The sequence below is a fragment of the Haloterrigena sp. KLK7 genome (assembly GCF_037914945.1).
GTDB lineage: Archaea > Halobacteriota > Halobacteria > Halobacteriales > Natrialbaceae > Haloterrigena > Haloterrigena salinisoli.
Window position 1 is genome coordinate 395,979 of sequence record NZ_CP149787.1, and the last position, 227,278, is coordinate 623,256.

Here is a 227,278-nt window from a genome sequence, read left to right on the forward strand (position 1 = left end):
ACCTCACCGGCCAGCGGCTCATGTTCAACTACTTCCGGCTGGGCGGGGTCGCCTGGGACCTGCCGGAGCCCCGCGAGGAGTTCATCGCGAAGACGCGGGACTTCCTCGACGAACTCCCCGCCAAGGTCGACGAGTACAACGACCTGCTGACGGGCAACGAGATCTTCCAGGTCCGCTGTCACGATACGGGGGTTCTGGAACCCGAAGCCGCCAAGGACTACGGCTGTACGGGCCCGGTCGCCCGCGGCTCCGGAATCGACTACGACCTCCGGCGGGACGACCCCTACGGCTACTACGACGAACTCGAGTGGGACGTCGTCACCGAACCGGGCTGTGACAACTACAGCCGCGTCCTCGTGCGGATGCGGGAAGTCGAGGAGTCGGCCAAGATCATCGAGCAGTGTCTCGACCTCCTCGAGGACTGGCCCGAAGACGAACGGGAGATTCAGGCCAACGTGCCGCGAACGCTCAAGCCGGACGCGGACACCGAGGTCTATCGGGCCGTCGAGGGCGCGAAGGGCGAACTCGGGATCTACATCCGCGCCGACGGCACCGACAAGCCGGCCCGGTTCAAGATCCGCAGCCCCTGTTTCCACAACCTCTCGGCGCTGCCCGAGATGGCGAACGGGGAGTACGTCCCGGACCTGATCGCGTCGCTGGGTAGCCTGGACATCGTGCTCGGGGAGGTGGACCGGTAAGTATGGTCGACGGATACACAGCGGTCCCGCTGCAGAGCGACGACACGGTCTTGCTCCCCGAGCGGATCGGCGAGCTAACGGGACTGGACGGCTTCGGCGTCGGGGGCGAACTGCTCGCGACGTTTATCGCCGCGTTCGTCATCGGGAATCTGATGCTGGCGATGACCGGCGTCGCCGGCCCGTGGGCCAAGCGGAAGATCACCGCCGCGTTCACCGACCGGATCGCGGTCAATCGACTCGGCCCGGGGGGGATCTTCATTATCCTCGCCGACGCCGTTCGCCTGCTCTCGAAGGAGTTAGTCGTTCCCGAGAACGCCGATCGGCCGGCCTACGACCTCGCGCCGATCGTCGTCGCGGGCTCGGCCCTGCTGGGCTTCGCCGTGATCCCGATGGGCAGCGGCGTTCACCTCGCCGATCCCGAGGTCGGACTGGCGTACGTCTTCGCCGTCTCGGGAATCGCGAGCCTCGGTCTGGTGATGGCCGGCTACGCGTCGGCGAACAAGTACTCGCTGATCGGCGGCCTCCGCGCGGTGGCACAGAACATCGCCTACGAGATTCCGCTGGTCGTCACCGGCATGTCGGTCGTGATCTTCGCCGGAACCCTCCAGCTGAGCGATATCGTCGCGGCGCAGGCCGAACCGCTGATTTCGTTCGCGGGCGTGGAACTCCCGCGCTGGTACGCGCTGGTCAACCCGTTCGCGTTCGTCCTCTTCCTGGTCGCGAACTTCGCGGAAGTCGGCCGTAATCCGTTCGACACGCCGGAAGCGCCGACCGAAATCGTCGCCGGCTACCAGACCGAGTACTCCTCGGTCTACTTCGTGTTGATCTACCTCGGGGAGTTCCTCCACATCTTCCTCGGCGGTGCGATCATCGCGACGATCTTCCTCGGCGGCCCGGCCGGACCCGGCCCGGCGGAACTCGGCATCGTCTGGTTCCTCGTCAAGATCTGGGCGGTATTCTTCCTGACCCAGTGGCTCCGCTCGGCGGTGCCCCGGGTCCGGATCGACCAACTGATCGAGATCGGCTGGAAGGGACTGCTCGTCCTTTCCTTTGCGAACCTGATCCTCACCGCAGTGATCGTGGGGGTACTAGCATGATCGGCATCCTCAAATCCATGGCCACGACGATGAAGCACGCACTGGACGGGTCGACCTTCACGGTCGAGTATCCCGAGACAGCACCGGACGTCTCCCCGCGGTTCAGGGGCGTCCACAAGTTCAGCCAGGAGCGGTGTATCTGGTGTCGCCAGTGTGAGAACGTCTGTCCGAACGATACGATCCAGATCGTGACGAACGACCAGCGACAGGGCGAGCAGTACAACCTCCACATCGGACAGTGCGTCTACTGCCGGCTCTGCGAGGAGGTCTGCCCCGTCGACGCCATCCTGCTGACCCAGAACTTCGAGTTCACCGCCGACACGAAACACGACTTCGTCTACAACAAGGAACAGCTGAAAGCGGTCCCGTGGTACAAGGACATCGACCCGCTCGAGTCGCGCGAACCCGACCGGGGCGCGTGGATTGGCGAGGGCGAAGGGGAGGTCGATTACCAGTAACCATGCTCGAAACGATCGCATTCGCGGCCTTCGCGCTCGTGACGCTGCTCAGCGCGCTGGGCGTGGTCCTCCTCGAGGAGCCCTGGCACGCGGCGCTCATGCTCGGCGTCGCCCTGATGAGCATCGCGGTTCACTTCGTGATGCTCGCCGCCGAGTTCGTCGCCATGATGCAGATCCTCGTCTACGTCGGCGGGGTGCTGGTCCTCATCACGTTCGCCGTGATGCTCACCCAGCGCGACGAACCGACGTCCGAAGAGGTGGTCCAGACATGACGAACCGACCGAGACTCCGACTCGGGAAGACGCTCGTCCCCGGGTTGTTGGCCGTCGGACTGTTCGCGCTGATGGCGCTGGTCGTCCTCAACACGCCGTTCGAGCCGATGGCCGACGGCGGCTTCGAGGCCGAATCGATCACCGCCGCCATCGGCTACGCGCTGTTCGACCTCGAGGCGCTTCAGCAGGACGCGGGCGTGATGGGAACCGAACCGTTCCTCGCGGCGTTCCTGCTGGTCGCGGTCGCCCTCGACGCGGCGCTGGACGCCTCGCTGGTCCTCGCGAAACACGAGGAGGCGGGCGAACCCGTCTCGCCGCTCTCGAGTACGGGCCCCGACGACGCCGGCTCCGGCGCCCGTCCGGCCACCGACTCGAGCGGCTTCGGCCGCTCGGAGCCGACGGCGACCGACGGCGGTCGGTCCGAGACCGACGCTGACGCGGACTCGAACTCGAACGGAGGTGACCGTCAGTGACGGTCGCCGTCGAGTACTACGTCCTGCTGTCGATGGCCGTCTTCTGTATCGGCCTCATGGGGATCCTGACGCGTCGGAACGCACTGCTGTTCCTGATGTCCGTCGAACTCATGCTGAACGCGGCGAACATCAATCTGATCGCGTTCGCGTTCTATCACGGCAACCTCACCGGGCAGGTGTTCGCGCTGTTTACCATGGCACTCGCCGCCGCGGAGGTCGCCGTCGGACTCGGGATCATCCTGGTGCTGTATCGCAACTTCCGTGACGTCGACGTCACGGTTCCAACGACGATGAGGTGGTAAGATGGTAGGAACAGGTGCAGGCCCATTCAGTTACGCTCCGGCGATCGCACTGTTCCCGCTCGCGGCGTTCGTCATCTCGCTCGTCTTCGGCCGACAGTTGCCGAAGAAGGGCGCGATTCCGGGTATCTTCGCGACGGCAGCCTCGCTGCTGTTCTCGCTGTGGATGTTCGCGACGGTCGCGGGCGGCGAAACGTATCACGAGACGCTCTACGAGTGGTCGGCCGGCGCGGTCACGACCGAGGTCGGCGCCGAGGAGATCGCCTTCTCCTTCGGCCTGCTGATCGATCCGCTGTCGGCGCTGATGCTGATCATCGTCTCGCTGGTCGCCTTCCTCGTCCACGTCTTCAGCCTCGGCTACATGAACGACGAGGGCGAGACCGGGCTGCCGCGGTACTACGCCAGCCTCGGTCTCTTCACCTTCAGCATGCTCGCGTTCGTCTACGCGGACAACCTGCTGATGGCGTTCATGTTCTTCGAACTCGTCGGCCTCTGTTCGTACCTGCTGATCGGGTTCTGGTTCCGGACGAAGTCGGCCCCCTCGGCCGCGAAGAAGGCGTTCCTCGTCACCCGCTTCGGCGACTACTTCTTCCTGATCGGCGTCGTCGCCATCGCGTCGACGTTCGGCACGGTCGCCTTCGCCGGCGAGGAGTCGTTCGTCGTCGCCGCCGAGACGGCCATCGAGGACGGGACGACGCTGTTCGGCTTCGACGCCCAGACGTGGGTGACGATCACCGGACTGCTCGTGCTGGGCGGCGTCATCGGTAAGTCCGCGCAGTTCCCGCTGCACACGTGGCTGCCCGACGCCATGGAGGGCCCGACCACCGTCTCCGCGCTCATTCACGCGGCGACGATGGTCGCGGCCGGCGTCTACCTGGTCGCCCGGATGTTCGGCTACTACGCGCTGTCCCCGACCGCGCTGGCGATCATCGCCTTCGTCGGCGGCTTCACGGCGCTGTTCGCCGCGACGATGGGCGTCGTCAAAGACGACATCAAGCAGGTGCTGGCCTACTCGACGATCAGTCAGTACGGCTACATGATGCTGGGGATGGGCGTCGGCGGCTACGTCGCCGGAGTCTTCCACCTCATGAACCACGCCTTCTTCAAGGCGCTGCTGTTCCTCGGCTCCGGCGCCGTCATCGTCCTCATGCACCACGAACAGGACATGTGGGAGATGGGCGGCCTGAAGGACAAGGCGCCGGTCACCTACTACACGTTCCTCGCGGGCGCGCTCGCGCTCGCCGGGATCGTCCCCTTCTCCGGCTTCTGGTCGAAAGACGAGGTGCTGTTCGACGCGCTGATCGTCGGCCTCGAGCAGCCCGTGATCCTCGCGGCCTACGCGATGGGACTGCTCGCCGTCTTCTTCACCGGGTTCTACACCTTCCGGATGGTCTTCCTGACCTTCCACGGCGAGCCCCGTTCCGAGACGGCCGAGAACCCACACGGCGTCGGCTGGTCGATCAAGACGCCGCTGGTCGTGCTCGGCCTCCTCGCGGCGCTGGCCGGCTTCGTCAACCTCGCGCCGATCGCCAAACTCGCCGGGACCGACATCACGTTCCTCGAGCACTGGCTCGACGGCGAGTACGGCTACGTCGAGGGACTGACCTACCACCACTACCACGAGATGGTGGCCTTCGAAGAGGGGTACATCGGCTCCGAGACGACGACGATGCTGCTCAGCGCCGGCCTCTCGCTGGGACTGGCGCTGGCCGGTGCCTTCGCGGCGCACACGCTGTACAACGTCCCCGAACCGAAGCGACACACGACGAAACTCGGCGGCGCCTACAACGTCCTGCGGCACAACTACTACCAGGACGAGTACCAGGTCTGGCTCGCCGAGGGGCTCACGCTGCCGCTGGCGCGGGCGGCCGACCTGTTCGACCGATCCGTTATCGACGGCGCCGTCGACGGCGTCTCGGACGCCAGCCTGTTCGGCAGTAGCTGGGTGAAACGCATCCAAACAGGGCTCGTGACGAACTACGCGGCGCTGATCGTGGCCGGGTTCGTCGCGTTGCTCCTCGGTCTCGGACTCTACGGAGGGTGGTTCTGATGATGATCGAAGCACTGATCGCGGTCGCACTGATCGGCGCGCTCGTCACGTTCGTCGCGCCGAATCGCGTTGCGGGCAAACTGGCCTTCGCCATCAGCCTCGTGCCGGCCGCGCTCAGCCTGTGGATGTTCACCGCCTTCGACGGCAGCGGCAACGCCTTGCTCGACGGCGACCTCGCCTTCGAGTCCCACCTCGAGTGGATCCAGTTCGGGGACTACTCGATCGAGTGGTTCGTCGGCCTCGACGGCATCAGCCTGCCGCTCGTGGTCATGACGACGATCCTCTGCTCGCTGGCGATCCTGAGCTCGTGGACGCCGATCGATCGGCGCGAGTCCCAGTTCTACGGGCTCGTGCTGTTCATCGAGGCGAACCTGATCGGCGTCTTCTCGGCGCTGGACTTCTTCGTCTGGTTCATCTTCTGGGAGGCCGTCCTGATCCCGATGTATCTGCTGATCGGGGTCTGGGGCGGTCCGGACCGGAAGTACGCCGCGATCAAGTTCTTCGTCTACACGAACGTCGCGTCGCTGCTGATGTTCGGGTCGTTCATCGCGCTCGTCTTCGGCCTCGGCGACGCCGCGACGAGTTTCGCGCTGCCGGAGGTCGCCGACGCGATGGTCAACGGCGGCGGCGTCCAGTCGAGCGTCTTCGGTATCGATCCGGGGACGTTCACGGCGCTCGTGTTCATCGCGCTGTTCCTCGGGTTCGCCGTGAAGGTGCCGGTGGTCCCGTTCCACACGTGGCTGCCCGACGCCCACGTGCAGGCCCCGACGCCCGCCTCGGTGCTGCTCGCGGGCGTACTCCTGAAGATGGGGACCTACGCCCTGCTGCGATTCAACTTCACGATGTTCCCGGAGCAGGTCGCGACCTACGCGGTCCCGATCGCGGCCGTCGCGGTCGTCAGCGTCATCTACGGCGCGATGCTGGCGCTGGCCCAGACTGACTTGAAGCGGATCGTCGCCTACTCCTCGGTTTCCTCGATGGGGTACGTGATCCTCGGACTGATCGCCTACACCCAGTTCGGGGTCGGCGGGGCGACGTTCCAGATGGTCTCCCACGGGCTGATCTCCGGACTGATGTTCATGTCGGTCGGCGTCATCTACAACGTCACGCACACCCGCAGCGTCGAGGAGATGTCCGGGCTGGCCGACCGGATGCCGATCGCCGTCGGCATCCTCGTCGCCGGCGCCTTCGGCTACATGGGGCTGCCGCTGATGAGCGGCTTCCACGGCGAGTTCACCATCTTCTTCGGCGCCTTCCAGGCCGACTTCGCCTACGCGCCGCTCTTTACGGCGCTGGCGATGTTCGGCATCGTCATCGTCGCCGGCTACCTGCTCTTCGCGCTCCAGCGGACCGTCTTCGGCCCGTATCACCTGGAAACCGACTACGACGTGGGCCGCGCGCCGCTGCACGACATCGCGCCGATGTTCGTGTTGCTCGCGCTCATCATCGCCCTCGGCGTGGCTCCCGAACTGATATTCGACATGATAACCGACGCAGTCGATCCGATCCTGAACGGAGGTGACCTGTGATGGCGATCTATCAACTGCCCGAGTGGGCCGCGCTGGCCCCGGCGCTGATCCTGGCGCTGACCGGACTGGTGTTGTTCCTCGTGGACAGCATCTCGCCGCGGTCGACGAACCGCACGCTGCTGGCCGGCACCGCCGCCGTCGGCGCGCTGGCCTCGCTGGCCGTCGCCGTCTGGTTCACCGCCGCCGGCGTCGGCACGCCGACCATGGACGGCGGCGAGGGCGTCATCGAGATCTTCGACGGCCAGTTCGTCGTCGATCAGCTGGCGCTGTACTTCACGATCATCGTCGCCATCGTGACGGCGCTGATCGTCGTCGCCAGCTACGACTACCTCCGCGATCACACCTACCAGGCCGAGTACTACTCGCTGGTCGTCCTCGCGGCGACCGGGATGGCGACGGTCGCGGCCGCCAACAGCCTCGTGACGATCTTCATCGCCCTCGAGCTGACGAGTCTTCCCTCGTACGCGCTCGTGGCGATCCTGAAGGACAACCGCGGCAGCGTCGAGGCGGGCCTGAAGTACTTCCTGATCGGCGCGCTCTCCTCGGCGATCTTCGTCTACGGGATCTCGCTGGTCTACGGCGCGACCGGCGTCCTCCAGCTGGACAGCATCGCAACGGTCATCGCCGACGGCGGCGCCGACGGCTTCGGCGGCCTGCTCGGACTGGGAATCCTCATGTTGCTCGGCGGGATCGCGTTCAAGACCGCCAGCGTGCCGTTCCACTTCTGGGCGCCCGAGGCCTACGAGGGCGCGCCCGCGCCGATCAGCGCGTTCCTCTCCTCGGCCTCGAAGGCCGCCGGCTTCGTGATCGCGTTCCGCGTGTTCAACGTGGCCTTCCCGCTCGAGGAGATCGGCGGCGTGATCGGCTTCGACTGGACGGTCGCCTTCGTCGTGCTCGCGATCGTCACCATGACGCTCGGGAACTTCGCGGCGGCGACCCAGGAGAACGTCAAGCGGATGCTCGCCTACTCGTCGATCGGCCACGCCGGCTACGCCCTGATCGGGCTGGCCGGCCTGTCGGCCGACGGCGGCGAACTCGTCATGGGCGCGGCGCTGATGCACCTGCTGGTCTACGGCTTCATGAACACGGGCGCGTTCTTGTTCGTCGCACTGGCCGAACACTGGGGCGTCGGCCGCACCTTCGAGGACTACAACGGCCTCTCGACGCAGGCGCCGGTCGCCTGCGGTGCGATGGCCGTCTTCCTCTTTAGCCTCGCGGGGATCCCGCCGTTCGGCGGCTTCTTCAGCAAGTACTTCCTGTTCACCGGCGCCCTCGAGGCGGCGACAGCGAATCCGGCAATGCTGGCCGTGGCCGCCGCGCTCGTGGTCAACAGCGCGCTCTCGCTGTACTACTACTCGCGGCTGGTCAAGGCGCTGTGGATCGAGGAGCCGCCGGCGACGCGCGAGCGGCTCGGACAACCGACGGGGCTCTACGCGGCGATCGTCGTCGCCGCCGTGATGACGATCGTCATCCTCCCCGGCTTCGGTCCGGTCGCCGAGGCCGCCACCGGCGCCGCGGAGGCCCTCATCAACTGACCGCGGGGCCGGGGCCGTCACTGGCGACCCGGTAGCTTTTCCCGCTCGGAATCGCAACTGCGATACATGGTTTTCCGGCTCGTGCTCGGCTGTGGGACGGTCGGCCGTCAGGTCGTCGAACGGTTCCCCGAGCGCGACGCACGCACCGGCGATCGCCTGCTCGTCGTCACCGACGACGAGAGCGTCGTCGAAACGCTTCGCGACGAGAGCCTCCCGGCGCGGCGGGCCGACCCGACCGATCCGTCGGTGATCGCGAACCTCGAGACGCCGGACGTGATCTTCGTCGCCGGCGATCGGACCGACCGGAACCGGCTCGCGCTCGTTGAGGCCCGGGAGCGGTTTCCGACGAGTTCGATCGTCGCCTACATGGGCGGAAACGCGACCGAAGCGGACCGAACGCGGTTCGAGGAACTCGCGGATTGCGTCGTCGACGCCAAGCAGTCGATGGTCGAGCACATCCTCGAGGGGACCGTGAGCCCGTCGGCCGGCGCCGCGATCGGGCTCCGGCAACGGCTGTCGACGATCGACGGCCGACTGGCGGTCGTCATGCACGACAACCCCGATCCGGACGCGATCGCCAGTGCCGTCGCGCTGGTCGATATCGCTGCGGAGATGGACGTCGCGGCCGACGCCTGTTACTTCGGCGAGATCTCTCACCAGGAGAACCGCGCGATGGTCAACCTGCTCGATCTCGATCTGCGGAACCTCTCGCCGTCCGACTCCCTCGAGGAGTACGCGGCGTACGCGCTGGTCGATCACTCCCGGCCCGGCGTCAACGACCAACTGCCCGAGGAGCTCCACATCGACATCGTCATCGACCACCATCCGCCCCGCGGCCCGGTGCCCGGCGAGTTCGTCGATCTGCGCGAAGGGGCCGGAGCGACCAGTACGGTGTTGACGGAGTACCTCGACCGGTTCAGCCTCGATCCCCGATGGGAGACGGCGACGGCGCTGCTGTACGGGATCCGGATCGACACGAACGACTTCACCCGCGAGGTCTCTCCGGCGGACTTCAACGCCGCCTCGCTGCTGTGGCCCCACGCCGATACGTCGATGCTCGAGCAGATCGAGCAGCCGACGATCGAAGGGGAGACCTTAGAGACGATCGCCCGGGCGATCAAGAACCGCATTCAGCAGGACTCGGTCGCCGTCGCGAGCGTCGGCGAGATCACCAACCGCGACGCCCTCCCGCAGGCGGCCGAGCAGCTACTGTCGATGGAGGGCGTCGAAACGACGCTCGTCTTCGGCTTTCGAGACGAGATGGTCTTCCTCTCCGCGCGCTCGCGGGCGGCCGACGTCGACTTAGGCGAGACGGTCCGGGACGCGTTCGATCGGATCGGCAGCGCCGGCGGCCACGCCGACATGGCCGGCGCCCAGCTCGAGCTCGGCATCCTCGGCAACGCCGACGACGCCGACGAGGTCGAGTCGATCGTCAGCGTCGTCGAGGAGGTCATCACGAACCGATTCCTCGAGGCGATCGACACCGGTCCGGGGACGTCCGTCGGGGCGTACACCCAGACCAGCGAACGGCTGTTCTCGGTCGACGACGAGTCGGAGTCCCCGTCCCGGGACCGGACGGCGGCCGACGAGAGCGGGGAGTCCGTCTAGGCGGGGCCGGTGTCGTTCAGTTCGAGAACCGCGTGCCGCGATTCGGCGAACGCGCGACCGTAGAAGACACGTTTTTGCGCGCGCGGCCCATTGGCCCGTCCATGGAGGTCGTGTCGGACCGGAGCAAGCCTCGGGTCAAGGAGTACATGACGCGCGACGTCGCGACGGTCGCCCCCGACGAAACCGTCGGCGACGTCGCCACGCGGATCGCCGAGAGCGACGAACACAGCGGATTCCCCGTCTGCGAACGGCGCCGCGTGGAGGGCTTTATCAGCGCCCGCGACCTGTTGCTGGCCGACGACGACGATCCGATTTTCAAGGTGATGGCCACCGATCTGCTCGTGGCCCACCCGGACATGAAGGTGACCGACGCCGCCCGCGTCATCCTCCGGTCGGGCATCCAGAAACTCCCCGTCGTCGACGACGCCGGCAATCTCGTGGGGATCATCTCCAACGCCGACGTCATCCGCAGCCAGATCGAGCGCGCCACGCCCGAGAAGGTGGGGAAACTCGTCCGGACCTTAGAGGAGATCCACGACACCGAACTCGAGCAGGAACGCCGAACCGTCGCACTGCGGGAGCTGACACCCACGCAGGGCCGGGTCTACGCCGACGAACTCGAGGGCCGACGGTACGAACTCGAGCACGGGCTGGCCGAGCCGCTGGTGGTCATCGACAACGACGGCACGCTCCTGCTGGCCGACGGCCACCACCGCGTGCTCGCGGCCGATCGGCTGGGAATCGACGAGATGGACGCCTACGTCATCGTCGTCGATCGCACGATCGAACTCGGGATGGCCAAGACCGCGGAGAAAGAGAACCTAGAGCGGATCGACGACATCGAGGTCGTCGACTACGCGCATCACCCGCTCGTCCAGACGACCGAACGGTTGCAGTCCAACGACTGAGTGCGGGGCCGATCGGCTCGGTTCGTCGTGCCAGTTCGCACGCGGAACCAGCCGTCGGTGACCGCAGTCCCGAGTATCGACGAGACCGGTATCCGGCCTGAGAGAGCGAACGCCGTGGGGGTCGCCCCCGAAACGATTCACCCGGTCGCATCGCGCAGAACGAGCGTATCGTCTGCGAGGTATCGATCGAGGACGTGCGCGTCCGCTTCGAGCGTCTTCAGATGGCGGCGCAGGAGTTCGTTCGTCGCCGCATCGCCGAGCCGGTCCGCCAGTTCGATATGTTCGCGCCACTGCACCGCGAGCGTCGCGTACCCGTCGAGATCGCGCTCGAGCGACGAGCGGACGTCGTAGTGATGGGCTTCTTCGATGGATATCGGCGCGTGTTGGCGGATCCCCATCGGCCCACAGGCCGGAACGCCGCCGAGCGCGGTGATCCGAACGGCGATGTCGTCGGTCATCTCCGTGAGCCGGTCGGCGGCGTCCTCGAGGAAGCCACTGATCGGTCCCCATTCGGCCCCCTCGGCGAGCCAGTAGTGCTTTCGCACCTGATTGAAGAGGATGTACAGCCCCGATATCTCGCTGTTCAAGGCCGTGATCAACTGTTCAGCCGCGTCCCGCTCGAGACGGAGCGCGTTGTCGGTTACCGTCCCCCACTCTTGGCGGACGTGAGACGGGTCTGGTCGTCGGAGATGCGGTGTACTCGTCATCGTTCCTGCAGCACCTCCGCTCGAACGAGCGTGTCGGCTTCGAGTAACTGCTCGATGACGTGGGCGTCCTCTTCGAGGTCTTCGAGGCGGTCGCGGAGCAGTTCGGCCGTGCCCGGATCGCCTCGTTCTTCCGCGAGAGCGATGTGGTCGCGCATACTGACGATCAGGGTCGCGTACCCCTCGAGATCACCGTCCAGGGAGGTCCGAAGGTCGTAGAGGTCCTCGGCCTCGAGGTGGACGTCGGCCCGTTCCTGAAGCGTCGGCGGCGTGTTCGGCGGAATCCCCCCGAGTTCGACGATCCGAATCGCGAGCTCGTCGTTGACCTCGCGCACGCGTTTGTAGGCGTCCTCGAGGAAGTCAGCGACTTCCCCGTGTTCGGCGCCTGCAGCGGTCCAGTAATGCTTGCGAAGCAGGTAGAACAGGTTGAACGATCCCGCGTGGTCGACGCTCAAGGCGTCGACGATCACCTCGGCGTCGGCGGGGTCGATCCGGAGCGCGTTTGCCGCGATGGTGCCCCACTCCTGACGGCGCTCGCCCGTCTCGGGCTCCCGAACGAGTCGCCCTTGTTTCTGTGCCATTCGGGTCACCCGTTCAGTGAGTGGCCTCTTCGAGGACGAGCGTGTCGTCTTCGAGGTAGTGTTCGAAGTGGTGGCCGTCCTCCTCGAGGTGGACGAGGATCTCGCGCAGCAGCTCGCCGGTGGCGGGGTCGCCGAGGTTCTCGGCGAGTTCGATGCTGCCGCGCATCGACTCGATGATCTCGCCGTACATCTCGAGGTCGTTCTCGAACATCGTGCGGACGTCGTAGACGTCCTCGCCCTCGAACTCGACGGTGGCGCGGTCCTCGAGGTTCGACGGGCCGGAGACGGGGACGCCGCCCAGTGCCTGGGCGCGCTCAGCGATCTCGTCGGCGCCCTCCTCGACGTGTTCGTAGGCCTCCTCGAGGAACTCGTGGAGCGGGAGGAACTCGGCGCCCTCGACGACCCAGTGGTGTTTCTTCAACTGGTGGTAGAGGACGTACGAGTTCGCCAGTTCGGAGTTCAGTGCCTCGACGATCTGTTCGGCTTTGTCCTGATCGAGCCGGAGCGCGTTTTCGTCGACGGTCCCGGCCTGTTGACGGACGGTCGTCTCTTGGGAGCTCATCGCATGGGTGTTAGTCGCTCGACGACCATATACCTTTCAGGTACCACACATTTTTTGGGAGGCCTAAATTCGTCTCGTAGATCGGGGAATCTCAGCCCGTATACCGGATCAACGGGACCTTCGGCGCAGCGAAACTGGAAGCACCTCTGTATTCATCGCGCCGTTTTTGGCAGCTATCCGAGAGGTAGAGGGCCGCTTCGGTAACGCCTTCGTCTCCACTGACTGTCTCGAGCGCGGACCCCACATACGTTGGAAACGGGTTCAACACCGAACCCGCCCTCTGATCGACTACGATGAAACGCGCAAACGTTCAGCGGAAGACCGCCGTCCGATGCGACGACTGCCAGGCCATCTTCACGGCCGAGATCGAGAACGACGGCGACGTCTTCCTGATCGGGATGGGCGACCGCTGTGGCTGTGGCGGGACCGAATTCCGGAGCTTCGCCTGATCGGCCCTTCCTCACCCGAACGCGTCCGTTCCCCGATCGCCGTCGCGCCTCCTTCGTCACACGCTACCATTCCCCGGAATCCTTAATGCCGCGTCCGGCAAATCGTGTGCGTATGTACGACGAGGAGGACCTCGAGTCGATCCGCGAGGCCGCCGACGAGTGGGAACGGGAGACGCTCGAGCCGGCCCTCGACGCCCACGGTGAGCGCAAGGACCGGTTCGCGACCGTCTCGAACCTCGAGGTCGACCGGCTCTACACGCCCGAGGACGTCGCCGACCTCGACTACCTCGAGGAGCTCGGCTTTCCCGGCGAGGAACCGTACACCCGCGGGCCGTACCCGACGATGTACCGCGGACGGACGTGGACGATGCGCCAGTTCGCGGGCTTCGGGACGGCAGAGGAGACTAACGAGCGCTTTCACTACCTGATCGACGAGGGCCAGACCGGGCTCTCCACCGCCTTCGACATGCCGTCGCTGATGGGACTCGACTCGGACGACCCGATGAGCGAGGGCGAGATCGGCCGGGAGGGCGTCGCGGTCGACACGCTCCGGGACATGGAGATCCTCTTCGACGGGATCGATCTCGAGGAGATCTCGACCTCGTTTACGATCAACCCCTCCGCGCCGGTGATCTACGCGATGTACGTCGCGCTGGCCGATCAGCGAGGCGTTCCGCGCGAGAACCTCCGCGGCACCCTCCAGAACGACATGTTCAAGGAGTTCATCGCCCAGAAGGAGTGGGTGATCCCCCCGAAGCCCTCGCTGGATCTCGTCACGGACGTCGTCGAGTTCAGCACCCGGGAGACGCCGAAGTTCCACCCCATCTCGGTCTCGGGCTATCACATCCGCGAGGCGGGGTCGACCGCCGTCCAGGAACTGGCGTTCACCCTCGCGGACGGCTTCGCCTACGTCGAGGACGCGATGGAGCGGGGCCTCGCGGTCGACGAGTTCGCGCCCCGACTCTCCTACTTCTTCAACTGCCACAACTCCTTCTTCGAGGAGATCGCGAAGTACCGGGCCGCCCGCCGGATCTACGCCCGCGTGATGGACGACTGGTACGACGCCGAGGCCGACGAGTCAAAGCGGCTCAAGTTCCACACCCAGACCGCGGGCCAGTCGCTGACCGCCCAGCAGCCGCTGAACAACGTCGTCCGGGTGACGATCCAGGCGCTGGCCGGCGTCCTCGGCGGCACGCAGTCGCTGCACACCAACAGCTTCGACGAGGCGCTGGCTCTGCCCTCCGAGAAGGCGGTCCGGGTCGCCCTGCGCACCCAGCAGATCATCGCCGAGGAGTCCGGCGCGGCGGACATCGTCGACCCGATGGGCGGCAGTTTCGCCGTCGAGGCGCTCACCGACGAGACCGAGCAACGCGCCATGCGGTATATCGAGGAGATCCGCGAGATGGGCGACGGCTCCGTTCGGGACGGCGTCCTGAAGGGCATCGAGGACGGCTACTTCCTCCGGGAGATCCAGGACGCCTCCTACGAGTACCAGGAGCGCGTCGAGCGCGGCGAGGAGGTCGTCGTCGGCGTCAATAAGTACACCCTCGAGGAGGACACCAGCCCCGACACCCTCCAGATCGACGAGACGACCGCCGAGCGCCAGCTGGCGCGTCTGGAAGACGTCAAGGCCGATCGCGACGACGCGGCCGTCGAAGCGGCCCTCGAGGACCTCCGCGAGGCGAGCGAGCGCGGGGAAAACACGATCCCGTACATCGTCGACGCGGTGAAGGCGTACGCGACGATGGGCGAGATCATGCAGGTGTTCGAGGACCAGCACGGCGCCTATAGCGAAGAAATCGGATTAGCGTGAGAACGGACCGCAGTTACGCGGCGGTCTCAGTTCGTAACGGAGCGGCCGTCCTCGAGTTGTACTCGTAGCTGCTCGGATCGCTCGCTGTGTTCTCGCAACGAGACCGCATCCCGTTCCTGACTGTAGTGGACGTACGCCGCGTCCGCCAGTTTCGGGACGTGCACGTGGTACAGCGAGAGATAGATGCGTTTCACCGCTTCGGGAGAGATCTCCGAAAGCGGCGCGTCGCGCTCCCGGACGGCGACTTCGTCGGCCAGATCGGCCAACGGCAGCGGATTCTCGTACTCTCGCAGACACTCGAGGGCGTAACGGCGACGGCGATGTGAGAGGAGTTCGAAGACGGTGTTTGCGGATTCGTCCGCTTCTCGTGGCCCAACCATACGAGAGCAAGCCGTCCCACATGGAAGAGAGACCGGGTTGTATACACCATGAGCAACGACCAAAATGCCGACGAGCGCGCTGCTCGGAGCGTCAGAACACGAGCGTCGACGCCAGTCCGACGAGTCCGGCGAGCGTGAATCCCAGCCCCGGAATCGCGAGCAGTCCGCCGAAGATCACGTAGAGCGACCCCGACCGGTGTCGGTCGGGGATCACCGTCGACCGGTCGCCGGCCGACACCTCGAACCAGTCGCCGCCGCCGACGGTGACCGGGGCGCCGTCCGCGGGGCTTCGAGTGTCGTCGACGACGGACCCGCCGAAGACGTTGACGTCGGCCCCCGGCTCGAGGCGCAGTTCGCGATACTGGGAGACCGTCTCGCTCGAGGCGGACGCTCCGTCGGTCGGGTCAGCGTCCGCACCGGGCAGCCCGACCGCGGCGAGCCGATCGCGCACGTCTCCGGAGAGGTCGGCCCGGTCCGTCCACGCCGTCGCGTCCGGCTCCCAGTCGGCCAGCGAGAGGACGGCGTCGGTCGGATCGACCGCGACGCGGGCGTCGCCGTCGTCGACCAGGAAGGGGACGCCGGCCGACGCCCGCCCGTCGTGGGTCCACAGTTCGTCCGCGTCCGCGTTCGCGTCGACGTCGGCGCGGTTTCGGGTCCGCGACTGCACCGCGTAGGCCAGACAGGCCCGTCCGGAGATCGGGGCCTCGAGCGTTCCCTCGTCGCTCGCCCGCGCGGTCCCCTCGAACGCGACGAGCCCGGTCGCGTCGGGCACCTCCTCGAGCGGCGTCGGGCCGGCCGTCCGGAGCCGTCGAGCGAGTCGAACGCGACCGACGCCGATCGAGGCGACGAACAGGCCGGCCCCGAGGATCGCCAGCCCGACCAGCAGCGCCCCGCTCGTGACGAGCAGATTCGTCGGCGGCATACCGACCGATTGCGGACCCGGAAGGATAATTCCCGCGAACCGTCAGCTCTCGCGGCCGCGCGCGGCGTCGGGGCGGTCGGCGGGCGCTCGAAACCGCCGGACGGGATGCCGATAGAGGAACGTTTATCCCGATCTTGTCCGATGATAGCAGTGAGTATGAGCGACGATACCGGTGAGCCGGAGGTCGAACTCGAGGCCCGCCTCGAGGAACAGGAGACGTTCGAACCGCCCGAGTCGTTCGTCGAGCAGGCGAACGTCTCGGATCCGGGGATCTACGAGGAGTTCGAGGAGAACTGGCCCGAGTGCTGGGAGCGAGCGGCCGACCTGCTGTCGTGGGACGAGGCGTACGATACCGTCCTCGAGGACGGCGACGCGCCCTTTTACGAGTGGTTCACGGGCGGAGAGCTGAACGCCGCCTACAACTGCCTCGACCGCCACGTCGAGGAGGGCGCCAAGAACCGCGCGGCGATCAAGTGGGAGGGCGAACTCGGCGAGACCCGGACCTACACGTACGGCGACCTGTTGAACGAGGTCGAGGCGTTCGCGGCCGCGCTCCGCGACCTCGGCGTCGAGGAGGACGACGTCGTTACGCTGTACATGCCGATGATTCCCGAACTGCCGATCGCGATGCTGGCCTGTGCCCGCATCGGCGCACCCCACAGCGTCGTCTTCGCCGGCTTCTCGGCCGACGCGCTGGCGACGCGAATGAACTCGGCCGACAGCGAGTACCTCGTCACCTGCGACGGTTACTACCGCCGCGGGGACGCCCTGAACCACAAGGAGAAGGCCGACAAGGGGCTCCGGAGCGTCGAGAACGACGTCCAGACGGTCGTTGTCGACCGACTCGGCGACGAGCTGACCCACTTCCTCGGCGCCGACGCCCGCGACTACGACGAACTCGTCGCCGAGCACGAGGGGGCGAGCGTCGAGCCGGTCTCGCGGGACGCCGAGGACATGCTGTTCCTGATGTACACCTCGGGGACGACCGGCGAGCCGAAGGGCGTCAAGCACACGACCGGCGGCTATCTCGCCTACACGGCGTGGACCTCCCACGCCGTGCTCGACGTCAAACCCGAGGACACCTACTGGTGTGCGGCCGATATCGGTTGGATCACCGGCCACTCCTACATCGTCTACGGCCCGCTCGCGCTGGGCACGACGACGATGATGTACGAGGGGACGCCCGACTATCCCGAGAAGGACCGCCTCTGGGACATCATCGAGCGGAACCGCGTCGACACCTTCTACACGGCGCCGACGGCGATCCGCTCGTTCATGAAGTGGGGGACCGAGTATCCCGAGCGACACGACCTCTCCTCGCTGCGCCTGCTCGGAACGGTCGGCGAACCGATCAACCCGCGGGCCTGGAAGTGGTACTACAAGCACATCGGCGGCGAGGAGTGTCCGATCGTCGACACCTGGTGGCAGACCGAGACCGGCGGGATGATGATCACGACGCTGCCCGCGATCAACGAGATGAAACCCGGTTCGGCGGGCCCGCCGCTTCCGGGCATCGACGCCCGCGTCGTCGACGCCGCCGGCGAGGAGATTTCGGCCGGCGAAGCCGGTTACGTCACGGTCAACAACCCGTGGCCGGGGATGCTCCGGACGCTGTACGACAACGACGAGCGGTTCATCGAGGAGTACTGGACCGAGTACTCCGACCCCGATGCCGACGAATGGGTCTACTTCCCGGAAGACGGCGCAACGGTCGACGACGACGGCTACGTGACCGTCCTCGGTCGGGTCGACGACGTGATCAACGTCTCCGGTCACCGGCTTGGCACGATGGAGATCGAGTCGGCGATCGTCGGCGTCCCCGGCGTCGCCGAGGCCGCCGTCGTCGGCGGCGACCACGAGATCAAGGGCGAGGCCGTCTACACCTACGTCATCCTCGAGGACGACGCCGAACCGAGCGAGGACATGCGCGAGCGGATCGTCGCGGCCGTCGAGGACGACATCGGCCCCATCGCTCGCCCCGAGGAGGTCCTGTTCACGCCGGAACTCCCCAAGACGCGCTCGGGCAAGATCATGCGCCGCCTGCTCGAGGACATCGCCAGCGGCAACGACCTCGGCGATACCTCGACGCTTCGAAACCCCGAGATCGTCGACGAGATCGCTCGACAGGTCAGCGGGGCGGACGCCTCGGACGACGCCACTGCCGATGCGGATGCGGACGCCGATACTGACGCTGCTGCTGACGCCGACGCTGACACCGGCGCAGACGCTGCCGGCGAATCGGAAGGCGACGACTGATCGCATCGCCGCCCGCCGCCGTCACACCGCGTTTTCGTCGAACCGCGAGATGGCCTGAACGACCAGGAGGAACGTCACCAGAAAGACGCCGACGGTCACGCCGCCGTAGAGGGCGAACGTGGCCGGCGTGACGGGAACGGCCGTTTCGAGGACGGTGACCGCCTCGAGGCCGGTCACGACGGGGAGCGCGTAGCCGAGGACGGCGCCGAAGGCGGCGGTCGCGACGACCAGTACGAGACAGAGGCCGCCGACCACGCGGCGCCCGCCCAGTTGTCGATCGGCAGTCACGAGCGTCCGTTCGCGGCGCACGTCCGAGGTCCTTGCGTTTTCGTCTCGCGCGGAGCGGTCGCGTCCCCGCCGTCGCCCCGAGACCGATTCGTTCTCGCGGTTCCCAAAGTCATTTGGCAGTACTTGTTTCGGCGATATCGCCGTACGAACGCGTACGGCAGGTCGTCGACACCGGGCCTCTCTCCGTTCCCTGCCGTCGCACTCCCAATCCCATCCATCTCCCCACTGCCCGTGTCGCGCCGCCCGCTGCCGAGCGCGACACCGCTGACCCGCGCGAACGACGTCGGCGCGTTCGCGCGCCACCGCCCGTTTTTTATCGGACGTCGTCGTACTCTCGAGGCAGTATCACCGTGGTCTCCGAACCGACCGATACCGACGCCCAGGAGTCGTCCCGACGACTCGCCGAGAAAGAGCTGTTTCTGTTGCTACTCGTCGGTATCGCCCTCCTGATGGCGCTGCTGGGGTTCGTGCTCATCGTTACCTGACCGACTCGAGTCGAGAGGACGGGAACGGAGATATCGGCCGGCGCGGTCAGTTCCGCTCTCGCTCGCTCGTCGTCGACTCGTGGCGCGTGCGGTCGTCCCCTTCGATCACGCGCGCCGCGTAGTAGGTGACGAAGCCGAGGGTCGCGATCATCGACAGCAGGATCGCGAACTGGATCGTCGACTGCAACGGTTCGATCCCCCACGGGTTGAATATCGCGAAGAGGGCGACGAAGAACACCATAATCGCGAGGGGGATCAGGTTGACCGCGAGATCGAGCGTGACTTCGGCGTCGAATGCGGGTCGGCTCATGGATATCTATCGATGGTAGCGGCGTCGGTAGTGGACGATCACGGTACCGACGACCGTCACGATGCCCGCGATCGCGATCGCGAGGCCGCGAGTGGTCAGGCCGGTCAGTCCGTCGACCGCGGCCGGCGCGACGGTGTCGGTTCCGAGCGCGTACAGCATCCCGCCGCCGAGTGCGAAGACGGCGCCGAAACCCATCGCGACGGGCAACGGATCGGTGACGTGGTCCGACTCGGCGAGGATTCCCGCGACGCTGGCGGCGAACAGCACGAGTCCGCCGACCGCGACCGGGAAGAGGTCGACGACGATGCCGACCTCCGACCCCGCGAGTCCGATCGCGATCAGGACGGGCCACGGGCTCGCGGTCGGACGCTCGCGATCGCGGTCGCGGTCGTTCGCGCTCGAGTGATCGACCATCGCGGTCGGCTACCACGTCCCGTCAGTAGTAGCTAGGGTCGGCCGTCGGTTCGGGAGACAGTCATCGGGACAGACAGAACGGACGGCCGGTCGACGGCGTGGACCGCGCCGCTCGGCGCCGGTCGCTCGCACTCGCGATCACGCCTCGCGTTCGATAACGAACTCGGTGAACTCGTGGAGTTTCCGGGTCGTCTCCGCGTCGAACTCGAGGCGATCGATCGCCGCGCGGGCCTGGGCGGCCAACTCCTTTCGAGAGGGAGCGACGTGAAAGGGATTCCCAGTTTGTCGTATCAGTTTCGAAAGCATGGTAAATTGTCACCTCCGCTCGCGACGAATCGCGGCGCGAACGGTACAGTTTCCCGGCCGGCAGTCCACAGCGGAGGTATGACCGACTGGATCGGTGACGTCTTCACGAGCGACGCCGGGTGGACCCACCTCGAGACCCTCGTCGACATCGGAAACCGGATGGCCGGCAGCGACGGCGAGCGCGAGGCCGCCGAGGCGACTCGCGACGCGCTGGCCGACGCCGGCGCCCGAAACGCCCGCCTCGAGGAGTTCGACATTCAGGGCTGGACGCGCGAGGAGAGCGCGATCACCGCGGGCGGGACGAGTCAGAACTGCATCGCCTTGCCGCGCAGTCCCGCCGACCGCGTATCGGCGCCGCTGGTCGACCTCGGCTACGGTCTCCCCGCGGACTTCGAGGAGATCGACCTCGAGGGCGCGATCGTCATGGTCCGCAGCGACGTCCCTGACTACTACGATCGCTACCTCCACCGCCGGGAGAAGTACTACCACGCCGTCGAGAACGGGGCCGCGGGGTTCGTCTACCGGAACCACGTCGAGGGCTGTCTGCCGCCGACCGGGAGCGTCGGAACCGACGAGGAACCCATCGGCGAGATCCCGGCCGTCGGCGTCTCGAGCGAGGTCGGCGCGCGACTGGCTCGGCGGTTCGACGGCGCGGAGATCGAACTGACCGTCGAGGCCGACGTGGGTCCGGCGACGAGCCAGAACGTCCACGCCGAACTCGGTCCCGACACCGACGAGCGCGTGCTGGTGACGAGTCACGTCGACGCCCACGACATCGCGGAGGGCGCCTCGGACAACGGCGCCGGGACCGCAATGGTCGTCGAACTCGCCACTGCGCTGGCCGCCCGGGAGGACGCCCTCGAGACCCGCGTGGAGTTCGTCGCCTACGGCGCCGAAGAGGTCGGACTGGTCGGCTCGAACCGCCACGCCGAGCGGGCGGACCGCGAGTCGATCACGGCCATCGTCAACAACGACGGCGTCGTCAGCGACCGAACGCTGTCGCTGACGACTCACGGTTTCGACGACCTCGAGGCGGCCGCCGACGCGGTCGCCGACCGATACGACCACCCGGTCGAGACGGTGCCGAAACTCGGCCCCCACAGCGACCACTGGCCGTTCGTCCAGTGGGGCGTCCCCGGCTACCACGTCAAATCGACGTCGGACGAGGTCGGCCGCGGCTGGGCCCACACGTTCGCCGACACCGTAGAGAAGCTCGAGCGGCGAACGCTCCGCGAGCAGGCGGTCCTCCTGACCGACCTCGTCGTCGAACTCGCTCGCGAGGACGCGACCGTCGAGCATCGCGACCCCGACGCGATCGCCGCCGACCTCGAGGCGCAGGACCTCGCCGAAGGAATGCGGATCACCGGCGACTGGCCCTACGACGACTAGAACCCCACGTCTTTTTTCGGACCCGCGCTAACGGCCCGACATGGACGCCGCGTGGTCCGTCGACGAGCAGCCGGTCGTCGGTATCGTCGACGCGAACGCCGACACGGGATCGAGAGCCGACGCCGACGGCGAGTCGCTCGCAGACGCGCTGCAACCGACCGTCGCGGCCCGCGACGCGACGGCGGTCAGCGGCGACGTCGACGCCGTGCTCGCGGCGACGCCGTCGGTTCTCGTGGCGGCCGGCGACGACGGCCTCTCGGCGATCGCTCGCGCCGGCGCCGACGTCCCCGTGCTCCCGGTCGGCGACGTCACCGGAATCGACGCCGTCGACCGGACGCGGGTGCCGGCGGCGCTCGAGGCCGTCCTCGCGGGCGAGGCGACCGTCGATCGGCACGCGGTTCTGGACCTCGAGGTCGACGCTCCCGGCGGCGGGAGCGGCGCCGCCGGATACGACGGCGTCGATATCGACGTTGACGTCGACGGCGACGCCGTCAGTGCCGGGACCGGTTCCGAGGCCGACGGGACCGATTCCGACGCGAGCAGCGGCGGTACCGAGGACAGCGCGGGCGATTCCGGACCCGCCGACGGCGGAGGCGACGCCGAAACCGGCGAGACGGTCCGCGACCGCGCGCTGTTCGACGTCGCGCTCGTGACCGACGAACCGGCTCGCATCTCCGAGTACGGCGTCTCGAGCCGCGGGGACTCGATCGCGACGTTCCGGGCCGACGGCGTCGTGGTCGCGACGGCGGCCGGCAGTCACGGCTACGCCGGCACCGTCGACGCGCCCCACCTCTCGGAGGCCGTCGGCGCGGTCGCCGTCGCGCCCGTCGCCCCCTTCGTCACCGACACGCGCCGCTGGGTGCTTCCCGACGACCGACTCGAGCTCACGGTCGAACGCGACGAGGGCCCGATCGCGCTCGTCGCCGACGGCCGGCGCGTGACGTCGGTCGGCGTCGACGCGCGGATCTCCGTCTCGGTCGACGACTCGCTCGAGACGCTCTCCGTGTCCGACGGCGCGCTCGAGGGTCGATAACCGCAGTCGAGAAAGAGTAGTCGTGGCCGTTTTCAGGCGCGCGCACCGACTCGGTCGGGCGCGTCCGCCTTGTTGTTCGCGTAGGCGTTGTACGCCGAGAGGACGGCGACAGCCAGCCCGGAGGCCGCGGTCCCGGTCGCCAGCGTGCTACTTCCCATGTCGATCACGGCGGGCGAGACGAGCAGCCAGAGGCCGAGCAGTACGGCCAGCGACGCGACCCCGACGCTCGCCAGTCGATCCCGCGAGAGGCGGACGAAGTTATAGCCCGCCAGCAGGAAGATTCCCGTCCCGACGAGCGTGTCGTTCCAGATCGCCTGGTCCGTCGCCTCGAAGATGAACGGCGAGGCGACGACGTAGAGCCCGATGATCGCGACGAGGGCGCTCAACCACTGCATCATGTCGGTGTTGAGCGTGTTGTTGTGGTCGGCTCGCCTGGTGCTGTCTCGGTTCGTGTCAGTTGGTGTATCGCTCATGTCTCCACCGACGATAGCCGATTCCCGTGCAAAGCGGTCGTGCCTGCGGTTGTCTGCATCCACGGATACCGACGTGTTTCCGGTCCAGATGCCCCGCAATAACGCTCCTCCAGGCCGAGCTATTCCTCAAGGCGGGCGGAGATGCCACTCGAGGCGAGTCGGAAAAAGACGGCGAGTACCGGCGGTGACGGCGGGTCGTCGCGATCGAGACCGCCTCGCGGTCGGCAACGGCGAGGCGCTCGAGGCGGAGGGTTGGTGCCTAGCTGTTGTACGGCTCTTCGTCCCGGTGGTGGTCCGGGTTCTCCTGCTCGAGGGCGTCGTCGACCCGGTCGTCGGACTTGTGTTCGATGTCCTGGCGTCGCTGCTCTTCGTCCTGCTGCTCGCGGGCCTCCTTCTCTTCCTCGGTGAGTTCCTCCTCGTCGTCCTCGGCCTCGGTGTCTTCGTGAGCCAGTTCGACGTCCCGCCCGTGTTCGTCTTTGCCGGTCTCGTCAGTGTTGTCGGACATACTGATCCCGACTGGGGCTACCGTCGAATCGCGAAAAGGCGTTGGGCTTGCGAAGGTCGGCCGGAACGAGTCGGTTCGTTCGTCGGCGATCGTCTCGGTGATCGTCCGGTCGCTCCGATGAGAGACCTCGAGACGACGGTGATCGCTCTGCTATCGTGGCGACGGGGATTTCCACTCCCTCCCCAGCCGATTCGTTCGCTATCCGAGGGGCTCACTTCGTTCACCCTCGCACCGCTCACTCATCCCTCGCACAGTGTCGTCGATCGCCCTCACTGGCGTTCGGACGATCGACAGTGTGCGCCACCGTGGATCGGTGGATCCGAAGCGCGACCGACGTCGCCCCTCACCACGCCTCGCCCGAGGCCAGATCGATCTCGCTGTCGCCCTTTGCAGAGGGGCAGATGTCGGCCAGCACGCAGTCGCCGCAGTCGGGGTTGCGGGCGGTACAGGTCGCGCGACCGTGGTCGATACAGAGGTGGGTGAACTGCTGCCAGTAGCCCTCGGGGACGATCTCCATTAGATCCCGCTCGATCGCCTCCGGGCGCTCCTCCTCGGTCAGGCCGAGCCTGCGCGAGAGCCGCTGGACGTGGGTGTCGACGACGATCCCCTCGACCACGTCGTGGCCGTGCTGGAGGACCACGTTAGCCGTCTTCCGGCCGACGCCCGACAGCTCCGTCAGTTCGTCCATCGTGTCCGGTACCTCGCCGTCGTGCTCCTCGAGGATCGTCTCGCAGGTGCTCTTGATGTAGCCCGCCTTGCTGTTGTAGTACGTGATCGAGTTCAGGTCCTCCGCGAGCTCCTCTTCGGGCGCGTTGGCGTAGTCCTCGGCCCCGTCGTACTTCTCGAAGAGGTGTTTCGTCTCCGCGTTGACCCGCTCGTCGGTACACTGCGCCGAGAGGATCACCGCGATCAGCAACTCCAGGCGATTCGAGTACCGCAGCGAGATCGTCGAGTCCGGATACGCCTCCTCGAGGCGATCGACGACTTCGGCGGCCTGCTCCGTCCGCGTCTCCAGTGGGGTTCCCATGTGCGTCCGATAGGAGCGTCGTCTGTTGAGCGTTCGGATTCGGCGTTGCGGCGAGCGGCCGGATGTCGCGTCCGTGAGTCAGTCTGCCGAGAATAGTAGGGCCTCCCGTCCGCGAACCGGTTCCCGCGCGGGATGCCGTGACCTTTAAGCGGCCTTCATCCACCTATCTGGATATGAAAGCGACCGCCATGGCCCATCCGATTCAGGGCTTGGTCAAGTATCACGGGATGCGAGACGATATCGAGCGCCTGCCGTATCACGACAGCATCAGCCTCTGTACGGCCCCCAGCCACACCCGCACGACCGTCGAGTTCTCGATGGACTACGAGGAGGACACGTTCGTCGTCGACGGCGAGGAACTCGACGGCCGGGCCTACGAACGCGTCGAAGCCGTCGTCGAGAAGGCCCGCTCGAAGTCCGACGCGGCCCACACCGTCTACCCGGTCCGCCTCGAGAGCGAGAACAGCTTCCCGTCGAACGTCGGCCTCGGCTCGTCCTCGTCGGGCTTCGCCGCGGCCGCGATGGCGCTGGCCGAGGCCGCCGAACTCGACGCCTCGCGCCAGGAGATCTCGACGATCGCCCGCGTCGGATCGGCCTCGGCCGCTCGCGCGGTCACCGGCGCGTTCTCGCAACTGCACACGGGCCTGAACGACGAGGACTGTCGCTCGCGGCGCATTCCGAGCGACCTCCACGAGGACCTCAAGATCGTCGTCGGCCTCGTCCCCTACCACAAGGAGACCGAGGACGCCCACCGCGAGGCCGCCGACAGCCACATGTTCCAGGCTCGCAACGCCCACATCCACGGCCAGATCGCCGAGATGCGCGACGCCCTGCGGAACAACGAGTTCGACCGCGCGTTCGAACTCGCCGAACAGGACTCCCTCTCGCTGGCCGCGACGACGATGACCGGCCCCTCGGGATGGGTCTACTGGCAGCCCGCCACCCTGAAGATCTTCAACCGCGTGCGCGAACTCCGCGAGGAGGAGGACATCCCCGTCTACTTCTCGACCGACACCGGCGCCAGCGTCTACGTCAACACCACCGAGGAGCACGCCGACGAGGTCGAGGAAGCGGTCTCGGACTGCGGCGTCTCCACCACCGTCTGGGACGTCGGCGGCCCCGCGAAGCTCCTGGACGAGGACCAGCACCTGTTCTAGGCCGGCGGTCCACCGCGTCGCTCGCGCTTCGCTTCGTGCCGCCGAGCGACCGACAGTTCGCGCGAGTGAAACGCGTTGAAAGAGTCATATACTGCGTCGGGCTAGTACACCGGTAGTGAACCCGATGGTCGATCTCGACAGGGACGACATGGCGATCCTTCACGTCCTGCAGGACGACGCCCGGAACGCGACGACCGAAGCGATCGGCGCGGACGTCGGCCTCGCGGCGAGTACCGTCGCGTCGCGGATCAACGACCTCGAGGACCGCGGAGTCATCACGGGCTACACGCCCGAAATCGACTACGAAAAGGCCGGATTCGAACAGCGGACGTTGCTCGTCGGAACCGTTACCGACGAGGCCGACGAGGCGGTCGTCGCCCGCGTGAGCGAGGTCGAGAACGTCATCAGCGTCAGGCGACTGCTGTCCGACGAAGCGGACCTCCACATCGAACTCGTGACCGATACCCAGAAACGAGTGGAGGCGGTCACCGACGAGTTGCACGAACTCGGGATCGAGATCACGCGGACGAGCGTTATCGTCGAGGAGCGCACGCGGCCGTTCGATCACTTCGGGGAGAAGTATACGACCGACGGCTGAGTTTCGGAATAATTGCGCCGAAACCGGGCCGATTTCCGACGAGTGTCGCGAGGGGTTGAAGGGAATCCGGAAAAGCGTCCGGTCAGCGACGTGTTTTAGGGTCGGTGAACGATAGCCGGACTCGATGTCCGATCAGTCGCGCCCTCCCGACGATCGCCGCCCGCCGAGCGAGAGAGTCGTCGAAGCGGTCGCCGCCGCGTTCGGTACGTCTCCGCTGGATTTCGAACCCACGCTCTACGAGACGGTCGATCCCGAGGCGCTCGATTCCCTCGTCCGTACCGGCCCGGAGTCCCTTCGGATCCGGTTTCGGTACGGAGAGTGTTCCGTCGTCGTCACCGGAACCGGTCGCGTCGACGTCTCGCCGCCCGACAAGGAGATCTCTACGAACGACGAGCGCCTCTAACGAGCGAATCACGTCGGACGAGCGATGGGGACTCGCGGACGGCTATCGAGCGTCCCGAATTCGTTCGACGCTCGCCGTGAACCTATACTCCTCGCGGCCGTAGCCGCCGCTATGCACGTCGTCGTCCTCGGCGCGGGCTACGCGGGGCTGACTCTCACGAAGTTGCTCGAGTCGTCACTCCCGTCCGACGTCGACCTCACGCTGGTCGACGAGTCGCCGGACCACCTCGTCCAGCACGAACTCCACCGGGTGATCCGCCGGCCGGGAGTGGCGAACGAGATCCGGATCTCGCTGCCGGAGGCCCTCGAGCGCGCGACGGTTCGCGTCGCGCGCGTCGAGGATATCGACCGGGACGAGCGCGCGGTGTCGCTCTCGGACGGTCGCCTCGAGTACGATCTGGTCGCGATCTGTCTCGGCGCGCGGACCGCCTACTACGGTCTCGAGGGCGTCCCCGACCACGGACTTCCGCTGAAGCGGCTGGCGGACGCGCGCCGGATCAGGTCGCGGGCGCTCGAGGTACTGCGGGACGACGGCGGTCGAATCGTCGTCGGCGGGGCCGGCCTCTCCGGCGTGCAGGTCGCGGGCGAACTCGCCGCGCTGGCCCGCGAGGAGTACGGATCGGCGTCGATCGCGATCCTCGAACAGCGAGCGCGAGTCGCGCCGGGGTTCCCCGCGGACTTCGGGGACGCGATCGCACGCGCGCTCGAGTCGTCCGATATCGAGATCCGGACGGGAGCGACCGTCGCGGGAGCCGACGCGGCCAGCGTCCGACTCGAGTCGGGCGAACGGCTCCCCTCGGACCTGTTCGTCTGGACCGGCGGCATTCGAGGCACGGACGCCGTCGGCGAGCGACCGACGGTCGAGGCGGATCTGCGACTCGACGACCGCGCGTTCGCGCTCGGCGACGCCGCGCGGGTCGTCGACGCCGACGGCGAAACGGTGCCGGCGAGCGCGCAGGCGGCCGTCCGCGAGGCCCGGACGGCGGCCGAGAACATCGGGCGACTCGTCGACGCGCGCCGAGACGGCGTCGAGACGTTCGAGCCCGACCTCGAGGCGTTCCGGTTCGAGTCGCCGGGCTGGGTCGTCAGCGTCGGCGACGACGCGGTCGCGACGGTCGGCTCCCGCGTCCTCACGGGACGGCCCGCGAAGGCGCTGAAGGCGAGCGTCGGCGTCGGCTACCTCTCCGGTGTCGGCGGCGTCGGCAATGCGGTCGGCTTCGCCTCCCGGGAGTTCGTTCCGGATCGGTTCCGGCGGGATCGGTGACGGTCGGCCGGTCGAGCGTTACTCGAGCGAGATCACGACCTTGCCCTGGTGCTCGCCGGCCTCTACGTACCGGTAGGCCTCGCGGACCTCGTCGAAGCCGAAGGTGCGGTCGATCACCGGCTCGAGGTCCGCGGCTTCGATCGCGCTGTTCATCCGGTCGAACATCGCGCGGCTACCGACGCCCATCGATCCCTTGACGGTGAGCCCCTTCAGGAGGATCGGGTTGGGGTGAACCCGACCGTCCGGTCCGGAGAGGACGCCGATGAGGTGGACGTGTCCGTCGAAGGCCGCGGCCTCGATCGACCGCTGGAGCGTTCCCGAGCCGCCGACCTCGACGACGTGGTCGACGCCGCCGACCGCCTCCTGGACGGCCTCGCCCCACTCGGGCGTCTCCTCGTAGTTGAGCGTCCAGGTCGCGCCCAACTCGCGGGCGCGCTCGAGTTTCTCGTCGCTCGAGGAGGTGACGAAGACGTCGGCGCCCTGCATCGTCGCGAACTGCAGCGCGAACGTCGAGACGCCGCCGGTGCCCAGTACCAGGACGGTCTCGTCGGCGGTCAGATCGCCCTCCTCGTGGAGCTCGCGCCACGCGGTCAGTCCGGCGCAGGTGAGCGTGGCCCCCTGCTCGTACGAGAGGGTGTCGGGGAGCACCGCGAGACTGTCGGCGGGGAACGTCGCGTACTCGGCAAGCGCGCCGTCGGTGTTGCCGCCCGTCGTCCGTTCGATCTTCTCGGGCGCGACCGGGCCGTCGACCCAGTCGGGGGCGAATGGGGTCGCGACGCGGTCGCCCTCGGAGAGGCGCTCGACGTCGTCGCCGACCGCGACGACCTCGCCGGCGCCGTCGGACAGCGGGACGACCGGCAGTTCCGTGCCGGGGTAGACGCGGTCCTCGTGGGCGATCGACAGATCGCGGTAGTTGAGCGAGGCGGCGCGAATCTCGACGAGCGCCTCGTCGGCCGCCGGTTCGGGACGGTCGCGTTCGACTTCGACGATGCCGGAGTAGTCACTCGTGGCGTCCTGGACTTCGTAGGCCTTCATCGCTCGAGCGGAGGGACGCTCGATCTTTTAACCCTGCGTCCGGCAACCGTGTTGCCGGAACTAGGTGCTACCGGCAAGCGACGACGGCGCGTCGACCGCCGCCGGCGGAATCGCGCTCGGCGGTACAGACCTTTTAGTCGTCGACCGAGTATGGGGGATCGATGAGCAACGAGGTCGAGCGAAACGACCGGCGACGCGCTTCGGACCGACGGACGGGACTCGAGGCGTCGGAACGGAGTACTGTGTTTCGCGACCCGGTCGAGCCGACCGACGATCACGACCACTCGGGCGACCACCTCGCGCTCCTCTACGAGAGTCGGCGCGAGCAGTTCGACGCCGTGATTCCGTTCGTCCGGGAGGGGCTCGAGGCCGGCGAGCGGTGTCTGTATCTCGCCGACGAGACCGGCCGGGACGAGATTCTCGAGGCGCTTCGCGACGCCGGCGTCGACGTCGACGAGGCGCTCGAAAGCGGTGCGCTGGTGATTCACGACACCGAAGACGCCTATCTCCGGGACGGCTCGTTGGATCTCGAGGGATCGCTGGAGCTGCTCGAGACGTTCGCCGAGGAGTCGACGGTCGACTTCGAGGGAGCTCGGGTGACCGCCGAGGAGACGTGGCTGTTGCGGGCGTCCGAAGCGGCCGACGAGTTCATGGCGCTGGAAGCGCGGGTGAACGAGCGCCTTCGCGGCGAGAACTGCGCCGTGCTCTGTCAGTACGACCGGAAGCGGTTCCCCGCGCCCGTTCTGGAAGACGTCATCAAGACGCATCCACGGCTCGTCTCGGACGGGGCGATTTCTGAGAACTTCTACTACACGCCCCCCGAGACGTTCTTCGACGGCGAGGACCCGGCGGCGACGGTCGACCGGATGATACGGACGGTGAACGAGCGTGCCGACGCGAGGGCAGCAGTCCGCGAGCACAGGAACTACCTCCGCGAACTCTACGAGACGACGGCCGACGCCGACCGCTCCTTCGAGGAACGGGTCGAACGGCTGCTGGAACTGGGCTGTGAGCGGTTCGACCTCAGAGGCGGCGCGCTGGCCCACCTCCCGACCTGGGACGACAACTTCCGGGCGGAAGTGACGGTCGGCCCCGACATGGGCGACCTCGAGGGCGAGTTGCCCATCCAGCCCACCGAGGGGAACTTCTGCCGGCAGGCGATGGCCTGGGCCGAGCCGACCGCCGTCCCCGACGTCGTCGACGCCGGCTGGGACGACGATCCCGTCTTCGAGGAGTTCGGCTTCGCGACCTACTTCGGCATTCAGGTTACCGCCGGCACCGAACCCTACGGCACGTTCTGGTTCTACGATACGGAGCCACGAGATCGGCCGTTCACCGAGGCCGAGCGGACGTTCCTCGAGTTGATGGGCCAGTGGATCAGCACCGAACTCGAGCGCCGACGGCGCGAGGCGTTCCTGCGAACGAGCTACCAGATCACGTCGGACCCCGACCTCACCTTCGCGTCGAAGATCGAACGGCTGCTCGAGCACGGCCGGGAGTGGTTCGGCTGCGACGTCGGCTACTTCACCGCCATCGACGCCGAGACCGATCGCTTCGAGATCGTCGAAGCCGTCGGCTCGCACGACCGGATTCGGACGGGCGGCGGCGGCTCGCTGTCGGGAACGTACTGCAAGAAGGTCGTCGAGGCGGGCGAGTCGATCAGCGTCGCCGACGCCGCCGACGCGGGCTGGGAGGGCGATCCCGCCTACGACACGTACGGGCTCGACGCCTTCCTCGGGACGACGCTGGAGGTCGACGGCGAACGATTCGGAACGCTGTGTTTCGGCTCGGAGACGCCCCGAGAGGGTTCGTTCACCGAGACGGAGTACACGTTCATCGACCTGATCAGCCAGTGGGTCAGCACCGAACTCGAGCGCCGGCGGGACGAGCGGACCCAGCGCGAACTGTACGAGATCACCGCCGATCCGGACCGGTCGTTCGACGAGCAGCTCGAGGCGGTCCTGGAGCTCGGCTGTGAGCGGTTCGACATGGAACTGGGCGGTATCGCGACGGTGGATCCGGAGACCGATCGGTTCGAGGTCGAGACGACGAACGGCGACCACGAGTACCTCACGCCGGGCGAGCCGTATCCCCTCTCGGAGACGTACTGCCGGGCGCCAGTAGACGAGGAGGGGACCTGTACGATCACCGATCCCGTCGAACGGGGATACGACGGCAAACTGTGCTACGAGCGCTTCGGCGTCCGGGCGTATCTCGGCACCCACCTCGAGATCGAGGGCAGCCCCGATCGGACCTTCTGGTTCGTCTCGACCGAGCCCCGCGAGGAGTTCTCGGAGGCCGAACGCACGCTCCATCACCTGATGGGCCAGTGGGTGAAGTACGAACTCGACCGCCAGCAGTACGAACGGGACTTAGAGGAGACGGTCGAACGACTCCAGCAGTCGAACGATCGGCTCAAGCAGTTCGCCTACGCCGCCAGCCACGACCTGCAAGAGCCCCTGCGGATGGTCTCGAGCTACCTGCAACTGCTCGAGAACCGATACAGAGACGACCTCGACACCGAGGCCCGGGAGTTCATCGACTTCGCGGTCGACGGCGCCGATCGGATGCGCGAGATGATCGACGATCTGCTGGCGTTCTCCCGGGTCGAACACGCCGACGGCGAGTTCGAGCCGGTCGACTGTACCGAGGTGCTGGATCGCGTTCAGGACGACCTACAGGTACGGATCGATGAGAACGACGCCGAGATCCTCGTCGACTCGCTACCCACGGTCAGCGCCGACGTCGAACAGCTCGAGCAGCTGTTCAGCAACCTCGTCTCGAACGGGATCAAGTACAACGAGAGCGCGGTTCCGCGCGTCGAGGTGACCGCCGCAGATCGGGACGATCGCTGGGAGTTCGCGGTCGCCGACAACGGGATCGGCATCGAGTCGGAGAAGACCGACCGCATCTTCGAGGTGTTCAAGCGCCTCCACCACGACGACGAGTATCCGGGCACCGGGATCGGCCTCTCGCTGTGCCAGGAGATCGCCGAGAACCACGGCGGCGAGATCCGGGTCGAGTCCGAACGCGGCGCGGGGTCGACGTTCTACATCACGCTCCCGAAGCGGGACGCCCGGTGAATCGAGACGGACGCGACCGCGACCCCGAGTCCCGAACGCCGCTCGACTCGAGTTCGGGACGCGGTCTTCGGCGGACTCGAGGCACCGTCGGTCAGTTCAGGTCCAGCGGTCCAGTCCCGTCTGCGAGACGCTCTCCTCGATGCGCTCGAAGCCGCGCTCGACCTCGCTCTCGGTGACCGCCCACTCCTCGCAGACGTACTCCCGGGCGGCCTCGAGGTCGGGGTCGAGGTCCGTGTCGAACTCGTACTCGTCGGTCACGTCGGGGTCGCGGAACAGCTGCCGAACGCGGTCGCCGTACTCGATGTGTGCGCCCCGATCCTCGAGGACGCTCCAGAGATCGCCGTGCTCGGTGATCGCCGAGATCGCCGTCTTCGGGCCGATCCCGGAGACGCCCTCGTTGAAGTCCGTCCCGATGAGGATCGCCGCGTCGATCAACTGCTCCAGGGTGAGGTCGTGGTGGGCGAGCGTGGCCTCGAGGTCCATCAGCTCCGGATCGCCCTTGCTCGTCAGCTGGCGCAGCGTCCGGGGCGAGCCGAAGAGGAGGGCGTCGTAGTCCTCCGAGCCGACGTAGTCGGCGTCGCCGCGACGGACCATGTGGGCCGCCTGGGCCTCGCCCTCCGCCGGCGCCTCGACGACCGGGACGTCGAGCAGTCGGAGGAGTTCGCGGCTGGTCTCCTGTATCGTCGGCGTCAGCCGCTGGGTCCGGGACTCGAGTTGCGCGATGGCGACCTCGTCGCCCTCCTCGCGGGCGACCTCGAGTTGCTCCTCGTAGGTTCGGCGCTGGTCGCGGCGGGACTCGATCTCGTCGTCCTTGAGCTCGGAGGGGCCGCCGTCGAAGACCATCACCGGCGTGATGTCGTTCTCGAAGAACTTGGGGAGACCCTGCACGATGCCGACGAGGTTAGCGACCTCGGTGCCGTCGGCCGTGGTGTATTTCGAGCTATCGGTCCACTTGACCGTCGTCGTCAGGTAGCGGTAGAGCCAGTTGTGCGCGTCGACGGCGACGACGCCCTCGATGTCCGAGAAGGGGATCTCCTCGATGACGGCGATGTCCCGCAGTGCAGCGTTTCCCATTACCGCTTCCTTGGGCGGACTGGGATTTGTATCATTGGCTTCCGAGCGGATCGCTCCGCGCTCGTCCGACTACTCGCGAACCGATCAGTACCGACCGAGAACAGCGACTCGAGACTGCGAAACCGGCGTGCGGTGGTGCGCGCTGTCGATCGGGTTCGAGGAACGCGAGGGACGAACAGCGTGAGCGCCTCGAGGGTGAATAGCGCGGACCTTCGGTCCCCGAACCGTGAGAACGGGCGGGGAACGCCCGTGAGAAGACGGTGAACGAAGTGAGCCGTGAACGAAAGCGAGGATCGATCGATACCGTCGTGCGAGCGAATCGATTGGGGAGGACGCGGCAGCTCCTTCTTGCCACGGTCACAGAACGTTTCGAGTCGAATCCGGTCCCAGCAGTTCTGATCCCGATACGCGTGTCTCCATTCGAAATTGCGCTATCGGGACCTCACTACCGTGCAACGGGGATTGCCACACCCTCCCCAGCCGATTTCTGATCGCGGGCCGTCGGCCCGCGAGCATGGTTCGCGGAACCTTCGGTTCCGCGCTAACGCTCACTCGCAGGCTCGTTCGCTCATCCCTCGCGATTCGTGCTGCGTCTCGCTCACGCTCGCCGCAGCCCCGCGCGCCGAGAGTGAAAGTGAGGCGTTCCGTTCTCTAGTCGCGCGACTCGAGGCCCGGCGGTTCGCTTTCTTCTCGAGACGCGAGGAACTCCTCCTCTTCGTCGGAGAGGTCGCGCTCGCGGAACTCCTCGAGACCGGCCTGGTAGCGCTCTCGCGCGTCCGGTTCGCCGCCGGGATCGGCCGCGTCGTCGACGGGCGACGGGTGCTCGAGGACCAGTTCGGCGATGCCGGTCGTCTCCGCGGTGTAGGCGAAGCCGGACCGGTAGAGGGCCTCGTAGGCGAAGGGGTTGTTGACGGCGATCCGGAGGCGCTCGTAGCCCCGCTCGAGCGCGCGGTCGCGGACGCGAGCGAGCAGTTCGGGACCGATCCCCTCGCCGCGCCGGTCGCGGGCGACGGTGACGTAGCGCAACCAGAGCGTCGACTCGTCGGTGCGGTCCTCGTTGAACGCGACGGCGGCGACGAGTTCGCCGTCGTCAGTTCGGGCCACCGCCTTCCCGGTGTTGGTCATGACGAACTTACCGGCGTAGCTGAACCGCTCGTGATCGAGTCGGAGCTTGGGTCCGTCGGACGGCCAGCCCAGGAGGTCGTACTCCACGCCCGCCAGTTCGAACGCCAGCCACTAAGGGTTCGTCGACTGCGTACCGACGTTCGCTCCGTCCACACGACGGTTCCGCCGCTCGCGTCCGCTCCGCAATCGGCAGTGCCCCGTCTCGACCATCGTCCCCTGACAGTGGCTATTACCGACACAAACAGGGGAAAGAGCTAACACGGCAATCACGAGTAACATCTACGAGCATGGATCGCGAACAGTCGTCGGCCGATCCGACCGTGAACCCGGGCCTGCTCGACGACGCCTTTCTGGCGCTTCGCGAGCGGGATCGCCGGCTCGTCCTCTACTTCCTGCTCGAGCACGAGACGGCGTCGCTGTCGGAGCTCGCCGACGTGGTCACCGCCTGGAACCACGCCACCGACGGACGGGTCATCGAGCCGCGGTGTCGGAACCAGCGGTATCTGCGACTCAAGCAGCTCCACGTCCCGCACCTGGTCGACGCCGACATCGTGATCCACGACGAGGAAACCGATCGGGTCTCGCTCGAGTCCTGCCCCGAACCGATCCGGGAACTGGCCGCGCGAGCCTGCGCGGCGGAGACCGGCCCGTGAGCGGGCGACGCCGGGACGGTGCCTCGAGACCGCCGACGCTACCGTTCGAACGCCACCAATGACGCTCTCGGACTACTTCGACCGACTCGAGGCGCCCACGCGGACGGTTACCGTCTACGCGCCCCCGCCGCGACCCGCGATCGTCGACCGAATCGAGACGGAGACGGGGGTCGACGCCGTCGACTACCGACCGCTTCCGGCCGCGGCGGCGGCCGATCAGGGGTTTCTCGTCGTCCGCGAGAGCGAGCAGCGATACGCGAGTCGCGAGGACGAACGGGGAGTGACCGCTGGAAATCGACACGCGAGCCGCGAAACCGGCGATTTCGTCGCCGCGATCGGACTCGAGGCCGCCCGCGAGTTCCTCGAGCCGCCGATCGTCGCCCCCTGGGACGAGACGGACGCCGACGCCGCCTATCGCCGCGTGATCGAGGTCTTCGAGGCGACGGTCTGGCGCGCGCTCGACCGGCGACAGTTGCTCGCGATCAGCCGCGAGATCGAGGCCCGCGCCTGGCGCGTCGGCGGCGGCACCCTCCGGGTCAGCTTTCAGCGAGCGGCCGCGCTCGAGGCGATGGCGCCCGTGTACGTCCGCCTCGCCGGGGAGTCGGCGCTGGACGTCCACGTCTACATCGCCGACGACTGGGAGCGACCGGCGATCCCCGGCGTGACGATTCACGCCGACGCCGGACCGGAGATCGGCGAGTTCTGGGCGATCACCTTCGACGGGGACGGTGACGAACTCCGGACCAGCGGCCTGGTGGCGCGAGAGCGAGCGGACGGGACCTTCGAGGGCTACTGGACCGACGACGCGGCGCTCGTCGCGGAACTGGAGGAAGCGCTTCGAGACAGCGTCGACTGACGGCTCGATCGTCGCTGGACGACTCGAGGCGATTCCGAGTGGACGGGCTAGAACCGATTCCGCCACCGCTGGGTCCGCAACACCTCGTCTTTCATCGCCGAGCAGAGCTGTTTCGCTCGCTCCTCGTCGAACTCGTCGGTCAGGTCCGCGGTACACGCCTCCCAGGAACCGCCGATCGACGACCAGTACTCGAGGACGCTGTCCCGATCCCAGCCCGCCGGCAGGTCGTCCAGCCCGGTGACGTCCTCGTCGACGACGTCGGTCAGCGCGTCGCCGTCGGTCGGTTCGGTGGCGTCGGCGTCCTCGAGGGCGCTGGCTTGCAGGCTCGAAGCGCGGTAGACGGCCGAGCCGACCGCCTCGAGGCCGACGACGTACGCCGGACGGTCGTCGCTGGCCTCGACGGTCGCGTAGTCGTCCTCGTCGCCGTTCTGTGGGAACTCGAAGTCGTCCGTGAGTACTGCCGCGACGACGCCGCGCCCGTCGGGCGTCGCCACCTCGTCGCCCTCGGCGTATCTGGTCGCGGACTCGCTCATATCCGTCGCTCGAGCCGTCAGTCAGGTAGGAGCAGTGCACGAATTCGCAAGGCGCGTCTCGCGCATCGGTTCATTTCATCTCGAACTATCGACCTGAGTGTACTGAATCAATTTTTATACAAATAATAGTCATTCATTACGTTGGGGATTTGCCCTCCTTTAGCGATAAGAATCATTTTCGAACCGACAGTAGGGACGCTCTCTCTGTTGACTATTGATAGTTTATAATAAACAGGCTTAGCGAAGAATTTCCAGTATTAGTTTCACCCCATACCAGGTCATATTTATAACTAATAATTCCAATTCGAGATATTTTGGCAGCAAGAGCACGGATATTTCCTGTCAAAAGTAGCGATGAGAACTCTCGATAATGTTGCCGAAACGAGGGGAAATTCTTCTATATCGGCAGTGAAACTGAATCTAAATCGATAAACAGAGCTATCGGCCGCTCTAATCTCAGGGTTCAATCGAAACTACTTGCCGGATTCAAATAGATCTCCGGTGACGGTAATAACCGGGCAACACGCCACAAAGGGAAATTGCAACTCCCTCGTGATGAGCAACAGCACCGTCATACGAGGGATGTTCCCTACTATAGCCTCTGTTGCCTGACACGGTGATTGAACAATGAAACGTGCACTCTCGATTGTACTGGCAGTAGTAGTGATCGGTAGCGTGCTGTTCGCGGGCGGCGTGGTCGCACACGACTACGACAACAAACACGACAAGGACAAGCACGACAAGGAGAAGTACGACGATAAGGACAAACACGACGACAAGCACGACAAAGACAAACACGACGACAAGGACAAACACGACGACAAAGACAAACACGACGACAAGCACGACAAAGACAAACACGACGACAAGGACAAACACGACGATAAGCACGATAAGGAGAAGTACGACGACAAGCACGACGATAAGCACGACAAGGAGAAGTACGACGACAAGCACGACGATAAGCACAAAATCGACTTCGGGGACGACTTCCCCTTCAACGACAAAGATGTCGAAATTGACTTCGGAGACGACTTCCCCTTCGACGACAAAGATGACGACATGCGAACTGGATCCGGCATGTGATCCCGTCTCTAATTGACAGACTTACTCATTCGCGCCATTTTTTGATGCTCTCGTTGTCACTGGTCAGATTCATAATTATAACACGTAGTCCTACTTCCAGCGGTGAAATCGGTCGATATGGTAGGTGACGTTTCGAACGGTCTGCTCTGCGTAGCCTTCACGCTTCTTTGGATTCTTCCCGACAGTCTCGAGCCACTGGATAAGCCGCGCTTGTATTCGCAGTAATCAGTTAGCTTTCGATCCGTACGCACGTTTGCTGTCGGCTCGGTCACGACCGGAATGTCCGTCACAGCTGCCCTCCGGGAATGAGCTTGGCAGGTTCTCGAAATCGCTATACACCGTCGGAATCGGTGTGGGGAACCCACGGACTGAGCGTTCGGACGCATGTCTGTTTCATCCGTGAGTCAGCCGAAAAGTGCTGTCCGCGGCGAAGTCGCGGGATGCGCGGACCGGGATTTGAACCCGACTGCGAGACGGTCGCTCACTACGTTCGCGCTGCGACTCGCGTGCTTCAAATCCCTCTTCCGATTTCTGCCGCTCGCGGTCTTGCTCGCAGCAGAAATGCGCGGACCGGGATTTGAACCCGGGCCATGAGCTTGGAAGGCTCAGGTCCTACCACTAGACCATCCGCGCGCAGTCTCCCATTCCGGCGCCTCGTTTATGACTCTTCCTTTTTCCTCGTCTCGTGGTGGTGACTGGCAGGCCACCGAACGAGGGCCTACTCGCTCGAGCGATCGAGAACTCGGACAGCGCAGGTCTAAAAGGAGGACCGACAGTGAAAACGAAATCGAGGGAATCGAGGGAGCAGTCGGAAGCGTGGGGACGAAGCGGACTACCGCTCGAGGACGGTCCCGCCGGAACCGACGGCGATGGCGACGGAACCGTCGGCCACGGCCTGCAGGTTCTCGCCGACGGGCGTCTGGTTCAGGGTCCATTCACCGCCAGACAGTTCGAAGATGACGCCGCCGCTACCGACGGTGTAGCCGGTATCTCCGTCGGTCTCGACGTCGACGAGGTCGGCGTCGCCGAGGCTCTCGGGGACCCACTGCCCACCGTCGGACTCGGTGCCCTCGTCCGACGAGGTTCCGCTCGCGTCGCTCGCGGAACTACCGTCGTACTCGAAGATCGAGGCGTTACCGCCGCTGACGGTGACATCGTCGGCGGCGTCGCTGTCGAGGCCGTAGAACGTGGCGTCGGCGTCCTCGATACCGATGGGGTTCCAGGTGACGCCGTCGTCGGTGGCGAACACGCGGCCGTTGGTATCGATGGCGTGACCCGCGCGGTCGTCGAAGAACTCGATGGCCTTGAGGCCGGAGCCGCTGCCGGGGACGACATACTCCCAGGTGCCTTCCTCGCCGTTCTGGAAGCTGTAGTGGATCGAGCCGGAGTCGTCGGCGACGTAGACGTCCGCGTCGCCCGCGGGGCCGGTGACGGCGATATCGTTGAAGTTGGCCGTGTAGTCGTTCGGCGCGGAGCGATCGACGAGGTTGCCGGTGGTGACGTCGTACTCGCCGATCGCGCCGCTGGCGCCGACGATCCAGAGCCGCTCGCCGCCGTCGGACTCGTCCGACGAGCCTCCGCTCGCGTCGCTCGCGGAGACGCCGTCCGTGACGGCGACTCCGTAAAGGTCGTTCCCGTTGCCGGTCGGACCGCCCTGCAGGACGACCTCCCAGCCGGTCTCGGTCCGCTCGAGCACAGTGCCGCCCTCCGCGACCGCGTGGGCGTTCGTCACCGTGTACGCGACGTCGTGGAGAGTGCTGTCGACGGGGGTCTCGACGGCCGTCCAGCCGTCTTCGGATGCCGACGCGGCCGCGGGGACGGTAGCTGCGACGAGCGATGCGCCTGCGAGCTGCAGCGTCGAGCGTCGCGTGAGTCGCGTCATAGCGCGTCCGGGGCTGGGGACGAAGGCCGTATAAAGCCAAACGGCGATTCACGGAATTACGGATCGAGCCACAGTTTCGTTCGCTCCAAATTTTACACAGACGACGTTCAATGAAACCGTAATCTCTACCGTGCTGTCGGGAACGGCCCGATTTTCCGGATTCCATGAGGAGTATTCACAATCGATTTCGAGCGGCGATAACTACTGGCGTTCCGCCGAAAACCGGACCAGAGATAGTTCATCGACCGACCATAAACGGACGATCGGCGGCCGTACCGGCCGCTCTCGGCCGATCGTGTTCGGGCTACGGTGATTCGGCGGCGGCCGTCACCGTCGCGTAACAGTTTCCGCTCGAGAGCTCCCAGTCGACGACCTCGAGCGCGCTCGCCTCGAGGGCGGCCTCGAACTCGTCCGGAGCGTAGATGTGGTAGAAGCGGTCGACGGTCTCGCCGCCGGGAAGCGTCCACTCGACGGTCGTGTCGAACCCCTCGTCGGCGTCGAAGCGGTCGTGGGCGGTCGACCACGCGCTGACGAGGGCGCGGCCGCCCGGCGCGAGGACCCGCGCGAGTTCGTCGAGGCTGTCGCGACGAGCGCGCCGGGTCGGCAGGTGGTGCAGCGTCGCGACGTAGACCGCGACGTCGATGCGATCGTCGGCCAGCGGCAGCCGCCCGGCGTCGCCCTGGCAGAGCGCGACCGCGAACGCGCGCTCGCGAGCGCGTTCGCGACCGGTCTCGAGGAGGCCCCGGCTGGCGTCCAGGCCGACGACGGTCCCGCAGTGGCCGGCCAGCAGTTCGGCGTGCCGACAGTTGCCACAGCCGAGGTCGAGGCCGACCGCGGAACCGCTCCCGTCCGTCTCTGCCTCGAGGTCGTCGGCGACCGTCTCGACGAACGCCTCGACTTCGGGCCAGGCGTACTCTCGAGTGGACGCGAAGTGGTCGGCGATGCGGTCGTAGGTGTCGCGGACGGCCGCGCGTCGCGGCGCGTCGTCGGCACCCTCGAGTTCGGACTCCCGTTCCTCGGCCATCGTCGGCTTTCGTCGGGGAACGCGCAAAAACCGTTCGCAACACGAACGCCCCTGCCACGCTCGACCGTTCAGGATCGAGCGTGGCAGCCCCTTTCAGTCCCACCGAAAGCCCTGAGCCGCTGGCGCCGGCGCCAGCGGCTCGCCCCTTTCAGTCCCGCCCGTGCCGGCTGACTGGTCTGGCCACCGCGGACGGGCCCGAAGCGGCCGCCGTTGGGCGAGAGCAACGCTTCTGCGAGGACAACGAGACGCCGTCTCGTCAGAATTTCAGACCACGACGGCGAAGAGGAGGATCGACAGGCCGACCATGACGGCGGCGTGTTTCGCTCCGCTCCCGATATCGCCGGTGCTCAACTGGCCGGCGATCAGCCCCGAGAACAGGCCCTGAACGAGCGTCGCGTGGTAGAACACCGCGTCGTAGGTCGCGCGGTCGGACGCCGAGAACCCACCGAGTCCGTCGACGGTGGACCTGCCGGTGTCCGTCGCGGCGTCGGCCCCCTCGGCGGGCAGGTTCGGCAGGAGGAACGCCGTGAGCACCGTGATGATAAACAGGAACACCAGATACGAGACGTAGACGACGATGGTGTACTCGACCATCGTCTGCCTGCGCTCGCGCTCGAGGCGCCGGTCGGCCGCGGCCTGCCGGGCGGCGATCCGGAGGACGGTCGCGAGGTTCCCGCTCGCGTTCATCGCCTCGGTGAGCAGGGTCACGACGCGGGCGGTCGTCCGGGTTCGCACCCGCCGCTCGAGTCGGGCGAACGCGGTCTGGAGGTCGGCGCCCCACTGGACGTCCGCCCAGACGCGGTCGACTTCGATCCCGAGCGGCCCCAACTCCGAGCCGCGGACGTGGTCGACCGCCGAGACCAGCGACGCCCCGGCCTCGTTGACGCTCGCGAGCCGGTCGAGCAGGTCCGGGACGGCCGCCTCGACGGCGTCGATCCGGCGGCGGCGGAACTCGTACGGGATCGCGAAGCCGACCAGGACGACCAGCAGCCCGACCGCGATGGCGTCGTCGACCGCCGCGACGTCGACGCCGTCCTCGAGCGCCGCCGGCAACTGCCAGAGCGCTCCCGCGAGGGCGATCGGGACGGTGATCGCGAGCGACAGCGCCGGGCGCTCGCGGATCGTTCGGATCGGGTTCCCGAACCGCTCGCGGAGGCCGCGGAGCCGGCGGTAGTACCGAAGCCGTTCGACGTTCGGGTGAACGTCGGAACCGGCGCTGCCGGAGCCGACGGTCCCGCCGTCGGCCCGCGCCCCGCGACCGACGTCTCCCGGAAACGCCGGTGACGGAGCGTCGCTCGAGTCCGTCGCCGTCGAGTCGGGCGTCAGTTTCTCCGTGACGACGCCCAGGTAGATCACGAACGCGAGGTTCCCGAACGGCAGGACGAGGTAGATCAGCGCCCGCAGCGGCTCGAGCGTGTCGCCGACGGCGATTCCGATGACGACGAGGATCGTGATGAGGAAGAGCGGGCCCGCGACCAGCACCGTCACGTAGGCCTCGGCGAGCGTCGAGAGCAGTCCGAGCGTCCGTTCCTGCTGGGATTGGGCGTCCTCCTGATAGGCGCGGTACTGGCGCTCGAGGAACGCCGAGAGGCTGTGGCCGCTCCGGAGGACGCTGACCAGGTTCTCGGTGAACTCGCGGAACTGGGGACTCGGCGACCGCCGGCCCATCGTCTGGAGGGCGGTGACGACGTCCACGCCGAAGGTGTCCATGTCGCGAACCGCGACGTCGAACTCCGCGGCGGCCTCACCGTAGGTCGCCTCGTGGGCGGCGACGATCCGGATCGCCTTCGGGAACGCCATGCCGCTGCGCGAGAGGGCGTAGAGGAAGGCGACCGTCGAGGGCAGCGCCGTCTCGATCCGTCGGGCGCGCTCGTCGGCGACGTAGCGCGGGTACCACCAGCGGGCCCAGTACGTTCCGCCGGCGGCGACCGCCCCGAGCGTGAGACAGGAGGCCAGCAACAGGCCGAACAGTTCGGCCGGCGACAGCGTCGGGAGGCCGCCGAGGTTCGCGAGGAACGCGAGGGCGCTCGGCAACGCCGTCCGGAGCGTCTCGGGGTCGACCGAGAGCGCGAGCAGCAGTCCCCAGCCGACGTAGATGCCCAGTACCGAGCCCAGAATCGCGAACAGCCCGGCGTACAGAACCGTCTTCGCACCGTACTCGCGGTAGGTCACCGGCACGTGGGCGGCCCGGAGCGCCGCCTGCCTATCGGGGTGTTCGTCGCGGAACTCGTCGACGTAGCCGCCGAACAGGCCGATCGCGGCCCGCGTCAGCCGACGGTCGACGCCGTCGTGGCATCCGGCGGCGAGGATCGGCGCACAACAGAGCGCGGCGACCGCGAGCGGCAGGAAGTTCGACGGAATCACGGTAGTCAGGGCCCGTCGGTCTCGATCGGTCGGTCGGTATCGGGCCCGGACAGCCGGCCCGCGTCGATTCGAGACGGTCGATCGGTATCGAGTCCGGACGGCCGGTCGGAGTCGGTCTCTGTTTCGACATCGACGTCCGCCGCGTCGATCCGCTCGAGGATCCCCTCTCGGTCGGCGTAGTACTCGTTGACCAGCGCGGTAAAGCGCCGGTAGTCGGTGATCCCGTTCGCCTGCAGGTACTCGAGGAAGCGTTCGCGGCGCTCGAGTTCTGCGAGGAGCTCTCGTTGGCTCCAGCCGCGGTCGTCCCGGATCTCCTCGAGAACGGTGCTGCCCGACGACCGGAACGTGTCGGTGTCGCCCTCCCAGGTGAAGGCCGTCGAGTAGTCGAGTTCGCCCGTCCGCTGGTCGACGCCGTCGATCTCGGCGAGCACCTTGTTCCGGCGGACGCGGCCGTCGTCGAGGCGAGTCAGCGTCTGGACCGAGAGGATGTCGAGGCTGCCGACCATCGGGCGCGGGACGCCGATCGGCTCGTTCTCGAGGCGATTGATCGCCGTCTGGACCGAGTCGGCGTGCATCGTCGAGTAGGTGGTGTGGCCGGTGTTCATCGCCTGAAAGAGGGTGATCGCCTCGTCACCGCGGACCTCGCCGACGACGATGTACTCGGGGCGGTGGCGCAGGGCCGATCGCAACAGGTCGTACATCGTGACGTCCGTCCCCTCGTGGAGCCGCTCGCGAGTGACCGAGGAGAGCCAGTTGTCGTGGGAGAGCTGGAGTTCGCGAGTGTCCTCGATAGTCAGTATCTTCGCGCGCGGCGGGACGAACATCGAGACGGCGTTCATGCTCGTCGTCTTCCCCGAGGCCGTCCCGCCGGCGAAGATCAGGCTCTTGTTGTGTTCGATCGCCAGCCAGAGGTAGGCCATCTGTTCGACGCTGAAGGTGCCGTACTCGAGCAGATCGATCGGCGTGAACGGCTCGTCGGCGTACTTCCGGACGGTGAAGGCCGAGCCGCGCGGGGTCACCTCCCGGCCGAGCGCCAGTTCCGCGCGCGAGCCGTCGGGCAGCGTCGTCTCGACCATCGGGTCGCCGATGGAGATGTGCCGCCCCGAGTGCTGGGCGAGGCGCACGACGAAGTCGTCGAGTTCGTCCGCCCCGAAGGAGACGTTCGTCTCGACGTCGGTGTGCTCGTCGTGGTAGACGAAGATCGGGAGGTCGTAGCCGTCACACGAGATATCCTCGACGTGGGGGTCGTGCATGATCGGCTCGAGTCGCCCGTACCCCCGGAAGTCGCGGTGGACGTAGTAGAAGAGCCGATAGAAGGTCGCCGTATCGATCTCGGCGCCGTAGCGCTCGAGGTACTCGCGGATCGTCTCCCGTAGGAGCGTCTCGACGTCGTTTTCTCGGGTCGCGTTCCGCGTCCCGCTCGCGTGATCGGCGCCACTAGCACAGCCGACTCGTCGCTTCGCGGCTCCGCTCCGTTCGTCCTCGCGGTAGATCAGGGGGTCGCGAACGTCCTCGAACAGCGTCTCGAGCAGGCTCGCCTCGTCGTCCCGCAACGCGGGCTCGACGGTGTGGTAGCGGTGCTGGTTCGCGTCCGGATCGTGGCCGATGGTGACGAACGAAAACGGCGCGTCGACCCAGTACCGGTCGACCTCCTCGAGGCCGTCGATTCCGTCGAAGGCGACCAGCGGGCCGTGCACCGACGGGTCGTAGTTCGTCAGCCTGATCTCCGAGCCCTGCAGCGTCTCGCGGAGTCGACGGAGCGTTCGGCGCGCGCTCGCGAGCGTCGACTCGAGGCGACCGCCGCCGCCGTCGCTCCCGTCGGATGCGGTCGGATCGAGCGGATCGGTATCGCGCTGGTCGGACATGCTGTCTGCTGTGTTCGACTCGCGAGCGGGCTCGGGGATCACGCGTCGACGCGGCTCGCGAGCGGGGTCGTTCTCGTGGCATGTCGCGCGGCGAGTGGCATAAGTGAGACGGCCGTTCGATCCGCGCTCGAGCGACCCGGTGGCGGCACGCTCACCGCTGCCGTCACGGGATCGATCCGGACGAATGGTCGACCAGTCGTGCGTTACGTTGATACGGTGTGAGTGCGAAGCGACGGGTACGGAATGAGGCGCGAGCATTTCACGTTAAACGTTAGCAATATCGACTGGGTCGAAACCGACGGTGAGCCGAGCAAACCCTCGGTGTCGATCGACTTTACCGGCCCGGAGACGATGCTTCGCGAGCGCCTTACCGGCCCCGACGGCGACGTTCTCGAGGCGAGGGAGACCGACGTCGCACTCCGACTGCAGGAACCGCTGGGTACCGATACCGCGGGCGTCGTCAGCGTGACCAACCGGGTCACCGGCGAGTTCATCCTCGAACTCAACGAGGACGCCGACGACGTCCTCCAGTTCATTCGTGCGGCCCGGGGCTACGGGGAGGACGCGACCGAGGACGACGGCCGCTACGAGGTCGAAATCACGCTGGACGGCGACAGCTTCGTTACCTACGACAAACGGACCTTTCTCGTCTACGACGACGAAGGCAACCTGCTCCGCCAACACAGCCTGATCCCCAGCGGCGTCGAACTCTAGCGGTCGGGAGTTCCGATCGCTCGGAACTGACCGGCAGCTATAAGTGTTTTAGGGACGCCTAAACCGAACAGACACCGGCGAACGCCGGAGGGTCGAACTATGGCGAACGGACACCTTCTCACGACGGCGGCCGGAGAACAGCGATCGGATCCCGCGATCAACGACGCGGTGCTCGAACTCGACGGCGTCGCCAAGCGCTACGGCACCGAGGAGGTCATCGCTGACCTCTCGCTGTCGGTCCGCGAGGGCGAGATCCTGACGCTGCTCGGCCCGTCCGGCTGTGGGAAGACGACGACGCTCCGTCTCATCGCCGGCCTCGAGAAGCCCGACGCCGGCCGGATCGATCTCCAGCGCGATCGCGTCGCGGGAAGCGATCGGTTCGTCCCCCCCGAAGAGCGCGACGTCGGCGTCGTCTTCCAGGAGTTCGCGCTGTTTCCCCATCTGACCGCCCGCGAGAACGTCGCCTTCGGTCTCCGGGACTGGGACGAGCGAGAACGCGACGACCGCGTCGACGAACTGCTCGAACTCGTCGGCCTCGAGGCCCAGGGCGACGCCTATCCGGACGAGCTGTCCGGCGGCCAGCAACAGCGGATCGCGCTGGCCCGCTCGCTGGCGCCCGAACCGGAGCTGCTGTTGCTCGACGAACCGTTCTCGAACTTAGACGTCGACCTGCGCGTCGAGATGCGCGAAGAAGTCCGTCGGATCATCACGGAGACCGGCGTTACCGCGATCTCCGTGACCCACGACCAGGAGGAAGCGCTGTCGATCTCCGACCGCGTCGCCGTGATGAACGACGGCGACATCGAACAGGTCGACACGCCACAGGCGGTCTTCCAGCGGCCCGAATCCCGCTTCGTCGCCGGCTTCCTCGGTCACGCCAGCTTCCTCGCGGGCGAGGTCCGCGGCGACGGCGTCGACACCGCTATCGGCCGCGTCCGCCGCGACGACGTCAACGGGCTCGCCCACCAGTACGACGACACCACCGTCGACCTGCTCGTCCGTCCCGACGACGTAACGGCCTCTCCGGCCGCCGACGGGGAGGCCGACGGGCGCGTCGTCTACCGGCGGTATCTCGGGCCGACCGTGCTCTACCGCGTCGAACTCGACTCGGGCGAGACCATCGAGTGTATGCACAACCACGCCGACCGGATCGACCTCGACGAACGCGTCGCCGTCCGCGTCACCGCCGACCACGCCCTCGCCTGGTTCCCCGCGGATCACCGCGACGGCGCGGCCGAGGCCACCGACGCGGCCGGTTCGGGGGAGTCGACCGACGCCGCCGCGGACTGAGCCGCGACCGCCGCTACCGTCGATCGACGCACCGTCGTTTCTCGCCGCCCTCCCTCGAGTCGGAATCGCCCCGCCGATTCCGTCTGCGAGGGACAGTTTGATGTCCGTCTCCCGTAATCCCGAAACGATGGAGGCGCCATCTCGGCGACGGGTCGCGACGGCGTGCGGGCTCGCCGCGCCCGTCGTCGCCCTCGGTGCGATCGCGCTCGCGACGCTGCTGGCACCGCCGCAGACGTTCACCTGGCGCGCTCGAGCCCTCTCGGACATGGGTCGCTACGGCACCCGGACCTTCCCGCTGTTCAACGGCGGGCTGATCCTCGGCGGCCTGCTCGGCGTCCCCTTCGGCTGGCGGCTCTGGTCGGCGGCCCGGAACGGCCTCGAGCGCCTCGGCGTCGCCCTGTTGTGGACGGCCACCGCCGCGCTGGTCGGTGTCGGCGTCTTCTTCCTCGGTCACGACGCGTTCTACCTCGGCACCGAACTCCACACACCGGTCGCCCTGCTGTTCTTCGGACTCGCGCCGTTCGCACAGTGGACCTACGGGAGCGGACTCGTCCTCGAGGGCGACGCCCGGCTCGGGCTCGTCTCCGTCTGGCTCGGCATCGCCCATCCGCTCTGTTGGCTCGGCTGGCTCGCGAGTCGGGCCGGCGCCGCGGACCCGTCGGCGTGGTTCGCCGTCCCCGAGTTCGTCGCGGCCGTCGCCTTCGGCGGCTGGGTGTTCGCGCTGGCCGCGCGGCGGTATCGACGCGACGCCCGTAATCGGGAGAAATCGACGGACTGAGCGCTCCGTTCGGGTATTGTACCTGTCTCGCACACAACGCTTAAGCCCGAACCCTTCCTATACGCGACCATGCATAAAGACGAACTCCTCGAGCTACACGAAGAACTCGTCGTCATCATGGAGTACTTCGCCCAGCGGGAGGACGTCGATGAAGAGCTGTTCGAGCCGTACCGCCAGCTGGACGTCGATCCCTCCCACGTCCACAAATCGAAGAGCGAGCACAAACACGCCGTCTTCGTGCTCGGTAACGCGCTGGCGAAGGGGATGAGCGAGGACGAGTTCTCGAGCGCCGGCCGGATCGGCAAGCGCATGAAGGAGCTCGCCGAGGACGCCGAGTCCAAAATCTGAGTGCGAATCCGCCGCGGTCGAGACGCGGCGAACATCGAAGAAAAATAAACACTCTCTAGGCGAAACGTATTTGGTGCGGTTCCCGCTTGTTGTGGTATGGAACCGCGCACGCAAGAGCGCGTCGAACGATGGGATTCCCGCCCGTTCAGTGGCGGCTACGACGGTCTCTCCGATCTCGCTGACGCCGACTTCTCCGGAGCCGTCGCCGCCGCCGGGACGTGGCTGTTCATGCTAAACGGCCGCGTCGTCGGGGTCGTCGATGGCGCTATCGAGGACTTCGAGGCCGCGTCGGGCACCCGCTACGAGGCACCGGATCCCGCGCTCCCGCTGCTCTGTACGATGGAAGAGCACGGCGGCGAGACGCGAGCGAAGTATTACACCAACGAGACGCCGCTCCGGGAGGTCGACGAGACCCTCCAGAGCGGCTCGTTTACGGGCTACGTGGAACTGAGCGAGAACGTCCTCAGCGGCGACTACTACGCCGTCTACTACGGCGGTCGCCGGATGGCGGCCGCCTACATCGGGAACGCCGACCGCCTCCTCACCGGCGACGAGGCGTTCGAACGGGCCGCCGACGAGGTCGGGATCTACGAGGTCCGCGACGTCGAGATCGAGGTGACCGACGTTCCGGGGACGGGAGCCGACTCGAGCGACGCCGGCGGCACGACCGACACCGCCGCCGACGGCTCGAGTCCCGCGACGGAACCGGACCCCGCCACCGCGGACGGGACGCGGGCCGAGCCGAGCACCGATCCGACCGAATCGGCTATCGACTCGATCGATATCACGGAGTCGAAGTCGGATTCCGGCTCCGCCGAGACGGAGATCGAGGCTGACGGAACCGCGAGCGCACCGCTCGAGGACGTCGCGATCGGCGACGCGTCGATCGACGACATCGCGACGGACGCGGCCGACGGCGAGGCGTCGACCGACCCGTCCGGTATCACCGCGACCGACGAGGGAACGCTCGACTCGGATCCGGCCTCGAACGGGATCACCGACGCGGAGCCGACCGAGGCGGCCGAGTCGGTCGGTGCCGTCGACGATCGATCGACCGCGGAGCCAGCGGACGCGGGCGTCGGCGAGGAGCAGACGGACGCGACTGAGCTGGTCCACTCGGAGCGAACCGATTCGACCGATGCGACCGATTCGGGTGACGAACCCGATCCGGTCGACGCGGCCACTGCAGCCGATCCGGTCGGGTCGACGGAGCGACCGGCCGCCGAGCCGGACCGGCCGTCGTCGGACGATCGCACCCAGCCGTCGGCGACCGAAGCTCGAGGCGAGACCGTCGAATACGACGAGCGGACGTCGACGTCCGACGACGAGTCAGAGACCGATACCGACTCCGAGGCGGGGAGCACCGCCGGCTCCGGACCCGACCTCGCCGAGGTCGAAGCCGCCGCACAGCAACTCGAGCAGAACGACATCTCCTGGACCGAAGAGGACGTCGCGGAGTCCGCTGCCGACGGCGACTCGGCGGCGGCCGACGCCGGAGCGACGGCGGACGCACCGACGGCGGCGGATACGGCCGAACCCGCGACTTCGGGCCCGGAGCCGACGGGAGCGACGGCGGCAGCGACCTCGGAATCGGAACCCGACGGCTCGGAAGCGACCGACGAACGGTTCGACCAGGAAGCGCAGTGGCGCGAGACGCGCAGCATCCCGTCGATCGATCCGGACAACAGCCAGTCCGCCGACTCGAGTCGGGCGTCCGGTCGTTCCGAGACGACCCAACAGGCGCGCACGCGCCGCGAAGCGGAGGCCGACACGGACCGGAACGGACAGCGGCGACAGGCGTCCGGAGAGTCGACGCGACAACAGTCGACCCGTCGGCAGCGAGAGACCGACGCTGCCCGGCAACGCCGGCCGCAGCGGGCGGAGCGATCCGACGCCGCCGGCGCCGGGTCCGGCAGCGACGCCGGACCGGCGTCCGGCGAACCGAGCGGCGCCGGCGCCAGTGACGACCGAGTGGCCGAACTCGAGGCGCGCGTCGAGACGCTCGAGGAGCAACGGGACGAACTCGTCGCCGCGGCCGAGGAACTCGAGGCCGAACGCGACCGGCTGCAGTCGGAAAACGAGGAGCTCTCCTCGACGATCGATCGGCTCCGATCGCGGATCGAGGAACTCGAGGCCGAACTGGAGCGGGCCCGCGAGGCCGACGCCGGCGACGCCGAATCGACGCCGTCGGCGAGCACGCAGCTCTCGCCCGACCGAGCGCTGGCCGAGACGAACCTCTTCGTCCGATACGCCTCGAAGAGCCAGCCGACCCTCGAGTCGGCCCACGGCGGCGAGAGCGACCGTTCGGACGTCGCCGCGAACCTGCGACTCGAGCATCACACCGGGTTCGACGCGGCCGACGCCGCCGTCGACGGCCGGCCCTACGAGGAGTTCCTGGCCGGGACGATGGAACACCGGTTCGTCGACTGGCTCACCGACACGGTCCTCTTCGAGATCCGCGACACCGGCAACGCCGACGGACTGGGCGACCTCTACGACGCGATCCCGCAGATCGACCGCGCCGAACTGGACGCGACGATCTCGCTGCGGGACGACGAGACCGAGGACGTCCCCGATCAGGTCCGCTTCGACGTCGTCGCCTTCGACAAGATGGGGAATCCGCTGCTGGTCGCGAACCTGAACGACTCGCGCGAGCCCGCGACCCAGGACATGCTCGAGGAGATGGAGGAGGCCGCTTCGGCGGTCAAGGCGAACTATCCGGACCTGGCGGCGGCGGTCGTCGTCACCTCGAGCTACTTCGAGCCCGGTGCGCTCGAGGTAGCCGAGCGGGCGACCAGCGGGGGCCTGCTGAGCCGCGGCTCGAAGCTGAGCTACGTCAACCTCTCGCGGAAACAGGGGTATCACCTCTGTCTGGTGGAGTCCCGTTCCGAAGGATTCCACGTGAACGTTCCCGAGCTATAGGCGAGTCGCCGCGACGCGTCGCCGTTTTCACACTCCGTGTGCTCCGTCACCCGTCAGGCGCGTATCGACGGCAGTCTCGATCAGTCCGGTAGTACTCTGTACCGACCGGTCCGGCGGTGCTGCTGACGGACGACGGCGTGACTCCTCGCGGCGCGAGACTGCGCGGAAAAGGAGGGCAGCCGATCGGTCCGGACCGGTCGGTCCGTCGCGGCCGGCGTACCGTGGTAGTCAGACGGCGACTCGCGTCGCGAGACGCGGTTCTCCGGAACCCTCGAGGCGACTCGAACGGTTCGGGCGGCGCGTATCGAGAGCGTGGAGAGAGACTAGCCTTCGATTTCGGCGACGTCTTCGATCTTCATGCCGTCGAGCTTGTCCATGATGTCGTCGAGCTTGTCGTCGAGCTCGTCGACGAATTCCGCGGTGCGCTCGGTCTTGATCGCACCCTGGCTGGAGGGCTCGATGAGGTTCTCCTCCTCGAGGACGCGCAGGGAGTAGCGGACCTTGTGGTGGGGGTAGCCCGTCTCGTTGGACATCTTCACGATCCCGATCGGCTCGTTCTCGATGACCATCTTCAGGACCTGAAGATGTCGTTCCAGCATATCAACTTCCTTCTCAAGTCGGTCTATCATGGCATTTGTTAACTTGTCTTTGGACCTTTTAAAAGTTACTCTCGGCGACTGTCAGGCCACTCTCAACTGAACGATCGTTCCTGTCAGTAGTTAACGCTTCGGGTTCCGGTGGGGGTCTGCGCTCGAAACCCCGAAATCGTTAATGACTGTTCGCAACGCGTCCGGATTCGAATCGGACGTCGATCCCCCGATCGGGCGCGACCGGCTACGAGGTGTGGTCTCGTGGCCACCGGGAAGAGCGTATCGTTCGAACTCAGATCGTCGCCGCGTCCGTCCTCACGGCCGTGTATATCCCACCGCGCAGCCCTGCCAATACCGTAATCTGTTTATCGGCCCGGCAAGAACCCGCCGCTGTTATGACCGTCACTATCGTCGGGTCGCAACTCGGCGACGAAGGCAAGGGCGGAGTCGTCGACGTCTACGGCGACCCCGCTGACGTCGTCGCCCGGTATCAGGGCGGCGACAACGCAGGCCACACCGTCGTTCACGACGGTGAGGAGTACAAGCTATCGCTCGTGCCGTCGGGCGCCGTCCGGGGCAAGGTCGGCGTCCTCGGCAACGGCTGCGTCGTCAATCTGCGAACGCTGTTCGACGAACTGAACACGCTTCGAGAGAAGGGGCTCGATCCCGACGTCCGCATCGCGGAGCGCGCCCACGCCATCCTGCCGTTCCACCGCGTCCTCGACGGCCTCGAGGAGGACGTGAAGAGCGAGTCCGACCAGGAGGTCGGGACGACCGGTCGCGGCATCGGACCGACCTACGAGGACAAGGCCGGGCGCCGCGGCGTCCGTATCGGGGACCTGCTGGACCCCGACGTGCTCCGCGAGCGACTCGAGTACGTCGTCCCGCAGAAGCGCGCGCTCGTCGAGGAGGTCTACGACATCGACGTCGACGACCTCGACGACCCCGACGCGTTCGACGTGGACGCACTCTTCGAGGAGTTCCGCGACTTCGGCCGCCGCCTCGAGGAGGAGAACATGACCGTCAACGCCGGCGCGTTCCTCTCGGACGCCATCGCCGACGGACAGAACGTCATGTTCGAGGGCGCACAGGGGACGCTCATCGACATCGACCACGGCAACTACCCGTACGTCACGTCGTCGAACCCGACGGCGGGCGGCGCCGCGACGGGGACGGGACTCGGTCCCGGCGTCGTCGGCGACGGGGAGATTATCGGAATCGTCAAGGCCTACCTCACGCGCGTCGGGAGCGGTCCGCTGCCGACCGAACTCGGCGGCGTCGTCGGTGACACGCCCGGCTACGACGAGGAGACCGAGGGCCGAAACGAGGACCTCGCGACGTACATCCGCGACGAGGGCGGCGAGTACGGAACCGTCACCGGCCGTCCCCGCCGCGTCGGCTGGCTCGACCTCCCGATGCTCCGCCACTCTACCCGCGCGAACGGCTTCACCGGTCTCGCGGTCAACCACATCGACGTGCTCGCGGGGCTCGACGAGGTTCAGGTCGGCCACGCCTACGAACTCGACGGCGAGGAGGTCCGGACGATCCCCTCGACGACCGAGGAGTGGGGTCGGTGCGAGGCGAAATTCGAGTCCTTCGACGGCTGGCCCGAGGTCGACTGGAGCGAGGTCGCCGACGAGGGATACGACGCCATCCCCGAGAACGCCCAGACCTACCTCGAGTACATCAGCGACGAACTCGACGTCCCCATCTACGCCGTCGGCGTCGGTCCCGGCCGCGAGGAGACCGTCGTCGTCGAGGACCCCTACGAGTAGCGCGACGGAGACCCGGAGCTCGGTCGCCGGGCTACGCGTCGCGTTTCCGAAACCTTTTGCTGGAGGCGGCCGCCGTTCGTACTATGCAAGAGTCGTTGCTGGAGATCCTCTGTTGTCCGCTGGACAAGCACGATCTGGAACTCGAGGACGCCGACCGCGACGATGACGACGACGAGATCATCGGCGGCGACCTCGTCTGTACCGAGTGTGGCGAGCGCTATCCGATCGAAGACGGCATTCCGAACCTGCTGCCGCCGGACATGCGCGAAGAGACGCCGGCCTGATCGGTCAGATTCACCCGTGTCTCAGGAAGTCACCGTCCACGTCAACCGCGGCTCGACCGACTCGCTCGAACCGAGCGTCGACAGCGTCGCGACGCGCGGCTCGTTCGACTTGCGTCTGGTGAGTCACGGCTCCCCCGCGCACGTCCACTGCCGGCTGGACGGCGACCTCCAGCGAATCGCCGCGCTCGAGACGCCGAACTACTACGTCGAGGGGGGCGGCGAGACGATCGTTCCCGTCAGCGTCTCCGCCGAGGCGATCGACGAGCCGATCGACGGCGCGCTCGAGGTGCTGATCGGATACGGGTCCGAATCCGTCGCCGTTCCCGTCACCGTCGCCCCCGTCCCGGCCGCGGTCGACGTCGACGAATCACTCGCCGAACCCGGACGCGGGGACTCGAGTCCGTCACCGACGGCCCTCGACCGGGTTCTGGCCACGAGCGGACTCGATCCGGGGACGCTCGCGATCGGCGTCCTCGGCCTCGTCGCCGTCGGAATCGGCACGCTGACCGCGGCCGCGATCGGCGGTCCCGTGGCCACCGCCGGCGCCGTGATCGTCGTCGCGGGCGTCGTCGCGGCGCTGTTGCTGTTAGCGCGGTAGGACGGTTCTCGTCGATCGGAACTCACTCGCGGACTCGAAACCCCGTTACTCGACGGTCACCCGCGAGCGATAGATCGTATCGTCGTACCGACTCGGCGTCTCGAACGTGGTCTCGCGAGCGACCGTCGGATCGCGGCCGACGTGGCGAGCGATCAGCTGGATCACCATCCGGAACCCTATCGTGATTCACGTCCGGCTCGGCAGGGAGTCCCAGGTGACGCCCGCCTCACTGTACGATTCCGTCCGGATCGCCTCCTCGTCGATCGCTTTCTGACTCCGCGGCAGTCCCGACAGCTCGTACTCCAGTATCTCCGCCGTGGTTCGATACGACTCGAGTATCGCCGTTCGGTTCGCAACGACGCTCAGTCGTCGACCCGTCGCGCCTCGAGGTCACCCTCCTCGTCGAACCGCTTGGCCCGCAGGTAGCGCGCCCGGAAGCGGTTCGCGCCGTCGTTGACGTCGGCCTCGCGGATCTCGTCGGTCCGTCCCTCGGCGACGGCGTCGATCAGCTCCGCGAGCTGGTTGTACTCGCTGGTGGTCAACTCGAGTTCGTAGGTGTGTTCGTCCTCGGACTCGAGGATGGTCCACTTGCGGGCGGCGGCGACGACCAGCGAACAGGGCTCCCGGCAGGGGAACGGTCCGTCGCCGCCGTCGACGTCGAGCGCCTCGTCCTCGTCGAACTCCCACTCGCGTCGGCGCAGACACTGCGAGTCGACGCAGCAGGCCTCGGCCATCCACTCGACGGCCTCGCGGGGCATCTCGTCTAAGACGTCGTAGATGCCCGTCTGGCGCTCGGCGGTCTCGCTCCAGTGGTCGACGTCCAGCGTCCCTCGCAGTTCGCGGTGCCAGTTGGCGACCGTCGCAGGATAGAAGAACTCGACCGTCTCGACGAGCTCTCCGCCGGAGAGACCGGTGAAGGCCCATCCCGAGGGGAGCGTCGGTGCCGTCTTCAGCGGCCGATAGCGACCGTCCTCGTCGTAGGTCGAGATCTCGCGGGCGTCGCGCGGGTCGTCGTAGACCTCGAGCTGGGTGAGGTCGCTGTCGGCGTCGTCGACGTGCCACAGGTCGTAGACGCGCTCGCCGGCGGGATCGTCGTCGGCGTCGTCGACGAGTCGGGCGGTGAGACACAGCTGGCCCCACTCGCGGTCGAGCCCTTCACGCAGGGCCGCGTAGCGCTCGGGGACGGACAGCGGTTCATCGACCGACGGGTGAGCGCCGGTCTCCGCGTCACCGTCATCGCCGTCGACGTCCGCGAGCGGCGCCCGTTCGCACCACCGGAGGAACGCCCGGCGGGCGGTCCCCTCGCCGCCGACGGCCCGCTGCCAGTAGCGCCAGTTCGTGACGTAGTCGGAAAGCGGCTCGAGGGCGTCCGCGAGGTCGTCGGCGTCGAGACCGGTCCACTCCTCGTCGGGCGTCTCGAGCGCGTAGCCGTCCTCGGCGCGCTCGATCCGGAGGCCGTCGAAGGCGACTGCGCCGCCGTCGTCGACCGCCTCGAGCAGCGCCTCGACGTGGTTCGGTGCCGTCGTCACGATCAGTCACCCGGCTCCGCGCTCGGTTCGAGGTCGGCCCCGGTCTCGAGGCTGAGTTCCTCGCGGACGGCCGCCACCGCGTCGCCGATATCGGCGCCGGCGTCGGCCGCGCGCTCTAAGATGACGTCGGCCATCAGCCCCTCCGTGCCGACGGCGCCGGCGTACCAGATCCGGTGGCCGTCGACATCGGCCGGGACCTCCCAGCCGAGGCGGTAGTCCTCGGTCAGCCCCATGTCCTCGGGGATGTCCTCCTGGGTGTGATAGCCGTCGGCGATGAACAGCGGCACGACGACGATGTCCTCGGTCTCGAAATAGTCGGTGACGTCGTCGACCTCGGGCTCCTCGTCCATGAACAGCGCCTTCGCCTCGTCGAACCGGTCCATCTCGCGGATGCGCTCGGTGTGGTACTCGATGGCCTTCGCGGAGTTCTCGTTGCGCTCGGTGCCGTGGCCGACGACCGCGAGGCCGAACCCGTCGCCGACGTTCGGGTCTTCGGTGACGGACTCGGCGCGCTGGACGATCACGTCCGTCATCGCGTCGTGGGTGCCGACGGGACCGCAGTAGTGGATCGTCTTGCCGACGTCCTCGGCCTCGAGGGTGACCTGCGAGGCGCTCGTTCCGTCGGAGTCCCACTTGTCGGGGTCCCACTCCTCGAGGCGGAGCTCTCGGGGGATGACCTGCTCGGTGAAGTAGCCCTCGCTGATGAAGAGCGGGACGACGAACACTTCGTCGGACTCGAGGGTCCGGATCACCTCGCGGAAGTGCGGTTCCTCCTTCCAGAACGCCTCGCGGACCTCGTCGAACGCGCCCGTCTCGCGGACGGTGTCCGCGTGGGCGTAGGTGGGGTCCGAGGCGTCGGGGTTCAGGTGCGAGCCGTGCGCCGCGATGACCAGCGCTTGCATGGGCGACCGTTCGGACGGAACCGATTTATACCCTATGGAGAAGGCCAATAGTTCTACTCCGAAACGCGAACGAGAGTTGCATAGTTGGGAAAACTGATTTCAGAAAGAAGAAGCCAGTCGAGGGAGCGATCGATCACTCCGGGACGACGATCGACGTTCGCGCCTCGCAGGAGGCCTCTCGCGCTCGCAGCTCGGCGGTGACGGTGTACTCGCCCGCCCGCGGCCGCTCCCACTCGGCCTGGTAGGTCGACGACTCGGCGGGCGCGAGCGCGTCCCGACTGAGCATCTGGGCGAACATCCGCCCCTCAGTAAAGCGCCACACCTCCCGGTCGCCGTCGCGAACGACGAACTCCGCCTTGCACATGTCTGAGAACTGCAGTTCGACAGGCACGGAGCCCGCGTTGGTGACGGTGAACGCGAACGCGACGGCGTCCGGTCTCGAGCCGTCGTCGCCCGTCGATACGTCCGCTTCGAGCGTCCCCTCGAGTGTCATACCCACTGATTAGGGGGTGGGCGGGATAGCTCTTCGCTCGCGACGCGGCCGGTCACCGGTCGCGTCGAGGAATCGACCGACTCGAAGCCGGCTGTGTCGACGAGCGACTCGAGGCCGGTCGAGTGGCCTACTTCGTCAGGACGACGTTGTCGAGGTAACTGGTGTCGTCGCCGGAGCGGTACTCGCCGCGGATGCGAAGCACCTCGAGGTCGGCGAGGACCTCGCGGAACCGCTCCTCGGTGGCCAGCGGCTCCGAACTCGTCACGTCGATCCACGTCGCGTCGGCCGACAGCGGCACCTCGTAGGACGTCCACTCCTCGCCGGGGTTGTCGTCGACGCCGCGGAACTCGTAGACGAGTTTCAGGTCGCCGCTCTGCAGCAGGACGTCGCCGCCCTCGACGGGCTCGGCGTCGAACTGCCGGTCGGTCGGCTCCTGTCGGAGGTCGAACGAGAGCGTCCCGCCGTAGAACGCTTCGCGATCGCCGAGGTACTCGAACGGCGCCTGATAGTACCAGGCGACGCCGCCCTGGTTCTCCGCGTCGCCGATGTGGCCGCCGGAGTTGCCGCCGCTCCCGTAGTAGACCGGTCGGTTGCTCCCGCCGTTCTGGGAGACGAGCCACCCCTCGGCGTCATCGTCGAAGGCGCTCTCGATGCGGTCCGGTCGCTCGGGATCCGCCGCGGCGTCGATATCGTCCGTGCGAATCGTCTTCTCGAACTGCTCGGTCCCGTGCTCGTCGTAGACGCCGATCGTCAGCGTCTCGCCCGACTCGTCGACGTCGACGGTGGCGAAGTTCCGGTACTCGCCCTTCGCGAAGAACTCCGTCGGGTTGAGCGCCGGGTAGAGGTCGTCGGGTTCGCCCGCGGGTGCACCCAGCGGACCGGCGACGGCCTCGAAGAACTCGAACTCGCCGTCGTCGTCCGGGTCGTACGCGCTCACGACCGACTTGTGGACGTCGCCCGCGACGACGACCAGGTTCGAGATCGGCTCCGTCTGGACGTGTTCGACGACCTCGAGCAGTTCGGCCTCGTAGCCGGTCCGATCCGCCTCGGTCGCCCACGAGTCGGAGGGGTAGCCCAGCGGCGCCGGCGAGGCGAGGAGCTTCCACGTCGCGTCGGAGTCGGCGAGCGCTCCCTTCAGCCACTCGAGTTGCTCCCGCCCGAGCAGCGTCTTCGAGTCGAGGTCGACGTTCGGGTCGCGGTACTGGCGCGTGTCGAGGACGAACAGCTCGACGTGTTTCCCCCAGCGGAAGGAGTCGTAGAACCGGTTCGACTCGCCGGGTTCGGCGTCGTCGTCGCGGTCGAGCGGCCAGTACTCGCGGAAGGCCCGCCGGCCCTCGGGCATCAGCGGCTCGATCGGTCCCGCGAAGTTGTTGATGACCTCGTGGTCGTCCCAGACGGTGTACACCGACGTGGTCTCGAGCAGTTCCAGCAAATTGGTTCGCTCGGCGACCTCGGACGGCGGATCGCGCATCTCCTTGTACTTCCCGCGGTAGATCTCGAGGGCCTCGTCGATCGGGGTGTCCTCGGTGATCTTGCCGGCCGGCGTCAGCGCGTCGGCGTAGATCGTGTCACCGTGGTAGAGGAAGAAGTCCGGATCGCGCTCGGCGATCGTCTCGAGGCCCGGAAACGGCGGTTCGACGGGATCGTCACCGTACCCCCACGTGTCGCCGCTCCAGGCGAAGGAGACGGCCGCCTCGTCGTCGGGCGCCGGCGCCGTGACGAACGTTCCGCTCTCGACCGCCTCGGGGATCGCGTCGTCGATCGAACCGCCGTCGTCGCGATCGCCCTCGCCCGGTCGCTTCCGCGGCCCGCGGCCCTTCCCGGGGTGGTCGTCGTCCCGATCGGACCGTTTCGGTCCGCGTCCCTTCGAGTCGCCCCGCCGATCGTCCTGCAGCCGGTAGGCGGTCTCCCCCGCCGTGGCCCAGACGTGATACCGGTAGCGGGTGTTCGACTCGAGTCCCTCGAGTCGGAGCTGGCCGGTGTTGTCGGTCTCGGCGTCGACGGTCGTCCGATCGTATCCGACGCGGTCGAACGACTGATCGGGACTGTACGCGACGTGGATCGTCGCCTCGTCGGCCGCTCGCGCCCAGACGACCGCCGTCGTGGCGGTGACGTCGCCGACCGCGACGCCGTGCGAGATCGATACGAGGTCCGCGTCGCTTCCGTCGGTCGTCGATTCGTCCGAATCCGATTCCCCCGCCGCGGTTCCCACCAGTCCGGTCGCGGTCGCCGCCAGCCCGATCGTCTGCAGAAACGTCCGTCGATTGTCCGTCGCCGTTTCGGCCCGCATATCAGCGTGTGTGTCCGTCATGACTGCGATAGAGTCCGCATCGAATGAAGGTAATAGCCTATATATTTCGTATAAATTAGCGTATGTGTGGTCCGAACGAGAGGGGTCAGTGCCGTACCCGTACGTAGTCAGCGCGTGTCCCACGAACCCGTATAGAGCGACACCGACTGCGGTCGCGACCGGGAGACTTCGGGACAGATCAGCGACAAATCCGCTCGGCGACGAGCGCGAACGGGATTCGCTCGAGGCCGGGAGCGCTACGCCTATTTGCGCCCGGCCCGAACCCGCGGGCGTGCAACTGGTCGGCTACGAACCGAGCGGCCGCGGATCGATGCTGCTGGTGAGCGACGGCGACGCCGTCGAGGGACGGTCGCTCGAGGCCGGCACCGACCTCGCCTACGCGCTCGGCGACCGCCACTGCGCCGGGACGATCGACGAGGAGGGCGACCACGTCGCCTGCGACCGTCCGCGGGCACCGTACTGCGAATTTCACACGAGCACGTGGGTCTGCGCCCGCTGTACGGGCACCTGTCTGAAGGACGAGATGGACTGTTACGAGGAGCACGCCGTCTATATCGCCGCCTTCGCGCCGGACACGTTCAAGGTCGGCGTCACGAAGTCCAGACGGCTCGAGACCCGTCTCCGGGAGCAGGGCGCCGACCGGGCGGCCCACGTCCACACCGTCTCGAACGGCCGGATCGCCCGCGAGCTCGAGGCCGACATCGCCGAGCGGCTGGTCGATCGCGTTCGGACGCCGACGAAGGTGGCCTCGCTGGCCGCGACTGTCGACGACGCGGCGTGGGAGGGCGTGCTGGACGAGTTCGACGTCATCCAGCGGTTCGAGTTCGATTACGGACTGGGCCTCGAGACCCAACCAGTTCGCGAGACGATCGCCTCCGGCACCGTCGTCGGCGTGAAGGGGCGACTACTGGTACTCGAGACCGGCGGGACGACCTACGCCGTCGACATGCGCGATCTGGTGGGCCACGATATGACGGTCGGGGGGACGAGTCGGAACCTGCAGTCCTCGCTCGGCTCGTTCGACTAGTCGGTTCGTCCGACGTGTTCACCGTGGCTGTTCTCGAGGTCGCTTCGAGATCGGACTGCGCTCGGATCCAACGCGGAACGAACCGGACTCGAGTTCACTGAGACCGAATCGCTCTCGAGTCCGCTGCCGCTCGTGGCAACAGGGAGTGCCACACCCTCCCCAGCCGATTCGCTCGCTACGCTCACGGTTCCCGCCGGTCACCGTTCGCTTCCGAGGGATTCACTTCGTTCATCCCTCGCCCCGCTCGCTCATCCCTCGCGCGTTTCGGACCGCGCCTCGCTATCGCTCGTCGCGGTCCAGCACGCGCCACTGCACGCCGAGAAGTAGTCTGCCGGCGAAGAACTCGAGGACGCTCGTCTAGTAGACCAGTTTCACGTCGCCGGTGTCGCCCCAGCGCTCGAGTCGGTCGTCGTCGACCCCGTACTCGATGCTGTAGGGCGTCTCCGTCTCCCACCCCTCCCCGGCGAGGTGAGCGGCGGCTTCGGCGGCCGCGTCGCCGTAGCGGTCGCCCCGGTGGAAGTGCGAGGCGGTGAGATCGACGACGTCCAGGTGGCTGTGGATCGCGACCCGGTCGTCGTCGACTTCCCAGACGTGGACGTGGTTCCACCCGTCGCCCAGTCGCGGGTGCCGAAACGAGTGGTCCGGCTGGACGAGTTCCTCCTGTTCGCTGTCCCACGCCCGTGCGGTCGCGTCGGGGAAGACGCGCGTCCACTCGAGGTTCCCGAGTCCGGTGAAGCCGTCCTCGACCGTCGACAGCGCCGCGCCGTCGCTCGCGTCGCGGGCGTGGATATTGATCGGCAACACGGGGTTCCATCCCCCGTCGCCGTCGGGCTGGTAGAGACAGCGCGGATAGTCGGTATCGCCGTCGCGCTCGAGGTCGATGACCGCGTCGGCGGGCGAGTCCGATGCGCTCGCGAGGCCGGTCGCGCTCCCGACGGCGACCGCACTGCCGATTCCGGCCACCGCCTCGCGTCTGGTCAGTTTCGGTGTCACGGTCGCTCACCGACGGGGGCGGCGTCGACCGCGGTTCCGTCCAGCGATTTCGGAGCAGTCACGACGGTCCGTTGGGCCACACCCGCTACAAGCGTTCGGCCTTGATACTCGTGGTCCGACCGCCGGCGGTGTGCCTCGTGCAGCGGACACGCGACTCCCGTACGCCGCTCGCAGCGGCGTCGTTACGGGCCGATCCCCTCCACCGGGACCTCGGTCTCGCAGTTCGGGCAGGCCGCGTGCTCGTCGCCCCCCGTGTAGGTCCACGTCTCGCCGCAGTCGTGGCAGGTCAGTTCGGTGCCGTCGCCCGACGCCGTTTCCGTCCCCGTCCCCTCGGGATCGGTCCGCATGTTTCGAGCCCGCGAGAGGACGGTCGCGGCGTCGTGAAGCGTCGCGTCCTCGAGCGGAACCGCGTGGCCGCCGTCGTCGGTGACGAACCAGTAGTCGGCCGCCTCGGCGTCGTCGGCGGCGACGACCGCGTACCGCCCTTCGCTGACGATCGGCTCTCGGTCGGCGATGGCGTCGTCCGGGGCCATAGGCAACGTCCGACACTGTACCGGTTCCCTCTTGTGCACGCACCAGCCGACCGCGGTCGATCGATCGGCGACGTCGAAGTCGAAAACATGGCAATCCTTTTCCCCGGCGGACCTGAATCCGAGGGTATGTCCGACGAAAACGAACCCGACGCCGATGGCGACGAGGGCGAGGAGAAGTCCTTCCGGGAGCGAGTCGAGGAAATCCGCGAGAAACGCGCCGAAGAGGGCGAGGGTGAGGGCGACGCACCCGAGAGCCCGTTCGGGGGAGGCGGCGGTCCCGGCGGCATGGGCGGCGGCGGCAACCCCTTCGCGCAGATGATGGGCGGAATGATGGGCGGCGGTCCCGGCGGCCCCGGCGGTATGGGCGGCGGCCCCGGCGGTCGCGAGGAGGAGAGCGTCGGCAACGAGGAACTCGTCCGCGAAGTCCGCCAGCTCCGCGACGAGATGCGCGACCAGACCCGCGCGCTCAAGCGGATCGCCGACGCGCTCGAGGACGACTGAGCCGACGCCCGACTATCGACTCGAGACGCTCCGGTTGTTTTTGGCGCCGACTGCGGTGCCGATCAGTCCGCTACGTTCACCAGCGACGCATCGGACGGTAGGCCACAGCGCCATCGCTATCCGGCTTCGCAGTGTTCAGAGGAAATCAGCGTCCCAACCGGTCGGAGATCGCGTCCAGCGAGTCCTCGTTCAGGCGGTCGCGGAGGTCCGCCAGCGACCAGCGGCCGACGAGCATGTTAGCGAGGGTGACACAGACCACCGCGAGGAGCAACCCGAAGAAGACGTCGGTCGCCCAGTGGATCGCCAGGTACATCGTCGAGATGATGACGCTGACCGCGATGAGGACGGCGACGGGGAACCACTTCGGATACTCCTCGCGCGTGTAGTAGGCGAAGATGCCGACCGTCGCGGAGAGCGAGGTGTGCAGCGACGGGAAGACGTTGGTGTTGCGGTTGACCTCCCCGGTGAGGTACTGGTACTTCGGATTGTTGTCGTACAGCATCGTCTCGGAGACGAACTCGGGGAGGATGTTCCGCGGCCCGTACGCGATGACCAGCACGTACAGGACGACGCCGAGCGCGTAGTTCAACGAGTAGGCCGTCAGCAGCCGGCGGAACATCGTGGTATCCGAGAGCGCGAAGTACGCCACCGGCGGGAAGAGCAGCAGGAACGTGTAGCCGTAGATGTAGCTCGCCGTGAAGTACTCGTTGAGCAGCGGCGTGGCGATGTCCTGGAAGATCAGGACGAACTCGCCCTCGATCGAGCGGATCGTCCCGGTCATATAGAAGCCGAGATTCGTCTCGTTTTGCCGCATATACCGGTTGAACAGCAACACGGCCCCGAGGACGACGAGGACCGGCGCCGACCTCCGAAGCCGCGGGCGAAACTCCGAGACCGTCCGTGACAGTCGCTCGCGGCCGATGAATACTCCGGCCGCAATCGGGAGGACGAGCCCGACGACGATCGCCACTTGCGTCAGTACCTCGGCTAACATCAGTATCGCCCCTGCAGTCGATTCTCGTCGTCAGTGTAGTAGCCGGCCGCCTGGAACGCGTCGCGCGCCGCGTTGACGTTGAGCGTCCCGTCAGTGCCGGCGAACGGCGTCTCTGGGTCCGCACCGTCCCACGCGAGGTCGTCGGGCGTCCACTCCTCGGTCACCGGCGCCACGAGCGGGTCCGCGTGACCGCCGAAGACCTCGCTGGCGACCCACTCCTTGTCGATCAGCCGACAGACCGCGCGTCGGAAGTGGAGGTTGCTACACGGCGGCACCCGCGCGTTGAACCCGATATGGTAGAACGTCCACGAGGGCGACTCGAGGCGCTCGACGTCGGGGTCGTCCTCGGGAATGTCACCGAGCGAGTACGCCGCGAGCATCGACGACGTGACGTCCGCGTTGCCGCTCGCGACTCGCGAGATCGAGGACGGACTGCCGGGATCGACGATAAACCGGAGTTCCTCGACGAGCGGTGCGAGGAGGTGGTCCCCCTCGACGTCCTCGCGCAGCGTGAAGTGATCGTCGAACCGCTCGAGGGTGAGGTGGTTTCGTTCGGACTGGCTCTTGAACTGGTAGGGGCCGCTCCCGGTCGGGTCGACCGAGTCGCTGGTAACCAGGCCCCACTCCCCCTGTGGTGCCGTGAACTCCTGAGAGTCGCCGAGACGGTCCTCGAGTTCCGCTCGCCAGATGTGCCGGGGGAGGATCGGCACGGTGAACGCGCGTTTGCAGACGTCCTCGCCTGCGCCAGCGGTGATCCGGAGCGTGTACTCGTCCTCGGTCTCGATCTCGTCGATCGCGCTCGCGTGGCCGCGGTAGCGGGGCGGCGGCGACGGAAACGCCGCGTGGCCGAGCACGGTGTCCTGGAAGAACTGATAGGTGAACTCGACGTCGTCCGCGGTAACGGGTTCGCCGTCGTGGAACCGACAGTTCTCGCGGAGCGAGACTCGTGCGGTCGTCGTCTCCCGGGTCGGTTCGGCGGTCTTCTCGCTTTTCGTCTCGCCCGTCTCGGCGTCGGTCACCCACTCCCACGACTCCGCGAGCCACGGCAGGACCTCGCCGTCGACGACGGTACCCAGCGAGTCGTACAGCAGGTCGATGACCGTCCCCCGCTCCCGGACCGTCGCCGAGATCGGATTGATGTTTTCCGACGGCCGAGCGTCGGTCACGAGCGCCTTTAATCGCTCGACGCCGGTGTCCGGTTCGAGGCCGAGATAGCCGCGTCGAGTCGCGAGGTGGCCCTCGCCCCAGCCGTCGAAGCGGGTGGTGTTAGCGACCCGGTACTCGGCGGGGCGACAGATCGGATCGAACGGCTTCTCGTCCGCGAGCGCCCGAAGAACGTTCGTCATGCGTTGCCTTCGCTGCTCACCGTCGGCCCGGCGCTGATCCTCCAGGAGGGTGTCGAAGGCCATACTGTCGAACCCGAAGGGGTTCTGCCAGCCGGCCTCGTTGGCGTACGTGGAGTGGAGGGCTTCGTAGAGGAAGTCCGGATCGTAATCGGCGGGATGCTGACCGACGTAGATGTCGAAATCGTGGTCGATCAGGATCGCTTTGAGGAAGTCGGAGCGCGAACGCACCTTGAGGGAGACGTCGACGCCCATCGCCTCGAGGTGCGACTCGAGGTGATAGGCGATCCGGATGCTTTCCCGATTGGCGTCTGCGGGGACCGTCACGATGGAGAGCGACAATTGGTCGTTACCGTCCCGATCGACGACGCGTCGGACCGTATCGATACATCCGCTCAGGGAGAGCGAGACCCCGGCTGCGCCCGCAGCCAGGACGGAGCGTCGGTCGACGCCGTCGACGGAATCGGTTGGATTACGATTCATTCAGTCTATTACACCTCTTTGCTGTTGATATATAACAATATTGCGTACTACAATCGGCTATGGGGCACGGTCAAAAACTTTTCCAATCGGCCGTATTTCCGGCTGAACGATGCGTTGTGTGGCAATTTATGACGCAGTATGCGCTCAGAGCGACGGATCGAGTTCGGGCCGACGACGCGAACCCGGACGGCGGTCGCGGTCGTCCGGGACCGCCGACTGCGAGAACGCAACATCAATAGGCGAACCGCCGAAAGAGACGGTATGGACGTCGCCGCCGAACGGATCGAGCGCCTCCACGAACTGGCTCGAGCGGCGGCCACCGACGACGAACACGACCGGGCCCGCTACTACGTCCGCCTCGCGCGCCGCGTGGCGGAACGGAACCGGCTCGCGCTGCCGCGGGAGTTCCGACGCTTCACCTGCGATCGCTGCGACGCGTATCTCCGGCCCGGACGGAACGCTCGCGTTCGACTGCGGGACGGTCACGTCGCGATCACCTGCGACTGCGGGGCTCACACGCGGTATCCGTACGGAGAGTGATCCCCCGCAGAAGTCGACACCGCGTCGCGTTCGGTCGGAGTTCGAGAGTGTCCACAGCCCGTGGAGTTCCGATTCGAGAAGATTCAAACGGCTCGGATGGTTACGGAGGGTTATGGATACACAAGAGCTCAAACAGCAGGCACACGATCTCGACGTCACCGTCTGGGTCGGGAAGAGCGGCATCGACTCGGTCGTCGACGAACTCGACGACCAGCTCACCGATCGCGATCTCGTGAAAGTCAAGCTCCTCCGCGCGGCCCGCGCCGGCAGTTCGACCGACGAGAAGGCGGCGGACCTCGCCGACCGCGTCGACGCCGAACTAATCGAGACGCGCGGGCACACCGCAGTGTTCTATCGATGAGTCCCGCGATCGGTCTCACCCCTGTTCCCGGCCAGAACGGGCTGGGTCCGATCGGTCGCACGCTCGAGGAGACGGGAATCGCCAACGGGGCCGTGGCGGCGAGCGCGGCGAGCGTTCTCCGGTTCGCGGTCGCCATCGTCGCTATCTGGCTCGTCGGTCGCACGGTCGTCTTGCCGCTGATCCGACGGGCCCTCGACAGGCGGGGCCTCGACGAACACGCCAAGAACCCGCTGTTGATGCTGTCGCGGTTCGGCGTGCTCTTTTTCGGACTCGCCGTCGCCTTCGGCTTCGCCGGTTTCGGCAACTTCCTCGTGTCGATGGCCGGCATCGCGGCGGCCGGGGCGCTCGCGATCGGCCTCGCGATGCAGAACGTGATCTCGAACTTCGTCGCGGGCGTGTTCATCTACACCGACAGGCCGTTCCGGATCGGCGACTGGATCGAGTGGGACAACGGCGACTACGCCGGCGTCGTCGAGGACATCAGCCTCCGCGTGACTCGCGTGCGGACGTTCGATAACGAACTGCTGACGGTGCCGAACTCGGCGCTCACCGACGACGTGCTCAAGAACCCGGTCGACGCCGACAAGCTCCGACTGAAGTTCGTCTTCGGGATCGGCTACGACGACGACATCGAACGGGCGACCGAGATCATCGTCGACGAGGCCGAACGTCACCCCGACATCATGGACGACCCCGCGCCCTCCGTCCGACTGACGGAGCTGGGCGACTCCGACGTCGGCCTCCAGTCGCGGTTCTGGATCGCGAACCCGTCTCGAGCGGACTTCGTTCGAACGCGCGGCGAGTACGTCACCGCGGTCAAGCGGCGCTTCGACGAGGAGGGGATCGACATCCCCTACCCGGTCCGCACGCTCGAGGGCGGCCTCCGACTCGAGGAACGGCAAAGCATCGGTCAGCCGGCCGAGTAGGCGAACCGGCTCGAAAACGGACTGACGCTACTCCGACGGGAGTTCCTGGACGACGGCGTCTTCCGGCGGCTCGAACGTGAACGTCTCGTCCTCGAGCCCCTCGTTGAACGAGACCGTTTCGTACTGGTGGACCAACTCGTGGCGCTCACCGTTCGGGCCCTCGTAGACCAGTCGTTCCTTCAGCGGGTAGTCGTACTCGGTGTCGATCCAGATCTTCTGCTCGACGATAGTGAGATCGTCGGGCGACTCCACCGTCTCGACCGCGTAGACGTATTCGGTATCGCCGACGAGAAGCGAGATGCCGCGTTCGACGGCCTCCGCTTTCGCCTCGACGTCGAGCACGTGGGCCTCGCGGTCGGCGATCTCCTCGGTCCCCTGATACTCGAGATCGTACCACTGGAGGTACTCGTCGGCTCGCTCGGCGCGATCGGCGCGCACCGCGTCGCTGTCGAAGGGTTCGTCCTGCTCGACGTACTGTGCCATCCCCGACTGCGGGTAGTACCACCACGTCATCGACGCGTTCGAGACGTACTGGTCGCCCACTCGGCCGGGGGTCGTCGACTCGAGGACCTCGTCCCGGTAATCGACGTACGGTCGTTCGGCGACGCGAAGCCGCTCGGTACTCGTGCCGTTGGTGCCGTTCACCGTCACCGTGACCTCTCCGGTGACGTCCTCGAGGTCCTCGCCGTAGACGAACGCCGATTCGAAGAGGGCCTCGGGCTCGGGGTCGTTCGTGGGCGGTGCGACGGCGACGCAGCCGCTCGTGAGGACCAGCACGAGCACACCGAGAACGGCCGCGGCTCGACGGGATTCCATGTGATCAGTCACTCCCAAGCACGGGCCTAAGCTTTTCCATCCGGTCGGAGGCGAGCGGCGGCCGTCCGGCGGCGGAGTCGGTAGCGGACGAATCGGTAGCGACCGAACCGTTAGCTATCGCGCTCCGGCCGCGGAATCGACGACCGGCCGCGAAACGATCCGGTTTCGCGACTGTCAGCGCCCGCGTACAATACGTCCGAGACCCCCAATGTGATTTGGCGATGCTGCAAAGAGTCAGCAGTCAGAACAACCGACTGGGCCGAGCCGATACGCCGACTGGACCCATACATTCGAGAACCTATGAGCAGTAACTGTCCGGACTCCGACGCCACCGATAGCACGGTAACGGGAACGCCGAACCAGCAGTGGTCGAGCGTTTCGAAACACGTCGTCAACAGCTACGTCGAGGCGAACAACGCCGTCCTCGCCGCGATGGGCCTGACCTCGTCGTCGGACGCCGAGGGGCCGACCGCGGACGGCGAGCCGGGGACCGGCGAGGCACCGGTCGTCGAAGTCGCGTACAGCGACGACGCGTGGGTCATGGAGCGATCGACCGACAGCTACGGCGACCTCGGCGTCGGCGACTACGTCCGGTTCACGAAACCGATCGACGAGACGGACGTCTCCGCGTTCGCACAGGTCTCGGGCGACACGAACCGCCTGCACCTCGCTGACGAGTTCGCCTCCCAGACCCAGTTCGGCGGCCGGATCGCCCACGGCACGCTCGTCGCCGGGACGATCAGCGCCGCCCTGGCCCGGTTCCCCGGACTGACGGTCTACCTCTCGCAGGACCTCGAGTTCCAGGCCCCCGTCGAGATCGGTGAGACCGTCACCGCCGCCTGCGAGATCGTCGAGGAACTGGGCGATACCCGCTACCGCCTGCACACGACCGTCGAGAACGCCGACGGAACGACGGTCATCGACGGCGAGGCGGTCGTCGTCATCGACGAGCAGCCCGACGCCTGAGCCGTTCTCGCGTTCGACTCGTTCGACACACGGGACCGTCGCGGCAGCGGTACCGCCGCGTAGCCCCGGAGCCGGCACCACTTCGAGGAACCGGCGGCGACTCCGGACGCGAGCGGCGACGGGAGCATCCAGCGGTGGCACCGGAGACCGGTAGCGACGGGATCTACAACGTTCCGGAGCGATACCTGTTCTCGTCGCGACGCCCCAGCTATCTGATTTTCCGATATCGCCTCGAGAGTTCGTCTCGATCCCTCTTTCGGCCGCTTCGAGTCTCCGATGTCGGACAGAGCCAAAATAACTTGGAGCAATGATGATGCACCACCGGCCCGTTTTCGTACTCGATGAGCAGGTCAGAATCCGGGACGAGAATCGTCGCAGTGTGTCGGTCCTGTGAATCGGTGTTCGTCTCCGAACAGCAGCCGGACGGCACGATCAGACCGATCGGTGTCTCGGAAGAGTGCACCTGCGGTGACGGCGACTTCCGTCGGATCGCACCGTCGGAGGACACCGCGCCGACGGCCGCCCCGCCGTCGGACTGAACCGATCCGAACTGGAACGGAAAACGGTACCGCGCGGACGACGGATCACGACGGTAGCGGATCGCCCGCAGTGACCGGTTTTTCGCGAGGAGACGGTCCACATCGAGAGCGTATCGATAGTCGCGACCGCGTTGAGACCCTCGTCTCTCCCGTCCGTCGCAGCCGAAGCCCTTTCGCCCGTCGCTCCGTGAGAATCGGGCGTGTCTCGACGCGGCCGGCGCTCGACGGACTCGCTGTCGGTGACCGTCTCCGGCGGCTCGATGGGCGGGCTCTTCGCCGCCCTCGCCCTCGAGGAGGCGGGCCACGAGCCGACGGTCTACGAGCGGTCGACGGGCGACCTCCGCGGACGCGGGGCCGGGATCGTCGCCCAGGAGAACGTGCGCCGGTTCCTCGAGCGTCGCGATATCGCCGATCCCGAAGCGATCACGACGGCCTCGAGCGAGCGACGGTTTCTCGCGCGTGACGGCGACGTCGAAACGTCGCGTCCCGACTCGATGGTGTTCGCGTCGTGGGACGCCGTGTATCGGCGGCTGCGAGACGCGTTTCCCGACGACCGGTATCGGATGGGACGGGAAGTCGTCGGCGTCGATCCCGGGACGGCGACCGCGGAGTTCGCGGACGGGACGGACCGCGACGCCGACCTGCTGGTCGTCGCCGAGGGCGGCCAGTCCGCGACGCGTCGACAACTGTTCCCCGGCGTCGGCCCCGAGTTCGCGAGCTACGTGGCCTGGCGCGGCGTGATCGACGAGTCCGATCTGGCATCCGACGTGGCGGACCGATTCGACGACGCCTTCGTCTTCTTTCAGGGACCCCGCCTGTTGATGCTGGCCTACTTCATCCCCGGCGACGACGGCGGAACCGCGCCCGGCGAGCGGCGGCTCAACTGGGTCTGGTACGACACGCTCGAGGGTCGGGATCGATCCGCCGTCTTCACCGACGCGACGGGCACCGTGCGGGAGATCACGGTCCCGCCCGGTTCGCTTCGCGGTCCGGTCTGGGATCGACAACTCGAGCGCGCGCGAGACGTCCTGCCGCCCGTGTTCGCGACCGTCGTGGAAGCGACGCCGGCGCCGTTCGTCCAGGCGATCTTCGACCTGACGAGCCCCGAGATGGTCGTCGACCGCGTCTGCTTGCTCGGCGACGCCGCGTTCGTGGCTCGACCGCACACCGCCGCCGGGACCGCGAAGGCCGCCGGCGACGCCGTCGCGCTCGAGCGGGACCTCGAGCGCCGCGACTCGCTGGAGTCGGCGCTGTCGACGTGGAACGACGCCCGCACCGAGTACGGGGAGCGACTCGTGGCTCGCGGGCGACGGATGGGCGACGAGCGGTTGAACCTCGCGCGCTGAGCGGCGGTGCTCGTCCTCGAGTCACCGCCCGCGGTCGCTACCCTCGAGTCGCCGCCTCAGTCGTCGGCCTGCCGACCGCCGACGTCCTCGGGGTCACCGCCCTGCCCCTCGAGTTGGCCCGGCGTCGGGTGAACGTCCGCGCTCACCTCCTCCGGATCCTTCTCGAGCGGCGAGATACGGACGCTCGTCACCTTGTACTGCGGGATGAACGACGTCGGGTCGAGTTCGTGCTGGGTGAGCTTGTTGATCGCCCCCTGCGGGAAGTGCATCGGGATGAAGACGACGCCGGGATCGGAGGTGTCTTCGACGGTGGCCCTCACGACGATTTCCCCCTGTCGCGACTCGACGCGGACGTACTCCCCGTCCTCGACGCCCAACTGATCGGCCATCTCGGGGTGGATCGTCACGAAGCTCTCGGGGACGTGATTCATCAGCGTCCCGACCCGGCGGGTCATCGTGCCGGTGTGCCAGTGGTAGAGCACCCGGCCCGAGGAGAGCGTGATCGGATACTCCTCGTCCGGCATGTCCGGCGGCTGGGCGTAGTCGGCGGGGACGAAGCGGGCCTTCCCGTCCTCGAAGTTGAACTCGTCCTCGTAGAGGTAGGGGGTGCCGGGGTGGTCCTCGTCGAAGCAGGGCCACTGGATGCCCTTGGTCTCCTCCTCGAGTCGCTCGTAGGTGACGCCGCCGTAGATGGGGACGAGGTCGTTGATCTCGTCCATCACGTCGGCCGGACCGTCGTAGTCCCAGTCGTAGCCGAACCGGCGGGCGAGCTGGATGAGGATCTCCTGGTCCGGTTTCGCCTTTCCGGGCGAGTCGACCGCGGGACGAACGCGCTGGATGCGCCGTTCGGTGTTCGTGAACGTGCCCGACTTCTCGGCGGCGGAGGCGGCCGGGAGGACGACGTCGGCGTACTCGGCCGACTCGGTCAGGAAGATGTCCTGTATGGCGAGGAAGTCGATATTCTCGAGCCCCTCCTCGGCGTTGTCGACGTCCGGTTCCGAGAGGACGGGATTCTCGCCCATGATGAACATGCCGCGGAGCTCGTCGTCGTTGATCGCGTGGAACATCTCCGGGAGCCGGAGCCCGATCTCGTTGGGCGGACGCTCCCCCCACGCGTCGGCGAACTTGTCCAGCACCTCCTCGTCGCCGAGGTCCTGGTATCCCGGGAGCGTGTGCGGGGCCGGTCCCATGTCGCCCCCGCCGCCCTGGACGTTGTTCTGTCCGCGGAACGCCGAGAGGCCGGCCCCGGGCTTGCCGAGGTTGCCCGTCAGCAGCGCGAGGTTGGCGATCGACATCACGTTCCGCGTGCCGGTGTTGTGCTGGGTCAGCCCCATCGCCCAGCCGAAGATGCAGGTGTCCGCGGTGGCGATCGTCTCCGCGGCCTGCTTCAGTTCCTCGGCGGGGACGGCCGTCAGCTCCTCGACCTTCTCGGGCGTGAACGGCTCGACCTTCTCCTTCAGTTCGTCGAAGTGCTTCGTCCGCTCCTCGATGAACTCCTCGTCGTGGAGGTCGTTCTCGATGATGTACCGCATCATCCCGTTCATCCAGGCAACGTCCTCGCCGGGCGTCGTCCGGATGTACTGGTCGGCGTGCTCGGCCAGCCCCATCTCGCGGGGATCGATGACGATGAGGTCCGCACCGTCGCGGACGTTCTGCTTGATCCGCGTCGCGAGCACGGGGTGGGACTCGGTCGTGTTCGAGCCGGTGATGAGATAGCAGTCGGTCTCCGCGATGTCCTCGTTGATTCGGTTGGTCATCGCGCCGTAGCCGACCGTCTGCTGCAGCGCGGCCACGGTCGAGGAGTGACAGAGCCGCGCGCAGTTGTCGACGTGGGGCGTCCCGAGAATCTGCCGAGCGAACTTCTGACAGAGGAAGTTCTCCTCGTTGGTCGTCTTCGAGGAGGAGATCACCGAGAGCGCCTCGCTGCCGTGTTCCTCGCGGACCTCCGAGAGCCCCTCGTAGACGCGCTCGAGGGCTTCCTTCCACGTGGCCTCGCGGAAGCCCTCGCGTCCGACCGGGCCGTCCGGCGCGTCCTCCTTCCGGATCAGCGGTTTCTCGAGTCGGTCGTCGGCGTCGACGTAGTCGTAGCCGAACTTGCCCTTGACGCAGGTCGAGAAGTCGTTCGCCGGCGCCGAGTCGGGCTCGGCGGGGCGGACGCCCAGCACCTCGCCGTCCTTGCCGTAGAGCTCGAATCGGCAGCCGACCGCGCAGTAGTTACAGGTGGTCTCGGCCTTCTCGATCCGCGAGAGGCGCGCGTCGCCGATGGTCGTCGCGACGTTGAACAGCTGGCCGGCCGGCATCGCCTCGCTGGCGATCCCCTCGGAGAAGTGCTCGAACTCCTCGAGCGCGCGGTCGCCGACCTCCTTTAAGGTGTGTCTCATCTGGCGCTTCGAGTCCCCGGCGCGCGCTCTCGCGATCGACATGAAGCGGGCGACGCCGGACAGGTCCTCCTCGGGCTCCCCTCGCCCGTCCACGTCGTAGGGGAGGTCCCGGTTCGGCGCCTCGGTCTGATCGGCCGTCTCGGCCTTCGGGCTCTCGAGGACCTTCCCGATGGAGTTCTCCTGGGTGAAGCCGGGCAGGGGAATCGTCGCGGCGTCGGTCAGCCCCTGCTCGACCAGCGCGCCGGTCGGGCAGACGGTCGCGCAGTGGCCACAGGAAACGCAGGTCGACTCGTCGAAGGTCTCCTCGCCGTTCTGGAAGGCGATGCGGGTGTCCTGGCCGTTGCCCTCCATCCGGAGGACGCCCTCGACCTGCACGTCGTTACAGGCCTCGACGCAGCGGTTACAGAGGATACACTTGTTGCGGTCGATCTGAATGGCCGGCGAGGTGTCGTCGAGCGGTTCGTACTGGTCGCGGTCCTCGAAGACGCCCCAGCGGGGCTCCTCGACGCCCTGCTCGATGGAAGTGTCCTGGAGTTCGCAACGGCCGTTCTGACCACAGGTCGTACAGCGGAGGTTGTGGTCGGAGAGTTGGAGGTCGAGGTTGACCTCGCGCGCTTCGGCCGCGTCGTCCTCGTCAGTTCGGACCGTCATCCCCTCCTCGACGGGCTGTGAGCAGGACGTCACGAGTCCGTGCTCTTCCGTGTGGACGGTGCAGGTCCGACACTCGCCGCGCGGACCGATCGCGTCGGCCTGTTCGGTGTCGCGGTCGTAGTAACAGAGCGCGGCCAACTCGTCGGCCGGTTCGACGGACTCGATCGCGTCGATGATCGTCGAGCCCGGCGGCACCGAGACGGGCGTCCCGTCGACCGTAAGCCGGGTCATTCCGTCCTCGCCGTCTCCGGAGCGCACGTCCGGATCGTTGGCGGTGCCGGTCTCGAACTGCTCCGTGAGGGGCGTGCTCGGCCGCGGATCGGTGACGGCCGGCACCGAGGGGAGTCGCTCGACCGCGGTCGGCCGCCGTTCGGCCTCCACGTCGTCGACGTGACTCGCCACGTCGTCGCGCTCGCTGCTCATCGTTCTCCCCCGCGATGGCCGGCGGTCTGGGTCATCGCGGCCTCGCACTCGCCGCTGGGACAGCGCCCCTCCGCGTGCGCGGCCACTTCGCGCTCGAACTCGCGCATCCCCGTGACGGCCGGCCGGATCGCCGTCCGGCCGAAGTGGCAGATGCTCGTCTCGCCCATCACCCGCGTCAGTTCGCGTATCTTCGCGTCTCGGTACTGACCGTCGTAGATGTCTCGAAGCATGTTCGTGAGTTCCTGGCTTCCCTCGCGACAGGTGACACAGCGCCCGCAGTTCTCCTCCATCGCGAAGTTCGCGCGCCGCCCGGCCGTCGCGAGCACGCAGTTGTCCTCGTCGAGCAGTTCGACCACGCCCTCCGTTCCGAGCCCCGCGCCCTCGAGGGCGGGCGCCGACGGGGACCGGGAGAGCGACCGCGTGAACCCGCCGAACTGGCCGCCGACGCAGGCCATCTTGAACCGGCCCTCGAGGGTGACGGCCTCGCGGGCGTCGGACAGGTCCCCGCCGGTCGGCAGCTCCACGGTCGCCGCCGCGTCGACGTCGCCCGTCACGGTCACGAGGCGAGTTCCGGGATCGGCGTCGTCGGCGTCGAACTCGTCGGGGCGGAGCATCGCGCGGCGGACCTGCGCCATCGTCCGCGGCGTGTGAATGACGGTCGGCCGCCCGTAGAGCCCGTGTTCGGCCGGCGACGGCGGTCGGAGACGCGCCTCGAGGCGGTCGTTGCCCTCCATGGCCTCGAGGGCCATCGTCGGCTCGCCGGCGATGTACCGATCCGGCCCGACGACGACCTCGGGCCCGCTCTCCAGATCGAGTCGTTCGGCGAACCGCTCCTCGGCGTTTCGGGCGGCCTCGTGGACGCGCTCGCGGGCTCGGTCGTCGTTCTCGTTGCAGTAGACGACGACGTCGTCGGCGCCGACCAGCTCGGCGACGGCGAGGGCCCCGTCGAGCACCTCGCCCGGCGCGGCCTCGAGCAGCGTCCGGTCGGTCGCGTTGCGGTCGTCGCTCTCGTTGGCGTTGACGACGACGACGGGTTTCTCGTCCTCGTCCTCGGACTCGTCCCGACTCTCGGCGGCTGCCGTATACGCCAGTTCCCACTCCTCCGCGACGGGATCGTCGACGCTCCAGTCTCCCCGACCGCGGCCGAGCAGCCCCACGTCGCGGACCCGCGAGAGGGCCTCCTCGGGGTCGTCGTCGGCCAGCTCGGCCGCCGAATCGTCGGGAACCGACGCGGGATCGATCCAGCCACAGCGGCCGAGGACGCGGCGCCGACCCACCGCGAGCGGCCCGTCCTCGGGCGTCGGGAGCGACGACGGCGCCGGCTCGTGCTCGACGACCGCCATCGCGTCGTCGGTCGGGAGGTCCCCGCGCTCGAACGTCTCTACCAGCGACCCGAGTCGGCCCGTGACCGAGCCCGGGTAGAACGCCGTCCGGTCCTCGCGGGTGAGGAGGACGAGCGGCTCGAGAGCCCTGACGCCGGTCGGTCCCGTCTCGACGACGGGCGTGTCCGTGGCCACCGAGCGGATCTCCTCGAGGGCGCGGCGTTTCCGCCGTCGGCTCCGCGATCCGGCGGCGACCCGGATCACCGTCTCTTCGCCGGTCGGAACACTCCGTTCAGCCATTACCCCCGACGACGACACCCCGGTCCGAAAAGGCACGGCCTGAAAGGGTATGGAACGGTTCGCCGGTACGTCGGCCGTTCGATGGGATCCGACGCGCGAATCGGCGGCCGAACCGTGGTCCCGATACTCGAGTCGATGCGAGCGCCGCGTTCCGGCGACGCTCGTCGCCGCTCAGAACGGCGGTTCCAGCTTCGGCGCGGCGGTGCGACGGCGCCAGAGAACCAGTCCCGCGAGCGTGATCGCGATCGCGACGAGGGTCAGAAACACTGGTCGGGTGCGTCGACCGCGCTCCGATTGCGACTGGGACGCTTCGGACGGTGTTCGATCGTCGAACATGGGTCAGCGTTCGCCGGCGCGCCGGATAGACCTTCGGCCGGTGACGGCCGCGAACGCGGCCCGCGGCCGAATCGCTGATCAGTCGGTCGCCTGTTCGGAGGGGCGCCGACTCGGTTCGCCGCGCTCGTCACGGACGGCCTCGATCCGGTAGTAGAGGACGGCCACGGCGGCCAGTCCGACCACCAGCGCGCCGACGATGATGTAGAACGCCATGACGTAGCTGTTGGTCCGCTCGACGATCTCGGAGACGAGCATCGGTCCGGCGACACCGGCCGCGCCCCACGCCGTCAGGGTGTAGCCGTGGATGGCGCTGAGTTCCTTCGTCCCGAACAGGTCGCCCAAGTACGCCGGCAGACAGGCGAATCCGCCACCGTACGCAGTGATGATGAGAAACATCAGGCCCGAGAACAGCCAGAGGTGGCTGAGCTGGGGCATCAGTAGGAACGCGGCGATCTGAAGGCCGAAGAACACGCCGTAGGTGCTCGTCCGGCCGATGTAGTCGGAGGCGGTCGCCCAGAAGATTCGGCCGCCGCCGTTGAAAACGCCGATCAGCCCGACGACCGACGCGGCGGTGGCCGCGTTAACGTCGGCGATGGCCTGAGTCATCGGCGACGCGACCGACAGCAGCATGATCCCGGCCGAGATGTTGATGAACATGATCAGCCACACGAGGTAGAACCGCGGCGTCCGCAGGGCCTCGCTGCCGGTGAGTTCCGCGAGGTCGGTGTTTACCGAGACGCCCTTCGCGTTGTCCGAGGTGTCGATCTCGCTCTCGTCGGTTCCCTCCGGGACCCAATCGACCGGCGGCTTCTTCAGATAGCTCGCGCCGGCGGCCATCAGGAGGAAGTAGCCGATGCCGAGTGCATAGAACGTGACCGGAATATTCACGGTCTCAATGATGTAGTTCGCGACCGGACCGGTCACGAGCGCGCCGGCGCCGAAACCCATCACCGCCATTCCGGTGGCCATCCCGCGGCGGTCGGGGAACCACTGGACGAGCGTCGAAATCGGCGTGATGTATCCCAGCCCGATGCCGATCCCGCTGATCACGCCGAACGTCAGGACGAACGCGGCGTAGCTCTCGAGTTGGACGCTCACGCCGGCGCCGATGATCCCGAGGCCGAACGTTCCGGCGGCGATCAGTCCCGAGGTCCGCGGTCCGTGGTTTTCGACGAATCCCCCGAGGAACGCCGCCGAGAGCGCGAGGAAGACGATCGCGACGGTAAAGGCCAGCGAGACGTCGGATATCGCCCACCCTAACTCGTCTCGAAGCGGGTTCTGATAGACACTGTACGCGTAAATCGATCCGATGGAGAGGTGGATCGCGACCGCCGAGAGCGCGATCAACCAGCGATTTCTGTTGGCTTCGGTTCGGACCATCACCGCTGAGTACCGGATTAGCGGGTAAATGCTCGTGGCGCGCGTTTGCACGGTGGGCCCGCCGAGCCGCCGTTAGCGCAGGATAACATCACTCATTTGACTTGTATTGGTGGATCGTCCGTCGCCGAACGAACCCGAAGTCGAGCGCGGTCGGTCACAGCGGGACTACGAGCCCGCCCCCGTCTCGTTCGTACGTCGTCTCGAACGGCGCGGACCGAGCGCGCATCGTCTCCCTGAGCCACGCCGCCGCCTCCTCGCTGGCGCGGGAGACGCCGTCGTCGATTCCGATCGGAACGAGCCGTATCTCTCGGAGGTCTCCGTCCTCGAGCGTCACTTCGAAGAGGTAGCTGCGGTCGTTCCGGAGGTCGCCTTTCACCCCGAAATCGTCGACGAAATCGCCGGTGTCGTGGAGCACGACGCCGTCGCCGTATCGCTCGATCCCCTGGACGACGTGGGCGCTGTGACCGTGAACGAGGTCGACGCCCCGGTCGACGAGCCAGTGATTGAACGCGACGAGCCGTTCGCTGGGCCGCTCGACCCAGTTCGGCCCCAGATGAACGGAGGCGACGAGGAGATCCGGATCGGTCGCCTTCGCGCGCTCGATCGCGTCGCCGACGACCCGCCGGGTTTCGGCGTCTGACGGATCCGGAGCGATGTGGGCGATTCCCGGCCCGTCGTCGGTCACGGCGTAGCCCACGTATCGGTCCGCGAACGAGACGACGGCGACGTCGACGTCGCCGACGGAAAACGTGGTCGGCGCGCGGGCCGCCGCCGGCGTCTCGCCGGCGCCCGCGACGGCGATTCCCGCCTCGGTGAGCGCGTCTATCGTGTCGGTCAGTGCAACCGATCCGAAATCCATCGCGTGATTGTTCGCCAGCGATGCGAACCGAACGTTCCCCGCGCTCAGCGCGGGGACCGCCCACTCCGGATCGCCGCGAAAGTGATACGTCCGTCCGGGGGCCGGTTCGCCGCGGGTCGACAGACAGCACTCGAGGTTACAACAGACGCCGTCGAGGGACTCGAGCCGGGGGTGGAGATCGCCCCAGATCGCCGCCGGGTCGACGTCGGACCGCCCGTACTGCCGGTTGAGCTCCCGCCCGACCATCGTATCGCCGGCGAAGCCGATCGTCGTTTCGGTGCGCCCGCTGCCGTCGCGATCGGCAGTGGAATCGCGGTCGTCGGTGACGGTCGGATCGGCTCTGGGGACGGCGCAGCCGGCGACTGCGACCGCTCCGGCGGCCGCGAGGAACGTTCGCCGGTATCGGCTCATTGGCTCGCTGGCGTCGGGTGTGCGAGTCGGTTGCGCCCCCGGATCGCAACTGTTCGGGTCCACTGTGATCGCCACATAGGCCAGTTGTCGAATGGCCCGATCAAAAGTTTGCTCTTATCCTGCCGATGACGACGAACGAATCCTTGCCGCGAAAACGGACCACTCGACCGGTCTGCCGTCGGCGACACTTGCGGGCCGTCGTTTTCGTCCCGATCAGCTCTTTTAGGGAAATGGCAGTTCTTGACCTCGAACGACAGCACAGTTCAGTACGCCCGGACTTCGCTGTCCGGACACGAGATGGGACTGGATAGCTCCTGCCTGTCGAATGCAGTTCACTGAGTACTCGGTATCGTCGCAGAGAAGTGGGTGCTGCAGGAGTATGAACCACGCCGAGACGGTCGCCTCGCGTTGCTCGGCGCTGCGTCTCGTCTCGTTCAAATCCTTCGCGGTTCAGTTTTCACTCCTCACGGAGTTGTTCGTCGTGAAAACATGGGCGCTGCAGGATTTGAACCCGCGACAGCTTGGTCCGAAGCCAAGTACTCTGTCCAGACTGAGCTAAGCGCCCTCACCACTGAATTTCCGGCGGCCCCGTATAAGTCACTCGATTTGCACCGGTTTCGACAGCCACCACCACACACACCTCGAGTCGATCGCCCTCGCCCCGAACTTCTCAGTCGATGAAAATTGGCTCAGGGGGTCTTTGTCGTAGACAGTCAACGATCACGTGTCCAATGACGGTAAACGAGACCCCCATTTCCGACGACGCCCAGGCCGCAGCGACGCCGCTCGAGCTGCTCACCGACGAGGAGGACGTCTGGACGGCCGTCCCCGCGGATGCCACCGGTGACGAGCGCGTGACCAAGTGGCTCTCGGTCGACGTCGACACGCTGTGCGATCTCGAGGAGTGGCAGTGACGGGCCGCGCCGGCCCCACAAGACGAATCCGCTCCGCGTCACGGACCGACGCTTACCCACGCTCTCGTCCTCGATTGCTGTAGTCGCCCGCCACAGTGGAGACCGGGGGACTCGAGACGATCTCCGACACCGTCGCACGGCGACGGCGGATCGCACGCTTTATCCACCAGTATTGAACAATCCAGCCTATGACAGCAGGCGAGACGGGCCGCGGTCTCCTCGAGTTGACGCGGCCGGTGAACGTGATCGCGGCGAGCGTCCTGCCGTTCATCGGCGCGTTCGTCGCGGGCGGGGTCGTCGACCGGCCGCTGCAGGTCGCGACGGCGGTCGCCGCCACGGCGCTGGCAGTCGGTGCCGGAAACGCGATCAACGACTACTTCGATCGGGAGATCGACCGGATCAACCAGCCCGACAGGCCGATTCCCCGCGGCGCGGTGAGCCCGCGGGGTGCGCTCGCGTTCAGTCTCGTCTGCTTCGCCGGGGCCGTCGCCCTCGCGGTGACGCTCCCCCCTGCGGCGCTGGCTATCGCGGGGATCAATCTCGTCGCGCTGGTTGCTTACACGGAGGTCTTCAAGGGGCTGCCCGGACTCGGAAACGCCCTGGTCGCCTACCTCGTCGGGAGCACGTTCCTCTTCGGGGCCGCCGCGGTGGGCGATATGGCGCCCGCGGTCATCCTCTTCCTGCTCTCGGCGATCACGACGCTGACTCGAGAGATCATCAAGGACGTCGAGGACGTCGAGGGCGACCGCGAAGAGGACCTGAACACGCTCCCGATCGCGATCGGCGAGCGCCGCGCGCTGTACGTCGCCGCGGGGCTGCTCGCGATCGGCGCCGCGGCGAGTCCGCTCCCGTACGTCCTCCTCGAGGACTTCGGCATCGCGTACCTGGTCGTGGTGGTTCCGGCCGTCGCGATCATGTGTTACGCGGCCTACGAGAGTTTCTCGGATCCGACGGCCGGACAGGGACATCTCAAGTACGGGATGTTCCTCGCGGCGCTGGCGTTTATCGTCGGACGGGTGGCAGCGATGCCGACCGCGCTGTGAGCGTTCTCGCGCTGTCGTTCACCCAGATCGGGATCAAAACCAATAGAGATTACTAGCGGTTGTGGCCGTACAATCAAAAGTAATATAAGCTGGATACCGCATTCTCATATCACACGCCGGAGTAGCCAGCGACCCCGCTACGGCTGTATGGATGTGAGCATTTGGCATGTATGACCTCGCAGACGCCCTCCCGGACGCCGAAATCGATCCCGGGACGAACCTGCTTATCGCGGGCCCGCCACTGACGGGAAAGCGCGAGATCGCCTTCGACATCCTCGCGAGCGGCGCCAACCGCGGCAACGGGTCGATCGTCGTCACGACCAAGGACAGCGCCGATAAGGTCCTCGAGACGTTCACCGACTCGCTCGATGCGGGCGTCGAGCCGGACATCGGGGTCGTCGACTGCGTGACGAAACAGCGCGGGATCGGCACCGTCGACGACGATCCGCGGATCAAGTACGCCTCCTCGCCGGTCGACATGACCGGGATCGGGATCAAGCTCTCCGAGTTCCTCCAGGAGTTCTACGAGGGCCACGGACTGACCGAGAACCGCGTGCTGTTGCACTCGGTGTCGACGCTGCTCATGTACTCCGACCTCCAGACCGTGTTCCGATTCCTCCACGTCTTCACGGGGCGCATCCAGAGCGCCGACGCCATGGGACTGTACGTCATCGACTCGACGGCCCACGACGACCAGACCATGAACACGCTCAAACAGCTGTTCGACGCCGTCATCGAACTCGAGGAGCCGACCGACGGCGAGGAGCCCGAGATTCGGACGGCCGGCCTCTCGAGTTGAACCGCGCGGTATTGGTTCGCTCGCGGCCGCTGGGTACCGCTTTTCGTTTTTCCGACTCATCGCCGTGAGCAGCGGGAGTCGTTGCTGCGACGGCATCGATCGCAGCCGCTCTGGCGACTGGGATTGCCAATCCAGATCACGCGGCGTCGGAACTCGAGTTGCTCCCCCGTGATAAGCGACCCCGAAACGTTTCAGCGCCGAGCGCGTATGTTCGCGTACCATGCCAGTCGACACCGCGGAGGAGATCGCGGAGATCCTCGAGTACGAGACGATCGCCGTCGTCGGCTGCTCGAGCACGCCGGGGAAGGCGGCCCACGACGTGCCGAAGTACCTGCTCGAGCGCGGCTACGACGTGATTCCGGTCAATCCCTACGCCGACGAGATCTTCGACCGGGAGGTCTACGACTCGCTGGACGACGTCGAGGAAGCGATCGACGTCGTCTGTATCTTCCGGCCGAGCGAGGAGGTGAGCGGGATCGTCGACGCGGCCCTCGAGCGCGACGACGTCGAGGTCGTCTGGACCCAGCAGGGGATCCGCGACGACGAGGCCGCGGCTCGTGCCGAGGACGATGGCCGACGTGTCGTTCAGGACCGGTGTATGAAGGTCGAACACCGGCGGACCACCGCCTGAGGCGAGTCCAGAGGGACGACGAGCGATCACGACCGCGGCGCGACCGCGCCGCTCGAGGCCGTCGAGCGCGTCCGACGGCGACGCGCTCAGCACGCTGTCATCGATCGTCGCGACGTGCGTGTCCGTGACGCGAGTCGTGTACTCAGTGACCTGACCGCTGTCGGTCGATCCGGGATCGACGTCAGCCCTCCCACTCCTCGAACGATCGGTAGATTCCCTTCGAGAGGTAGCGCTCGCTCGAGTCCGGAAACACCGTCACGACGGTCTCGTGGGGCGCGTCGATCTCGCCCGTCGAAATCTCCCGTGCCACCCGCTTCGCGGCGACGCTCGCCGCACCGGCGCTCGAGGCGACGAGGTGGCCCTCCTCGCGGGCCAGTCGCCGGAGTTCGTCGTGGGCGTCGCGGTCCGAGATCGCGTAGACGGCGTCGACGAGGTCGGGATCGAACAGTTCGTTGGTCTTGAGGTCGTGGGTGCCGATCCCCTCGATCTTGTACTCGTCCTCCGCGCGGTCGTCGCCCAGCGCCTCGCCGTAGATCGAGCCCTCGGGTTCGACGGCCGCGACGTAGGTCGAGTCGTCCCGCTCGAGGGCGTACTCCGCGATACCCATCAGCGTCCCTGCGGTGCCACAGCCGGCGACGACGGCCCCGACCTCGCCGTCCAGCGCATCGTAGATCTCGGGCGCGGTGGTCTCGGAGTGGGCCTCGACGTTGAGGGGATTCGAGAACTGCTGGGGGACGACGGCGTCGTCGAGTTCCGCGGCCAGTTCGTGGGCGCGCTCGATCGCCCCGCCCATCCCCGCGTCCGTCGGCGTGTTGATGATCTCGGCGCCCAGGGCGGCCATCAACTGCTGTTTCTCCACGCTGAAGCGCTCCGGGACGACGAAGATCGCCTCGAGACCCAGCTGTTCGGCGGCGATCGCGAACCCGATCCCCGTGTTTCCCGCGGTCGGCTCGATGATCGTTCCGCCCTCGGAGACGTCCCCGCGCTCGAGCATCGCTTCGAGCATGTACCGGCCGATTCGATCCTTGACGCTGGCCCCTGGGTTGAACGTCTCGAGTTTCGCGTACAGATCGACGTCCGCCGGCCCGTCCTGCAGGGCGACCAGCGGCGTCCGACCGATCGTCTCGAGCACCGAGTCGACCGGCTGCTCGTGGCTCGTCATCGACTCGAGAAAGGGCCGCCGTCGCCGTATGGCTTTCCCCGACGGTCCTGCCACGGCTCGTCACCTGCGGCAGTCCCCCTTCGGCCCCGCCGACGGGGAATAACCGCTCGGCCGACACAGGGAGAACTGAAGAGGAGTGGAGAGTTTCCTCTCTGTAAACTCGATCCGGGCCAGAAACCGGTCTCGAGCGGATTACTCGGCCGTCGCGTCGCTGGCTTCGGTGTCCGTCGATTCGCCGGTCGTCCCGTCCGCCGTGTCTTCGCTCGCGTCGCCCTCGAGTTCGGCCTCGTCGATGGCCGCGTCGGCGAGGATCTGCTCGCCGTCGATGCCCTGCTCTTCGGCGATGGCCAACAGGAGGGCGCGCTGTTCGGTCAGCTGGTGGTCCATCCGGTTGACCGTGTCGTGCGTCTCGTCCATCTCCTCTTCCAGCGAGATGATCCGCTTCTGGAGTTTCTGAACCTGCTTGTACATCGCCTCGGCTCGCTCCGAGAGGCTCTGAATCTTCTTTGCGGTGCTGCCAAGTCCCATAGCTACTAGAGGTGTCGGGGAACTAATGGGCCTTTTCCTCTGTCGTACGCGTCCGGAGCTACCGGTCGCGGATCATGGTTAATGATAGCATACACCATGAACCGACAGATTTTTTCCGAACCGCGCACAATCATCTACTGAACTCGAGGTGAACAGCGATGGTGCTCCGACCGACGCCAAGCACCTGGACGCAGAGCCTCGACATGCCGTCCCAGCTGTTCGGTGATCGAGGGGGCAACGACTACGAACTGTACGAGGAGGACGACGAGTTCGTCCTGACGATCGACATGCCGGGCTTCGAGACCGACGAGATCGGGCTCTCGTGGGACGACGGCGTCCTCAACGTCGCCGCCGAACACGTCGACGACGAGCGCGGCCGCAAGAAGACCTACCACCGGCGGTTCCGATTCCCCAAGACCATCGACGAGGACGCCATCAACGCCGAGTACACTAACGGCGTCCTCGAGGTCGAACTGCCGGTGGCCGACGCCGTCACCCGCGGGAAGGAGATCCCGCTCGAAGGGTGAGCGTCGGTCCCGCCTGCGGTCGCCGCTCGCGTTCGAATTCCGCCCCCGTCGGCGAACCGACTCCCGGCATCGGCCGGTGAACCGACCGCCGCCGACGCGTGTCCGTCTCGGATCGCGTCGGCCGGGTCGTCCGCCGGTCGCGATCCCGTCGTTTTCCGCGCGCGTCGGCGCCACGCCCGACGTTCGAGTTCGAACACAGGACCATGCGACTCCGCGTCCGACCGCTCAAACGGAAAGACGCAGGCAGTGGCCTCGCCGCGATCGATCGCGACGCGCTCGAGGAGCTCGGCGTCTCGAGCGGCGAGTTCGTCGCGATCGAGGGTCGCGACGGTCGGGTGATCGCCCGCGTCTGGCCCGGCCGTTCCGAAGACCGAGGTCGGGGTATCGTCCGCATCGACGGCCAGCTCCGGCAGGCCGCCGGTGTTCGAATCGACGACCGCGTGACCGTCGAACCCGCCGAGGTCGAGCCCGCGGAGCGCGTCACGATCGCGCTCCCCGAGAACGTCCGCATTCAGGGCGATCTCGGCTCCTATCTCGGCGACAAACTCTCGGAGCGAGCCGTCAGCGCCGGCGATCAGTACTCGCTCTCGCTGGGCTTCGGCCTGCTGTCGAGTCGCTCGGGTCGACGGCTCCCGGTGACCGTCGTCGACACCGAACCCGACGGGCCGGTCGTCGTCGACGCGAGCACCGACATCGAGGTCGCCGAGCGCGAGCCCGATCGGCTCTCCGTCGAGGCCGAGGGACCGCTCGAGGAGGGCGGTGCCGCCGGTCCCGGTGCCGCCGACGCCGAGTCCCCGAACGTTACCTACGAAGACGTCGGCGGGCTCGACGACGAACTCGAGCGGGTCCGCGAGATGATCGAGCTGCCGATGCGCCACCCCGAGCTCTTCCGCGCGCTCGGCATCGAGCCGCCGAAGGGCGTCCTCCTGCACGGCCCGCCGGGCACCGGGAAGACGCTGATCGCCCGCGCGGTGGCCAACGAGGTCGACGCCCACTTCCTGACGATCTCCGGCCCGGAGATCATGTCGAAGTACTACGGCGAGAGCGAGGAACAGCTCCGCGAGGTGTTCGAGGAGGCCGCCGAGAACGAGCCGGCGATCGTCTTCATCGACGAACTCGACTCCATCGCGCCCAAGCGCGAGGAGGTCCAGGGCGACACCGAGCGCCGCGTCGTCGCCCAGCTCCTCTCGCTGATGGACGGGCTCGAGCAGCGCGGCGAGATCACCGTTATCGGCACCACGAACCGCGTCGACGACATCGATCCCGCGCTGCGCCGTCCGGGCCGGTTCGACCGCGAGATCGAGATCGGCGTCCCCGACGCCGCGGGCCGCGAGGAGATCCTCCAGATTCACACCCGCGGCATGCCGTTGGCCGACGACGTCGACCTCGAGCGCTACGCCGAGAACACCCACGGCTTCGTCGGGGCCGACCTCGAGAACCTCGCCAAGGAGGCCGCGATGACGGCCATGCGCCGCGTCCGGCCCGAACTCGACCTCGAGGAGGCGGAGATCCCCGCGACCGTCTTAGACGAGATCGAGGTCACCACCGAGGACTTCAAGTCCGCGCTGCGGGGGATCGAGCCCTCCGCGATGCGCGAGGTCTTCGTCGAGGTCCCCGACGTCACCTGGGACGACGTCGGCGGCCTCGAGGACGCGAAGGAACGACTCCGCGAGAGCGTCCAGTGGCCGATGGAACACGCCGACGCCTACGAGCGGGTGGGCCTCGAACCCGCGAAGGGCGTCCTGCTGCACGGCCCGCCGGGAACCGGCAAGACGCTGCTCGCGAAGGCCGTCGCCAACGAGTCACAGTCGAACTTCATCTCGGTCAAGGGGCCCGAACTGTTCGACAAGTACGTCGGGGAGAGCGAGAAGGGCGTCCGCGAGATCTTCAGCAAGGCCCGCGAGAACGCGCCGACGATCGTCTTCTTCGACGAGATCGACGCCATCGCGAGCGAGCGGGGCAGCGGCGTCGGCGACTCCAACGTCGGCGAGCGGGTCGTCTCCCAGCTGCTGACCGAGCTCGACGGCCTCGAGGAGCTCGAGGACGTCGTCGTGATCGCGGCCTCGAACCGCCCCGAACTGATCGACGACGCGCTGCTCCGTCCGGGTCGACTCGACCGCCACGTCGCGGTCGGCGAACCGGACGAGGACGCCCGTCGGGAGATCTTCGCGATCCACACCGACGGGCGGCCGCTGGCCGACGACGTCGACCTCGACGACCTCGCGGCCGAGACCGAGGGCTACACCGGCGCGGACATCGAGGCCGTCTGCCGCGAGGCCGCGACGATCGCGGTCCGCGAACACGTCCGGGCCGAAGCCGAGGGCGAGGACCGCGACGTCGAAGCCATGGAGTTGACGGCCGAGCACTTCGAGCGGGCGCTCGAGGAGATCTCGCCCGACGGCACTGACGAGTTCGAGAGCGGCCCCAGCGCGGGCGAGTTCGACGAGGTCCTCGAGGGCAGCGAGAGCGAGGCCTGAGCGTCTCGCGACTCGAGGACACGGCGGACCGCCCCGGTCCCGTCGGCCCCAGTCGGCGATCGCTCCGGTCGGAATCGCCCGGTCCCGTCCTCGGATCGGAACCGTTCCGGCCCGATAGCGCGGTCAGCCGAGACGGAGCAAAGCGGTACGCCTCCGCGCGGACCCCCACGTTCGTCCCGCTTCCGACCGAGGCAGATCTGGCGGTCGCCGAACCGAGCGACGACGCCCTCGAAGAACTCACGGACCAGGACGGCGAGCGGCGCGACGCCCCGTGGAACATGACGGGCAAACGGAGTTGGTCTCGACGGTTTTACCGCCGCATATGAGTGACGGAGATTCCGAGTTCGACCCCGAGGCGAAGGACCAGCGCGAGATCGGTCGCGAAATGGTCGACCAGAGCACCGGCCTCGGCTCGGTCGCGGCCCACCTCTACCGGGGCGAGGTCGAACGGGCCGTCAGCTGGCGCGGTCGGCTCGACACCACGACCAACTGGGCCGTGACGGTCATGTCGGCGATCGTCGCCTACGCCTTCTCCGGCGACGTCTCGCACGCGATCATCCTCGCGGGCGTTCTCATGGGCACCGCGTTCCTGTTCATCGAGGGGCGGCGGTTCCAGCAGTACGACATCTGGCGCTCTCGGGTCCGCGTGTTGCAGGAGAACCTCTTCGCCAACGCGCTCGACCCCTCCGCCGGCGTCGAGCGGCGGGCGTGGCGCAGGGAACTGAGCGAAGACTACCGGGATCCGACGACCAACATCGGCTACCGGGGCGCGTTCAGCCACCGACTTCGCCGGGTCTACCTCCCGCTGATCACCGCGATGCTGGTCGGCTGGCTGTTCCACCTCCGAGCGTTCGGCCCGGACGAATCGTTCCCCGCCAGCGCCGCGGTTCCCGGTATCGACGGCTGGCTGGTCGCCGCGGCTGTCGGCGTCTACTACCTCGTTCTACTCGTGCTGGCCGTCCCGCTCTCTGACAAGGAACGCGGCGAGTCCGGCGCGGCCGATCACGGCAACCTCGAGGAGGAGTGACGCCGGTCCGGAGACGGATACCGCCCTCGACTCCGACGACCGACGCCAGCGGAATCACCTACCTATATATTCTCTCAGTATATATTCGAGATAATGAAATTCACTAAAGAAACAAGAAACGCCGGTCGCGGCCGCCGCGATCTGCTCTCCGTAGCGGGGGCGGCGTTGGCGACCGGACTGGCGGGCTGTTCCGGCGCGCTCGAGCGGGACGGTGACGGGAACGGAAATGAAAACGAGGACGGGAACGACGGAGACAGCGACTCCGGATCCGACGGGGATTCGACCGATGCGGCCGAACTGCGGGAGACGCTGGCCGCCGCCGATCCGTACCGGATGCACCAGTACGGGCCGAGCCACGTCGGGAACGCCGGCGGCGCCGGACCGACTTCCGACGTCGACGCCGTCTGGACGTTCCGCGAGGGTGCCGACGACTCACACTACGAGATCGGAACGCCGGCGGTGGTCGACGGGACGGTCTACGTCCCCGAGAATCACTCCGTCGGCGACGACGGCGCGGAGACGGTCGTCTACGCGTTAGACGGCGCGACCGGTGAGATCGAGTGGGAGTGGACCTATCCCCGCGGCACCGCTTTCGGATCGACCGTCGTCGCCGAGGGTGCGGTCGTCCTCGGCCTCGGCGGGTCGGTCGTCGCGCTCGAGGCCGACGCGGGAACCGAACGCTGGCGACTCGAGCGGGACTTCTCCGACGCGGTCACGGTCGCCGACGGAACGGTCTACGCGATCAACACCACGTACGCCGATCCGCCGACGCTGGTGGCGATCGATCTCGAGACCGGACGCGAGCGCTGGACGGAACCCCTCGCCGACGAGCGGATGTTCTGGCCGACGCCGCCGGCAGTTGCCGACGGGACCGTCTATCAGGGCGGCGTGGAACTCACCGCGCTCTCGACCGCGGACGGCGAGCGGCTGTGGTCGAAGGACTTCGGGAACGCGGTGACCGGACCGCCGACCGTCACCGACGACGCCTGCTACGTTCCGCTCGGCGACGGTACCGTCGCGGCGCTCGAGAGCGACGGCACGCTCCGCTGGCGCCAGTCGGTCGAACGCGGCGGCCGCGGCTCGGGGCTGCACCCCGTCTCGTCGCCGGCGGTCGCCGACGGAACGCTGTACGTCACGAGCGCGTGGCGACTGACCGCGCTCGACGCCGATGACGGCGCGCAGCGCTGGACGACCGAAACGGCCGGCGACCGACCGCCGGTCGTCGCCGACGGCGTCGTCTACGCCAGCGGGCTGAACGTGATGGAAGCGTACGACGGCGCCGAGGGCGATCGCCTGTGGCGGTACGAGACCGATGCCTCGAGCAGCAGCGGCGACAAGGTCGCGCCCGTCGTCGGCGAAACCGCGTTCTTCCCCAGCGCGGGACTGCACGCGTTGCGCGGGGCGGACGCGACGTCGGACTGATCGGACGCTCGAGTCGCGTATCGGACGGATTGCCTCTCCGATCCCCGCGCTGTCGGGCGATCGGAGAGACGAAAGGTCCTTAAGTCACCTTCCCCTACGAGGAAATGGATAGGTCGGGCAGTTAGGCCCTGCTCATTACCCGCGATATGGCCTTTAGCGGGGACCAAACACCGCGGGCGTCCGGTCAGACCGGCCGGGGCCCCGGGAGCCAACGCAGAAGCCTCGTCCGTCGGGGACAGCGGTCCGCGATGGCCGTCCGCAGGGACGTCCCATTGCGGTTAGTCGGCGACAGCCCATCAGGCGCGGAAGCGAGCAGTGGACCGCCGGACACCTGTCGCTCGACGGGTCGCGGGGTGGAGGAGGCAACCGGGATTCCCCCGGCCGGAACGCCGGGCAATCGCGGCTTCCACATTCATACCGACCTTTTACCGAGTGAGCAGCGGCGCTACGGGCCGCTCACTCGGTAAAAGGTCGATCAAAAGCACTCCTCCTTCCGTTACGGCCCCTTCGGGGCCTTCACATCAGTCGTCGGCCCGCTCGCTCAGCCGGTCTCACGGCCTACGGCCGTTCGACGTATCGCTGCGCGTAGCGCCGCGCACGGCTTCGCTCGCGGTCGATTACGGTGACTCGACTAGCCCTAACCCAGCCGGTCGGGCCTACGCAGCGCTCGCCGTCTCGAGGAACGTCTCGCTTGCGGTGTTAAAGGCGTTCGGGCGGTCGAGGTTGACGAGATGGCCCGAATCGGGCAGTTCCAGCCGTTCGGCGCCGCCGACCTCCGAGACGAGTTGCCGACCCTGTCGTTTGACCAGCGGTACTTCCTGTTCGCCGTGGACGACCAGCGTCGGCGTCTCGACGTGCGAGAGATTCGACGGCTCGTACCGGTAGAGCGCGTCGAACACCTTGCGGAACTCGTCGCGACCGATCTCGTCGACGGCGTCGATCGCCTGCGACTGAATCTCGGGGTTCACCGTCAGCCAGCGCTCGCCGGTCGTCGCCCGGATCGAACACAGCATCGACCGGAACGTCGTCTTCGATCCCGTCAGCGACAGCGACGTCGTCAACGCGGGCAGCGGCGACATGAAGGGCTTTAGCCCCGACGGCATATCCAGCGGCGGCATCGAGCGCACCGCGCCGCCGAGGATCGCTCCCGCAGCGCGGTCGGGGTGGCGGTCCATGAACTCCTGGACGACCATCGAGCCCAGCGAGAGGCCACAGAGGATCGGCGCCTCGAGGTCGAGGTGTGCGAGCAGCGCCTCGAGGTCGTCGGTGAAGAGTTCGACCGAGTACTGCTCCGGCTCGGTCGCCCCCGTCTGGCCGTGGCCGCGAACGTCGAAGGTGACGACCTCGTAGTCGTCGGCGAAGCGGTCGACCTGCGGGCGCCACGCCTGTCCGTTCATCCACCCGCCGTGAATGAACACCAGCGGGTGACCGTCGCCGCGCGTCTCGTACCAGAGCGTACCGTCCTCGAGGGGGAGTTCTGCCATCACGGTTACTGTAGGCTCCCGCACACATAGGTCGCCGGGTTGCACTGTGGCCCGCGAGAAATCGAGTGGACGCCGCTCAGTCCTGGCGTTCCGCGCTGACCGCGGCGTTGTCGTCGGCCCCGAGCCAGCGGTCCCAGAAGGTCTCGAACTCGGACTCGTCTTCCGTGATCCGGTCCCAGTGGGCGAGGCCGCGCTCCTCGCGGCTGCCCGGAATCGTGTTGTCCAGTACCAGCGCCGCGAGGCCGCCGACGGCCATGCCGGTCGAGCCGATGATGTAGACGGTGTCGGCGACGGCCTGGACGGCGGCCTCGGCCCAGACCGGGAGCGATGCGAGCGTCGCCTCGAGGCCGATCGCCTCGCGGAACGCGATCGTGCTCTCGAAGTTCCCCATGTAGGCCGGAATCGACAGCCCGACGAACAGCGCGAAGCCGACGACGAAGGTGTTCCTCGAGGAGTTCAGATCGACGTGGCGGAGATTCGAGACGCCGACGGCGACGATCTGGGCGAACATGGCGATGAACAGCCCGCCGACGATCGGGTCCGGAATGGTCGCGACCAGTTGCCCGAAGTACCCGATGAAGCCGAAGACGATCATAACGACGGCGCCGAACTGGACGACGTACCGCGAGGCGACGCCGGTCAGTCCGATGGCGCCAATGTTCTCGGAGTAGGAGGTCGAGCCGCCGGTCCCCATGATCCCGGAGAAGACGTTCATCAGGCCCTCCATCCCGATACCGTGGTTGATTCGCTTCTCGCTCGGTGCTGCCGAGCCGGTGATGTTGGCGACGGCGTAGTAGTCGCCGATGCTCTCGACGATCGACGCGAGCACGCCCGCGAACATCCCGACGACGAACGCGGTCGTGATCTGGGGCGTCCCCCACTGGAACGGGTAGATCGGCAGGAGCGGCTGCGTGTCGGTGACGTCGCCGAGCGGGACGTAGCCGGGGTGTGCGTCGGTGATGACGCCGCCCGCGGAGAGCGCCGCGGCGACGACCCACGCGATCACCAGCGCCAGAATAACGGGATAGAGCCGGAACGCGCGGGATTTGACGTCGAGATACTGCGAGAACAGCAGGATCAGGCCGAGCGTCAGCCCGAGCAGCGGCCAGCTCTGATCCGAACCGGTGATCTGACCCGCGTTGAACAGCGCGAGGCCGATGAGCATGATCGTCGGCGCGACGACGACCGGCGAGAGGAAGCGCCGGAGTTTGCCGACGAGGCCGAGATAGCCCATCGCGACCTGCACCGTCGCGGCGACGATGATCGCGCCCTGTAACTGGAGTAACGCGGCTTGCCAGTCGGAGCCGCCGCCGACGCCGCCGGCGGTCACGACGGTGATGATCGCCAGCGCCGGCGCGAGCATCGAGAACGGCGCTCCCTGCACGATGGGGTAGCGGTTCCCGAAGGTCGTCTGGGCCAGCGTCGCGATCCCCGAGACGACGAAGAAGGTGCCGATGAACCGGGCGGTCACGTCGGGTGGCATCTCCATGGCGCCCGCCAGAATCAGCGGCACCGCGATGTTCGCCCCGACCATCGTCAGGTAGTGCTGGATCCCGAGGACGAACGATTCGCCCAGCGGCGGTTTGTCGTCGATCCCGTACTCGATATCCTCGCTGACGGTGACGTCGGCGCCGGCGTCGGCCCCGCCACCCCCGTCAGCTACGTGGTCCCCCTGTTCGGTCATCTCGTCGGATAACGAGCGAGGGGGCTCATATCGATGTTGATCCGTCGTCACCGATTCCCTCGAGGCGACGCGAACGCGACTCGAGTCGAGTCGGCGCCGGGGACCGATTTCGGTCCGGATCAGGGGCCGGTCCCGGACCGAACCCGCTCAGAAAACGACGTTCCAGACGTGTCCGCAGTCCTCGCACTCGAAGGTGCGCTTCGGTCCGATCTCGAGCGATTCCCGGCCGGTTTCGGTGCCGCCGTCGGTCAGACACGATGGACACGCGATTTCCCGCATTCCGTTCACTGCTGTTCGGTAGGTGCCGGGGGTACCTATCGCGATCGCCCACCTAGTTCGGTAACGGTGATGTCACTGCCCCTCCGACGCGGCGCGATCGGCCGCCGCGCGGACCGTTTCGGGCGACAGCGCCGAGAGGGGGACCACGTCGCCCCCCGTCTCGCCGGCGACCAGTTCCGAGAGTCCGGCGCGGGAGTCGTCGCCCGCGTCGACGACGATCACGGTCGCGTCGTCGTCTGCGAGCCCCCGAGCCGCCCGTCGCGTCGCCTCGGTCGGACTCCCGTCGGCGACGTTCGCCCGGCCGTCGGTCACGAGGACGACGACCGAGGCGTCCGTCTCCGCGCGCTCTATGACCCGTCGCGAGGTCTCGAGGCCGGCCGGGAGGGGCGTCCGGTCGCCCGAGGGCAGTTCCTTGAGGTGGCGCGCGGCCAGCGAGACGCTGTCGGTCGGCGGCAGCAGTACCTCGGCGTCCTCGCCGGCGAAGGCGACGAACGCGACCCGATCGCGGTGTTCGTAGCTGTCCCGCAACAGGTCCAGCACGACGCCCTTGGCGGTGCGCATCGCGGGGCGCATGGAGGCGCTGGCGTCGACCGCGAAGACGATCGTCGCCGAGGCGTCGCCGCGCCGCACCGACTGCCGGAGGTCACGTTTCTGGACTCGAGACTCGCCGCGGGCCGCGGCGGAGCGGACCGACGCCGCCGCGTCGATGGGGCCGTCGCCCGACGCGGATTCGGTGCGGACGCGGGCGCCGCGGTTGTCGACGCTCGGCGCCGTGTTCGTCCGCGAACCGCTCGCCGTCGCCGTCTTACTCTCTGCATCGGGGGTCTCGAGGTCGGGCGCCGTCGCCTCCCCGACCGCGGCGACATCGGCGCGTTGCTGGCCGGGAACGAGCGGCTGGGCCGTCTCGTCCTCGCCGCCGCCACCGCTATCGTCTTGCCCGTCACTGTCCGTCGAATCGGACTCGCTCGAGTCGCCGTCCGCTGGGTCGCCACCGGCCTCAGCGGGCGACGGCTCGCCGCCGGTCGGATCGTCCGCCCCGTCGGGTCCGCGTTCGGGACCTGAATCGCCCGGTCCGTCGTCACCGTCGTCGCCGTCACCGTCGTCGCCGTCACCGTCGTCGCCGTCACCGTCGTCGCCGTCACCGTCGTCGCCGTCACCGCCGCCGTCGCTCCCCTCTCCGCCGGACTCGGTTCCCGAACCGTCCTCGTCGCGCTCCGTCTCCGGCTCGTCGTCTCCCTCGGTGCTCTCCTCCTCGTCTTCCCCGTCGCGGTCCCCCTCGCTCTCGTCGGACGATCCCTCGTCGTCGAACCGATCCTCGAGCAGGTCCTCGAGATCGGGTTCGTCTTCGAAGGGCGTGCTCCGGAGCCGGTGGGGCAGGGTGTAGCTCGCGGCCTCGTAGACGTCGGACTCGATGACCGTCGTCCGGCCCTCGAGCGCCGCGATAGTCATCGCAGTCCGGGCGGTCGCCACGTCCCCGCGGTGGCCGTCGACGCCGGCCTCGAGGCAGAGGTCGGCGATCTCCGCCTTGAAATCGTCCGGGAGCGCCACCTCGGCGAGGCGGTCGCGGGCCGCCGCGAGGTCCTCGCGAAGGGTCGATATCTCGTCGGCGTACTCGGTCCACGGGTCCGACCCGTCGGACCCGTCGGCTCCACTGACGTCGGTCTCGAGGGCCCGGTCGATGATCTCGACGCGGTCCTCGATCTCCCGACAGCCCTCGACGGTCGCCTGCAGGGCGAAGCGGTCCCGGAGTTGGGGGCGCAGATCTCCTTCCTCGGGATTCATCGTCCCGATCAGAGTGAAGTCGGCGGGGTGGGAGACGCTGATTCCGTCGCGCTCGACCGTGTTGACGCCGCTGGCGGCCGCGTCGAGGATGACGTCGACGAGGTGGTCGTCCAGCAGGTTGACCTCGTCGACGTAGAGGATGCCCCGGTGGGCGCGGGCGAGCAGGCCGGGGTCGAAGTCGGCCTCGCCGGCCAGCGCGTCCTCGACCGAGAGCGTACCGACGACGCGGTCTCGAGTCGCCCCCAGCGGGAGCGTTACGAGCGGGACGGGACGCGTCTCGACCGGTAGCTCATCGCGGTCGCGCTCGCGGCAGTCGTCGCACTGCAGACTCGGGTCGTCGGGCGCACAGCCGTACGGGCAGTCCGCCACGGCCCGCTGTTCGGGGAGGAGGTCCACGAGTCCTCGCACGGCGGTCGACTTCGCGGTCCCCTTCTCGCCGACGATCAGGGCGCCGTCGAGGCCGTCGTTGGCCGCGACGGCGAGCAAGACGCGCTTCAGCTCGTCCTGTCCGACGATCGCCGGGAGGGGGAGTGACGACAGCTTTTTGTCCTCGGACTCTGCAACCATAGTTGCGCTAATACAACAGAGGTTTAAAAACGCGATGACTACCATCGGGATCTACACTGCCACGGAGAACGAACTCGGCTCGATCGGCCGGGCCGCCGAGCGACTCGAGGACGTCGACCTGGTCGTCCGCTCGGAGAGCGATCTGGACGAGGAGGCCGACGTCGAGGAGTTCGTCGAGGAATTGACCGACGCCGCGGCAGCGATCTTCTGGCTGCACGGCGCCGAGGACAGCATGCCGGGCTACGACTACGCGACGGGCGCCCTCGAGGAGGCGGGCGTGCCGCTGATCGTCAAGTCGACCGGCGACGCCTTCGCCTTCGAGGACACGACGGTCACGGAGGAACATCGCGACCTCGCCTACGAATATCTGGAGAAGGGGGGGACGATCAACGTCGCCAACCTGTGTCGGTTCTTGGTATCGGAGTACGAGGGTCGCGACCTCGCATACGACGAGCCCACCGAACTGCCGACGGAGGGCGTTTACCACCCCGACCACCCGGGGATCGAGTACGAGGACCTGCTCGAGACCCACGATCCCGACCTGCCGACGGTCGCGATCTGGTTCTACGAGTCCCACTGGACCCACGAGAACACCCGCTACGTCGACGCGCAGGTCCGCGCGCTCGAGGAGCAGGGCGCCAACGCCCTCCCGATCTTCTGTAACCCCGCCACGGATACCGACGAGCAGGAGGACGCCGAGTGGGTGACCGACAACTGGCTCATCGATGACGCAGGCGAGCCGGTCGTCGACGCCGTGCTCTCCTCCTTTATGTTCTCCCTCTCGATGGACGAGCGCGGCCGCAGCGCCAGCGACGAGGGCGATTCCGCGGAGGACGTCTTTCTCGACCGCCTCGGCGTCCCGGTCCTGCAGACGGTCACCACGATGCGCTCGCGCTCTCGGTACGAGTCCAGCGACACGGGCGTGATGGGTTTCGAACTCGCGCTCTCCGTCGCGCTGCCGGAGTTCGACGGCAACGTCATCACCCACCCGATCTCGGGCAAGGAGCGTACCGACGACGAGGCCGGCATCGGCTCCGCGCCGAAACACCACTTCCCGATCGAGGACCGCATCGACCACGCGACCCGACTGGCGGTCAACTGGGCCGAACTGCGCCACACGCCCAACGAGGACAAGCGAGTCGCCGTCGTCCTCCACAACTACCCGCCGAGCGACGACGGGATCGGCACCGCGTTCGGCCTCGACAGCCCCGAGTCGACGGTGAACCTGCTCGAGGAACTCGAGGCCCGCGGCTACGATCTGGGCGACGACATGCCCGACAGCGGACAGTCCCTCGTGGAGAAACTCACGTCCCAATTGACCCTCGAGGACCGCTGGGTCGCCCCGGAGGACGTTCGCGACCTTTCGGTCGACGTGGTTTCGCCGGATACGTACGAAGACTGGTTCAGCAACGCGGACGAACGGTTTCAGGAGAACGTCATCGAGGAATGGGGCGAGGCCCCCGACCGCCCGTTCGCCATTCCGGGCGTCGAGTTCGGTAACGTCCTCGTCACCGTCCAGCCTCCGCGCGGGTTCGGGATGGACCCCTCGAAGGTCTATCACGATTCGGACCTGCAGCCGCCACACGACTACTACGCCTTCTACGGCTGGCTGCGCAACACCTTCGAGACCGACGCGGTGGTTCACCTGGGGACCCACGGCAGCCTCGAGTGGCTCCCCGGCAAGACGGTCGGACTGAACGGCGAGAGCGCGCCGGATCAGTTGATCGACGACATCCCGAACGTCTACCCGTACATCGTCAATAATCCAGGAGAAGGGACGCAAGCGAAGCGCCGCTCCTACGCCGCCATCGTCGACTACCTCACCCCCGTGATGCGGTCGGCGGGCACCTACGACGAACTCTCGGAACTCGAGGAACTCGCCAACCAGTACCGCGAGGCCGGGATGGAGGACGCTCGTGCCGACGACGGCGACCACCTCGAGGCCCTCATTCGGGGGAAAGTCGAGGAACTCGACCTCGCGGTGGAGCTGGGAATCGCGGGCACTATCGACGAGCAGGCCGACGTCCGCGGTCCCGACGAGGCGGGATCGACCTTGGCTGAGGGCGACGTCGACGGCGACGAGGTCGACATCGACGAACTCGTCGAACGCGTCCACGAGTACCTCACCGACGTCAAGACGACCCAGATCCGACTCGGACTCCACACGATGTCCGAGCCGCCGGCCGACGAGCGCCTCGTGGAGTACCTCGTCGCGCTGACGCGCCTCGAGAACCCCGGTGCGCCGAGCCTGCGCGAGAGCGTGGCCGGCGCGCTCGGTGTCGACTACGAGAAGATGCTCGACGTGCCCGGCGAGTACGACGACGATCTCGGGATGACCTACGCCGAGGCCGCCGATGTCGTCCACGAGACCAGCGTCGACCTGATCGAGACGCTCGCGGAACACGACTTCGACGTGCCCGAGTCCGAACGCGAAGCGGGACCGGACGACGAGGTCAACATGAATCTGCTCGTGGTCGACCTCGAGACGATCGGCGACGCGCGAGCCAAATCGCGCGCCCACGACGACCTGCGAGAGGTCCTGGCCTACATCTGCGAGGAGGCCCAGCCCCGCGTGCAGGGCGCCGAGAACGAGATTCCGCGCACCGCGGACGCGCTCTCTGGCGAGTACGTGCCCCCAGGCGGATCGGGCGCACCGACTCGCGGCGGGGTCGACCTGCTCCCCACGGCGCGGAACTTCTACACGCTCGATCCGCGGAAAGTACCTGCAAAGGCTGCCTGGCAGGTCGGGAGCGAGGTCGCGGAGGGCGTCCTCGAGCGTCATCACTCCGAAAACGGCGAGTACCCCGAGGAGATCGGCGTCGTCGCGTGGGGAACCCCCACTGTCCGCACCCGCGGCGAGACAATCGCGCAGGTGCTCGCCATGATGGGCGTCGAACCCCAGTGGACCGACGCCGGTCGGATCGACGACGTCGAACCGATCCCGCTCGAGGACCTCGATCGACCCCGAATCGACGTGACGACCCGCGTTTCGGGGCTGTTCCGGGACGCCTTCCCCGCAGCGGCGGGGGTCATCCACGACGCCGTGGACGCGGTCGTCGACCTCGACGAACCCCACGAGATGAACTACGTGAAGAAGCACGTCGAGGAAGAGCAAGCGGAACTCGAGGACGAGGAAGGTCTCGACGAGTCCGACGCCCGTAAGGCCGCGAAACACCGCGTCTTCACGACCAAACCCGGCGGGTACGGCGCCGGTACCAATAAGGCCGTAGATGAGGGCAACTGGGACGACCGCTCCGATCTCGCCTCCGTCTACGTCCAGTGGGGCGGCTACGCGATGGGCTCGCGCGGCCGCGTCTCGGACGCCCACGACGCCTTCGAACGGCGCCTCTCGAGCGTCGACGCGACGGTCAAACTCGAGGACACGATGGAGCAGGACGAGTTCGACTCCTCGGACTGGTACGCCTTCCACGGCGGCTTCATCTCCGCGGTATCGGAAATATCGGGCGAGGAACCGGCCTCCTACGTCGGCGACTCCTCGGACCCCGACAACGTCGACGTCTACACGAACGAGGAGAAGGTCCGCAAGGCGATGCGCTCGCGCGTGCTCAACCCCGACTGGCTCGAGTCCATGGAGGAACACGGCTACAAGGGCGCGGGCGACCTCTCGACGACCGTCGACGTGACGCTGGGCTGGGACGCGACGACCGGCGTCGTCTCGGACACGCTCTGGGCGGAGGTCGCCGAGAAGTTCGCCTTCGACGAGGACCGACAGGACTGGATGCGCGACGTGAACCCGTGGGCGCTCGAGTCCATCACGGACACGCTGCTCGAGGCGATCGAGCGCGATCTCTGGGACGCCGACGAGGAGACCGCCGACCGTCTGCGCGATCTGAACCTGGAGGTCGAGGGCGATCTCGAGGCCCGAACGACCAACGAGGCCGTCGGTTCGGATACCGATGCGGAGGTGGCTCAGGATGATTAGCGAAGACGTTCGGCCGAGTATCGATACGCGAGCCGCGGAGAGTGATGACCGATGAGTGACGGACAGCAACGGGACTTCGAGGAGGAGTACGCCGACCTGGGAGCGACGACGCAGAACGCGATGGACATCGCCGAGACGAGCATGGACATCGTCCGGCAGTTCGTTCCGGACGAGACGCTGGCCGACCGCGTGCGACAGAAGTCCGTCCATTCGATGGGCGACATCGAGTTCCAGCACCTGCTCGAGTTCACCGGAAGCGACGACCGCGGCGACGACGAGGACGCCCCCGTCCGCGCCGGCGCTCGAGCGGTGCTCGACGAGGCGACCATCGTCACGGACATCACGATGTCCAAGGCCGGAATCACCGGCCGCGGCCACAACTGCGAGAAGCGCAAGGCGATCGGCAACGGCGCCGAACTCGCGGAGGAGACGGGGATGACCCGGACCGCGGCCTCGGTGCTCGAACTCGACAAGCAGGGGGTCTACGACGGTGCCATCGCGACGATCGGCAACGCGCCGACGGCCGCCTTCGCGCTGGCCGACTGCATCGAGAACGGCACCCGACCCGCCGTCATCGTCGCGACGCCGGTCGGCTTCGTCAAGGCCGAGGAGAGCCGCCAGCGCATCCGCGAGGTCAGCGAGGAATACGACGTGCCCGCGATCACCAACGTCGGCCGGCGGGGCGGCAGCGGGCTGGCGGCCGCGCTGACGAACGAACTGATCCACGTCGCCAAGGACGTGCGGACCGACGACCTCGAGTTGGAGTCGACGGCCGAGGCTCGAGCGGCCCAGTCCGCGGGCGAGGACGGCGAGGACGAATGAGCGACGAGTACGACCTCGAGGCGGGGCCCGACCCGGCGACGTTCGCGGCCGCGGCAGCGGAACCGGACATCGACGAGGAAACCGACGAGCCCGTCTACGCGGTCGGCGTCGGGCCCGGCAATCAGGAGTATCTCACGCCCCGCGGCGAGCGCGCGATCCGCGAGGCCGACGTCGTCGTCGGCTTTACCACGGTCGTCGAGTTCGTCGAGGACCTGACGGATGCGGACCTGCTGACCTGTGGGTACAAGGACGAGGCCGCGGCGCTCGAGGCGTTCGGACGCCGCGTCGCCGACGGCGAGTCGGGAACGGCCGTCGCGATGGGCGATCCGAATCACTCGGGATACCAGTTCGTCGGGAAGGTACAGGACGCGGTTGAACGTGAGGACGCCGAAATCCCGGTGCGAGTCGTTCCCGGCATCTCCTCGCTCCAGATGGCCGCAAGCCGCGCCCGCACGCCGATGGAGGACACCGAGTTCGTCACGCTCCACAAGAGCGGCGACCTCGAGGGCGACATGGACCGCCTCGCGACCGCGGCGACGGTCGACGAGCGACACCTGCTCGTGCTCCCCCGGCCCTACGATCGGATGCCCGGCGACATCGCCGCGTTCCTGCTCGAGGAGGGCGCCGATCCGGACCTCGAGGCGCTGGTCCTCGAGAAGCTGACCCACGACGAGGAGGAGATCCACCGGTTCACGCTGGCCGAGTTGTCCGAGCACGCCGGCGGGAACGGACGGGAGGACACGCCGTTTTCGGATCTGATCGTGCTGGCGGTCAGACAGCCGGTGTAGCGTCCGCGGTCACATCGGTCCCGCGTTTTCAGCGCGAAGCGACGATACGATCGTCGAGACCCGGAACGTCCGGAGTCGACGGGGAATTCGAGCCGAGTCCGCGATCGTTCTCGAGCGTCGCGGCGACCGTCAGTCCTCCACCCAGTAGTACAGCTCCTCCCGCGGCGCGACGCAGCCGGGACAGGTCTCCGGCAGATCGTCCTCGAGGCGTCCCATCTCGCCGCACGTTCGACAGCGCCACATGGCGGACCCGCGGCTCTCGGGCTCCCGGGCCTCGCCGATCGGGACTTCGGTCTCGTTCTTGTTGCGAAGTTCGCTGGCGACCGACGGGTGATCGTTTTCGGGCCTCATCACAGTCGACCCTACGCTCCGTGGTATGTTAAAACACACCTCGGGTCTGGGGGGCCGAAGATCACTCGAGATCGGTCCCGCGAGGGCCGACTCCCGCGGCCGCCACGACGGATACCCGACCGCGGCTACTCGTCTTGCTCGTGTTCCCGCAGTACCGTCGACACGGTGTTTTCGACTTCCTCGAGCGCGACGGCGTTGGTCTTCCGGAGGTCGTCGGCGTCTCGAGCCTCGCTCAGGTGCCGTAGCGCTTCCCGGAGATGCTGCTCGGTTTCGGTGTCACTCCCGTTTTCCCCACTCATAGTTCGACCCGGCGGTCGTAACCGACTCGAGCGGTTAAGTTCGTCGGTGGTTCGAACCGACCGCGGGAGGCGTCACTCGAGCGCGTCCCGAACCGCGGCCCGCCGCTCGGCGAAGGCCGCGTCGTCGAGTACCGGGAGCGCTGCCTCGGCATCGACGTCGACGTCGTCCTCGAGGTCGATCCACGCGCGACAGCCGCGATAGCTGCCGCGCTCCTCGATGAGTTGTGGCGACACGAGCGCCGCCACGCGAAGCAACAGCACGCGCAGGTCGTCGTCGGGGTCGTACTTGTCACGCAGGCCGTCGGGCGTGTAGACGTAGTGTCGCGAGAGGGCCTCGAGCACGTCGCTCGAGACGGTGTACTCCTCGCGGACCTCGGCGACGGCGCGGATCGGCACGCCGGCGTCGGGTTTGGCGCTCGAGCGGTGGTAGTAGTGCTCGTACTGCGACTGATACCGCGCGGGGTCCTGATGGCTGTACGCCGGATAGAGCGCGAATTCGCCGTCGATCGTACCCGGGTCGAGCGTCGGGTGACGCACGAGCACCGTCTGGGCGCCGTCGAGCAGGGCGTTGACGACGCCGGCGCGCTCCTTCAGCGCCGGTATCGTCTCGGCGGTCGTCGCGTCGCTCATTGCTGTCGGTCCTCCGAACGCGGACGAGTCCCAATTCGGTTTCGGTCGGCGGCCGCTCTCGAGGCGGGCGCTCTCGAACGCTGCCCGCGCGCCGACCCTCACAACCAGCGGCGAGCGACTTCGTGTGTGACTACCATCGGGACGAACACCCAGGCGAGGACGAAGCCGATCACGTCGGCCGACGGCGCCGAGTCGACCAGCGCGCCGTAGAAGAAGAGCCCGCCGGTCGACACCGTTCCGGCGACGGTCGCGAGATACTCCGGATCGCGGAGACCGACTGACGAACGTGACTCACTCACGAGTATGCAGAGTTCGGATGTTCGATAAATAACAGTACCGGAGTCGCGACCGATCGGACGCTGGGGGAGCACGGGTCGGTCGCGTCGGCGACCCGACGATCCGTCGGCCCGACTGCGGCCGACCGCCGCCACCGACGGATTCAAGTTCAGTTGTGCGAACGCAATCACAATGATGAACGGATTCGTCCTCGGCGGCGTCAGTTCCGGCGTCGGGAAGACGGTCGCGACGCTGTCGATCGTGCAGGCCCTCGAGGACGCAGAGTACGCGGTCCAGCCGGCCAAGGCGGGCCCGGACTTCATCGATCCGAGCCACCACGAGGCGATCGCCGGCCGGTCCTCCCGGACGCTCGACCTATGGCTCTGCGGCGAGGACGGGATCCGACGGAACTACCGGCGCGGAGAGGGCGACATCTGCGTCGTCGAGGGCGTCATGGGCCTCTACGACGGCGACGGCTCGAGCACGGCGATGGTCGCAGAAGCGCTGGAACTCCCCGTCGTCCTCGTGGTCGACGCCAAGGCGGGGATGGAGAGCGTCGCGGCGACCGCGCTGGGGTTCAAAGAGTACGCCGACTCGATCGGCCGCGATATCGAAGTCGCCGGCGTCGTCGCCCAGCGCGCCCACGGCGGCCGCCACGAACGGGGGATCCGCGACGCGCTTCCCGACGGCCTCGAGTACTTCGGGCGGATTCCGCCGAACGACGACCTCGAGATTCCCGACCGGCACCTCGGTCTCGAGATGGGCGAGGAGGCCGCGCTGCCGAGAGACGCGCTGCGGGAGGCCGCCGAGTCGCTCGAGGCAGAGCGGCTGGCAGACGTGGCAACGGAGCCGCCGGTTCCGTCGTCCGACGAACCAGTCCAGTTCGCCGAGACGGTCGACGCCACCGTCGCCGTCGCCAGCGATTCCACCTTCTGCTTCCGGTATCCCGCGACGATCGAGCGGTTCCGCGAGCGCGCCGCGGTGGTCACGTTCTCGCCCGTCGCGGGCGATCCCGTCCCCGACTGCGACGGCGTCTACCTGCCAGGGGGCTATCCCGAACTCCACGCCGCCGAACTCGAGTCGAGCGACGCGCTCGGCGAACTCGGACGGCTCGCGAGCGAGGGGCTGCCCGTCCTCGGGGAGTGCGGCGGACTGATGACCATGAGTCAGTCGCTGACGACGGCCGAGGGAGACACCCACGAGATGGCCGGGATCCTCCCCGCCGACGTGACCATGCACGACCGCTATCAGGCGCTCGACCACGTCGAACTCGAGGCCAGCGAGGGGACGCTCACCGCCGACGCGGGTGAGACGATCCGGGGCCACGAGTTCCACTACTCGAGCGCGGAGGTCGACGGCGACGCCCGCTTCGCCTTCGAGACCGTGCGGGGCGACGGGATCGACGGCGACCACGACGGGCTGACCGAGTACGACTCGCTCGGTACCTACGTCCACGTCCACGCCGAGAGCGGCGCGTTCGATCGCTTCCTCGAGGCGATCAGCCGCTGACCGCAACGATCGTCTGCACTTCCGATAACCTATCATTTGATCATCAGCTGGGTCGATGGGGTGGGTATGACGGATCTAACGCCGATCAGCGTCATTCTGCCCACGACGGGATGGAACGACGCCTGTGAGGAGATCGCCGCGCAACTGCGTCCGGGGGACGAACTCCTCGTGGTCTGCGATACGGCGGTCGAGTCGGTCGTCGAGCGAATCGAGGACCGTCCGGACGCCGTCAGGTTGGTGGTCGCGGGCGAACCCGAGGGCTGTTCCGGGAAGGCGAACGCGATCGCGGCCGGGATGGAAGCGGCCGAACGCGATCGACTCGTCTGGTCCGACGACGACTTTCGCCATCCCCCCGGCTGGCTCGACGGGTTACGACGCGACTACGAGCGGTACGGTCCGACCACGGAAGTCCCGATCTTCGTCGGACGGGATCCGCTCGCGGTGCTTCTCGAGCCGACGCACGTTATCAGCGGAACGCTCGCCGTCTGCCACGCGGGCGTTCCCTGGGGCGGCTCCCTCGTCTTCGAACGCGACGATATCGACGAGGCGGCCTTCCTCGCGGACCTCCGGCGGACGGTGAGCGACGACGGTCTCCTCATGGAATACGTCGACGTCACGAGCGTCGAGCGGACCCGCCGCGTCGAAATCGGGGGGTCGTTCCGCGACACGCTCGAGAACCAGGTCCGATTCGCGAAGATCGTCCGGTACCACGAGCCGGCCGGAGCGGTCGGCCAGTTCGTCCTCGGAACCGTACTCGCCGTCGGATGCGTGCTGTTTCCGCTGCCCGCGCTGGCACTACTGACGGTGGCGATGGCCGGTGTCTACGCCGCGCTCGGCGTTCGTCGATGGACGTTCCTCGCGGCGTATCCGGTCGCAGTGGCGGCGATTCCGCTGCTCGTGTACGGTCTGGTTCGGCGGACGTTCGTCTGGGGCGGACGGCGCTACCGGTGGCGCGGCAAGTTCGACGTCTCAGTCGAGCCGGAGTGAGACGGACGCCTCGAGCGCATCGAGGCTCCTCGAATCCGACCGTCCGGATCGGAAACGAATCACAGCGTGGTATTCACGGCTGTTGATAAGTAGTCAAATAGTTAACACGAATGCCGGTGTACTGACGATCGCATGTCCGAAACCGTCCACCGACTCGAGCCGCTGGAGCGCAGGCCGCTGACCGACCGCACCTGTCTCGTCACCGGATCGTCCCGCGGTATCGGCCGCGATATCGCCTTTGAACTCGCCCGCTGTGGAGCCGACGTGGCCGTCAACTATCGATCGGCCGAGGATCGCGCCCTCGAGGTCACGGAAACGATCGAGGAGAACGGCGAGACGGCGGTTCCGGTACAGGCCGACATCTCCGACCCCGAGCAAGTCGAGCGGATGGCCGCTGAGGTTCACGAGGAACTCGGCGAGATCGACGTCCTGGTCAACAACGCGGGGATCACGATCGACCGGAAGTTCGAGAACATGACCTACGAGGACTGGCAGACCGTCATCGACGTCAACTTAACCGGGACGTTCAACTGCACGAAGGCGTTCTACGAGGACATCAAGTCGTCCGAACACGGCCGACTCATCAACATCTCGAGCGTCGTCGGCCAGCAGGGCAACTACGGACAGGCCAACTACGCCACCTCGAAGGGCGGCCTGTTCGCCTTCACACGGACGCTCGCCCTCGAGTTGGCCAGCCACGGCTCGACGGCCAACTGCGTCGCGCCCGGCTTCACGGAGACGGACATGCTCGAGAAGGTTCCCGAGCGGGTCCAGGAGAAGATCCGCGGGGACATCCCGCTGGGTCGGTTCGCCACGACCGAGGACATCGTCGGCATGATTCGGTTCCTCACCAGCGACCACGCGGAGTACATGACCGGCCAGGTCATCGGCATCAACGGCGGAATGGAGTGGTAGCGCGGTACGCCGTCGATTTTCGGTTCGAACTCCTGAGGGCACATCTTCGCCCGGTTCCACAGACGGACTCGAGCCGATGGTCTCGCGTCGGTGAACAACCTCCCTTGAACTACTCCAAGCACAACTGAGCAAGCGAACTTGCCCTACACCAAACAAAATTGTTTTAGGGGAGGCTGCTGTTGCCACGGGTGATGCCACCCATCGCGCTTCCACACGACGCGAAGGCCGGACCGACGAAGTCGGAGGTCCGGGCGGTCGTCCGCTCGAAACTCGCGCTCGAGTCGGACGACCACTTCGCGGAGGTCGGCTCCTGTACGGGGGCCGTCACTATCGAAGCCGCACAGCGGGCCGGGCGAGTGACCGCCGTCGAGCGGAAGGCCGAACGGCTCGAGACGACCGAGAAGAACCTCGCGGCCAACGAGGAGTCGGTACGGGCCGACGTCGACCTTCGGAACGCGGAGGCGCCCGAGGGGCTGCCCGACGACGCCGACGCGCTCTTTCTGGGCGGGAGCCGGAACTTCGAGGCCGTCCTCGACCACGCCGTCGAGACCGGCGTCGACCGCATCGTGATGAACGTCTCGCGCCTCGAGGTCGCCGGCAAGGCGACGGAGGCCTTCCGCGAGCGCGATATCCTCGAGGAGGTCGTCCAGTTCCAGGTGAGCCACGGCTACGAACTCGCCGGCGCGACGAGCTTTAACTCGGATAATCCGGTCTACATGCTGGTCGGGAGCGCGACGGCCGACGAGAACAGTGAGAATGAGGGCGAGAAAGTCGCTGCGGACGGAAGCGGAGGGGACAGCCAATGACCCTCTACGGCGTCGGACTCGGCCCCGGCGAGGCCGACCTCGTGACCGTCCGCGGGAAGGAGGTCCTCGAGGACTGTGACGTGGTCTACTCGCCGGGCCGCCTGTCGCGGACCGTCGCGCTCGAGCACGTCGACGAGTCGAAGATCGGCGACCTCGATTTCCCGATGACGAGAGACGAAGAGAAGCTGCGAGCGGCCTGGAAGGAGGCCGCGGCGGAGATCGCCCCGAACGCGCGCGACGGCGACGTCGCCTTCGTCACGCTGGGCGATCCGAACGTCTACTCGACGTTCGGCCACCTGCGCCGGACGATCGACGCCTTCCACCCCGACGTCGAGCTGGAGATCATCCCCGGCGTCAGCGCCGTGACGGCGTTCGCGACCGCGATGGGGGTCGAGATCGAGGCCGGCGCCGGACTCTCGCTTCGCGAAGCGGCGAGCGGGGCGAGCCCGACGGGGCCGGACCGGATGATCCTGTTCAAGGTCACCGACGCGCCCGCGACCCACGAGGGACTCGCGGACGCGGGCTACGACGTGACCTACGGCCGCCGCCTGTTCATGGAACAGGGCGAGACGATCGTCACCGACGACCCCGAGGCGATCGACGAGCGCGACTACTACACGCTCGCCTACGCCGAGAAGGAATCCCTCGAGGTCGAGCAGGCGACCGCGACGTTCCTCGAGGACGACGAGAGCGATGGGACCGACGACGTAACCGCGAACGACCGCGATTCGAGCGGCGAGCCCGTTGCCGATGGCGGGAACCGAGTCACACTCGAGCGCGCCGAGGGCTGTGAGGGCGGCGACTGTGAGGGACACCGATGACCGACGACACGCAGAACGATCCACAAGACGCGATCGACTCGCAGGGGGAACGCCGCCGCGAGGAACTCGACGACCGGATCTTCGAGCACAGCGCCGGCGACGAACAGGAGGGAATCCCCTTCATCGGCGCGGGCCCCGGCAACCCGCGGCTGCTGACCGTCGCGGGGAAGGAACTGCTCGAGGACGCCGACCTCGTCGTCCACGCGGGCTCGCTTGTCAACAGCGAACTGCTCGAGGAGTACTGCGGCCACGCCGAGTTGGTCAATTCGGTCGGGAAGGACCTCGAGGAACTGATTCCCCTGATGCGAGACGCCTACGAGGACGGCGACAACGTCGTCCGCCTGCACAGCGGCGATCCGGCCATCTACGGGGCCGCACTCGAGCAGATGGACGCGCTGGAACACGAAGGGGTCTCGACCTACTTCGTGCCGGGCGTCACGTCGGCCTTCGCGGCCAGCGCGACGCTGCGGACCCAGTTGACGTTGAACGAGGTCTCCAACCACGTCGCGTTCACCCGACCGCAGGGGAAGACCCTGAGCCCCGAGGAGGACCACATCTCCGACTTCGTCGAGATGGGCGACGTGACGACCTGCATCTACCTCGGGACCCACGCGGTTCGGGACACGATGGATCGGCTGCTCGAGGACGGCCGGGACCCCGAGACGCCGGTCGCGGTGATCTACCACGCCTCGTGGCCGGACGAGGACGTGATCATCGGAACGGTCGACGATATCGCCGATAAGGTCGAAGAGGCAGGCTATCGGGCCTCTGCGATGGTGGTTATCGGTGATGCGGTGACCGGTGCAGGCTACGAGCGCTCCTTCCTCTACGGCGACTGGGCGAATCGAGGATCGGACTCGAGCGACGCGAACGACGCGGACGCACAGGCGAACGAAACCGAAACGCAAGCGGGAGACGATTGATCATGAGCACGGACAACGTAGACAACGCGAACGAGGATTCGGGATCGGACTCCGACGGCGGCCACTGTTCCACGCCGGATTCGGACGGCGAAGTCGCGGAGGAGATCGCGATCATCTCCTTCGGGCGGAAGATGGACACCGCCGAGGAGATCAAGGCAGAGATCGGCGATCGCTACGAGGCGATCGACATCATCGAGTACCACGGCGACGTCTTCGAGGAGCACTGGGGCGAGTACGACTGCTTCGTCGGCCTGATGGCCTCGGGAATCGCGATGCGGAAGACGGCCCACCTGCTCGACGACAAGTGGGAGGACCCCGCGATCTGCGTGGTCGACGAGGAACTGACGTGGGCCATCCCGATTACGGGCGGCCACCACGGCGCGAATCAGGTCGCACAGGATCTGGCGACGATGGGTGCCGTCCCGGCGATGACCACCGCGAGCGAGGCGGCCGGGAAACAGGGCGTCGAGTCCAAGGCCAAGGCGATGGACGCCCACGTCGTCAACGGCGACTCGACGGTGAAGACGAACCTCGCCGTTCTCGACGACGAACTCGGACCGGTCGCCCGACTCGAGGGGCCCAAAGCCGTCCTCGTCGGCGACGATGTGACGGTGCTCAAGCGCAACAAGGACGACGGCGTCGTCCTCGGTACCGGCAGCGTCTCCGGCGCCGACAAGGAGGCCTTCCTCGCCGCATGGGAGGAAGCCCTCGAGCAAACCGACTACGACCTCGAGGACGTCGAGTTCGTCGGCACCGCGACCCGGAAGGAAGACGAGGAGGGCCTGCTCGAGGCCGCCCGGGAACTCGATCTCGGCGTCGTCGCCTTCGACAAGGAAACGCTGCTCGATCACGAGGGGCCGACGCCCTCGAAATCGAAGGAGCTGATCGGCTGGCCGGGCGTCTCCGAGGCCTCCGCGATCGCGGGCGGTCGTGAACGGGAACTGGTCTTAGAGAAGATCAGTTACGAGAACGAGGTCACGGTGGCGATCGGTCGATGAGCACTGAGGAGTCACCTGCCGGCACCGGCGACGGCACCCCCGACGACCACGGCACCCTCTACGTCGTCGGTATCGGCCCCGGCCTCCCCGACCACATGACCAAGCGGGCCAAGGAGGTCATCGAGTCCGCGGAGGTCGTCATCGCCTCGAGTCTCTATCAGGAGTTCCTGCGCGACGACGGCACGATTCCCTCGGAGGAACAGACGGACGAGGACGGGATCGCGACTCGAGACGACGGCTTCGAACAGGAGATCGTCCGCTCGACGATGGGTCGCCAGATCGAACTCGCCCGCGCGGCGTTCGACTACGTCCGCGAGGGAAAGGACGTCGCCCACGTCTCCGGCGGCGATCCGTCGGTCTACGGCAAGTCCGACCTCATCTTCAAGATGGCCGAGGAAGAGGACGCCACGGACGTCCCGATCGAGATCGTGCCCGGCATGACGGCGGCGCTGGGCGGCGCGGCCAACGTCGGCGCGCCGTTGTGCAACGACTTCTGTACGGTCTCGCTGTCGGACAAGTGGCGCGGCTGGGACGAGATCGAGGAGAAACTGCGCGCCGCGGCGATTTCGGACTTCGTGATCGTCCTCTACAACTGCTGGCGCAACTACGAGAAGGCGGTCGAGATCGTCCGCGAGGAACGCACCGACGACGCCCGCGTGGCCATCGTCAACGACGCCGGCCGCGCCGACGCCGGCCGGAACGGCGAGAGCCAGTTCATCACGACGCTGGGCGAGGCCGCCGACCACGACGACAAGGTCTCCGGCATGGGCACCTCGCTGATCATCGGCAACCACGAGACCGAGACCTGGCGCAACGACGACCGAACGTACCTCGTCACCCCGCGCGGCGGGCGTGACGTCGACGACTTCTGAAATCAGGATCCGACCATGAGCACTGACACCGACTCCGACGCCGACGGCGAATCGACTTCGAAGTGCGGCGCATCGACCGACACTGACACCGAGACTTCGAGTACCTCCAAATGCGGAGCCTCGAGCAGCAGTACCGAATCCGAGACCGAGAGCGCCGACTCGGGTTCCAAATGCGGTGCTTCGAGCAGCAGCGACGACTCGAGTAGCTCCAAGTGCGGCGGCTCCTCGAGTTCGTCCTCGTCCTCGAGCGGCTCGAAATGCGGGGCCTCGAGCTCCGACGACTCGGGCAGCAACGAGAAGGAGGTCGGCGCGACGATCGAGGACTTCGACGCCGAGCCCGGCCAACTGATCGCCGTCGGCCTCGGTCCCGGCCACCCGGAGGGGATGACCGAGCGCGCGAAGACGGCGCTGCTCGAGGCCGACCACATCGTCGGCTACACGACCTACATCGAACTGATCCCGGACGAGATCACCGAGCAGGCCGACGAGATCTACGACACGCCGATGTGCGGCGAAGTCTCCCGTACCGAGGAGTCGATCGATCGCGCGCTGGCGGGCAACGACGTCGCCATCGTCGGCAGCGGCGACCCCAACGTCTACGCGCTGGCGGGACTGGCGCTCGAGATCCTCGAGTCGAAGGGCGCGACGGCCTCGATGGTCGACTTCGAGGTCGTACCGGGCGTCCCCGCGGCGCAGTCCTGTGCGGCCCGCCTCGGTGCCCCCCTCGTGAACGACACCGTCTCGGTCTCGCTGTCTGACCACCTCGTGCCGATGCCCGAGATCGAGTCCCGACTGCACTCGGTGGCCAGCGAGAACTTCACGATCACGATCTACAACCCGTGGAGCCGCAAGCGCCGCGAGAACTTCGAGAAGGCCTGCGAGATCCTCCTCACGCATCGGGACCCCGACACGCCGGTCGGGATCGTCCACGGCGCCGGCCGCGAGGACGAGCAGGTGATGATCACCGAACTCGGCGAACTCGAGGAACTCGGCGAGAGCGAGATCATCGACATGACGACGACCATCGTCGTCGGCACCGAGGACACCTACGTCTGGGACGACCGGATGGTCACGCCTCGAGGCTACGAGACGAAGTACGACTACTGAGCGGCGGTTTCCCAGATTCCATACCCATGCCACGATACGAAGTCACCATCGAGAAGGACGCCTGCGACGGCATCTTCGCCTGTCTGACCCGCGACCCCCGGTTCGTCGAGGGTGAGGACGGCCTCGCGACCGTCGACCCGGACGCGGACCCGGTCTACGACTGCGAGGGCGCGGTCACCGACGACGCCGAGCGGGTCGTCGCGACGTTCGACGACGACCGCATCGACGAGGCCCAGCAGGCCGCGGCGGCCTGCCCGACGGACGCGATCGTCGTCGAGGAGGTGGGCGAATGAGCGAGACCGAACCGAAAGCCGACGGCGAGACCGACGCGGATCCGCTCGAGATTACCGTCCCGTCGGACCCGCTCGCGGGCCATCCCGCGACGGCCTACTTCTGGGGCCACGTCGCCGGCAGCGGCGACGTCTCTGATGACGGCATCGAAGTCGTCACCAACGACGAGGAATCCGCACAGGTGCTGGCCGCGGTCGGCGGCGGCGACCTCGAGCACGAGACGACGACTCGCGACTACGCCCACGACACGTCGATCACGCGGACGGAGGACGAGTACACGCTGTCGATCGACAGCGACGACTCGGGCCTGCTCGGCCGCAGCGGCGCGCTCGGCCTCCCCGTCGACGGCCGCGGTAACTACCGGTTCGGGGCGTTCTCCGAATACGATCGGGAGCTGCTGCGGGGGCTGCTCGAGGGCTGTGGCACGATCTGCTTCAAGTCGAAGAGCGGCACCGTCGGCATCTCGTTCGTCCACGACGACGAAGAACTGCTCGAACTCGCGCAGGACCTGATCGCTGACTGTCCCGTAGACGCACCGTTCGACGATCTCTCAGAGACCTCGTCGGGCGGCTACTGGTTCGGCGTCGACGACGACGCCGCGCCCGACTTCGGCACGTGGCTCTACGAGGACTGCGAGGCGACCGGTCTGTTCGCGCCGAGCCGGCGGCGCAAACTCGAGCGCAGCCTCGAGCAAGCCACGGCGTACGACGAGTAACCGACCGATCCCCATTTCGAACTCCCAATCGATGAGCACACCCGACGAAGCCAGATCCACGGCGTCACCGACCGCGTTCGACGACGAGGCGGTCCTGCTGGTTGGCCACGGCTCCCGCCGCGAGAAGTCCAACGAACAGGTGCGGGAACTGGCCGCCGGCCTCGAGTCCCGACTCGGCATCCCGGTCGACGCCGCGTTCCTCGAACTCGCGGAGCCGGCGATCGACGAGGCGTTCGCGGGGCTCGCGCCGGTCGCCTCGCGGGTGACGGTCGTCCACTGCTCGCTGTTCGCCGCGAGCCACGTCAAGAACGACGTGCCGCTGGCGATCGAGCAGGCCCGCGCCGAACACGACCTCGAGATCGACAACGGCGCCCACCTGGGTATCCATCCCGCGATCCTGGACCTACTCGACGACCGCGCCGCCGCGGTCGAGTCGAAATTGGGCGTCGACCGCGAGGAAGACGACGTGGCCGTGGTCCTCTGTGGCCGCGGCTCGAGCGATCCGGACGCCAACGGCGACGTCCACAAGCTGGCCCGCCTGCTCTACGAGGGTCGGGCGTTCGACCGCGTCGAGGCGACCTTCATCGGCGTCACCGAGCCGACGCTCGAGGACACCCTCCACGGGCTCTCGAAGCACCGGCCCGACGCCGTGGTCGTCCTGCCGTACATGCTCGGTGATGGCGTGTTGACCCAGCGGATCCGCGACTGGACGGCCGACTTCGACGACGACTACCCCTACGTCGACGCGCTGGCGGGCGATCCGCTGGGGACCGACTCCCGGCTGCTGGACGTCTTCGCCGACCGCTGGCAGGAGGCCCGGACCGAGAGCGTCGAGATGTCCTGTGACACGTGCAAGTACAAGGTCGACCTCGAGGGCTACGAGGAGGACGTCGGCGGCGCGCGGGCCATGCTGCGCGCGCTGGCCCACCAGGAGGCCCACGCGGACCGGGAGGACGTCGACGACGAACCGCACAGCCACGACGCGCCCGAAAAGCACGTCGCGGTCTGTATGAACCAGACCTGCGCCGAGATGGGGTCGCCGGCGGTCCTCGAGCGCCTCCGACAGGCGGTGCGAGATTCGGACCACTGCGACGCCCGAATCACGCGCTCCTCGTGTCTCGGACGCTGCGGCGACGGGCCGATGGTCGCCGTCTATCCGGACGGAATCTGGTACGGCGACGTCGCGAGCGAGGACGCCGAACGGATCGTCGGCGACCACCTCGATCGGGACCGTATCGTCAGCGACCTCGTCGATCAGACGCTGTAACGGACCGAACCGACGATCGAGACGAGCGATCGAAAGACACGAATCCGATACTTCACTACGTACACCCATGAGCTGCCACGAAATCGAAGCGCTACGACTCGGACTGATGAACGTCCTCGGCGTCGGGGACGACAGTGCCCGCGAACACGCGGAGAAGGAACTCGAGGGCCACCTCGAGGGGCCCATCGAGGGGCTCGCGAACGCCGAGAGCCTCGCGGAGGTCGAACGCCACCTCGACGCGGCCCTCGTCGACCTGGAGGAAGAGGTCGCCGCGATGGACGGCGACGACCCCGAGTACGACTACACCCGGGGTCGACTGCTGGCGGTCCGCGACGCCGAGCGCGCGGTCCAGCGGCTGCGCACGCAAGGCGAGGACATCGTCGACGGCCTCGGCGAGGCTCACGACACCCTCCACGAGACCTTCCCGGTAGAGGACTGACGATGGCCGAAACTGCAGACGTCGAACGCGGCGACGACCGGGACGGCGACCGCGAGGTCCGATCGGTCCCGCTCGGCGAAATCGAGACGGCCCGAAGCCGTCACATGTGGACCCGTTCCGCGGTGCACGTCGCCGAAGCCGGAGCTCTCGTCGTCACCGGCGAGTGGGACGGGACCGTCACCGCCCGCGAGACCGATTCGGACTCGCTCGAGGCCCGCTGGACGGTCGACCATCCGGACCACGCGATCGGAATCGCGTCGCTCTCGAGCGATGGAGCCGAGGACGACAGCGAGGAGTCGATCGTCGTCGCCGGCCGCGGCGAGACGGGCACCATCGCGGCCTACGACGCCGCGACCGGCGAGCGGCGCTGGCGGTACGATACCGTCGACGACCTCGGTGAGGCCGTCAACGACACCGTCTTCTACCTCCCGTACGTGGTCGACCTCGAGGTCGACAGCGACGACGGAACCCTCTACGCGGCCGCGCGACGGTACGAGCGCGACGGCGACGTTCGGCAGTGGCACAGCACCGTCTACGCGTTCGCTCCCGACGGGGCGGTGCGCTGGCGCTACGAGACCGACGGCTCGCCGATCGCGCTCGATCTCGACGCCGACGGCGAGCGACTGGCGGTCGGCTACAACCGCTGTATGGGCGACCACGACGTCGGACTCGTCGTGCTCGAGACTGAGACGGGCGACCTCGCGTGGACCTGGGACCCCGGCACCGAGGGCGACCGCCGCGTCGGCGACGTCTCGTTCGACGGCGATTCGATCGCGGTCTCGAGCCACGGCGACAAGCGCGGCTACCTGCTCGGTCCCCGCGGCGCCGAACGCTGGCGCGTCGATCTGGCGGTCGAAACCGAGATCGACGGCGAGACGCTGTACGCCTATCCGAACCACGCGTACGCGAACGACGGCCGCGTGACGTTCGTGACCGGCAACACCTACGCCGTCGAGAGCCGCGAGACCGAGGGACGGCATCCGAACGAGCACCGAATCGCGACGTTCGAGGCCGACGGCGAGTTGGCGTGGGACGACCAGGTCCGGGGCTTCGTCCACGCCCTCGCCGCCGACGGCGAGACGATCGCCGCGCCCTGCGCGCAGAACTTCCGCGTTCGCGACCCCGAGACGCACGCCGTACGACGATTCGACCTCGAGTCGGGACCGCTGGGTGTCGAACGCCTCTCGGGCATCGCGACCGCCGCCGCCGTCGCCGACGGGACGCTGGCGGCGATCGAAGAGCCCGTCGAGTACCACGACGAGGGCGAGACCCGCGGCGAGTACGCCCTGCACGTGGCTTCGATCGAGTAGCCGAACTGTCACACCCGACTTGAGACCGTCGCTCGTTCACCCGTTTTCTCGGTCGAAGTCGGCCTCGAGTGGCCGATTCGGCCAGCAGTCGCATACGCAAGGGAAATTACCACAACGCTCACTCGCATGAGTTTCGCGTATAATGACAACGGGTCTAGAAGATGATGGTTCCGAGGAGTGTTCGGATCCCATGGAGGTCGCAGAGCACTCGAGCCATCGTCACGACGGTGAGCACGCGGAGCGAGCGGACCGCAGGATTATGACCGATGGCGGCCAGGCAGAGATGGCTGAGGAGAGTGACGACGAGGACTCGAGTGGTGATGCCGACGAAGCGTCGGCAGACGACACGGAAGGTGCTGACGCTGAGGAAGAGGAAGCAGAGGACGAAGAGGCTGAGGAAGAGGAGGAAGCAGAGGACGAAGAAGCTGAGGAAGAGGAAGCCGAGGACGAGGAAGCTGAGGAAGAGGAAGCCGAGGACGAGGAAGTGGAAGAGGAGGAAGCAGAGGACGAAGAAGCTGAGGACGAAGAGGCTGAGGAAGAGGAAGCGGAAGAGGAGGAAGCAGAGGACGAAGAGGCTGAGGAAGAGGAGGAAGCTGAGGAAGAGGAAGCAGAGGACGAAGAAGCTGAGGAAGAGGAAGCAGAGGACGAAGAAGCTGAGGAAGAGGAAGCCGAGGACGAAGAAGCTGAGGAAGAGGAAGCAGAGGACGAAGAAGCTGAGGAAGAGGAAGCAGAGGACGAAGAAGCTGAGGAAGAGGAAGCCGAGGACGAAGAAGCTGAGGAAGAGGAAGCAGAGGACGAAGAAGCTGAGGAAGAGGAAGCAGAGGACGAAGAAGCTGAGGAAGAGGAAGCAGAGGACGAAGAAGCTGAGGAAGAGGAAGCCGAGGACGAAGAAGCTGAGGAAGAGGAACAGGACGTTGGAGACGATACCGGTGACCTCACCGAGGACAAGCGTGAGGAAGGACACGCCGAGGACGCCGAAAAGGTCTACGAGGGCGACGACGCTTCCGGCGTCCTCCACCTCGACCTCGACGGTCTCTTCCTCGATCTGCTCGGCCTCGAGGTCAACCTGAACCCGCTCCAGCTCGACGTGTCGGCCCGTCCGGGCGGAAACAACCTGCTCGGGAACCTGCTGTCAGCGGTGACCGGACTGCTGGACGGCCCCGGTGCGATGATCGACAAGGCGAAAGAACTCCTGAGCAAGCCGGTCGAGCTTCTCAAGAAAGTCCCCGGCAAGGCGAAAGAGCTCCTGAGCAAGCCGATCGAGCTTCTCAAGAAGATCCCCGGCAAGGCGAAAGAGCTCCTGAGCAAGCCGATCGAGCTTCTCAAGAAGATCCCCGGCAAGGCGAAAGAGGTACTCAGCGGATTGTTGAGCAAGCCGAAGGAACTGTTCAACAAGCTGCTGGGGATGCTGGGACTCGGCGGCGAGGAAGAAGCCGAAGGCGAGGAGGCCGAAGGCGAGGAGGAGGCCGAAGCCGAAGAGGGAGAAGAAGCGGAAGAAGCGGAGTCCGGTGGCCGGATCTCCTCGGCCATCAGCTGGGTGAAAGGCATTCTCGGCAAGCCGGTCGAGTGGATCCGCGGGCTCTTCGGCGGCGGAGACGAGGAAGAAGCGCCGGACGAGGAAGAAGCGGCCGAAGCCGAAGAAGAGGAAGCGCCGGACGAAGCGGAGGAGGGAGAAGAAGGCGAAGAGACACCGGACGAAGCGGAGGAGGGAGAAGAAGAAGGCGAAGAGACGCCGGACGAAGCGGAGGAGGGAGAAGAAGAAGGCGAAGAGACGCCGGACGAAGCGGAGGAGGACGAGGAAGCGACCGAATCGCCGGGGCCGATCTCCGCCGCCAGCGACCGGGCAAAGGAGGGGCTCGCCGGGCTCGTCCCGAGCTTGCCGGTCGAGGAGTTCGTCTCGACGGTCGTCAGCGAGGTGCTCGAGCAGTTAATTGAGCAACTCGAACCCGACGAGGAGCAAGAAGGGGGCGGTGACCAATCCGACGCCACAGCGGAGGCAGCCTAACGATGAGTGGAGAATCCGAATCCGAGTCCGAGTCAATGGCACAGCGAATCGACTACGGGAAGATCACCGAGAACATCGACGTCAACGAGCTGATCGAGGGCACCCAGTGGGAAGACGAGATCGACGAGGACCAGCCCCTCGGCGAGGCGCTGGGCGCCCAGATCGGCGCGCTCATCGGCCGGAAGATCGGCGAATCCATCGGCCGAACGATCGGTGATATGGTCGTCGAGGAACTACTCGGCGGCAAAGAAGAGTCCGAAGAGCAAGCGACCGAAGAAGAGGCCGAGGCCGAAGAGTCCGAAGAGGAAGAGGCCGAGGACGAAGAGTCCGAAGAGGAAGAGGCCGAGGACGAAGAGGCTCAGGAAGAAGAAGGCGAGGCCGAAGAGTCCGAAGAGGAAGAGGAGGAGTCCGAGTCCGAATCGGAGGACGAAGAGCAGTCGGAGGAACCGACGGACGACGAGTCGGAGGCGTCCGACGATGAGGACGCCGACGATAGCCAGGCCGACGAGGGCGAGGCGGACGAAGCCGAGACCGACGATGAGAGTAGCGACGAGTCCGACTCCGAAGCCGAGGAGGAGGACGCCGTCGAAGCGGAGGAGGACTAGCCATGAGCGGGAGTCAGATTCACGGCAGCCGATCGCCGATCCCGTCTCGAGGTGAGCGCCATGGCTGAGAGCGGACTGCGGAAGCTGGTCGCCCAGGAGGTGAGCGACCAACTTGACGTGGCCGACATGCTCGGCGACGGCAGCATCGAGGACAGCATCGACGGCGGCGAGGTCGGCGCGGCGGTCGGTCGCGAACTCGGCGAACAGGTCGGTCGCGAACTCGGCGGAGCGATCGGTCGCGGCATCCACGAATCGATCGCCGAAGGCCTCGAGGAGGGCAAGGACCGCAAGGAGATGCAGTCGACCCTCACGGCGGCGATTCGCGACGCGCTCCGGGAGACGGTCGAAGAAAACGACGCGAAGGAGTCGGTCCAGTCGCTGGCCCAGGGCGTCTCCGAAGGCGGCGGTCTCGAGGGCTTACTCGAGAGCGATACCGACGACAGCGAGGCTGAGAGCGACGAGGGCGAGGAAGCCGACAGCGAGGGCGGCGGCACGCAAGAGACCATCGAGTCGGTCGTCGAGAGCATCGGCGAGGAGAGCGGCCTCGGAGACGTTCTCGAGGGCGAGAGCGAAGAATCGGCGGGCGAATCCGAGTCGGACGAAGAGGGCGACGAAGGCGGAGGAGAAGACGAAACCGAATCGGAGGACGAAGACGCCGAGGAGGAACCGGAAGACGAGGCCGAATCGGAAGACGAGGCCGAATCGGAGCCGGACGCTGAAAGCGACGAAGCGGCGGAGGCGGAGGACGAATCCGAAGCGGACTCCGAAGACGAGACCGAGGAGGCGGAGGACGAATCCGAAGCGGACTCCGAAGACGAGACTGAGGAGTCGGAGGACGAATCCGAGGCGGAATCGACCGACGACTCCGAGCCGTCGGTCGAGGATATCGAGGACCTGCGCCGGGACACCCTCGAGGACTTCCTCGGCATCATGTCCTACGACGACCTGCAGTCGGTCGCCAAGGACGTCGACGTGAAGGCGAACCTCAGCCGCGACGAGATGACCGAGCAGATCATCGCGGCGGTGACCGACGAGGGCGAAGACGAAGACGGGGCCGACGACGAACCGGAAGCCGAAGCCGAATAATCGCCGGCCGCCCTCGAGCGAGAGTCCGGACGGAAGCGAACGGCGGACGGCGAACCGCGGTCGCGGCGCGGACAGCGAGGGAACCATGAGTCAGGACAGTCAGGACCTCCACGACCGGGTGACCGAGATACTGAACGCGGCCGAGGACTCGAGCGGATCGATGCTCGGGGACGGGGACGGCGACTCCGACGGCGCGGCCCTCCTCGAGACCGCCGCGGCGGCCAGCGACCTCCTCGAGTCCGCGGAGCCGGACGAACTGCTCGCGGCGGTCGGACTGGACACGCTGCCGGACGGCAGCGAGCCGGACTCGATCCCGGAAGCGATCGCTCGGGGCGATCCGGAGCAAGTCGCGGACCTCCAGCGGCTGTTGCACCTCTCGAACCTGGCCGATGACGACGACGAGAGGGCGCTCGAGGGAGCCGTCGACGCACTCCAGTCGTCGATCGGCGACGGCGAGGAAGCGACGGCCGAATCGGACGCCAGCGACGAGAGTGAGTCGGACGGCGAGGAGCAGAGCGACGCGGCGGCCGCAAGCGACGACGCGGCCGAGGACGATGAGACCGAAGACGACGGACTGCTCGAGTCCGTGATCGGCTCGAGCGACGAGGACGGCGAGAGCGACGCCGAAGCGGAGGCCGGCGACACCGGATCCGATGAGGACGACGCCGATGCCGACGGCGAGGGCGGCGCTCGAGAGATGGTCGAGACGGCCGCCGAGACGGTCGGCGAGGCTAGCGGACTCCTCGAGGGCGATGAGAGCAGCGACGACGGCGGTACCGAGGCAACGGCTAGCGACACCGAATCGGACGGCGATGCCGACGACGCCGACGACGCCGACGACGAGGGCGGCGCGCGAGAGGCGGTCGAAGCGGCCGCCGAAACGGTCGGCGAAGCCAGCGGGATTCTCGAGGGCGACGACGGAGCGGACGGAGACGCCGAGGATGACGCCGGCTCCGATATCGGCGACCGGCTCCGATCGGCGGTCGAGTCCTCGCTGACGGACGTCGGCGACGATCTGGAGGGACTCCACGAGCGACTGCAGGAACGGAGCGCCAGTTCCGTCGGTGGCGAGGGCGAAGACGAGGCGGCCGCCGACGAGGCCGAAGGCGAAGAAGAGGAGGACGACGGACCGCTCGGCACCGACCTCGGTTCGGGCGACGAGGGAAGCAACGCCGGCGGCGACGGCACGCGCCACTCGACGATGGCACCGCCTCCCTCGCAGCGCGCGGACATGGGCCGATCGACGCGTCACTCGACGATGCCCAAGCGGCACTGACGGGCTCCGCGCGTCAGGGGCAGTGGCTCGAGCAGATCGGTTTCGGCGGTCCTCGCGATCGAAACGACGGGAGCAGGCTGAACAACGGCGGACGTTTATCCCGAGTCCGACCGTCGCTCCGGTATGACGAGACACGTTAGCGAGACACAGGTCCGCAACTGGTTAGACGAGACGGCGATTCGAGGCGTGACGGCCCATGCCGACGAGGACACCGCGTTCAACCTGCAGGTCGAACTCTCGCGGCTGCCCGTCCACGTCATCAAGGAGGCGGAGTTCGGTCCCGTCCGAATCGTCGGTCGAAGCGGGTTCGACACGGAGCGAACGAAGGAACTGCTCCGCGACGATCAGCGCCGGAGCGAACTCCTTCAGTACGTCGGGCCGATGCTGGCGGCGACGCCGGGATTCTACACGTTCCTCGATCCGGCCGGAGAGTCCTGTCAGCTCCGACGTGCGGAGACCGTTCAGGTCGAGTATCGCATCTACCCCGAGAGCGCCTCCCAGCAGGCCCTGATGGACGGAATCATGTCGATCGCGACGAGCATGCGTTACGTCCGAAACGTCGTCGCGACGATCGGCGCCCGAGTGGAACCGAACGCAGACGAGTGACCGTCGTCGACGGCGAAGCGGTCGTTCTGCCGTGTCTACCCCGAGGAATCGATTCGCGGCGCTGCCGACCGCTTCACCCGTTCGGTGGAGGCCGAACATTTACTTCGGCTGTCGTGTGACATAGCCGTATGACGCTACTCGTGCCCTTCGATGGCTCGAAACTGGCGAGAAAAGCGCTCGAGAAGGCCGCGACGTTCGGGGACATGCTGGACGAGGAGGTCGTCGTACTGACGGTGATTCCCGACGACGCCGACTACGCTCGAGACCGCGGCTGGATCACCGAGGGGGAGCCGTTCGATCCGGAAGCCATCGAATCGGGCATCGAGAGGCGAGCGTCGGACGTCGCCCCGGAAGCGACGTTCCGAACCGAACGCGTCAGCTCCGACGAGCCCACCGCGACGTCGACGAACAACGTCGTCCGCGCGATCCGACGGGTCGCCGGCGAGATCGGTGCCTCGGTGGTCTTCATCGGCTCCGAGAACGCCGGCTCGGTGATCGCTCCCCAGTCCAGCGTCGGCAGCCCGGTCGCCAACGACCAGCGCTACGACGTCTACGTCGTCCGCGAGCCCGGCGAGGACGTCGATCCCGAGGACATCACGGACATCGATTCGACCATCGAGTGATCGGGTCCGCTGTGCACGACGGCGGTCGGTCCCGATCGATCGCGGCCGATAGCGTTCGCGGCGCGAAAATCGGAGCCAGTTTGTAGTCAGTCGAGGCCGTCTCGAGTAGACGCGTGTTCGCACGGAGTTCGGAACCGACGAGAATCGAAGGACGACGGCGGGATCGACCGCGGAGGCGCTCGTGACGCCGGCGGCGTCGATCCCCGTCGAGGACCCGATCCTCATCTTCGGGCTGGCGATGACCGTCTTCCTGATCGCGCCGCTGGCGCTCGACCGCTATCGGCTCCCGGGGATCGTCGGCGTCATCGTCGTCGGCGCCGCGATCGGTCCCAACGGGTTCGGCGTCCTCGAGCGCGGCGAGACGATCGTCCTGCTGGGCGAGGTCGGGATCGTCTACCTGATGTTCGTCGCCGGCCTCGAGATCAATCTCACCCAGTTCATCGCGTACAAGGACCGGAGCGTCGTCTTCGGCGTCCTCTCCTTCGCGGTTCCGCAGGCGATCGGGATCGTCGTCGGCCACTACGGCCTCGGACTCTCCGTCGGCGCCGCGGCGCTGTTCGCCGCCATCTTCGCCTCGCACACGCTGCTGGCGTATCCGATCGTCAGCAGGCTTGGGATCGCGAAGACCGAGAGCGTCACGGCGACGATCGGCGGGACGATCATCACCGACACCCTCGCGCTGCTCGTCCTCGCGGTCGTCATGGCCGGCGAGGCGGGCGAACTCGGGCCGATATTCTGGCTCTCGCTGGCGGGGAAACTCGCGCTCTTCTTCGCCGGCGTCTGGCTGCTCGTCCCCCGACTCGGCGAGTGGTTCTTCCGGACGGTCGATCAGGAGAGCTACTTCGAGTTCCTGTTCGTGATGGCCGTGCTCTTCGGCTGCGCCTATCTGGCCGAACTCGCGGGCGTCGAGTACATCGTCGGGGCGTTCCTCGCCGGACTGGTCCTCAACCGGTTGATCCCCGAGAGCGGCCCGCTGATGAATCGGATCGAGTTCGTCGGTAACGCGCTGTTCATCCCCTTCTTCCTGCTCTCCGTGGGGATGCTCGTCGACGTCTGGGTCCTGACCGAGGGCCTCGAGACGCTGACGATCGCCGCCGCGTTCGTCGGCCTCCTGCTCCCGACGAAGTACGCCGCGGCGTGGCTGACCGCGCGGCTGTACGGTTACTCCCGCGACGAGACGATGACGATGTTCGGCCTCTCGCTGGGCCAGGCCGCGGCGGCGCTCGCGATCGTGCTCATCGGCTACGAGGCGGCCCTGTTCGGCGAGGCGATGCTCAACGCCACCGTGCTGATGATCCTCGTCGTCAGTGTGGTCAGCCCCGCAATCGTCGACCGTTACGGACGGGGCATCGTCCGCGCGTCCGAACGCGTCGAGTACGATCCGCGGGCCGCTCCGCAGCGGATCATGGTTCCCGTTTCGCGCGAGTCACAGTACAGCGAACGGCTGCTCGATCTCGCCCTACTGGTCCGCGAGTCCGATGAAGGTCAGCCGCTGTACTCCCTGAGCGTCGCCGCCCCGGGTACCGGCGCCGAGGCCGACGTCGCGGACCTCGAGTCGCGACTCGAGGCGAGCGAGGCGTACACGGCCGGCGCTGAGGTCCCCCTCGAGAGTCAGACGCGCGTCGACGCGAACGTCGCCTCGGGGATCGCCCGGGCGACCCTCGAGAACCGGATCACGACGCTGGTCATCGGCTGGGACGGCGCGGCGCGCCACCAGCGCGTCTTCGGTCACGTGATCGATCAGGTGCTTCGCCGGACGAAGCAACTCGTCTTGGTCTCGCACGTTCGCCAGCCGCTGAATACCACCGACGAGGTCGTAGTCGTTCTCCCACCGGGGATCGACCACAACGACGGGTTCTCCGAGGCCGTCCACACGGTCAAACACCTCGCGGACCAGGTCGGCGCCCCGGTTCGCGGACTCGTCGTCGGCGGGAACTCGGACCAGTTCGAGCGCGTATTCGAATTGATCGACCCCGACGTGCCGGCGACGTTCGAACGAGTCGACGACTGGGACGCCCTCGAGGCGCGCCTCCGAGAGGACGTCGACGAGACGTCGCTGGTCGTTCCGATGAGCGCCCGCCGGGGGACGATGGGCTGGGATCCGGCGCTGCGGACGCTACCGACGACCGTCGCGGAACTGACCGACGGGAACTTCGTGGTGGTCTATCCGGCGGTCGGCGAGCGAGGCGACGATCGGCAGTTCCTCCAGTTCCGGTGACTGAGCCACCTGAATCTCCAGAGACGTTCTGAGAGAGGACTTCTCGAGACTTAATCAGAGTAAAAGTCGAGCATACGGCGCGCTCGGCGTTTTTTCATCGAAGTTTTTTGACGGGGGTTGAGGCTGGCGTCTTCGACGCCAGCCGATGCCCCCGTTAAAAAAGTTCGGTACCTAACGCTTATTCCACTGTCTGCCGTCGGTTCGAACGAGAATGGTCGATCGGAACGGGTGGGAACGGGAGCAGCCCGTCCTCACCGGGTCGCCCCGAAGCCCACCGTCGTCGTTCGTCGAGCAGGCGAACGTTTCGGAGCCGGGGATCTACGAGGAGTTCGAGGCGGAGTGGCCGGAGTGCTGGGAGCGGGCAGCCGACCTGCTGTCGTGGGACGAGGCGTACGATACCGTCCTCGAGGACAGCGAGGCCCCGTTCTACGAGTGGTTCTCCGGCGGGAAACTGAACGCGTCGTACAACTGCCTCGATCGGCACCTCGAGGCGGGGCGGAAGAACCACGCCGCGATCCGCTGGGAGGGCAAACAGGGCGAGCGCCGGACCTACACCTATCGCGATCTGTACGTCGAGGTCAACGAGGTCGCCGCGGCACTGTGCGAGCTGGGCGTCGAGGAGGACGACGTGGTGACGATCTACCTCCCGATGATCCCGGAACTGCCCGTCGCGATGCTGGCCTGCGCCCGCATCGGCGCGCCCCACAGCGTCGTCTTCGCCGGGCTCTCGGCCGACGCGCTCGTCACGCGGATGGACGCCGCCGACAGCGAGTACCTGCTGACCTGCGACGGCTACTACCGCCGGGGCGACGCCTTCAACCAGAAGAGCAAGGCCGACAACGCCCAGCTCAAACTCGAGCAGGACGTGCGGACGGTCGTCGTCGACCGGCTGGGGGAGGATCTCCCCCACGTGCTCGGCGACGAGGAGTACGATTACCACGACCTCCGCGAGGAGTTCGCCGGCGAGACCGTCGAACCGGTCTCGCGGGACGCCGAGGACATGCTGTTCCTGATGTACACCTCCGGGACGACCGGCGAGCCGAAGGGCGTCGTCCACTCCACGGGGGGCTATCTCGCCCACGTCGCGTGGACGAGCCACGCCGTCTTAGACGTCAAGCCCGAGGACACCTACTGGTGTGCGGCCGACATCGGCTGGATCACCGGCCACTCCTACATCGTCTACGGCCCGCTCGCGCTGGGGACGACGACGGTGATGTACGAGGGGACCCCCGACTACCCCGACCGGGATCGGCTCTGGGAGATCGTCGATCGCAACGCTGTCGACGTCTTCTACACGGCCCCGACGGCGATCCGCGCGTTCATGAAGTGGGGCGAGGAGTACCCCGCGGAACACGATCTGTCGTCGCTGCGCCTGCTCGGCAGCGTCGGCGAACCGATCAGTCCCCGCCCGTGGAACTGGTACTACGAACACATCGGCAACGAGGCCTGTCCCGTCGTCGACACCTGGTGGCAGACCGAGACGGGGGCCGTGACGATCTCGACGCTCCCGGCGATCGACGAGATGAAACCCGGCGCGGCCGGGCCGGGACTCCCGGGGATCGACGTCCGCGTCGTCGATAGCTCCGGCGAGGCGGTCGATCCGGGCGACACGGGCTATCTCACGATCGCCCGCCCGTGGCCGGGGATGGCCCGGACGCTGTACGACGGCGACGACCGCTTCCGCGCGGAGTACTGGGACCGGTTCTCCGACCCCGACGCCGACGAGTGGCACTACTTCAGCGGCGACGCCGCCCGGATCGACGAGGACGGATACGTCACCGTCCTCGGCCGGGTCGACGACGTGATCAACGTCTCCGGGCGCCGGCTGAGCACGATGGAGATCGAGTCGGCGATCACCGACGTCGCCGGCGTGGCCGAGGCCGCCGTCGTCGGCCGCTCGAGCGAGGTGAACGGCACCGACATCTATGCCTACGTCAGCACCGAGGGCGGCTACGACGACGAGACCGCCGTCCGCGGGGCGATCGTCGACAATATCGAGGCCGCGATCGGACCGATCGCCCGTCCCGAGGCGGTCGTCTTCACCCCCGAACTCCCCAAGACGCGTTCGGGCAAGATCATGCGTCGGCTGCTCGAGGACGTCGCGAACGGCGAGGAGTTGGGCGACACCAGCGCCCTGCGAAACCCGGAGATCGTCGGCGAGATTCAGGCGGAGATCGACGAGGAGTGAGTCGCCGCGGTCGTTTCGCGCTTTCAAATTACGCGAAACGAAATGGCTGAATCGCGATGCACACGATTCCCAAACAGAGCGTGACAGCGCTGAGGATGCCGACACAATTATATTCGCGCCATTAGAATGAGCGAAGCATGAGTCTCGAGGGGGTCGACGCGTCGACGCTCGCGCGCGAAGAATACGAGGTCCTCCTCGATGCCGCCGAAACCTACCGGGAGGCGCTGGTGGTCCGCCTCTGTGGCGACGTCGGGCTTCGGCCGCGGGAACTGACCGAACTCACCGTCGACGACGTCGAGCAGGTCCGGATCGAGCCGCCCCGCTATCTGGTTCGCGTCCCGGCCGTCGACGGGGGAGCGGCGCGGACGGCGTATCTGCCGACCCGCGTCGAGCGGGAACTACGCCGCTACGCGCGGAGTAACGGGCTGACGACCGACGACCGGATCTTTCCCGTCACGGCGCGGCGCCTCCAGATGCTCGTCTCTGACGTCGCCGATCGGGCCGCCGAACTGTTCGACCGACCGGGCCTGGCCGACGTCTCCACGAGCGACCTCCGGCGGTACTTCGCCCGCCGGGCGCTGGTCGACCACGGCGTCAACCCGCGGGTGGTCAAGGCCGCCGGCGGCTGGCGGAGCTTCGAAGCCCTCGAGTCGTACCTGCCGGAGCCGACCGACGCCGAGATCGTCGACTCCTTCGACGCCGTCGAACGGCCGTCCGGACCCGGCAGCGACCGAAGCGACGGACCGATCGTGGACGACGACGGCGTCATCCGGCTGTTGCTGGCCGCCAGCGACCGGTACGCGCTGTTGCGCCTGGACGCCGACGGCTACGTCGAGCGCTGGAACCGGAGCGCGGCCGCGATGTTCGGCTATCGGGCCGGCGAGATCGTCGGTACGCACGTCTCGACGTTCTACACCGACGACGCGGTCGACGAGGGCGTCCCCGAACGCGCGCTCTCGACGGCCATCGAGGAGTCGGGCTACGAACACGAGGGGTGGCGCGTCGGCGAAGACGGATCGCGGTTCCGGGCGACCGAAGTCATCTCGCCGCTGCGGGACGATCAGGGGCGTCACCGGGGCTTCGCCGTCTTCGTCCGCGACGTCTCGCCCGCCCACGAGGAACTCGAGGAACACCGGACGCGGCGGAACGAACTCGAGCGCCGGTACGCCGTCGCCCGGGCCCACCGCGGGGTCACGCGAGCGCTGCTCGAGGCGACCGACCACGAGGAGATCGAGGCGAACACCTGCGCCGCGCTGACGGCGGGCCGGGCCTACGAGTACGCTTGGATCGATCGGGCGACCCACGCGGACCGGCGGACGGACTCGCGGGCCGCCAGCGGGATCGACCCCGACGCCGTCGATCCGCTGGTCCCGGACGAGTGGCGAGACGACGATGGCGGGACGACCGACGCCGCGACCGAGCCGTCGACGATGGCCGTCGCGACCGACGTCGCCCTGGCAGTCGACGGCGACGCGGTCGACGCTGCGGCGGACGGAGACGACGCGACCGGTGCTCTCGCCCGCATTCCGCTGCGCTACGGCGACACGGTCTACGGTACCCTCTCGGTCGCGACCGACGCGGCCGCGGCGTTCGACGAGGAGGAACGGAGCTGGCTCGAGACGATCGGTCGACAGGTCGGCTACGCCATCGCCGCGATCCGGCGGCGGAACCTCCTGCTGTCCGATCGGGTCGTCGAACTCGACGTCGAGTGTCGCGACGACGACTCGTTCTTCGTCGCCGCCTCGCGGCGACTGGGCTGTCGGTTCGAACTCGACTCGCTCGTCCCCGTCTCGGAGTCGACGCAGCTGTACTACCTGCGCCTCGAGGACGCCTCGCCGGCCGACGTCTTCGACCTCGCGGCGGACGAGTCCGGCATCGAGGACTACCGGCTGGTCGAGACCGACGCCGAGGGGTGGCGCGTCGAGTTCGTGATCGATAGCTCCTGTCCGATCGTCACGCTCACCGAGTACGGCACCACCGTCCTCGAGGCGCGCTTCGAGGGCGGAACCGCGACGATCACCGCTGAGTGCGCCGCCGACGCCGATATCCGGACGATCGTCGACGGGCTTCGCGCCGTCTTCCCCGACTCCGAACTGATCGGCAAACGCGAGACCGAGCGGACCGTCCGGACCGCCCGGGAGTTCCGCGAGGGGCTCGAGGACCGACTGACCGACCGCCAGGAGGCGTCGCTGCGGGCGGCGTACTTCGGCGGCTACTACGACTGGCCCCGCGAGAGCACGGCCGAGGAGATCGCCGACGCGATGGGGATCTCGTCGCCGACGCTCCACAACCACCTGCGGAAGGGTCAACACGAACTGCTGCGAACCTTCTTCGACGATCCGGCCGGCGACGAGTCCCACGAGATCGGCTGAGCGCTGTCGCGACGGACGGCTGATGCGTGTCGCGACGGACGACTGACGGCACGCGACGGACGATCGCCGGCCGTTACGAGCGGAGCCGGCCGGTCGTCGTGTCGTCCGATCGGATACTAACCCTCTAGATGAACACCCTGCACATACAGGGTCCGGCGACGACTGAGCCCGGATCGACTCGCGATCGCTCGTCGCGCGACCGCCTCAGCCGGGGACTCGAGGCGATATAAGCGGCTATATGCTCCTAATATAGTCAATATTCCCTAGCTATTTCCCCCTATATCGGGTCGATTTTGCACAACTAGATGGCGGCTTTACTATGCCAGTTGTGTTTGGGTGTGGTGTATCATGTCACAGGAGGACGCCAACCTCGAGGCCCGCCTCGAGGAACAGGAGACGTTCGAGCCCCCCGAGTCGTTCGTCGAGCAGGCGAACGTCTCGGATCCGGGGATCTACGAGGAGTTCGAGGAGAACTGGCCCGAGTGTTGGGAGCGAGCGGCCGATCTGCTGTCGTGGGACGAGGAGTACGACACCGTCCTCGAGGACGGCGACGCGCCCTTTTACGAGTGGTTCACCGGTGGGGAACTGAACGCCTCGTACAACTGCCTCGATCGGCACGTAGAGGAGGGCCGCGGCGACAGCGTGGCCATCGAGTGGGAGGGCGAACTCGGCGAGACCCGGACCTACACCTACAGCGAGCTGCTGGACGAGGTCGAGGCCTTCGCCGCGACGCTGCGCGACCTCGGCGTCGAGGAAGACGACATCGTCACGCTGTACATGCCGATGGTCCCGGAGCTGCCGATCGCGATGCTGGCCTGCGCCCGTATCGGCGCACCCCACAGCGTCGTCTTCGCCGGCTTCTCGGCCGACGCGCTGGCGACCCGGATGAACTCCGCGGACAGCGAGTACCTCGTCACCTGCGACGGCTACTACCGTCGCGGCGACGCCCTCGACCACCTCTCGAAGACCAACGAGGGCCTCGAGGGCGTCGAGCACGAGGTGTCCGACGTCGTGGTCGTCGATCGACTGGGCGACGACGTAGAGCACGAGCTCGCTGACAACCAGCGCGACTACGACGAGCTCGTCGCCGACCACGAGGGCGCCTCGGTCGAACCGGTCACTCGGGACGCCGAGGACATGCTGTTCCTGATGTACACCTCGGGAACGACGGGGCAGCCGAAAGGTGTCAAGCACACGACCGGTGGCTACCTCGCCTATACGGCGTGGACCTCCCACGCCGTACTCGACATCGAGGCCGACGACACCTACTGGTGCTCGGCGGATATCGGCTGGATCACCGGTCACTCCTACATCGTCTACGGCCCGCTCGCGCTGGGCACGACCAGCGTGATGTACGAGGGCACGCCGGACTATCCGGACAAGGACCGGCTGTGGGAGATCGTCGAGAAGAACGAGGTCGACATCTTCTACACCGCGCCGACGGCGATCCGCGCGTTCATGAAGTGGGGGGCCGAGTACACCGAGAACCACGACCTCTCCTCGCTGCGCCTGCTCGGCACCGTCGGGGAGCCGATCAACCCCCGCGCGTGGAAGTGGTACTACAAACACATCGGGAACGAGGAGTGTCCCATCGTCGACACCTGGTGGCAGACCGAGACCGGCGGCATGATGATCACGACGCTACCGGGCGTCAACACGATGAAGCCCGGCTCCGCCGGACCGCCGCTGCCGGGCATCGACGCCCGGGTCGTCGACGCGCAGGGCGAGGAGGTCGACGCCGGGCAGGCCGGCTACGTCACGGTCAACAACCCGTGGCCGGGGATGCTCCGGACGCTGTACCAGAACGACGAGCGGTTCATCGAGGAGTACTGGGACGAGTACTCCGACGCGGACGCCGACGAGTGGATCTACTTCCCCGAGGACGGCGCGAAGATCGACGAGGACGACTACATCACCATCCTCGGCCGGGTCGACGACGTGATCAACGTCTCCGGCCACCGGCTGGGCACGATGGAGATCGAGTCGGCCGTCGTCGGCGTCGAGGGGATCGCCGAGGCCGCCGTCGTCGGCGGCGACCACGACGTGAAGGGCGAGGCGGTCTACGTCTACGCCATCCCCGAGGACGGCTACGAGGACCGACACGACGAACTCGAGGAGAAGGCCATGGAGGCCGTCCTCGACTCGATCGGCCCGATCGCCAAACCCGAGGAGATCGTCTTCACGCCCGAACTCCCGAAGACGCGTTCGGGCAAGATCATGCGCCGCCTGCTCGAGAACATCGCCAGCGGCGACGAGTTGGGTGACACCTCGACGCTCCGGAATCCGGAGGTCGTCGACGAGATCGCCGATCAGGTCACGGACGACTGAGCACCACCTCGGTTTTCGAACGATACCACACGATCAGCGACACACTGCATCAAAATATGGCAGACAATAACAGCCACGACACGGACGACGGATCGAACAGTTCGACGAACGACGCCGAGGTGAAAGCCGACGGCGGGGTGGCCAGCGGATCGCCCGCGCGAGCCCACCAGAACACCGACTATCTCAGTTCGGAGGTGAACCTACTGAACCCGAGCACGCAGTTCATGCGGGATCACCTCCGGCTCGTCTGGAGCGGGTTCGCCGTCTGGTTCGTCGTCGTCTTCGGTCCGGTGACGCTGACGCGGTTCGCACCGGACCTGATGACGACGCAGATACCGATGCTCGGCTTCCCGCTGCATTACTTCCTGGTCGCGATCGGCGGACCGACGGGAGCGCTGCTCCTCTCGTTCTGGTACGCCCGCAAGCGCGACGCGCTCGACGCGAAGTACGGGATCGACCACGCCGCCGTCGAAGAGACCGGCCGCGGCGATAAAGGAGCCGCGGCGACCGACGGAGGTGTCGACGAATGATCGGTGCCGCGACCGTCCTCCAGACGGAGGAGCTGCTCCCGGAGGGGCTGGACATCTCGTTCAAGATCGCCCCCTCGGTCCTGGTCCTCGGGATGCTCCTCCTGTTCCTCGCGATCGGCTACGTGTTCCGCGTGGCCGACACCGAGAACATGTGGGTCGCCGGCCGCTCGATCGGGAACGTCGAGAACGGGATGGCGATCGGCGCCAACTGGATGTCGGCCGCGTCCTACCTCGGGATGGCGTCGCTGATCGCGCTGTCGGGCTTCTACGGCCTGGCGTTCGTCGTCGGCTGGACGACGGGATACTTCATCCTGCTGATCTTCATGGCCGCCCAGCTGCGGCGGTTCGGGAAGTACACCGCCCCGGACTTCGTCGGCGACCGGTTCAACTCCGACAGCGCACGCGCTATCGCAGCGGTCACGACGTTCCTCATCGGGTTCGTCTACGCGATCGGGCAGGCCCGCGGGATGGGGCTGGTCGGTCTGTACATTTTCGGTGACTTCGGCGGCGTGATCCCCGGTCTGAGCGGCTACCAGGTCATGGTCGTCGCGATGATGACCATCACGGTCGGCTACCTGACGCTGTCGGGCATGCTGGGCGCGACGAAGAACATGGCCGTCCAGTACGTCATCCTCATCGTCGCGTTCCTCGCCGGCCTCTACCTCGTCGGCTTCACGCAGGGGTACTCGACCGTGCTCCCGCACCTCGAGTACGGGACGCTGATCACCGAACTCGGCAACGAGTTCAGCGAGCCGTTCACGAACGAGAGCTACTACCTCTGGATCGCGACGTGTTTCTCGCTGATCGTCGGTACCTGTGGCCTCCCGCACGTGCTGGTGCGGTTCTACACGGTCGAGAGCGAGCGGACGGCCCGCTGGTCGACCGTCTGGGGGCTGTTCTTCATCTGCCTGCTGTACTGGAGCGCCCCCGCGTTCGCGGCGTTCGGGACCGACCTCTTCGCGGAGAACGTCGGTCCGGTCTACGGCGACCCCGGCATGAGTTCGGAAGCAGGTGACGTCATCGTCGTGCTGGCGGCGCAACTGGCGGAACTGCCCCAGTGGTTCGTCGGCCTCGTCGCGGCGGGCGGTATCGCCGCGGCCATCGCGACGACCGCCGGCCTGTTCATCGCCGGCTCCTCGGCGATCTCCCACGACCTCTACACGAACATCATCAACCCCGACGCGACCCAGCGCCAGCAGGTGCTCGTCGGTCGACTGAGCATCGTCGCGCTGGGCGTGCTGACGACGCTGGCCGCGCTGGACCCGGCCGCACCGATCGCCGCGCTGGTGTCCTACGCGTTCTCGCTGGCCGGCGCGGTGCTGTTCCCGATGTTCTTCCTCGGGATGTGGTGGGAGAACACCAACCGCCAAGGCGCCCTCGCCGGGATGCTTACCGGCCTCGGGATCTGGTCGCTCGCGATGATCAACGAGGTCCTCCCGGCGTACCTGAGCGGCAGTGAAGCACCGCTGCTCTCGGAGTGGCTGGCCACGTGGGTACCGGCGATCGGCGCGGCGCTGGTCGCCGTCCCGCTCGTCTTCGCGATCACCATCGTCGTCTCGATGGTCACCGACGAACCGCCGATGGAGACCAAGCGCATCGTTCGTCAGTGTCACAGCCCCGAACCCATGGGACAGCAACAGACCGCCGAAGACGTCGTGACCGACGGCGGCACCGACGAGACCCCTGCTGACGACTGACCATGTACGACCGAATACTCGTTCCGACCGACGGTAGCGAAACGGCCAAGGCGGCCGTCGACCACGCGGTCGACCTCGCCGAGCAGTACGGGGCCGACGTTCACACCCTGTACGTCGTCGACACCGACTCGATGAGCCTCACCCTCGGCGGCGAACAGCTCGATCGCATCGAACAGGGTCAGTACGACGAGATGGAGGACGTCCGCGAGCGCGCCGACCGCGCCACCGGCTACGTGGCCGACCGCGCGGCCGAACGGGGCCTCGAGACCGTCGAGCACGTCTCGGCGGGACGACCCCACTCGCTGATCGCCGACTACGTCGACGACAACGACATCGACCTGGTCGTAATGGGATCCCACGGTCGCTCGGGCATCAGACGAGCGCTGCTGGGTAGCGTCACCGAACGGACCCTGCGGTCGACCCACGTGCCGGTGCTCGTCGTCGACCTCGAGGAGTAGTCGCGATTCACGGTCTGTTTTTCGCCGACGGACTGACCTCGACCAGCGGCGACGCCGTCGTTCCGAACGGACGGTGCGAGCGCTGGCCCTATCGCTTTCGGGCCAGTTTGAGACTCGCGAAGAAACCGAAGTAGGCGACGATACCCGCGAGCATGAACATGTAGTAGGCCCAGTCCGGGCCCTCGAGAGCGCGGAAGATGACGTCGACGACCGTCACCCAGATGACCGCGAACGCGAGGTCGGCCAGCAGTCCCCACCGCTCCTCGCGGATGGTCTCGAGTCGCTCACCGAGTCCCGTCATCGGCCGCTCACCCGTCCCGAGTCGAATGTATCCATGCGAGCGTATCTCGTGCCCTGCGAAAAAAGGCTATCGTCGGCCGGTCCGACGGCGCGTTCGGCTATCAGTCGTACGTGGCTCGCGGATTCTCGACTTCGAGACCGTCGATCCGACCGAACCCTCCGTCCGACGTCACGACGGGGATTCAGTATTTCCCACGAACGCCACGGTCGTCTTCGCTTCCGACGCGGGTTCCGTTATCGCGTCGTGAGCGAAGCGCGAACCCTCAGTCGTCGTCCGATTCGTCCCCCTCCCAGTACGGAACCTCGTCGTCGATCCGGTAGTAGCCCTCGAGCGTCCGCTCCTCGCGGCCGCCCGGCGGCGAGCCGGCGTAGACGCCGAACCTGTTCGTCTCGGGATAGACGGTGATATCCGGCTCGTTCATCGTCGAGACCAGCAGATATCGCAGGGGGTCGTCGCCGTCGTTGACGATCCGATGGCCGCCGTCTTCGTTCGCCGGGAAGGCGGCGTAGTCGCCCGCCGTCAGCCGCTCCTCGCCGTCAGCGGCGACGAGCAGGCCCTCGCCCGCCAGCACGTACAGCGCCTCCTCGTTGGCCGTGTGGTAGTGATAGGGCCACGAGCGCATCCCCGGCGGGAGTTCGTAGAGGCTACAGCCGAGGTCGTCGGCGTCGACGGCCGTCGCGAGCTCCTTGCGGCGAAACGCCACGTCGTCGGGGTCGGGGTCGTATTCGCTCCACTCGAGCTCGGACTCGTTGATCTTGTCCATACGCTGACCGATATACGTCAGTGGTAGAAGGGTTTTCGAGGGGCTCGAGTCGCGCCGATCATTCGCGGCGAACGGAATAGCCGCGCGACTCCAGGTCCGACGGCCGATCGGAGTCCGCCTCGATCGCCGGCACCGTGAACGAGAAGGTCGCTCCGTCACCGGGTTCGGAGTCGACCCAGATCTCCCCGCCGTGGCGTTCGACGATCCGCTCGCACAGCGCGAGACCGATTCCGGTCCCCGAATGCTCCTCGCGGTCGTGGAGCCGCTGGAACACCTCGAAGATGCGCTCCTGATACGCCGGTTCGATGCCGATCCCGTTGTCGGTGACGGACACCGTCCACTCCGCACCGTTCCGTTCGGCGGACACGTGTATCCGCGGTGGTTCCGCACCGCTGTACTCGATCGCGTTCGAAACGAGGTTCTGAAACACCTGGCGCAGTTGCCCTTCGTCGCCTCGAACGCGCGGGAGCGACTCGGTCGTGATCCGGGCGTCGTGCTCCTCGATTTTCACCGTGAGGTTCTCGCGGACGTCCGCGAGAACGGTCTCGAGATCGACCGGTGCGAACTCGTCGCCCCGCGTCTCGACGCGCGAGTACTGGAGCAGCCCCTCGATCATCTCGCGCATCCGATCGGCGCCGTCGACGGCGAACTCGAGGAATTCGCGGCCGTCCTCGTCGAGTTCGTCGCCGTACCGACGGTCGATGAGTCGCAGGTAGCTCGAGACCATTCGCAGCGGCTCCTGGAGGTCGTGAGAGGCCGCGTAGGCGAACTGTTCCAACCGCTCGTTGGACTCCTCGAGGTCGGCGATCAGCTCCTCGAGTTCCGCTTGGTACTGCCGGCGCTCGATCGCCTCGGCGAGGACGTTCGCGACGCTCTGGACGAAGTTGACGTCCTCGTCGGTGAACGTCTTGGCGTCGGTGTCGTGAGTCCCCAGGATGCCCCACGGCTCGTCGATCGGACCGATGACGGTGCTGATACCGCTGCGAACGTCGTGGTCCGTCAGCAACGCGGGCCCGCCGAACCGCGTTTCCGTCTCGAGATCCTCGACGACGACCGGTCGATCGGTCGAGAGGGTGTAGGCGGCCTGGGAGTCCGACTCGACGGCGGACACCGTCGCCTCGCCGACGATACCGTCCCGCCACCCGACGCCCTGGCGGAGCAGGAGTTCCTCGCGCTCCCGGTCCAGGTCGAGCACTTTGCAGTACTCGTTGTCGAGCACGTCCGCCACTTGCCGAGCCGCTTCGCGCATGAGTTCGTCGAGGTCGTCGGTCTCGAGGGCGAGCTGGCCGAGGTCGGCGACGACCTGTTGCTGGCGGGCCCGTCGCTCGAGTTCCCGCTCGCGCTCCTCGCGTTCGGAGATATCGCGCCCGATGCCCGCCAGCACCGACTCGCCGTCGGGCGTCTCGAGCGACGAGGCGGCGAACTCGTAGGGAATGGCCTCGCCGTCCTCGGTGACCAGATCCGCCGCGAGCTGCAGACTCCCGGTTTCGAACCCGTCCCTGATCGCGTCCGCGGCCGCCTCGCGGTCGTCGTCGCCGACGAAGTCGACGGCGCTCATCGACGCGATGTCCGCGTCCGAGTAGCCCGTCACCTCACAGAGGCTCTCGTTCCAGCGCTGGAGCGTCCCGTCCTCCTCGAGGACGTAGAACACGTCGTGGATGGCGTTCAGCACCTGATCGGTGTACTCTCGATAGTGCTCGAGGCGGTCGTTCGATTCCGCGAGCTGGGTGTTCGCCACCTCGAGTCGTTGCACCGTTTCCTCGAGCTCCGACTGCGTGCGTTTCAGCTCCCGGTTGCGCTGTTCGAGCTCTCGCGTCCGGGTCTTGGCTTCCGCATCGTGGAGGCCGGCCGCGAGGCCGGCGACGCTGGCGAGCGCCGTCAAGATGAACACCGTCGACGAGTCGTCGACGGCCTCGCCGGGCTGGAGACTGTACAGGACGAGGACGCCGAGCATCACGCCGAAACCGCCGAGACACCACTCCGCGACGAACGAGTGGAATTCGCTCCGGATATCGAACGCGGGTAACCGGTATCCGCAGTAGAGGAGGACGAGCCCGGGGCCGGCGATGAGAACGGTGATGATGAGGACGTTTCCCAGCGGTCTCCCGGCAGTAATTCGTACGAGACCCCGTCCCACAGCCAGCGCGAGATACAGCGCTCCGAGAGCGATGATAATGCGTCTCCCGCCGATGGCGGAGATGGCACGGTTCTGGACAGACACTACCGGTCCTATGCCGACCGCTACCATGAGGATTTTGCTGCAAAGCGGGAGTGTCGTTCCCGCTCGGTTTCGAGAGCCGAGCGTTCGACCGGGAAGCGCCCGGTCCATCCCGATCGGCGAACGAGGCCGAACGAGCCGACCGGCGCTGGCCGAAAACGAAACCCCCTAACCTCGTCCGAGAGTGAGTTCGAGCATGCACGACGACAGCGAGGTCGCCGTCCTCCGGCTCGGCCACCGGCCCGGCCGGGACGAGCGGATGACGACCCACGTCGGCCTGACCGCGCGGGCGCTGGGCGCCGACCGCGTCCTCCTCCCCGACAACGCGGGCCAGTCCGAAGAGACGGTCGCGGACATCACCGATCGCTTCGGCGGGCCCTTCGGGGTCGAACGCACCGATTCGCCCCAGGGCGTGATCCGCAACTGGGACGGTCGAGTCGTCCACCTCACGATGTACGGCGAGCGGGTCCAGGACGTCGAGGACGAGATCCGGGCCGCCCACGGGGACGACGGCGAGCCGATTCTGGTCGTCGTCGGCGCCGAGAAGGTCCCCTTCGACGTCTACGAGGAAGCCGACTGGAACGTCGGCGTCACCAACCAGCCCCACTCCGAAGTGGCCGGGCTCGCGGTCTTCTTAGACCGGCTGTTCGAGGGTCGGGAACTCGAGCGCGACTGGGAGGACGCCGACCGGCGCGTGCTCCCGATGGAGACGGGCAAGCGCGTCGAGTCGATCGACGAGGAGTAGTCGAATCGGGCCGGGTTCGCGACCGACGTCGGAGCTCAGCCCGCCGGCCGAAAGAGCCGGAACGGACGGAGGAGGCGGCCGCCGACCGTGCGGACTAGATTTCGAACGAACGCCGCGGGACCGAGTTCGGTCCCGTCGATCGCGTAGCCGTTGCCGACGCGTTCGATCGGCCCGGACTCGCCGTGAATCTCGAGGAGACGCTCGAAGTCGGCATCGGTGAGCCCCGTCCGCGACCGGATCTCCGCGGCGGTCAGCGGGCGATCGGCCGCGCGGAGTTCCTCGAACAGCCAGCGATTGTACTCGCCGTAGCGGAATACCTCGCCGTTCGACATGTCCTCGTCCTCGTTCGCGTCACTGGGGCCGTCGCGGTAGCGCCACCGGTCGATCCCGTCGAGGAGGATCCACGCACCGATCGCGATGGCGCCCCAGCCGACCCAGCGGTCTCCGTTGAGATGGACGTAGCCACCCGCGGCGACGACCAGCGCCCCGAGGACGACGCCGGCGGGACCGGGCTCGAGGTCGAACCCGATGGCGTCGAAGAGGGCGGTGACGAACGGGACGCCGACGAGCAGTCCGAGGGCGACGCCGATCGCAGTCGACTCGTGGCCCGACAGCGAGAGGAGGGCGGCGAAGATACCGGCAGTCACGACGTCCGAGCGGTCGATCTCCGCCCGAAACTGAGACGCGAATCGCCGAAACATCTCATATATAATCCTACACTATCGCAGTTAATACTATCGGTCGATCTGATTTCGGGTTCGTCGAGCGGTCGGCGGCCGTCGCGGTTCAGGTCGGCCGTGAGGGTACCGCCGGTCGAGCCGTCTGCCGATCTCTCGCCGAAGCTGTTACTGACGCGAAATTTTATGTGCGATCCTAGGTACCATCCACCATGGATCTGGACGACGTCGATCCGGCGGCGCGCGAGGGGAACGTCGCGACGCTGTTCGACGAGACGGCGACCCGGCACGGGGACGCACAGGCGATGGAACATCACGGGGAGCGGACGAGCCACGCCGAGTTGCGAGAGCGGACCGCCGCCTTCGCCGGGGGGCTCCGCGAGCTGGGCCTCGAGCCCGGCGACCGACTGCTGCTCTTTCTACCGAACTGTCCGGAGTACCTCGTGACCGCACTGGGCGCGTTCAGGGCCGGGGTCGTCTTCTCGCCGGTCAACCCGCAGTACAAGCGCCGCGAAGTGGCCTATCAGCTCGAGGACACCGAGGCGAAGGCGATCGTCACCCACTCGTGGCTCCGGGAGGTCGTCGACGAAGCCCTCGCGGACGCCGACCGCGAGGCGGAGGTTATCACTATCGAGAGCGAGGGGACGGATCGAACTCCCGACGACGTCTTCTTCGAGGACGTCGACGGCGAGCCGACGCTGGTCGAGCGGGCCGACGACGACGTCGCCCTGCTTCCCTACACCTCGGGGACGACCGGCGATCCGAAGGGCGTCCGACTCACTCACCGAAACACGCGCGCACAGCTGAGCTGGCCGCTGACCGCTTCCACCGTCGACGCGGAGGGCGAAGACGTCCGCAGCCTCATCTGGCTGCCGCTGTACCACATCACCGGCCTCACCCACACCGCGCTCCAGCCGCTGGTCGGCGGCGGGAGCCTGTACTTCCGAAGCGCCCTCGAGTGGGACGCCCGGGAGTGCATGGAGCTCATCGAGGAAGAGGAGATCACCCACTTCGTGGGCGTGACGACGATGTACGCGGACATGGTCGAGGCCGAGGCGTTCGGCGACTACGACCTGACGAGCCTCGAGTCGGCCTCGGAGGGCGGCGCGAAGCTCTCGACCGCAGTGCAAGAACGGTTCGAAGAGACCGCCGGCGTCGACATCGCCGAGGGGTACGGGCTCACCGAGACCCACGGCGCGACCCACACTCAGCGGGGCTCGTCGTTCGGCCTGAAACACGGGACGATCGGCCAGCCGCTGCGGATGACCGACTGCAAGATCGTCGACGAGAGCGGCGACGAGGTGGCTCCCGGCGAGGAAGGCGAACTCCTCGTTCGCGGCCCGCAGGTGATGGCGGGCTACCACGGACTGCCCCGGGAAACCGAGCGGGCGTTCACCGAGCGCGGCTATCTCCGGACCGGCGACATCGCCCGTCGGGACGAGAACAACTACTACGAGATCGTCGACCGGAAGAAACACGTCATCGTCAGCGCCGGCTACAACATCTATCCCAGCGAACTCGAGAACCTCCTGCTCGAGCACGAGGCCGTCGCGGACGCCGCCGTCGTCGGCGTCCCGGACGAACGCCGCAACGAGGTGCCCAAGGCCTTCGTCGTTCCCGCGGCCGGCGTCGAGCCGGGTACGGACGCGACCGCCGAGGAACTCAAACGGTACTGCCTCGACCGCGTCGCCGAGTACAAACACCCGCGGGCGGTCGAGTTCATCGACGAACTGCCCCGGACCGCCAGCGGCAAGGTACAGAAGTACGAGCTCGAGGCGGACGAGACCTGACCGGAACTGCCGAGGCGCCGCGTGACCCGATCGTCGATCGCGACGGCACCGGCGACCGCGAACGGCTAGTTTTTCACCCCTCGAGGTCGCAGATCGGGTATGGATTCGGACGCGCCGCTACAGCGGACGCCGATCGAGTACTACATGTTCGCCGCGGTGCTGGTCGTCCTCAACATGGTCGGCCTGCTCGCGACCGGCCACACCCTGCCGGCGTCGTTCTCGATGGGGCTGTTCTTCGGGCTCTTCCAGGCGATCATGCTCTTACTCATCGTCGTTACGCTGCGTCTGGTACTGGGCAGAACGGGACGGTCGGACGACGGCCCGGCCGAGTAACGGAACCGACTGCCGACTCGAGCGACCCCTCGTCCGGGCACCTGCGCGCGGGGCAGTTAACAAGACTTAATGGCCACATGCCGTTACACGTAGGTAATGGCTTTTGAGGACCTGCTCGAGGATCCGGTCATCCAGAAGTACTTGCACGAGCTGGTCGGTCCCAAGGGGATGCCCGTCGCGGCGGCGCCGCCGGACGGGGAAGTGACCGACGAGGAGCTCGCGGAGGAGCTGGATCTCGAGTTGAACGACGTGCGGCGGGCGCTGTTTATCCTGTACGAGAACGATCTCGCGACCTACCGACGACTGCGCGACGAGGACTCGGGGTGGCTCACCTACCTCTGGACGTTCGAGTACGACAACATCCCCGAGAATCTCGAGGACGAGATGTACCGCCTCCACGAGGCCCTCGAGGAACGCCGGGAGTACGAGCGCAACCACGAGTTCTATCTCTGTGAGATCTGCTCGATTCGGTTCGAGTTCGGCGAGGCCATGGACTTCGGCTTCGAGTGTCCCGAATGCGGCTCGCCGCTCGAATCGATGGACAACGATCGGCTCGTCAACGCGATGGACGACCGCCTCGACGCCCTCGAGGACGAACTCAACCTAGAGGCCTGATGGTCGTACTCGCAACCAAACTGTACGTCGAGGGCGACGCCCGCGAGCGGGCGCTGGACTCGCTTCGCTCGCTGGTCGACAACGAGATCGGCGAGCTCGAAGTCGAGTTCGAACTCGGCGTGCGACACGACGACTTCCCCTCGGTGACCGTCGAGGGCGCAGACGCCACCGTCGCGCGCAACGTCCTCCGCGAGGAGTTCGGCGAGATCGTCCCCGATCTCGAGCCCGGCGAGACCTACGTCGGCACCCTCGAGTCGTGGGACGACGACGGCTTCGTCCTCGACGCGGGGCAGGGCGAGGGCGTGCGGATCCCGACCGACGAACTCGGACTCGGTCCGGGGTCGCCCGAACAGCTCCGCGAGCGATACGGGCTGGTCCAGCACCTGCCGTTGCGGTTCGTCTACGGTGCGGGAGACGCCGGCGAGGACGGCGGCGAGCCGTCCCGACTCGCCGACGAGGAACGTGACCGCCTCTACGACTGGACCCGCGGCGACGGTCGGCTCAACGTCAACAGCGCCACCCGCGCCGAGGTCAGGGCGACGCTGAACCGCGCCGGCCACGCCCAGGACTACGTCACCGTCGAGCGGCTGGGCCTCCTCGAACAGAGCGTGATCTGCACCGAAGACACCGACCCGCCGGGACTGCTCGCGAGCGTCGGCGAGTACCTCCCGGCGGAGCTCCGCTGTGTCGTTCCGTAACATGAATCGACGGCTCGTTCTCGCGGTGATCGCGGTCGGGTTGCTCGTTACCACGGCCGGCTGCTCGGGCGTGTTCGGCGGAATTTCCGACGAGGAACTCGATCGAGACCAGGAGTACGACGACCTGCGAGGCAACGCGTCCGACGCCGACGTCACCATCGATGTCACGGGCAGCAACATGCTCAACAACGGCGAGTTCCGCGCCGTGTACGACCTCGACGGCCGGGAGGAGCTCTCGCTCTCCCGATCGACACTCTTCAGCGAGCAGGCGCTCGACATCCACAGCGTCCGCTACTGGTACCCCAACGGAACCGAAGTGACGGGGTCGGAGCTAGACATCGAGCAGGGCCGCTCGAGCACCGATATTCGCGTTCCCGACGGCGACGGAACGCTCGCGTTTTCGGGCGAGGCGGGCCGGAAGACGTTCAGCCTGCCGGCGTACGTCGAGGGCTCCTACGAGGTCCGGCTCCCCGAGGGACACCGGACGTCGAACTTCCTCTTCGGCGACGTCAGTCCGAACGGGTACGAGCGGGAGATCGTCGACGACGAGGAACGGCTCTACTGGGAGGAAGTCGATAGCGCCATCTCGATTCGCTACTACCTCTCCCGGGACATTCCCCTGTTCGTCGGGCTGATCGGCACCGTCGCCCTCATCGGGGGCGCCGGAATCGCGTACTACTACCGAGAGGTCAAGCGACTCCGCAGGGAGCGCGAGGAGATGGGGCTGGACGTCGACATCGACGACGACTCGAACGACGGACCGCCGCCGGGAATGGGCTAGACCGGCTCGAGTCCCTCGGCTATCGGATTTTCGCGTTCGTCGAGCGATCGAAACCCGGCGTCAGCCGTGGATCGCTCGTTCGTCGAGCCAGACGACCTCGTCGCCGTCGATCTCGAGCCGTCCCTTGACGTGGGCGATCCGGCTGCTCGTCGGCGTCGGCTCGAGGTCGCTCGCCCGGACGGTCCGCGTGACGTCGACGTCGTCGACGAGCCAGCCGACGTACGCGTCGTCGGCGTCGGTCAGCCGAAAGACGAGCAGTTTCGGTTCCTCGACCCGGCTGGTCGTCCGGACGGACGAGGCGAACGCTCGGGGGAGGTCGACGACCCGGATGCGGTCGCCGGCGACGGAGACGGTTCCGGCGTTCCACGGATCGTCGGCCGTCGCGACGGACCGGTCGTCTCCGACGCCGAGGACGGAGGCCACGGAGGCGGCCCGGACGCAGTACCGGTCGCCCTCGAGGGTAAACGTGAGCACGGAGATTCGATCGTCGTCGCCGTCTCGGTTTACGGACGATGCCATACTGCTGGGAAATTTAACCGTGTACTGGTAAGGATTTCGGTAGGAATCCGGATAACAAACGACGAACACCGGCAGCGTGTCTGTCGCGGCGACTCTCGACGCAGGGAGTCAACGTTTTAGTGTTGGAATGTGATGCTCGAGCAAGAACATGACCCCGGATCTCTCCGAAAAGCTTCTCGGAATCGATATCGACGACGCCGACGGGAGTCGGCGACCGGACGGCAGCGAGACGGACGAAACCCAGGACGAACTCGAGCAGTTCGTCGTCTTCGGACTGGGTGACCACCGGCTCGCGGTACCGGTCGCGGCCGTGCGGACGCTCGCGGAAGTTCCCGACGAATTCACCCGTGTCCCGCGCGCGCCGCCGGCGATCGAGGGCATGGTGGACCTGCGCGGGGAGATCACGGCCGTGATCGATCCGGGCGTTCATTTCCCGGACGTCGAGCGCGCGGCCACCGCGGGGCGCGAACGATTGCTCGTGCTCGACCGCCCGTCCGACCAGCAGTCCGCCGCGGTACACGTCGACGACGTGATCGGCGTCGAGACGATTCCCGAGAGCGATATCGTCGACGAGACGACCGTAGAGGAGAGCCGACTCTCCGGCGATGCGCTCGACCACCCGCTGGTCGTCGCGCTCTTCGAAACGGAGCGAGAACCCGCCGACGTCGGCCGGTCCGTCGCTGGGGCCGGGACTGAGAGCGGATCGCAGGGTAGCGCGACGGCGATCGGTGCCGACAGCGGCGGCGGAAGTAGTACGCTGTCGGCCACACGAGGGACGGTTCCGGACGGAACCGATGACGCGGCCGGGAACTCGTTCGCGCTCGAGTCCGCGGAGTCGGAAGCGACGGACGACGCCGACGACGGAGACGCGGACCGAACGGCGGACGCGGAGTCGACGCGAGAGGTCGTCGTCGAGGCGACCCCCGTGCTGGACGTCGAGAGCCTCCTGTTGGCGTCCGGACAGCGCGAGTAGGCCGAGCCGATCGGTATACGGAGTCTACCGGGGTCGACGACGTCGTCTTCTGAGCGGCTTCACCGTCCGGAACACGTCAATTATCATGACTGATAATCGAGAGACAGCATTTATGGTAGTTGTATTTCTATCAGCGGTTGGTGTACTACTGAATGTCGACAGGGGTGCTCATCGTGGACGACTCTCATTTTATGCGGAACTTACTGCGCCAGATATTGGAACAGGATTACCGCATTCTCGGAGAAGCGTCCAACGGCGCCGAAGCAGTCAAACTGTACAAAGAACACGACCCCGATATCGTCATGATGGATATCGTGATGCCCAAGTGTAACGGCATCAAGGCGACCGCGGCGATCAAGAAGATCGATCCGGACGCCCGAGTTATCATGTGTACGAGTGTCGGACAGCGTGAGAAAATGAAACTCGCCGTGAAGGCTGGTGCGGACGGCTACGTTACGAAACCGTTCGAAGAACCCAGCGTCAGAAAGGCCCTCACCGACGTCGCCGCTGCATGACGCGAGTACTCGTTGTCGACGACTCGGGGTTTATGCGGACAGTCATCGGCAACGCGCTTACCGAGGCTGGCTACGACGTGGAGACGGCCACGAACGGTTCGGAAGCGATCGAAGCGGTGGCGGCGTACGACCCGGACGTCGTCACGATGGACGTCGAAATGCCGGAGCTCGGCGGTATCGATGCCGTCGAGCGGATCATGGCGACGAATCCGACGCTGATTCTCATGCTCAGCGTCCACACTGAGGAGGGCACGGAAGCCACGCTCGACGCGCTCGAGCGCGGCGCCGTCGATTTCCTTCACAAACCGGACGGAGCCGACGGGCGAACCGTCTCGCACCTGACCGACGACGTCGTCGCGAAGGTCGACGAACTCGCCGACGCGAACGTCTCGTCGATCGCACTCGCCCGCGCCTCGGCCGCCGCCTACGCGACGAGATCAAATCAAGAGGCCGCGACCGGCCGGGCGGTCGCCGGTTCCGGAAGCGATACGCGGGTCGGATCCGGCGGCGGTCCCCGGGCATCGCCGGACGGTCCGGCGGTCGGTCGTCGCACCGGGACCGAACTCGACGACTTTCCGCCGGTCGAACTCGAGGGCGACTACGCGGCCGATCCGACCGTCGTCCTCGGCGCCTCGACCGGCGGTCCGAAGATCGTCGAACGGCTCTTCGAACAGGTACCGATCGAGCTCGATGCGAAGGTGCTGGTCGTCCAGCACATGCCCGCCGGCTTCACCGAGCGCTTCGCCGAGAGGCTCGATACGCGAAGCGAGTACGACGTCCGCGAGGCCGCCGACGGCGAATCCGTCCGTCCCGGCGAGGCGGTGATCGCTCCCGGCGACGCCCACATGGAGGTCCGAAGCAACGTCAACGGGCGCCTCCGCGTCCGACTCGACGACGGGGAGCGGCTTCACGGCGTGCGTCCGGCGATCGACGTGACGATGCGAACGGCCGCCGAGCGGGTCACTGATCCGCTCTGCGGCGCCGTCCTGACCGGAATGGGACGGGACGGGGCGGACGGAATCGAAGCGATCCACGCCGCTGGCGGACGGACCATCGCACAGGACGAAGCGACGAGTCCGGTCTTTGGCATCCCCTGTCAGGCGATTCAAACGGGCTGTGTCGACGAAATCGCGCCCGCCCCGGATCTCGTTCAGGCGATCGTCGACGCGTTCGATACGGACGGTGAGACCGATGACTGACTATCTAACCGACTTCGTTCAGGAGAGCGAAGAACGAATTACGGAACTGAACAACGCGTTGCTCACGCTAGAGCGTGATCCGACCGACGACGACGCGATGGAGAACATCTTCCGCGTCGCACACACGCTCAAGGGTAACTGTGGCGCGATGGGACTCGAGTCGGCGAGCGATCTCGCTCACGCGATCGAGGATCTGCTCGACGCCGTCCGACGAGGCGACCTCGAAGTGACGCCCGAACTGATGGACGTCGTCTTCGACGCCGTCGACGAACTCGAGACGATGATCGACGAGGTCGCGGCCGACGGCGAGATCGAGACCGATCCGTCCGCGACGATCGCGGCCCTTCGGGACCAGCTCGAGGACGGCAGCGGCCCCGCCGTGATCACGACGCCCTCGAGCGACGAGATCGATGCCGTCGTCGAGCGGTTCGATCCGCCGGCCGACGACGACCACCGCGCCTACCTGGTACGGCTCGCGATCGCCGAACGCGACGGGGTCAACAGCGGCACACTCGTCGTCGACGCGTTGATCGACGCGTTCGATTTGATCGGTACTCGGCCGTCGCGAGACGAGATCGAGGCCGGCGAGTACCCCGGCACGTTCGACGCCGTCTTCGGCAGCGCGGTCGGGAAGTCCGCGATCACGTCCGGTCTCGAGCCGGTCGAGGAGGTCGCCGACTTCGAACTCGTCGACATCAGCGACCGGTTCGACGCCCGCACCGACGACTCGGACGCGGCCGCCGAACCGGGCGACGATCTCTCCGCGGAAGACGCCGCGGACCTCGAGGTCGACGATCTGCTCAACGAGTTCGACGAGTTCGACAACTTAGACGAGATGGTCGAGGACGTCGACGACGACGAACTCGAGGCCTTCGAGGAGATGGGCGAGGCCGGCTCGTTCGACGACCTCCTCGACGACGACGAACTCGAGATCGACGGCGAACTCGGCGAGCCGGCGGTCGACCCGATCGACGTCGACGACGGCGACGAGGCGGCTTCCGACGACGATGCGTCCGAGCCGGCCGACGACGCGTCGGCCGACTCCGACGAGGACGACGTCGACGATGCCAACGCCGTCTTCAACGAACTCAAAGACGAGGTCGAGATGGTCGGCTTCGACGAACTCCAGGACGAACTCGAGGAGCTCGAGTTCGACGAGTTCGACAACGACGACGAGGTCGATATGGACGAACTCCTCGGCGAGGACGCCGACGCCGACGACACGTTCCTCGCGGGACCGGAACCGACCGACGACGCCGTCGACGACATTCTGGTCGACGCCGGCGACGAGGGCGAATCGGAAGCGGCCGAGACGGTAACGGACGACGACCTCGACGAGCTGCTGGCGGGCGACGAAGAAGCGCCCGCCGAGACGGTGGCCGACGAGGACGTCGACGAGTTGCTGGCGGACGACGAGGACGCGCCCACTGACGCGGCGACGGACGACGACCTCGACGACCTGTTCGCGGGCGGCGACGACGCACCCACTGACGCGGCGACAGACGACGATGGACGCTCGGCAGTCGAGCCGTCCGAATCCGAACCGGCGTCCGCCGACGAGACGGCCGAGGAGGACCCGGTCGATCCGGAGTCGGTGACTGTCGATTCCGACATCGATCCCGAGGACGGGACGGACGAGGTCGACGAGCCGTCGACGGACGACACCGTCGAAGCGGCCACGGAACCGGAGCCGACCACCGAATCGGAACCGGTCGAAGCCGATACGGAACCGTCGACCGACGCGGTCGACGACGGACTCGAGTCCTCGGCTGCCGCAGAAAGCGATCTCGCCGACGAGGACGGAGACGCGGCGCCGACGGACGGCGCGGCGCTGCCGGACGAATCCGCGGTCGACGACGACCCGTCGACGCCGCCGGCGTCGGACGACGCTATCGGATCGGAACCGGAATCGGAGTCGGATGACGACGGCGACGGTATCGCGGCCGAGCCGAATGCCGATCCGGCCGACGTCGAGACGGCCGATGCGACTGCCGAGACCGACGGCACGGACGACGAATCTGTCGAGGCAGGTACTGAACTCGAGGAAGCGGCCGACGAACTCGAGGAGACGACCGCTGATCTCGACGAGACGACTGCTGACCTCGAGGAGACGACCGTCGACGATACCGCTACGGCCGAGCCCGCTGCCGAAGGACGGACCGCGGCCGACGCCGAGAGCGATTCCGACGACGCACTCGAGACGACTGTCGAGGACGAGTTCGGCTCGACGGCGTCGGCCGACGAGTCGACTGACGACCCGTTCGCTGCTGCCGACGACGATCCGTTCGCGGACGACGATCCGTTCGCAGACGAGGATTCGTTCGCCACCGACACGGACGACGGTGCCTTCGGAGCGGACGACTCGTCCGCGGACGATGATCCGTTCGCGGACGAGTCGTTCGATACCGAGTTCGGGTCGCCGGACGACGACTTCGACGACGTCGCTGCCGCGGCCGACGCCGAAGCGGAGTCCGTTGACGACGTCGACGGCTTCGACGACACGTTCAGCGACGAGAGCAGCGAGACGACGACCGACTCGAGCGCGGACGCGCCGTCGTTCGACGACGCGGCCGGGGCCGACGCCGGCGACGAATCGACCGACGATGTCGTTCGCCGGATCGAGGAACCGTCCTTCGAGAGTCCCGACCTGACGATTCCGGAGCCCTCGGACCGACCGGACGCCGACCAGCAGACCGACGAGATCCAGTCGGTCAGGGTCGACATCGAACAGATCGACTCGCTGCTGACCCTCGTCGAGGGGCTGGTCACGAGCCGCGTTCGGCTCCGCCACGCCGCGACGGAAGGCGAAGCGACCGACGCGCTCGAGGCGGAACTCGACGACCTGGAGGACCTGACGACGGACCTCCAGGAGACGGTGATGGACATCCGACTGGTCCCCTTGCAGACGGTCGCGAGCCGACTGCCGCGGGTCGTCCGCGACATCGCGCGCGATCAGGACAAGGAGGTCGCCTTCGAGATGACCGGCGAGGACGTCGAACTCGACCGGAGTATCCTCGATCGGATCGGCGACCCGCTGATCCACCTGGTTCGCAACGCCGTCGACCACGGGATCGAACCGCCGGAAGCGCGCGAGGCGGCCGATAAACCGCGCGAGGGGACCGTCGAGGTTCACGCCGATCGGTCTCGCGATCAGGTGACGATCACCGTCGAAGACGACGGGAGCGGCCTCGATCCGGATCGGCTTCGCTCCGAAGCCGTCGATGCCGGCGTCCGCTCCGATGACGAGGTCGCCGACATGTCCGACGACGACGCGTACGAACTCATCTTCCATCCCGGCCTCTCGACGGCCGACGAGGTGACCGACGTCAGCGGCCGCGGCGTCGGGATGGACGTCGTCAAGCGGACGATCGAGGACCTCGACGGGACGGTCGCGATCGACAGCGACGCCGGCGAGGGGACGACCGTGACGATGACGCTGCCGGTGTCGGTCGCGATCGACGACGTCCTGTTCGTCGAGAGCGGCGGCGAGGAGTTCGGCCTGCCGACGAAGGCCGTCCAGGACATCGAACCGGCCGCCGCCCTCGAGACCGTCGACGGACGATCGGTCCTCACCGACGGCGATACCACCTACTCCGTCATCGAACTCGACGACACGCTCGAGACGCCGCGGGACGGCGCCAACGGCGACGGAATGGTCGTTCGAATCCGCGACGAGGTCAGGCCGGTCGCGCTGCACTGCGACCACGTGTACGGCCAACAGGAAGTCGTCGTCAAGCCCTTCGAAGGCTTCATGAGCGACATTCCTGGACTCAGCGGAGCGACAGTGCGAGGACGGGGGGAAGTGGTCAACATTCTAGACGTGACATCACTATGACAATCAACGACTACCCACACCCACGGAGGAACCCATGACGCTAATGGTCGATATTCGGAAGCTGAGTTTCATCAACGAAATGGCGAAGGTCGGGACGAACGGCGTCGCCGACAACATGAGCAAACTGACCGGCGAAGACGCCCAGATGGAGGTGACGAAGACGAACTTCATCGACGTCGACGATATCGAGTCCCAGCTGGACTCGGGCAAGCGCGTCGGCGTTCGCGTTCGGCTGCTCGATCCGCCGCACGGCCACATCCTCATCCTCTTCCCGGAGGCGAGCGCGAAGAAGATCACGGCGATCATGCTCCGCGACGTCGTCGACGACATGTCCGACGTCTCGGGCAAGATGGCCAGAAGCGCCGTCGAGGAGATGGGTAACATGATGGCCAGCGGATTCATCGATGGCTGGGCCGACGTGCTCGGGCGCGCGATCGACATCGCCGCTCCGCAGTTGGTCTACGCCCCGACGGGAGAGATCGTCACCCGGACCGCCGGGCTCGGCGGCGACGATCTCGCACTGTTCTTCGACTCGGACCTGACCGTCCCGAGCTACCAGATCGAGGCCGAGATCTACGCGTTCCCCGACCTCGAGGAGTTCGTCGAAATGGTCAACGGCATCGAAGTCCAGCACGCATGAAACTCGACGTCAACGCACTCGGGACGTTCTACCGAATGGCCCGGGAGGGCGCCGGACTGGCCGCGGGTCGGTTGACCCACATGACCGGGGTCGAAACGCAAGTCGGCGTCACGAAACTCAACTTCATGCGCGGCCGAGAGATCCAGCGGGATTTCGAGGATTCGACGGAGAAAGTCGGCGTGCGAGTCAACCTCACCGGCGCCATCGAGGGCTACTCGATGATCGTCTTCGAACGCGAGAACGCGTTCCGAATCGTCGAGACGCTGCTCGCCGAATCCGACGACGCCGAAATAGACGTCGACGACGGCGAGTTCGACGAGATGACCCGGAGCGCCGCGACCGAGGTCGGCCACATCATGAACAGCGGTTTCATCGACGGCTGGGCCGACGTCTTGGAGACCGTTATCGACGTCTCGACGCCCGAGTTCGTTCAGGGGGCGACGGCCGAACCCTTCTTCGGCGACGTCAACGAGGCGCCCGACGACGACGACCTCGCCTTGCTCTTCCAGAGCCAGATCGAGACCGTCGGCACCGAAGTCGGCTTCAGCCACTACCTCTTCCCGAAACGGGAGTCGATGTCGGCGCTGCTCGACCGCCTGCGCACCAGCGGCGGCATCGAGTACGACAAACTCGACGGCTTCGACCGCATGGCCGAACGCGGCGCCGAGGAGGTCGCCAAGACGGCGACGACGCTGACCGGTATCGACACCAGCGTCGAGATCCGTCGGCTGAACTTCGTCTCGCTCGAGGCGATCCCCGAACAGGTGGCCGACGAGAAACTCGTCGGCGTCGCTTTCGAGTTCGACGGGATGCCCAGCGGCTATCTCCTCTTCCTGTTCGACGAGGAGTCGGCCCACGAGATCGTCGACGCGATGGTCCCGATGGAGGTCGACGAGGACGGCTTCGGCGAGATGGGCACCAGCGCGATCAAGGAACTGGGCAACATCATGGCCAGCGGCTTCCTCGACGGCTGGGCGAACGTCCTCGATACGACGATCGACCACTCGACGCCGGAGTTCATCCACGACATGGGCGCCGCCGCCGTCGATCCCGTGATCATCCAGCTCGGGGAGAACCAGGAGTTCGCGTTCGTCTTCGATACGGTCGTCGTGGCCGACGGCCGGGAGTTCGACTGCGAGGTGTACGCGATCCCGGACGAATCCGACCTCGAACGCGCGCTGAACAACCTCGACGTCGATCGGATCGAAGAGACGCCGACGACGGCCGAGTTCCAGGAAGTCAACAACTCATGAAGACGTACGGAACCGAACCGGGCGCGCCGACGCCGGTCCAGGTCGGAATCTCCGAACTGGTCGTCAGCGACGGCGACGATACGCTCAAATCCTACGGGCTGGGATCCTGTCTCGCGATCGCGCTGTACGATCCGGGCAGCGATATCGGCGGGCTGGCCCACATCATGCTCCCCGACGGCGACGCCGCCGACAACAGCGATCGGAAACCCGGCAAGTACGCCGACACCGCGATTCGGGCGCTGTTGCGACGGATGGTCGAGCAGGGCGCCAGCTACACCACCGTCGAGGCCAAGATCGCCGGCGGCAGCGACATGTTCGAGTTCGAGAGCTTCGGCGACGGCGTCGGTGAGCGCAACATCGCCGCCGCCAAGGAGGAACTCGAGAAACTCGGCGTTCCACTGATCGCCGAAGACGTCGGCGGCGAGTACGGCCGTACCGTCGAGTTCACGCCCGGAACGGGTCGGCTCGTCGTCAAAACGGCCAGCGAAAGCGCCGAGAACGGAGTGACGGAGCTATGAGCGACGCGGCGTTCGACGAACTCCTCGCGTTCGTCGAGGACGAACTCTCCTTCGCGACCAGCCACTACAACGACAGCTACCTCGATCGACGCGTCTCCTCGCGGATGCGCCGGACCCAGTCCGAGACGTACGCGACGTACCTCGAGACGCTCCGGAACGATCCCGACGAACAGACGGCGCTGCTCGAGGCGATGAGCATCAACGTCACCGGCTTCTTTCGCAACCCCGACGTCTGGGACGGCATCCGCGAGGTCCTGCGACGGCTGACCGCGACCAACGAGACCGTCCGGGTCTGGAGCGCAGCCTGTGCCGACGGACGAGAGCCCTACTCCGTGTCGATGCTCGCCCGCGACGACCCCGAGATCGACGAGTCGTCGGTCTGGGTTCTGGGGACCGATATCAGCGAACCCGCGCTCGAGACGGCTCGATCGGGCGTCTACGAGGAGTCGCGGACCGTCGACTTCGCCGATCAGCTCGGCTACCTCAACGATTACTCCGCGTACGTCCAGCGGGACGGTCGAACCTACCGGATCGACTCCGACGTCAAGCGGAACGTCGCGTTCGAACGCCACGACCTGATCAACGACGAACCTAAGACCGGGTTCGATCTCGTCATCTGCCGGAACCTGTTTATCTACATCGACAACGAGTACAAGCAGTCGATGTTGGCGACGATCGCCCGATCGCTTCGACGGCAGGGATACCTCGTCATCGGAAAGGCCGAGACGATCCCGCCGAACCTCAAATCCGCGTTTACCGTCCGCGACGCTCGGCTTCGCATCTATCACCGAGAGGCGCTGGAGACGACCTCGTTGACCGGCGAACAGCCGGAGTCGAACCAGGGCCTCTAGCGCCGCGAGCCGACCCTTCCGGTCGCTGCGACACACACCGACGCTTACATATCGGGGCCGCGAAGGGGGAGTCGAGATGAGTGCATTCGATCTCGACGCGTTCGTCGGTCGCGCTCGGGCGCTCGTCGAGTCCGCGCCGCCCGCGACGCGCCGGGAAACGCGCGCCTGGCTCGTCGACCCCCTCCTCGAGACGCTCGGCTGGGACGTTCACGCCGATAGCTGTCTGCGCGATCCGACCGTCGACGGCACGCGACTCGAGTACGTCACCGCCGTCGACGGCGTCCCCGCCCTGTTGGTCGCCGTCGAACCCTACGGCGAGTCGCTGGACCGAGACCGCGCCGTGTCCCTCCTCGAGACGATGGCGTGGACGGGGATCGACCGCGCGATCTACACGGACGGTCGAGACTACCTCCTGCTGGCCGGGACGACCGACGCCGACCGGCTGGCCTGTCGACTCCCCGCGTTGCCCGACCACGAGTCGGCGCTCGCCCACTACACGCGCGAGACCGTCGGCCAGCGACTCGAGCGCCACGCTCGGCCGTTCGTCGCTCGCCAGCTCGCCGTCGCACGCGACGATCTCGTCGAGTCGATCGTCGACGAACTGACGGCCGTGACCGATCGGAGCGACGCCTACCGGTCGGAGTTCGACTCCGCGGCCGACCGATTCGTCGAGCGGCTCGTCGCCGCCTTCACCGACGACGGACAGCGGCCCGTGTCGGGCGAGCTCGAGGCCGGCGGCGCCGACGTTTCGTTCGAGTTCTCCGAAACCGACGCCTCGAGCGACGAGAGCGAGGCCGCCCAGCGAGTGGACGAGGCGACTCCGACCGACGAAACCGGGGCCGATGGTGACGCGGGCGCCGCACACGATAGCGAGTCACGACCGAGCGCGGCCGACGGCGACGCCGCTCGCGCAGGTGCCTCGAGGCCCGAACAGAACGATACCGCTGATATCGACGATGCCGACGACGGCGAGTACGTCGTCCGCTTTTTCAACGAACGCGGGTCGATCGGCGCGATCGGTCACTCGCAGTCCGATCAGGCGCTCGTCAGCGCCGCGGAGTACCTGTTCGAGCGCGGCCTCTCCGGCGTGACGGTCCCGTGGAGTCCCGAGGACGGCGACGACGCTCGAGCCGTCCTCAACGAGTCCCCGACGCATCCCGACGGGACCTCGATGACCGCTCCCCGGAAGCTCTCGAACGGGCTCTACCTCGAGACCGCCGGCGACGCCGGCGACCGAGCCGATCGCGTCGAGGCGCTGGTGGCTCGAGCCGGGCTCCGGGCGATGCTGACCGGCGACTGGGGATAACGACGGAATAGAATTGACGACTCGAGTCCGTTCGCTCAGTACTCGATATCGGCTTCGACGAGCGTGACCACGACGCGGCCGTCGCCCCCGAAGTCACCGCATCTCCCATCGTCCCCGTTCCATCCTGCGAGGATGTCGGTCCACGCGTCCTCGTATGCAGCGTCGCCCTCGGTCTCGATCGTCACGTTGTTGACGCCAGTATAGACCTTACTGCTGCGGTTTTCGACGGTCATCGCGATTCCGAGTCCGCTGCTGGTCTGGATCGAGCGGTCCTCGGCCGAGACGGCGACCAGCGAGATGATCGCTGTGTTCCGTCCCGGATTGCACCGTATCTGTGGCTCCCGGAGGACCACGCTCCCGGTCTCGTCCCCGCGAACGAGACTACCGCCCTCGTACGCGATCGAACCGGCGTCCGATTCGTAGGCGAACTCGCCGAGTTCGGCGGTGACGCCGTCACCGTAGCCGACGAACCGGTCGTCACTGATCCCGAGCGTCTCGTTACTGCCGTTTCGGTGTATCGTGATATTCAGCTTCGTCCCGCCGTCCCCGGTCGCGACTCGCCCGTCCCGCAGCGAAAGCTCCCCGTATCGCTGGTTGACGCCGTTGTTCCGCAGCACCTCGTTGAAGTTGTCCGTCAGTGAATCCATCGCGCGCACGGCGTTGGTATCCTGTTCGGCCTCCTGATAGTCCATCATCGCCCCGAACGCGGTCGTGTACAGCAGGCCGACCGAGCCGAGGATGATCGCGAAGGTGAGGATGAACGCGATGACTTCGGATACCCCGCGGTCGTCGCCACCGAGTCCGACCTGGAGCGTCGGGCCGGATCGTCGATCGCTCATCGGTCCGCCTCCGTGATCTCGATGTCGCCACCCGTATAGGTGATCTCGAGCGAGCCACCCGAAACGGACGTTCCGGTTTCGATCCCGTTGTCGACCCTGATCGGTACGTGAACGGTCACGTCAGCGCTCGAGGCGTCCAACTCGAGGCAGGGATTCGAGTCGTCGAGTAGCGGAGCCCGGTCTGCACAGTCACTGGCCGACAGCGTCGTGACGGTATACCCGGAGTTCGCGACCGTCCGCGGTCGGTCGGAGACGAGCGACACGTCGTCGCTGTCGTTGGCCATCCGATCGACGTTGTCGATATCGCCCGCCAGTCGCTCGCCGACGGTCTCGAGGGCGGTCTCGGTCGATCGTTCGGTCTCGGAGTCAAGCATCGTGCTGCCGGCCAGCAGCAGCATGGCGATGAGGATCGTCGTGATCCCGATCGTCAGGACGTGGGTGAGCGCGATCGACAGCCCGCGGTCGGACGTGCGGTCGGGTCGGCGGATCACGATGGACACCCCTCGGAACTGATGGCTATTGTCCGATCGTAGCTCTGGTCGTTCGAATCGAAAGAAACCGTGACGGTCACATTCTCGATATCGACCTCATCGGCGTCCACGGTGATTTTATCGATCAGATCGTCTTCGTCGTTGATTTCGACGTGCACAGCAGTCGGCTGCGAGTGAGCCGTCGCGTTCCGATACAGCGTCGAGTAATTCTCGATCTCGTCTGCTAAATTCGATTCCACTGACGAAGAGGTAATCACTCCGCTCTCGTTTAGCAGCTCATCGTTAGCCGTCTGATTGCCTTCGTATTCCGCGATCAGACAGCCGATTCCCTGCCTGACCTCGAGTTCGGTCGCCTCGGCACTGCTCGCGCTCTGACCGGTGTTGGCCGACGATAACGTCTCGGTGTAGAGGACGCCGTTGAAGACGACCACCACACCCAACACGATGAACGCGAGCGCGACTGCGCCGATGAGGATCACCTGTCCCCTGTCCCGTCGGTCGTCCGATCGATCACCGTCTCCGCCTCGTCGGCCGCGAGTTCTGTCAGTTACCATACTGCGACGCGCACCTCCACGACGTTGTAGATCTCAGACTCGTCTTCCCCGGTCGCCGGCGGAATCGGATACCTACCGTCCTCGTGTGCCTCCCTGATCGGAATGTCCTCGTTATTAGGGGCCGTCAGATTGTCCGACTCGAGCAGCGTCACCGTGTAACTCGAGATCACCGCCTCTGATTCGCCCTGATAGACGAGATGCGTGCTGTTCTCGGTATCGAACTCGCCGCGCTCGTCCTGATAGACGAGTTCGACGTTGTAGCTCAGTCCGCGATCGGTGAACCGATCCGTGAGCACCTCGCCGAGGACGAACTCCTGATAGAGCTCCGTGCCGTTCGACGCGTCGTAGTAGAACTCCACGTCGCTCTCGCTCGCGTTGTGGAACTCGTCGGTCGAGTCGTTCCAGTATCGGACGAGCGTCGTCAGATCGCGCTTCCCCTCGCTCTCGTTCGCCGTCGCACTGATGACTAACGCGTCCTGTGTCTCCTGTTCGAGCTGGGCCTTGGTCGTCCGATCGGCGAGCCCCCCGGTCGTCGGCGTGATGACGACCGACTGCAGCGCGAACAGGACCGCCATCAGGACGATCATCGCCGAGACGAACCCCTCGAGGGTGTAGGCCTGTCCGCGTTCGGTTTCGGATTGGGTAGTCTCTCGCATCGTCTCACCACATCCTCACGACGAGTCGGCAGGCTGGGTCACAGTTCGGTTCGTTACCGTCGAACGAGCCGTCCGCAAACGTGACGATTCGGGCGGAGCTGGCCGCCGACTGATTGTCGTACCCGTCACCGACCTCCCACTCCGCTCCGAGTCTCTCGCTTTCGTTGAGCGGCTCGAGACGGACGTTGATTCGATCGTAGCGGGCGTGGTCTTCCCTGAGGCCGAGTCGTTCGGACAACCCATCGCTGTCGTTGACGAAGGACTCGAACGCAGCACCGTCGAGTTCGTTCTCCGGTCCGGCCTCCGTCGACAGATTGTGCACGGCTCGGTCCGCGACCCGATCGGCCTGGGCCGTCTGCCCGCCGGAGACCGACGAGTCGAACGGCGTCAGGATCGACGGCAGAAACGAGAAGACGAAGGCGACCGCCAGGATGAACACGCCGATCCCGATAGCGAAGTCCTGTGTCGTCTGGCCGCGCTCGCGCAGGGAGATCGACACCGTCTTCGGGCGCCGGTCGCGGTCGGTTCGAGTACGGTTTCGGCTCATGGTTATGCCACCAGTGTCCACCCGACGAGCGCGATCGTCGCCAGTATGACGGCGTACTTCAGTCCACTCAACAGGTCCGCATCGCGGATGTAGCCACAGATGATCCCGGAGAGGATCGCCTGCATCGTCACGGCGTGGAAGAACAACACCGATAGCATATTCACGTCGATGTTCTCGCTCAGATTGGCGTCCGAGAGTCCGCCGCCGCCGGCACCGCCTGCCCCGCCACCGCTACCGGTTTCGGCGCCGGCCGTCGATTCTCCGAGCCCGGCCATCGTGTCGATGAACTGCGTCTTGAGGATCGCGATCACCGCGAGCACCGTCATGAACGTCATGATGATGATCACGACCTGCATCCGGGTGCGTGACTTGCGCTCGCGCTCGATGTCGTCGTGGTTCTCGCTGGCGCGGGCGGCCGTCCGGAGCACGTCGGAGATCTGGTTCGAGGCCTCCTGAGCTTCGGTGATCAGCCGCGTCGTCCGGGCCAGTCGCGGGATGTGGTACTTGTTGTTGAACTCGATGAGCGCCTGCTTCAGGCTCGTCCCGTAGTTGACCTTCGTGTGCATCATCTCGAACTCGCGGGCCAGCTTCCCGCTCGTGGTGTCCGAGACGGCCTTCAGCGACTCGAGCAGCGTCAGTCCGGTGTCGTTCGAACTCGAGAGCTTCCGCAGGTCCTCGGACAGCTGACTGACGACGGAGTTGCGGTACCGAACGTTCCACTCGCGGAAGACCGCCAGGGGGATCGCGATGACGTACAGCGGGACGTAGACGTAGATGAACGTCCCCCAGACGGCGTTCTCGAGGAGGCCGTCCCACGAGGTGGGTGCCGATCCGTTCATCATCGCCGTCGTAACGATCACGAGCGACGCGGGCACCGTCAGCGCGAGCGTGAACAGCGGGTTGTCTCGGAAGAAGAGGTGGGGATTCCGAAGGACCTCCACCGTCTCGTAGGTTCCCTCGCGGTTCTTGATCCGGTCGAAGACGCTGTGCTCGCCCGTGAACTTCTCGATCAGACCGAGGTCGAGCAGGCCCTGCTCGCCCTGGTTCTCGAGGCGCTCGTCGGTGTCCCCCATCGAGAGGTAGCCGTCACCCGGCTCGTCCTGTTTGACCGTCGAGACCATGACGAGAAAGCCGATCCCGGTCATCGGGATCAGGGCGTAGACGGTCATGTACAGCATCGTGTTCGTCACGCTCGCCTGCGGGATCATCTGCATGACGACCATGATGATGATCAGCAGCAGCGGGAACAGCGACAGCGTCATGTACATCTCGCCGAACAGCTCGAGGGTCTCGAGGGTCAGCTCCTGTTCCTGCTTGGCGGTCCGCATGTGCTTTTCCTTCTTGTCCTCGAGGAAGCTCTCCATGTCACCGCCGCTGTTGACGATCGAGAGCATGTCCGTCAGGAACTGTGAGAGTTCGTCGCTGGGCGTCTCCAGGGCCTGCTTTCGAATGGCGGTCCGGTAGTCGATGTCGAAGTACTCGGTCTCCTTGACGATGCTCTGGAACTCCATTGCGACCTCGCCGTAGGTGTCGTCGGCCTGGGCCATCGCCTCGATGATCTCGAGTTGGTTCAGGCCGCCGACCGACAGCGCGTACATGAACGAGACGGAGTCGGTCAGGAGCATGTTGATCTCGCGCTTGCGGGTCGAGGCGCGCGAGTAGGGGATCGCGACCAGCGACCCGAAGCCGATGCCGAATCCGATCGAGCCGAAGACGAGCCCGGTGGTGAAGACCAACGCCGGGATCCGGAGCGTCTCGATGATGTGGAGCACCAGGTCGCTGCTGACGGGGAATCCGATGATCTCGTCGACCTGAATGATGCCGGTGACGAACAGCGTGTAGCCGAGCAGCAGTCCCAGCAGCCACAGCGCCATCCCGCTGATGAAGCCGATCCCCAGCGCCCGGGAGAGGTAGAGTTCGACCGTATCGGTCATCCGGGCTTGGGCCAGTTTCGTCTCGACGTCGCCGGCGAACTCGCTGTCGTCGCTGAACAACCGATCGTACAGGGGATAAAACGTCTCGCCGAGGACGTCGGAACCCCCCGAGAGCCCGCCGGAACCGCCGCCGCTGCTGTCGGTCTGGAGGCTCATGCGTCGCTATCCTCGTTATCGTCGGTCGGATCGGTTTCGTCGCCGCCCGTCCGCCGATCTTCCTCGGTCGCGGTCGGTTCGAAGATGGAATCGTCCGTCTCGGCCTGCGTCGGTTCGTCGTCGAACAGCGATCCGTCGTCGGCGTCGTCGACCGCCGAGTCGTCGGAGAAGATCGAATCGGATTCGCTACCGAAGATCGACTCCGAGTCGTCGGTCTCGGCGCCGTCGGTCCCCGCGGTCTCGGCGCTGTCAGCCTCCACCTCCGTACTGTGGTCGTCGGTCTCCGTACTGCCTTCAGCGGTCTCCGTACCGGCATCGTTCTCGGCCGGTGTGCGCTCCGTGATATCGTCGCTATCGGCCGCGACGGGTGTGCTGTCCTCGCCAGAGTCGCCGTCGTCGGTCGACTCGGTCTCCGCCTCCGCCGGTCGGTCGCTATCCTCACCGGGGGGATCGGCCGTGATTTCCGTCGGTTCGTCGCCGGCCGGCCGATCGACCGGAGCGTCGTCGCCATCGAGGGGCTCGGCAGCTTCGCTTCGTTCGGCCGACTGGGGCGCAGCGCCCGATTCCGTCGAGTCGTCGACCGGTTCGTTAGCGACGATACTGTCGGAGCTCTCGAGAGCGATTCCATCGTCGCTGCCGTCGTCGATGATACTCGACGACTCGGCGTCCGCTTCCGACTCGTCACCTCCTTCGGGAGGGGCGTCGTTCGTCGCGGCGGGGTCGTCGGCCGAGTCCCCGAGGTCGATCGTCGGTGCATCGTCGGTTCCGTCGGCGGTCTCGAGTCCGTCCTCGACCGGCTCGAACTGATCGCTGAAGTCGCCGGCCGTCTCAGCGTCCGATTCGGGGTCGAAGATCGACTCGAGATTGTCGTCGGGGAACATCGAATCGAAGCCGGACGTGTCGGGCTTGGCCGGCGAGCCGGCGTCGGTCTCCGCGGCCGACTCCGCCGACTCCGGCTGGCCGTCCGCGTCGAGGGTATCGATGGTGTCGCCCATGTCGTCGAACAGCCCACCGAGATCCGCATCGTCGGCGTCGTCCGTCGGCATGACGGTCGTCTCCGTGTCGTCGGCCGCTGGCCCTTCGGCCGCTGGCTGTGTGGACTCCGGTTCCGCGCTCGCCGTCGGCGCAGGCGGGCCACTGTCGCCGCTCGTCTCGTCGGTCGTCTCGAACTCGTCGGTCGTCCCGTCCCCGGTGCCGAGCTCGGGAGAGTCGCCGGCGATTCCGTCGCCGGCCGTCGCGACAGCCGTTCCGTCGTCGACCGACTCGGCGGCGGTCTCCTCGCCCGCGCTCGCGGCCGTTCCGGCGCTGCCGGCGGCGCCACCGCCCTCGTCGCCGCCGATATCGAAGCCGGTATCGTCGCTGAGCCACGCCGGTTCCCCGGCGTCCTCGCCGGCGTCGAACGCGGTCGAGCCGTCGCCGAGCTCCCACTCGTCGTCCTCGACCGACTCGTCCACGTCGCCGGCGAAGTCGAACTCGTCGGCGTCGGCGCTGTCGACTTCGATCGTCTCCTCCGGCTCGGTCTCTCCGAGAGTGCTGTCCAGTCCGCTCGGGGTTTTGCCGCGGTACTCCTCGAACAGCGACTCCTCGGCGCGTTCCAGGAGGTCCATCGAGATGTTGTACGTCTCGTCGGTCGCGTCCGGTCGCGGGACGAGCTCCTCTTTCTCCGGGTCGACGTCGATCAGGACGCTCTCCATCTCCCGGAGGTCCTCGAGGCTGTCCTCGAGTTGGCCGTTCGCGATGAGCGTGAGGATCGTGTCGGGATCGTTGATGAACGCCTGGACCGTGGCGGCGACCTCCGCGTACGTGTTGAGTCCGTTCTTGATGAGGTACGCGAGGATCACCTCGCGTTTGAACAGTTCCTCCTCGAGTTTCTCGCGGCTCCACCCGCGGTCGAACTGAATCTCTTCTAAGGTGTTCGAGTCCCCCATCTTGAGGAACTCGTCGGTCTCGGCCTGCCACTGGTAGACGTCCTGAACGTTGATCTCGTCGTGCTCGGCCTCGTAGTGGTTGATCTCCGTCAGGGATTTGTTCCGGCGGACCTTCCGCCCCTGGACTCGCGTCTGGGTCTGGATCGAGACGAGGTCCAGCGCGGTGAACATCGTCTTCGAGACGTTGATCGGGTCCGTCGTGAACCGCTTGAGCACCTCGTCGACGGAGTCGGCGTGGAAGGTCGTGTAGGTGGTGTGACCGGTCGACATGACCTGGAACAGCGTCCGACCTTCCTCACCGCGGATCTCACCCATCACGATGTAGTCGGGCCGCTGGCGCAGTGCGGCCTCGAGCAGGTCGAACTCGTCGACGTCGCCCTGTTCGTCGTCGGCGAACGACGGCCGAGTGATGGAGGCGATCCAGTTTCGCTGCGGGAGTTCGACCTCCCGGGTGTCCTCGATGGAGACGATTTTCGCGCTCGAGGGGATGAACAGGGAGACGGCGTTCAGCGAGGTCGTCTTCCCGGACGCGGTACCGCCAGCGAAGATCAGGCTCTTGTGGTTCTCGATGCAGAGCCAGAGGAACGCCATCTCGTCGAGCGAGAAGGTGTTCCAGTTGATGAGGTCGATCGGCGTGAACGGGACGTCCTTGAACTGACGGATAGTGTAGTTCGTCCCGTGGTCGGACACTTCCTTCCCCAGGGTCAACTGGGCACGCGATCCGTCGGGGAGGGTGGCGTCGACCTGCGGCAGCCGTTTGCTGATCCCCTTCCCGGAGCGCTGGGCGAGTTTGACGACGAAGTCGTCGAGCTCGTCCTCGCCGTGGTAGACGTTCGAGATGATCTGTTCGTACTCCGAGTGATAGACGAAGACCGGCGAGTTGTAGCCGTCGACGGAGATGTCCTCGACGTTGATGTCGTGTTTGATCCCGTCGATGCGCTCGTAGCCGATGAAGTTGCGCTTGAGCAGGTAGAGCAGTTTCTCGACCTGATACTCGCTTAACGTGTCCGGATCGTCCTCGAGGATCGCCGGTTCCGGTCGGACGGAGAGCCCCTCGAGCGGCTCGGGACCGGCGTCTTCGTCGTCGGCGTCGTCCTCGTCGTCGTCGAGGAGATTCCGCAGCGTATCGAGGACGCTCTCCTGGGACGCACCGGAGGTCTTCTCGAAGAGATCGTACCGTTTGAGCAGCTGTCGGGTCTCGTCCTCGATGACCGTCCGACGGCCGTCCTCGGTCGCCTTCTCCTTGATCCCCTCGTCGGAGTACTTGATCGCGGTTCGCAGTTTGCCCGAGAGGAACTCCTGAAGCTCCAGTTCGATCTCGGTCAGATAGGGCTCGATCAGGTAGTACTTCTTCTCGTTTTCCTTCTCGGAGTGGAAGATGACGACGCAGGCGTAGGGTTTGTTCACCCAGTAGCGCTCGACCTCCCGGAAGTGGGTCTTCTTGTCCAGTGGAACGGCCTTTTCCAGATCGTAGCGGTTGGTGACGGTCGTGTTGCCCGCGGCCGTCGAGAAGAACTCGTCCTCGTCGAGATCCTCTTGGACGTCGACGGTTCGCTCGTCGACGAGTTCGTCCAGTTCCATCGCGGCCTCGTCGGCCGCGTACAGGCGCTGTTCCAACGTCTCCGGATCGAAGCCCAGCGCCTCCTCCTCGTCGTGGCGGACGATCTCGCCGTCGCCGTCCCGCGGTCGGGAGCCGTCGTCCTCGTAGTAGTACTCCCACTTGTAGTGCTCCCAGGTCCAGGTGTCTTTGACCACCGGCGTCGTCTCCGGATCCGCGTAGTCGAGAAAGACGTCCCAGAGCTCCTCGGCGTTGTCGCCGGCGGTCGGCACGACGGCCGATTCCAGATCGTCGGGGTGGTAACCGAGGTAGGACTCGGGATCGAACTCGACCTGGTTCCAGTCGTCGCCGATCGGAACCTCGTGTTCGGGTCCCTCGTCGGTATCTAACCCCAGTTGGTCGTCCGGTTCCGTTTCGACGGGATCGTCGGGATACAGCACCGACGCGTCGTCGCCGTATCCGTACTCTTCCATGAAATCTTCCCACGTGTACTCGCCGACACGAACTCCCTCGTTCGAGTTCGAATCGCCGCCTGACCCGTGAGATCGGTTCTCCTCCGACGCAGACTCGGATGCCTCCCCTTCAGAAAAGTCCCCGGCATCCGACTGGTCGGCCTCGTCAATAGCCATTGACTTCACCCAAACCCTCATCCTTCAAAAAATTCATCCATACATTACCACTTCTGATAATCTCCCGTACACAGTTCCGTTACCGTCGTATCCGCAGATGTCGACTCGATCCCAGACGTTCATTCACATTACTATCACTCTCGGAGATGGTCCTCTTTTCATATCTAAACTGCGTATATTGTGAGATCACATCGCGTTTTCATAACGCAGAGGCGTCTCTCCCGCGGTGACTCTCGACTGTGGCCGTCCGCTCGGGAGAACAGCTATGGGTTCGGCGCCAGTATCTGCCTGGTAATGAGTCGCAGAAACCGATGGCAGCGAGAACGGCCGAGGTTTCCGTGCCCGACAGAGAACGGTGGCGAACCCGAAACGGGGGCCAGCGGTCCCCCGACACGATGAGCGACCAGTTCGGTCTCGAGGACCGCGTCGCGATCGTTACCGGCGGCGGGCGAGGTATCGGACGCGCGATCGCGATCGAACTCGCCGACGCCGGGGCCGCAGTCGTCCCGTCGGCGCGCTCGACCGACGAGATCGAGGCGGTCGCCGACGAGATCGAAGCCGCGGGCGGCGACGCGATCGCCGTCCCCGCGGACGTGACGGACCCCGATGCGGTCGACGACGTCATCGATCGGGCGGACGACGCCTTCGGCGGGGTCGACGTCGTCGTCAACAACGCCGGGTTCAATCCCGACGACGCGCTCGGACGGCCGGAGGACGTCGACACCGAGAGCCTCGAGCGCGTCCTCGAGGTCAACCTGAACGGCGCCTACGAGGTGACGCGGACGGCGGCGGCCCACCTCCACGACAGCGGCGGCGGTTCGGTGATCAACGTCGCGAGCGTCGGCGGACTGGTCGGCCTGCCGCGCCAGCATCCCTACGTCGCCTCGAAACACGGTCTCGTCGGCCTCACGAAGAGCCTGTCCCTGGACTGGGCGCCCGAGGTCCGGGTCAACGCCGTCGCCCCCGGCTACGTCTCGACGGCCCTGACCGACGACCTCGAGGCCGACGACCGACTTCGACAGTCGATCATCGACCGGACACCCCTCGAGCGGTTCGCCGAGCCCGCGGAGATCGCCGGCCCGGTCGTCTTCCTCGCGAGCGACGCCGCGAGCTACGTGACCGGTTCCTGTCTGGCCGTCGACGGCGGTTGGACCGCCCGATAGTTCACTCACGTTCGGTCGCTGGCCCCACTCGGATTTCCATCGGTACCGATATTCCACTAGTTCGCTTCTTCCGGAACGGAAACTCGAAACTACGGTGCCGATCGTAAATACCTTTGGTAGAGTTCCACAGCCACGGAAGTTTCCGCCGCAACCTATCGCTCCATCGGTCCCAATGGGCGCATGGACTACGCCGACTCCGATCGCGCACGGGAGCTCGCCGACCGCGCCAACGAATTGATGGAGGAGGTCGTCCTCCCGCTCGAGCGGGAGCGAGCCGGCGGCATGGCCGTCTCGAGCGGGACGATCGCGGACCTCCGGGAAGTCGCCCGCGAGTACGACATCTACGCGCCCCAGATCGCCGCGGAGTACGGCGGCATGGGAGAGGACTTCCGCGACGTCTTGCCCGTCTTCGAGGAGGCCGGCCGTAGCCTGCTCGGTGCCGCAGCGATGCGCGTCGACGCTCCCGACGAGGGAAACATGCACCTGCTCGAACTGGCTGGTGACGAATTACAGAAAGAGACCTACCTCGAGCCGCTCGTCGAGGGCGATATCAAGTCCGGATTCTCGATGACCGAGCCACTACAGGGGGCCGGCTCGGACCCGAAGATGATCCAGACGACCGCGGAGAAGGACGGCGACGAGTGGATCATCGACGGCCACAAGTGGTGGACGTCCAACGGCGTCGCGGCCGACGTCCTGATCGTCCTCGCGCGCACCGATCCCGACGCCCATCCCTACGAGGGCTGTTCGCTCTTCCTCGTTCCCGCCGACGCGGACGGCGTCGACGTCGTCCGCGACGTTCCCCACATGGGCGGTGGCACTCGCGGCGCCTCTCACGCCGAGATCGTCTACCAGAACGTCCGCGTCCCCGAAGAGCACCTGCTCGGCGACCTGAACGAGGGCTTTGCTCACGCTCAGGCGCGACTCGGTCCGGCCCGTCTGACCCACTGCATGCGCTTTTCCGGGATGGCCCGGCGCGCCCTCGAGATCGCGAAGGCGTACCTCGACGAGCGCGAGGGCTTCGGCTCGACCCTGTCTGACAAACAGTCGCTTCGCCACCGGATCGCCGACGCGGAGACGCGCCTCCACGTCGCCCGCACCGCGATCCGCGACGCGGCCGACCGGATCGACGCCGGCGACGAGGCCCGCGTCCCCGTCTCGATGTGCAAGGTCTTCGCCGCGAACGTCACGCAGGACGCCGTCGACCTCGCGGTCCAGTGCTGTGGCGCCAACGGGATCGGGAAGGACCTCCCGCTGGCGGACTTTTACGAGGCCGTCCGGAAGTTCCGCATTGTCGACGGCGCCGACGAGGTCCACCGCCGCGTCATCGCCCGCGACGCCTTCGCGGACGTGAATCGCGAGGAACTCGAGCCCCTGACCCGCTTCGGTGAGCCGAACACGCGCGGCGGTCAGTAACCGAGTGCGGACGGCGTCTCTCCTCCCCGTTCGCCGTCGCGTCGCTCGAGGGCCGTGTAGTTGTCACCGACGCTCGAGTCATAGCCGATCAGAGGGACGGCCCTGAACGAGCGAGTCTCGCTCGAGAATCGTGACGAAAGCAAACGCGTCCGAAAACCGTTCGCGATAGAGAACAGCCGCGGCGAGAGTGCGAACTGAGTCCGATCGGGCGTGGGATTCGAACCACGGTCGTTCCGCTTCGCTTCACTCCCTGCTTCGAATCCCGCCGTGCCGGTGCGCTCGCCACTTCGTGGCTCGCTGCACGGGCGTGGCGGGATTCGAACCCACGATCAGAAGGTTAGGAACCTCCTGCCCTCTCCGCTAGGCCACACGCCCTTGAGAAAAACCTCAGTTGGTCTCGGTTTCCGTCTCCGTCGCCGTCTCGCCCTCCTCGGTGACGGGCTCGGTGTCGACGAAGTCGTCGTCGTTCTCGTTCTCGATCTCCTCTTCGAAGCCGGATTCGCGCATCTCCTCGAGTTCGGTCTCGACCTTTTCACGCCCCTTCTGGAACTCGCCCATGGCCTCGCCGGTGGACCGTGCGAGCTTCGGGATCTTGTTGGCCCCGAACAACAAGATTGCGACGAAGAGGATGATCAGGAGTTCTGGTGCCCCCGGGGTAGGGACGAACAACGGTGCGGTTTCGATTGCCATCTCTATACGTGGCTTACCCGCTGGCAATTATAACCTTTTTGGACCACTAAGTATAGCAAGTTTCAGCGAAATTCCAGTTACGGGCCATGAGTAGGCTAAGAACAATAGTCGTACAGAGAGAAATGTATCGGCGGCGAACGGACGGTACAGACGATACTGAGACCGTACTCACATCGACGCTATCCGCTCACCTCGAGTCCCGCACGTCGGTGTGACCGTCGTCCGATCGTCTATCCGTCCGCGAACGAAACTGTCTTTCCCGGTTACCGACAACTGGTAGGTGATGCCAGCAACTGGAGACGCCGCACCCGACTTCACGGCACCGCTCGCAAACGGCGACATCGAGGAGTTCACGCTTTCCGACCGCCTCGAGGACGAGGCGCCGATCGTTCTCGCCTTCTTCCCGGGAGCGTTCACCAGCGTCTGTACCTCCGAGATGTGCGCGTTCCAGGACCGCCTCGCCGGCTTCAACGACCTCGACGCCAGCGTCTACGGCGTCAGCCGCGACTCGCCGTTCACGCTCAACGAGTTCCGCGCCCAGAACGACCTCGAGTTCGGACTCATCAGCGACTACAACAAGGAGATCACCGACGACTACGGCATCGAGATGGACTTCGACGATCTGGGCGTCTACGGCGTCGCCAAGCGCTCGGTGTTCGTCATCGACGGCGACGGCGAGATCACCTACTCGTGGGTCAGCGACGACCCGGGCGTCGAACCCGACTACGACGAGGTCGAGGCCGCCGTCGAGGAACTGGCCTGAACGTCCGTCGACACCGCAATCGACAGCAGCGCCGACTGCCACTGACGGTTGACTGGCCGTCGACTGCCGGTCCGCGATCGACGGCCCCGGACGCCGCAGGGCTTTTTTAGCACGCAGGCGATGGTCACTTATGAGCGATTCTACCAGAGACGACTCCGTTCGCCGCGTCTATTCTCCCGGCGCCGATCACGACTTTCCGGACGAGAAACTGAATCGCGTCCTCGAGTTCATCACCGACGACGAGGAGATCCAGACCTACCTCGAGGCCCAGAACGTCAATGCCGTCGATCGGATGCGGTACAACGACCACGGTGCGAAACACATCGAGATCGTCCGCAACCGCGCGCTGTGTCTCTACGACCTGCTCAAGGCCGGTGGGGTCGACTTCAACGGCGCCCGCCAGCAGGACCTCGAGGAAGCCGACGAAGCGGTCATCATCGCGCTCGCGGCGACGCTCCACGACGTCGGCCACGTCGTCCACCGCGACCAGCACGCCTACTACTCGATCCCGCTGGCCGCCGACATCTTGGACCGGATCCTCCCCGAGTTCTACGACGTCGCCGAGACCGTCCGCATGAAGGGCGAGGTCCTCCACGCCATCCTCTGTCACCACCGCTCGGAGACGCCGCTGACGACCGAAGCGGGCGTCATCCGCGTCGCCGACGCGCTGGACATGGAACGGGGTCGCTCGCGGATCCCCTACGAACACGGCGGCCGCGGGATCAACACCCTCTCGAGTCAGGCGATCAACAGCGTCTCCCTCCAGGAGGGCGAGGACAGCCCCGTCATGGTCGAGATCGCCATGACCAACGCCGCCGGCGTCTACCAGGTCGACAACCTGCTCAAGGCGAAACTCGAGGGCTCGGGCCTCGAGGAAGAGATTCGCATCGTCGCCGTCAACACCAACGAGAACCGGGATCAGTTGGTCGAGCGGATCGAGCTCTAAAAACAACCTTTTGCTCTGCGTGCGGTCGCGAAGCGACCGCACTCGGCAAAACGTTGATGAAAAGCACCGGAAGACGCTTCGCGTCTTCCGAGCCCTCGTTCGCTTCGCTCACTCGCGGTGAGTATCAGGTGATGGCCTGCCCTCCCCCGGGTCGCGGGTTCGCCGAAAATTACGGCGAACCCGCTCCCGGCCGTTCAACTGCGTCGGATAACAGACGGTCGCAGACTCAGGCCAGTCGAAACCCGGAGTCGGTCCGCTCGAGGAAGCCCCGATTCCGGAGCGTACTGGTGATCGAGAGGATCGTTCCCTTCTGGACGCAGAGATCGTCGCAGAGGCGTTCGGCCGTCGCGGTACCGCTCGCAGCGACGTAGAGATAGACCAGTTTCGCTTGCGCGGAGTCCAAGCCCGCCGGTATCGACACGTCGATCCCCTGTGGTGACTGTGACGCCATACGCCAGAGTCTATATTTCGACGATAATAAATCTCGGCTACAACGATCGTCGAAATACAGCGGCCGTCGCGAGGTCGATCCGCGATCTGGTGGTCGTACTTCGACCGAATACGCCCTGAAATCGCAGATTCTGGCCGTTCTCGAGGTGAGACGATCGACGTGATCGACAATTCGAGTGCGGATCGTCAACATACGACGTAAAGTGGCGAATACGGGCGCTCAGGCGCATTGCTTTTGTAGATTCCCCGAGCAAATCAGCACGGAATGTCGACCCAGCTCACCGTCCTCGCCCTGCTAACCGGAGTGGTCACCGGTGCGCTCTTTCGCTTCCTCAACGTCCCGATCCCCGCGCCGCCGGAGCTTCCCGGGATCATGGGTATCATCGGTATCTACGTCGGCTACAGGGTGATCGATCACTTCGGCGTCGGCATCGATCTCCTCGAGGCGCTGGGTCTGTGACCGCCGTCCGAGACGGCGCTGCGACGATCAGGAGTTTTCGCCTATCGTCTCGATCTGAGAGAGCAGCCACGTGAGGGTGATGAGGCCGGCAAAGACGCAGTATCCGGCGAGAGGAATGAACATGATCAGGGTGATCGAGTCGCGCAACAGGTAGCCGCCGACCACGAGCACCGGGAGGAGAATCAGATTCAGACGGACGAATCGTTCGAGACCCATTAGGTGGAAGAAACGGGACCGAGCATATAGGATTACTGTTGTCTGACGAGGTCGAAACCGCAGTGGGGCCGTCAGTAACTGCGTTCCTTCGGCTCGTAGGTCTTGTCCTGACCCTCGAGGATGACCGGCCGGTAGAAGATGTCCGGCTCGCCGTCGTCCCAGGAGATCAGGGTGTGCTTGAGCCACTCGTCGTCCTTGCGCTCCTGGTGCTCTTTGCGCCAGTGGGCGCCGCGGAACTCGTCCCGGACGAGCGCGCCCAGCGCGATCGTCTCGGCGACGTCGATCAGGTTGCGCGTCTCGATGGTCTGCTGGAGGTCCGTGTTGAACGTCCGCGACGGGTCGTCGACGTAGACGTTCTGGTACTCCTCGCGGCACTCGCGGATGATCCGCAGGGCCTTCTTGACGCCCTCCTCGGTGCGGAAGACGTTGACGTAGTCCGTCATCGCGTTCTGGAGCTTCTGGCGAATCTCCGCGTGCTGGACGCCGTCGTCGCGGTCCATGAGCGTGTCGACGCGCGTGCGGGCCCGCTCGACCGCGCGCTCGACGAGTCCGTCGGCGTCGGTCGCGACGCCGCCGTCCGCTGCGACGCCGCCGGACGACTCGAGACCGGCCGAGCCGGGCTGGACCGGCAGTTCGGTCTCGGTCTCGTCCTCGACGTCGTCGCCGTAGCCCGTTCGGATCTGGGGCTCGCCGAGGTCCTCGCCGGCGGCGTGGCGACCGGCGCGCTTGCCGAAGACGATCAGTTCGGGCAGCGCGTTCCCGCCCAGTCGGTTGCCGCCGTGGACGGAGACGCAGGCGCACTCGCCGGCCGCGTAGAGGCCGTCGACGCAGGTCTGGCCGTTCTCGTCGACCTCGATGCCGCCCATCGCGTAGTGCTGGCCGGGCTTGACCGGCATCGGTTCGACGAGCCCGTCGACGCCCTCGAAGTCCTCCGCGAGGTGGAGGATGTTCTCGAGGCGGTCCATGATGCGCTCCTCGCCGAGGTGGCGCATGTCGAGGTGGACGTACTCGTCGTCGACGCCCCGACCCTCGTTGACCTCGGTCAGTTCGGCGCGGGCGACGACGTCCCGGGAGGCGAGCTCGCCGGAGTTGTTCGCGTAGCCGTACTCGAACATGAACCGTTCGCCGTTCGCGTTGTAGAGAATGCCGCCTTCGCCGCGGACGCCCTCACTGATGAGGACGCCCGTCGAGGGCAGCGAGGTCGGGTGGAACTGGATGAACTCCATGTCCTCGAGCGGCGCGCCCGCGCGGTAGGCCATCGCGTGGCCGTCGCCGGTACAGGAGACGGCGTTGGTGGTGTGGTCGAAGGCCTGCCCGGGGCCGCCGGTCGCGAGGACGACGCCGTCGTTGGCCTTGAAGCCCTCGACCGACCCGGTCTGGACGTCGTAGGCGACGACGCCGTGACAGGAGCGGTCGTTGGGGTCGTCCTCGTCGGAGGTCGCCAGCTCCATGACGTACCACTCGTCGTAGACCTGAATGCCGCGCTTGACGACCTGCTCGTACATCGTGTGCAGCAGGTGGTGTCCCGTCTCGGCGCCCGCGTACGTGGTGCGGGGGTAGGAGAGGCCGCCGAACGGCCGCTGGGAGACGCGACCGTCCTCCTCGCGCGAGAAGGGCATCCCCCAGTGCTCTAAGCGCATCGTGTCCTCGGGAGCGTCCTGGGCGAGGGTCTCGACCGCGGGGGCGTCCCCGAGGTAGTCCGACCCCTTCATCGTGTCGTAGGCGTGGAGTTCCCAGTCGTCGCCCTCCTGGAGCGCGGCATTGATGCCACCCTCGGCCGCGCCGGTGTGGCTGCGGACCGGGTGGAGTTTCGAGACGATCGCTACGTCCGATCCCGCTTCGTGTGCCGCGATCGCGGCCCGGAGGCCGGCGCCGCCGGCACCGACCACGATAACGTCGTGTTCGTACATGGTTACCAGAATTTCAGGTTCTTCTTGACTGCTTCCCGCTTGAGCTCCTGAATGTGCTCGGTGAGCGGAATGTCTTTCGGACACACCTCGGTACAGGAGAACTGGGTCTGGCACCGCCAGACGCCGTGTTCCTGCTCGAGAATGCGGAGTCGGTGCTCCTTGATCTCCTCGCCCTCTCGGTCGTCCATCGCGAACTTGTAGGCCTTGTTGATCGCCGCCGGCCCGAGGTAGTCGTTGTCGCCGGCCGCGATGTTACAGCTCGACATGCAGGCGCCACACCAGATACACCGCGAGGACATCTTGATCTTCTCGCGGTTCTCGGGACTCTGGCGCTGCTCCTCTAAGTCGGCCGGATTCGGCGTGTCCTCGTCCTGGAAGTACGGCTCGACGGTGTGCATCTGGTCGTAGAAGTGGTCCATGTCGACGACCAGGTCCTTGACGACCTCCTGGTGGGGCAGCGGCTCGATGCGGATCGGCTGCTCCAGATCCGCGATCTGAGTCTTACAGCCCAGACGCTGTTTCCCGTTGACGAAGAAGGCGTCCGAGCCGCAGACGGCCTGCCGACAGGAGTGTCGGAAGGTCAGCGACGAGTCGTAGGTGTCCCGCGCGTACATGACCGCGTCGAGGACGGTCATCCCCTTCTCGAAGGGGACGTGAAAGTCGTCGAACCGCGGTTCCTGTTTCCCCTTGACCTCGGGGTCGTAGCGGAACACCTTGATGTGTACCGTCTCCCCCTCGAGTTCCTCCTCGGGCGTCGTCTGCTGGTCGATGTCGCCGCCCTGCTTTTCCTTCTCGTCGACGGGCGACTCGGCCCCTCGCATTTCGGGGTCTTCCGGTGCCTCTTGACTCTGCGGTTCCTCCGGTTGTTGTTGTTGTGTACTCATATTAGGTCCACCCGGCCATAGTGGTCGCAACGTAGGTTCCCTGCGCGATGAGTGCAAGGCTCGCGATAACAAGCACTGCAAGCACGACCTTCTTTTGCGTTCCGTCGAGGCCCTGGTTGATCAGGGCGTTGTAGACGCCGTTCACGCCGTGGAAGGTGCCCGCGATCAGGAACGACACCATGGTCAGGAAGTAACCGACGTTCTCCATGCGGGCCTGCGTGCCGGCGAACTCGATCTCCGCGGCGTGGTTGACGAAGTGCAGGAGGAAGAAGTGAAAGGCGAGTACGACGACTAAGAAGGCCGCCGTGATTCGCTGGAGAAGCCACCCGGTGCCGCCGGGCGCGAAGGAGGAGTATCGTTCCGCCATCAGAGCGTCACCCCGTCGAGGAAGGTCGGCACGCTCGCGACGGTGATGATCGCCGTCAACACCAGCGAGGCGTAGAAACTCTTGTCCTGGGCCTCCAGACCGACGCCGAGGTCGACCATCAGCAGGCGCAGTCCGTTCAGGATGTGGAAGACTGCGACGGCGAGCAGTCCGACCTCGAGCACGCGGACGATGAACAGCGACTCGAGTCCCCCGATCGTGTTCGTGTACGCCTCCGGTCCGGTTAGCGAACTACTCAACACGGCGATGTGGGTAAACAGGTAGCCGATCAGCATCCACCCGGTGAACTTGTGGAAGATCCACGCCCACATGCCGGCCGAGAACTCCTTCCAGCGACCGAAGTCCTCGACGAGACCGCGATTGTAAGACTGACTCATGCGCTCATGTGGACCGTTAGACCGCGGGGGTATAGAAGTTACTTTTATCGCTCCCGATCGCCCCTCCGCCCGACAGAGAATACACAGAAATGAATCAATTTCCCTGACGAACCCCGAATCGGTTCGGGTCTCGGTAGCCGTCCGTCCGCTCGTCGTACCGATCGTCGAACCGACTGGATTACTCCCGGGCTTCGCTCGTCCCCGCGCCGCGCAGTTCGGACCGCGAACTCGCCGCGGTCTGCTCGCGCTCGAGCGCCGTTCGCGTGTCCGCCGAGAGCCCGACCAGGTGACAGAGCGGGTTCCCCGGATAGACCACGGGGTTCTCGAGGACGCCGACGATGAGGCCGGTAAAGGGTGCCTCGACGGTGACGATGTCGTCTTCCTCCTTGAACGGGTTGGTGATCGTACAGATCGTCTCGCCCTCGCGGACGAACTCGCCGCGGCCGCGTTTCATGTCGACCATGCCGCCGGCGTCGGCGCGGATCCAGGTCTTCTCGTTGTCGTCGTCGATGACGGTCCGCCAGCCGGGCCAGTGGACCGACGAGTCGGGGTGACAGCCGAACTCGGCGAGGACGCTCGCGACGCCGGTCAGCGCGCGGTCGATCAGCCGGCGCTGGAACCGGTGGGCCTCGCCCATCTCGACGGTGATCGTCGGAATGCCGGCCAGGGTCGCCTCGCGGCGGAGCGTCCCCGAGGGACCCTCGCCGGCGATGATGACGTTCGAACTGAACGCCTTCGCGAGTCGGCCGACCGTCGGTTCGTCCATGTTGGCCCGCACGTGGAGCATGTTCGTTCGCCCGCGCGTGGACGTGTGAAAGTCGATGCCGAGATCGCAGGGATCGATGAAGTTCGTGAAGATCTGGTGGGCCATCCGCCGGGCGCTCGTCGACCCCTCGCGGCCGGGAAACGACCGGTTCAGGTCCCGGTCGTAGATCGGCAGGTACCGCTCCTGGGCGAGAAAGCCGGGGACGTTCATCACGGGCAGACAGACGAGCGTCCCGTGCAGTTCCGAGTGGTCCCAGTCGTGGGCCACCTCGCGGACCACCTCGATGCCGTTGAGTTCGTCCCCGTGGGCGGCCGCGGAGAGGAACACCGTCGGCCCGGGTCGCTCGCCGTTGACGACCGTGACCGGGATCCTGACGGGGTCGCCGAGATACGTCTCGCTGATTCCGTAACGGATGTTAGCCGACTCGCCGGGGTCGACCCGGCCGCCGTTGTAGGTGAACGGCTCGGCCGCGCGGTCGGACGCACCGTCGTCGGGCGGTTCGTCCGTAGCGTCGCTCATATCGATGGCTCGGCGGGTGGCAATGTGAATCTTCCCCTCGAGACCCAGGGGCAGTCCCGGACATCGCCGGTGTCGATTTTACGTCGAAACGGCTCGTTGCACTGAACTGAAGACGGGGAAAATCTCTCCCCGTGGGCATACGTTTTGTATGAAGACATGGTAGCATCAGGCATGGAGATTCGCGAAGCGACAGCCGACGATATCGACGCCATCCGGTCGATCGCCCAGCGCTCGCTCGAGTCGACCTACACCGAGTTCCTCGACGAGGAGACCGTCGCGGACGCGATCGAACAGTGGTACGGCGACTCCTTCGCTGACGATCTCGAGGACGACCACTCGCTGATCCTCATCATCGAGCGCGACGGCGAAATCGCCGGCTTCTCGCAGAACGACCTGATCGGCCAGCGCTACGACACCGGACGGATCCTCTGGCTCCACATCGATCCCGATCACCGCGGCGGCGGCACGGGCGTTCGGCTGCTCGTCCGCACCCGCGAGCGGTTGCTCGACGAGGGCGCCGACCACGTGCAGGGGCTCGTCCTCGAGGACAACGAGGGCGGCAACGAGTTCTACGCGGACAACGGCTTCGAGCGGGCCGGCCAGCGGGAGGTCGAGATCGGCGACGAGACGTTCACGGAGAACGTCTACGCCGAAGACGAGATCGGCGAGGAGGGATGGGGCGCCGTCGACGAACTCGAGACCGACGGCCAGACGATCTACGTGAGTTACGGCGAGGCCGCTCGCGGCGCCAAGGCGCCGTTCTACAGTGCCTACGAGGGCGAGGATCGCGAGGAACTGTACGGCTGGTTCTGTGGCAACTGCGACTCGCTGGAGAACACCATGGACACGATGGGACGGATCGAGTGTAACAACTGCGGGAACCGGCGGAAGGCGACCCGCTGGGACGCCTCGTACCTCTGAGGATCGGCCCGTCGCTATCTCACGCAGTCAGTGAGGTCGGACTGCGACGTCGACCGACCCACTGACTCGAAATGGTCACAGCGAAGATACTATCCGGTCCATACCCGGCCGGAGGGTCGTTCGGGAGCGGCGAGCCGACCGCTCGCCGCGGTCTCCGTCGGCCGAGTCCGCCCCGGAGATCTCGCTTTAAGGTCCCGTTTCAGCGCGGGTACCGGGACGTTACGCGTGTTGTCTCCGCATTACAATTGCCGGCTCAGTCGACGGCGTAGATACGTCGGCGTTCCCACGGTCGAGCGTCCGCCGGTCGAGCGGTCGATCGACCGCCCAGAGCTGAAGACTGTCATCGATATCATATGAGTCGAGAGGACCACATCGTCCGCGGGTTCAAGGCAACGCTGCTCGCTCGAGCGATCTACATGCTCTCGAGCGCGCTCTTGATGTTCGTTCTGGCGCGCTATCTCCTCGATCCCGACGGCTACGGCACGCTGTACTGGGTGATCGGGGTGCTGGCGATGATTCGGCTGGTCGCGGATCTCGGGATCGGTAAATCCGCGGCGCGGTACTTCTCGGAGTACAGAGAGAACGATCCGAGCCAGATTCCCCACCTGATCAGATCGACGATCACGTTCAAGATCGTCGTCATGACGCTTGTCGGCTACCTCCTCCTGTTGTTTCACGAGCAGCTCGCGGCCGCCCTGGGTCGACCGGAGGCCGCGCCGTTTCTCGCGGCCGGCGTGCTCTACGTCGCCGTGTTCTCCTTTAGCACCTTCACGGAGGTCGCCTTCCAGGGGTTCAACCACCTCCCGTACAGCGCCGCTATCCGGGCGATCAGCGGCTTCTCCCGGCTGGTCTTCGCCGTCGGGTTCACGCTCATGGGACTGGGGGCGCTGGGCGCCTTCTTCGGCTACGTCGTCGGCTACGCGCTGTCGGCCGCGGTCGGGTTAGCAGTCCTTTACTACGCGTTCTACGCGCGGTACGACGCCGCTGAGACCCACGAGGAGGGGCTGACGCGACGGTTGATCGAGTACAGCGTGCCGCTGACCGCGACGCGCAGTGCGAACGTCATCGACAAACAGGTCGACACCGTTCTCGTCGGCGTCATCCTGACCCCGACCGCGGTCGCGTTCTACACGCTCGGCAAGCAGATCACCGACTTCGTGCTCGCACCCGCCGAATCGCTCGGCTTCACGATCTCGCCGAACTTCGGCGAGCAGAAGGCCTCGGACCAACTCGAGCGATCCCGGCGGATCTACGAGACGGCGCTGACGAACACGATGATGGTGTACATCCCCGCGGCCGCCGGGCTGGTGATCGTCGCCGATCCGTTCATTCCGATGGTTATCGGCGCGAACTACGCGGGTGCGGTGCCGGTCCTGCAGGTCCTGGCGGCCTTCATCGTCCTCCAGGCGATCACGAACCTGACCAGCGACAGTCTGGACTACCTCGGGCGCGCCCGCCACCGGGCGATCGCGAAAGGGGGAACGGCCATCGCCAACTTCCTGTTGAACCTCGTCCTCATCCCGACGATCGGCGTCGTCGGCGCGGCCATCGCGACCGTTGCAACGCACTCGGTGTACGTGGCGGTGAACCTCTACATCGTCCACCTGGAGCTCGACCTCCGGCTCAAACGGCTCGCCCGATCGATCGGCGTCATCTGCGGGATCACCGGGGTCATGGCCGGCGCCGTCTTGCTCGTGACGCCGCTGGTCTCGAGTCTCGTGATGTTGGCCGGCGCGATCGCGCTGGGTGCGATCACCTGGGCCGTCCTCGTCGTCGCGAGCGGACTGGTCGATCCCAACGAGGTCCGAGCGGCGATCACGTGACGGCGCGGCGACCGTGAATCCGACTCGTGAGAGGTGCGGTCCGACGAGACGGGGTGTCCTCGAAGTGACAATCGAAAGCAGGCGCCGCCTGCTGATGACAGTATCCTTTTGCCCCCAGTGGTCGTGTGTTTGAGTATGGCTGTTGTCGATCCTGTCACTGTCGGGGTACTGAGTCTACACACGAGCAAGGAAACGAAAGCTATTCTCAACGCCGTCGAAGATCTGGGCCACGATACCGAGTGGCTCCGTGCCGAGAACACGTCGATCAGCGTCACCGACGGGAGCGTCGTCTTAGAGCCGGAGGTCGACGTCATCGCGAACCGGATGCTGCTGTCGAACACCGAACAGCCCGCCGAGGAACTCGGGCTCGCGAACACGTTCGCACAGCTGGTGCCGACGCTCAACGAGCCGTCGACGGTGTTGACGGCGATTCACAAGCTCTCGACGGCGGCGACGCTCGCGGCCAACGACGTTCGAACTCCCGACGTGACCCTCGCGCTCAGCGGGAATCAGCTCAACGCGGCGCGGGATCGGTACGGCGAGGAAGCGGTCTACAAGACGGCGATCGGGACCCACGGCGGCGGGACCTGGAAGGTCGGCCCCAACGATCCGATCAACGCGAAGGTCGGCAACCGCTACGCCTTCCTGCAGGAACTCATCGACCGCGACGGCGTTCACCACCATGACGCCCGCGTCTACGTCGTCGGCGGCGAGATCATCGGCGCGATGTACCGCTACGCGCCGGACAACGACTGGCGAACCAACGTCGCGCTCGGCGGGAGCGTCGAGGACGCGACCGACGACCTCCCCGAGGAGGCTCGCGACATGGCCCGCCGGGCCGCCGACGCCATCGGCCTCGACTACGCCGGCGTCGACTTAGTCGAGGGCGACGAGGGCTGGTTCGTCCTCGAGGTCAACCCGACGGCCGGATTCAAGGGTCTCTACGAGGCGACTCAGGTCAGCCCGGCCCCCTACATCGCGAAGCTGGCGATCGAACGCGCCGGCGGCGAGGTCGACGAGGACCGCGTCCGCGACCTCTCGAGCGTCCTCGACGACTCTCGACCGACGGCCCAGCCGGTCGAGGCGACGTCGTCGGACGCGGAGACGCGCGTGATCGGCTACACCGAGGAGATCGTGCTCTCGGGCACCAGCGGCTCGAAGACCGTCCTCGCGAAGTCCGACACGGGCGCGACGCGGACGAGCATCGACACCGCCCTCGCTGCCGACATCGGCGCCGGACCGATCAAGTCCATCACGCGCGTCCGCTCTGGCAGCAGCAAACAGTCCAAGAGCCGGCCCGTCGTCGACGTCGTCGTCGGCGTCGGCGGCAATCAGCACACCGTCACCGCCAGCGTCGAGGACCGCAGCCACATGGACTACCCCGTCATCCTCGGTCGGGACATCCTCGGCAATTATCAGGTCGACGTGGGCCGCCGCGCCGATCGTGACGCGCCGGACACTCCCGAAGAGGAGGAGTAACTGTCTCAAGGTCGCTCGAGCCGGTCTCGCTGCGGTGTCCGGTCGTCCTCGCTTCTCGCTTCGGTCGTCACGCGGACCGGAGTCACCGGTGATCGAACGCTCTCGAATCCGGCCGCTCGGGAGCGGTCCCGAGCGATAAATGAGATTCCGTTGTCGAGCGAATCGCAGTATCGAGAGGCGTACTGTTCCGCATCAGCGAAGAAAGTCAGAAAAGAGCCTATAGCGGCCATTGCGACCCAATTTTCGCTCCGTCGTAGAGGGACACCATACATTGTTTCCTGTATCGAAAAGTATCTACGGGGAAAGCAAAAAGGGAACTTGCATTCGGTACATATATTATTCTCCAATCCGTTTTCCAAACTGTACGAACCACACATGAGCGACAACAAACGGAAGCGGAACCACGAGTGGTGGCCCGACCAGTTGAACTTGGAAATTCTCGACCAGAACGCCGGAGACGTCAGTCCCTACGGGGAGGACTTCGACTACGCCGAGGAGTTCCAGAAGCTCGACCTCGAGGAGGTGAAAGCCGACATCGAAGAGCTGATGACGACGTCCCAGGACTGGTGGCCGGCCGACTACGGGCACTACGGGCCGCTGTTCATCCGGATGGCCTGGCACAGCGCCGGCACGTACCGCACCACGGACGGCCGCGGCGGCGCGACCGGCGGGACCCAACGGTTCGCGCCCCTCAACAGCTGGCCCGACAACGTGAACCTCGACAAGGCGCGCCGACTGCTCGAGCCGATCAAGCAGAAGTACGGCCGCAAGCTCTCCTGGGCCGACCTGATCGTCCTGGCCGGGAACGTCGCCCTCGAGTCGATGGGCTTCGAAACGTTCGGCTTCGCCGGCGGACGCGAGGACGACTTCAAGGCCGACGAGGCCGTCTACTGGGGCCCCGAGACCGAATGGGAGGGCTCCGAGCGCTTCGACGACGAGGGTAACCTCGAGGACCCCCTCGGTGCCACCGTCATGGGGCTGATTTACGTGAATCCCGAGGGCCCCGACGGCGAGCCGGACCCGCTCGGGTCGGCCGACCGCATCCGAGAGGCGTTCGGCCGCATGGCGATGAACGACGAGGAGACGGCCGCGCTCATCGCCGGCGGCCACACGTTCGGCAAGGCCCACGGTGCCCGCGACACCGACGACATGGGCCCCGAGCCCGAGGCGGCCCCCATCGAGGACCAGAGCCTCGGCTGGACCGACTCCGGCAAGGGCTCCGACACGGTCACGAGCGGCATCGAGGGCGCCTGGAACAGCACGCCCACCATGTGGGACACCTCCTTCCTCGACACGCTGCTCGACAACGAGTGGGAGCTGACGGAGAGCCCCGCCGGCGCGAAGCAGTGGGAACCGGTCGACGAGTCGGCCCACGAGACCGTCCCGGACGCCCACGACTCCTCGAAGAAGCACGCGCCGATGATGATGACGACGGACCTCGCCCTCAAGCGGGATCCGGAGTTCCGGGAGATCATCGAGCGCTTCCGCGAGAACCCCGACGAGTTCCAGGAGGCCTTCGCGAAGGCGTGGTACAAGCTGATCCACCGCGACATGGGGCCGCCGGAGCGGTTCCTCGGTCCGGAAGTGCCAGACGAGGAGATGCTGTGGCAGGACCCGATCCCCGACGCCGACTACGACCTGATCGGCGAGGAGGAGGCCGCCGACCTCAAAGCGGAGATCCTCGAGTCCGAGCTGACCCGCTCCCAGCTCGTCAAGACCGCGTGGGCGGCGGCGTCGACCTACCGCAAAAGCGACAAGCGCGGCGGCGTCAACGGCGCTCGCATCCGCCTCGAGCCCCAGCGCAGCTGGGAGGTCAACGAACCCGACGAGCTCGCGACCGTGCTGGAGACGCTGGAGGGCATCCAGGAGGAATTCAACGGCTCGCGGTCCGACGAGACGCGGGTCTCGCTGGCCGACCTCATCGTGCTGGGCGGCAACGCGGCCATCGAGCAGGCGGCGGCCGACGCCGGCTACGACGTCACGGTCCCGTTCGAACCGGGACGGACGGACGCCTCGCAGGAACAGACCGACGAGGAGTCGTTCGAGGCGCTCAAACCGAAAGCGGACGGGTTCCGTAACTACTACGAGGGCGAACACGACCAGCCGCCCGAGGACTTGCTGATCGACAGGGCGGACCTGCTGACCCTGACGGCGTCCGAGACGACGGCGCTGGTCGGCGGCATGCGCGCACTGGGCGCGAACTACCAGGACTCCGAGCTCGGCGTCTTCACCGACGAGCCGGGGACGCTGACCAACGACTTCTTCGAGACCCTGATCGACATGGGCTACGAGTGGGAGGAGTCCTCGGAGGCCGAAGACGTCTACGTGCTGCGCGACCGCGAGACGGGCGACGTCGAGTGGAAGGGCTCTCGCGTGGACCTCGTCTTCGGCTCGAACTCCCGGCTTCGGGCCATCACGGACGTCTACGCGGCCGAGGAAGAGACGTTCGTGCAGGACTTCGTCGACGCGTGGCACAAGGTCATGACCAACGACCGCTTCGACCTCGAGTAACGGACCGAGCGCACTCGAGGCCGCGACGCTGACTCGTCGCGACCGCCATCGTTTTCCCCTCCGTTTTCGACGCGACCGGATTCGCGCCGAGTAGTCGCGAGTACTACAGTTCGTCCGTGGCGTCCTCGTCGCGGTGCTGGACGATCACTTCGCTGTCGGTGATCTCGTTGATCTCCGACGCCTCGATGGGGTAGTCCTCGTCGTCGTGGCCGCCCCAGTTCATCCGCGCCTTGAGTCGATCCGTCAGCCCCGGTTCCGGATCGACGTAGGCCGTCTGTCCCTCGACCTCCGCGACGATACCGATCTGTTCGCCCGTCTCGTCGACGACGTCCTTCCCCTGATCGTCCTCGGAGAGTTCGATCCGCCCCATTTCGCCCGCGTCGGCGGTCGATCCACCGGTCTCGGACTCGACTTCGACGTCGGGGGTGGAATCGCCGGCCCCTTCCGCACCGGTTCCGGCGCCCATTTCGGCACCGGCACCCGCGCCGGTGGCGCCGGCCTCGGCCGTCGTCTCCATCTCGCCGTACTCCTCGACGTCGATGATCTCGCCCTCGATCACGTCGCTGCCGACGACCTCCGAGTCGAGCAGTTCGGTCTCCTCTAAGGTGAAGATCATCCGCGTCCGTTCGTCGATCTGCTCTTCGACCGTGCGCCGCTCGAGCAGTTCGCTGTGGACGACGGCTCCCTCGTCGCGATTGCTCCGGATGACGCCCTGCTCGATGACGTCGTCGGCGGTCACGTCCGCGTGTACCACGTCGCTCTCGAGGATCGACCGCTGGACGCTCTCGAGTTCGATGTTGGTCTCGATCTTGTCGCTCTCGAGTTCGTCGTGCTGTTCGACGTCGACGTCGACGACCCGGCTTTCGACCGTGTAGCGTTCGACCTCCTCGACCGTGTCGAGGCGGCTCTCTTCCGTGATGACCTCGATCTCGTCGGCGGTGACGAACTCCGTGTCGACGATCTCCCGGTTCAGCAGCTCCGAGTCGACGACGTGGCGCTCGGCGATCTCGGTGTCGACGACCTCGCTCTCGATCGTGTCCCGTTCGACGACCTCCGTCTCGACGACCTGCGTTTCCACGATTTCGGTCGTTATCGTCTCGCCCTCTCGAAGCTGGTCCTCGAGTTCGCTGCGACCGAGGTCGGCCCGCTCGAACGCCTGTTCGCGCTCGACGAGTTCGAAGTGACCCAGCCCCTCTCCCGTCGGCTCGTCCTCGTGGTAGATGAACACCAGGTCCTCGTCCTCGAACCGATCGATGAACTCGTCCCACGTGTACTCCTCGTGGTCCGAACCGAGTTCGTCTCGATGAGCGAAGGAGTGTCCGTGGTCCTCGCTGTCACGAATCGTCACGGGGACCGCATCGCGGGCCTCCGCCCACTCCTTGATGCGTTCGGGATCGGTGGTCATTCGCCGCTGCGATGAGTCGCCTGTCGACGGCTCGTCTGCGGGCATGTCGTTTGCCATACGCCAAACCCCGGGCGAGTCACACTTGAGTCGGCGGGGCCCTCTCGCCGGTCAGTATCTCGTTTCTCCCGACCCCGAACGCGGCATGAATTGTCGGGCCCGTAATCGCCGATTAGCGGTCGCGTCGGGTCGATCCCCGCTGTTCGAGGCGCGGACAGTAGCCTATTACTGCGTCCAGCCGGTATGAGAGAGTCAGGTCGGCAACCGTTTCCGCTCGCGAAACACACGTTTGCGCGCTCGAGTCGTCCGTCAGTCCGACTCGTACTCGGCCCACAGGTACCGCGTCGCGACGCTTCGATACGGTCGCCACCGCTCGGCGATCTCGCGCATCTCGGCGCGGGACATGTCCTCGCCGTCCCCGTAGAGGTCCTCGATCGCGCGGCGAATCGCGAGGTCGCCCAGGGGCAGCACGTCCTCGCGTTCCAGGACGAACAGGAGGTACATGCGAGCCGTCCACTCCCCGACGCCCTTGATTTCGGTCAGCAGATCGACGACCTCGTCGTTCGAGTAGTCGGCGAGCCCCGCTCGGGTATAGTCGTTCTCTCGGAAGGCCCGCGCGGCGTTGCGCATGTACTCGACCTTGCTCTCGGAGAGCCCGGCGGCCCGCAGCGCCTCGTCCTCGGCGTTCAGGACGGTCTCGGGGGTCACCTCGTCGCGGAGCAGTTCGAAGACCCGCTCGCGGACGGCGGTCGCGCTCGCGGTCGACAGCTGCTGGTTGATGATGGAGATACAGAGCCGTTCGAACTCGTCCCAGTCCCGTTCGACGTACGGATCGTGTCGGTCGATGAGGTCCGCCATCACGGGGTCGTTCCGGATAACGGGTTCGGCCTCGTCTAACATCTACGTAGACGAACGGGAGGGCTCGAGGGATGAAAGGCCTCTCGGTCGATCGAGTTCGCGATTCGGTCGCGGTCCGTTACTCGAGGTGGTGGTAGTCGAGTTCGTAGCCTTCCTCGAGTGCCTCGCGGACCGGATCGCTCGGTTCGGCGACGCCGCGGCGGTCGATCGCGAGACCGCCCTCGTCGGCCGAGACGAGCAGATTGATGCGCCAGTCCGGGTCGGTCTCCGGGTAGTCCGTCCGGTGATGGGCGCCCCTGGATTCGGTTCGAGCCAGGGCCGTTCGGAGCATCGCTTCGGCGACGGTGAGGCTAACCGAGAGATCGACGGCGAACTCGAACGATCGCGAGGTGAGTCCGCCCTCGACGCGCAAGTCCCCCGTTCGATCGCGGAGCGCCTCGAGTTCCTCGAGTCCGGCCCGAAGCCCGGACTCGTCGCGGAGAATGCCCGCGCGAGCCCACAGCAACTCGCCGAGGTCCTCCAGCAAGGTCGTCGGCGTGACCCCTCCGTCGGCGTCCGCGAGCGACGCGAGCGACCGAAACTCCCGTTCGGCGAGGGCTCGCTGTTCGTCGGTCACCGACAGATCGGCGTCCGATCCGTCGACCGCGGTCGCGATGTGCTCACCGACGAGCTTGCCGATCGCGACGGTTTCGGCGAGCGAGTTGCCGCCGAGCCGGTTCGCACCGTGGACGCCGGCGACGGCCTCGCCGACGGCGTACAAGCCGTCGACGTCGGTTTCGCCGGTGCGGAAGTCGATGTCGATGCCGCCCATCGTGTAGTGGGCAGTCGGCGCGACCTCGATCGGTTCCTCGGTGATGTCGACGCCGAGCGACGCGAAGCGCTCGACCATCCGCGGCAGCCGTTCCCGGACGTAGTCGGCGTCCCGATGCGAGATGTCGAGATAGACGCCGCCGTTCTCGGTTCCTCGGCCCGCGTCGATCTCTCGACCGATCGCCCGCGCGACGACGTCGCGCGCGTCGAGTTCCATCTGATCCGGCGAGTACCGTTCCATGAACCGTTCGTTCTCGGCGTTGTAGAGCCGTCCGCCCTCGCCGCGCACGGCTTCGGTGACGAGTCGGCCGTCCCACTCCTCCCCGTAGCGTTCGCCGACCATCCCCGTCGGGTGGAACTGGACGAACTCGAGGTCCATCAGTCGAGCGCCCGCCTCGAGAGCCAGCGCCTGGGCGTCCCCGTTGTTCTCGTCGTCCCGCGAGGAGTGGCGGTCGTAGAGCGCCGAGAAGCCGCCCGCGGCGAGGACGACGTGGTTCGACCGGAACAGCAGACCCCGGCCGGTCTCCATGTCGAAGCCGGCGGCGCCGAAGACGCGCCGCCCGTCCGAGAGCAGCCGCGTGATCATCACGTTCTCGCGATGGGGGATCTCGAGGTCGCGAGCCCGTCCGATCAGCGTTTCGAGCATCGCCTCGCCGGTCCGGTCGCCGACGAAGCAGGTCCGGCGGTACGACTGGGCACCGAAGTACCGCTGGTTGATCGCCCCGTCGTCAGTCCGGTCGAACGGCATCCCCCACTCCTCGAGTTCGCGGATTCGATCCGGCATCTCGCGCGCGGTCAGTTCGACGGCCTCGGGATCGTTCAGATGGTGTCCTTCGTTCAGCGTGTCCGCGGCGTGGATCGTCCAGTCGTCTTCGTCGTCCAGCGAACCGAGCGCGGCGTTGATCCCGCCGGCCGCCCAGGTCGTGTGCGCGTCGCCGTGGTCTCGCTTCCCGATCACCAGCGGCTCGAGGCCGGATTCGGCGAGGCTGATCGCGACGCGGGCGCCCGCCGCCCCCGCGCCGACGACGAGTACCGGCGTCCTGACGACGTCGTATCCGAGGCCGTCCGATGACGCCGATCGATTCCCTCGTCCGATTCGGTTCTCTACGCCGGCGATGTCGGCTGCCGCGGCCGATTCCCGACGCGCGTTCTCCGCCGGTCGACGGTCGTCAGCGGGTGGATTTGTCATACAAGTAATGTATGGGCCGCGCGTACTTAGGGAACGCCCCAAACGATACAATTCGGCAGGTAAAACGGCTGTAGCGTGCGTTCCTGCGTCAATCGTCAGCCTATCCGTTACCCGACTCGAGGCCCTCGAAACGATCGAAGCGGATGCAGCCGATCGTCCACCTCGCCGTCGGCTATCGCTGTTACGCTGGCTCCGTCCGCTGGCGACCATCGGTGGAGTTGATCCGGCGGCGCTCCGACGGCTAGCAGCGGGGACGTGTCGAACTCTTCCACTCCGGACACCGACGTGATTCGGCGAGGCAGTTTTCGTTTCGGGCGGGCTACTGTGGGTATGTCGATGACGTCCCCCGTCTTCTGTCACGTGTGCAACGAAGAGATGATCCTCGACGAAGACCTCGTGCATCATCTCGTGTACGACCACAAACCGCGCGAGTTAGCCAAGCAACTCGTCGCCGAGTGGGAGGCGGAAGAGCTCGGCGAAGCGATGTGATCGGCCGGACTTTCGGCGGCGCGCGCGGCGTGACGCGATTTTTCGGCGGAGAGCTCACCGGAACGGTTACCGATCGCCGTCGCGCTCCTCGAGCCCCTCGGGCGTCTCGGGTTCGACGTTCGCCAGCCGCATCGCGTTGCCGGTGACGCCGAGGCTCATCCCCATGTCGCCGATGACGACCGCGTGAATCACCGTGACGAGGCCGAACGGCGTCCCGGCGGCGAGGGCGGCCTTCACCGCGAGGCTCGCCCAGATGTTCTGGCGGATGACGCCGGTGGCGGTGTGGGAGAGCTCGTAGAGGTACGGCAGTCGGGTGAGGTCGTCGCTCATCAGCGCGACGTCGGCCGTCTCGAGGGCGGTGTCGGTCCCCGCGGCGCCCATGGCGATGCCGACGCCGGCGGTCGCGAGCGCGGGCGCGTCGTTGATGCCGTCGCCGACCATGGCGACGGTGGCCTCCTCGCCGGGCGCCCCGTCGCCGTCACCCTCGCCACCGCTTCCGTTTTCGCCTTCGAGTCGGCGAATCCACTCGAGCTTCTCGTCGGGCAGCAGTTCGGCGTGGTACTCGTCGATCCCCACCTCCTCGGCGATGGCGCGAGCGGTCCCCTCGTTGTCGCCGGTGAGCATCACGACGCGGACCCCCTGCTCCTGCAGCTGCGAGACGGCCCACTTCGCCTCGGGCCGGACGCGGTCCGCGACGGCGATGACGCCAAGCGGCCGGTCCTCGGTGCCGACGACGACGACGGTCTTTCCGTCGGCCTCGAGGTCGGGGATGACCTCCGCGAGGACGTCGACACAGCCCGGGCGGTCGCACTGCGGACTGGACTCGTACCCCATTTCCTCGAGCGCGACGCCGCCGTCGGTCGTCGCGTGGACGTGCGCTAAGTCGGCCAGCCCGTCGAACAGGTCCGGCTTGCCGACGTAGTGGGTCGCGCCGTCGATCTCGGCGCGGACGCCCTTCCCGGTCAGCGCCTCGAACGCGGAGACGTCGGGATCGTCGTCAGCGTCGGCCGCGACGCCCCGCTCCTCGGCGTAGTCGACGATCGCCTGCCCGATCGGGTGCTCGCTGCGACGCTCGATGGCGCCGGCCCGCCGGAGGACGTCGTCCTCGTCTGCCCCCTCGAGGGGGATCACGTCGGTCACCGAGAGGTCGCCCTCCGTCAGGGTCCCCGTCTTGTCGACCGCGAGGACGTCGCTCTCGCCGACGGCCTCGAGGTAGCGCCCGCCCTTGATGAGGACGCCGTTGCGGGCGGCGCTCGTGATCCCGGAGACGACGCTGACCGGCGTCGAGATGACGAACGCGCAGGGGCAGGCGATCACCAGCAGCGTCAGCCCGCGGAGGAACCAGGTGTTCCACGAGGCGCCCGCGACCAGCGGCGGCGCGACGGCGATCGCGACCGCGAGGGCGACGACGATCGGCGTGTAAACGCTCGCGAAGCGGTCGACGAACCGCTCGCGCTGGGTCTTCTCCCGTTCCGCGTCCTCGACCATGCGGACGATCCGGGCGATCGTCGAGTCGTCGGCCTCGCTGGTCACCTCGACCTCGAGATAGCCCGACTCGGGGATGGTCCCCGCGTAGACCTCGTCGCCCGCGGCCTTGTCGGCGGGGACGCTCTCGCCGGTGATCGGCGACTGGTCGACCGCGCTCTCGCCCTCGAGGACGACGCCGTCGGCCGGGATCTTCTCGCCCGGCCGGACGACGACTACGTCGCCGACGGCGACCTCGTCGGCCGGCACCGTCTCCTCGCTCCCGTCCTCGCGCTTGACCGTCGCCGTGTCGGGCGAGAGGTCCATCAGTTCCCGCAGCGAGTCGCGGGCCCGGTCCATCGAGAACCGCTCGAGCAGTTCGGCGACGCTGAAGAGGACGGCGAGCATCGCCCCCTCGAAGGGGTGGTGGGCCGCGACGCTGGCGAGGATCCCGATCCCCATCAGGAAGTCGATGTCCAGGCTCCGGTTGCGCGCGGAGTAGTAGCCGTTCCGGAGGATCGGCGCGCCGGCGACTGCCGCGGTGACGAGGAAGAGCACCGTCGAGAGGTGGTAGGTCCGATCGACGAGACCGCCGCCGACGAGCGAGAACAGCGCCGGGTTCGCGCTCGGGAGGACGAACTCGAGGAGCATGCCGAGACCTACGAGGACGGCGCCGATTCCCGTCGTGACGGCCCGGCGGCTCTTCCAGATCGGCTCGTCGTCGCCCATCGGCTCGCCGTCGCTCTCGTCACCGATCGGCGTCGCGTCGTAGCCGGCCGACCCGATGGCGTCGACGACCGTCTCCGAATCGGCCGCGTCGTCGACCGCAACCGTCACGCGACCCGAGGCCGGCCGGGTCTCGATCTCGCCGACGCCCGCGGTCCCCTCGAGGGCGTTCTCGACCTTGTTCGCACAGGAGGCACAGTCCATGTCCGGCACCGAGAACGTCAGCTCCGACTCGGCGCCGACGATCTCGTAGCCGGCCGCGCGGACCCGCTCGCGGATCTCGTCCTCGTCGGTCCGCGTCGGATCGTACTCGACGACGAGGCGACCGCTGGTCACCCGCGCGTCGATCCCGTCGATCCCCTCGAGTCGCTCGACGCTGTTCGTCACCTTCCCGGCACAGGAGGGACAGTCCATCTCGGGGACGCGGAGCTCGAGGCTCCGACTCGCGTCCGGCGGCGCGTCGGGAGCCGATGGGGTGGTGTCGCTCATTACCGGTCAGTAGTCGCCCCGCTACTATACGGGTTATTTGGCGTGCGCCAAATCGGAGGTCGGCTCGAGCTAATCGATCTCCCCGTACGGATCGTCTTCGATCGGTCGTCTCAGCCACTGAGAGCTCGGCGCTCTCTATCGAGTCGCTCAGTACGGGTCCGCTCGTAAAAGAGAATATGTCGCGGGGTTACTGTGAACCGCTGGTATCGTCTCCGCGGATCGGACCGCCGGCTTCCGTCCAAGCCGGGAATCCGCCCGCGACGTGAGCGACGCGGTCTCGCCCCATTTCCGCGGCGCGCTGGGCAGCGAGGGCCGATCGCGCACCGGCCGCACAGTAGAACACGAGTTCCGCCGCGTCGCTGAATTCGTCCATATAGTACGGGCTGTCGGGATCGATGTGAAACTCCAGCATCCCCCGAGACGCGTGGATCGCACCGGGAACTCGTCCCTCGGTTAACTCGGGAGCGTCGCGAACGTCGACGAAGAGGACTCCGTCCTCGTCGAGGCGGTCGATCGCTTCTTCGGGCGAATACGTCCTGATGGCGGTGTTAGCTTCCGCGACGAGTTCTCTGAATCCGCGTGTTATCTGGCTCTCGTTCGATCGAGTTTCTGTTGTCATTGTCGTCCCCTCTTGATCCCCAAGAGTCGGCGATGGATCCAGAATTACCGGGTTCAAACACTCGAATCGATGAGAATCGTATTCTTATAGGCTCCCCAGAGAGATAGCAGTGTCGATTGTTATCACGAAACATTCGATACCTACGTATCGGCTGCTTCAGTGATTCACAGGCCGGCGGTCAACGCCTCGAGCGAGTCGTCGTCCTCGACGAACGTCGTCGCGAGGCTGGACTCGGCCCGCCGGAGCCGGTAGGAGAGCGTCGAACGCGGAATCTCCAGCCGTTCGGCCAGTTCACCGAGTTCGATCCGGCGCGGCGTCTCGTAGTAGCCGTGCTCGACGGCCGCCCGCAGCGCCTCGCGCTGTTCGTCCGGGAGGTCCTGCTCGGGCTCGAGCGGCGCCCGATCGGGGTCGAGCTCCGTCAGTCGCAGCATCTCAATGCCGGTACACTCGCCGACCTCGTCGCCCAGCGCGTCGAAGAACTCGTGGATCGGCGCGTCGCTGCCCAGCACGATCCGCCAGCGGTAGCGCCGGCCCTCGCGGTAGGTCTCGAACAGCAGCCCCTCGCCCAGGTACTCGAGGGCGACGTGGGGGACCGAGGTACAGACGTCCGTGCGGTCCCAGTAGGTGTAGACCACGAGCGTGTCGTTCGACCGATCCAGCACCTGCACCTCGCAGTCGGCCCCGCAGTCGTCCTTGACCAGGCAGTCGGCGAAGAAGTCCGCGTTCTTGTAGGCGTCCTCGAGGGCCTCGAGGGCCTCGGGCGACCCCTCCGCGTGGTCGACCCGCCAGAGGCTGTCCGCGGTGACGTGACACGACAGCGAGCGGATGGAGGCGTCCGGGTAGTCGGCGAGGACGTCCGCGACCGGATTCGTTCCCGGTTCGTACTCGAGGGCGAAGACGAACTCTCTCATTACTGCTCCGTAGGGGTCCACACGACAAAGGGGTTTCTCGCTGGCGACCGTACGTCCGCGTGATGGCACCGCCAGTGGTACTCTCGACGCCGACCGCCAGCCGACAGGTCCGCGAGTTCTGGGCGTTCTATCGGCGCTACACGGACACGACGATCCACACGGCCGCGACCGCGGGGCTGACGATATTCGGCCTGCTGATCTTTCTCGATCCGTGGTTCGCGGTGCTGGCCATCGGATCGTACGTGCTTCCGCCGGTCGTTCTGTATACCCTCGCCGACGAACGAGTCCCCGGTTCCGACGACGCCGAGCCACGGCAGGGTCGACCCGCGGAGCAGACCGCGCGAACCGTCGACACGACGAAACGGCGGTCGACCGCGGGTCGCTCGAGCGGTGCCGTGAACTCGAGGACGACCCCGCGCACGCAGTCGGGAACCGGCGACACCGACAGCGATAGCGACGGCGGCGACGCGGATTTCGACGGCGTCGGGACCGATACCGACTCGGACAGCGATGGAACTGACACCGATTCGGACAGCGACGACGGTGACACCGACTCGGACAGCGACGACGGTGACACCGACTCGGACAGCGACGACGGCGACACCGATTCCGACACCTGAGCCTCAGTCGGCGTCGGGATCGTAGTCGAAGATATCCTCGATCCGACAGTCGAAGAACGCCGCCAGCTCGAACGCGAGCTCGAGACTCGGATCGTACCGGCCGCGCTCGATCGCGTTGATGGTCTGTCTCGAGACGTCGACCTCGTCGGCCAGTTCACCCTGCGTCACGTCTCGCTTCGCCCGCCAGACCTTCAGATCGTTCTCCATCGTTACATTCGTCGGCTGTACCACGACCAAGCAGTTCCGAAAACGACCAGCCCGGCCAGCAGCAGCCACGTGTAGTGACTGAAGACGGGATAGGTGACGTCGGCGCTGCTCTCGACGCTCCCGACCGTCATCAGCCCGACGAGGAGCGCCCAGAACGAGAGCGTCGAGGCGCGAAACCCGATCTGGAGGAATCGTTCGTCGGTCACGTCTCGATCGTCGAGGAGCTGCAGCCACCACAGGCCGCCGACGAGAAAGACCGCTCCACCGCCGACGGCCAGCCCGAGTCCGAGCGTTCCCGAGTCGACGATATCCGACAGCGGCCCCATACTGAGGAATCCGACGGTCATCAACGCGATGCTGGCAAACGATCGTCGTTCTGACATCGTGTGTAAAGTGTACTTTCCAAAGTGTACATATAGCTTTCTAATCTGTCAGCCAATTTTGTCACTCGTAGCTCGAGTCGGTCGCACTCGAGCGATAATTTTGGATACCAAAGGTAGACTGCCAACTACTGGTAACGTCGAAGACGGCGACTGATGGCCGGGAGCGTGCTCGGCGAAACTCGCCGAGCACGCGACCCGGGGAAGGGCAGGTGCTTCACTGACAATCACCGCGAGCGAACGGATGCGCGGCGCTTCGCGCCGCGGAAAGACGAGCGGCGCAAGCCGCGAGTCAGTGAGCGAGCGGGCCGACGACCGATGTGATCGAACGACTGAAAGGAGTGAGAGAACGGAAGGAGGAGTGTCTTCGTGAGCAGCGCGGAACCGTAGGTCCCGCGAGCCGTTCACGCGGCATCGCCGCGTGAAGACGCAGCGAACGAAGGCTCGGAAGTCGCAGCCTGCGAACGAAGTGAGCAGGAACGTCTTCCGTTGCTTTTAATCGAATTTTTGCCGAGGGCCAGCTTCGCTGGCCCGTGGTTCGAAAGGCGCTCCGCGCCTTTCGTCATCACGAGAGAGCGAAGCTCTCTCGAACGACAGAGCAAAACTTCGTTCTTAGAGCCCGTCGCTGAGCAGCTCCCGCGCGATCACGTTCTTCTGAATCTCGCTCGTGCCCTCGTAGATCTGGGTGATCTTGGAGTCGCGGTAGAAGCGCTCGACGGGGAAGTCGTTGACGTAGCCCGAACCGCCGTGGATCTGGACGGCCTCGTTGGCGACGTCGACGGCGATGCGGGAGGCGTACTCCTTGGCCATCGAGGCGCCCATGGTGATGTCGTTGTCCTGATCGACGTTCCAGGCGGCCTTGTAGGTCAGGTTCCGCGCGGCCTCGGTCTTGGTCGCCATGTCGGCGAGCTTGTGCTGGATGGCCTGGAACTCGCTGATGGGCTGGCCGAACTGCTCGCGGTCCTGGGCGTACTCGAGGGCGGCCCGGAGCGCGCCCTTCGCGATGCCGACCCCCTGCGCGGCGACGCCGGTCCGGGTGGCGTCGAAGAACTGCATCTGCTGGAGGAAGGCGGCGCCCTGATCGCCGATGAGGTTCTCCTCGGGGACGCGGACGTCGTCGAGGATGAGTTCGGCGGTGTCGGAGGCGCGGATACCGAGTTTGCCGGTGATCTTCTCGGATTCGAAGCCGTCGCGGTCGGCCTCGACGACGATCTGACTGAAGCCGTCGTACCGGCCCTCGGCGTCGGGGTCGGTCTTACAGAGCATGACGAAGAAGTCGCCGACGGTGCCGTTGGTGATCCACATCTTGTTGCCGTTGATCACCCACTCGTCGCCGTCCTTCTCGGCGCGCGTCGAGACCGAGGAGACGTCCGAACCGGTGTCCGGTTCCGAGATGGCGGCTCCGGAGATCTTCTCGCCCCGCGCGACGGGCTCGAGGAAGCGCTCCTTCTGGTCTTCGTCGCCGAACTCCCGGATGGCCTCGGTCCCGAACGAACACGCGAGGATCGAGAGCGCGATGCCGGGGTCGTAGGAGAACAGCTCCTCGGCGATGATCGCCGACTCGAGCGTCGAGTAGCCGGCGCCGCCGTACTCGATCGGGATCGAGGCGCCGACCAGCCCCATCTCGGCGGCCTCGTCGACGATGTCGTGGGGGAACTTCTCCTCGGTGTCGTACTCCTCGGCGTGGGGAACGATTTCGTTCTCCGCGAACCGCGCGACTTCGTCGCGAATCTGTTCCTGTTCTTCTGAGAGCCCGAATTCCATGTGACTGTGTTCCAACGTCCACCGATAAAGAGGTTTGTAACCTGTAATGAACTGAACTATAGTTTCTCATGCGAATGAGGGAAACGTTCAAACACGTGCACATTGGAACTGTGACCATGGAGCTGGAAGATATCAACACTGTCGCAGTTCTCGGCGCGGGGAATATGGGCCACGGCATCGCGGAGGTCGTCGCGATGGCGGGCTACGACGTGAAGATGCGAGACATCAAAGACGAGTTCGTCCAGAACGGCTACGAGCAGATCGAGTGGTCGCTGAACAAGCTCGCCGAGAACGACCAGCTCACCGAGGAGGAGGCCGACGCCGCCCTCGAGCGGGTCACCCCGCTGGTCGACATGGCGGAGGCCTGCGGCGACGCCGACGTCGTCATCGAGGCCGTCCCCGAGCAGATGGAGATCAAGAAGGACGTCTACACCGAACTCGAGGAGGTCGCTCCCGACCGCGCGATCTTCGCGACCAACACCTCGAGCCTCTCGATCACGGACCTCGCGGAGTTCACCGAGCGCCCCGAGCAGTTCTGCGGGATGCACTTCTTCAACCCGCCCGTGCGCATGGACCTCGTCGAGGTCATCTCGGGCGCCGACACGGCCGAGGAGACCCTCGAGGTCGTCGAGGAGCTGGCCGCGGACATCGGCAAGTCACCGGTTCGCGTCCACAAGGACTCGCCCGGGTTCATCGTCAACCGCGTGCTCGTTCCCCTGATGAACGAGGCCTGCTGGCTCGTCCACGACGACGAGGCGACCATCGCCGAGGTCGACTCGACGACCAAGTACGGGATGGGGCTGCCGATGGGCAGCTTCGAACTCGCCGATCTGACCGGCATCGACGTGGGCTACCACGTGCTCGACTACATGCACGAGGTGCTGGGCGAGGCCTACGAGCCGAGTCCGCTGTTCGAGGAGAAAGTCGAGAACGAGGAGCTCGGCAAGAAGACCGGCAAGGGGTTCTACGACTACGAAAACGGCGAGGGCGCCCAGATTCCGACCGACGAGCAGTCCGAACTCGTCGAGAAGCGGCTGATCGCGACGCTGGCAAACGAGTCCGCTAAACTGATCGGCAACGACGTCGCGCCGCCCGAATCGATCGACGAGGCGACCAAGCTCGGCGCCGGCTTCCCGGACGGTCCCGTCAAAATGGTCGACGAGTTCGGGATCGAGAACGCCCTCGCGGCGCTCGAGGAGGCCTACGAGGAGACCGGCCACGAGCGCTACGCGCCGGCCGACTACCTCGAGGAACGCGCCGAAGCGGGCGGCTTCTACGAGCAGGACGGCGACGAGGGATCGACCGAGTTCGAGACGATCCGACTCGAGTACCCCGGCGACATGGTCGGCCACGTCGTCCTCGACCGACCCCACCGGATGAACACGATCAGCGACGAGCTGCTCGAAGAGCTCTCCGAGGCGATCGACCTGCTCGAGGACGACGACGAGGTCCGCTCGATTCTGCTCACCGGCGAGGGCGAGAAGGCCTTCTCCGCGGGCGCGGACGTCCAGAGCATGGCCGGCAGCGGCGCCGACCCGATCGAGGGCCAGGAGCTCTCGCGACTCGGCCAGCAGACGTTCGGGAAGCTCGAGGCCTGCGATCTGCCCGTCGTCGCCGGCATCGACGGCTTCTGTCTCGGCGGCGGGATGGAACTGGCCACCTGCGCCGACCTCCGGGTCGCCAGCGAGCGCTCCGAGTTCGGCCAGCCCGAACTGAACCTCGGCCTCATTCCCGGCTGGGGCGGCACCCAGCGGCTCAAACACGTCGTCGGCGAGGGCCGCGCGAAGGAGATCATCCTCACCGCCGAGCGATTCGACGCCGAGACGATGGAAGACTACGGCTTCGTCAACGAGGTCGCCGACAACGACGACCTCGCCGAGCGCGCGCTCGAGTTGGCGACCGATCTCGCCGGCGGGCCGCCGATCGCACAGAAGTTCACCAAGCGCGCGATGCTCGCCGGCCGCGACGACACCGACTCCGGACTCGAGTACGAGGCCTCCGCCTTCGGCCACCTGATGGCGACCGACGACCTCATGGAGGGGATCACGGCCTTCATGGAGGACGAGGAGCCGGAGTTCGAAGGGCAGTAAGCCGCCCGCGCCGAGCGCCACCGGCCCCTGCGATCGCGTACCGGTGTCGCCGTCGACGGATCACCGCGCGACCCCGAGACCGTCCTCGCACTGATCGCGGTTTCCGTCCTCGTTCGAACACAAATAATACATTATTGATACATTTGACGGAATGATTTTCGACACCGACTAGTCTGTATACCAACCATAGTGGCAGTGTTTGATGTGTGAAACGGTATGAATTCTAATAGCTGGTCGCGAGATTTATCACACAGAGGTACCATTGGTGACCCGTGGCTGTAACGATGCAGAGAACGGAGGGGGCTCCCAATGAGTGACGACCTCGAGATTCTCGTCGTCGACGACGAGGCGCGCCTCGCGGATCTCTTCGCCGCGTGGCTCCAGGGCGAGTGGGCCGTCGGCACGGCCTACGACGGCGAAGAGGCCCTCGAGAAGATGTCCGACTCCGTCGAAGTCGTCCTGTTGGACCGCCGAATGCCGGGTCTCTCGGGCGACGAGGTCCTCGAGCGAATCAGGGACGCCGGCTACGAGTCACGGGTGGTGATGGTGACGGCGGTCGATCCCGACTTCGATATCATCGAGATGGGATTCGACGATTACCTCGTCAAACCGGTCTCGAAGGACGAGCTCGTCGAGATCGTCGACGACGTGGCCGATCGATCGGAGTACGAATCGGACATCCAGGAGTACTACGCTCTCGTCTCGAAGAAGGCGCTACTGGAGTCCGAGAAGGCCGACCGTGAACTCGCGAACAACGAAGAGTATCAGGACCTCCGCGATCGCGTCGAGGAACTCGAGGCCCGCGTCGACGAGACCGTCTCCGGAATGTCCTCGCACGACGACTTCGTCGGTGCGTTTCAGGACCTCCAGTCCGAGAACTAGTCGCACTCGTCGAACGCGAACTCGAACCGAGCCCCATCGTCGACGCTTTCGGTCGCGGTAACCGACCAGCCGTGTCCGGTAGCGACTTCTCTGACGACCCAGAGACCGATCCCGAGCCCCTCGGACGAGGTCGAGACCGACGGATCGAACAACTCGTCGCGGATTTCGTCGGGGAGCCCCGTTCCGTCGTCTTCGACGAAAAAGCCCCGCCGGTCGCTCCCGTCGTCAGCCTCGAGGATTCCGATTCGAATAGTGACGGCTTCGCCGCCGTGTGCGATCGAGTTCCGGAACAGGTTCTCGAGCAGCCGCAGCAGCCGCGATCGATCCGCCTCGACAGTCGTCGTCTCCCCGATCGAAAGCGTCGCATCGGCCGTCGAGACGTACTCCCAGGCGTCGGTGGCGACCGACTCGAGATCGACGGGTTCGGGGTCGGTCGCCCACTCTCCGTCGCGTGCGATCGCCAGGACGTCTTCGATGATCGCCTCCATTCGATCGAGTCCGTCGTGCACGTTGTCGGCGTACTCGAGCGACTCGGTCTCCTCGAGCAAGTCGAGATAGCCCTGTGCGACGCCCAACGGATTGCGCAGATCGTGACTGACGATCCGTGCGAAGGCGTCCAGCCGCTCGTTCTGCTCGCGGAGCTTTCGTTCGCTGCGCTTTCGTTCGGTGATGTCGCGGACGACGCCGACCGATCCCACGAACTCCCCGTCGCGGACGAGGACGGCGATCTGCGCCTCGCAGGGGATTCGCTCGCCGGCTTTCGTCTCGAGGGTGAGTTCGACCGTGTCCGTCCCGGCGCCAGTGGAGAGCAGCGAACGGATGGTCCCCTCGCCGGCCTCGACGTCGCCCTCGTCGAAGACGATCGAGGCGTGCTCGCCGAGCAGTCCCTCGCGGCTGTAGCCGGTCATCTCCGTCAGCGCGTCGTTGACGGTCATGAAGTGGCCCTGCTCGTCGAAGACGTACATTCCGTCGCCGGCCGTCTCGACGAGTCGTTCGTATCGCTGGAGCGCCCGCTCCTGTTGCTCGAGTCGGCCCCGGATCGCGATCGTCTCGAGGACGTGAGAGGCCGTCTCGGCGACCATCTGAACCCCCGTTCGTTCGGCCTCCGAGAGCGTCTCGAGCGCGTAGACGACGAACACGCCGTACCGCTCGTCGCCGGAGGCCAACGGCGCGACGGCGACGGCCCGAACGCCGCGGTCGACGGCGTGCTCGCCGAAGGGAACTGCAGAACGCCGGTCGGCGATCCGCTGGTGGCTCTGGAACTCGTCCGTTCGAATCGCTCGCTCGAGGAGCGGTTGGTCGCCGTCGCCGAGCCCGAAGGTGCGTTGCATCGGCCACGCCATGCTGTCGGGGTCGGTCAGCCAGGGGACGATCTCCCCCTCGCCCTGATCGTACTCGCCGACCCAGGCGAACGCGTAGCGGTCGGTCGCCGTGAACTCCTCGCGAAGGACTCGCTCGACGGCGACGGGAGAGGTCACGTCGACCAGTCGCCGCCTGACCGCGGAGACGATCGCCGCGATGTCGTCGGGAAGCGACGCGATGTCGTCTCCCGTCTCCGAGTCGAGATCGTCCCGCTCGAGGTCGTCGGGCGCGGTTCGCGAGTCGGCGCCGACGCGTTCGGTGATCGTCTCGGCGAGTCGATCCGGCTGGTCGGATTCGTCGGTGCGAGCGACCACCTCGCCGAGGACGGCGACGGACGCGTCGCTCTCGCCGTCGCCCCAGTGGACGAACGTCGGCGTCGACGGCGCCTCCGATTCGACGGCGTCGACGACGCGCGGCACGTTCGGGATCGTACTCGCGTCGACGACGACGGCGTCGATCGATCCCCGCTCGAGTCGATCGACGGCCTCGGCCGCGCGCTGGGCGATGACGACGTTGACCGGCGCATCGGTCAACGCGAGCGTGACGGACGCACGCGTGGCTCGGTCGCCGCTGACACAGAGGACGCGTGGCCGACTCATATCAAACAGTCACTCTCGGGTTCGGTGTCGGTCGTCGATACCCTGCGTAGATCGGCAAAACGGATTGTTCTTTCGGCGTGATACTCGGGTTCGAGTACTATCGGTCGCTCGCGCGCTCGTCCGCAGCGTCGGCGAACTGATCGGGCGCTGTCGGTCGACGTGGGCGCCACTCACCGTCAGCGGGGGCGGTACTCATCGTCCGGCCGACCTCACGGCGCCTGCCCGTAGATCAGGTTGCGCTGGATCTCGTTCGCCCCCTCGTAGATGACCGGAATGCGGACGTCGCGGTAGACGCGGGCGATCCGCCGTTCGTCCAGAACCGACCGACCGCCGTGGAACTGCATCCCCTGTTCGGCGACCTCGGTCGCGGTCTCGGTCGTCTTGGTCTTCGACACCGCCGCCCAGTAGCCCTCGTTCTCCCCGTTCTGTACCTTCTCGCAGGCCCGCCAGGCGAGCGATCGGGCGCTCTCGAACTCGAGTAGCATGTCCGCGAGACCGTGCTGGACCGCCTGGAAGTCGCTGATCGTCTGCCCGAACTGCTCGCGGTCGTGGACGAACTCCCAGGTCGACTCGATGGCCGCCGCGGCGAGGCCCAGTCCGTGCCCCGAGACGGCGATCCGGCCGTGGTTGAAGAAGTCCGCGAGCATCCAGAACCCCTCGCCCTCCTCGCCGATCAGGTTCTCCTCGGGAATGCGGCAGTCCTCGAGTTCGATGTGGGCCTGTTTCGAGGCGCGCATGGCCATCTTCTCGGGGATGTGCTCGGCCTCGTAGCCGTCGGTGTCGGTCGGGACGATAAAGAGCGAGTAGTTCTCGTAGGGGTTCGACTCGTCGTCGCCCGTTCGCGCGTAGAGGGTGATCCAGTCGGCCTCGACGCCGTTGCCGATCCAGTACTTCTCGCCGTTTATGACGTACTCGTCGCCCTCTTTCTCCGCGGTGGTCTCCATCCCCGCGAGGTCGCTTCCGGTGTCGGGTTCGGAGACGGCCAGCCCCGAGCGCTGCTCGCCCTCGGCGACCGGTCGGATGTACTCCTCGCACTGCTCGTCGCTGCCGTAGTTGACCGTCATCTTGCAGCCGAAACTCGCCAACTGGAGCGTCAGCGCGATCCCCGCGTCCGCGCGGTAGAACTCCTCGGTCAGCGCCAGCAGTTGCGGGAGGTCGAACCCGCGGCCGCCCCACTCCTCGGGGATGTCCTGAGCGACGAGGTTCGCCTCCTGGCCCGCCTCGAGAATGTCCTCCGGATACTCGCCCGCCTGGTAGTACTCCTGTGCGTTCGGTTCGATGTGTTCGCGCGCGAACTCCCGGGCTTCGGCCTTGACGTCGCGGGCGTGCTCCGGGACGATGCTGTCGTCGAGTAGTTCCATGTCCCGTCACACTCGAGCGAGATAAATATAGGTCGGGTGATCCGTTGCAAGCCCGAAACGGCCGGCGGCGAGCGGGCGATCCGTTCCGACTCGTCGGTGCGGCCGATCGCTACCGTTCGCGGCGGATACGCGCCGTCGACCGCCGGAACGACGCCCGCGGGCCGCTCGACGGTTCCCTCGAGTGCTTCCGAGACTGATAGTCGCCGCTGGAAACGGTTTTGAACCGTTCTGTCCGCCCGGAACGACTGTCATCCTTTTAGCGACCCCAGTTCGACGGGCGGCGTATGACAACGGAACGAACGAGCGACGATCGAGACGACGAGACGTTCGACCCCGATATCGACCGACGGACGTTCATCGCCGCCGGCGGAACCGTCGGCGCGACGATGCTGGCCGGCTGTGCTGGCGGTGACACGACGCCCGACGACTCGAGCGACGCCCCGGACGACGGGGAGTCCGACAGCGAGACCGATGAATCGACGGCGACCGCCGACGGGGCGAACTTCCGGCTGCTCGTCAGCGACAGGCCCGCCGACATCGGCGATTTCGATCGCCTCGACGTCTCGTTCGACGACGCCCGCATCTTTGACAGCGGGGGCGAGGAATCAGGCGATGGCGACGACGGGGCGGGCAGTGACGGGAACGAGTCGACCGAAGACGCCCAAACCGACGGCGAGGAAGCGACCGGCGACGAGGAGCAGGAGTCCGGAACCGATGCCGACGACGGTGAAGCGGACGAGGAGGAAACGGCCGACGGCGAAGACGACGGCGCATCGGCCGACGACGAGACCGACGGCGACGAATCGGACGCGAACGACGGCGAATCCGGCTCGAGCGGCGACAAAGTCGAGCGACGCCGCGGGTTTTACTGGCTCGACCTCGAGGGCGCGACGGTCGACCTGACGAAGGTCGTCGGCGACAAAGCGATCTCGGTCTTCGAGGGCGGTCTCTCGGAAGGGACCTACGAGAAGATCGAACTCCACGTCGCGGACGTCGAGGGCATCGTTGACGGCGAGGTCGTGGACGTGAAGGTACCCAGCGAGAAGCTTCAGATCCCCCACTCCTTCGAGGTCCGGGCGGACGAGCCCCTCGAGTTCGTGTTCGACATCAACGTGGTCGAGAAAGGGAACGGCGGCTACAACCTGACACCCGTCATCTCGGAGAGCGGCGTCGCGGGGACGGACGTCGACATCGAGGAGGTCGGCGAGGACGACGCCGGCGACGATGCCCGTGACGAGGGGGCGGACGACGACGGTTCCGAGGCGAACGGGACCGGCACCGAGGAGGGTGACGAGACCGAGAGCGGCGCTAGCGAGGGCAACGAGAGCGACGAGAGCGACGCGAATCAGTAGGTTCTCCCACTCCTCTCGCAGTCATGCCGTCGACCTGAGACGAAGCGAGGAGAGACGGCTCGGGACTACCGAAGCTCTCGGACGAGCTCGTTGATCGAGGCGGACTCGGCCGCGTGGTCCTCGAGTCGCCAGCGGTCCCACACCACGTCACAGACGATGTGGACGTAGAGGACGACGCCGGTCACGATCGCGAGGTCGAGACTCGCGAGGGCCAGTCCCGGGACGACGACGCCGATGATGAGGAGATGACTCAGCAGTCGCGAGAGGACGCCGACGTCGCCGTGGTCGAAGATCCGACTCTGGTCGGCGACGGCCGCGACCGGGTTCGAGAGACAGAACCTGACGGCGTCCCAGTTCCCGGTCTTGGCTCGCGCGATGAGCAGGTGATCGACGTCGATGAACACGCCGACGGCGGTGCCGTAGGCGACGACCGCGATGGTAGGCAGATCGGTTCCCAGAACGGTGATCGGCGACAGTGCGGCGGCGAGAACGCCGGCGACGACGAGCGAGATGGCGGCGTGGTGTTTCGAGTAGATCGGCGGTCACCTAGTCGTCGCGACCACGGCGAGACACAAAACCGTCCCGCTGTCGTCCGATCGGTGGCCGCGACAGCGACGCGGTGACGGGCGAACGGATCGGACGATCCGTCCCTCGATCTCAGCCGGCGAAGCCCGAGAGCGACCACTCCCCGTCGTCGCCGTTCTCCTCGCCGATACTCGGGGCGCTGACGAGCACGAACGCGCTTTCCTCGTCACCGTTGCGGATCTGTCGGGTCGACGACGGCGGGATCCACAGCGCGTCGCCGGTCTCCATCGGAACCGGTTCGTCGTCGACCACGACCGTCGCCTCTCCCTCGATCAGCACGTAGACCTCCTCGTGGCCGTTTTCCGTGTGATCGTGGGGCTTGCTGTTCCAACCGGGATCGCAGCGGGCGACCGTCACCCCTACCTGCTCCGTCTCGAGCGGATCCGACAGGAAGTGCATCGCGCTCGAGACCTGCTCGACCTCCTCGTAGTTCACTTTCCGGTAGGTCATGCCCCTGTGTTCGACTGCCGTACAGTAAAACTAGGCGTTCGACCGGAAGCGGACCGGGCCCGGTCAGTTGCCCTGCGCGAACGGATCGAAATCGTCGACCGGAATCACCGAGTAGTCGACCGTCAGCGCGTCCTTGGTCGCGCGGATCTTCCCGACGAACGTCGAGATGTCCTCGAGTTCGCCCTCGAGGACGAACAGTTCCATGCAGTAGTGGTCGCCGACGTGGCTGTGGAAGTTCGAGGCGACGAGGTCCTCGTGTTCGTGGCGTAGATGCATCATCTGCTCCTCGACGCTGGTCGTTTCGTAGTCGAAGAGGACGGTGACGATCCCCATCAGGTCACGGTCCTCGAGTCGGGTGTCCTCGAACTCGCCGAGCAGGTTCCGCGAGGCCTCCCGGACGACCTCGCTCCGGCCGGTGTAGCCGTGTTCGTCCGCGAACTGGTCGAGCCGCTCGAGGAGTTCGTCCGGCATCGAGACGCTGACGACTGCCATATAATAATTCGCGGGGCATCTTCTATTAAGAGTTATCATAACCCGCCGGTTTACACGGGCTCGAATAGCAATCGGACGGATCGAACCGGTCGATTGACTCGAGGCGAGGGCAGTGGCTCGAGCCGATTGGTCGACTCGAGGCAGGGTCCGTTCGAGTCGGTCGGGCGTCCCGAACCGAGGGCGGTGACTCGAGTCGGAGCGACAGCGGCGACGGATTCCGCAGCAGCCACTGTTTTCCGGCTTCGCCGAGAGCGTCGACTATGTACCTCGCCCACCGGAGTTGGCCGGATCTCGGCGACTACGTCGCGGACGAATCGCTCGCGGTCGTCCCGCTGGGCTCGACCGAGCAGCACGGCCCGCACCTCCCCGAGGGAACGGACCACATGATCGCCGAGGCGCTGGCCCGCGAAGCGACCGACCGGACCGGCTACCTCTGTACGCCGCCGATCCCGATCGGCGTCAGCTCCCATCACCGGCAGTTCCACGGCACGATGTGGGTCGAGGCGCCGGTCTTTCGGGACTACGTCGAGAGCCTCTCGCGGAACCTCACCTACCACGGTATCGACCGCATCGTCTACGTCAACGCCCACGGCGGCAACGTCGCGCACCTCCGGGAGGTCGGCCGGCGGCTCCACGACGACGGCACCGCTTACGCCATCGAGTGGATGTGGGACGAGTCCATCCCCGAACTGATCGAGGAGGTATTCGAGACGCCGGGTCCCCACGGCGGCCCCAAGGAGACCGCGATGATCATGCACATCGCGAACGAACTGGTCCGCGAGGACCGCCTCGAGGAGGCCCGCGACGGCGGCGCGGTCTTCGACTACGACGCCGAACGGGTCCACGGCGCGACCACGTTCTACGACTGCATCGAGAACAGCCCTAACGGCGTCTTCGGCGACCAGACCGACGCGACCCCCGAGATCGGGGCGGAACTGTTCGAGGCCGCGACCGAGCAACTGGTGGCACTGCTCGAGTGGCTCGACGACCGACCGATCGAGGACCTCATGCCGGAGCCGCATCTGGAGCCGGGGTCGGATCATCGCGGATAGCGCGACGTGCACGCCGCGCCGACGGCTTCGGACCGGCGGACGACTCCGGCTCTCGGCTTCGCTGGCTCCTCGCGACCGGGCCGATTCGCCGTCGTCGCTAATCCGCTATTACGGGTATCGGAGCGGTTGCCCCTCGAGCCGGCCGCTGGGCGGCTCACCGCGAGCGCTGAGCCCGACCGACGAGCGATCCTCAGCGGGTCGGGATCGGAAACGCGCTCGAGACACGCCTCGAAGTCCGGACGCTACCGGTCATCGTCATGCGTGAAATTCGGTAGTTACCCTCCGAAATTCTCCCCCGAGTTCGATGGCACCGTCGAGTAATTCGTCGGCCGGTCGACGACAGTTCCGCCAAACTCTCATTATCGCACGCCGGCGAGACGACCACCGCGATATCATCGCCGATATGTGCATCGTCGCGACTCGGAACCGATATCGATCCGCTACCGTCCGTTCGACGCGCAATTCGGGACAACGGACACTTCAATCGACGTGCACTCCCACAGTCAGAAGCGTTGGTTTCACGACAGTTCGATAGGGACACAATTACGAAACGCCGTGGGACCGACGCTTCGGTGTATGATTCAACCCCAACTCGCCCAACAAGGGCAAATTCCGAACTGGTTGCAGGATCCGATCGCGGAACTCGTCACGTTCCTCCCGCGGCTGATCGGCGCGCTGGTGATCCTCTTCATCGGCTGGATCGTCGGCCGTATCGCCGCCGGAGCCGTCAGGAAAATCGCCGACGGCATCGAACTCGACAGGATGGTCCTCGAGACGCCGCTGGGTCGCATCCTCGGCGGAACGGAACAGGCCGTCTCGAGCGCGTTCGGTTCGCTCGCGAAGTGGTTCGTCTACTCGCTGGCCATCCTCGCGGCCGCCAACGCGCTCGCGATCCAGTTGCTGTCGGAGTGGATCGCGACGGCCGTCTCGTACCTGCCGGCGTTCATCGCCGGGCTGCTCGTCATCGTCATCGGCTTCGTCGTCGCCGACTTCGTCGGTGACATCATCGAGCGGACGCGAGCGGCGGCCGAGACGGTCTACGGGAACTGGTTCGCCAACGGCGCGCGAATGTTCCTCTACTTCACCGCGATCGTCATCGGCCTCGACACGATGGGGATCGACGTCAGCATCCTCTACGTCTTCGCGCGAGCGCTGGCGTGGGGCCTCGCCGCGGCCGTCGCCATCGGCGCCGGCGTCGCGTTCGGCTGGGGCGGCAAGGACTACGTCTCCGAGAACATCGGTAGCTGGATGGGCCGCACCGCCAGCGTCAAGCCCGACGACGAAGCGTCGGACGGCGGCGGCCGGTCGACCGGGAGCGACCGGTCTACCGGTAGCCGGTCCCGTCGCTCCGATCGGGACCCCGGCTCCGAACCCGGCCCGACCGACGACGACTGATCGTCGCGCGACGGTCACCGACTGCCGCACCGAACGCCGTCACTCGGCGATCGGCTCGACTCGCGACTCGTCGCTGCCGCCCGTTCGATCGCGGGGAAACAGCGGTTTGACCGGGACGACCACGTGGGTCTTGACGACTCGGCCATCGGACGACCGCCGCTTCTCGAGGCGCGCGAGCGAGCGCGTCTCGTAACAGTCCTCGAGCGACTCGAGGGCGGCCTCGAACGCATCGGCGTCGAACCGGTCGGCCGGGACGGGGTCGGAGACGACTGCGAGTCGTCGCACCCGCGCGTACACGTCGAGGCGCCCTTCGAAGACGTGCTCCAGGCGTTCGATACAGTCGTGTACCTCTCCGAACGACGGGGCGTCGTCGCTCGTCGGGAGGGACACGTACGCCTGATACTCGTCCGGCCGCCCCCGGACGTGTCGGTTCCAGAATCGTTTCACGAACTGCACGAATCGCCCTCCGGGATCGGTCGAATTGTGGTCCGCATTCGTTCTCACCTTCGTCTCGTCGACATCGGTAATACGTTCTTTGTTGTCGACCGCGACCGTGCCGTGGTCACGTCCCCCGTCGTCGAGCGCGCCGAGTTCGAGAGCGTTTTGTACAACGACTCGCTACCGATTCGCAGCCATGAACCGCCCGTTCACGTCACCCCTCCGCCCGGTGCTCGTCGGTTCCGTCGCGCTCGTCGCCGTCGGCGTCGCGAGTAATACCGGGTTAGACTCGCCGTCCCGGTCGCTGCTCTCCCTGCTCCTGATGGCGCTCGGCGTCGCCGGCGTCGCGAACTTCGTCCGCGACTACGGCGTCGATCGACTCCGACTGGCGGCGAAGCGCTGGTGGGCCGTCGCGTTCGTCGCGTTTCTCCCGCACGCGCTGGTCGCGGCCCCCGCGAGCGATTCGGCGGTCGCCGTCGCCGACGCGCTCGCCGTCCCGCCGGTCCCGCTCGTTCTGGAATCGATCGCCGGTGCGGTCGTCTGTTGTGCGGTGGCAGTGACAGTGCTGTACGGCTTCGCCAGCTACGGGATCCATCCCGGCCGGCCCTCGCCCGAGGAACGCATCCTCGCGGACGGCGGGGACGAGTGACGCGATTCGCTCCGCCGGAACGCGACGGCCGACGACTGAGTCTCGTTTCGCTGGCGGGCGGCCGATCACCGACGCGATCTGCAGTCGCAGCACCGAGCCAACAGCTATATATTCGATCGCCTATTCGTCCCAGCAAAGCGGTGCACGACGTGATTCCGACATCTCTCCGCTCGGATCGGCTGCTGCTGGCCGTATCGTTCGCCTGCTTTGCCGTCGCCGGCATGGCAACCGGTACCGTCGAAGCACTCGCGCCGACGATCGGGGCGACGGCGGTCGCCATCGCGGGCGTCTTCTGCGTCGCCCAGTACGCGACCCGCGTCTCCCGACGGACGCTCGCCGGTCTCGCGGGCGCCTTCTGGCTCGGCTTCCTCGCGGTCGCCGCGCTCCACACCGTCGGCCTCGAGACCGTCGGCGCGACCGTGCCGGGCGACGGGGCGACGATCGACCGCTCGGTGACCGCGGTCACGTGGGCGACGCTGCTGACCGCCGTCGCCACGACGACGTTCCTCGGCTTCCGCGAGTACGGCGCCACCACCAGCGCCGATTCGCCCGAGGAACAGGTCCTCGAGGGCGACTCCGAGTACTCGACGCAGTAACGGTCTAACGGTCCTTTCACGACCTCGCTCGAGGGAGACTGCAGCGTGTCACACTCGACGCAGCCGATTTCTCCGCGCGGATTGGCGACGTACTGGGAGACGAGACCGGACACGAGTACCGGCAACTGCTTCTCGCTCTCGAAAGAGTTGGACATCGACCGGGTTTCGATATCTCCACCCAGTACCGCTTTCGGAAGCCCATATTACCGTATTCTCGAACCGCCTGGACATTGTTTGACCACTCATTCGAAGTTTTTCCCTACAAATAAATACAGTCAGATGTTAGCGGGCGTATGGACCAATTCGATCTGAACAGTAACCAACGAACGACGCTCACTGCGTTGGTTAATAAGTATCAGGCCACCGAGTCGCTCGTCTCTGCGAAGGCCCTCGGCGAGGAACTGAATCGAAAACCCGGGACGCTTCGCAATCAGATGCAACCGCTGAAAGCGGTCGGACTCGTCGAGAGCGTCCCCGGGAAAAACGGCGGGTACGAGCCGACCGAGGCGGCGTATGACGCGCTCGATCGGCACCGCCAGTCCGACGCCGAAACGGTCACGCTCGCACACGACTACAAGCGCGTCACCGCGACGATCGGCGAGATGAAATTCACGAACGTCCACCATCCGGACCTGTGTCGCGCGCAGATACGCTTTCAGCAGTCGACCCGGGATCTCGCGGAGGGCGAGGCGATCGCAGTCGGGCCGTCTCCCCTCTCGCGGTTAGCCGTAACCGGCGAGATCGTCGCCATCGACGACACCGAAAACGTCGTGATTATCGACGTCAGTCGAATGGAAGCGCCGATAGGAGACGACCGAACGGAATCCGCTCGATCGTGACCGCGGTGGGCATCACCTCGTATCTGCCCGTTGTGACGCCCCTCACTCGATCCGATAACTGACCGCGATCCCCTCGCCAAGCGGCAGGGAAACGGTTTCGAAATCGGGATCGTCGGTCACGCGCTCGAGGTAGTCGGCGATCCCCTGCGTGTGTTCGTCGACGGCGTCGGGCGCGTCTCCCTCGACGATGGCGAGCAGTTTCTCGAAGTCCATGGGACCGGCGGTGATCGCGTTGTCCGCGACGACGACGCCGCCGACCGGAACCTTCGGCCGGACGGCCTCGAACGCGTCGCGGTAGCGGTGTTTCTGGCAGTCGATCAGGACCACGTCGAACGGACCGTCGTAGTCGTCGATCGTCTCGAGCGCGTCGCCCAGTTCGTACCGCGCACGGTCGTCGTAGCCGCCCTCGCGCATGTAGTCGCGGGCCAGCTCGAGTTCGTCGTCGTCAACCTCGGTGAGGACGATCTCGCCGTCCTCGGGGAGCGCCTCGGCCATCCAGTAGGCCGAGTAGCCGTAGCCGGAACCGAACTCGAAGATCCGCTGGGCGTCGGTCAGTCGGGCGAGCAGGCGGAGGGTGGCGCCGACGTCGGGCCCGACGTTGGGGAACCCCTCGCGTCGCGCGTAGTCGTCCATCTCGCGCAGCGTCTCGTCCGGGTCCGGTCCGATCGCACGAACGAAGCGATCGATGTCGTCCGAAAGCACGTCGACCATAGGGTCCCTTCGTCGGCCGAGGTATCAAAGCCGTCGTCTCGAGTGCGCGCCGCAGACGGCCGACGACCGGCCGGCTCCGAATTCACCGGGCTTTTCACGCGACGTCACCGACTCTCGGTGAGAACTGTGAGCGTCATCACCACTGCACTCGCGGGCGTCGTCTTCGGGCTCGCGCTCGCCGCGCCGCCGGGACCGATGAACGCGATCATCGCCGAGGAGAGCGTCATCCGCGGCCGGATGGCCGGCTTCCGGGCCGGACTGGGCGCGATGACCGCGGACGCGCTGTTCTTCGTGCTGACGCTGGCCGGCGCCGTCGCGGTGATCGACCGCTACCCGGCCGTCCGACCCGCGCTCTACCTTGGCGGCGGACTGCTGATGCTGTACTTCGCCGTCGGTGCGGTTCGAGAAGCGCGGGCCGCCACGTCCTTCACCGACGGCGGCCGCGACGTCTCGACGGGCTTTCGCAAGACGCTCGTGCTCTCGCTGACCAACCCCTACCAGATCGGGTTCTGGCTCACCGTCGGCGTCGGGCTGCTCCGGCCCGGAACGCTCGACGTCCTCGCGGCCGTTCCCGCCGCCGGGACGGCGCTCGAGGGCCTGCTGGTCGTCGAGACCGGCTCTCCGGCGCTGTTGGCGGGCTTCTTCGGAGGGATCGCGCTCTGGATCGTCGTCTATCCGGTGACGCTGGCCGCCGTCGGCCGGCGCGTCGACGCCTTCGCCCCCGTGGCCGCGGCGCTGAGCGCCGTCATCCTCGTCGGGTTCGGCCTGGCCTTCCTCGCGATCGGGACGCTCCGAGTCGTCTGAGCCGTCAACACCGAAGCATCTCGAAGCGACTGTCGTCGACGCGGTCGTCAGGGGTTTCGCCGCCGTCAGTCGAACCGTTGCCGGTCGAGCTATTGTCGGTCGAACGCTCGGTGTGCCCCATCGATCCGCTGTCGGTGAACTCGCCCGTCATCCCCTCGAGCATCGGCAACTGGAAGTCGAATCCGCTGATCAGTTCGACCGATTCGGCGGGACTCGAGAGGAGCTCGAGGAACCCGTCGCCGACGAACTGGACGCCCGCGATGACTTCGACGATCGAGTTCCCGCCGGTCGAGCCGATCAGTTCGCCGCCGATCGCCCAGCCGGAATCGGTGAGCGGCCCCGCGTGGAGGCGGATCCAGATGTGGGTCTCGTTCTGCGGTCCGACGATAAACTCGGTCCCCGCGCCGTCGAAACAGGCCGATGCTGGCTGTGCACCGCCGTCGAACTCGGTCTGGCTGGCGGCCGGGGACTGACCGGCGATCGGCGACTGACTCGCGGCGACCGGCGACCGCTGTGCGGCCCCGCCGATCGGGCCGACCGTCAATAAAACGAAACAGCAGCAGAGGACGAGACCGGTCCGGCGAAATTGGTTCATTACCACCGTATCGAGAGCACTCCGCAATGAACGCAACGGCCGAATCGGTGCGCGTGTTCCCTGACGGCGGTGTGGACGCGGGGCCTCTACGCCGGCAGTGGGACCCGCGATCTCGTCTCTCCTCCCGCGACGCTCGCGAGTCGAGGCGGCACCGTCGCTCGCGGAACGAGTGCGAGGACGGACCGGAGCGTCGGCGGTCTACTCGCCCATCGCGGCGATCTCGTCCTCGAGCCACTCGCGGAACCACTTCACCCGCTTCAGCCGCCGATGGGCGATGCCCTCGGCGGTGTCGCTCCGGACGCGCGAGGCGGCGTCGTAGCCGCGCTCCAGGACGCGATCGACCATCTCGTCGCAGTCCATGTGGGTTCGGGCCTCGTACCCCATCCGCAACAGCATCAGGGCGGTGCCGTTGGCGCCGACCTTGTCGAGCAAGTCGGCCTCGATGAGACACTGGGTCTCGAGCGTGAGATCGGTCAGATCGCCCTGGTAGGAGTGGTGTTCGATGGCCCGACAGACCTGCTCGATGAATGAGTCGGGGTAGTCCGCGCGCGACTCGAGGTACTCCCGGGCGACGCGCGCGCCGGCCTCGGCGTGGAGTTCCTGATCGGTCTCGAGTTTGGCGACGTCGTGAAAGAGCGCGGCGACGCGTGTGACGTCGATGTCGGCGCCTTCCTCGCGCGCGATCTCCGTGGCGAGTTCGACCACGTTGAGAATGTGGTTGTGTCGGTACTCCGCGGAGTGCCAGGGGTACCAACGCATCCGGCCGCCCTCCTCTTCCTTCTCGACGCTGGCCGCGAGATACTCGAAGACGAAGCCTTTCATCTCCTCGAACTCGGCGTCGGATACCCTGGTCTCTTTTATTTCGACGCCCACGAGAGATCCCTCCGCAGTAAACGAACGATAGTCATTATCGGAATGTTAGGTCGTTTCGCTCTTTAGCCTTTGGTTCAGTTGGGTCGTACTATACACTGACACGTTCGCCTCGGGTCTCCGAGTCGCGTGTGCGAACTCGGGGGATGACGCCGACGCCGAGCCGCAAATAGCATGAATATCCGTTAGAATCAAAGCGACGGCCGGGGAAAGGGTGGGTATGAGTAGCGAACAGGAGCAGGAGTCGATCCGGTGTCTCGTCGCCAAAGTCGGTCTCGACGGTCACGATCGGGGGGCACACGTCATCGCGCGGGCGTTCCGAGACGCCGGCTTCGAAGTCATCTACTCCGGCCTGCACAAGGCGCCCGAGGAGATCGTCCAGGCGGCCGTCCAGGAGGACGTCGACGTGCTGGGGATCTCCATCCTCTCGGGGGCACACGACACGCTCATCCCGAAGATCATGGACGGCCTCGAGGAGTACGGCGCCAAGGAGGACACGCTCGTGCTGGCCGGCGGCGTCATCCCCGAGGAGGACCGCGAGGAACTCTACGAGGAGGGCGTCGCGGCCGTCTTCGGCCCCGGGACGTCGGTCGAGGAGACCATCGACTTCGTCCGCGAGAACGCTCCCGAGCGATGAGCGCCGACGAGGACCTGCTCGAGGACCTGCTCGCGGGAAAACACCGCGCGCTGGCTCGAGTCATCTCGAAGATCGAGAACCGGGGGCCGGGGTATCGCGACCTCGTCTCCGAACTGTACGCGCACACCGGCGACGCCGACGTGATCGGCATCACGGGCAGCCCCGGCGCGGGGAAGTCGACGCTGGTCGACAAGCTCGCGGAGACCTACCGCGACCGCGGCGAGACCGTCGGCGTCATCGCGATCGATCCCTCCTCGCCGTTCACCGGCGGCGCGGTGCTCGGGGACCGGATCCGGATGGCCTCGACGGTCGGCGACATGGACGTCTTCGTGCGTTCGATGAGCGCCCGCGGGACCCTCGGTGGCCTCTCGACTGCCACCGCGGACGCCGTCAAGGCGATGGACGCCTTCGGCAAGGACAAGATCATCATCGAGACCGTCGGCGCCGGACAGAACGAGATCGACATCGTCCGCACCGCCGACACCGTCGCCGTCCTCGTCCCGCCGGGGTCGGGCGACGAGATCCAGACGCTGAAAGCCGGCATCCTCGAGATCGCCGACGTCTTCGTCGTCAACAAGGCGGACCGCGACGGCGCCGACCGGACCGTCCAGGAACTGCGTGATATGATCCAGCTCGACGAGGGAGGCGGCATGAGCGGCGGGGCCGGCGGTGGCGGCCACCACAGCCAGGAGGTCATCGACGCCCACGACGACTGGGATCCCGAGGACGACGTCGACGAAGCCGACGCCGACGCCGAGCGGTGGACCACCCCCATCGTCGAGACCGTCGCCACGCGCGGCAACGGGGTCGACGACCTGATCGACGAGTTCGCGAACCACCGCCGGTACCTGGTCGACTCCGGCGAGCACGCCGAACAGGTCCGCGGCCGCTACGCCGAGGAGATCCGCACGCTGTTGCGCGAGGACGTCCACGCCATGCTCGAGGACCGACTCGCGGCCGCCGGCGGCGTCGACGACCTCGCCGAAGCGGTCCGGCAGGGCGAGACCGACCCCTACTCCATCGCCGACGACGTGTTGGCCCCCGTCGAGGCCTGTCTCGAGGACCTCGAGATCGACGATCGGTAGCGGAATCGGACGGTATCGGCACGGAATCGGCGCGGGAGTGGTACGGTATCGGCACGGTGTCGACACTGGATCGGCACGGGATCCGACCGGTATCGGGACGATATCGACGCCCGCGTCGGTGTCGAGAACTGCATTCCAACCGCACCTCTAAGACGCTCGCGGTCATACCGATCGGCCATGAAGGCCCGAACACTCCTCGGTGCAGCGGTCGGTACCGTCGGTGCAGCCGTGCTCGGCAATCGCCTCCTCAAAAAGCGAGCGGGCGACCTCGAGAACCCGCTCGTCGGGATCGAGCGGACGTATCGCTGGCGGGGCATCGAGACGAGCTACACCGTCGCCGGCGATCCGAACGATCCGGATCTGCTCCTCTGTCACGGGATCTACGCCGGCGCGAGCAGCCACGAGTTCGAACCGATCGTCGATCGACTGGCCGAGGACTACCACGTGATCGCGGTCGACCTCCCCGGGTTCGGTCGATCCGAGCGACCGCCGCTGGTCTACTCGGCGACGCTCTACGCCGAGTTCCTCCGCGACTTCGCCGCCGACGTGACCGACGAGCCGATCGTCGTCGCTTCCTCGCTGACCGGTTCCTTCGCCGTCGAGGCCGCCGCGGAGACCGAAGACTCCGACCGGGACGACTTCAGACACCTCGTCCTCATCTGTCCGACCGACGAGACGGCCGACGAGCGGCCGTGGGTTCGCACCCTCGTCCGGACGCCCGTCGTCGGGACGACGATCTTCAACCTGCTGGCGAGCAAACCCTCGATCCGCTACTTCTACGACCGCGACGGCTACTACGACTCCGACCGGATCGACGACGAGGCGGTCGCCTACGCGTGGCGAAGCGCCCACCAGCCCGGCGCCCGCTACGCGCCCGCCTCGTTCAGCAGCGGGACCCTCGATCCCGACTTCGACCTCAAGACCGAGCTGGCCGCGATCGACACCCCGACCACGCTCGTCTGGGGCCGCGACGCCGACCTCGTCCCGCTGCGGGAGGGCCGAGACCTCGCCGAGGCCGCCGACACCGACCTCGTCGTCATCGACTACGCGACGCAACTGCCACACGCCGAGCATCCCGAGAAGTTCGTCGAGTACCTGTCTGCGGAACTGCCCCACGCCGGCATCGATATCGGAGACTGACGGCGTTCCCGAACGGCGATCCGTCGCTCTCTCGAGACGAGCGGTCCGTTTTTCCGGTCAGTGGTCGGACGAGGAACTCACCGATCGGACGGTGGTCGGGACCACAAAGCATATCCCACCCAACGGCGACTCGCCGAGTAGGACGGTGGACAGCGGGTAGGGGTACTCGCAGTTTCTGTCCACCGATTTATCTCCCGTCGAGACGGGCGCGACACTCGTCTGCCGCGAGCAGCGCACCGGGCGACAGCGAGGCCGCCGCTCGAGCGGACGGGAAGATCACTGCACCGAGACGTCGAGTAGGACAACCGAGAGGGTCGACAAACAGCACGTAAATCGAGATTCGACCCGCGACGCTGCGACCCGTGGTTCGGACCGCTAGACCGGACTGAACCCGAGCACGCGTTCGCCCGTCGTCTCCGAGACAGTCACCTCGATCTCGACCTCGAGGCCGCTCTCGACGTCCTCGGTATCGATCCCGACGACCTGGCCCGTGATGCGCACGGGGCCGAAGTCCGCGACGGCCGTCGCGTAGGGGGCGTCCTCCTCGAAGGCCGGCGTCGGGACGTGCGTCACGGTGAAGGTCCGAATCTCGCCCGTCTCCGGCAGCGAGGCCTCCTCGAGGTCGGTCACGCCGCAGTCGGGACAGACCCGCCGGGGCGGCAGGGAGCCGTGGTCGTTCGGACACGCGAGGTAGTAGGCCGCGCCCTCCTCGGCGGCGTCGAGCCATTCGTCGAAGCCGGCGTCTCGAGTTTCGGATTCGGTATCGCTCATTACTCGGTCACCTCCAACACGTGAACCGTCGCACTCGCGACGGTGCCGCCCGCGTTGTGGGCGACGCCGGTCGTCGCGTCCGCGACGAACTCGCTGTTGGGGTGGTTCCCGGAGAGCAGTTTCGTGACCTCGGCGATCTGGGAGGCACCGGTCGCGCCGACCGGGTGGCCCTTGGCCTTCAGGCCGCCCGAGAGGTTGATCGGGGTCTCGCCGTCGGCGGTCGTCCGCCCGTCGCGGGCCGCCGAGATCCCCTCGCCGACCGGGAAGAGATCCAGCGACTCGATCGCGAGCACTTCGGCGATGGTGAAGCAGTCGTGGACCTCCGCGAAGTCGACGTCCGCGGCGTCGACGCCGGCGTCGGCGTAGGCCTCGTCGCCGGCCGCGCGGGCCGCGGGCGAGCGCGCGAGGTACTCGCGGTCGTGCAAGGCCATGCGGTCGCCGCCCTGACCGGTGCCGCTGATCGAGACGGGCGCCTCGAGGCCGTGTTCCTCGGCGTAGTCCTCGCTCGTGAGGACCACCGCGGCGGCGCCGTCGGAGATCGGACAGGAGTCGTACAGTCCCAGCGGACTGGAGACCTGCGGGGCCTCGAGGACGTCGCTGACCTCGATCGCGCTCTGGTACTGGGCCTTCTCGTTGTTCAGGGCGTTCTCGTGGTTCTTGACGGCGATGTGGGCCAGATCCTCGTGCTCGCCGCCGTACTCGTCGAAGTAGGCCTGGGCCATCAGCGCGTAGGCGCCGGGGAAGGTCATCCCCGCGCGGACCTCCCAGAGGTCGTCGGCGGCGATCGCGAGCGCCTCGGTCGCGCCCGCGGTGCCGAGGTTGGTCATCCGCTCGGCGCCGCCGACGAGGATCACGTCGTCCTCGCCGTTGCGGATGCGCATGACCGCGTCCCGGACGGCCGCGCCGCTCGAGGCGCAGGCGGACTCGTAGCGGGTCGCCGGCGCCTGCACGCCGGCGGCCTCGGCCATCAACGGCCCCTGGTGGCCCTGGTGTTCGGACAGTTCGCCCATGAAGTTGCCGTAGAGGAGGGCGTCCACGTCGTCTCGAGGGACGCCGCTGTCCTCGAACGCCGCGATACTCGCCTCCGCGAAGAGGTCCCGGCTCGTCCGCTCGGGCGCGTTTCCGAACGGGGTCAGGCCGACACCTGCGACACGTACGTCACTCATATACACACTCCTAGCGGATCACCGCGTTAATACTCCGCGGTTAATATGGAAACCTCCTCTCGCCACCGCGAGCGATTCACGCGCGTGGCCCGCGAGAGACCCGTCCCGCGATTCCCGTGTCGAACTCGCCGAGGGCTCGCCATCCACGGGTTTATAGTCGAACCCCTCACAAGATCGGTCATGGCATCCGCCCCGTTCGATTTCGAGTTTCTCGCGGAGCTGACCGAGACGAGTGGCGTCCCCGGCTACGAGGACCGCGTTCGCGACCTCGTCGTCGCCGAGTTCGAGGAGAACGTCGATCGGGTCCGAACCGACGCGATGGGGAACGTCGTGGGGACGCTCGAGGGCGACTCGGACTACTCGGTCGCCGTCGCGGCCCACATGGACGAGATCGGCTTCATGGTCCGCCACCTGAAGGGCGACGAGGAGGGATTCGGCTTCGTCGAACTCGACGCGCTGGGCGGCTGGGACGCTCGGATTCTCAAGGCCCAGCGCGTGACGATCCACACCGACGACGGCGACCTGCCGGGCGTCATCGGCTCGCCGCCGCCGCACACGCTGAGCGACGAGCAGCGGGAGAAAACGCCCGAGGTCGACGACGTCGTCGTGGACGTCGGTCTCCCCTACGAGGAGCTCGAGGACCGGGTCTCGCCGGGCGACCTCGTGACGATGGACCAGACGACCGAGCGCGTCGGCGAGACGGTCACCGGGAAGGCGCTCGACGACCGGATCTGCCTGTTCGCGATGCTCGAGGCGGCCCGCCGACTCGAGGAGCCCGACGTGACGATTCACTTCTGTGCGACCGTCCAGGAAGAGGTCGGCCTCCGCGGCGCACGCGCGCTGGGGGTCGACGTCGATCCCGACCTCGCGATCGCGCTCGACGTCACCGTCGCCAACGACGTCCCGGGGTTCGAGGCCGGCGACCGCGTCACCGAACTCGGCGACGGCGCGGCGATCAAACTCAAGGACGGGAGCGTCATCACGAACCCGAAGGTCCACAAGCGACTCCAGGCGGTCGCCGACGAGGCGGGGATCGACGCCCAGCGCGAGATCCTTCCCTCCGGGGGCACCGACACCGCCGGCTTCCAGCTTTCCAACGGCGCCAAGCCCGTCGGCGCGATCTCGATCCCGACGCGCTACCTCCACACGCCGACCGAGGCCGCCCACGTCGACGACGTCGCGGCGACGATCGATCTCCTCGAGGCGTTCCTCTCGAGCGAGGACGGTGAGCACGACTACACGCTCTGAGATGGAATCCGAGGCCGAGACGGTCTCGAGCGGTCACCGGCGGTCGCGATCTTTTCGGCCCGCCCGTATCGGGCGGACAGACAGGCGTCGGCCGAACGATTTCAACAAAGCCTTTTGACATTCACCGCACCGACTACGTATGACATCTTCTGACGTTCCGGACCTGGATCTGGACCGGATATCGCCCCTCGCCTGGCGGTTGCTCCGCGTGGCGGCCGGATACGAGCAACGGGCGGTCGAACGGGAGATCGACGAGCTCATGCAGGCCCACATCTCGATGCTCGAGGGCGGGAATCGATCGCTCTCCGCGTCCCGTCGGCGAATTCTACTCGAGCTCTACAGCGAGGAACTCACCGAAGAACAGATCCGAGCGATCGTGCGTCACTTTTAGCGGATTTCGGGGATCGTCGGTGGCCGTTCGGCGGCCCTCCGCAGGATGTGACCCCATGACAAGACTTAAGGACGATAATGATAATCATCGACTGTATCAATGATACACGGTCGCATTAGTCAGTCTAACAGGCGAATCATCCAGTTCCTCGTTGCAGTGATCGGAACGATCGCGATCGCCGCCGCACCGTCTCCGACCGGGCTCTCGGTGGCGGGCCAGTACGCGATCGCGACGATGTTCTTCGCGGGCGTTCTCTGGGTGACCGGCACGCTACCGCTGGCGGTCACCGCACTGACGATCCCGCTCCTGCTGACGGGTACCGGCGTCTACGACGACATGGACGTCGCGCTATCGGGGTTCGCCGATCACATCATCTTTCTGTTTCTGGCGGGCTTCATGCTCGCGAACGCGATCCAGAAGTACGACATCGACCGGCGGATCGCGCTGTACACCATCGCCAAGATGGGGAGTTCGCCGCGGCGGCTGATCCTCGCGATCATGCTCGTGACCGCCGTATTGTCGATGTGGGTCTCGAACACCGCGACGACCGCGATGATGACGCCCATCGCGGTCGGCGTCCTCACGCAGGTGCTCGATCGCGACGATCTCGCGTCGGTCGAGGACTCGGCTCCCGACGACCGGCCGACCGAAACGGCCGCCGACGGCGGAGCCGTCGAATCGGCGCCGCGGGCCGAATTCACGAACATCCAGATCTCGATGCTACTGGGGACCGCCTACGCGGCGAGCGTCGGCGGCGTCGGTACGATCATCGGCACGCCACCGAACGCGATCCTCGTCGGCCAACTGAACGCCATCTTGGATTACGAAATCGGGTTCGCCGACTGGTTCCTCGTCGGCTTCCCGATCGTCGTCGTGACGCTCCCGCTGGTCTGGCTCCTCCTCACCTACGTCCTCTACCCGCCGGAGGTTCCGGACGTCGCCGAGGCGCGAGCGACCGCCCGGGAGCAACTCGAAGCGGAGGGCGCGCTCAGTCCGCGCGGTAAGCGAGTCGCCGCGATCTTCGCCGCGACGGCCGGCCTCTGGATGATCGGCGGTCTCGGCGAGTTCTTCGAACCGTACCTCTCGAGCGTCTGGATGACGTCGCTGTTCGGCGGCGAGGGGATGACGATCTTCGGCGTCGAGGGCCATCAGGGGCTGCTGTACTACGTGATGGTCGGCGTCGCCGCGGTGCCCGCGCTCGTGCTGGCCGACACGATGGAGTGGGACGAACTGGTCGACATCGACTGGGGGACGCTGCTGCTGTTCGGCGGCGGCATCTCGCTGGCGAACGCCCTCGCGGACACGGGCGCGACCGAGTGGATCGCGCAGACGGTCTTCAGCGGCCTCGTCGGCGCGCCCATCCTCCTCGTCATCGGTTCGGTCGTCCTGCTCGTCATCTTCCTGACCGAGATGACGTCGAACGCCGCGACGACGAGTATCATCGTTCCCGTCCTGATCAGTCTCGGGAGCGTCTTCTCGGCGACGCTCGGTCTCACCGACTTCTCGACGGCGCTGTTCCTCGCCGTGGCCGGCACGATCGCCGCGAGCTTCGCGTTCGCGCTCCCGGTCGCGACGCCGCCGAACGCCATCGTGTTCGGGAGCGGCTATATCAAACAGCGCCACATGCTGCGGACGGGGCTCATCCTCAACGGAATCATGACCGCGGTACTGACCGCGCTCATCTGGTTCCTGTTCACCTTCGTCTGGCCGCACATGCTGTGGTGAGTCTCGATCACACGGCTCTGTCCCGTCGGGACACACGCTCGCCGGGCACCCACTCACTCGAAACCGGGAAACACCGACGAAACGGATCGGTCGCTCGACACCGGGTGACCTTCGAAACGACACTCGAGAACACGACCGACGCGAGTCACGCGAGAGCGCCCCATTCCAAGCGATGATCGATCGTCAGCAGCCGGCAACTGTCACGGTAACGCAGCCACGACTGCGTGCGGACGACCGGAGACCGAACGCAGCGATTCCCGCTCGAGCACCGCGTAACCGCCTCGATCGAGACGACACCGACGACGGCAGTGAACCGACGGGGGTCGACGCTCAGCGATGACCGTTCCGACCGAGTCCGCGTCGGGTACCGCTCTCAGTCCGTGGCCGCGCGGCTGGAAGGGGTACACCGCCCTCATTCTCGCCTGGCAGGTCGCCGCGAGCGGCTGTTTCTACGCCGTTTACGCGGTCACGCCGTTCGTTCGGGCGCAGTTCGGCGTTTCGACGACCCGCGTCGGATTCCTGCTGACCGCGCTGATGCTCGGGTACACGGTCTGCGTCGCACCCGTCGGCCGCCTCATCGATCGGTACGGTGAGCCTCGAGTGCTGGTCGTCGGCCTGACCGGCCTCGGCGCGACTACCGTCCTCGTCACCGTCGTCTCGTCGTATCTCGCCCTGCTGGGCGTCGTCGCCGTCCTCGGCGCCTTCTACGCGACGGCGATTCCCGGGACGAACAAGGCCGTCTTCAGCGCGATCCCGGAGGAGCGGCTCAACGTCTCGATGGGGATCAAACAGATGGGCGTGACCGCCGGGAGCGGTCTCAGTTCGCTGCTGGTCCCCCTCAGTGCGAGTCGCGTCGGCTGGGAACTCGCGTTTCTCGGGGCGGGCGCGGTCGCGGCCGTCGTCACCCTCGCGTTCCACGGCTGTTACGACGTCGGGGGTGCCGGCGCCGACGAGACCGGCACGCCGCTCCGGACGCACCTCGGCGACCTCGAGTACGTACTGCTCGTCGCCGCGGGATTCTTCCTCGGCGCGGGGCTGTTCACCACGGTCGGCTACGCGATCCTCTACGTGACCGACGTCGTCGGCGCGAGTTCGGTCTTCGCCGGCGCCACCCTCGCGGCCGCGCAGGCGACCGGGAGCGTCGGCCGCATCGGATTCGGGTGGATCGCCGACAACTGCTTCGGGTCGCTGACGCGCTCGACGCTGGTGCTCCTCGCGATTCAGGCGAGCGCCTCGACGGTCCTCTTCGCGGCGATCCCGCTCGTCGAAACGCCGCTCGCCGTCCTGCTCTCGTTCGCGCTGCTCGGCACGTTCATCCTCGGCTTCACGGGCGTTTACTACTCGTGTATCGGCTCGATCGTGCCGGACGACGGGATCGGGAGCGCCACCGCGGGCGGCCAGCTCGCGCTCAACTCGGGCGCGCTCGTCGCGCCGGCGACGTTCGGCTACATCGTCGACGCTCGCGGCTACGGCGACGCGTGGCCGCTACTCGCGTGTGCCACGTCCGTCTCGTTCGTCCTGTTCCTGCTGCTCATCGGTCGCCGCAGTCGACGAGCGTGAGGGTCTCGATCCCGATTCGGGTCGAAAACGCACGCTCCGGACCGAAATCGCCGGTTCGGCCGTCCCGTCTCTCAGGGCATCTCGTGGACCGTCAGCTCGACCTCGCGGGGACGGCCCTCGATGTCGGCGACGAGCCGTTGGACGACCTCCTCGGCCTCTCCGAGGAGTTTCGGTTCGACCTTCTTGATGACCCAGTCCAGCGAAACGAACCGGGGAAGCGAGAGCGCGTTCTCGTCGGCCGAGTGCGGATCGTAGACCGCCTCGAAGTAGATCCGACTCGCCGTCTCCTCGCCCTCGGGGGCCGATTCGGGCTCCGGTTCGACGCGCCACTCGCCGCGGGCGTCGAGGTCGTTCGTCAGCCGCCACTCGAGCGACGACGGCGCGTCGACGGCGACGACCTCCGAGCGGGCGGTGTAACTGAGCTTCCACCACGCCAGCTTCAGGTCGTAGACCGAGCCGACGTCGCCGTCGCCGTGAACGCGAACGTCCTTGAGGTGTTCCGAGTACCGCGGATAGTCGGTAAACGACCGCACGTACGGAAAGACCTCCTCGGGCGGGCGATAGACGAGTGTACTGAGGAGAATTCTGTCCACGACTCCCCCTACGACGGACCCGAAAGTAAGAATTCGTGTTTCGGCGAGCGATTCCCGCTCACTCGGTCGGGGCCACCGGCGGCCGATCCGCGCCGTCGTCGCCGTCACGACCGCCGGCGTCGCGAACCGCCTCGAGCCGATCGTCGATCGACGGGTGCTGCGTCGCGAGGGTGTAGAGCAGCCCCGCGTCGCGGCGGGTATCGTTCGCGTCGGCGAGCGTCTCGAGGGCCGCGAGCGTCGCGTCGCGGCCCGCCTGACGGGCCGCGTAGGCGTCGGCCCGGAACTCCTGCCAGCGCGCGAGGCCGCCGAGGAGGACGACCTGATACAGCGCGAACAGCGCCATCAGCGGCAGGAAGATGCCGAGGAACCCGAACCGCTCCTCGAGGGCGCCGATTCCGAGGGGTTCGAACCCGACCATCCAGCCGCCGAAGACGGCCACCGTCAGGAGGCTTCGCTGCCAGAGGTGACGGCCGGCGACGTGGCCGAACTCGTGGGCGAGGATCGCACGCAGTTCGTCGTCGTCACACTCCGCGAGGAGGTAGTCGGTGAGGAAGACGTACCGGAACCCCGGGACCGTCCCGGCGACGAGCGCGTTCGCGGTCTTCGTCGACTCGCCCTCGAGCAGGTAGAGCCCGCGGGGTCGATATCCCAGCTCCCGACAGAGCCGTTCGACCCGCTCGCGGTCGTCGCCCTCGAGGGGGACCCGATCCTGAAAGACGGCGATCAGGTACGGCGAGAGGCCGTAGACGGCGGCGACGAGGACGGCGAAGCCGCCGACGAGGAGCGGGAGCGACGGATCGACGGTCGACAGGAACGCGAGGAAGCCGCCGATCGATATCGCGGCCGTGACGGCGACGATCCCCATCACCGCGAGGACGCCCTTCGCGATCCGCCACGGCGATGCCGACGTGTCCCGCAGCGAGCGGACCGTCGGATACGTCCCGAGCGCCATCGACACCAGCGGGAGGGCGGCCAGCCCGAACGAGACGACCGTGATGACGGCGAACTCGAGGACGCCGATCCCGAACAGTTCGGGACCCATCGCCCCGACGGCGTCGGTCGTCCGCTCGACCAGCTCGAGGAGATGGAGGCCGATCACGGCGGCGATCGGCAGGACGAACCCGCCGCCCTGCTGGACCCGGTTGAGCCGGTGGAGGCGGTCCTCGACCGATGCGTCCGTCGACTCGACCCGGTGAGCGTACGCGCGGAAGGCGACGAACGGACCGAGAGCCAGCGCGAGCACGAACGCGATGGTCGCGAGCATCACCCGACGAATTCACCGGCGCGGTCCAAAAATCTATCGAATTACTCACATGAACGGGCGGTGTCCGGACCGCGTTCCGATTCAGTCCCCGCGATCCGACGCCTCCGCGAGGAGCGAGTCGTCGTCGACCGATTCGGCGAGTCCGAGTCGCTCGACGGTCGCTCGCGTCGGCCGGCCGTCCGATCCCCAGCCGCGCTTCCGAGAGTACCGATCGAGGGTCGCCTCGAACCAGTCGCGGTCGACGGCCTCGCCGGCGTTGGGCCCGGACTCGAGCGTCCGGCTCGAGGCGCTCGGTGAGGAGACCGACGAGACGGTGTTGCGGACGCCGGACGTCGGTTCGAGCAGCGGGCCGCGCGTCGTCGGCGGCGACTGACCACCGCGACGCGGCCCACCGGACGGCAACCTTCTATACTCGAGGCGGTCAAGGGCGGGCCATGCGAGACGTCTGTATCGTCGGCGGCGGCGTCGCCGGCCTCGCCGCATCGATCTTCACCGCTCGAGCGGGCCTCGATACCCTCGTCGTCGACGGCGGGGAGTCGATCCTCGCGCGAAACGCCAGCCTCGAGAACTACCCCGGGTTCCCGAACGGAGTCGACGCTCGCCGGTACCTGGAACTGACTCGCGAACAGGCGCGAACGGCGGGTGCCGCGTTCGAACTCGGGCGCGTGACGCACGCCGAACCGGTCACCGAAGGCGAACTCGAGGAGGGGTTCGTCCTCGAGACGGCGGGCGGCGAGCCCCTCGAGGCGCGACGGATTCTCGCCGCCTCGTGGCCGAACAGCGACTACCTCGAGCCGCTGGACGTCGGCCGCATGCAGCGGGGCAACAAACACTTCGTGAGCGTCGGCGACGGCGGGCGGACGGCCGTCGACGGCGTCTACGCCGCGGGTCGAATCGCGGACGAACCCCACCAGGCGGTCGTCGCGGCCGGCCACGGCGCGAAAGTCGCCCTCGCGGTCATCTACGACTCCGAGGTCCCGTTCTATCAGGACTGGGTCGTTCCCGAGGGCTACTTCACCGGCCGCGATCGCGACGTCCCGCCGGGCTGTGAGGAGATCGGCGACGAAGAGCGACGGGAACGCGACGAGGTGGCGCGGGAGACGATGCTCGAGGCCTTCGCGGAGCCGTTAGACGAGCGGCCGACGATGCACCCGAGCGTCGAGCGAGACGGGGACGACGAGGACTGAAGCCCGTCTCGTTCGCGAGGACTCGCGACCAGTGGCCGCCGGCCGATGAGTTAACACGGACCACGTGGAACGCCGTCCCACTACCGATCGACCATGACCGGGACGAACAGCGGGCCTCGCGATCGCGAACGCCTCCGGACGGCGGCCGAACGGGCGACGTTCGGCGCCGCGACCCGATACGCCCGCCAGCACGGGCTCTCGAGGCCGGCCGAGACGGCCTATCTCGAGGCCCTCGCGGACGCTCGTCGGGAGATCGCTCACCGATTCGCCCGCGGGCTGCTTCGCGGCGATCCGGCCGGACTCGCCGCGGCACGGTTCGTCGATCTCGAGTCGGAGTCGCCGGCGTCACGGCGTCCTCCGTCGGGCGAGGACGCGTCGTTCGCGGCGCTCGAGGGGGCAGACCGCCGATCGATCGTCGAGGACGTCGCCGCGACGGTTCCCGAGACGTGTCGCCGCCTCGCGCTCGTTCCCTGTCCCGCCGCCGAGAGCGTCCTGTGTATCCCGATCGCGACGCGACACGGCTACGACCGGTTTCGACCGGTCGGACCGCTCTATCGCTGGTTCGACGGAACCGCCGCGCCGCTGGACCATCCCGTGGATCTCGTCCCGATCCTCGAGTGCGAGGGCGCGTTCAGCGACGCCGCGCAGTCCGAGCGGATCCGCGGCGAGATCGCCGAGAGCGTCGCCAATCTGGCGCTCGCGCGGCTGGCCGCCGCCGTCCACGCGAGCGCCGTCGACCGCGACGCGGACGCGGACGAACCCCCGCTCGAGGCCGTCGCCGACGGGATTCCGGCGGCCGACGCCGCCGCCGCGTTCGAGCGGATCGTCACCGACGGCCATCCGTTCCACCCGAGCGGCAAGATCCGGCGCGGGATGACCCCCGCCGAGGGGCTCGCCTACGCGCCGGAGTTCACCGACCGGATCGACCTCCGGTTCGTCGCCGTCGAGCGGGAGTCAGCCCTCGAGACGCGGGCTCGCGATCACCCGACCGGCGATGAGCGCCTGACCGACCGCCTGCTCGCGACGTTCGCCGGACTCGAGGACGCGCTCGCTCGAGCGCTCCCGCCCGCCCGGACGCCGGACGAGTACGCCGTCGTTCCCGTGCATCCGCTCCAGTACCACCGGACGATTCCGGATCGGTACGCGGATCGGATCGCCGACGGTCGCGTCGCGCCGATTCCCGACTACGCACACCCGGCGACGCCGCAACTGAACCTCCGCACGGTGGTGCCGTACGACACCGATCGGACGGCGCACGTCGACGGACCGCTGCCGCGCCTCAAACTCGCGATCCCCGTCCAGACGACCAACGTCGTCCGGACGCTGTCGCCCCACGCCGTGGCGAACGGCCCGCAGGTGACCGACGTCGTGCGAGCGATCGACCGCCGAGAGTCGCTCGAGACGCTGGGGTTGCTGGCCGAGCCCGCAGCGGCGTGCTACTATCCGCCGGAGGGGCCCCATCCCAGCGGCGAGGGCTTCGACGACGCCCGCCACCTCTCGGGGTTGCTGCGGACGAGCCCCGAGGCCCACCCGCTCGTCCGGAACGGCCCCGACGGCGCGGTGTCGGTCGTCGCCTCGAGTCTCGTCGCCGACTCGCCGATCACGGGACGACCGCTCGTCCGCGATCTGATCGAGCGATACGGGGCGAGCCGAGAGACGACGAGCACCGCGGAGGCGGCCCCGGCGTTCCTCGAGCGGTATGCCGGCGTCGTCGTCCCCGAGCAACTCCTGTTGCTGTGCGAGTACGGCATCGCCCTCGAGAGTCACCTCCAGAACAGTCTGCTCGTCTTCGACGCCGCGGACGCGCGGCCGGTGGCGACGCTCGTCCGCGACCTCGGCGGGATTCGGATTCACGGCGGCCGACTCGAGGACCGCGGCCTCTCGGTCGATCCCTATCCCGATTCGGACCTCGACGCCGACGGCGAGGAGGACTTGCACCGGAAGCTGTACTACGCGCTCTTCCAGAACCACCTGGCGGAACTGGTCGCGACGATCAGCCACGAACTGGACGTCGACGAGCGCGCGTGTTGGTCGCGGGTCCGTGAGCAGTGCGAGCGAGCGTTCGACGAGATTCGCGCCGAGGGAACGGTCCCCGACGCTCGAGTTCGACGCGACGAACGGGCGCTGTTCGCGGATCCGGCGACCCACAAGGCGCTGACAGCGATGCGCCTGCGAGGCAAGCGCCACGAGTACGTCACGAGCGAGGTGTCGAATCCGCTGGTTCCGTCCGGTCGGTAACGGATCGTCGATTCGGTCGGAGACGCGGGGCGAGTATCGAACCCGTTCTCGTCGCCCGTCGAGAAAGCGTGACGGTTCGGTCCATCGCTCCGTCCGGTCAGTTACTCCGATCCATCGACGGCAGTCGATGCGGTGGTCGAATCGCCGTCGGCCGGCAGCGTCATCGAAAACGTCGATCCCTCGCCGGGCTCCGAATCGACGATGATTTCGCCCTCGTGGCGCTCGAGGATCCGGTTACACAGCGCCAGTCCGATTCCCGAACCGGGGTGTTCGTCGCTCGAGTGGAGCCGCTGGAAGATCTCGAAGATACGGTCGACGTCGTCGGGGTCGATCCCGATCCCCTCGTCGCGGATCGAAATCGTCCACGTCGCGTCCTCGCGCGCCGCCGTCACGTGGACTCGCGGCGGTTCGTCGCCGCTGTATTCGATCGCGTTGGAGACCAGGTTCTGGAACACCTGCCGTAACTGTCGCTCGTCGCCCTCGACCGTCGGCAACGGCTCCCGCGTGATCTCGGCGTCGGTCTCGTCGATCTTCAACTGGAGGTCGGTGAGCACGTCGTCGAACACGGCGTCCAGATCGACGGCGTCGAACGAGTCGCCGCCGGTGTCGACCCGCGAGTACTCGAGGAGGCCGTCGACCATCGACTGCATGCGTTCGGCGCCGTCGGCGGCGTACGCGAGGAACTCCTCGCACTCCGAATCGAGGTCGTCCCCGTGTCGGCTCTCGATGAGTCGCAGATAACTCCGCACCATCCGCAAGGGTTCCTGCAGGTCGTGGCTGGCGGCGTAGGCGAACTGCTCTAACCGCTCGTTCGAGTCCTCCAACTGCGCGACCGCCTCCTCGAGGCGCTGCTCGGTTCGCTGTAACGCGTCGTTTCGCTCCTCGAGCGTTTCGGCGTGGATGAGCGCCTGCGCCTCGTTGATACCGATCCCGAGGCCCGCGATCGAACCGGTCGCTAACAGGACCGCCTGGGTGCCGAACGTGAACTGGACGGTGACGCCGGGATGGAGAACGCGCAGCCCGAGGACCACTCCCATCACGGCGATGCCGGCGAGGACCCACGCGACGATGCGCGGATAGAACTCGGGCCGAATCGTCGTCGTCGGCAGCCAGATACCGATATAGAGCAAGACGGCGCCGAGCGAACCGGCCAACAGCAGATCGAGCACCGCCTCCAGCAGGAGCCCGCCCTCGGCCAGCGTGGCGGCCGATCTGATGCCCGCGCTGAGGAGAAATATCAGTCCCAGTGCCGGAATAACGCGGTGCCAGAAGCGCATCTCTCCTCGGGACGGTTCGAGAACCGCAGCGACCGCGGACGAGTCCCCACTCATTAGCGCGTAAATTGAACGCGATCCGGTTGAGGTGTCCTTTTTAGTATACAACTCCCTTAAGTACCTCCCGGAGACGGAGACGAGATCGCGGAAAGCGTCCGTCCGAGAATTCGATCGATACCGCGTCGGAGGCGGGAGGCGACGGCCTGCTGAGAGATGCCGAGTTCGTCGCCCAGTTCCGCCATCGTCACCTCGCGCGGCGAGTTGAAATATCCGCGGTCGTAGGCGAGTACCAGCGCCTCACGCTGCGGATCGGTCAGCGCGGACTCGGTGTCCGTTTCGATCGGCGTCAGCGCGTGCAGTTTCGTCAGCGTGATCGGAATGTCCAGTTCCCGGCACCGGCGCTGAAAGGACGCGATGTCGCTTCGGTCGTCGCCGCGAACGTCGAACGTCCACTGCCGGTTCGTCCCGACCGCCTCGATGAGCGGAATCTTCGTCGCCGTCAGCGTACTCAGGACGCCGTCGTACTCCAGCGACCACTCGACGCGCAGCAGGTACTCGTCGCCGACGGAATCGACGAGCCGGATGTCTTCGACCCCCGGATGATCGGCGAACGCGCTCTCGATGTCGTCGACTTCCGTGCCGCGAACCCAGAAGTACGGCACCACCACGTCTCGCGCCGGGATGATCCGCTCCAGTTCGACCGTCACGTCCGGCAACCGTTCGAACACGCTCCCCAGCGGGAACGCGTCTGACGGGACCGTAAACGTCGCCTCGGTAGCCATCGTCGGACCCGTCGCGGGCCGCACGTAAAGACCTGCTACCCGACCGCCCGGCCGCAGCGCGGAATCGGTGCGGGGAAACCGGCGCTCGAAATCGGCTCGCTATCCTTAACACGTCCCCGTGAGAACAGCGACCCATGCTCGAGGGAGTCAACGTCGCGCTCGGGGTGACGGGGTCGATCGCGGCCGTCAAGACGGTCGAACTGGCCCACGAGCTCCGGCGACAGGGGGCCGACGTGCGCGGAGTGATGACCGAAAGCGCACAGGGGATCATCCACCCCTGGGCCGTGGAGTTCGCGACGGACGACGACGTCGTCACGGAGATCACCGGGAGCGTCGAACACGTCGACCTCTGTGGCTACGACGGCTGGGCCGACGTCCTCCTGATCGCGCCGGCGACGGCGAACACGGTCGGCAAGATCGCCGGCGCGGTCGACGACACGCCCGTGACGACCTGCGCGACGACCGCGCTCGGCGCCGACACGCCGGTCG

214 protein-coding genes, 3 tRNA genes and 1 other RNA gene (2 of these 218 only partly in view) are annotated in these 227,278 nt (G+C 66.7%); 125 read left to right on the plus strand and 93 right to left on the minus strand.

The features are described 5' to 3' along the window. The 11 genes from WD430_RS01900 to WD430_RS01950 all read left to right on the plus strand — a co-directional run. Window positions 1-698 carry the end of an NADH-quinone oxidoreductase subunit D gene (locus WD430_RS01900; RefSeq protein ID WP_339104345.1) on the plus strand. It extends 961 nt beyond the left edge of the window, so 698 of the gene's 1,659 nt are visible here — the last part of the coding sequence; its start codon lies off the left edge, out of view; it ends in the stop codon at window positions 696-698. A gap of 2 nt (window positions 699-700) precedes the next feature. Continuing rightward, window positions 701-1,795 carry a complex I subunit 1 family protein gene (locus tag WD430_RS01905; protein WP_339104346.1) on the plus strand — a complete coding sequence of 365 codons (1,095 nt, stop codon included), beginning with the start codon at window positions 701-703 and terminating at the stop codon, window positions 1,793-1,795. Beyond that, entirely contained in the window at window positions 1,792-2,253 is a 462-nt protein-coding gene (locus tag WD430_RS01910; protein WP_008896380.1) for an NADH-quinone oxidoreductase subunit I, read from the plus strand. The genes WD430_RS01905 and WD430_RS01910 overlap by 4 nt, the downstream gene beginning before the upstream one ends. 2 nt (window positions 2,254-2,255) lie before the next feature. After that, window positions 2,256-2,525 carry an NADH-quinone oxidoreductase subunit J gene (locus WD430_RS01915; protein WP_339104347.1) on the plus strand — a complete coding sequence of 90 codons (270 nt, stop codon included), beginning with the start codon at window positions 2,256-2,258 and terminating at the stop codon, window positions 2,523-2,525. Next, window positions 2,522-2,998 (plus strand): NADH-quinone oxidoreductase subunit J, encoded by a 477-nt coding sequence (locus WD430_RS01920; RefSeq protein WP_339104348.1) that lies wholly within the window; start codon window positions 2,522-2,524, stop codon window positions 2,996-2,998. Before WD430_RS01915 ends, WD430_RS01920 begins: the two co-directional genes overlap by 4 nt. Then, window positions 2,995-3,300 (plus strand): NADH-quinone oxidoreductase subunit NuoK, encoded by a 306-nt coding sequence (nuoK, locus tag WD430_RS01925; RefSeq protein WP_339104349.1) that lies wholly within the window; start codon window positions 2,995-2,997, stop codon window positions 3,298-3,300. Before WD430_RS01920 ends, nuoK begins: the two co-directional genes overlap by 4 nt. 1 nt (window position 3,301) lies before the next feature. Continuing rightward, a complete protein-coding gene (nuoL, locus tag WD430_RS01930; protein WP_339104350.1) occupies window positions 3,302-5,347 on the plus strand; it encodes an NADH-quinone oxidoreductase subunit L in 2,046 nt (681 codons plus the stop codon). After that, entirely contained in the window at window positions 5,347-6,876 is a 1,530-nt protein-coding gene (locus WD430_RS01935; protein ID WP_339104351.1) for a NuoM family protein, read from the plus strand. The genes nuoL and WD430_RS01935 overlap by 1 nt, the downstream gene beginning before the upstream one ends. Further along, window positions 6,876-8,411 carry an NADH-quinone oxidoreductase subunit N gene (locus WD430_RS01940; RefSeq protein ID WP_339104352.1) on the plus strand — a complete coding sequence of 512 codons (1,536 nt, stop codon included), beginning with the start codon at window positions 6,876-6,878 and terminating at the stop codon, window positions 8,409-8,411. Before WD430_RS01935 ends, WD430_RS01940 begins: the two co-directional genes overlap by 1 nt. A 66-nt stretch (window positions 8,412-8,477) precedes the next feature. Beyond that, window positions 8,478-10,019, plus strand: coding sequence for a DHH family phosphoesterase (locus WD430_RS01945; protein WP_339104353.1), 1,542 nt, complete (start codon window positions 8,478-8,480; stop codon window positions 10,017-10,019). A 101-nt stretch (window positions 10,020-10,120) separates the two neighbouring features. Then, complete coding sequence (locus WD430_RS01950) at window positions 10,121-10,927, plus strand: CBS domain-containing protein (protein ID WP_339104354.1); 807 nt, start codon at window positions 10,121-10,123, stop codon at window positions 10,925-10,927. A gap of 137 nt (window positions 10,928-11,064) precedes the next feature. Here the strand turns inward: WD430_RS01950 and dpsA (WD430_RS01955) are convergent, their stop codons facing one another. The 3 genes from dpsA (WD430_RS01955) to dpsA (WD430_RS01965) are packed head-to-tail and all read right to left on the minus strand — an operon-like array spanning window position 11,065 to window position 12,774. Beyond that, window positions 11,065-11,634 carry a DNA starvation/stationary phase protection protein DpsA gene (gene dpsA, locus WD430_RS01955; RefSeq protein ID WP_339104355.1) on the minus strand — a complete coding sequence of 190 codons (570 nt, stop codon included), beginning with the start codon at window positions 11,632-11,634 and terminating at the stop codon, window positions 11,065-11,067. After that, window positions 11,631-12,212, minus strand: coding sequence for a DNA starvation/stationary phase protection protein DpsA (gene dpsA / locus WD430_RS01960; RefSeq protein WP_339104356.1), 582 nt, complete (start codon window positions 12,210-12,212; stop codon window positions 11,631-11,633). Before dpsA (WD430_RS01960) ends, dpsA (WD430_RS01955) begins: the two co-directional genes overlap by 4 nt. A gap of 13 nt (window positions 12,213-12,225) precedes the next feature. Then, window positions 12,226-12,774 (minus strand): DNA starvation/stationary phase protection protein DpsA, encoded by a 549-nt coding sequence (gene dpsA, locus WD430_RS01965; RefSeq protein ID WP_339104357.1) that lies wholly within the window; start codon window positions 12,772-12,774, stop codon window positions 12,226-12,228. A gap of 293 nt (window positions 12,775-13,067) precedes the next feature. Between dpsA (WD430_RS01965) and WD430_RS01970 the strand changes: the two genes are divergently transcribed. Then, window positions 13,068-13,223 (plus strand): hypothetical protein, encoded by a 156-nt coding sequence (locus tag WD430_RS01970; RefSeq protein ID WP_339104358.1) that lies wholly within the window; start codon window positions 13,068-13,070, stop codon window positions 13,221-13,223. A 112-nt stretch (window positions 13,224-13,335) separates the two neighbouring features. Next, window positions 13,336-15,036, plus strand: a complete 1,701-nt coding sequence (locus tag WD430_RS01975) for a methylmalonyl-CoA mutase family protein (RefSeq protein ID WP_339104359.1) — start codon at window positions 13,336-13,338, stop codon at window positions 15,034-15,036. Between the two features lie 26 nt (window positions 15,037-15,062). On the opposite strand, the gene WD430_RS01980 is transcribed toward WD430_RS01975, so the two are convergent. After that, complete coding sequence (locus WD430_RS01980; RefSeq protein WP_339104360.1) at window positions 15,063-15,416, minus strand: hypothetical protein; 354 nt, start codon at window positions 15,414-15,416, stop codon at window positions 15,063-15,065. A gap of 91 nt (window positions 15,417-15,507) precedes the next feature. Beyond that, window positions 15,508-16,338 carry a hypothetical protein gene (locus WD430_RS01985; RefSeq protein ID WP_339104361.1) on the minus strand — a complete coding sequence of 277 codons (831 nt, stop codon included), beginning with the start codon at window positions 16,336-16,338 and terminating at the stop codon, window positions 15,508-15,510. A gap of 156 nt (window positions 16,339-16,494) precedes the next feature. Between WD430_RS01985 and acs (WD430_RS01990) the strand changes: the two genes are divergently transcribed. After that, on the plus strand, window positions 16,495-18,594 hold the full coding sequence (gene acs / locus WD430_RS01990) for an acetate--CoA ligase (RefSeq protein ID WP_339104362.1): 2,100 nt from the start codon (window positions 16,495-16,497) through the stop codon (window positions 18,592-18,594). A gap of 21 nt (window positions 18,595-18,615) precedes the next feature. Here acs (WD430_RS01990) and WD430_RS01995 read toward each other — a convergent pair whose 3' ends face one another. Then, a complete protein-coding gene (locus WD430_RS01995; RefSeq protein WP_339104363.1) occupies window positions 18,616-18,882 on the minus strand; it encodes a hypothetical protein in 267 nt (88 codons plus the stop codon). A gap of 350 nt (window positions 18,883-19,232) precedes the next feature. On the opposite strand from WD430_RS01995, the gene WD430_RS02000 reads away from it, so the two are divergent. Next, window positions 19,233-19,367, plus strand: a complete 135-nt coding sequence (locus tag WD430_RS02000; RefSeq protein ID WP_339104364.1) for a hypothetical protein — start codon at window positions 19,233-19,235, stop codon at window positions 19,365-19,367. 46 nt (window positions 19,368-19,413) lie between these two features. On the opposite strand, the gene WD430_RS02005 is transcribed toward WD430_RS02000, so the two are convergent. The 3 genes from WD430_RS02005 to WD430_RS02015 form a co-directional block, all read right to left on the minus strand. Next, a complete protein-coding gene (locus tag WD430_RS02005; RefSeq protein ID WP_339104365.1) occupies window positions 19,414-19,677 on the minus strand; it encodes a DUF6684 family protein in 264 nt (87 codons plus the stop codon). A gap of 6 nt (window positions 19,678-19,683) precedes the next feature. Continuing rightward, window positions 19,684-20,091: a hypothetical protein gene (locus WD430_RS02010; RefSeq protein ID WP_339104366.1), complete on the minus strand. Its 408-nt coding sequence runs from the start codon at window positions 20,089-20,091 to the stop codon at window positions 19,684-19,686. Between the two features lie 138 nt (window positions 20,092-20,229). Next, window positions 20,230-20,397, minus strand: a complete 168-nt coding sequence (locus tag WD430_RS02015; RefSeq protein WP_339105847.1) for a hypothetical protein — start codon at window positions 20,395-20,397, stop codon at window positions 20,230-20,232. Between the two features lie 78 nt (window positions 20,398-20,475). Between WD430_RS02015 and WD430_RS02020 the strand changes: the two genes are divergently transcribed. Next, window positions 20,476-21,786 carry a M28 family peptidase gene (locus tag WD430_RS02020; protein ID WP_339104367.1) on the plus strand — a complete coding sequence of 437 codons (1,311 nt, stop codon included), beginning with the start codon at window positions 20,476-20,478 and terminating at the stop codon, window positions 21,784-21,786. Between the two features lie 40 nt (window positions 21,787-21,826). Then, window positions 21,827-22,819, plus strand: coding sequence for an NAD(+)/NADH kinase (locus WD430_RS02025; protein ID WP_339104368.1), 993 nt, complete (start codon window positions 21,827-21,829; stop codon window positions 22,817-22,819). 32 nt (window positions 22,820-22,851) lie between these two features. Here the strand turns inward: WD430_RS02025 and WD430_RS02030 are convergent, their stop codons facing one another. The 3 genes from WD430_RS02030 to nth all read right to left on the minus strand — a co-directional run bounded on the left by WD430_RS02030 (window position 22,852) and on the right by nth (window position 24,824). Further along, window positions 22,852-23,292 (minus strand): hypothetical protein, encoded by a 441-nt coding sequence (locus WD430_RS02030; RefSeq protein ID WP_339104369.1) that lies wholly within the window; start codon window positions 23,290-23,292, stop codon window positions 22,852-22,854. A 259-nt stretch (window positions 23,293-23,551) separates the two neighbouring features. Beyond that, on the minus strand, window positions 23,552-23,797 hold the full coding sequence (locus tag WD430_RS02035) for a hypothetical protein (RefSeq protein ID WP_339104370.1): 246 nt from the start codon (window positions 23,795-23,797) through the stop codon (window positions 23,552-23,554). Between the two features lie 343 nt (window positions 23,798-24,140). After that, entirely contained in the window at window positions 24,141-24,824 is a 684-nt protein-coding gene (gene nth / locus WD430_RS02040; protein WP_339104371.1) for an endonuclease III, read from the minus strand. Window positions 24,825-24,997: 173 nt separating this feature from the next. On the opposite strand from nth, the gene mvaD reads away from it, so the two are divergent. The 4 genes from mvaD (at window position 24,998) to WD430_RS02060 (ending at window position 28,245) form a co-directional block, all read left to right on the plus strand. Beyond that, window positions 24,998-25,981 (plus strand): phosphomevalonate decarboxylase MvaD, encoded by a 984-nt coding sequence (gene mvaD / locus WD430_RS02045; protein ID WP_339104372.1) that lies wholly within the window; start codon window positions 24,998-25,000, stop codon window positions 25,979-25,981. 124 nt (window positions 25,982-26,105) lie between these two features. Then, window positions 26,106-26,579 (plus strand): AsnC family transcriptional regulator, encoded by a 474-nt coding sequence (locus WD430_RS02050; RefSeq protein ID WP_339104373.1) that lies wholly within the window; start codon window positions 26,106-26,108, stop codon window positions 26,577-26,579. 124 nt (window positions 26,580-26,703) lie between these two features. After that, complete coding sequence (locus WD430_RS02055; protein ID WP_339104374.1) at window positions 26,704-26,982, plus strand: HalOD1 output domain-containing protein; 279 nt, start codon at window positions 26,704-26,706, stop codon at window positions 26,980-26,982. 111 nt (window positions 26,983-27,093) lie between these two features. Next, window positions 27,094-28,245: an FAD-dependent oxidoreductase gene (locus WD430_RS02060; RefSeq protein ID WP_339104375.1), complete on the plus strand. Its 1,152-nt coding sequence runs from the start codon at window positions 27,094-27,096 to the stop codon at window positions 28,243-28,245. Window positions 28,246-28,263: 18 nt separating this feature from the next. On the opposite strand, the gene WD430_RS02065 is transcribed toward WD430_RS02060, so the two are convergent. Then, on the minus strand, window positions 28,264-29,280 hold the full coding sequence (locus WD430_RS02065; protein WP_339104376.1) for an NAD(P)-dependent alcohol dehydrogenase: 1,017 nt from the start codon (window positions 29,278-29,280) through the stop codon (window positions 28,264-28,266). A gap of 161 nt (window positions 29,281-29,441) precedes the next feature. On the opposite strand from WD430_RS02065, the gene WD430_RS02070 reads away from it, so the two are divergent. Further along, window positions 29,442-32,363 (plus strand): MEDS domain-containing protein, encoded by a 2,922-nt coding sequence (locus tag WD430_RS02070; protein ID WP_339104377.1) that lies wholly within the window; start codon window positions 29,442-29,444, stop codon window positions 32,361-32,363. A 96-nt stretch (window positions 32,364-32,459) separates the two neighbouring features. On the opposite strand, the gene fen is transcribed toward WD430_RS02070, so the two are convergent. Together fen and WD430_RS02080 are read right to left on the minus strand one after the other, a co-directional pair. Continuing rightward, the gene (fen, locus tag WD430_RS02075) at window positions 32,460-33,437 is read right to left on the minus strand and encodes a flap endonuclease-1 (protein ID WP_339104378.1); all 978 of its coding nucleotides are present in this window, start codon (window positions 33,435-33,437) and stop codon (window positions 32,460-32,462) included. 651 nt (window positions 33,438-34,088) lie between these two features. Continuing rightward, window positions 34,089-34,649, minus strand: coding sequence for a GNAT family N-acetyltransferase (locus WD430_RS02080; protein ID WP_339104379.1), 561 nt, complete (start codon window positions 34,647-34,649; stop codon window positions 34,089-34,091). A 200-nt stretch (window positions 34,650-34,849) separates the two neighbouring features. Here WD430_RS02080 and WD430_RS02085 point away from each other — a divergent pair, with 200 nt between their 5' ends. Together WD430_RS02085 and WD430_RS02090 are read left to right on the plus strand one after the other, a co-directional pair. Beyond that, window positions 34,850-35,215: a hypothetical protein gene (locus tag WD430_RS02085; RefSeq protein ID WP_339104380.1), complete on the plus strand. Its 366-nt coding sequence runs from the start codon at window positions 34,850-34,852 to the stop codon at window positions 35,213-35,215. A 58-nt stretch (window positions 35,216-35,273) separates the two neighbouring features. After that, window positions 35,274-36,071, plus strand: a complete 798-nt coding sequence (locus tag WD430_RS02090; protein WP_339104381.1) for a DICT sensory domain-containing protein — start codon at window positions 35,274-35,276, stop codon at window positions 36,069-36,071. A gap of 47 nt (window positions 36,072-36,118) precedes the next feature. Here WD430_RS02090 and WD430_RS02095 read toward each other — a convergent pair whose 3' ends face one another. Continuing rightward, window positions 36,119-36,604 (minus strand): hypothetical protein, encoded by a 486-nt coding sequence (locus WD430_RS02095; RefSeq protein WP_339104382.1) that lies wholly within the window; start codon window positions 36,602-36,604, stop codon window positions 36,119-36,121. Window positions 36,605-37,267: 663 nt separating this feature from the next. On the opposite strand from WD430_RS02095, the gene WD430_RS02100 reads away from it, so the two are divergent. Next, window positions 37,268-37,690, plus strand: a complete 423-nt coding sequence (locus WD430_RS02100; protein ID WP_339104383.1) for a hypothetical protein — start codon at window positions 37,268-37,270, stop codon at window positions 37,688-37,690. 562 nt (window positions 37,691-38,252) lie between these two features. On the opposite strand, the gene WD430_RS02105 is transcribed toward WD430_RS02100, so the two are convergent. The 5 genes from WD430_RS02105 to WD430_RS02125 all read right to left on the minus strand — a co-directional run bounded on the left by WD430_RS02105 (window position 38,253) and on the right by WD430_RS02125 (window position 44,825). After that, window positions 38,253-38,323: transfer RNA gene (locus WD430_RS02105), tRNA-Gly, on the minus strand. A gap of 199 nt (window positions 38,324-38,522) precedes the next feature. Further along, window positions 38,523-39,572: a hypothetical protein gene (locus WD430_RS02110; protein WP_339104384.1), complete on the minus strand. Its 1,050-nt coding sequence runs from the start codon at window positions 39,570-39,572 to the stop codon at window positions 38,523-38,525. Window positions 39,573-39,876: 304 nt separating this feature from the next. Next, window positions 39,877-40,596 carry a class I SAM-dependent methyltransferase gene (locus tag WD430_RS02115; protein WP_339104385.1) on the minus strand — a complete coding sequence of 240 codons (720 nt, stop codon included), beginning with the start codon at window positions 40,594-40,596 and terminating at the stop codon, window positions 39,877-39,879. Window positions 40,597-40,860: 264 nt separating this feature from the next. Further along, on the minus strand, window positions 40,861-42,960 hold the full coding sequence (locus WD430_RS02120) for a type II secretion system F family protein (protein ID WP_339104386.1): 2,100 nt from the start codon (window positions 42,958-42,960) through the stop codon (window positions 40,861-40,863). A gap of 5 nt (window positions 42,961-42,965) precedes the next feature. After that, window positions 42,966-44,825 (minus strand): type II/IV secretion system ATPase subunit, encoded by a 1,860-nt coding sequence (locus WD430_RS02125; RefSeq protein WP_339104387.1) that lies wholly within the window; start codon window positions 44,823-44,825, stop codon window positions 42,966-42,968. A gap of 243 nt (window positions 44,826-45,068) precedes the next feature. Between WD430_RS02125 and WD430_RS02130 the strand changes: the two genes are divergently transcribed. The 5 genes from WD430_RS02130 to WD430_RS02150 all read left to right on the plus strand — a co-directional run bounded on the left by WD430_RS02130 (window position 45,069) and on the right by WD430_RS02150 (window position 50,877). Further along, window positions 45,069-45,539 (plus strand): DUF5793 family protein, encoded by a 471-nt coding sequence (locus WD430_RS02130; protein WP_339104388.1) that lies wholly within the window; start codon window positions 45,069-45,071, stop codon window positions 45,537-45,539. Window positions 45,540-45,638: 99 nt separating this feature from the next. After that, window positions 45,639-46,829 (plus strand): ABC transporter ATP-binding protein, encoded by a 1,191-nt coding sequence (locus tag WD430_RS02135; RefSeq protein WP_339104389.1) that lies wholly within the window; start codon window positions 45,639-45,641, stop codon window positions 46,827-46,829. 127 nt (window positions 46,830-46,956) lie between these two features. After that, entirely contained in the window at window positions 46,957-47,607 is a 651-nt protein-coding gene (locus tag WD430_RS02140) for a DUF998 domain-containing protein (protein ID WP_339104390.1), read from the plus strand. 69 nt (window positions 47,608-47,676) lie between these two features. Then, on the plus strand, window positions 47,677-47,955 hold the full coding sequence (locus tag WD430_RS02145; RefSeq protein ID WP_008892689.1) for a UPF0058 family protein: 279 nt from the start codon (window positions 47,677-47,679) through the stop codon (window positions 47,953-47,955). A gap of 96 nt (window positions 47,956-48,051) precedes the next feature. Then, the gene (locus tag WD430_RS02150) at window positions 48,052-50,877 is read left to right on the plus strand and encodes a transcriptional regulator (protein WP_339104391.1); all 2,826 of its coding nucleotides are present in this window, start codon (window positions 48,052-48,054) and stop codon (window positions 50,875-50,877) included. A 323-nt stretch (window positions 50,878-51,200) separates the two neighbouring features. Here the strand turns inward: WD430_RS02150 and WD430_RS02155 are convergent, their stop codons facing one another. Further along, window positions 51,201-51,506 (minus strand): hypothetical protein, encoded by a 306-nt coding sequence (locus WD430_RS02155; protein WP_008892687.1) that lies wholly within the window; start codon window positions 51,504-51,506, stop codon window positions 51,201-51,203. Window positions 51,507-51,862: 356 nt separating this feature from the next. Here WD430_RS02155 and WD430_RS02160 point away from each other — a divergent pair, with 356 nt between their 5' ends. The 3 genes from WD430_RS02160 (at window position 51,863) to WD430_RS02170 (ending at window position 54,124) form a co-directional block, all read left to right on the plus strand. Continuing rightward, window positions 51,863-53,242, plus strand: a complete 1,380-nt coding sequence (locus tag WD430_RS02160) for an adenylosuccinate synthase (RefSeq protein WP_339104392.1) — start codon at window positions 51,863-51,865, stop codon at window positions 53,240-53,242. Window positions 53,243-53,325: 83 nt separating this feature from the next. Continuing rightward, complete coding sequence (locus tag WD430_RS02165; protein ID WP_339104393.1) at window positions 53,326-53,526, plus strand: methytransferase partner Trm112; 201 nt, start codon at window positions 53,326-53,328, stop codon at window positions 53,524-53,526. Window positions 53,527-53,542: 16 nt separating this feature from the next. Continuing rightward, the gene (locus WD430_RS02170) at window positions 53,543-54,124 is read left to right on the plus strand and encodes a hypothetical protein (RefSeq protein WP_339104394.1); all 582 of its coding nucleotides are present in this window, start codon (window positions 53,543-53,545) and stop codon (window positions 54,122-54,124) included. A 45-nt stretch (window positions 54,125-54,169) separates the two neighbouring features. Here WD430_RS02170 and WD430_RS02175 read toward each other — a convergent pair whose 3' ends face one another. From WD430_RS02175 to WD430_RS02195, 5 genes are all read right to left on the minus strand, one after another. Beyond that, a complete protein-coding gene (locus WD430_RS02175) occupies window positions 54,170-54,292 on the minus strand; it encodes a hypothetical protein (RefSeq protein ID WP_339104395.1) in 123 nt (40 codons plus the stop codon). A gap of 194 nt (window positions 54,293-54,486) precedes the next feature. Continuing rightward, a complete protein-coding gene (locus WD430_RS02180) occupies window positions 54,487-55,653 on the minus strand; it encodes a DR2241 family protein (protein ID WP_339104396.1) in 1,167 nt (388 codons plus the stop codon). A 2-nt stretch (window positions 55,654-55,655) separates the two neighbouring features. Beyond that, window positions 55,656-56,555 carry a CbiX/SirB N-terminal domain-containing protein gene (locus tag WD430_RS02185; protein WP_339104397.1) on the minus strand — a complete coding sequence of 300 codons (900 nt, stop codon included), beginning with the start codon at window positions 56,553-56,555 and terminating at the stop codon, window positions 55,656-55,658. 133 nt (window positions 56,556-56,688) lie between these two features. Continuing rightward, window positions 56,689-57,048, minus strand: coding sequence for a BsuPI-related putative proteinase inhibitor (locus WD430_RS02190; protein WP_339104398.1), 360 nt, complete (start codon window positions 57,046-57,048; stop codon window positions 56,689-56,691). Window positions 57,049-57,175: 127 nt separating this feature from the next. After that, on the minus strand, window positions 57,176-59,359 hold the full coding sequence (locus WD430_RS02195; RefSeq protein WP_339104399.1) for an alkaline phosphatase D family protein: 2,184 nt from the start codon (window positions 59,357-59,359) through the stop codon (window positions 57,176-57,178). 271 nt (window positions 59,360-59,630) lie between these two features. On the opposite strand from WD430_RS02195, the gene WD430_RS02200 reads away from it, so the two are divergent. Then, the gene (locus WD430_RS02200; RefSeq protein WP_339104400.1) at window positions 59,631-60,386 is read left to right on the plus strand and encodes a DUF2797 domain-containing protein; all 756 of its coding nucleotides are present in this window, start codon (window positions 59,631-59,633) and stop codon (window positions 60,384-60,386) included. A gap of 357 nt (window positions 60,387-60,743) precedes the next feature. Here WD430_RS02200 and WD430_RS02205 read toward each other — a convergent pair whose 3' ends face one another. Next, a complete protein-coding gene (locus tag WD430_RS02205) occupies window positions 60,744-61,379 on the minus strand; it encodes a hypothetical protein (protein WP_339104401.1) in 636 nt (211 codons plus the stop codon). A 182-nt stretch (window positions 61,380-61,561) separates the two neighbouring features. Beyond that, complete coding sequence (locus WD430_RS02210) at window positions 61,562-61,912, minus strand: hypothetical protein (RefSeq protein ID WP_339104402.1); 351 nt, start codon at window positions 61,910-61,912, stop codon at window positions 61,562-61,564. Window positions 61,913-61,999: 87 nt separating this feature from the next. Between WD430_RS02210 and WD430_RS02215 the strand changes: the two genes are divergently transcribed. Next, window positions 62,000-62,413: a hypothetical protein gene (locus tag WD430_RS02215; protein WP_339104404.1), complete on the plus strand. Its 414-nt coding sequence runs from the start codon at window positions 62,000-62,002 to the stop codon at window positions 62,411-62,413. Between the two features lie 145 nt (window positions 62,414-62,558). Here WD430_RS02215 and WD430_RS02220 read toward each other — a convergent pair whose 3' ends face one another. Next, a complete protein-coding gene (locus WD430_RS02220; protein ID WP_339104405.1) occupies window positions 62,559-63,407 on the minus strand; it encodes a phosphatase PAP2 family protein in 849 nt (282 codons plus the stop codon). Further along, window positions 63,407-65,233, minus strand: a complete 1,827-nt coding sequence (locus tag WD430_RS02225; protein ID WP_339104406.1) for an ABC transporter substrate-binding protein — start codon at window positions 65,231-65,233, stop codon at window positions 63,407-63,409. The genes WD430_RS02220 and WD430_RS02225 overlap by 1 nt, the downstream gene beginning before the upstream one ends. Window positions 65,234-65,494: 261 nt before the next feature. On the opposite strand from WD430_RS02225, the gene WD430_RS02230 reads away from it, so the two are divergent. The 3 genes from WD430_RS02230 (at window position 65,495) to WD430_RS02240 (ending at window position 67,060) form a co-directional block, all read left to right on the plus strand. Continuing rightward, window positions 65,495-65,773: a ribonuclease P protein component 4 gene (locus WD430_RS02230; protein WP_339104407.1), complete on the plus strand. Its 279-nt coding sequence runs from the start codon at window positions 65,495-65,497 to the stop codon at window positions 65,771-65,773. A gap of 112 nt (window positions 65,774-65,885) precedes the next feature. Continuing rightward, on the plus strand, window positions 65,886-66,134 hold the full coding sequence (locus WD430_RS02235; protein WP_339104408.1) for a YhbY family RNA-binding protein: 249 nt from the start codon (window positions 65,886-65,888) through the stop codon (window positions 66,132-66,134). Further along, window positions 66,131-67,060 (plus strand): mechanosensitive ion channel family protein, encoded by a 930-nt coding sequence (locus WD430_RS02240; protein WP_339104409.1) that lies wholly within the window; start codon window positions 66,131-66,133, stop codon window positions 67,058-67,060. Before WD430_RS02235 ends, WD430_RS02240 begins: the two co-directional genes overlap by 4 nt. 27 nt (window positions 67,061-67,087) lie before the next feature. Here the strand turns inward: WD430_RS02240 and WD430_RS02245 are convergent, their stop codons facing one another. Further along, window positions 67,088-67,876 (minus strand): DUF2092 domain-containing protein, encoded by a 789-nt coding sequence (locus WD430_RS02245; RefSeq protein ID WP_339104410.1) that lies wholly within the window; start codon window positions 67,874-67,876, stop codon window positions 67,088-67,090. A 300-nt stretch (window positions 67,877-68,176) separates the two neighbouring features. Between WD430_RS02245 and WD430_RS02250 the strand changes: the two genes are divergently transcribed. The 3 genes from WD430_RS02250 to WD430_RS02260 all read left to right on the plus strand — a co-directional run bounded on the left by WD430_RS02250 (window position 68,177) and on the right by WD430_RS02260 (window position 70,727). Beyond that, on the plus strand, window positions 68,177-68,842 hold the full coding sequence (locus WD430_RS02250) for a MaoC family dehydratase (RefSeq protein ID WP_339104411.1): 666 nt from the start codon (window positions 68,177-68,179) through the stop codon (window positions 68,840-68,842). Window positions 68,843-69,183: 341 nt separating this feature from the next. After that, on the plus strand, window positions 69,184-69,381 hold the full coding sequence (locus WD430_RS02255) for a hypothetical protein (RefSeq protein WP_049914111.1): 198 nt from the start codon (window positions 69,184-69,186) through the stop codon (window positions 69,379-69,381). A gap of 200 nt (window positions 69,382-69,581) precedes the next feature. Next, window positions 69,582-70,727 carry an FAD-dependent monooxygenase gene (locus WD430_RS02260; RefSeq protein WP_339104412.1) on the plus strand — a complete coding sequence of 382 codons (1,146 nt, stop codon included), beginning with the start codon at window positions 69,582-69,584 and terminating at the stop codon, window positions 70,725-70,727. Window positions 70,728-70,783: 56 nt separating this feature from the next. On the opposite strand, the gene fdhF is transcribed toward WD430_RS02260, so the two are convergent. The 6 genes from fdhF to WD430_RS02290 form a co-directional block, all read right to left on the minus strand. After that, on the minus strand, window positions 70,784-74,182 hold the full coding sequence (fdhF, locus tag WD430_RS02265) for a formate dehydrogenase subunit alpha (RefSeq protein WP_339104413.1): 3,399 nt from the start codon (window positions 74,180-74,182) through the stop codon (window positions 70,784-70,786). Next, window positions 74,179-75,804, minus strand: coding sequence for an NADH-ubiquinone oxidoreductase-F iron-sulfur binding region domain-containing protein (locus tag WD430_RS02270; RefSeq protein WP_339104414.1), 1,626 nt, complete (start codon window positions 75,802-75,804; stop codon window positions 74,179-74,181). Before WD430_RS02270 ends, fdhF begins: the two co-directional genes overlap by 4 nt. Before the next feature lie 171 nt (window positions 75,805-75,975). Then, window positions 75,976-76,140 (minus strand): hypothetical protein, encoded by a 165-nt coding sequence (locus WD430_RS02275; RefSeq protein ID WP_339104415.1) that lies wholly within the window; start codon window positions 76,138-76,140, stop codon window positions 75,976-75,978. Between the two features lie 78 nt (window positions 76,141-76,218). Next, window positions 76,219-77,520, minus strand: coding sequence for an OFA family MFS transporter (locus tag WD430_RS02280; RefSeq protein ID WP_339104416.1), 1,302 nt, complete (start codon window positions 77,518-77,520; stop codon window positions 76,219-76,221). A gap of 154 nt (window positions 77,521-77,674) precedes the next feature. Then, complete coding sequence (locus WD430_RS02285) at window positions 77,675-78,790, minus strand: CapA family protein (RefSeq protein WP_339104417.1); 1,116 nt, start codon at window positions 78,788-78,790, stop codon at window positions 77,675-77,677. Window positions 78,791-79,280: 490 nt separating this feature from the next. Then, window positions 79,281-79,355, minus strand: a tRNA-Arg gene (locus WD430_RS02290). A 166-nt stretch (window positions 79,356-79,521) separates the two neighbouring features. On the opposite strand from WD430_RS02290, the gene WD430_RS02295 reads away from it, so the two are divergent. The 4 genes from WD430_RS02295 (at window position 79,522) to WD430_RS02310 (ending at window position 82,177) form a co-directional block, all read left to right on the plus strand. Further along, window positions 79,522-79,704, plus strand: a complete 183-nt coding sequence (locus WD430_RS02295; protein WP_339104418.1) for a hypothetical protein — start codon at window positions 79,522-79,524, stop codon at window positions 79,702-79,704. Between the two features lie 188 nt (window positions 79,705-79,892). Continuing rightward, window positions 79,893-80,747, plus strand: a complete 855-nt coding sequence (locus WD430_RS02300) for a geranylgeranylglycerol-phosphate geranylgeranyltransferase (RefSeq protein WP_339104419.1) — start codon at window positions 79,893-79,895, stop codon at window positions 80,745-80,747. A 166-nt stretch (window positions 80,748-80,913) separates the two neighbouring features. After that, window positions 80,914-81,546: a recombinase RecA gene (locus WD430_RS02305; RefSeq protein ID WP_339104420.1), complete on the plus strand. Its 633-nt coding sequence runs from the start codon at window positions 80,914-80,916 to the stop codon at window positions 81,544-81,546. A gap of 220 nt (window positions 81,547-81,766) precedes the next feature. Next, complete coding sequence (locus tag WD430_RS02310; RefSeq protein ID WP_339104421.1) at window positions 81,767-82,177, plus strand: CoA-binding protein; 411 nt, start codon at window positions 81,767-81,769, stop codon at window positions 82,175-82,177. A gap of 181 nt (window positions 82,178-82,358) precedes the next feature. On the opposite strand, the gene WD430_RS02315 is transcribed toward WD430_RS02310, so the two are convergent. Then, the gene (locus tag WD430_RS02315) at window positions 82,359-83,339 is read right to left on the minus strand and encodes a PLP-dependent cysteine synthase family protein (RefSeq protein ID WP_339104422.1); all 981 of its coding nucleotides are present in this window, start codon (window positions 83,337-83,339) and stop codon (window positions 82,359-82,361) included. A 192-nt stretch (window positions 83,340-83,531) separates the two neighbouring features. Then, window positions 83,532-83,867 carry a DUF5798 family protein gene (locus tag WD430_RS02320; protein WP_339104423.1) on the minus strand — a complete coding sequence of 112 codons (336 nt, stop codon included), beginning with the start codon at window positions 83,865-83,867 and terminating at the stop codon, window positions 83,532-83,534. Between the two features lie 158 nt (window positions 83,868-84,025). Between WD430_RS02320 and WD430_RS02325 the strand changes: the two genes are divergently transcribed. The 5 genes from WD430_RS02325 (at window position 84,026) to ffs (ending at window position 89,733) form a co-directional block, all read left to right on the plus strand. Beyond that, window positions 84,026-84,394 (plus strand): Hsp20/alpha crystallin family protein, encoded by a 369-nt coding sequence (locus WD430_RS02325; protein WP_339104424.1) that lies wholly within the window; start codon window positions 84,026-84,028, stop codon window positions 84,392-84,394. 203 nt (window positions 84,395-84,597) lie between these two features. Further along, a complete protein-coding gene (locus tag WD430_RS02330) occupies window positions 84,598-86,871 on the plus strand; it encodes a CDC48 family AAA ATPase (protein ID WP_339104425.1) in 2,274 nt (757 codons plus the stop codon). Window positions 86,872-87,193: 322 nt separating this feature from the next. Beyond that, window positions 87,194-87,898, plus strand: coding sequence for a DUF2270 domain-containing protein (locus WD430_RS02335; protein WP_339104426.1), 705 nt, complete (start codon window positions 87,194-87,196; stop codon window positions 87,896-87,898). A gap of 93 nt (window positions 87,899-87,991) precedes the next feature. Beyond that, window positions 87,992-89,320: a PQQ-binding-like beta-propeller repeat protein gene (locus WD430_RS02340; protein WP_339104427.1), complete on the plus strand. Its 1,329-nt coding sequence runs from the start codon at window positions 87,992-87,994 to the stop codon at window positions 89,318-89,320. Window positions 89,321-89,421: 101 nt separating this feature from the next. Beyond that, window positions 89,422-89,733: signal recognition particle sRNA (gene ffs, locus WD430_RS02345), an RNA gene on the plus strand. A 243-nt stretch (window positions 89,734-89,976) separates the two neighbouring features. Here ffs and WD430_RS02350 read toward each other — a convergent pair. The 3 genes from WD430_RS02350 to WD430_RS02360 all read right to left on the minus strand — a co-directional run bounded on the left by WD430_RS02350 (window position 89,977) and on the right by WD430_RS02360 (window position 95,116). Next, on the minus strand, window positions 89,977-90,804 hold the full coding sequence (locus WD430_RS02350; protein ID WP_339104428.1) for an alpha/beta hydrolase: 828 nt from the start codon (window positions 90,802-90,804) through the stop codon (window positions 89,977-89,979). A 76-nt stretch (window positions 90,805-90,880) separates the two neighbouring features. Next, entirely contained in the window at window positions 90,881-92,488 is a 1,608-nt protein-coding gene (locus WD430_RS02355) for a solute carrier family 23 protein (RefSeq protein ID WP_339104429.1), read from the minus strand. A 351-nt stretch (window positions 92,489-92,839) separates the two neighbouring features. Next, window positions 92,840-95,116 (minus strand): VWA domain-containing protein, encoded by a 2,277-nt coding sequence (locus WD430_RS02360; RefSeq protein ID WP_339104430.1) that lies wholly within the window; start codon window positions 95,114-95,116, stop codon window positions 92,840-92,842. A gap of 34 nt (window positions 95,117-95,150) precedes the next feature. Here WD430_RS02360 and cobN point away from each other — a divergent pair, with 34 nt between their 5' ends. Genes cobN through WD430_RS02375 form a run of 3 tightly spaced genes read left to right on the plus strand, consistent with a single transcriptional unit; the run spans window position 95,151 to window position 100,669 of the window. Continuing rightward, the gene (gene cobN / locus WD430_RS02365; protein WP_339104431.1) at window positions 95,151-99,059 is read left to right on the plus strand and encodes a cobaltochelatase subunit CobN; all 3,909 of its coding nucleotides are present in this window, start codon (window positions 95,151-95,153) and stop codon (window positions 99,057-99,059) included. Between the two features lie 51 nt (window positions 99,060-99,110). Beyond that, entirely contained in the window at window positions 99,111-99,881 is a 771-nt protein-coding gene (locus tag WD430_RS02370) for a precorrin-8X methylmutase (protein ID WP_339104432.1), read from the plus strand. Continuing rightward, window positions 99,878-100,669 carry a cobalt-precorrin-7 (C(5))-methyltransferase gene (locus WD430_RS02375; RefSeq protein ID WP_339104433.1) on the plus strand — a complete coding sequence of 264 codons (792 nt, stop codon included), beginning with the start codon at window positions 99,878-99,880 and terminating at the stop codon, window positions 100,667-100,669. The genes WD430_RS02370 and WD430_RS02375 overlap by 4 nt, the downstream gene beginning before the upstream one ends. A gap of 129 nt (window positions 100,670-100,798) precedes the next feature. Here WD430_RS02375 and WD430_RS02380 read toward each other — a convergent pair whose 3' ends face one another. From WD430_RS02380 to WD430_RS02395, 4 genes are all read right to left on the minus strand, one after another. Continuing rightward, window positions 100,799-101,020: a rubredoxin-like domain-containing protein gene (locus tag WD430_RS02380; RefSeq protein ID WP_339104434.1), complete on the minus strand. Its 222-nt coding sequence runs from the start codon at window positions 101,018-101,020 to the stop codon at window positions 100,799-100,801. Window positions 101,021-101,145: 125 nt separating this feature from the next. Then, the gene (locus WD430_RS02385; protein WP_339104435.1) at window positions 101,146-101,319 is read right to left on the minus strand and encodes a hypothetical protein; all 174 of its coding nucleotides are present in this window, start codon (window positions 101,317-101,319) and stop codon (window positions 101,146-101,148) included. 72 nt (window positions 101,320-101,391) lie between these two features. Next, complete coding sequence (locus WD430_RS02390) at window positions 101,392-101,949, minus strand: DUF1802 family protein (protein ID WP_339104436.1); 558 nt, start codon at window positions 101,947-101,949, stop codon at window positions 101,392-101,394. Between the two features lie 98 nt (window positions 101,950-102,047). Then, window positions 102,048-102,248 (minus strand): hypothetical protein, encoded by a 201-nt coding sequence (locus WD430_RS02395; protein ID WP_339104437.1) that lies wholly within the window; start codon window positions 102,246-102,248, stop codon window positions 102,048-102,050. Between the two features lie 172 nt (window positions 102,249-102,420). Between WD430_RS02395 and WD430_RS02400 the strand changes: the two genes are divergently transcribed. The 27 genes from WD430_RS02400 to WD430_RS02530 all read left to right on the plus strand — a co-directional run bounded on the left by WD430_RS02400 (window position 102,421) and on the right by WD430_RS02530 (window position 133,177). Then, on the plus strand, window positions 102,421-103,734 hold the full coding sequence (locus tag WD430_RS02400; protein WP_339105783.1) for a cobyrinic acid a,c-diamide synthase: 1,314 nt from the start codon (window positions 102,421-102,423) through the stop codon (window positions 103,732-103,734). Between the two features lie 66 nt (window positions 103,735-103,800). Further along, window positions 103,801-104,721, plus strand: coding sequence for a glycosyltransferase (locus WD430_RS02405; protein ID WP_339104438.1), 921 nt, complete (start codon window positions 103,801-103,803; stop codon window positions 104,719-104,721). 132 nt (window positions 104,722-104,853) lie between these two features. Beyond that, a complete protein-coding gene (locus tag WD430_RS02410) occupies window positions 104,854-105,636 on the plus strand; it encodes a beta-ketoacyl-ACP reductase (RefSeq protein ID WP_339104439.1) in 783 nt (260 codons plus the stop codon). A gap of 191 nt (window positions 105,637-105,827) precedes the next feature. Beyond that, window positions 105,828-106,442 carry a precorrin-6Y C5,15-methyltransferase (decarboxylating) subunit CbiT gene (gene cbiT, locus WD430_RS02415; RefSeq protein WP_339104440.1) on the plus strand — a complete coding sequence of 205 codons (615 nt, stop codon included), beginning with the start codon at window positions 105,828-105,830 and terminating at the stop codon, window positions 106,440-106,442. Beyond that, window positions 106,439-107,263, plus strand: coding sequence for a cobalt-factor II C(20)-methyltransferase (locus WD430_RS02420; protein WP_339104441.1), 825 nt, complete (start codon window positions 106,439-106,441; stop codon window positions 107,261-107,263). Before cbiT ends, WD430_RS02420 begins: the two co-directional genes overlap by 4 nt. After that, a complete protein-coding gene (locus WD430_RS02425) occupies window positions 107,260-108,186 on the plus strand; it encodes a cobalt-precorrin-4/precorrin-4 C(11)-methyltransferase (protein WP_339104442.1) in 927 nt (308 codons plus the stop codon). Before WD430_RS02420 ends, WD430_RS02425 begins: the two co-directional genes overlap by 4 nt. 2 nt (window positions 108,187-108,188) lie before the next feature. Further along, the gene (cbiG, locus tag WD430_RS02430) at window positions 108,189-109,184 is read left to right on the plus strand and encodes a cobalt-precorrin 5A hydrolase (protein ID WP_339104443.1); all 996 of its coding nucleotides are present in this window, start codon (window positions 108,189-108,191) and stop codon (window positions 109,182-109,184) included. Further along, window positions 109,181-110,056: an SAM-dependent methyltransferase gene (locus WD430_RS02435; RefSeq protein WP_339104444.1), complete on the plus strand. Its 876-nt coding sequence runs from the start codon at window positions 109,181-109,183 to the stop codon at window positions 110,054-110,056. Before cbiG ends, WD430_RS02435 begins: the two co-directional genes overlap by 4 nt. A gap of 15 nt (window positions 110,057-110,071) precedes the next feature. Further along, complete coding sequence (cobJ, locus tag WD430_RS02440) at window positions 110,072-111,163, plus strand: precorrin-3B C(17)-methyltransferase (protein ID WP_339104445.1); 1,092 nt, start codon at window positions 110,072-110,074, stop codon at window positions 111,161-111,163. Between the two features lie 26 nt (window positions 111,164-111,189). Next, window positions 111,190-111,456 (plus strand): ferredoxin, encoded by a 267-nt coding sequence (locus WD430_RS02445; protein ID WP_339104446.1) that lies wholly within the window; start codon window positions 111,190-111,192, stop codon window positions 111,454-111,456. Further along, a complete protein-coding gene (locus tag WD430_RS02450; protein ID WP_339104447.1) occupies window positions 111,453-112,169 on the plus strand; it encodes a cobalamin biosynthesis protein in 717 nt (238 codons plus the stop codon). Before WD430_RS02445 ends, WD430_RS02450 begins: the two co-directional genes overlap by 4 nt. Before the next feature lie 31 nt (window positions 112,170-112,200). Continuing rightward, on the plus strand, window positions 112,201-113,436 hold the full coding sequence (locus WD430_RS02455; protein WP_339104448.1) for a CbiX/SirB N-terminal domain-containing protein: 1,236 nt from the start codon (window positions 112,201-112,203) through the stop codon (window positions 113,434-113,436). 67 nt (window positions 113,437-113,503) lie between these two features. Next, a complete protein-coding gene (locus tag WD430_RS02460; protein ID WP_339104449.1) occupies window positions 113,504-113,875 on the plus strand; it encodes a DUF3209 family protein in 372 nt (123 codons plus the stop codon). A gap of 2 nt (window positions 113,876-113,877) precedes the next feature. Further along, a complete protein-coding gene (locus tag WD430_RS02465; protein WP_339104450.1) occupies window positions 113,878-115,185 on the plus strand; it encodes a PQQ-binding-like beta-propeller repeat protein in 1,308 nt (435 codons plus the stop codon). Window positions 115,186-115,375: 190 nt separating this feature from the next. After that, window positions 115,376-117,190, plus strand: a complete 1,815-nt coding sequence (locus WD430_RS02470) for a DNA primase (RefSeq protein ID WP_339104451.1) — start codon at window positions 115,376-115,378, stop codon at window positions 117,188-117,190. A 35-nt stretch (window positions 117,191-117,225) separates the two neighbouring features. After that, window positions 117,226-117,795, plus strand: a complete 570-nt coding sequence (locus WD430_RS02475) for a hypothetical protein (protein WP_339104452.1) — start codon at window positions 117,226-117,228, stop codon at window positions 117,793-117,795. 60 nt (window positions 117,796-117,855) lie between these two features. Beyond that, the gene (locus tag WD430_RS02480; protein ID WP_339104453.1) at window positions 117,856-118,881 is read left to right on the plus strand and encodes a hypothetical protein; all 1,026 of its coding nucleotides are present in this window, start codon (window positions 117,856-117,858) and stop codon (window positions 118,879-118,881) included. An 85-nt stretch (window positions 118,882-118,966) separates the two neighbouring features. Next, entirely contained in the window at window positions 118,967-120,157 is a 1,191-nt protein-coding gene (locus WD430_RS02485) for a hypothetical protein (RefSeq protein ID WP_339104454.1), read from the plus strand. 123 nt (window positions 120,158-120,280) lie between these two features. Further along, a complete protein-coding gene (locus WD430_RS02490; RefSeq protein ID WP_339104455.1) occupies window positions 120,281-120,763 on the plus strand; it encodes a hypothetical protein in 483 nt (160 codons plus the stop codon). Window positions 120,764-120,891: 128 nt separating this feature from the next. Then, the gene (locus WD430_RS02495) at window positions 120,892-121,386 is read left to right on the plus strand and encodes a universal stress protein (protein ID WP_339104456.1); all 495 of its coding nucleotides are present in this window, start codon (window positions 120,892-120,894) and stop codon (window positions 121,384-121,386) included. Window positions 121,387-121,624: 238 nt separating this feature from the next. After that, a complete protein-coding gene (locus WD430_RS02500; protein ID WP_339105784.1) occupies window positions 121,625-123,604 on the plus strand; it encodes a cation:proton antiporter in 1,980 nt (659 codons plus the stop codon). 211 nt (window positions 123,605-123,815) lie between these two features. Continuing rightward, the gene (gene acs / locus WD430_RS02505; RefSeq protein ID WP_339104457.1) at window positions 123,816-125,792 is read left to right on the plus strand and encodes an acetate--CoA ligase; all 1,977 of its coding nucleotides are present in this window, start codon (window positions 123,816-123,818) and stop codon (window positions 125,790-125,792) included. 137 nt (window positions 125,793-125,929) lie between these two features. After that, window positions 125,930-128,164 (plus strand): bacterio-opsin activator domain-containing protein, encoded by a 2,235-nt coding sequence (locus tag WD430_RS02510; RefSeq protein ID WP_339104458.1) that lies wholly within the window; start codon window positions 125,930-125,932, stop codon window positions 128,162-128,164. Between the two features lie 348 nt (window positions 128,165-128,512). After that, complete coding sequence (acs, locus tag WD430_RS02515) at window positions 128,513-130,492, plus strand: acetate--CoA ligase (protein WP_339104459.1); 1,980 nt, start codon at window positions 128,513-128,515, stop codon at window positions 130,490-130,492. 56 nt (window positions 130,493-130,548) lie between these two features. Beyond that, complete coding sequence (locus WD430_RS02520; protein WP_339104460.1) at window positions 130,549-131,022, plus strand: DUF4212 domain-containing protein; 474 nt, start codon at window positions 130,549-130,551, stop codon at window positions 131,020-131,022. Continuing rightward, a complete protein-coding gene (locus WD430_RS02525; RefSeq protein ID WP_339104461.1) occupies window positions 131,019-132,719 on the plus strand; it encodes a VC_2705 family sodium/solute symporter in 1,701 nt (566 codons plus the stop codon). The genes WD430_RS02520 and WD430_RS02525 overlap by 4 nt, the downstream gene beginning before the upstream one ends. A gap of 2 nt (window positions 132,720-132,721) precedes the next feature. Next, a complete protein-coding gene (locus WD430_RS02530; RefSeq protein WP_339104462.1) occupies window positions 132,722-133,177 on the plus strand; it encodes a universal stress protein in 456 nt (151 codons plus the stop codon). Between the two features lie 88 nt (window positions 133,178-133,265). Here WD430_RS02530 and WD430_RS02535 read toward each other — a convergent pair whose 3' ends face one another. From WD430_RS02535 to WD430_RS02545, 3 genes are all read right to left on the minus strand, one after another. Beyond that, the gene (locus tag WD430_RS02535) at window positions 133,266-133,478 is read right to left on the minus strand and encodes a hypothetical protein (protein ID WP_339104463.1); all 213 of its coding nucleotides are present in this window, start codon (window positions 133,476-133,478) and stop codon (window positions 133,266-133,268) included. 262 nt (window positions 133,479-133,740) lie between these two features. After that, window positions 133,741-134,241 (minus strand): cupin domain-containing protein, encoded by a 501-nt coding sequence (locus tag WD430_RS02540; protein WP_339104464.1) that lies wholly within the window; start codon window positions 134,239-134,241, stop codon window positions 133,741-133,743. 58 nt (window positions 134,242-134,299) lie between these two features. Next, window positions 134,300-136,489: an ATP-binding protein gene (locus WD430_RS02545; protein WP_339104465.1), complete on the minus strand. Its 2,190-nt coding sequence runs from the start codon at window positions 136,487-136,489 to the stop codon at window positions 134,300-134,302. A gap of 166 nt (window positions 136,490-136,655) precedes the next feature. On the opposite strand from WD430_RS02545, the gene WD430_RS02550 reads away from it, so the two are divergent. After that, window positions 136,656-137,204, plus strand: a complete 549-nt coding sequence (locus WD430_RS02550) for a tRNA (cytidine(56)-2'-O)-methyltransferase (protein ID WP_339104466.1) — start codon at window positions 136,656-136,658, stop codon at window positions 137,202-137,204. 35 nt (window positions 137,205-137,239) lie between these two features. On the opposite strand, the gene WD430_RS02555 is transcribed toward WD430_RS02550, so the two are convergent. After that, window positions 137,240-137,905 carry a hypothetical protein gene (locus WD430_RS02555; RefSeq protein WP_339104467.1) on the minus strand — a complete coding sequence of 222 codons (666 nt, stop codon included), beginning with the start codon at window positions 137,903-137,905 and terminating at the stop codon, window positions 137,240-137,242. Window positions 137,906-138,093: 188 nt separating this feature from the next. On the opposite strand from WD430_RS02555, the gene WD430_RS02560 reads away from it, so the two are divergent. The 5 genes from WD430_RS02560 (at window position 138,094) to WD430_RS02580 (ending at window position 142,098) form a co-directional block, all read left to right on the plus strand. Continuing rightward, on the plus strand, window positions 138,094-139,671 hold the full coding sequence (locus tag WD430_RS02560; RefSeq protein ID WP_339104468.1) for an AMP-binding protein: 1,578 nt from the start codon (window positions 138,094-138,096) through the stop codon (window positions 139,669-139,671). Between the two features lie 99 nt (window positions 139,672-139,770). After that, the gene (locus tag WD430_RS02565; protein WP_339104469.1) at window positions 139,771-140,004 is read left to right on the plus strand and encodes a hypothetical protein; all 234 of its coding nucleotides are present in this window, start codon (window positions 139,771-139,773) and stop codon (window positions 140,002-140,004) included. Window positions 140,005-140,100: 96 nt separating this feature from the next. Next, window positions 140,101-140,619: a transcription factor E gene (gene tfe / locus WD430_RS02570; protein ID WP_008896356.1), complete on the plus strand. Its 519-nt coding sequence runs from the start codon at window positions 140,101-140,103 to the stop codon at window positions 140,617-140,619. Beyond that, window positions 140,619-141,317, plus strand: coding sequence for a DUF2110 family protein (locus WD430_RS02575; protein ID WP_339104470.1), 699 nt, complete (start codon window positions 140,619-140,621; stop codon window positions 141,315-141,317). The genes tfe and WD430_RS02575 overlap by 1 nt, the downstream gene beginning before the upstream one ends. 1 nt (window position 141,318) lies before the next feature. Beyond that, complete coding sequence (locus tag WD430_RS02580) at window positions 141,319-142,098, plus strand: DUF5803 family protein (protein WP_339105785.1); 780 nt, start codon at window positions 141,319-141,321, stop codon at window positions 142,096-142,098. Between the two features lie 60 nt (window positions 142,099-142,158). Here the strand turns inward: WD430_RS02580 and WD430_RS02585 are convergent, their stop codons facing one another. Further along, entirely contained in the window at window positions 142,159-142,617 is a 459-nt protein-coding gene (locus tag WD430_RS02585; RefSeq protein ID WP_339104471.1) for a chemotaxis protein CheW, read from the minus strand. A 148-nt stretch (window positions 142,618-142,765) separates the two neighbouring features. On the opposite strand from WD430_RS02585, the gene WD430_RS02590 reads away from it, so the two are divergent. The 9 genes from WD430_RS02590 to WD430_RS02630 all read left to right on the plus strand — a co-directional run bounded on the left by WD430_RS02590 (window position 142,766) and on the right by WD430_RS02630 (window position 153,707). Continuing rightward, the gene (locus WD430_RS02590) at window positions 142,766-143,590 is read left to right on the plus strand and encodes a chemotaxis protein CheW (RefSeq protein ID WP_339104472.1); all 825 of its coding nucleotides are present in this window, start codon (window positions 142,766-142,768) and stop codon (window positions 143,588-143,590) included. A gap of 152 nt (window positions 143,591-143,742) precedes the next feature. Further along, window positions 143,743-144,105 carry a chemotaxis protein CheY gene (gene cheY / locus WD430_RS02595; RefSeq protein ID WP_008896351.1) on the plus strand — a complete coding sequence of 121 codons (363 nt, stop codon included), beginning with the start codon at window positions 143,743-143,745 and terminating at the stop codon, window positions 144,103-144,105. Then, the gene (cheB, locus tag WD430_RS02600) at window positions 144,102-145,304 is read left to right on the plus strand and encodes a chemotaxis-specific protein-glutamate methyltransferase CheB (protein ID WP_339104473.1); all 1,203 of its coding nucleotides are present in this window, start codon (window positions 144,102-144,104) and stop codon (window positions 145,302-145,304) included. The genes cheY and cheB overlap by 4 nt, the downstream gene beginning before the upstream one ends. Beyond that, complete coding sequence (locus tag WD430_RS02605) at window positions 145,297-149,139, plus strand: Hpt domain-containing protein (RefSeq protein ID WP_339104474.1); 3,843 nt, start codon at window positions 145,297-145,299, stop codon at window positions 149,137-149,139. The genes cheB and WD430_RS02605 overlap by 8 nt, the downstream gene beginning before the upstream one ends. A 34-nt stretch (window positions 149,140-149,173) precedes the next feature. Then, window positions 149,174-149,779 carry a chemotaxis protein CheC gene (locus tag WD430_RS02610; RefSeq protein ID WP_207287719.1) on the plus strand — a complete coding sequence of 202 codons (606 nt, stop codon included), beginning with the start codon at window positions 149,174-149,176 and terminating at the stop codon, window positions 149,777-149,779. Beyond that, a complete protein-coding gene (locus WD430_RS02615; RefSeq protein WP_339104475.1) occupies window positions 149,776-151,032 on the plus strand; it encodes a chemotaxis protein CheC in 1,257 nt (418 codons plus the stop codon). The genes WD430_RS02610 and WD430_RS02615 overlap by 4 nt, the downstream gene beginning before the upstream one ends. Beyond that, window positions 151,029-151,550 (plus strand): chemotaxis protein CheD, encoded by a 522-nt coding sequence (locus WD430_RS02620; protein WP_339104476.1) that lies wholly within the window; start codon window positions 151,029-151,031, stop codon window positions 151,548-151,550. Before WD430_RS02615 ends, WD430_RS02620 begins: the two co-directional genes overlap by 4 nt. After that, window positions 151,547-152,401: a protein-glutamate O-methyltransferase CheR gene (locus tag WD430_RS02625; protein WP_339104477.1), complete on the plus strand. Its 855-nt coding sequence runs from the start codon at window positions 151,547-151,549 to the stop codon at window positions 152,399-152,401. The genes WD430_RS02620 and WD430_RS02625 overlap by 4 nt, the downstream gene beginning before the upstream one ends. Window positions 152,402-152,477: 76 nt before the next feature. Then, the gene (locus WD430_RS02630) at window positions 152,478-153,707 is read left to right on the plus strand and encodes a hypothetical protein (RefSeq protein ID WP_339104478.1); all 1,230 of its coding nucleotides are present in this window, start codon (window positions 152,478-152,480) and stop codon (window positions 153,705-153,707) included. A gap of 35 nt (window positions 153,708-153,742) precedes the next feature. Here the strand turns inward: WD430_RS02630 and WD430_RS02635 are convergent, their stop codons facing one another. From WD430_RS02635 to WD430_RS02665, 7 genes are all read right to left on the minus strand, one after another. Further along, window positions 153,743-154,546, minus strand: coding sequence for a hypothetical protein (locus WD430_RS02635; RefSeq protein WP_339104479.1), 804 nt, complete (start codon window positions 154,544-154,546; stop codon window positions 153,743-153,745). Next, entirely contained in the window at window positions 154,543-155,037 is a 495-nt protein-coding gene (locus WD430_RS02640) for a hypothetical protein (protein ID WP_339104480.1), read from the minus strand. Before WD430_RS02640 ends, WD430_RS02635 begins: the two co-directional genes overlap by 4 nt. Continuing rightward, a complete protein-coding gene (locus WD430_RS02645; protein WP_339104481.1) occupies window positions 155,034-155,516 on the minus strand; it encodes a hypothetical protein in 483 nt (160 codons plus the stop codon). The genes WD430_RS02640 and WD430_RS02645 overlap by 4 nt, the downstream gene beginning before the upstream one ends. Before the next feature lie 68 nt (window positions 155,517-155,584). Then, window positions 155,585-156,247 carry a hypothetical protein gene (locus WD430_RS02650; RefSeq protein WP_339104482.1) on the minus strand — a complete coding sequence of 221 codons (663 nt, stop codon included), beginning with the start codon at window positions 156,245-156,247 and terminating at the stop codon, window positions 155,585-155,587. A gap of 4 nt (window positions 156,248-156,251) precedes the next feature. After that, the gene (locus tag WD430_RS02655; RefSeq protein WP_339104483.1) at window positions 156,252-156,794 is read right to left on the minus strand and encodes a hypothetical protein; all 543 of its coding nucleotides are present in this window, start codon (window positions 156,792-156,794) and stop codon (window positions 156,252-156,254) included. Between the two features lie 2 nt (window positions 156,795-156,796). Continuing rightward, window positions 156,797-158,884 (minus strand): type II secretion system F family protein, encoded by a 2,088-nt coding sequence (locus WD430_RS02660; protein ID WP_339104484.1) that lies wholly within the window; start codon window positions 158,882-158,884, stop codon window positions 156,797-156,799. Then, window positions 158,881-162,999 (minus strand): ATPase, T2SS/T4P/T4SS family, encoded by a 4,119-nt coding sequence (locus tag WD430_RS02665; RefSeq protein WP_339104485.1) that lies wholly within the window; start codon window positions 162,997-162,999, stop codon window positions 158,881-158,883. Before WD430_RS02665 ends, WD430_RS02660 begins: the two co-directional genes overlap by 4 nt. A 395-nt stretch (window positions 163,000-163,394) precedes the next feature. Here WD430_RS02665 and WD430_RS02670 point away from each other — a divergent pair, with 395 nt between their 5' ends. After that, window positions 163,395-164,162: a glucose 1-dehydrogenase gene (locus WD430_RS02670; protein WP_339104486.1), complete on the plus strand. Its 768-nt coding sequence runs from the start codon at window positions 163,395-163,397 to the stop codon at window positions 164,160-164,162. Window positions 164,163-164,342: 180 nt separating this feature from the next. Then, entirely contained in the window at window positions 164,343-165,578 is a 1,236-nt protein-coding gene (locus WD430_RS02675) for an acyl-CoA dehydrogenase family protein (RefSeq protein WP_339104487.1), read from the plus strand. A gap of 302 nt (window positions 165,579-165,880) precedes the next feature. Here WD430_RS02675 and WD430_RS02680 read toward each other — a convergent pair. After that, window positions 165,881-165,953 (minus strand) — tRNA-Arg (locus WD430_RS02680). Window positions 165,954-165,965: 12 nt separating this feature from the next. Next, window positions 165,966-166,268, minus strand: a complete 303-nt coding sequence (locus tag WD430_RS02685) for a twin-arginine translocase TatA/TatE family subunit (RefSeq protein WP_339104488.1) — start codon at window positions 166,266-166,268, stop codon at window positions 165,966-165,968. Between the two features lie 283 nt (window positions 166,269-166,551). Here WD430_RS02685 and WD430_RS02690 point away from each other — a divergent pair, with 283 nt between their 5' ends. Beyond that, complete coding sequence (locus tag WD430_RS02690; protein ID WP_339104489.1) at window positions 166,552-167,031, plus strand: redoxin domain-containing protein; 480 nt, start codon at window positions 166,552-166,554, stop codon at window positions 167,029-167,031. A gap of 130 nt (window positions 167,032-167,161) precedes the next feature. Then, window positions 167,162-167,977 (plus strand): HD domain-containing protein, encoded by an 816-nt coding sequence (locus WD430_RS02695; protein ID WP_339104490.1) that lies wholly within the window; start codon window positions 167,162-167,164, stop codon window positions 167,975-167,977. Window positions 167,978-168,203: 226 nt separating this feature from the next. Here WD430_RS02695 and WD430_RS02700 read toward each other — a convergent pair whose 3' ends face one another. Further along, window positions 168,204-168,428 (minus strand): MarR family transcriptional regulator, encoded by a 225-nt coding sequence (locus WD430_RS02700; protein WP_339104491.1) that lies wholly within the window; start codon window positions 168,426-168,428, stop codon window positions 168,204-168,206. Between the two features lie 264 nt (window positions 168,429-168,692). Between WD430_RS02700 and WD430_RS02705 the strand changes: the two genes are divergently transcribed. Next, window positions 168,693-168,887, plus strand: a complete 195-nt coding sequence (locus WD430_RS02705; RefSeq protein WP_339104492.1) for a DUF1427 family protein — start codon at window positions 168,693-168,695, stop codon at window positions 168,885-168,887. 27 nt (window positions 168,888-168,914) lie between these two features. On the opposite strand, the gene WD430_RS02710 is transcribed toward WD430_RS02705, so the two are convergent. The 6 genes from WD430_RS02710 to WD430_RS02735 form a co-directional block, all read right to left on the minus strand. Further along, window positions 168,915-169,103, minus strand: coding sequence for a hypothetical protein (locus WD430_RS02710; protein ID WP_339104493.1), 189 nt, complete (start codon window positions 169,101-169,103; stop codon window positions 168,915-168,917). Between the two features lie 71 nt (window positions 169,104-169,174). Beyond that, window positions 169,175-171,013: an FAD-binding protein gene (locus WD430_RS02715; RefSeq protein WP_339104494.1), complete on the minus strand. Its 1,839-nt coding sequence runs from the start codon at window positions 171,011-171,013 to the stop codon at window positions 169,175-169,177. A gap of 2 nt (window positions 171,014-171,015) precedes the next feature. Further along, on the minus strand, window positions 171,016-171,897 hold the full coding sequence (locus WD430_RS02720; RefSeq protein ID WP_339104495.1) for a succinate dehydrogenase/fumarate reductase iron-sulfur subunit: 882 nt from the start codon (window positions 171,895-171,897) through the stop codon (window positions 171,016-171,018). A gap of 1 nt (window position 171,898) precedes the next feature. Further along, a complete protein-coding gene (locus WD430_RS02725; RefSeq protein ID WP_339104496.1) occupies window positions 171,899-172,264 on the minus strand; it encodes a succinate dehydrogenase hydrophobic membrane anchor subunit in 366 nt (121 codons plus the stop codon). Continuing rightward, the gene (gene sdhC / locus WD430_RS02730; RefSeq protein ID WP_339104497.1) at window positions 172,264-172,659 is read right to left on the minus strand and encodes a succinate dehydrogenase, cytochrome b556 subunit; all 396 of its coding nucleotides are present in this window, start codon (window positions 172,657-172,659) and stop codon (window positions 172,264-172,266) included. Before sdhC ends, WD430_RS02725 begins: the two co-directional genes overlap by 1 nt. 178 nt (window positions 172,660-172,837) lie before the next feature. After that, the gene (locus tag WD430_RS02735; protein WP_339104498.1) at window positions 172,838-173,944 is read right to left on the minus strand and encodes a succinylglutamate desuccinylase/aspartoacylase family protein; all 1,107 of its coding nucleotides are present in this window, start codon (window positions 173,942-173,944) and stop codon (window positions 172,838-172,840) included. A 171-nt stretch (window positions 173,945-174,115) separates the two neighbouring features. Between WD430_RS02735 and WD430_RS02740 the strand changes: the two genes are divergently transcribed. The 4 genes from WD430_RS02740 to katG all read left to right on the plus strand — a co-directional run bounded on the left by WD430_RS02740 (window position 174,116) and on the right by katG (window position 180,678). Beyond that, window positions 174,116-174,865: a GNAT family N-acetyltransferase gene (locus tag WD430_RS02740; RefSeq protein WP_339104499.1), complete on the plus strand. Its 750-nt coding sequence runs from the start codon at window positions 174,116-174,118 to the stop codon at window positions 174,863-174,865. Between the two features lie 353 nt (window positions 174,866-175,218). Next, a complete protein-coding gene (locus WD430_RS02745; RefSeq protein WP_339104500.1) occupies window positions 175,219-176,688 on the plus strand; it encodes a flippase in 1,470 nt (489 codons plus the stop codon). A 135-nt stretch (window positions 176,689-176,823) separates the two neighbouring features. Then, window positions 176,824-178,167, plus strand: a complete 1,344-nt coding sequence (locus tag WD430_RS02750; protein ID WP_339104501.1) for a RimK family alpha-L-glutamate ligase — start codon at window positions 176,824-176,826, stop codon at window positions 178,165-178,167. A 375-nt stretch (window positions 178,168-178,542) separates the two neighbouring features. Beyond that, window positions 178,543-180,678 (plus strand): catalase/peroxidase HPI, encoded by a 2,136-nt coding sequence (gene katG, locus WD430_RS02755; protein ID WP_339104502.1) that lies wholly within the window; start codon window positions 178,543-178,545, stop codon window positions 180,676-180,678. Window positions 180,679-180,781: 103 nt separating this feature from the next. Here the strand turns inward: katG and WD430_RS02760 are convergent, their stop codons facing one another. From WD430_RS02760 to WD430_RS02770, 3 genes are all read right to left on the minus strand, one after another. Further along, complete coding sequence (locus WD430_RS02760; RefSeq protein WP_339104503.1) at window positions 180,782-182,140, minus strand: hypothetical protein; 1,359 nt, start codon at window positions 182,138-182,140, stop codon at window positions 180,782-180,784. Window positions 182,141-182,389: 249 nt separating this feature from the next. Further along, window positions 182,390-182,980, minus strand: coding sequence for a DNA-3-methyladenine glycosylase 2 family protein (locus WD430_RS02765; RefSeq protein ID WP_339104504.1), 591 nt, complete (start codon window positions 182,978-182,980; stop codon window positions 182,390-182,392). 76 nt (window positions 182,981-183,056) lie between these two features. Then, window positions 183,057-184,937, minus strand: a complete 1,881-nt coding sequence (locus tag WD430_RS02770; protein ID WP_339104505.1) for an FAD-dependent oxidoreductase — start codon at window positions 184,935-184,937, stop codon at window positions 183,057-183,059. A gap of 330 nt (window positions 184,938-185,267) precedes the next feature. On the opposite strand from WD430_RS02770, the gene WD430_RS02775 reads away from it, so the two are divergent. Next, complete coding sequence (locus WD430_RS02775) at window positions 185,268-185,426, plus strand: hypothetical protein (protein WP_339104506.1); 159 nt, start codon at window positions 185,268-185,270, stop codon at window positions 185,424-185,426. A 66-nt stretch (window positions 185,427-185,492) separates the two neighbouring features. On the opposite strand, the gene WD430_RS02780 is transcribed toward WD430_RS02775, so the two are convergent. The 3 genes from WD430_RS02780 to WD430_RS02790 all read right to left on the minus strand — a co-directional run bounded on the left by WD430_RS02780 (window position 185,493) and on the right by WD430_RS02790 (window position 189,635). Continuing rightward, window positions 185,493-188,105: a heavy metal translocating P-type ATPase gene (locus tag WD430_RS02780; RefSeq protein WP_339104507.1), complete on the minus strand. Its 2,613-nt coding sequence runs from the start codon at window positions 188,103-188,105 to the stop codon at window positions 185,493-185,495. Window positions 188,106-188,292: 187 nt separating this feature from the next. Beyond that, window positions 188,293-188,724: a rhodanese-like domain-containing protein gene (locus tag WD430_RS02785; protein WP_339104508.1), complete on the minus strand. Its 432-nt coding sequence runs from the start codon at window positions 188,722-188,724 to the stop codon at window positions 188,293-188,295. 164 nt (window positions 188,725-188,888) lie between these two features. Then, the gene (locus tag WD430_RS02790; protein WP_339104509.1) at window positions 188,889-189,635 is read right to left on the minus strand and encodes a helix-turn-helix domain-containing protein; all 747 of its coding nucleotides are present in this window, start codon (window positions 189,633-189,635) and stop codon (window positions 188,889-188,891) included. A 62-nt stretch (window positions 189,636-189,697) separates the two neighbouring features. Between WD430_RS02790 and WD430_RS02795 the strand changes: the two genes are divergently transcribed. After that, the gene (locus tag WD430_RS02795) at window positions 189,698-190,255 is read left to right on the plus strand and encodes a hypothetical protein (protein WP_339104510.1); all 558 of its coding nucleotides are present in this window, start codon (window positions 189,698-189,700) and stop codon (window positions 190,253-190,255) included. A 3-nt stretch (window positions 190,256-190,258) separates the two neighbouring features. On the opposite strand, the gene WD430_RS02800 is transcribed toward WD430_RS02795, so the two are convergent. The 3 genes from WD430_RS02800 to WD430_RS02810 form a co-directional block, all read right to left on the minus strand. Next, window positions 190,259-190,462, minus strand: a complete 204-nt coding sequence (locus WD430_RS02800; RefSeq protein WP_339104511.1) for a helix-turn-helix transcriptional regulator — start codon at window positions 190,460-190,462, stop codon at window positions 190,259-190,261. A 2-nt stretch (window positions 190,463-190,464) separates the two neighbouring features. After that, window positions 190,465-190,845: a hypothetical protein gene (locus WD430_RS02805; RefSeq protein ID WP_339104512.1), complete on the minus strand. Its 381-nt coding sequence runs from the start codon at window positions 190,843-190,845 to the stop codon at window positions 190,465-190,467. Between the two features lie 609 nt (window positions 190,846-191,454). Next, window positions 191,455-192,606: an acyl-CoA dehydrogenase family protein gene (locus tag WD430_RS02810; protein ID WP_339104513.1), complete on the minus strand. Its 1,152-nt coding sequence runs from the start codon at window positions 192,604-192,606 to the stop codon at window positions 191,455-191,457. A gap of 116 nt (window positions 192,607-192,722) precedes the next feature. Here WD430_RS02810 and WD430_RS02815 point away from each other — a divergent pair, with 116 nt between their 5' ends. Next, complete coding sequence (locus WD430_RS02815) at window positions 192,723-194,696, plus strand: 3-hydroxyacyl-CoA dehydrogenase NAD-binding domain-containing protein (RefSeq protein ID WP_339104514.1); 1,974 nt, start codon at window positions 192,723-192,725, stop codon at window positions 194,694-194,696. 309 nt (window positions 194,697-195,005) lie between these two features. Continuing rightward, complete coding sequence (locus WD430_RS02820) at window positions 195,006-195,578, plus strand: HalX domain-containing protein (RefSeq protein WP_339104515.1); 573 nt, start codon at window positions 195,006-195,008, stop codon at window positions 195,576-195,578. Here WD430_RS02820 and WD430_RS02825 read toward each other — a convergent pair. Both WD430_RS02825 and WD430_RS02830 read right to left on the minus strand, forming a co-directional pair. Further along, window positions 195,575-197,539: a PAS domain S-box protein gene (locus WD430_RS02825; RefSeq protein WP_339104516.1), complete on the minus strand. Its 1,965-nt coding sequence runs from the start codon at window positions 197,537-197,539 to the stop codon at window positions 195,575-195,577. The genes WD430_RS02820 and WD430_RS02825 overlap by 4 nt on opposite strands. 209 nt (window positions 197,540-197,748) lie before the next feature. Next, window positions 197,749-198,900 (minus strand): acyl-CoA dehydrogenase, encoded by a 1,152-nt coding sequence (locus tag WD430_RS02830; RefSeq protein WP_339104517.1) that lies wholly within the window; start codon window positions 198,898-198,900, stop codon window positions 197,749-197,751. Window positions 198,901-199,184: 284 nt separating this feature from the next. On the opposite strand from WD430_RS02830, the gene WD430_RS02835 reads away from it, so the two are divergent. After that, window positions 199,185-200,252, plus strand: coding sequence for a DUF4382 domain-containing protein (locus WD430_RS02835; RefSeq protein WP_339104518.1), 1,068 nt, complete (start codon window positions 199,185-199,187; stop codon window positions 200,250-200,252). 65 nt (window positions 200,253-200,317) lie between these two features. Here WD430_RS02835 and WD430_RS02840 read toward each other — a convergent pair whose 3' ends face one another. The 3 genes from WD430_RS02840 to nikR form a co-directional block, all read right to left on the minus strand. After that, entirely contained in the window at window positions 200,318-200,764 is a 447-nt protein-coding gene (locus tag WD430_RS02840) for a hypothetical protein (RefSeq protein ID WP_339105786.1), read from the minus strand. A gap of 145 nt (window positions 200,765-200,909) precedes the next feature. Next, window positions 200,910-201,287: a cupin domain-containing protein gene (locus tag WD430_RS02845; RefSeq protein ID WP_339104519.1), complete on the minus strand. Its 378-nt coding sequence runs from the start codon at window positions 201,285-201,287 to the stop codon at window positions 200,910-200,912. A gap of 63 nt (window positions 201,288-201,350) precedes the next feature. After that, window positions 201,351-201,779: a nickel-responsive transcriptional regulator NikR gene (gene nikR, locus WD430_RS02850; protein WP_008896300.1), complete on the minus strand. Its 429-nt coding sequence runs from the start codon at window positions 201,777-201,779 to the stop codon at window positions 201,351-201,353. A gap of 260 nt (window positions 201,780-202,039) precedes the next feature. On the opposite strand from nikR, the gene WD430_RS02855 reads away from it, so the two are divergent. Both WD430_RS02855 and WD430_RS02860 read left to right on the plus strand, forming a co-directional pair. Beyond that, window positions 202,040-202,831: a creatininase family protein gene (locus WD430_RS02855; protein ID WP_339104520.1), complete on the plus strand. Its 792-nt coding sequence runs from the start codon at window positions 202,040-202,042 to the stop codon at window positions 202,829-202,831. A 576-nt stretch (window positions 202,832-203,407) separates the two neighbouring features. Beyond that, window positions 203,408-204,226: a mechanosensitive ion channel family protein gene (locus WD430_RS02860; protein WP_339104521.1), complete on the plus strand. Its 819-nt coding sequence runs from the start codon at window positions 203,408-203,410 to the stop codon at window positions 204,224-204,226. Between the two features lie 39 nt (window positions 204,227-204,265). On the opposite strand, the gene WD430_RS02865 is transcribed toward WD430_RS02860, so the two are convergent. Continuing rightward, entirely contained in the window at window positions 204,266-204,682 is a 417-nt protein-coding gene (locus tag WD430_RS02865; protein WP_339104522.1) for a hypothetical protein, read from the minus strand. Window positions 204,683-204,860: 178 nt separating this feature from the next. Here WD430_RS02865 and WD430_RS02870 point away from each other — a divergent pair, with 178 nt between their 5' ends. The 3 genes from WD430_RS02870 (at window position 204,861) to WD430_RS02880 (ending at window position 206,748) form a co-directional block, all read left to right on the plus strand. Further along, window positions 204,861-205,313: a DUF1467 domain-containing protein gene (locus WD430_RS02870; RefSeq protein WP_339104523.1), complete on the plus strand. Its 453-nt coding sequence runs from the start codon at window positions 204,861-204,863 to the stop codon at window positions 205,311-205,313. A gap of 140 nt (window positions 205,314-205,453) precedes the next feature. Then, on the plus strand, window positions 205,454-205,909 hold the full coding sequence (locus WD430_RS02875; protein WP_339104524.1) for a hypothetical protein: 456 nt from the start codon (window positions 205,454-205,456) through the stop codon (window positions 205,907-205,909). A gap of 293 nt (window positions 205,910-206,202) precedes the next feature. Further along, on the plus strand, window positions 206,203-206,748 hold the full coding sequence (locus WD430_RS02880) for an Rrf2 family transcriptional regulator (protein ID WP_339104525.1): 546 nt from the start codon (window positions 206,203-206,205) through the stop codon (window positions 206,746-206,748). 42 nt (window positions 206,749-206,790) lie between these two features. On the opposite strand, the gene WD430_RS02885 is transcribed toward WD430_RS02880, so the two are convergent. Continuing rightward, complete coding sequence (locus tag WD430_RS02885; RefSeq protein ID WP_339104526.1) at window positions 206,791-207,459, minus strand: O-methyltransferase; 669 nt, start codon at window positions 207,457-207,459, stop codon at window positions 206,791-206,793. A 126-nt stretch (window positions 207,460-207,585) separates the two neighbouring features. On the opposite strand from WD430_RS02885, the gene WD430_RS02890 reads away from it, so the two are divergent. Continuing rightward, a complete protein-coding gene (locus WD430_RS02890) occupies window positions 207,586-208,263 on the plus strand; it encodes a LysE family transporter (RefSeq protein WP_339104527.1) in 678 nt (225 codons plus the stop codon). A 4-nt stretch (window positions 208,264-208,267) separates the two neighbouring features. Here the strand turns inward: WD430_RS02890 and WD430_RS02895 are convergent, their stop codons facing one another. Continuing rightward, window positions 208,268-208,858 carry a hypothetical protein gene (locus WD430_RS02895; RefSeq protein WP_339104528.1) on the minus strand — a complete coding sequence of 197 codons (591 nt, stop codon included), beginning with the start codon at window positions 208,856-208,858 and terminating at the stop codon, window positions 208,268-208,270. Window positions 208,859-209,056: 198 nt separating this feature from the next. Continuing rightward, complete coding sequence (locus tag WD430_RS02900; protein WP_339104529.1) at window positions 209,057-209,731, minus strand: HD domain-containing protein; 675 nt, start codon at window positions 209,729-209,731, stop codon at window positions 209,057-209,059. A 217-nt stretch (window positions 209,732-209,948) separates the two neighbouring features. Here WD430_RS02900 and WD430_RS02905 point away from each other — a divergent pair, with 217 nt between their 5' ends. The 3 genes from WD430_RS02905 (at window position 209,949) to WD430_RS02915 (ending at window position 212,590) form a co-directional block, all read left to right on the plus strand. Beyond that, on the plus strand, window positions 209,949-210,365 hold the full coding sequence (locus WD430_RS02905) for a cobalamin B12-binding domain-containing protein (protein WP_339104530.1): 417 nt from the start codon (window positions 209,949-209,951) through the stop codon (window positions 210,363-210,365). Further along, the gene (gene meaB / locus WD430_RS02910) at window positions 210,362-211,450 is read left to right on the plus strand and encodes a methylmalonyl Co-A mutase-associated GTPase MeaB (RefSeq protein ID WP_339104531.1); all 1,089 of its coding nucleotides are present in this window, start codon (window positions 210,362-210,364) and stop codon (window positions 211,448-211,450) included. Before WD430_RS02905 ends, meaB begins: the two co-directional genes overlap by 4 nt. Window positions 211,451-211,627: 177 nt before the next feature. Beyond that, window positions 211,628-212,590, plus strand: coding sequence for an alpha/beta fold hydrolase (locus WD430_RS02915; RefSeq protein ID WP_339104532.1), 963 nt, complete (start codon window positions 211,628-211,630; stop codon window positions 212,588-212,590). Window positions 212,591-212,965: 375 nt separating this feature from the next. On the opposite strand, the gene WD430_RS02920 is transcribed toward WD430_RS02915, so the two are convergent. Together WD430_RS02920 and WD430_RS02925 are read right to left on the minus strand one after the other, a co-directional pair. Continuing rightward, the gene (locus WD430_RS02920; RefSeq protein ID WP_339104533.1) at window positions 212,966-213,361 is read right to left on the minus strand and encodes a Zn-ribbon domain-containing OB-fold protein; all 396 of its coding nucleotides are present in this window, start codon (window positions 213,359-213,361) and stop codon (window positions 212,966-212,968) included. Then, window positions 213,361-214,527: a thiolase domain-containing protein gene (locus tag WD430_RS02925; protein ID WP_339104534.1), complete on the minus strand. Its 1,167-nt coding sequence runs from the start codon at window positions 214,525-214,527 to the stop codon at window positions 213,361-213,363. The genes WD430_RS02920 and WD430_RS02925 overlap by 1 nt, the downstream gene beginning before the upstream one ends. A 180-nt stretch (window positions 214,528-214,707) precedes the next feature. Between WD430_RS02925 and WD430_RS02930 the strand changes: the two genes are divergently transcribed. From WD430_RS02930 to WD430_RS02945, 4 genes are all read left to right on the plus strand, one after another. Continuing rightward, the gene (locus WD430_RS02930; protein WP_339104535.1) at window positions 214,708-215,775 is read left to right on the plus strand and encodes a M42 family metallopeptidase; all 1,068 of its coding nucleotides are present in this window, start codon (window positions 214,708-214,710) and stop codon (window positions 215,773-215,775) included. Between the two features lie 139 nt (window positions 215,776-215,914). Then, window positions 215,915-216,166, plus strand: a complete 252-nt coding sequence (locus tag WD430_RS02935; protein ID WP_339104536.1) for a hypothetical protein — start codon at window positions 215,915-215,917, stop codon at window positions 216,164-216,166. Window positions 216,167-216,265: 99 nt separating this feature from the next. After that, window positions 216,266-217,891 carry a DASS family sodium-coupled anion symporter gene (locus WD430_RS02940; protein WP_339104537.1) on the plus strand — a complete coding sequence of 542 codons (1,626 nt, stop codon included), beginning with the start codon at window positions 216,266-216,268 and terminating at the stop codon, window positions 217,889-217,891. A 336-nt stretch (window positions 217,892-218,227) separates the two neighbouring features. Continuing rightward, a complete protein-coding gene (locus WD430_RS02945) occupies window positions 218,228-219,451 on the plus strand; it encodes an MFS transporter (protein ID WP_339104538.1) in 1,224 nt (407 codons plus the stop codon). 71 nt (window positions 219,452-219,522) lie between these two features. Here WD430_RS02945 and WD430_RS02950 read toward each other — a convergent pair whose 3' ends face one another. From WD430_RS02950 to WD430_RS02960, 3 genes are all read right to left on the minus strand, one after another. Then, entirely contained in the window at window positions 219,523-220,044 is a 522-nt protein-coding gene (locus tag WD430_RS02950) for an SRPBCC family protein (protein WP_339104539.1), read from the minus strand. A 58-nt stretch (window positions 220,045-220,102) separates the two neighbouring features. Then, on the minus strand, window positions 220,103-221,308 hold the full coding sequence (locus WD430_RS02955) for a M48 family metalloprotease (RefSeq protein ID WP_339104540.1): 1,206 nt from the start codon (window positions 221,306-221,308) through the stop codon (window positions 220,103-220,105). An 81-nt stretch (window positions 221,309-221,389) separates the two neighbouring features. Further along, entirely contained in the window at window positions 221,390-221,710 is a 321-nt protein-coding gene (locus tag WD430_RS02960; RefSeq protein WP_339104541.1) for an aldehyde ferredoxin oxidoreductase C-terminal domain-containing protein, read from the minus strand. 32 nt (window positions 221,711-221,742) lie between these two features. Between WD430_RS02960 and WD430_RS02965 the strand changes: the two genes are divergently transcribed. Both WD430_RS02965 and WD430_RS02970 read left to right on the plus strand, forming a co-directional pair. After that, window positions 221,743-222,495 (plus strand): FAD-binding protein, encoded by a 753-nt coding sequence (locus WD430_RS02965; protein WP_339104542.1) that lies wholly within the window; start codon window positions 221,743-221,745, stop codon window positions 222,493-222,495. 93 nt (window positions 222,496-222,588) lie between these two features. Beyond that, on the plus strand, window positions 222,589-224,733 hold the full coding sequence (locus tag WD430_RS02970) for an IucA/IucC family protein (RefSeq protein WP_339104543.1): 2,145 nt from the start codon (window positions 222,589-222,591) through the stop codon (window positions 224,731-224,733). A 101-nt stretch (window positions 224,734-224,834) separates the two neighbouring features. Here WD430_RS02970 and WD430_RS02975 read toward each other — a convergent pair whose 3' ends face one another. Both WD430_RS02975 and WD430_RS02980 read right to left on the minus strand, forming a co-directional pair. Continuing rightward, on the minus strand, window positions 224,835-226,064 hold the full coding sequence (locus WD430_RS02975; protein WP_339104544.1) for an ATP-binding protein: 1,230 nt from the start codon (window positions 226,062-226,064) through the stop codon (window positions 224,835-224,837). A 56-nt stretch (window positions 226,065-226,120) separates the two neighbouring features. Further along, complete coding sequence (locus tag WD430_RS02980; protein WP_339104545.1) at window positions 226,121-226,789, minus strand: helix-turn-helix domain-containing protein; 669 nt, start codon at window positions 226,787-226,789, stop codon at window positions 226,121-226,123. Between the two features lie 134 nt (window positions 226,790-226,923). Here WD430_RS02980 and coaBC point away from each other — a divergent pair, with 134 nt between their 5' ends. Next, on the plus strand, window positions 226,924-227,278 hold the 5' end (the start) of the coding sequence (gene coaBC / locus WD430_RS02985; protein ID WP_339104546.1) for a bifunctional phosphopantothenoylcysteine decarboxylase/phosphopantothenate--cysteine ligase CoaBC. 866 nt of this gene lie beyond the right edge of the window; only the first 355 of its 1,221 coding nucleotides appear in the window; the start codon lies at window positions 226,924-226,926; its stop codon lies off the right edge, out of view.

Coding starts and splice junctions, on each gene's coding strand:
- WD430_RS01905 (WP_339104346.1), top strand. CDS start 701: ATGGTCGACGGATACACAGCGGTCCCGCTGCAGAGCGACGACACGGTC.
- WD430_RS01910 (WP_008896380.1), top strand. CDS start 1,792: ATGATCGGCATCCTCAAATCCATGGCCACGACGATGAAGCACGCACTG.
- WD430_RS01915 (WP_339104347.1), top strand. CDS start 2,256: ATGCTCGAAACGATCGCATTCGCGGCCTTCGCGCTCGTGACGCTGCTC.
- WD430_RS01920 (WP_339104348.1), top strand. CDS start 2,522: ATGACGAACCGACCGAGACTCCGACTCGGGAAGACGCTCGTCCCCGGG.
- nuoL (WP_339104350.1), top strand. CDS start 3,302: ATGGTAGGAACAGGTGCAGGCCCATTCAGTTACGCTCCGGCGATCGCA.
- WD430_RS01935 (WP_339104351.1), top strand. CDS start 5,347: ATGATGATCGAAGCACTGATCGCGGTCGCACTGATCGGCGCGCTCGTC.
- WD430_RS01940 (WP_339104352.1), top strand. CDS start 6,876: ATGGCGATCTATCAACTGCCCGAGTGGGCCGCGCTGGCCCCGGCGCTG.
- WD430_RS01945 (WP_339104353.1), top strand. CDS start 8,478: ATGGTTTTCCGGCTCGTGCTCGGCTGTGGGACGGTCGGCCGTCAGGTC.
- WD430_RS01950 (WP_339104354.1), top strand. CDS start 10,121: ATGGAGGTCGTGTCGGACCGGAGCAAGCCTCGGGTCAAGGAGTACATG.
- dpsA (WP_339104355.1), bottom strand. CDS start 11,634: ATGACGAGTACACCGCATCTCCGACGACCAGACCCGTCTCACGTCCGC.
- dpsA (WP_339104356.1), bottom strand. CDS start 12,212: ATGGCACAGAAACAAGGGCGACTCGTTCGGGAGCCCGAGACGGGCGAG.
- dpsA (WP_339104357.1), bottom strand. CDS start 12,774: ATGAGCTCCCAAGAGACGACCGTCCGTCAACAGGCCGGGACCGTCGAC.
- WD430_RS01970 (WP_339104358.1), top strand. CDS start 13,068: ATGAAACGCGCAAACGTTCAGCGGAAGACCGCCGTCCGATGCGACGAC.
- WD430_RS01975 (WP_339104359.1), top strand. CDS start 13,336: ATGTACGACGAGGAGGACCTCGAGTCGATCCGCGAGGCCGCCGACGAG.
- WD430_RS01980 (WP_339104360.1), bottom strand. CDS start 15,416: ATGGTTGGGCCACGAGAAGCGGACGAATCCGCAAACACCGTCTTCGAA.
- WD430_RS01985 (WP_339104361.1), bottom strand. CDS start 16,338: ATGCCGCCGACGAATCTGCTCGTCACGAGCGGGGCGCTGCTGGTCGGG.
- acs (WP_339104362.1), top strand. CDS start 16,495: ATGAGCGACGATACCGGTGAGCCGGAGGTCGAACTCGAGGCCCGCCTC.
- WD430_RS02005 (WP_339104365.1), bottom strand. CDS start 19,677: ATGAGCCGACCCGCATTCGACGCCGAAGTCACGCTCGATCTCGCGGTC.
- WD430_RS02010 (WP_339104366.1), bottom strand. CDS start 20,091: ATGGTCGATCACTCGAGCGCGAACGACCGCGACCGCGATCGCGAGCGT.
- WD430_RS02015 (WP_339105847.1), bottom strand. CDS start 20,397: ATGCTTTCGAAACTGATACGACAAACTGGGAATCCCTTTCACGTCGCT.
- WD430_RS02020 (WP_339104367.1), top strand. CDS start 20,476: ATGACCGACTGGATCGGTGACGTCTTCACGAGCGACGCCGGGTGGACC.
- WD430_RS02025 (WP_339104368.1), top strand. CDS start 21,827: ATGGACGCCGCGTGGTCCGTCGACGAGCAGCCGGTCGTCGGTATCGTC.
- WD430_RS02030 (WP_339104369.1), bottom strand. CDS start 23,292: ATGAGCGATACACCAACTGACACGAACCGAGACAGCACCAGGCGAGCC.
- WD430_RS02035 (WP_339104370.1), bottom strand. CDS start 23,797: ATGTCCGACAACACTGACGAGACCGGCAAAGACGAACACGGGCGGGAC.
- nth (WP_339104371.1), bottom strand. CDS start 24,824: ATGGGAACCCCACTGGAGACGCGGACGGAGCAGGCCGCCGAAGTCGTC.
- mvaD (WP_339104372.1), top strand. CDS start 24,998: ATGAAAGCGACCGCCATGGCCCATCCGATTCAGGGCTTGGTCAAGTAT.
- WD430_RS02050 (WP_339104373.1), top strand. CDS start 26,106: ATGGTCGATCTCGACAGGGACGACATGGCGATCCTTCACGTCCTGCAG.
- WD430_RS02055 (WP_339104374.1), top strand. CDS start 26,704: ATGTCCGATCAGTCGCGCCCTCCCGACGATCGCCGCCCGCCGAGCGAG.
- WD430_RS02060 (WP_339104375.1), top strand. CDS start 27,094: ATGCACGTCGTCGTCCTCGGCGCGGGCTACGCGGGGCTGACTCTCACG.
- WD430_RS02065 (WP_339104376.1), bottom strand. CDS start 29,280: ATGAAGGCCTACGAAGTCCAGGACGCCACGAGTGACTACTCCGGCATC.
- WD430_RS02070 (WP_339104377.1), top strand. CDS start 29,442: ATGAGCAACGAGGTCGAGCGAAACGACCGGCGACGCGCTTCGGACCGA.
- fen (WP_339104378.1), bottom strand. CDS start 33,437: ATGGGAAACGCTGCACTGCGGGACATCGCCGTCATCGAGGAGATCCCC.
- WD430_RS02085 (WP_339104380.1), top strand. CDS start 34,850: ATGGATCGCGAACAGTCGTCGGCCGATCCGACCGTGAACCCGGGCCTG.
- WD430_RS02090 (WP_339104381.1), top strand. CDS start 35,274: ATGACGCTCTCGGACTACTTCGACCGACTCGAGGCGCCCACGCGGACG.
- WD430_RS02095 (WP_339104382.1), bottom strand. CDS start 36,604: ATGAGCGAGTCCGCGACCAGATACGCCGAGGGCGACGAGGTGGCGACG.
- WD430_RS02110 (WP_339104384.1), bottom strand. CDS start 39,572: ATGACGCGACTCACGCGACGCTCGACGCTGCAGCTCGCAGGCGCATCG.
- WD430_RS02115 (WP_339104385.1), bottom strand. CDS start 40,596: ATGGCCGAGGAACGGGAGTCCGAACTCGAGGGTGCCGACGACGCGCCG.
- WD430_RS02125 (WP_339104387.1), bottom strand. CDS start 44,825: ATGTCCGACCAGCGCGATACCGATCCGCTCGATCCGACCGCATCCGAC.
- WD430_RS02130 (WP_339104388.1), top strand. CDS start 45,069: ATGAGGCGCGAGCATTTCACGTTAAACGTTAGCAATATCGACTGGGTC.
- WD430_RS02135 (WP_339104389.1), top strand. CDS start 45,639: ATGGCGAACGGACACCTTCTCACGACGGCGGCCGGAGAACAGCGATCG.
- WD430_RS02140 (WP_339104390.1), top strand. CDS start 46,957: ATGGAGGCGCCATCTCGGCGACGGGTCGCGACGGCGTGCGGGCTCGCC.
- WD430_RS02145 (WP_008892689.1), top strand. CDS start 47,677: ATGCATAAAGACGAACTCCTCGAGCTACACGAAGAACTCGTCGTCATC.
- WD430_RS02150 (WP_339104391.1), top strand. CDS start 48,052: ATGGAACCGCGCACGCAAGAGCGCGTCGAACGATGGGATTCCCGCCCG.
- WD430_RS02155 (WP_008892687.1), bottom strand. CDS start 51,506: ATGATAGACCGACTTGAGAAGGAAGTTGATATGCTGGAACGACATCTT.
- WD430_RS02160 (WP_339104392.1), top strand. CDS start 51,863: ATGACCGTCACTATCGTCGGGTCGCAACTCGGCGACGAAGGCAAGGGC.
- WD430_RS02165 (WP_339104393.1), top strand. CDS start 53,326: ATGCAAGAGTCGTTGCTGGAGATCCTCTGTTGTCCGCTGGACAAGCAC.
- WD430_RS02175 (WP_339104395.1), bottom strand. CDS start 54,292: ATGGTGATCCAGCTGATCGCTCGCCACGTCGGCCGCGATCCGACGGTC.
- WD430_RS02185 (WP_339104397.1), bottom strand. CDS start 56,555: ATGCAAGCGCTGGTCATCGCGGCGCACGGCTCGCACCTGAACCCCGAC.
- WD430_RS02190 (WP_339104398.1), bottom strand. CDS start 57,048: ATGACACTCGAGGGGACGCTCGAAGCGGACGTATCGACGGGCGACGAC.
- WD430_RS02195 (WP_339104399.1), bottom strand. CDS start 59,359: ATGACGGACACACACGCTGATATGCGGGCCGAAACGGCGACGGACAAT.
- WD430_RS02210 (WP_339104402.1), bottom strand. CDS start 61,912: ATGGCCCCGGACGACGCCATCGCCGACCGAGAGCCGATCGTCAGCGAA.
- WD430_RS02215 (WP_339104404.1), top strand. CDS start 62,000: ATGGCAATCCTTTTCCCCGGCGGACCTGAATCCGAGGGTATGTCCGAC.
- WD430_RS02220 (WP_339104405.1), bottom strand. CDS start 63,407: ATGTTAGCCGAGGTACTGACGCAAGTGGCGATCGTCGTCGGGCTCGTC.
- WD430_RS02225 (WP_339104406.1), bottom strand. CDS start 65,233: ATGAATCGTAATCCAACCGATTCCGTCGACGGCGTCGACCGACGCTCC.
- WD430_RS02230 (WP_339104407.1), top strand. CDS start 65,495: ATGGACGTCGCCGCCGAACGGATCGAGCGCCTCCACGAACTGGCTCGA.
- WD430_RS02235 (WP_339104408.1), top strand. CDS start 65,886: ATGGATACACAAGAGCTCAAACAGCAGGCACACGATCTCGACGTCACC.
- WD430_RS02240 (WP_339104409.1), top strand. CDS start 66,131: ATGAGTCCCGCGATCGGTCTCACCCCTGTTCCCGGCCAGAACGGGCTG.
- WD430_RS02245 (WP_339104410.1), bottom strand. CDS start 67,876: ATGGAATCCCGTCGAGCCGCGGCCGTTCTCGGTGTGCTCGTGCTGGTC.
- WD430_RS02250 (WP_339104411.1), top strand. CDS start 68,177: ATGAGCAGTAACTGTCCGGACTCCGACGCCACCGATAGCACGGTAACG.
- WD430_RS02255 (WP_049914111.1), top strand. CDS start 69,184: ATGAGCAGGTCAGAATCCGGGACGAGAATCGTCGCAGTGTGTCGGTCC.
- fdhF (WP_339104413.1), bottom strand. CDS start 74,182: ATGAGCAGCGAGCGCGACGACGTGGCGAGTCACGTCGACGACGTGGAG.
- WD430_RS02270 (WP_339104414.1), bottom strand. CDS start 75,804: ATGGCTGAACGGAGTGTTCCGACCGGCGAAGAGACGGTGATCCGGGTC.
- WD430_RS02275 (WP_339104415.1), bottom strand. CDS start 76,140: ATGTTCGACGATCGAACACCGTCCGAAGCGTCCCAGTCGCAATCGGAG.
- WD430_RS02280 (WP_339104416.1), bottom strand. CDS start 77,520: ATGGTCCGAACCGAAGCCAACAGAAATCGCTGGTTGATCGCGCTCTCG.
- WD430_RS02285 (WP_339104417.1), bottom strand. CDS start 78,790: ATGAGCCGATACCGGCGAACGTTCCTCGCGGCCGCCGGAGCGGTCGCA.
- WD430_RS02295 (WP_339104418.1), top strand. CDS start 79,522: ATGACGGTAAACGAGACCCCCATTTCCGACGACGCCCAGGCCGCAGCG.
- WD430_RS02300 (WP_339104419.1), top strand. CDS start 79,893: ATGACAGCAGGCGAGACGGGCCGCGGTCTCCTCGAGTTGACGCGGCCG.
- WD430_RS02305 (WP_339104420.1), top strand. CDS start 80,914: ATGTATGACCTCGCAGACGCCCTCCCGGACGCCGAAATCGATCCCGGG.
- WD430_RS02310 (WP_339104421.1), top strand. CDS start 81,767: ATGCCAGTCGACACCGCGGAGGAGATCGCGGAGATCCTCGAGTACGAG.
- WD430_RS02315 (WP_339104422.1), bottom strand. CDS start 83,339: ATGACGAGCCACGAGCAGCCGGTCGACTCGGTGCTCGAGACGATCGGT.
- WD430_RS02320 (WP_339104423.1), bottom strand. CDS start 83,867: ATGGGACTTGGCAGCACCGCAAAGAAGATTCAGAGCCTCTCGGAGCGA.
- WD430_RS02325 (WP_339104424.1), top strand. CDS start 84,026: ATGGTGCTCCGACCGACGCCAAGCACCTGGACGCAGAGCCTCGACATG.
- WD430_RS02330 (WP_339104425.1), top strand. CDS start 84,598: ATGCGACTCCGCGTCCGACCGCTCAAACGGAAAGACGCAGGCAGTGGC.
- WD430_RS02335 (WP_339104426.1), top strand. CDS start 87,194: ATGAGTGACGGAGATTCCGAGTTCGACCCCGAGGCGAAGGACCAGCGC.
- WD430_RS02340 (WP_339104427.1), top strand. CDS start 87,992: ATGAAATTCACTAAAGAAACAAGAAACGCCGGTCGCGGCCGCCGCGAT.
- WD430_RS02350 (WP_339104428.1), bottom strand. CDS start 90,804: ATGGCAGAACTCCCCCTCGAGGACGGTACGCTCTGGTACGAGACGCGC.
- WD430_RS02355 (WP_339104429.1), bottom strand. CDS start 92,488: ATGACCGAACAGGGGGACCACGTAGCTGACGGGGGTGGCGGGGCCGAC.
- WD430_RS02360 (WP_339104430.1), bottom strand. CDS start 95,116: ATGGTTGCAGAGTCCGAGGACAAAAAGCTGTCGTCACTCCCCCTCCCG.
- cobN (WP_339104431.1), top strand. CDS start 95,151: ATGACTACCATCGGGATCTACACTGCCACGGAGAACGAACTCGGCTCG.
- WD430_RS02370 (WP_339104432.1), top strand. CDS start 99,111: ATGAGTGACGGACAGCAACGGGACTTCGAGGAGGAGTACGCCGACCTG.
- WD430_RS02375 (WP_339104433.1), top strand. CDS start 99,878: ATGAGCGACGAGTACGACCTCGAGGCGGGGCCCGACCCGGCGACGTTC.
- WD430_RS02380 (WP_339104434.1), bottom strand. CDS start 101,020: ATGAGGCCCGAAAACGATCACCCGTCGGTCGCCAGCGAACTTCGCAAC.
- WD430_RS02385 (WP_339104435.1), bottom strand. CDS start 101,319: ATGAGTGGGGAAAACGGGAGTGACACCGAAACCGAGCAGCATCTCCGG.
- WD430_RS02390 (WP_339104436.1), bottom strand. CDS start 101,949: ATGAGCGACGCGACGACCGCCGAGACGATACCGGCGCTGAAGGAGCGC.
- WD430_RS02400 (WP_339105783.1), top strand. CDS start 102,421: ATGAACGGATTCGTCCTCGGCGGCGTCAGTTCCGGCGTCGGGAAGACG.
- WD430_RS02405 (WP_339104438.1), top strand. CDS start 103,801: ATGACGGATCTAACGCCGATCAGCGTCATTCTGCCCACGACGGGATGG.
- WD430_RS02410 (WP_339104439.1), top strand. CDS start 104,854: ATGTCCGAAACCGTCCACCGACTCGAGCCGCTGGAGCGCAGGCCGCTG.
- cbiT (WP_339104440.1), top strand. CDS start 105,828: ATGCCACCCATCGCGCTTCCACACGACGCGAAGGCCGGACCGACGAAG.
- WD430_RS02420 (WP_339104441.1), top strand. CDS start 106,439: ATGACCCTCTACGGCGTCGGACTCGGCCCCGGCGAGGCCGACCTCGTG.
- WD430_RS02425 (WP_339104442.1), top strand. CDS start 107,260: ATGACCGACGACACGCAGAACGATCCACAAGACGCGATCGACTCGCAG.
- cbiG (WP_339104443.1), top strand. CDS start 108,189: ATGAGCACGGACAACGTAGACAACGCGAACGAGGATTCGGGATCGGAC.
- WD430_RS02435 (WP_339104444.1), top strand. CDS start 109,181: ATGAGCACTGAGGAGTCACCTGCCGGCACCGGCGACGGCACCCCCGAC.
- cobJ (WP_339104445.1), top strand. CDS start 110,072: ATGAGCACTGACACCGACTCCGACGCCGACGGCGAATCGACTTCGAAG.
- WD430_RS02445 (WP_339104446.1), top strand. CDS start 111,190: ATGCCACGATACGAAGTCACCATCGAGAAGGACGCCTGCGACGGCATC.
- WD430_RS02450 (WP_339104447.1), top strand. CDS start 111,453: ATGAGCGAGACCGAACCGAAAGCCGACGGCGAGACCGACGCGGATCCG.
- WD430_RS02455 (WP_339104448.1), top strand. CDS start 112,201: ATGAGCACACCCGACGAAGCCAGATCCACGGCGTCACCGACCGCGTTC.
- WD430_RS02460 (WP_339104449.1), top strand. CDS start 113,504: ATGAGCTGCCACGAAATCGAAGCGCTACGACTCGGACTGATGAACGTC.
- WD430_RS02465 (WP_339104450.1), top strand. CDS start 113,878: ATGGCCGAAACTGCAGACGTCGAACGCGGCGACGACCGGGACGGCGAC.
- WD430_RS02470 (WP_339104451.1), top strand. CDS start 115,376: ATGGAGGTCGCAGAGCACTCGAGCCATCGTCACGACGGTGAGCACGCG.
- WD430_RS02475 (WP_339104452.1), top strand. CDS start 117,226: ATGGCACAGCGAATCGACTACGGGAAGATCACCGAGAACATCGACGTC.
- WD430_RS02480 (WP_339104453.1), top strand. CDS start 117,856: ATGGCTGAGAGCGGACTGCGGAAGCTGGTCGCCCAGGAGGTGAGCGAC.
- WD430_RS02485 (WP_339104454.1), top strand. CDS start 118,967: ATGAGTCAGGACAGTCAGGACCTCCACGACCGGGTGACCGAGATACTG.
- WD430_RS02490 (WP_339104455.1), top strand. CDS start 120,281: ATGACGAGACACGTTAGCGAGACACAGGTCCGCAACTGGTTAGACGAG.
- WD430_RS02495 (WP_339104456.1), top strand. CDS start 120,892: ATGACGCTACTCGTGCCCTTCGATGGCTCGAAACTGGCGAGAAAAGCG.
- WD430_RS02500 (WP_339105784.1), top strand. CDS start 121,625: ATGACCGTCTTCCTGATCGCGCCGCTGGCGCTCGACCGCTATCGGCTC.
- acs (WP_339104457.1), top strand. CDS start 123,816: ATGGTCGATCGGAACGGGTGGGAACGGGAGCAGCCCGTCCTCACCGGG.
- WD430_RS02510 (WP_339104458.1), top strand. CDS start 125,930: ATGAGTCTCGAGGGGGTCGACGCGTCGACGCTCGCGCGCGAAGAATAC.
- acs (WP_339104459.1), top strand. CDS start 128,513: ATGTCACAGGAGGACGCCAACCTCGAGGCCCGCCTCGAGGAACAGGAG.
- WD430_RS02520 (WP_339104460.1), top strand. CDS start 130,549: ATGGCAGACAATAACAGCCACGACACGGACGACGGATCGAACAGTTCG.
- WD430_RS02525 (WP_339104461.1), top strand. CDS start 131,019: ATGATCGGTGCCGCGACCGTCCTCCAGACGGAGGAGCTGCTCCCGGAG.
- WD430_RS02530 (WP_339104462.1), top strand. CDS start 132,722: ATGTACGACCGAATACTCGTTCCGACCGACGGTAGCGAAACGGCCAAG.
- WD430_RS02535 (WP_339104463.1), bottom strand. CDS start 133,478: ATGACGGGACTCGGTGAGCGACTCGAGACCATCCGCGAGGAGCGGTGG.
- WD430_RS02540 (WP_339104464.1), bottom strand. CDS start 134,241: ATGGACAAGATCAACGAGTCCGAGCTCGAGTGGAGCGAATACGACCCC.
- WD430_RS02545 (WP_339104465.1), bottom strand. CDS start 136,489: ATGGTAGCGGTCGGCATAGGACCGGTAGTGTCTGTCCAGAACCGTGCC.
- WD430_RS02550 (WP_339104466.1), top strand. CDS start 136,656: ATGCACGACGACAGCGAGGTCGCCGTCCTCCGGCTCGGCCACCGGCCC.
- WD430_RS02555 (WP_339104467.1), bottom strand. CDS start 137,905: ATGTTTCGGCGATTCGCGTCTCAGTTTCGGGCGGAGATCGACCGCTCG.
- WD430_RS02560 (WP_339104468.1), top strand. CDS start 138,094: ATGGATCTGGACGACGTCGATCCGGCGGCGCGCGAGGGGAACGTCGCG.
- WD430_RS02565 (WP_339104469.1), top strand. CDS start 139,771: ATGGATTCGGACGCGCCGCTACAGCGGACGCCGATCGAGTACTACATG.
- tfe (WP_008896356.1), top strand. CDS start 140,101: ATGGCTTTTGAGGACCTGCTCGAGGATCCGGTCATCCAGAAGTACTTG.
- WD430_RS02575 (WP_339104470.1), top strand. CDS start 140,619: ATGGTCGTACTCGCAACCAAACTGTACGTCGAGGGCGACGCCCGCGAG.
- WD430_RS02580 (WP_339105785.1), top strand. CDS start 141,319: ATGAATCGACGGCTCGTTCTCGCGGTGATCGCGGTCGGGTTGCTCGTT.
- WD430_RS02585 (WP_339104471.1), bottom strand. CDS start 142,617: ATGGCATCGTCCGTAAACCGAGACGGCGACGACGATCGAATCTCCGTG.
- WD430_RS02590 (WP_339104472.1), top strand. CDS start 142,766: ATGACCCCGGATCTCTCCGAAAAGCTTCTCGGAATCGATATCGACGAC.
- cheY (WP_008896351.1), top strand. CDS start 143,743: ATGTCGACAGGGGTGCTCATCGTGGACGACTCTCATTTTATGCGGAAC.
- cheB (WP_339104473.1), top strand. CDS start 144,102: ATGACGCGAGTACTCGTTGTCGACGACTCGGGGTTTATGCGGACAGTC.
- WD430_RS02605 (WP_339104474.1), top strand. CDS start 145,297: ATGACTGACTATCTAACCGACTTCGTTCAGGAGAGCGAAGAACGAATT.
- WD430_RS02610 (WP_207287719.1), top strand. CDS start 149,174: ATGACGCTAATGGTCGATATTCGGAAGCTGAGTTTCATCAACGAAATG.
- WD430_RS02615 (WP_339104475.1), top strand. CDS start 149,776: ATGAAACTCGACGTCAACGCACTCGGGACGTTCTACCGAATGGCCCGG.
- WD430_RS02620 (WP_339104476.1), top strand. CDS start 151,029: ATGAAGACGTACGGAACCGAACCGGGCGCGCCGACGCCGGTCCAGGTC.
- WD430_RS02625 (WP_339104477.1), top strand. CDS start 151,547: ATGAGCGACGCGGCGTTCGACGAACTCCTCGCGTTCGTCGAGGACGAA.
- WD430_RS02630 (WP_339104478.1), top strand. CDS start 152,478: ATGAGTGCATTCGATCTCGACGCGTTCGTCGGTCGCGCTCGGGCGCTC.
- WD430_RS02635 (WP_339104479.1), bottom strand. CDS start 154,546: ATGAGCGATCGACGATCCGGCCCGACGCTCCAGGTCGGACTCGGTGGC.
- WD430_RS02650 (WP_339104482.1), bottom strand. CDS start 156,247: ATGCGAGAGACTACCCAATCCGAAACCGAACGCGGACAGGCCTACACC.
- WD430_RS02655 (WP_339104483.1), bottom strand. CDS start 156,794: ATGAGCCGAAACCGTACTCGAACCGACCGCGACCGGCGCCCGAAGACG.
- WD430_RS02660 (WP_339104484.1), bottom strand. CDS start 158,884: ATGAGCCTCCAGACCGACAGCAGCGGCGGCGGTTCCGGCGGGCTCTCG.
- WD430_RS02665 (WP_339104485.1), bottom strand. CDS start 162,999: ATGGCTATTGACGAGGCCGACCAGTCGGATGCCGGGGACTTTTCTGAA.
- WD430_RS02670 (WP_339104486.1), top strand. CDS start 163,395: ATGAGCGACCAGTTCGGTCTCGAGGACCGCGTCGCGATCGTTACCGGC.
- WD430_RS02675 (WP_339104487.1), top strand. CDS start 164,343: ATGGACTACGCCGACTCCGATCGCGCACGGGAGCTCGCCGACCGCGCC.
- WD430_RS02685 (WP_339104488.1), bottom strand. CDS start 166,268: ATGGCAATCGAAACCGCACCGTTGTTCGTCCCTACCCCGGGGGCACCA.
- WD430_RS02690 (WP_339104489.1), top strand. CDS start 166,552: ATGCCAGCAACTGGAGACGCCGCACCCGACTTCACGGCACCGCTCGCA.
- WD430_RS02695 (WP_339104490.1), top strand. CDS start 167,162: ATGAGCGATTCTACCAGAGACGACTCCGTTCGCCGCGTCTATTCTCCC.
- WD430_RS02700 (WP_339104491.1), bottom strand. CDS start 168,428: ATGGCGTCACAGTCACCACAGGGGATCGACGTGTCGATACCGGCGGGC.
- WD430_RS02705 (WP_339104492.1), top strand. CDS start 168,693: ATGTCGACCCAGCTCACCGTCCTCGCCCTGCTAACCGGAGTGGTCACC.
- WD430_RS02710 (WP_339104493.1), bottom strand. CDS start 169,103: ATGGGTCTCGAACGATTCGTCCGTCTGAATCTGATTCTCCTCCCGGTG.
- WD430_RS02715 (WP_339104494.1), bottom strand. CDS start 171,013: ATGTACGAACACGACGTTATCGTGGTCGGTGCCGGCGGCGCCGGCCTC.
- WD430_RS02720 (WP_339104495.1), bottom strand. CDS start 171,897: ATGAGTACACAACAACAACAACCGGAGGAACCGCAGAGTCAAGAGGCA.
- WD430_RS02725 (WP_339104496.1), bottom strand. CDS start 172,264: ATGGCGGAACGATACTCCTCCTTCGCGCCCGGCGGCACCGGGTGGCTT.
- sdhC (WP_339104497.1), bottom strand. CDS start 172,659: ATGAGTCAGTCTTACAATCGCGGTCTCGTCGAGGACTTCGGTCGCTGG.
- WD430_RS02735 (WP_339104498.1), bottom strand. CDS start 173,944: ATGAGCGACGCTACGGACGAACCGCCCGACGACGGTGCGTCCGACCGC.
- WD430_RS02740 (WP_339104499.1), top strand. CDS start 174,116: ATGGAGATTCGCGAAGCGACAGCCGACGATATCGACGCCATCCGGTCG.
- WD430_RS02745 (WP_339104500.1), top strand. CDS start 175,219: ATGAGTCGAGAGGACCACATCGTCCGCGGGTTCAAGGCAACGCTGCTC.
- WD430_RS02750 (WP_339104501.1), top strand. CDS start 176,824: ATGGCTGTTGTCGATCCTGTCACTGTCGGGGTACTGAGTCTACACACG.
- katG (WP_339104502.1), top strand. CDS start 178,543: ATGAGCGACAACAAACGGAAGCGGAACCACGAGTGGTGGCCCGACCAG.
- WD430_RS02760 (WP_339104503.1), bottom strand. CDS start 182,140: ATGGCAAACGACATGCCCGCAGACGAGCCGTCGACAGGCGACTCATCG.
- WD430_RS02765 (WP_339104504.1), bottom strand. CDS start 182,980: ATGTTAGACGAGGCCGAACCCGTTATCCGGAACGACCCCGTGATGGCG.
- WD430_RS02770 (WP_339104505.1), bottom strand. CDS start 184,937: ATGACAAATCCACCCGCTGACGACCGTCGACCGGCGGAGAACGCGCGT.
- WD430_RS02775 (WP_339104506.1), top strand. CDS start 185,268: ATGTCGATGACGTCCCCCGTCTTCTGTCACGTGTGCAACGAAGAGATG.
- WD430_RS02780 (WP_339104507.1), bottom strand. CDS start 188,105: ATGAGCGACACCACCCCATCGGCTCCCGACGCGCCGCCGGACGCGAGT.
- WD430_RS02785 (WP_339104508.1), bottom strand. CDS start 188,724: ATGACAACAGAAACTCGATCGAACGAGAGCCAGATAACACGCGGATTC.
- WD430_RS02790 (WP_339104509.1), bottom strand. CDS start 189,635: ATGAGAGAGTTCGTCTTCGCCCTCGAGTACGAACCGGGAACGAATCCG.
- WD430_RS02795 (WP_339104510.1), top strand. CDS start 189,698: ATGGCACCGCCAGTGGTACTCTCGACGCCGACCGCCAGCCGACAGGTC.
- WD430_RS02800 (WP_339104511.1), bottom strand. CDS start 190,462: ATGGAGAACGATCTGAAGGTCTGGCGGGCGAAGCGAGACGTGACGCAG.
- WD430_RS02805 (WP_339104512.1), bottom strand. CDS start 190,845: ATGTCAGAACGACGATCGTTTGCCAGCATCGCGTTGATGACCGTCGGA.
- WD430_RS02810 (WP_339104513.1), bottom strand. CDS start 192,606: ATGGAATTCGGGCTCTCAGAAGAACAGGAACAGATTCGCGACGAAGTC.
- WD430_RS02815 (WP_339104514.1), top strand. CDS start 192,723: ATGGAGCTGGAAGATATCAACACTGTCGCAGTTCTCGGCGCGGGGAAT.
- WD430_RS02820 (WP_339104515.1), top strand. CDS start 195,006: ATGAGTGACGACCTCGAGATTCTCGTCGTCGACGACGAGGCGCGCCTC.
- WD430_RS02825 (WP_339104516.1), bottom strand. CDS start 197,539: ATGAGTCGGCCACGCGTCCTCTGTGTCAGCGGCGACCGAGCCACGCGT.
- WD430_RS02830 (WP_339104517.1), bottom strand. CDS start 198,900: ATGGAACTACTCGACGACAGCATCGTCCCGGAGCACGCCCGCGACGTC.
- WD430_RS02835 (WP_339104518.1), top strand. CDS start 199,185: ATGACAACGGAACGAACGAGCGACGATCGAGACGACGAGACGTTCGAC.
- WD430_RS02845 (WP_339104519.1), bottom strand. CDS start 201,287: ATGACCTACCGGAAAGTGAACTACGAGGAGGTCGAGCAGGTCTCGAGC.
- nikR (WP_008896300.1), bottom strand. CDS start 201,779: ATGGCAGTCGTCAGCGTCTCGATGCCGGACGAACTCCTCGAGCGGCTC.
- WD430_RS02855 (WP_339104520.1), top strand. CDS start 202,040: ATGTACCTCGCCCACCGGAGTTGGCCGGATCTCGGCGACTACGTCGCG.
- WD430_RS02860 (WP_339104521.1), top strand. CDS start 203,408: ATGATTCAACCCCAACTCGCCCAACAAGGGCAAATTCCGAACTGGTTG.
- WD430_RS02870 (WP_339104523.1), top strand. CDS start 204,861: ATGAACCGCCCGTTCACGTCACCCCTCCGCCCGGTGCTCGTCGGTTCC.
- WD430_RS02880 (WP_339104525.1), top strand. CDS start 206,203: ATGGACCAATTCGATCTGAACAGTAACCAACGAACGACGCTCACTGCG.
- WD430_RS02885 (WP_339104526.1), bottom strand. CDS start 207,459: ATGGTCGACGTGCTTTCGGACGACATCGATCGCTTCGTTCGTGCGATC.
- WD430_RS02895 (WP_339104528.1), bottom strand. CDS start 208,858: ATGAACCAATTTCGCCGGACCGGTCTCGTCCTCTGCTGCTGTTTCGTT.
- WD430_RS02905 (WP_339104530.1), top strand. CDS start 209,949: ATGAGTAGCGAACAGGAGCAGGAGTCGATCCGGTGTCTCGTCGCCAAA.
- meaB (WP_339104531.1), top strand. CDS start 210,362: ATGAGCGCCGACGAGGACCTGCTCGAGGACCTGCTCGCGGGAAAACAC.
- WD430_RS02915 (WP_339104532.1), top strand. CDS start 211,628: ATGAAGGCCCGAACACTCCTCGGTGCAGCGGTCGGTACCGTCGGTGCA.
- WD430_RS02920 (WP_339104533.1), bottom strand. CDS start 213,361: ATGAGCGATACCGAATCCGAAACTCGAGACGCCGGCTTCGACGAATGG.
- WD430_RS02925 (WP_339104534.1), bottom strand. CDS start 214,527: ATGAGTGACGTACGTGTCGCAGGTGTCGGCCTGACCCCGTTCGGAAAC.
- WD430_RS02930 (WP_339104535.1), top strand. CDS start 214,708: ATGGCATCCGCCCCGTTCGATTTCGAGTTTCTCGCGGAGCTGACCGAG.
- WD430_RS02935 (WP_339104536.1), top strand. CDS start 215,915: ATGACATCTTCTGACGTTCCGGACCTGGATCTGGACCGGATATCGCCC.
- WD430_RS02940 (WP_339104537.1), top strand. CDS start 216,266: ATGATACACGGTCGCATTAGTCAGTCTAACAGGCGAATCATCCAGTTC.
- WD430_RS02945 (WP_339104538.1), top strand. CDS start 218,228: ATGACCGTTCCGACCGAGTCCGCGTCGGGTACCGCTCTCAGTCCGTGG.
- WD430_RS02955 (WP_339104540.1), bottom strand. CDS start 221,308: ATGCTCGCGACCATCGCGTTCGTGCTCGCGCTGGCTCTCGGTCCGTTC.
- WD430_RS02965 (WP_339104542.1), top strand. CDS start 221,743: ATGCGAGACGTCTGTATCGTCGGCGGCGGCGTCGCCGGCCTCGCCGCA.
- WD430_RS02970 (WP_339104543.1), top strand. CDS start 222,589: ATGACCGGGACGAACAGCGGGCCTCGCGATCGCGAACGCCTCCGGACG.
- WD430_RS02975 (WP_339104544.1), bottom strand. CDS start 226,064: ATGAGTGGGGACTCGTCCGCGGTCGCTGCGGTTCTCGAACCGTCCCGA.
- WD430_RS02980 (WP_339104545.1), bottom strand. CDS start 226,789: ATGGCTACCGAGGCGACGTTTACGGTCCCGTCAGACGCGTTCCCGCTG.